Here is a 210,524-nt window from a genome sequence, read left to right on the forward strand (position 1 = left end):
ATTATATGTGCACTGGCCGGCAGAAATCTGATTAAAAACACACAACAGGCAGAAGATAAAAAAGGCGGTGAATGATGAATGAAGCATTTACACTGGCAACTTGTTTTGCCCTTGCCGGTGGCTTTCTTGGCTCGCTGGTAGTGTCTGATTACCGACGCTACGGGGTAATGCTTACTGTGACATTCATCATTATAGGGATGGTTTTTTCAGCCGCTATAACAGAGTATTTCTTCACGCAGAATCACCCGTGGCTGTTTGCCGGTGCCGGTGTGTTTGCCGGAATGGCCTCAAAATCTCTGTTAGACGCATTCAAAGCAACTGCGCCGAAGCTGGCTAAAAAACTGATTAATGCTGTGTGTAACAGAGCAGAAAAGATAATCGGTGATACAGATGATAAGCATAAATAGGGTGCCGGCTGCATGGCTTTTTAAGCTGTTTTTTCAAGCTAAATATTTGAATTATATAAATATTCAATGATGTCGGCTGGTAGCCTAACTTGATTCTGTTACGCAATCAATTGCTATAATGTATAGGTTTGGGTACCACCCTAAATTTATAATTATCAAATAGTTAGGTGTGAATATGAGTGATTTGGGTACCACCCTGTTTCAGTATCAAATGTTTATAGTGATTTGATTGTGTAACAGATTCAAGCCGGCTAAACACCGGCTTTTTTATGTCAAAAAATACCCTCACGACTGAGGGAAGTCTCTGAGGGTTAATCGTGGTAAGAAGTTTTAAAGCAATTCAATAATACAAGAATAAATTTAAATTATCTATACACAGCAGCCGTTATGGCTGCTTTTTTTATGCATGAAAGGTTTAGCAATGAATGAATTATCATGGATTAGTGAGGCACGCAGGCACATCGGTTTGCGTGAGATTAAAGGTGTTAAACATAATCCGACAATTATAAAATGGCTTGATGATATGGGGAAGTACAGCAAGGAAAGCACAGCATGGTGGCGTGATGATGAAACGCCATGGTGTGGCTTATTTGTCGGGCACTGTTTGGGTGAAACTGGGCGGTATGTGGTCAAAAACTGGTTCAGAGCCAGAGAATGGGATAATGCCCAATTAATGACTAAGATAGATAAGCCCGCATATGGCTGTATTGTTACCTTTACCCGGCAGGGTGGCGGTCATGTTGGTTTTGTTGTGGGAGTAGATGCAAAAAATAATCTGATGGTACTGGGCGGCAATCAGGGGGACGAGGTCAAGATTGCTGCTTTTTCACGCAGTAGGGTAACCGGTTATTACTGGCCTAGCATATGGTCAGGTAAAGCAGTTAAATCATCTCCTTTACCTGGTCGATATGCGCTCCCTGTTCTGACTTCTTCCGGAAAACTCAGTACTAATGAGGCGTAGTTATTAAAAAGTAAAGCCAGCTAGATGCTGGCTTCATTACACGGCTCAAATCTTTCAACCATTTTCATTACTTTTTGAACTTTGCGTGGATACTGAAAGGAATCGCAATCTTTTTCTTCATTTAAAGCCTTTTTCCAGTCTATTCTATAATATTCATTAGTAGCGATTTTTATAACAGAAGAAAATTCAATATGCCAATACGTCATCCACTTAAATTCTCTATAAACTTCTTCACAGCAATAAACCATGAACTTAATTTCTTTTTCTTCCAGTTTATCTTTATTTCTTAATTTATTTAAAATCTCTAATCTAATTTTATCAATAATTGTCATAATCAATATTTTCTTTCTATACATAAATTTGAAATAAAATTAATTGCTGTTATACGGCACAAATACTTCAAAAGTTTTCGTAGCTTTTTTAACTCTATAGGGCTGATTCTCATATCGACTATCAGTATATTCAAGGTTAGAAACCAAGTACTTCACTTTATAATATAAATCTTTGTCTAACTCTAAAACAGTAAAAACAAGATTATGATTGCAATGAGCTTGTTCAATTTCACTACAATGAACTTTTTTAAAAACATTAATCATGTATTCAATTTCAAACTCTGTTAAATGTTCATTATTAGCTAATTTATTTTTAATCGATTGCTTAGTTATTTCTGTTCCATCATCATAAATATTCATTACAAGTCCTTTTTATTGCGGGCTATAAAACTCAATTAAAAAGCCAGCTAATAGCTGGCTTTATTATGTTATTCAGAACGCTTATAAGTAATATTAAGATTTCCGTAAACCATACCACCATTGATACTTTTAATTTTAATTGTGTTAACATCTCCCCCAATCTCTCCCTCATTGATAATCTCATCAGCATCAACATTACCATTGATATAACCGTATTTGATATTTTGAATTTTGATAGTCTTAACGTTTCCTCGGATTATTCCATCATCGTTGATAATCTCATCAGCATCAACATTACCATTGATACAACCACTATCAAGATTAACAATTTTAGCTTTAGTATTTCCGCGAATCTCAACAGAATCACGCAAGCTTATGCTATTAGCTACAGTATCCCCGTTAATAACAGCATAATCACTCATGCTAATAGAATTAGCTTTAATATCTGAGTAAATTTGTGTATATCCACCAATATCAATCTCATCAGCATTTACACAGCCTTTATCCAAGCAGACAACCCCATATTTGCTGACTGTTAATTTCCCATCTATCTTAAGATTTCCTTTGATGCGAATAACCCCTTGTGTAGAAATATCCCCTTTAATATGTACATCATTAGGGTAGAAAAGATTACCTATTAAAGTATTAAGCTCTAAAGGTGGATAAATGGGAGGTAAGTGATCTACTAACCATCCTCCAAAATATCTATAATCTAACTCTTCGCATCGCTTCAATACCTCTAAAGCTTCTCCGCCATTAGGGAAATCCTTTTTAAAAGCTTGAAGCTCATCTTTACGAGCACCATTTTTTTCAAGCCATTTTTGAGTAACTATGAACTGTTTTTCTTTAGCTTCCATTTTTATTCTCCAATAAAAAAAGCCAGCGGTTAGCTGGCTTGGGTTAGTTAATCAGGTTTAGTTAATTAAATTGGCATTGTCTGCTTTAAGACTACATACATCATCAACCGTTGAGGAGATCTCAACAGTTGAGTTGGTTTCACTTAATATATATTTGTCCAAATTTAATAGGGGAAGTAACCACACTGTTAAATGATCTATCTAACATTTCATTGATTGTTTCCCCTGCAATAAATTTTGGTTTACTTAAAAATAGATTTCTAGATAGCTGTTTTAAAGCTGCGTAACTGGACACTTTAGATATCAAATTAATTAAAAAATTCACATTTTCTTTTGTAGCAGCTCCATAAAGTAATTCAAATAATTTTGTATCTGTTAGGAGTTTAGTGAATAACTTATTTTGATAAATTACTCCCGTACCAATAGTTATTATTTGCATCGAACCGAGATCAGGTTTAAAACCAATTTCAAACCATTTAGCATTAATTTTGGGTGTATTGGTTCTACTGGTTTTATCGGAAAGTTGAGTTAAAGTATCTAGAATTGTATTCATTGATATTACCTAAACTGTATTTAGTAAGTCTTTTTCAACTTCAACTGTAGTGAAGGTCACCACAGTTGAATCTTGGAATTGGTTAATCAGTTGTGGTGATCTCCACCACAACTGAATTTTGTGAATTTTTTAGCTTATCCGTCTAGCACTATCGATTCATGAGTGTATATACTATATATATAGTATATATATTAAGTGTCATTTAAATAGCTCTTATTGTGTGACAGTTTTGTGACACGAAATTAATTTAATATGTATTAATATGTTGTTTTATGTGTTTTCTGTAATTAATCGGAAAGCCAGTAAATACGGGGATTGTTGCGATATTTTGCGATATAATGCGCCTTGTGTAAAATAGCCGCGTTGCTCGTTGTCGGCACCATATGAAAAATTAACAATATGGCGGATCTATGCTATTAATAAATAGAAGCATAATGAAATTATATTGTTGATATTATTTGAATAATAGGGCAGCCTGTCTTGGCTGCCCTATTTATTTATATCTGTATCGTATCCGGCGCGTCTGGTTAGAAAAATGCTGTATAAGACATTGTTAAAGAAATGTATGTAACCGACTCAATAATGGATGATATCGAATATTGGAAATAATGAAAATGATGGATGCTGATCCTTTTGTGCATTTTGAAGATCTTGCCAGTGAACAGACTCAGACTTTTATTCAGCAGGCAGATGCTACTACTCAGGCTGAATTTGCTGCGGATGATGAATATACAGAAATGCATGATGATATTGTGAAATTGTTGCAGGATGAGCAGCAAATTCCTTTTTGTCAGGAACACCGTGCACGTATGTATCATTTTTATCAGTCAGCTGAATTTCCAAAGGGCGTGTACAGAGTGTGTTCTGCGGCCAGTTATCGTGCAGGCTTACCTGACTGGGAAATTTTGTTTTCAGTAGCTGATTTTGATTCTCTGCTGAATGATGATGTGTACCTGCAGGGCGTGGCTCATTATGTGCAGGCACCGGAGCATGTACTAATCAGTCTGAGTGCAGGCGGGTCTGATGCTGCTTATACAATTGAATTTAATCTGGCTGAGTGTAAAGTTGTCGAAGGCGGCTTTCATTTTCCGCTCAGTAAAAGCATTATTAGCTGGCGTGATACTGAAAGCGTATGGGTATGTCCGGCTTGGGATGAGCGGCAGTTGACGCAAGCAGGCTATCCGAGGCAGGTGTGGCTGATGCGCCGCGGACAATCTTTTGCAGAAGCACTGCCGATAATGGAAATGGCAGCAGAAGGCATGATGGTTAATGCCTGGCGTTATCTGGATAGCCAGGGTGCACCGATTGATTTGCTTGAAGCAGCAGAAGGGTTTTATCACAAACAGTATTATCAGGTACTGGCTGATTTTAGTGTTAAACCGCTGGGATTACCGGATGATTGTGAATTAATGGGTTATCTATACGGGCAATTGCTGGTGCAGTTACGCAGTGACTGGCAGCGGGCAAATAAATCCTATCCGGCAGGCAGTCTGGTGGCAGTGAAGTTGCATAAAGGTGAGCTTGGTGCGGCTGAGCTGATTTTTTTACCAACTGAAACTCAGGCTATTGAAAATATTGAAACGACACGACGGTTTGTGCTGATATCCATACTGGATAATGTGCATAGCCGTTTGCTGGCGTGGCATTTTGCAGATAGCCGCTGGCAGGAAGTTGCTTTGCCGAATTTGCCGGAGGGTGCACTGGAAATTACCGATCAGCCGTGGGGTGGTGATGTGGTATATCTGGCTATCAGCAGTTTTCTTGAGCCTCTGACTCTATATACGCTGGATATACATCTGAGTGAGTTGTGTGTTATGCGTCGCCAGCCACGGCAATTTAATCCGCAAGGAATGCAGGTGCAGCAGTTTAGTGCAGTTGCATCTGATGGTACATTTATTCCTTATTTTCATGTTGGCAGAAACATTAGTGAGGATACGCCAACGATTGTTTATGTATATGGTGGCTTTGCTATGCCGCAACTGCCGTATTATTTGGGCAGTATAGGGCGGTACTGGCTGGCCAGAGGCTATGCTTTCGTACTGGCAAATGTCCGTGGCGGAGGTGAATTCGGACCATTATGGCATCAGGCTGCCTGCGGAATTCACAAACATATCAGTGTTGATGATTTGCTGGCAGTGCTGCATGATTTATATACTCATCATCGTACCAGTGCTGCACATACGGCAATACAGGGCGGTAGTAATGGCGGGCTGATAGTGGCATCCGCTTTCTGCCGGCAGCCGCAGAGTATGGGGGCAATGGTGTGCGAAGTGCCGTTAACCGATATGTTGCGATATCCTTATCTTTCGGCTGGTTCTTCCTGGATTGATGAATATGGCAACCCAGATGATTCTGAGGAAAAACAGGCATTAGAGCTGCTTTCTCCTTATCATAATTTGGGTGATTTGCAACACTATCCGCCGGTATTGATTACCACTAACCGGCACGATGATCGTGTGCATCCGGCACATGCGCTGAAATTCTATGCGCGTCTGCGGCAGCTGAAACAGCAGGTATGGCTGGCAGCCCCCGATACTGGCGGGCATACCGGTGGCGGAACACAGGAAAATACCGCAGCAGAGCTGGCTCTGATTATGAATTTTTTATATAAAACTATTGTTAATAATGATTCAATATAAATCATATTGCTTGTCGCAAAAAATCAGGCTGTGCTAATATGGCTGCCGCTTGCTGTTAAATTTGCATTGGGTGATAAGTAAAAATGCAGTGAAAATCACTGAAAACCATGGAAAAGACGGCAAAAAACAATTTGAATGGAAAACTCTATTTTTATTAGGTACAATAATATCAACAACTAAAAAGTTGATTTATTCAATTAACCCTGTCCGCACTTACTGCCGGGCAAAGAAAAGAAAGATCAGTCAATGGATAACAATATCGAACAACGTGTGAAAAAGATTGTTGCAGAACAATTAGGCGTGAGTGAAGCTGAAGTAAAAAATGAATCTTCTTTCCAGGAAGATCTGGGTGCTGACTCACTGGACACCGTTGAATTGGTAATGGCCCTGGAAGAAGCTTTTGGTTGCGAAATTCCGGACGAAGAAGCTGAAAAAATTACTACCGTACAACAAGCTATCGACTTTGTTGGCGCTCACTTGAATTAATTCTGTGTAGTGTTGATTAAATTCAAATTCAAATTCCTCTGTCGAAATAGGGTGTATCCTTTCACCATATTCGGTAGAGGTTTTTTTCTTACGAGCAAAATATGAGTAAAAAAAGAGTAGTCATTACCGGCCTGGGTCAGGTATCTCCTGTGGGTAATGATGTAACCACAGCATGGCAAAATCTACTTGCAGGTAAAAGCGGCATTGGCACTATTACCCATTTTGATGCTTCGTCTTTAGTTTGCCAGATTGCCGGTGAAGTTAAGAATTTTGATGTGACTCAGTACATCAGTGCTAAAGAAGCGCGAAGAATGGATTCATTTATCCATTTTGGAGTAGCCGCAGCGATGCAGGCAATTGCAGATGCCGGACTGGATGATATAGCGGGGCTGGATAAAACCCGGGTAGGGGTAAATATAGGTGCCGGTATCGGAGGATTGCCATCGATTGAAGCAACAGCACAGACTGTAGCGGAACACGGGGCACGGAAAATTAATCCGTTTTTCATTCCCAGCTCCCTAATTAATCTGATTTCCGGTCATGTTACTATTCTTAAAGGCTATCAGGGACCGAGCTACGGCATGGTTTCAGCCTGTACTACCGGTGCACACAGTATTGGTGATTCTGCACGTCTGATTAAGTATGGTGATGCGGATATTATGATAGCCGGCGGTGCAGAAGCGGCTATTTGTGAGCTGGGTGTAGGTGGTTTTGCTGCAATGAAAGCATTATCAACCCGCAATGATGATCCGGCTACAGCATCCAGGCCATGGGACAAACAGCGTGACGGCTTCGTTATGGGTGAAGGTGCCGGGGTAATGGTGCTGGAGGAATATGAGCATGCACGTAAACGCGGCGCCAGAATCTATGCTGAACTGGTAGGTTTTGGTATGAGTTCGGATGCTTATCATATTACTGCCCCCAATACTGAAGGACCGGCACTGGGTGTGACACGTGCTTTGAAAGATGGCGGCTTAAACCCTGAAGATATTGATTATGTGAATGCACACGGTACGTCAACACCACTGGGTGATGTAAATGAAACCAATGCATTAAAACTGGCTTTGGGTGAACATGCTAAAAAATTAGTCGTGAACTCAACCAAATCCATGACCGGTCATCTGCTGGGTGGTGCTGGCGGTGTGGAAGCAGTGTATACGGTAATGGCTATCCATACTCAAAAATCTCCGCCTACAATCAATATTTTTGAACAGGATACTGAGGCAGGATGTGATTTGGATTATTGCGCTAATGAAGCACGTGATTTACCGATTCGTGCAGCTATTTCCAATTCGTTTGGCTTTGGTGGTACGAATGGTTCGCTGGCGTTTAAACGCTTTGAGGATTAATCATTTTTAAAATTATTCGAGTGAACACAGGTTGTCGGACAGCGGGCAGCCTGTGTTTTTTATGAGCCGGATATGCTGATAAGTTGAGCGTATTACTGCCGGAAATGCTCTTTTCAGGTAAGTATATTATGTAAACTGGTCATTTTTTGCTGGCTTAGTTCAATTCATTATGTATGCGGATACAGCTTGAATCTCAATTTTTGGATACAATTGTGCCATTAAAGCTGTTTTTATCTATATAGACTAATGATATATAAAGATGCTGTTATGTAAGTTGTCTAACTTCAGGCAGTAGTGAAAACAGGGCAGTTATCTGTCGAATGTTTGTTAAAGGGAATATCAGATATGAATATTGGTGTGCTGGGTGCCGGAGCATGGGGGACTGCTCTTGCTATTCATTTTTCCCTGCATGCACATAAGGTATGGTTATGGACGCATAATATACAGCATGTGCAGCAATTGCAGCAGGAACGGGTAAACAGGCGGTATTTGTCTGATTTTGTTCTGCCGGAAAACCTTTCTGCTGTTGATACATTGGCGCCGGCGGACTTAATTGTTATTGCTACACCGGTATCGGCTTTACGTGAAAGTGCTCAGAAGCTGGTTGCAGCCGGTATGGGTGAAATCCCTGTTATTGCTGCCTGTAAAGGATTTGAGCAGCAAACGGGTTTATTACCGCAGCAGGTACTGGCAGAAGTTATGCCAAAGAATAATTGTATCGGTGTGCTGTCCGGACCAAGTTTTGCACAGGAGCTGGCTCAGCAGTTACCTTGTGCAGTTACGCTGGCATCGGAAAATTTTGCCTGGATTCAGTCTCTGGCGACTACGCTGAATAATACTGTTCTGCGCTTATATGCAAATGCAGATGTGATCGGTGCGGCAGTAGGCGGGGCAGTCAAAAATGTCATGGCCATTGCTACAGGGATTGCTGATGGATTACATTACGGTATTAATGCCAGAGTGGCATTAATGACACGGGGTATGGCAGAAATTTCGCGTCTGAATCATGCTTTGGGTGGGCAGGCCGGAACGTTAATGGGTTTGTCCGGTATGGGTGATTTGATTCTCACTTGTACAGGATCTCTGTCGCGAAATCGAAGAGTAGGTTTATTGCTGGCAGAGGGAAAATCACTGCCTGATGCATTAACTGAACTTGGACATGTGGCTGAAGGTGTATATACTGTAGAAGAGGTTTGCAGGCAGGCAGATTCACTAGGAGTGGATATGCCGATTGCCAATATTCTGAGGCAGCTGTTTCACGGTCGCACGGAGGTACAGGCAATGGCAGAAATTTTGATGGAACGGGCACCCAAAGCAGAATAATAATTATTGGTATAACGAAAAACAAACGGATCAGCAGCGCTGGTAACTCAGACAATTATGCTGCATTAATTAAGGACGGAAGCGGGTAGGGAATGGAAAATCAATTAGAACAACTGGAAGATGGTGTTAAACGGCTGGTAATTCAATTTAATTCTCTTTTGGCAGAAAAACATCAGCTGACTCAGCAGCTGGCAACTGCAAAAGAAGAATTGCACAAACAAAGTGAAGATTTTCAAATAGAACGTGAACGGATACGTAGCCAGCATGAGCAGGAAAAATTTCATATACAGGAAAGCATGCAAACTACCATTGACGGGCTGATTGCTGAAAAAAACCGCTATATTTCGGTAGTGAAAGCATCCAGTGACGAATTGCGGCGGTTGCTGCAGCGGCTACCTGAATTGCAGGAGGATTTAAATGGATGAAATTCAACAGGTTCGTGTGGAAATTCTGGGGCGCCCGTTTAATATAGGTACGCCCAGAAGTGAACACGAAACGTTGATGCAGGCAGTAAAGATGCTGAATGAAAAAATTACTGCTATTCAGAGTTCCGGAAGAATTGTTGAAACAGATAAAATTGTAATTATGGCTGCGCTAAATCTGGCTCACGATCTGCTCAAACGGACCGTGCACGGAAATTTGGCAATTGGCGATTATGAGCGTAAAATGCAGGATATGATACAGTTGTGTGAAAGTACTCTCACACTTGTGGTAAAATAAAGTTTTCTTCCCCTGCGGTGTTCGTAAGGACATATATTCCTTTGAACCAATAATTCGCTTTTTTGGCGGTTGGGTAATGGTGGGCGTGAGCATTCCCTGTGAATGAACCCGAAGCCATTCGATACTGCCAACCTTGTCCTCAAGGTTCAAGCGGATGGCGTCCAAACCGGCACCTGCGGGGGAAACTTTCATAAACAGGCTGTCTGATGATTCAGGCAGCCTGTTTTCATTAGTCAAGTTGTCGGATGTATCGGTTAGCTGCGTAGCACTTGCTGAATTTCCAAGTTCCGGCGGCTCAGTTGAATGACAAAGGTTTTATGGGTAATTTGGTTGCCGGATATATTTCTTTCAACTGTAGAAGTATTAACGTTTTTGGGTCTGTATATTTATATTACTACCAACTTTACTACTGCTGAATAATCAACTATACAGTTTTTACCCCAGATTATTGCTGTTCACTTGAACAAATCAGGTAAAATTAACGCTGTAATAATGTGCTTGTGCACTGGCCGATCCACTGAATGCTGTTATTTTTAATTTTCAGTATATTGCTTAGAAAGCTGAAAGTTCAGCCGGCTGGTTTTCTCTCTTTTTATTTCGGATAAACCAGATAATAATTGTTCTGGTATGAAAAGTACTATGTCCAAAAATTTTTCCTATGTTCCATTGCGTCTGCATACTGAATTTTCTATTGAAGACGGTATTGTACGGATTAAAGAAGCAGTTAAAAGAGCCAGTGCTTTGGGAATACCTGCATTAGGTATCAGTGACCTGATGAATGTATTTGGCATGGTGAAATTTTACAAGGCATGCCGTAATGCCGGAATCAAGCCGATTATGGCAGTAGATGTGCGTCTGGAGAATCCGGAACAGCCGGACAAGCCTTTTCGCCTGATACTTGTGGTTAAAAATCATGCAGGTTATTTGCGTCTGAATGAGTTACTGACAAATGCTTATGTGGGTGAAGACCGCAATCCGCATCAGGCAATAGTACGTCAGCAGTGGCTGGCAGAAGGAGACAATACTGGCTTAATCTGTTTATCCGGAGCACAGTATGGTGAAATTGGTCAGGCTTTACTGTCACAGAAACCTGAGCAGGCTGCACAAGCTTTAACTAAATACCGGCAATGGTTTGGTAATGACTTTTATCTGGAACTTCAGCGTTTACCTGAGCGGCCGGAATGGGAAGCAGTGGTAGCCGGTAGTGTGGCATTGGCGGCTGAACATCAGATAGCCGTGGTGGCAACTCATCCGGTACAGTTTATGGATACTGATGATTTTCAGGCGCATGAAGCACGGGTTTGTATTGCCAGCGGATATGTACTGGCTGATAAACGTCGTCCGCATGATTTTGTGCCCAGTCAGTATTTTGTTACGCCTGAAGAGATGGCTGCACGTTTTGCCGATATACCTGAAGCTTTATCCAATACAGTGGCTATAGCTCAGCGCTGTAATCTGACGCTGACACTGGGGAAAAACTATTTGCCGCTTTTTCCGACACCGGAAGGGATGACGCTGGACGATCTGCTGGTTCAGCTGAGTAATGAAGGATTACGTGAGCGCATGGCATTTCTGTATCCGGATGAAGCTGAACGGGCACAGAAAATGCTGGAATATCAGCAGAGACTGGATTATGAGCTGGGAATTATTATTCAGATGCAGTTTCCCGGTTATTTTCTGATTGTACAGGACTTTATTAACTGGGCTAAGCAGAATGGCTGTCCGGTAGGTCCGGGACGTGGTTCCGGTGCCGGTTCGCTAGTGGCGTATTCATTGAAAATTACTGATTTGGATCCGTTGCGTTATAACCTGCTGTTCGAACGTTTTCTGAACCCGGAACGGGTATCAATGCCAGACTTCGATATCGATTTTTGTCAGGAAAACCGTGGTCGGGTTATCCAGTATGTACGCCATAAGTATGGTGTGCCTGCGGTCAGTCAGATTGTCACTTTCGGTACGATGTCGTCGAAATCTGTGGTACGCGATGTCGGGCGTGTGCTGGATTTACCGTTTGGTTTATGTGACCGTTTGTCCAAACTGATACCGGTTGAAGCAAATAAACCACTCAGCCTGACAAAAGCAATGGAAGCAGAACCGCAAATCCGGCAACTCTTGCAGGAAGAAGAAGCTGAAGAGCTAATGACGCTGGCACTGAAACTGGAAGATCTGACGCGCGGTCTGGGTATGCACGCAGGCGGGGTGCTGATGGCTCCGGGAAAAATTGCCGATTTTTGTCCGATTTATCAGGCAAGCGGTGATGATGCGTCTCCGGTTTCGATGTTTGATAAGGATGATGTTGAGCAGATTGGTTTGGTGAAATTCGACTTTCTCGGACTGCGCAACTTAACCATCATCGAAATGACGCAAAAATTTATTCTGGAAACCACTGGTCAGAAGGTTGATGTTAATCATATTCCGCTGGACGATGCAGAGACGTATGCCTGTATTTTTGCTAAAGGTAATACCACAGCAGTATTCCAGTTTGAGTCGGTGGGTATGAAGAAGATGCTGGTGACAGCACGTCCGACCAAATTTGAAGAAATTATTGCGTTTGTGGCTTTGTATCGTCCGGGGCCGATGGATCTGATTCCGGATTTTATCCGGCGTATGCATGGTGAGGAAAAAGTAGAGTATCTGCATCCCAACCTTGAACCGGTATTAAATTCTACTTACGGGGTAATGGTTTATCAGGAACAGGTAATGCAGGCAGCACAGGTTTGCGGCGGCTATACACTGGGTGGTGCCGATTTGCTGCGTCGTGCCATGGGTAAGAAAAAAGTTGAGGAAATGGTGAAGCATCGCGCCATTTTTGAGGCTGGTGCCGCTGAAAAAGGCATAGATAAGCAAACGGCCAATGAAATTTTCAATTATATGGAAAAGTTTGCCGGCTATGGTTTCAATAAATCGCATGCTGCGGCTTATGCTCTGGTGTCTTATCAGACTGCATGGCTCAAATGCCATTATCTGGCTGAGTATCTGGCCGGTACGATGTCCAGTGAATTGACTAACACGGATCAGCTGAAAATTTTTGTTGATGATGGTATTGAGAACGGGATTACTTTCCTGCCACCGAGTATTAATGAATCCTTTTACCGGTTTACCCCGAATAATAAAAAGCAGATTCGTTATGCACTTGGAGCGATTAAGGGAACCGGCGAAGGTGCTGTAGAGGCTATTGTACGTGCGCGCGAAACAGGTGGTGCATTTATAGACTTATTCGATTTTTGTCAGCGAGTAGATCGCCAGCATCTGAATCGTCGTACGATTGAGGCTTTGGTGCGTGCCGGTGCTTTTGATGAATTGAATCCGAATCGGGCTCAGTTGCTGGCCAATATCGGTCTGGCGATGGAGAATGCTGAGCAGGTGGCTGCCAATGCGAATCAGGGCGGGCTGTTCGATATGGTTGAAGATGCTATAGAGCCTTTACAAATGGAAAAGGTGGCACCATGGTCACTGGCGGTAAGGCTGGCCGAAGAGAAGCAGGCAATGGGTTTTTATTTTTCCGGCCATCCGTTTGAACCATATGCTGATAAAGTACGTGCACTGGTTAGCAGCAAACTGGCAACGCTGAAACCATCTAATAATAAGCAGAAAGTAGCCGGATTTGTTACCGGTGTCCGCTATATTATGGGAAAACGCGGCAAATTTGCTGTGGTGCAGCTTGAGGATGGTACCGCTAAACAGGAAGTTGTAGTAGCGGGGCAGGCACTGGAAGAATATGGAGCCAGCCTGAAAGCAGATCAGGTATTGATTATGGAATGTAAGGTTGCTGTTGATGAATACAATGGTGGTGACGGATTACGTATCACTGCTGATGATGCATTCACGCTGGCGCAAGCCAGCGCCCGCTATGCACGCAGTCTGCATTTACATATTACTGCGGATACTCCTGTCGGACAACTGGTCAGATTACTGGAGCCATATCGTGAACAGCAGGCCCATGTACCGCTGAAATTTTGCTGCCGGCATCAGCAGGCATATGGTGAATTGCGTGCAGATAAAAGCTGGCTCGTCAAACCTGAAGCAGCTCTATTCGATGATTTGTATACATTACTGGGTGATGAAGCGGTACAAGTGAGTTTTTGATTCTAATTTCATGCAGCAGTAAACACCTATCTATAAAGGTGTTTACTGCACTACACTAGTAATTGCCAGACAAATAAACTAATAATGATATTATTTCTGGGCAGAGTTATTTTTCATGGCATTATCCAGCTCCTGTTGCCGGGTTTTAACTGTGTCCTCCAGCCCTTTGATACGTTCCAGATAGCGGGCATAATTGCGCTCATTACCCATACGTACTTTTTTCCCGTCTTCCAGCGCTTTCTGAGCTTCGGCAAGATTCTGACGGGCAGTTGCAATAGCAGCCTGATTAGATTTGGTGTTGCTGGCAGCTGTGTCTGCTTTATTTGAAGCTGAATTAATGTTATCAGTTAAAGCAGGTTTATAAGAGGAGGAAGTAGAGAAGTTAACCCCAAGATTACTGGATGTACGGCAATTTTTACCATTGGGAACTTCACTATAGCTGTGATTACCACGGCTGTCGACACACTCATAAACCTTAGCCAGCGCAGAAGTGCTGATCAGTGTAATCAGTGCTGTAAACAGTAATGTTTTTTTCATGACTTATCCTTTATCCGGATTTACATACGACTAAGTTCCCTTTGTATAGCCTGAATGTTCTGCTGCCGGTCAAGTACCGCACTTTGCAGTTCTGTAATATTACCGCCTTTGCCGGTACGGCTGCGGTTCAGTGCCTGCTGTGCCTGTGCAAGAGCATTACGTTCATTGGTCAGCTCCTGCTGCAAAATGGCACGACGGGTATTGTCGCTGCCTTTAGGAATGATATTAACTGTAGGTTGCAGGCCGCTATAGGCTGTTGCTACCTTGGTTGGAGGCCGCGGGCGGCTGCGTATTGCGGCCGAAGCACTACTGTTTCGGTAGCTGGGGCGGCTGTCGCTGTAGCTACCGATAGCCGGTAAGTTGGCTACGGCACAATTTCCCTTTGGTTTTGAGGTATAGACAACTTCACCGTTTTCAAGACAGGTATACACTTTTGCAACGGCACTCTGTCCTATAAACAGGCCACTGGTAAATATTAGTATGGAAATAATTTTTTTGTATGTCATTATTGAGCCTTATACTGCAATAATTCAAGTAGTCTGGTTAATGTTTTCGACTTCTTGCTGCCATTCAAGCCATTTTTCTTCAGTCTGAGCTAATTTTACTTTGAGCTCGGCCAATTTGGTAAGGGTTTGTTGTAATTTTGTCTGATTTTCGTCAAGATATGCTTCTTCACTGGCAAGAAATGTTTCATGTTGTTTGCGTTGCTGTTGCCAGTTTCCCATATCCTGTTCAGCTTTTTCGATATTTTTCAATAACGGTTTAATTAGACGGGCACGCTGCTGACGTTGTTGTGCTTCAATGCGTTTCTGCTCTTTGCGATTGTGATTATCACGCGAATCCTGCGGCTGTTCACCGTTATGCTGATCCTGAGTTAAACGCCACTGGCGGTAATTGCTCAGGTCACCATCAAAGTGTTTCAGTTCGCCATCACTGAGATAAATTAAGGCATCAGTAGTGGATTCAAGCAGACTGCGGTCGTGAGAGACTACGATCAGTGCGCCTTTAAACGTCTGTAATGCTACAGTTAATGCATGGCGCATGTCCAGATCAAGATGGTTTGTCGGTTCATCCAGTAGCAGCAGGTTTGGTTTTTGCCAGACTATCATTGCCAGTGCCAGACGGGCTTTTTCACCGCCGGAAAAGGGGGCGATTGGTTGTAAAGCCATATCTCCGATGAAGGCAAAGCTACCGAGGAAGTTGCGGATTTCCTGTTCGCGTACGGCAGGTGATAACTGCTGGATATGCCAGACCGGACTTTGGTCTGCACGCAGTGTTTCGAGCTGATGCTGGGCGAAATAACCGATTTTGAGTTTTTCCGCACGGATAATCTGACCGCTTAGTGGTTTCAGGCTGCCGGAAATGGCTTTGATAAGAGTGGATTTACCGCTGCCGTTTACCCCGAGCAGACCGTAACGTGCTCCGGATTCAACTGAGAGGTCGATATCGTGCAGAACGGTTTTGTCACCATAGCCGAGGTTAATGTGTTCCAGTTTCAGCAACGGATTGGGCAGATGGTCAGGCTGCGCAAACTGAAACGAAAACTCACTGTCCAGATGTGCCGGGGCAATGCGTTCAAGCCGTGCCAATGCTTTGATTCGGCTTTGTGCCTGTACTGCTTTGGTGGCTTTGGCTTTAAAGCGGTCGATAAAGGATTGCAAGTGCTGAATATGAGCCTGCTGTTTAAGATAGGCAGCCTGCTGCTGAGTCAGCCGCTGTGCACGTTCCTGCTGATAAAAATCATAGTTGCCGCCGTAGAGGATAAGCTGCTGTTGTGTCAGTTCAACTGTCTGAGTGGTGGTGGCATTCAGAAAATCACGGTCATGCGAAATGATTATCTGGGTAGTATCCAGACCGGCTAGATGCTGTTCCAGCCACAATACTGTTTCCAGATCCAGATGGTTGGTAGGTTCATCCAGCAGGAGTAAATCCGTACGGCACATCAGTGCCTGAGCCAGATTCAGGCGCATACGCCAGCCTCCGCTGAATGATTTTACCGGTTGCTGTTGTTCTTGTTGTGAGAAACCAAGACCGTTGAGCAGTTTGGCTGCACGTGCCGGTGCACTGTACGCGCCGATTTCATCCAGTCTTGCATGATATTCTGCCTGTTTGAAGCCATCATCGTCATCTTCGGCCTGTTGCAGTAGCTGTTGCAGTTGCTGCAATTCGCTGTCGCCCTGCAAAACATAGTCCAGTGCGGGTATATCCAGTGCGGGTGTTTCCTGTTTGACAGTGGCCAGTTGCCAGTGTTTGGGTAAACGGATATCACCGCTGTCATGGCTGATTTTACCTTCAATCAGAGCGAACAGGCTGGATTTGCCGGTGCCGTTTTTACCAATCAGGCCGATACGCTGACCCGGATAAATGGTCAGGCTGGCATTATTTAAAAGTTGTTTATTACCACGTTGTAAACTAAGGTTTTTAATTTCAATCATATTAATCTGTGCGGTTAACTGTGCGAGGGTGCACGGTATTACTGAACAATCTGGCTGAGTGGCCAGCGCGGCTTTACATTAAAACTGGCAGCAGGCTGTGCGTTGCTCAGGTGCATGGCACCGGCAAAAGCAATCATGGCGCCATTATCTGTGCAGTAGGCCATTAGCGGAAAGAATGTTTGTATTCCCGGCAGGTTGCTGAGGCTCTGGCGTAACTGCCAGTTTGCGCCGACACCGCCGGCAACAACCAGCTGCTGATAACCGGTTTGTTTTAATGCCTGTCTGGCTTTGCTGGTGAGTACATCTACTACGGCGTTCTGAAATTCGCGGCAAATATCATTGCGAATTTGCTCAGGAAGCTGTTCTTTACAGCCTGTTTCTGTGCGGATTTTGTTTACTGCGGTCAATACTGCGGTTTTTAAACCGGAAAAACTCATGTTTAAGTCGTGTGAATGCAGCATGGGGCGGGGAAAATGCAGGCTGCCCGGTTGTCCCAGTCTGGCCAGTTCTGACAGTTTGGCACCGCCAGGATAAGGCAGGCCAAGCAGTTTGGCGGTTTTATCGAAAGCTTCTCCGGCAGCGTCATCGATGCTTTCACCCAGAAGGGTATAGTCGCCAATCCCTTTTACGGCCATAAACTGGGTATGGCCGCCGGAAACCAGTAAGGCGACGAAGGGAAAGTCAGGTTTGTCTTCGCTCAGTAATGGCGAGAGCATGTGTCCTTCAAGGTGATGTACCGGAATAACCGGTTTGTTCAGGGCAAATGCCAGAGCATTGGCAAAGCTTGCACCGGCCAAAAGTGCACCGCCTAGACCCGGTCCCTGAGTATAGGCAATAGCGTCGATATCACTGTATGTTTTATCTGCCTCTTGCAGACAGGCCTGAGTAAGCGGTGTCAGCCGGCGGATGTGATCGCGGCTGGCCAGTTCGGGTACAACACCGCCATATTCTGCATGCATGGCAATTTGTGTATGCAGTTGATGAGCCAGCAGACCGAGCGTGCTGTCGTACAGGGCGACGCCGGTTTCATCACAAGAAGATTCTATTCCCAGTACCAACATGTTTGTGTATTTGAAATATCAGCAATAAAGCTGGTTATTTTACCTGTTTTACACGCTTTCGTGACCAAACTGTCAGTATAAGAGGGCAAATGTTTTATAATTTGTAATAAATGACTGCGTGGTTCGCAAACCTCCCACGTCAGGCAGCCGGAAAGAGACCTTTCCGGCTGGTTCTGAAATCAAAACTAAGGAATCTGGATAATGAAACAATATTCTAAGGCTCTGGTAATTTTTTCCGGCGGTCAGGACTCAACTACCTGTCTGTTGCAGGCTATTGCTGCTTACGGGCGTGAGAATGTGCAGACGATTACGTTTCAGTATGGTCAGCGTCATGCGATTGAGCTGGAAAAAGCACGCTGGATTGCACAGGATCAGGGTGTGGCACAGACAGTGATGGATTTGTCGCTGTTGCAAAGCATTACCCATAATGCGCTGATGGATAAACAGCAGACGATTGAAGCACCGGCAGAAGGGTTGCCCAATACTTTTGTCGACGGACGGAATGCGCTGTTTTTGCTGTATGCGGCTATTTTCGCTAAGGGTCAGGGTATTCATGATGTTATTGCCGGTGTCTGTGAAACAGATTTTTCCGGCTATCCTGATTGCCGTAATGTATTTGTCCAGTCTATGAATGTAACGCTGAATCTGGCTATGGATTATGAATTCAGGCTGATAACGCCGCTGATGTATCTGGATAAGGCGCAAACATGGGCATTGGCGGATGAGCTGGGTTATCTGGACTATGTACGGAAATACACACATACCTGTTATGATGGTATAGAGGGCGGTTGTGGTAAATGCCCGAGCTGTGTATTGCGCGAACGGGGATTACAGGCCTATCTGGCACAAAAAACAGGTGTTTAGTCTGGCTGTATGGCTGTCCTTAGCTTTGGATTAAAAAATTTTACGTGAATAAGCCTGTTTTGCATTGGATTTACATGGTACAAACGTGAGCAGACAGGAAAGGTACAGAAATGAGTGATAATCTGAAAACCAGTATTATTGAATTTCCGCTGGATTTCCCGATTAAGGTAATGGGTGCACAGCATCCGGAATTTGAGGCTAAAGTGCTGGAGGTGGTGCGGCAGCATGCACCGGATACAGCAGCAGAAAATATTAATACCCGTCCGAGCAGTAAGGGTAATTATATTAGTGCAACGGTGGTGGTTCGTGCTGAAAATCAGGAACAGCTGGATAATATTTATCGTGCTTTAAGCAGCCATCCGATGGTGAAAGTTGTACTATGAAAGTGGTGCAGCTGGGTTTACGCTCCTATCAGCCGGTTTTTGCGGCTATGCAGGAATTTACTGCACTGCGTACGGCTGATACTGAAGATGAATTATGGGTAGTTGAACATCCGCCGGTGTTTACTCAAGGTATGGCTGGTAAGCCCGAACATATTCTGGTGCATGATGATATCGAGGTAGTGCAGATTGACCGGGGCGGACAGGTTACTTATCACGGTCCGGGGCAGCTGGTGGTATATACGCTGATTGATTTCAAGCGCCGGCATATTACTGTGCGCGAGCTGGTCAGCCGGCTGGAAAACAGTATTATTGCTACGCTGGCTGATTACGGAATCACAGCGGTGAATGATCCGAAACGTCCCGGTGTTTATGTGAACGGACAGAAAATTGCTTCGCTTGGTCTGCGTATTAAACAAGGCGCGGTGTATCACGGGCTGGCACTGAATGTGAATATGGATCTGACTCCGTTTACACATATTAATCCGTGCGGTTATGCCGGTTTGCATATGACCCAGATAGCGGATTTTGTTAAGCCCTGTCCTGAGCTGGCCGATGTGGCTGAGCGTTTGACCGGCTACCTGACTTTAGAATTGAATGCACCACCGCCTGAGCGGAAATCTACACAGAAAGTTGTACTATGAATCAAGATAACAGCCAAGGGGTAAAACATAAAGGTGCGGAAAAAACTGCGCGCATTCCGATTAAGGTTGTGCCGCTGGAAGAAAAACTGAAAAAGCCGGAATGGATACGGGCACGGCTGCCAAGCAGCCAGAAGTTTTTTGAAATTAAAAGCATTGTGCGTGAGCAGAAGCTGCATACTGTATGCGAAGAAGCCAGCTGTCCGAATATTGGTGAATGTTTCAGCAAAGGTACGGCAACATTTATGATTATGGGTGATATCTGCACCCGCCGCTGTCCGTTCTGTGATGTGGGGCATGGCCGTCCTAATCCGCTTGATCCGCAGGAACCAAAGCATCTGGCTGCTTCAGTGAAAGCAATGAATTTACGTTATGTGGTGATTACTTCGGTTGACCGTGATGACTTACGCGATGGCGGAGCACAGCATTTTGCCGACTGCATTACTGCCATCCGCGAGTCCAGCCCGCATACACAGATTGAGGTGCTGGTGCCCGATTTTCGCGGCCGTCTGGATACTGCGCTGGATATTCTGGCACAGACACCGCCGGATGTACTGAATCACAATCTGGAAACCGCACCGCGCCTGTATAAGCAGGCTCGCCCCGGAGCCGATTATCAGCATTCACTGAAACTGCTGAAACAGTACAAGGCATTAAGGCCGGAAGTGGCGACCAAATCCGGTCTGATGGTAGGGCTGGGAGAGAGTGATGAGGAAATTCTGGAAGTTATGCAGGATTTACGTGCTCATGATGTGGAAATGATTACCATCGGCCAGTATTTACAGCCAAGTAACAGCCATTTGCCGGTATTGCGTTATGTTACGCCGCAGCAGTTTAAGGAATTTGAAAAGCGTGCTTACGAGATGGGCTTTAAGCATGGTGCCATTGGTGCCATGGTACGCTCCAGTTATCATGCTGATGTTCAGGCTGAACATGCGGGTGTCGTTAATGAGTAATATTTATCAGGGAGATGCCGGCATCTCCCTTTTTTATTTATTACAGCGGAAAAGTATAAAAACAGGATGCGCCTGTTTTTTTATATTTAAAGCCGGAAATAATTAAATCAGATAATTTTATATTGTTGAATTAGAATAATAATTGATTATTATTCTCAATTAAAATAATTTGCCAATAGCATAATTTGTGCTTTTGGCAATTTTTTTAGCCTTTTAGACAGTTATTATTAATTATCTCTAAATTGGTGAAAAATAGCAGATATTGTACTCAATTCCATTTTTATACGCAGTAAAACGGATTATCGTAGTGATTTAATCTAAATTTAAATGAAATCACAGAGTTTTTTTTGCGGTGCCGGAGAAAAAAGGTTTTGACGCTTATAGGTAAATTTTTGTATGTTTGTTACCTTGTCTAATTAATTTGTGCTTTGCAGTTAGTGCAGCAAATGAGGTTTCCCGATGTCCAGCTTATATGACCACTCTCTGGTAAAAGAAAACTGCGGTTTTGGATTGATTGCCAATATTGAAGGCGAAGCCAGCCACAAGGTGGTGCGTACCGCAATTCTTGGGCTGTCACGCATGCAGCATCGCGGTGCGATTTTATCGGATGGCAAAACAGGTGATGGTTGTGGCCTGTTACTGCAAATGCCGAAAAAATTCTTTCAGGCTGTTGCCGAAGAAGAAGGAATTACGCTGGCCAAAAACTTTGCCGTAGGGATGATTTTCTTTCCCCGAGATGAGGCTTTGCTAGAAGAATATAAAGCAATAATTGAGGAAGAACTGACGCGTGAAACGCTGAATATTTCATTCTGGCGGCCTGTTCCCACCAATCCGAAAATGCTTGGTTCCATTGCTCTGGCGGATATGCCTTATATTCAGCAGGTGTTTGTTAATGCGCCTGCCGGCTGGCTGCCGCGTGATTTGGAACGGCGGCTGTTTATGACCCGCCGGCGTGTTGAAAAACGGATTAATCATCGTGATTTTTATATTTGCAGCTTATCCAATCAGACGATGATTTATAAAGGGCTGTGTATGCCCAAGGATTTGCCGCGGTTTTATCCTGATCTGGCTGATTTGCGCATGCAAAGTGCTATTTGTCTGTTTCACCAGCGCTTTTCAACCAATACATTGCCACGCTGGCAGCTGGCTCAGCCATTCCGTTATCTGGCACATAATGGTGAAATTAATACTATTTCAGGGAATCGTGCCTGGGCGCGCGCACGCTCGTATAAATACCATACACCGCTGATTCCCGATTTGCAGACTGCTGCGCCGTTTGTAAATGAAACCGGTTCGGATTCCAGCTCTCTGGACAATATGCTGGAGCTGTTTGTGAATGGCGGTATGGATTTGTTCCGGGCTATGCGTCTGCTGGTACCGCCGGCATGGCAGCACAATCCGGATATGGATGAGGATTTGCGTGCATTTTACGATTTTAATTCCATGCATATGGAACCATGGGACGGTCCGGCCGGTATTGTACTGAGTGACGGCCGCTATGCGGCCTGTACGCTGGACAGAAATGGTTTACGGCCGGCGCGCTATGTTATTACTCAGGATAAACTGATTACGATTGCTTCTGAAGTAGGTATCTGGGATTACGCACCGGATGAAGTACTGGAAAAAGGCCGTGTCGGACCGGGTGAGTTGCTGGTGATTGATACGCGTGAAGGCCGGCTGATGCATTCAGCGGATATCAATACTGAGCTGAAAACCCGGCATCCGTATAAAGAATGGCTGGATAAAAATGTATTATCGCTGATTCCGTTTGAAAAACTACCGGATGAAGAGGCCGGTACCTCCAGTTTGTCAGCAGACCAGTTGCTGGTTTACCAGAAACTGTTCGGTTATGACATGGAAGAGTTGGAAAATGTAGTGCGGATACTGGGAGAAAACGGACAGGAACCGGTAGGATCAATGGGTGACGATACGCCATTTGCGGTGTTGTCACAACGGCCGCGGGTACTGTACGACTATTTCCGTCAGTATTTTGCTCAGGTAACCAATCCGCCGATTGATCCTTTGCGCGAAAAACATGTGATGAGCCTGAATACTTGTATCGGGCGCGAAATGAGTGTGTTTTTTGAGGCTGAGGGAATGTCACACCGGGTGAATTTTAAATCGCCGGTATTGCTGTACTCTGATATGCAGCAGTTATTGCAGCTATCAGCTGAGCATTATCAGCATCATCATCTGGATGCTGTCTATAACCCGAACGAAACCAGTTTTCAGGAAGCGCTGGTACATTTATGCGATGAAGCTGTGGCTGCTGTCAGAAACGGTGCTGTTCTGCTGGTGATATCAGACCGCAATGTCAGCCGGAATGCTATTGCTATTCCTGCTGTTTTCAGTGTCGGTGCCATTCAGCAGCGTCTGGTTGAAACCAATTTGCGCTGTGATGCCAATATTATTGTTGAAACTGCCTCGGCACGTAATCCGCACCATTTTGCGGTACTGATTGGTCTGGGTGCCACGGCAGTGTATCCGTATCTGGCGTATGAAAGTCTGGCCAGGATGGTTAGCATTGGTGCAATTACCAAACCATTACGGCAGGTAATGCTGAATTTCCGCAATGGTATTAATAAGGGGCTGTACAAAATCATCTCTAAAATGGGTATTTCAACGATTTCTTCCTATCGTTGTGCCTGTTTGTTCGAAGCAGTGGGCTTTCATCACGAAGTGATGCAGTTATGCTTTAAGAATATGATTAATCGGATTGAAGGTGCAACATTTGCCCAGCTGGATGATGAGCTCAGATGGCTTCACAAGCGGGCATGGCAGAAAAGCCGCGGACTGGAAATCGGTGGTTATCTGAAATACAAGCCGCAGGGTGAGTATCATGCCTATAATCCTGAGGTGGTGAATACATTGCAGGCGGCCATAAATACCGGAGACTATAGCCGTTACCGTCGCTATGCAGATGCAGTTAACCACCGTCCGCCTGCTATGCTGCGAGATTTGCTGCGTCTGAAAACTGATAATGCAACGCCGGTTAAACTGGAACAGGTAGAAGCCGCAGAAAATCTGTATAAGCGCTTTGACAGTGCGGCAATGTCTATCGGCGCACTGAGTCCGGAAGCGCATGAAGCGCTGGCTACTGCGATGAACCGTCTGGGTGGTTTCTCCAATTCAGGAGAAGGGGGCGAAGATCCGAACCGTTATGGTACTGAACGGGTATCACGGATTAAACAGGTGGCTTCCGGCCGTTTTGGTGTAACACCGGCTTATCTGATGAGTGCAGATGTTATTCAGATTAAAGTGGCACAGGGTGCCAAGCCGGGTGAAGGTGGTCAGTTACCCGGGGATAAAGTGACTCCATACATTGCTCAGCTGCGCTTTGCCGTACCCGGGTCTACGCTGATTTCGCCGCCACCGCATCATGATATTTATTCAATTGAAGATTTGGCACAGCTGATTTTTGACTTGAAACAGATTAATCCGCGTGCGCTGATTTCAGTTAAGCTGGTGTCTTTACCGGGGGTGGGTACGATTGCTACCGGTGTGGCTAAGGCATATGCCGATCTGATTACTATTTCCGGCTATGACGGCGGTACCGGTGCCAGTCCGATAACCAGTGTGAAATACGCCGGCAGCCCGTGGGAGCTGGGTCTGGCTGAAACTCAGCAGGCTCTGGTAGAAAATAATCTGCGCCACAAAGTGCGCTTACAGGTCGACGGTGGTCTGAAAACCGGGCTGGATATTGTAAAGGCAGCTATTCTGGGGGCTGAAAGTTTTGGTTTTGGTACCGGACCGATGATTGCACTGGGCTGCCGCTATCTGCGCATTTGCCATCTGAATAACTGCGCTACCGGTGTAGCGACACAGGATGATACTCTGCGCCATGAACATTTCCACGGCCTGCCTGAGAAAGCAATGAATTATTTCAAATTCATCGCACAGGATGTACGCGAAATTATGGCGCAGCTCGGTGTAACTCAGTTAACTGATTTAATCGGCCGTACTGAGTTACTGGAAATTGTTTCCGGAATTACGCCTAAACAAGGTACGCTGGATTTGAGCAAGCTGCTGTATTCCCCGAAAGTACCGGATGGCAGCTCACGCTACTGTACTCAGACCAATCCTCCGTTTGATCCGGGACGCCTTAACCGTACCATCATGCAGGATATTGGTGATGCGATACAAAGCGGTGAGGATGTTGAATTAAATTATGATATTAATAATACCGACCGTTCAGTAGGTGCCTCATTGTCCGGCCGGATTGCAGAAACTTACGGTAATCGTGGTCACGTACCTCAGCGTTTTGATATCTATCTGACCGGAACAGCCGGACAAAGTTTTGGCGTATGGCTGGCCGGAACTGTAAATTTATATCTCACCGGGGATGCCAATGATTATGTGGGTAAAGGTATGGCCGGCGGCAAAATTGTGATTCATCCGCACGGCGGCACAGCTTTCCGTCCTGAAGACACGACAATTATCGGCAATACCTGTCTGTATGGTGCTACCGGTGGCAAGCTATTTGCTTCCGGTAAGGCCGGTGAACGTTTTGCCGTGCGCAATTCCGGCGCTACGGTGGTCGTAGAAGGCATTGGTGACAATGGCTGTGAATATATGACTGGTGGTGTGGTATGCGTACTCGGTAAAACCGGAATTAATTTTGGTGCCGGTATGACCGGTGGCTTTGCCTATGTACTGGATGTAGACGGCTGCTTTAAACAGCGGATTAATCCGGAGCTGGTGGAAGGACTGGATATCAGCGAATTAACTATGCATCAGGAAAATCTGCGCGGGTTAATTGCCGAGCATGTAGAGAATACCCACAGTCCGTTAGGGGAGCGCATTCTGGCAGAATGGGATAATTATGTCAGCCGTTTTGTGCTGGTTAAACCGAAAGCCAATGATGTTGATGCGTTACTGGGACATAAGCCGCGTACAGTTACAGAACTGCGTGCAGTGACCCAGTAAACCCGCCGGATAATGCAGAAATAATTAGAAATATTGCAAGGAACACCAGATGAGTCAACGCGAAAATGTTTATCAGTTTATTGATGTGCCGCGTGTGGATCCCCCGAAAGAACCGCTGACTGTACGTCGGCATGAGTTTGCGGAAATTTATCAGCCGTTTACTACTGCACAGGCTATTGCGCAGGCAGACCGCTGTCTGGCCTGTGGTAATCCGTACTGTCAGAATAAGTGTCCTTTACACAATAATATTCCCAACTGGCTGCGACTGGCCAATGAAGGAAGAATTATCGAAGCAGTTGAACTGGCACACTCTACCAACAGTCTGCCGGAAGTCTGCGGACGGGTTTGCCCGCAAGACCGCTTGTGTGAAGGTGATTGCACGCTGAATGCTGAATTCGGAGCGGTTACGATTGGAGCCATTGAAAAATACATTACTGAACAGGCTTTTGCACAGGGATGGCATCCTGATATCAGTAAGGTGGAAAAAGTAGGCAAAAAAGTGGCGGTAGTCGGTGCCGGTCCGGCCGGGCTGGGCTGTGCCGATGTACTGATTCGTAATGGTGTGGATGTTACAGTTTACGAACGGGCGACAGAAATCGGCGGTTTACTGACTTTCGGTATTCCGGCTTTTAAACTGGAAAAAGAAGTGATGATGCGCCGCCGTCATGTACTGACTGATATGGGTATTGAGTTCAGACTGGGGGTAACAGTAGGTGAAGATGTTACCTTGCAGGAACTGGAGCAGCAGTATGATGCGGTATTTCTGGGTGTAGGTACTTATCAGGGGCTGCGTGCAGGTATTGAAAATGAAGATGCCGCTGGTGTTTATCTGGCATTACCTTATTTAATCGGCAATACCGAACATTTGCTGAATATTCCCAGTAAAGATTATGTTTCTATGGCCGATAAACGCGTAGTGGTTCTTGGCGGTGGTGATACTGCCATGGATTGTGTGCGTACAGCTTTACGTCAGCAGGCAAAAGAGGTTATCTGTGCCTATCGCCGCGATGCGGCCAATATGCCCGGATCAAAAAAAGAATTCAATAATGCGCGTGAAGAAGGTGTTCAGTTCAAATTCAATGTGCAGCCACAGGCAGTAGTGACTGATGCTGATGGTACAGTAAGCGGTATTCAGGTAGTAAAAACCATAATGGGCGCGCCGGATGAACGCGGGCGCCGGCGTGCTGAAATTGTTGCCGGCAGTGAAGAAGTGATTGCCTGCGATGCGGTGATTGTGGCGTTTGGTTTTGCTCCGCACAGTATGCCTTGGTTAAACAGTGTTGGTGTTACTGTGGATGAACGCGGCCGGATTCAGACCTGTGGTGAATATAAACAGCAGACAGCCAACCCCAGAATTTTTGCCGGTGGTGATATTACCCGTGGTTCTGATCTGGTGGTTACTGCTATTGCCGAGGGTCGTGATGCGGCACAAAGTATTATGGATTATCTTGAAGTTTAGAAACTTTGTTATCTGAATCAAACAGCTTGCTGCCATATTTCTGGCAGCAGGCTGTTTGTTTGTTCTGATACCGCATATTAATGTTGTGCCAGTATCTGAACTGCCGCACGTTTACCCCAGTAGCAGGCTTCTTCAAAAATCGAATAACCGGATAAATCACTGTGTGCAAACTGTAAGCGACCGGTATAAGTACGCAGTGACTGTAAACCCTGATTGGACAGATAGCCCGGTTGCGGTACAGCCATGGCATGGCCACGTAAACTTAAACGCGCCTGCAACATACGCCGGCGTAGTTTAACTCCATAGATTTGCTCGAGTTCTGCGGCCGCACACTGATAAATTTCATCGGTTGATGCAGACAGCATCCAGCGGCGCACATTAGCAGGGGTATCATGATTCAGTGCAGTATAGGCGGTAAATGAGGTATAGGCTGGTGGCCCCTGCCGGATTTGCTGGTGGGTTGCCACCACATAACCCAGTCCTTTTCCCTGATAGAGGATATTATCCCAGGCGAGTTTGCTGCCCTTGCGTTCTGCCGGAAAACCACGCAGCAGAAAGTTCGCCACAATCCATGGTGCATATTGCGGCATATGGATATCCGGTTTGAATCCGTACTGCTGAATATCTTTAACCACATGGGCTGCAATATAAAGTGGCATGGCACATACAGCATGCTGTGCCTCAAGCCAATAATATTGTTGCTGCTCTGTACAGATAAGCAGGCGAACACCCTGATTATGCTCCTCAATTGAAACAACAAAGGCATTGATACTATATGGCTGAGTGCGTGACAAACTAATATTCGCCAGACTGGTTGCCGGATGCAGGCGGCAGAATGTGCGTATCCGTTGTGACAGTTCATTCAAACCATCAGGCCATGTCATTATTGTTCCATGCTCATTTTGCTGATTACCACGCGCGCAAAAATAGTGCAAACCTGCCCAGGTACTGATTTGTCTGATACCTTGTCCGTAATCATCACGGCAGCAATAGTCCAGATACCATAAAAGTGTCGGCGAATGATAGTTTTGCTGCTCAAGCCAGTCAGCAAATGTTATTTTTTCCAAACGGCGCCATTGGCTATCCATGCTGGCTAAATCAAGCGGAATAGTGAATAAACGCTTACCATCCGTACCACGTTGATTACTTACCCTATGTATAAACTGAAAAAAGCGTTTACTGTCGGCATCTGTGTGCGGCAGTAAATCGTTCTGCCATTGCTGCTGATAAAACAGACGCTCATTAGGTACTTGAAGCAAAGCCCGCTCATCATAGACACCATGCTGATAGAGCTGTAAATCACTAAGTAGTTCGCGAATATGTTCTGATTCTGGCGAAGGTAGGGGCAGATAATGGGCTCCGGTCGGATAGTTTACGCCAAACTGCTGTTCGCCGCGGTTATTGCCATTGCGTTCAGCCCCGTCAAGTAAAATATAATCCTGCATGCCTTGTCTGGATAATTGCCACGCCGCAGCCAGAGCTGCCGCCCCGCTGCCGACAATCACAGTATTCACGCTGAATCTGGGTATCTCTGCCGGGACATTTATACGAGCATCACGAATAGCATGGCCGGTTGCCTTACCGGGAAAATCTATACTGACTGGCGGTTGCCCGGGTCTGAAATAGCGCCATGCCTCATAGCCGGTTAAACCTACCATACTGGCACCGAGTACATGGTTGAGAAAACGGCGACGACTGATTTTCATTTCTGCTATTCCTTTAGCGCATGACAGCGCGCCAGTCAGCCTCAAAATACTCTACCAGCTTTTGTGTATTCAGATGATTGGGTTCAACAGAGCGGCGTTGCATATCTTTCGGAAAAATAAACATTTCTCTTGTACTATCGGCATCCAGATAGCGTGTTGGTACCTGATAATGATCAGGAATCAGAAATTCACCGCTCTGATTTGCCATTACATAACCCCATTCACCGAATGACGGAACATAAACATGGTAAGGCAGAGTCTTTAAGCCGGCCGTTTCCAGCGTGTTTACAATACACCAGAACGCATTCGGGGCAAAATAAGGTGAAGTGGACTGCACTACGATATTGCCCTGCGGATTTAAATGTTGTGCAACCATCCGGTACATCGGAACTGAATACAGCTTGCCCAGAGAAAAATTAGACGGGTCGGGAAAATCGATAATGATTGCATCAAATTTCTGTTGATTGTGTTCCAGCCACTGTGCCGCATCCGCATTGATAATATGCATTTTCGAATTATTCAGTGAGTTCTGGTTTAGCTGGCGCAAATGAGTAGAGTTACGGAATACTTTAGTCATGCTGGCATCCAGATCGACCAGAGTAACCTGCTTAACCTGAGAGTATTTCAATACTTCACGAGCAGCCAGTCCGTCACCGCCGCCCAGTATCAGAACACTGGCAGTCTGAGGATTCTGTTCCATTACCGGCAAGACCAGTGCTTCGTGATAACGGGCTTCATCTATTGAAGAAAATTGTAAATTGCCGTTGATAAATAAACGGGTATCATTATGCCATTTTGTAATGACCAGACGCTGATAAGGAGAGGCTGTGCTGTATACGACCGGATCGCCGAAATAATGCTGTTCTGCCTTATCGGTAATTTTATTGGCATAGCAGAAAAGAAGAATCAGAATAAGCAGAACCACATTACCGCGCAGATACAGGCTGCGGTAGCGGCGTAAGTTTTTTTTAAATAACCGTGCAGTTAATAATGCAACAACCGTATTCAGAATACCGAACAGCAGAGCGCTTCTGGCCATACCGAGTTTGGGTGCCAGAATCAAAGGAAAGAGCAGGGAAACAGCCAGTGCACCCAGATAATCAAAAGTCAGCACCCGGCTAACGACTTCTTTAAATTCAACTTCCCGTAAATTGAGTACCCGCATGACCAGCGGCAGTTCCATTCCGGTAACAATACCAATGGTCAGTACCATTCCGTACAGTATCGAACGAAAAGGTGTCTCAGAGAAGCCAAACAGAACAAACAGCAGCAGCGCAGAAATACCGCCAACGATACCCACCAGAATTTCGATATCAATAAAACGGCTTAATGCATCTTTGTCCTTAATATAGCGTGTCATATGTGCACCGATACCCATCGCAAACATGTACACGCCGATAATTGAAGAAAACTGAAGTATCGAATCACCAAGCAGATAACTGGCCAGAGCAGCAATAATCAGTTCATATGCCAGACCGCAGCTGGCTACCACAAATACCGATACAATTAAAGCAGGATTCACCGTTTATCCTTTTATTCATTTTGTCTGCTTCAGGCACAGGCAGCTGTGAGGCATCCTGTCTGACTAAACTGTATATACTGATAAGGCAATAATTATATTCATATGTTAAATTTTTGCATATTAAAGTAAATTCAATACTATACAAAATAATTATTATACGGTATGTTTAACATCAGAAATAATCGGGATAATAAATAATGACAATTCCTCTATTGCAATATCTCCAATATTTAAAATACTTTGCGGTGGCACTATCCATGCTAATCGCGTTTGTTTTATTATATATGCGTATTACTCCTGTAGCTGAGCTGAAATTAATTAAACAGGGGAATATCGCCTGTGCTGTTTCTCTGAGCGGTTCAATGATTGGTTTTTGCATCACTCTGACTTCCAGTATGCTGCAATCAGTTAATCTGGTTAGTTTTATTATCTGGGGCATAGCAGCTATGATTATTCAGATTCTGGTGTATTTGATTGCTACACTGCTGATACCTAAAGCTAATCAGGAATTGGAAAATAATAATATTGCAGTCGGAATTCTGCTTTTTGGTCTGTCTGTGGCTATCGGTATTCTCAATGCTGCAGCATTAAGTTAATTATTAACTTTATTTAAACTGGATACGAACAATGGTAATGAATTCAATTTTTGGCAGTAATGGTCTGGGTGGCTTCATTAAGAAACAATTTATTGACGTTATCCAGTGGGAAAATCCAGACCCCGAAGTGTTAATGTGGCGGTTTCCCTTACAGGATCAGGAAATTCAGAATGGTGCTGCTCTGGTAGTGCGTGAAGCACAGTCTGCTCTTTTTGTGGATGAAGGTCAGATTGCAGATCAGTTTGGTACAGGCACATTTACCCTTAATACCCAGAATCTGCCTTTACTCACCAGTCTGAAAAACTGGGGTAAATTATTTCAATCTCCATTTAAATCGGATGTGTATTTTTTCAATCTGCGTCAGCAATTATCCAGACGCTGGGGGACTGCACAGCCAGTTACCATTCGCGACAGTGATTTTGGAGCCATCGCTGTACGCTCGTTTGGCATGTACACTTTTCGCATTGCCCAGCCGGCAGTTTTCTTTCGTGAAGTAAGCGGTGTCTGTGAAGAATATCGAACTGAAACATTGGAAGAGCAGCTGCGTAATCTGGTCATTACTCAGATGGCCACTGCTTTTGGCAATTCTTCTATTCCTTTTCTGGATATGGCTGCTAACCAGCTAATGCTGTCACAGCAAATGATAACATTACTGAAACCGGCTTTTGCAGAGCTCGGACTGGAGCTGGAAAAGTTTACTGTGGAAAGCATTACTCTGCCGGAAAATCTGCAAAAGCGTCTGGATGAGCGTATCGGCATGGGTATTGTCGGTGATATAACACGTTATACCCAGTATCAGACTGCACAGGCCATTCCGCTGGCTGCGGAAAATGAAGGCGGTATTGCCGGAATTGGTGCCGGACTGGCTGCGGGTATGAATATAGCCACTGTGATGACTTCAGGTCTGACCGGAACGGTGGCTGCACAGACTGCACCGGCCGGTAGTACTGAAAACGGATCTTCAGATTTAACTGCGCGGCTTGCGCAACTGAAAACATTGCTGGAGCAAAATCTGATTAGTCAGAATGATTATGATACTGCCAAAGCTGAGATTATCAAAAAAATCACCGGTTAATTCGCAGTATGAATAGTTCGTCCTCTTATCTGCTGCACACAAGCTGTCCCAGCTGCGGGGCTGAAATCGGAATCCGTTCAGCGACCGCTGTCACTGCGGTTTGTGGCTATTGTCATTCTGTTTTATTAGTTAATCAGAATAAACTGCTTCAGTCAGGGCGCCATTCTGCAGTACTAAATGATTTATCTCCGCTGCAAATCGGTACTACCGGGGAGTGGCAGGGTAAGTCATTTATTCTGATCGGGCGTATACAAGTACATTATGAAGCAGGTTTATGGAATGAGTGGCATGCACTGTTAGCCGATGGCAGCAGTGCATGGCTGTCTGAAACTAATGACCGGTTTGCTTTTACCCGTTTGCAGCCGGCATCTGCCTGTCAGGAAAAATTACCCGAATTCAGTAGTCTGGAAATCGGCAAAACATTTTTTAAGTATCAGTCACGTCGGTATGCTGTAGCTGATATTCACAAAACCAGCCGCGGTCAGTATGTGGCTGAAGGTGAGTTACCTGTATCGCTGCCAAATTCTGAAACAGCACTGGTAGCTGATTGCCGTAATGGTTTGTCATTTATTACGCTGGATTACTCATCCGGTCAGCAACAGCCTGAAGTATTTGCAGGTCGGGGAGTGACCCTGAAATCACTGAAACTGCAAAACACTCGCAGAAAAGAGCAGATACGCAGCCAGGCCGGTTATGTAAAAGGCAGTACTAAAAGAGGTAAATGCCCGAGTTGCGGAGGTGAAATTCTCTGGGTAAGCGGGGTAACCGATTACGTACTATGCCAGTATTGCCGCAGTCAGATGGATATGAGTGAAGACGCGGCATTACAGAAAAACATCAGTGAAAATCGTGAATGGTATGAGCGTCAGTTAACCATTAAAATTGGCAGTAAAGCACGTATCAACAATGAAGACTGGTGGGTACTGGGTGCAATGATACTTGTGGAATTACCAGTACAGATAGCTTTTCCGGATGTACCTTTGTATGTGCAGGTTATGCGTGAAGAGACAGAGGAAGAAGACAGTCTTGGCTGGACTGAATATCTGCTTTACTCACCCCAAAAAGGCTTTTTATGGCTGCTGGAGCTGGAAAATAATCAATGGGCAATGGCTTCAACACTGGACGATTGGCCTATTTTAAACGGACCATTACAACCTGTTAATTTGAAAAGAAAAGATATTCCGTTTTTATATGATTATGCTGCCCATGTAATGTATGCTGCCGGTGCATTTTACTGGCAGGTTGCTCCAGGCGATAGAATGTACTATATCGATTATGGTTGCAAGGCGCATAAACTATCTACAACGCTCACAGACAACGAACAATCATGGTCTGTGGTCAGCACTATCCCTGCTTCTCTGGTGGCTACATGGTTTCAAAATGATAAAAATATCAGTATTAAAGCAAAACCCCTTGAGCGGGATAAAGCTGTTGAAATTGTGCGTGAACATCAAGGCATTAAAGCAAAAGATTTTAATGCCGACAATATCAGAAAATGGTCCCGGCAAACCTTTATAAATTCTCTGTTTGATATTTATAACCCTAATTTCTGGTTAGCTTTATTTGTTGTTTTAAATTTACCGGTAATTTTTATAATATTGATCGGCGGACCGGCTAATTATGACTATGGATTTGATGCACTAGGAATGTTTTTGTTAGCTTTTGGTTGTCTGATAAATTTGCCCAAACCAGAAAATCGTCAATTAAATAAAACCAAGAAATACAATATCTATTATGCTGCAATGATATTAATTGCACTCACATGGACAAATTATGGCATACATGAAACAGATACAAACTCTTCGGGCGGGCATTATTATAGTAGCAGCGGGCGATGGCACAAATAAAACAGCTTAATCGTAGCATAGGACAGCACTGCTTACTGGATGTTTATCAAACAAATGGTTACTGGTTGCAGGATGCTGTTGCCATCGAAGAATTATTGCGTCAGGCTGCGCAGGCAGCACAGGCACATATCCTTACCAGTCATTTTCATACTTTCGGCGGCAGCGGTGGTGTTACGGGTGTATTGTTATTGGCGGAATCACATATCAGTATACATACATGGCCTGAGCATCACTATGCTGCTATTGATATATTTATGTGCGGACAGTTACTGACAGAAGCGGCTGTGGCAAAATTACAAAAATCATTACCGGATGCACAGATGCAGATTCAATGGTTAGTACGCGAATATTTACCAAAAATATAAAAAATTTTTCTGATATGAAATCAGGATAACAATAATCAGAACATACTTTTCAATTTCAGAAACGATGCCTGCAGAAATTCCGAACATAAATTATTTAAAAGGAAAGCATGGAGAAATAGTTTATGCAGGTAGTCAATAAAGTAATATGAAAAATAAAATCGGTATAAATAATTCAGTAAAATCATCAAAATAAGTTTACAAAAATCCTTCAATAAATTGCTGACTCCTATTTTGAAAAATCGACATCAATTTTATCTGTTGCTTGTTGAATGAGTATTTGCTGTATGAAATGAATACAAATTACTTGATGTGTAAAGCACTGCATCATAGATAAAGATTTTATAAAACAGAATAATTATTAGTCTTAGTAATTTAGGATACAAGCATCAATAGCAGAACAATGAAGCCATTTTTTAATTTTCCTATTTTTTTCTGTTGTATATTCAATTTCATAAAAATCATTTTTATAATTTAATAATTCTACCTTATCCTCTCTAATTAAATATATTTTTGTTTTATTTTTTAAATTTGGAGAATCATATAGATAACTCTTATCCACTGTAAGCTTAAATCCATATTCTTCGGGCTGATATTGAGTTAAAAGGAAACGATTTATACAATCATTAATATCTGTTGAAGTATAAAATGTGTTGCAAAATTTTGAAGCATATTTCTCTGTTAATAGATTGAAATAAATATTATATTGTTTTTGCTCTGGAATTTTAGTGATGTATTTTTGTAATTTAATATTTACTGGTATCTTATTATGATATATCAATAAAATTAATTCATTAATAAAAGAATTTTGTTCTCTACGTAAACATAATGGATAACTAAATTTATCCTCCTGACCAAAGCGGTAAACATCAATATTATTACTTACCCACTCGCATTTTTTATTCACCTCACCTTCCCATTCCTTCTGAAAAATATCAATATTTTTTTTTAAAAGAATTTTAGATAATTTATCTATTATAGTTGAATTATGTTTTATAGTATTATCCATATCAATGAACATCCTCTCTATTGGACTAACATAACTAAAAACATTGTTACTCATAAAAATTAATATAAATAGTAAAATCTTCTTCATTATCATCATTCCCTTTGGAAGATTTAGCAGCATCATCTCTTCTTTTCAATCATTGATTTGAATTCTATCCATCTCTAATTATTCCGTAATTTTATTTGAATATCTTGCATTTTTTTCACTAATACCATTGCCTGCCACATAAACTTGATTATGAATTCCTTTTCGTTTCATTATTACTTTGATCTATATTCCTACCTTTTCCTTGCCTGCTGATTGAATTAAATCAGAAAGTTATCTGGTTTTTGACACATCTTACTAAAATAATTCTGCAAACCTGCTAAGCCCTCCCCAAACAGGCAACATATCTTGCTGCATTCATTTACATAAAAATAGGCAATAGACTATCATTAACAATAAAATAATTTTTAACTAATAAACAGCCATTACAACTCTTTTATCTCTTAGCAGGTCTAGTTAATTTCATGATATTTTCCAAACAAATTCATTGTATAAATATGAAAAAATCAGACCAATACAAAGAATTGGCCTGATTAAGAAGTGTAGCTTGTCTGAGACAGATTGTCATATTAATGTGGCGGTTATTTCCAGTAACGCCACCATGGAATGGCATTATGATCCTGCCATGGTTTTTGTAAATACGGGCTATTCGGAAAATTTTGCGCCAGTACACGTTTGGTATCGTCGCTAAGCTTCTGTTCTCCCAGATTGGTATATGCAGAAATCATTATTGCCAGAGCTTCTTCTACATTTGGCGTATTCTGGTATTGAGAAATTACAGTCTGTGCCCGTCCGGCAGCGGCAAGCCATGCACCGCGCTTCATATAGTAACGTGCAACCGCTAGTTCGTTCCCGCTCAGAGCATCCAGCAGTTTCTGCATTTTATCACGGGCGTCGGCAGCATATTTGCTCTGTGGAAAATATTGTACGAGCTGAGCAAAAGTGGCATAAGCTTCACGGTTCGCTTTAGGATCACGGTCAGACCAGTCCTGTTTTGCCAGTTTGCTGACAAAGGATTTATCTTCATTGAGCTGAATCAGTGCTTTTAAATATAGTGCATAATCCATATTGGGATGTTGCGGGTACAGACGCTGGAACTGCTCAATTGCAACCAGTGCTTTGTCGTTCTCATCATCCTTATAATAAGCATAAGCCGTATCCAGCTGTGCCTGTTCAGCATAAGAACCATATGGGAAACGCGCCTGCAGAATTTCGTATAATTTCTCTGCATGAGTATAATTACGGTGCATCAGCTCATCATGTGCTTCATTGTACAGACGCTGAACTGACCAGTCCTGGGTAATCTGGGAATCTTTATCTACAGTACTTTTGCTGGCACAGGCACTCAGTAACAGGCCTAAGCCCACCGCCAAAAACAAATTTTTCATGAAAGACACTTCTTTGTTAGAGAATGATGACGATTATAACGATGATTTGCCCTTTACGGCAGATGATAGTACACAAAGTTATAAAAATTGGACAGTACCTAATGAGCTGGCTGGCCTACGTCTGGATGCCGCACTGGCAAAACTGGCACCGGAATTTTCCCGCAGCCGGCTGACTGCGTGGATAAAAGACGGCCATGTCACAGTCAATGGCAGCGTAGTCCCGCCCAAGTATAAACTGATAGGCGGCGAAGCCATACAGGCAGCCATCCAGCAGGATGAAAGCCAGCTGGCTTTCATACCACAGGCTATGTCACTGGATATTATATATGAAGATGATAGTGTGCTGGTACTGAATAAACCGGCTGGACTGGTTGTACATCCGGCAGCAGGAAACTGGCAGGGCACATTACTCAATGGTTTGCTCGCGTATTGCCCGGCACTGACACAGGTACCACGAGCCGGTATCGTGCACCGTCTGGATAAAGATACCAGCGGATTAATGGTTGTCGCCAAAACCATAGTTGCACAAACTCATCTGGTTCGTCAGTTACAGGCACGGACAGTCAAACGTACTTATCGTGCAGTTGCTGACGGGGTAGTGCCGTTTGACGGTAAAATTGAAACACTGATCGGACGTGATCCGCATAATCGTACCCGTATGGCTGTTGTCCCTTTTGGCGGCAAAGAGGCCATTACGCATGTAAAAGTACTCGAACGTTATGCTGATTTCAGCTATATCGAATGTCAGCTGGAAACCGGACGTACTCATCAGATTCGCGTGCATATGAAAGCTGCCGGACATCCGCTTGCCGGAGATGCTGTTTATGGTAATCCGCGCCATCACGCCACAACAGAAGTCAGAGACGCTATTAAAATGCTGGCACGCCAGGCACTGCATGCCTATCGGCTGAGTTTTATTCATCCGCAAACTCAGGAGAATATGCAATTTGAAGCTCCGTTACTGGCTGATATTTATCATTTACTGTCTGTACTGCGTTTACAGGCAGGCAGGGACTCTTCCATTAAAACCGAAGACCAATGGCAGCAGCGACTGAGTGCGGAAGCAGCAGAAGATGATGACTGGGACGACGATGATTATGATGTGGATGTTATTTATGTACGCGAATAGGACAGAGGAATGAATCAATGGGACATGAATCAGGCACTCGGTCTGAATCAGAATAAAAATGTCTTTTTTAATGCACAATGGCCGGCACCAGCCAGTGTGCATACCCTGTTTACAACGCGTCAGGGCGGTGTGAGCCAGCCACCGTTCAATTCATTGAATGTCGGAGCACATGTCGGTGATAACGCAGATGCCGTGCAGCATAATCGTGCATTAGTACAACAACAGGTAGCAAAACCTCTGGCTTATCTGAATCAGGTGCACAGCGCAGATGTTATTAATGCTGTGTCTGCGTTAACTGCATTGCAGTCAGGTACACCGGCCAATGCTGATGCAAGCTTTTGTCACCGCGGTGAATCGGCAGCCTGTGCGATTATGACAGCCGATTGTTTGCCAGTATTATTGTGTGACCGTGCTGGAACTGTAGTTGCCGCTGCACATGCGGGCTGGCGCGGCCTGGCAAACGGAGTATTGCAGAATACGGTAGAGGCTATGCAGGTTAACCCTCTAGAAATATTAGCTTACCTTGGTCCTGCAATCGGGCCGGAGGCTTTTGAAGTCGGTGCTGAGGTATGGGAGGTGTTTTGTCTGAAACAGCCAAAGGCGCAGACTGCATTTACGGATATTGGTAATGAGCACTATCTGGCTGATATTTATGCTCTGGCACGGCTGGCTCTTGCAGATGCCGGTGTGCATCAGGTATATGGTGGAACGGAATGTACTGTATTGCAGCGGGAGCGTTATTTTTCTTATCGTCGTGACGGGAAAACCGGACGTATGCTCAGTGCAGTCTGGCTCGAATAAAACCAGCAATGGATTAAATTGTTTACAAATCAAATTCATTTTTCAGCCAGAGCATCAATGTTTTTAGGAAATAATCAATTTAAAAATTAAATCATTGATGCTTATGCTGAAATTTAATCTGATTTGCATACTGATAGAGTGGTAAGTACTTGAAGATAAATGATAAATAAATATAATAATATTGTGAATAAATATATGTTATATTTATTTAATTATATAAAATGGTTTAGAGATTAATAATTATTATGATCTAGTTCAATTATTTGTATTAATCAATATATTAAATAATTTTTTCTTAACCAGTGTTATAAACAGGGGATAGAACATGGGTAATTTCTTAAAAAAACTTTTTGGCGGAAAAGAAAAAAATACTGATCAGCATACAACAGAACTTTCCGAGCCAGAGCTTACCATTGCACGCGCAAATAACGAAATACAATTACGCACACAGATAGCGATAGATACTTGGGGTCTTGATACTGCTGAATGGAGTGCAGACCTTAATACCGGTACGATTACTTTTGTCAATGATGAAAAAAAACTGATGGTAACTGCCCCAGTACAAATAGTTGGTACATACAATACTGAAGACAATACCTGGTTATGGGGGTGGGATCACCCTTCAGTCAGTGAATCGCTCCGTGTAGCTGCACAAAAAGTACGAGATTTTGGTATAGAATATAATCTGGAAAAACTCACCACTCGCAAACTTGAGATTTCTATGGATGATGCCTGGGAATTTGCCGCACTTGCGTGTTATCTCAGCGACGGTGAAGGCTGTTATACCGGTTCGGCAGACTCAACGAAAATATTAATGGTATATGGTACAGTGACAGTAAGTAATAAAGATTAAGCCACTGTTTGGTAGTACTATAGAATATTAAGTATCCGCAGATTAAGAGATTTTAGTATTGTCATAAAAGCATATCTGGCAAATCATAATCATATCCGGTTACCAGATAACCGCCGTTTATCGAAAGATAAACCGGCGGTTTTTATCAAAAGTATAAGCTCAAAAATAATTATCTCTTTTTTGTCCAAAATGTCTAAATAAAATTATTCTATTAAGAAAAATATAAATTTAACTTGCTTTAATGTCTAATTTTACGTATATTAGTTTAATAGAATATATTGTAGCACAATAAAATGAGTAAATTGGACAAAAGGTCAGTTATGCAATTGAATATAGACCGCTTAATTGCCTATTTTGGTGGCGTCAATGCTTTAGCAGAGGCACTCAAACAACATTATCCGGATAATGCTGCTTCTACAGCTGCTATTTATAAATGGCGTAAGCGTGGTTCATTACCATTAAATCAGTTACAAAAAATTATTCTGATGGCTGAGAAACAAAATAAGCCGCTGGATATCAATGCATTTATGCAACACAATAACACTACCTTGGAGAGACCAAGAATGACCAGTACCAATAATCGAGTCATCATATTTGACACCACCCTGCGCGATGGAGAACAGTCGCCGGGTGCAGCCATGACCAAAGAAGAAAAAATCCGCATCGCACGCCAGTTGGAGAAATTAGGTGTAGATGTAATTGAGGCAGGATTTGCTGCTGCCAGCCCGGGTGATTTTGATGCTATTCACAGTATCGCCGAAATTATTCAGAATGCAACGGTATGTTCACTGTCACGGGCTAATGAACGAGATGTACGTAAGGCCGGAGAAGCCATTGCACCGGCAAAGCGCAAACGCATTCATACTTTTATAGCTACCAGCCCGTTGCATATGGAACATAAACTGCGCATGAAACCGCAACAGGTAAAAGAAACCGCCGTTAAAGCAGTAAAAATTGCACGCGAATATACTGATGATGTGGAATTTTCCTGCGAAGATGCATTGCGCAGTGATATCAATTTTCTTGCCGAGATTTGTCAGGCAGTTATTGAGGCAGGTGCTACTACCATCAATATTCCGGATACAGTCGGTTATGCCATTCCTTTTCAGACTGAAGCATTTTTCCGTGAATTGATTCAGAAAACACCAGGCAGTGATAAGGTTATCTGGTCGGCACACTGTCATAATGATCTCGGGCTGGCCGTAGGAAACTCACTGGCCGCCGTAAGTGGTGGAGCACGACAGGTGGAGTGTACTATTAATGGTCTAGGTGAACGGGCAGGTAATGCCAGTCTGGAAGAAGTAGTCATGGCACTGAAGACCCGTCACGACATTTTTGGTCTGGAAACCAATATTGATACCACACAAATTGTTTCTACCTCAAAAATGGTTTCTACAGTTACCGGTTATCCTGTCCAGCCAAATAAAGCCATTGTAGGCGCCAATGCTTTCTCCCATGAATCCGGTATCCACCAGGATGGGGTGCTGAAATGCCGCGAAACTTATGAAATCATGTCTGCTGAATCAGTTGGCTGGAGTACAAACCGGCTTACACTGGGTAAACTTTCCGGACGTAATGCTTTCCGGACTAAATTACAGGAGCTGGGTATCGAGCTGGATAGTGAAGAAGCACTGAATGCAGCCTTTGCCCGCTTTAAAGAGCTGGCAGATAAAAAACGTGAAATTTTCGATGAAGACCTGCATGCGTTGGTTTCAGATGAGCTGGTTAGCCGTGCACCGGATCGTTACAAATATGTATCTCTGAGTATTCACAGTGAAACCGGAGAAGAACCGGTAGCAGAAATTGTTTTTAATCTGGATGGAAACGAAAAACGGGCCAGCGGTCATGGTTCAGGACCGGTTGATGCGGTATTCAAAGCCATTGAATCTGAAGCGCACAGCACAGCCGATTTACAACTGTATTCCGTTAATGCCATTACTGCCGGTACCGAAAGTCAGGGTGAAGTTACCGTTCGTCTGTCGCGTGAAGGTAATCTGGTAAGCGGACAGGGTGCTGATACAGATATTATTGTTGCCAGTGCCAAAGCTTATCTGTCTGCTTTGAATAAGCTGGATAGTCAGCCGAGGATTAAAGCTCAGGGTGTGATTTAATCAGTGCAAAGCAAGTTTAAAGGCTTAAAAATTAAATAATTTAAAATGCCTGCTTCTGTTACGGTATAAGTAATCAGAGCAAGCATTTTTATATAAGGATTTTCGATTTAACTGTACAAACTGTTTTATTTAAGTTTATTATGTTTTTATAACATTTGTTTAATAAATTTGAGTTTAAATAAGGATTTTGAAAGCTAATTTTTTTTATTCAAATTTAATCCGATTATGAAATATATAAAACATTTTCTATGGTCGAGTGCCATATTTACTATTCCTGTAACAAATGCTTTTGCGAATGTGGATAAAAATAGTACCGCCTATAAAGCCGGGTTTATCTTAGGCAGAATATCTTTAATTATTTTTCTAAGCCTGATCATTTATAAAATTTATCAATATTACAAAGATAGATAAATCTATCTAAGATATATAATAAAGTCATATTAAAATTAATTCATCAATCCAATAATTTACAGAGAGAAACTATGCACTTAACCAGTCGTGAACAGGAAAAACTGATGCTGTTTCTGGCAGGAGAACTTGCGGCCAGACGCCGGGCGCGGGGAGTAAAACTGAACTATCCAGAAGCGATAGCTTATATCAGCAGCCAGCTGCAGGAAGCTGCGCGGGACGGTATGAGTGTGGCAGAACTCATGCAGTACGGAGCAACACTGCTCACCACTGCTGATGTTATGGAAGGTGTTGCTGATATGGTAGATGAAGTCCAGATTGAAGCTACTTTTCCGGACGGGACAAAGCTGGTTACCGTACATCAGCCTATCCGCTGAAATAAACGTCAGTTATTCTGAGATTAGCTGCAGGCGAATTATTATTAAACAGCAAATAATATCTGCTCAAAACAAATTCAGGAGAAACAGCATGATTCCGGGAGAATATATTCTGGCCGCAGATGACATCATGGCCAATCAGAACCGCCGTACAATGACCATTGTGGTCATCAATCGTGGTGACCGTCCGATACAAGTGGGTTCCCACTATCATTTTTATGAAACCAATCCGGCACTTGAGTTTGAGCGGGAACAGACACGCGGCATGCGTCTGAATGTTCCTTCCGGTAACGCAGTCCGGTTTGAACCCGGAGAATCGAAAACGGTAGAACTGACGGAGTTTGGCGGGCACAAAAAAATATTTGGTTTTCATAATGCCATAAATGGCAGCGTAAACAGTGAATAATTTATCCGTCTGAGCAATAACAGATTGATGTAAATATTCTGATTAATAGCAAAAATAACTTACCGAAAAATCGATACAAATTATTTAGACAGAGAAACCAGCTATGAGCCTGAAAATTTCCCGCCGGCAATATGTTGCTACTTACGGACCAACAGTAGGCGATAAAGTACGTTTGGGTGATACTGAATTATTTGCAGAAGTAGAGCGTGATTTGCTTACATATGGTGACGAAGGAAAATTCGGTGGTGGTAAATCCATCCGGGACGGAATGGCACAGTCTGCTACAGCAACGCGCAGTAATGAAAATGTGCTTGATATGGTTATCACTAATGTACTGATACTGGACTATTGGGGCATTGTAAAAGCTGATATTGGTATTCGTGACGGCAAAATTGTTGCTGTAGGTCAGTCGGGGAATCCGGATACAATGGACGGAGTGCACCCCAGAATGATTATTGGTGCTGCTACCGAAGTGCATAATGGTGCCAACCTGATTGCGACCGCAGGCGGGATTGATACCCATATTCACTTTATTTCTCCGCAACAGATTACTCATGCCATCGAATCGGGTATTACTACCATGATTGGCGGTGGTACTGGTCCGGCCGATGGTACCAATGCCACCACAGTCACACCGGGCGCATGGCATATTCAGAAAATGTTACAGGCTGCTGAACAAGCGCCGGTTAACCTTGGTTTTTTTGGTAAAGGTAACTGTGGCACTCCGGAGCCGCTGCGTGAACAGATAAATGCCGGAGCACTGGGGTTAAAAATCCATGAAGACTGGGGAGCTACAGCCGCTGTCATCGATGCATCATTACGGGTGGCCGATGAGATGGACGTGCAGGTGGCAATTCATACTGATACGCTGAATGAAGGCGGTTTTCTTGAAGATACCATGCGTGCAATTAATGGCCGTGTAATCCATACCTTTCATACTGAAGGTGCAGGTGGCGGGCATGCTCCGGATATTATTAAAGCTGCGATGTATCCGAATGTATTACCGGCTTCCACCAATCCTACCCGTCCGTTTACAGTTAATACCATAGACGAACATCTGGATATGCTGATGGTGTGCCATCATCTGGATAAAAGTGTAGCAGAAGATGTGGCGTTTGCTGATTCACGTATTCGTCCAGAAACCATAGCTGCCGAAGATATTTTGCATGATATGGGTGTTTTTTCGATTATGAGTTCAGATTCGCAGGCTATGGGCAGAGTGGCAGAAGTGATTCTGCGAACATGGCAAACTGCCGATAAAATGAAACAGCAGCGCGGACATCTGGCTGAAGAAACAGGTGCGAATGACAATTTCCGTATTAAGCGATATCTGGCGAAATACACCATTAATCCGGCTATTGCCCAAGGCATCAGTGATTATGTCGGCTCAATTGAAGCAGGTAAAATTGCCGATTTGGTTCTGTGGAAACCGGCATTTTTTGGGGTTAAGCCGGAAATTATTATCAAGGGCGGCAGCATCAGTTATGCACGTATGGGTGATCCGAATGCCTCCATTCCGACACCGCAGCCAGTTATTTACCGGCCGATGTTTGGTGCGCTGGGGCGTGCTGTTCAGGATACTGCTGTGTTATTTGTCTCTCAGGCAGGGGTGGATAATGATATTCGCAAAAAATACGGTTTATCTAAACAGACTCTGCCAGTGCATAATTGCCGTGCAATCGGTAAAAAAGACCTGATTCACAATAATGCTATGCCGGAAATCAGCGTAAATCCGGAAACTTATGAAGTGCAGGTGAATGGCGAACATATTACCTGTAAACCAGTAAATAAAGTGGCTTTGGCGCAGCGATATTTTCTGTTTTAATATGCAATAATATTTTTTATAAAACCACAAATGAATCTAATTATCCAAACCATTATCGGCAATCTGCAAACTCTTAAACAGGAAAAGCAGATTACTACTCAGATGCTGGATACTGTCTGCCTGCAATGGTTTGAAGCAGACCGGCGCATTATCCGTACTACAACTGCCGGCGGGCGCGAAATTGCTTTTCGCCTGCTGAAAGAGGGGCAGCGACTGCATCATGATGATGTGGTTTATCTGGATAAACAGCTGGTCATTGCAGTGCAAATCGAACCAAGTGAAGTCATGGTACTTGCTCCGCAAACTTTGCCGGAAATGGCACGTGCCTGCTATGAAATCGGTAATAAACACACACCATTGTTTCTGGATGGTAATGAATTGCTATTACCGTTTGATAAACCTTTATTTGAGTGGCTGCAGGCTGCCGGATTCGCACCGACACGTCAGCAACGAAGATTAAGTGAACAGTTGCGGGCTAATTCAGCGCCTGGTATCGGCGCAGGACACAGCCATAGCCATGATATAACCGGCCATCACCATCATTAATGAATTGCACTATATGTCCGGCTCAGACCGAAAAATTGATATAGAAACACTGACACGCGCAGGATTATTGCTGCAACTGGCCGACCCGACGCTACCAATCGGTGGTTTTAACCATTCCGGAGGGCTGGAGACTTTTGTTCAGCAGGGCATTATTTATGATGCTGTTACACTGAAAGCATTTGCTGAAACACAGCTAAAGCAAAACTGGTTACATAATGATGGTGCTTACATGTCTCTGGCTTATACTGCTGCTACTGAACATAATCTGAATGCTCTGATATCTTTGGACAGGCAGATAGGGGCGACAAAAATCGCACGTGAATTACGGGAAAGTAGTTATAAGCTCGGCATACGTCTGCTGAAAATTTTTGCACCACATACCAGCGCAGCAATAGTGGTTTCCTATCAGGCTGCGTTAACAGCACAGCAGGTACGCGGGTTTTACCCGCTGGTATTTGGATTACTTGCTGCATCCTTGCAACTGGATAAAGCGGCAGCATTGCAGGCATTTTATTACAATGCGGTAGTAGGTTTAGTTACCAACGGAGTTAAGCTGATACCGCTCAGCCAGATGGCCGGACAGGAAATGTTAATTGAATTGCATGCAGTAATAGCTCATATCGTTATTGCAAGTATGCAACCGCAACAACAGCAACTTGGCGCTACAACACTGGCAACGGACATTCGGGCAATGCAGCACGAGCGTTTGTATAGCCGTTTGTATATGAGTTAATGTCTCAACACTGGAGGAAAACATGAAAAAAATATTTGCTTTGTTATTATTAACCCCGGCATTTGCTTTTGCTCATCCCGGACACCTTACCGAAGGCTGGATGGCAGGTGTTCAGCATCCGCTCAGTGGTTGGGATCATCTGCTGGCTATGGTAGCAGTGGGTTTATGGGCGGCAACTTTTCAGGGTAAAGCACGCTGGCTGATTCCTGTTACTTTTGTCAGTGTGATGACTGCCGGATTTGTGATGGGAGCGCAGGATATCCGAATACCAATGCTGGAGCAGGGGATTGCCGCTTCCGTACTGGTATTGGGGCTGGCTGCGGCCTGGCTGAAAAAAGTACCGGCAGGTGCTGCTATGCTGGTGGTTGGTCTGTTTGCTTTGTTTCATGGTATCGCACATGGTGCCGAAATGGGCTCACACGGTGCATTCAGTTATGCCTGTGGCTTTATTATTGCAACGGCGGCTTTGCATGCCCTTGGATTTGCACTGGGTACAATAATGAGTAAACATCAGTGGGTGTTGCGGTTTACCGGCAGCGTGATTGGTTTGATTGGTTTCGGTATGCTGTTTGCAGGCTGATAACAATACCCGGATAAAATCAGTTCAGACAGAAGTGGCTTCTGAACTAATTGTTTAATAAACAAGCTGTTCTGTCTGAATAGAAGCAGCTGAGTTATTCGTGAAACACTGTATCAATCCGAATAAATGGAATCGATGCAGAAGGAGCACCATGCGTGAATACATTAAAATCGGCGTTGCCGGTCCGGTAGGTTCCGGTAAAACTGCACTGATTGAAAAACTTACCCGTCATATGGCTCAGGAATATAGTATTGCGGTGATTACCAATGATATCTATACGCAGGAAGATGCTGAATTTCTGACTAAAAACAGCCTGTTGCCACCAGAACGAATTATGGGCGTAGAAACCGGTGGCTGTCCGCATACTGCCATTCGTGAAGATGCCAGTATGAATTTGGAAGCAGTAGATGAAATGACAGCACGCTTTCCAGATATTCAGATCGTATTTATCGAAAGTGGTGGTGATAATCTTTCAGCTACTTTCAGCCCTGATCTGGCTGATGTTACGCTGTTTGTTATAGATGTGGCACAGGGAGAAAAAATTCCGCGCAAAGGCGGACCGGGTATTACCCGTTCTGATTTGCTGGTTATCAATAAAACTGATTTAGCGCCGTATGTGGGTGCCAGCCTTGAAGTGATGCAGCATGATGCGCAGCGTATGCGAAAAGGGCAGCCATTTGTATTTACCAATCTGATGGCAGAGGAAGGTATTAACACTGTAATCAAATGGATTAAAAAATACGCCTTACTTGAGAACACAGACGAACCAGCCGGTCTGATACGTTAATGCACAGCCGTTTACATCTAACTACTCAGCTAAACCGGCACGGACAGACTACCTTTGCCAGTTGCTTTTATACACCACCGCTGAAAATTCTACCTTTACCGCAAATGATATCACCGGTATGGTCGCAGGCTTTGCCGGCGATACAAATGAGTTCATCACCGGGATTACTGGCAGGGGATAGTATTGATATTGATATAGAGCTGGCGGAACAAACCCAATTGTATTTGTTTACCCAGGCATTTACCCGGGTGCAATCCATGCCGGCTGCTACGGAAGCACAGCAGCATACCCGTATCTACTTGCATGAACACAGCCGGCTATGCTATCTGCCTCATCCTTTGGTATTGCATCGTGATGCAGCTTTAACACAAACCATGCACATTACTCTGTCAGATAACTGTCAGCTCATTCTAGGTGAAATCATAGCCTGCGGTCGCGTGCTTAATCAGGAAAGCTGGGATTTTCGCTATCTGTCTTCACGCATTAACATTGATTACCGACAGCAGACATTGCTTAATGACAATATATACTGGCATCCGCACCAGCAGCCGTTAAATGTACTGGGACAGATGGAGCAATATACCCATCAGGCTTGTCTTTACTATGTCAATACCGCTGCCAGCAAAAACGAAATCCAGCAATTGGTTAACGAAATCTATTCTGCACTACAGCCAGACTGGCCGTTAGAAAATAATCAATATCTGTGGGGGATTACTCAGGCGGCCGATTGTGCTTTATGTATACGTGCATTAGGGTTGAGCGCAGAAACATTACAGCAGATATTAGAACAAACAGCATATTATTTAAGTTAATACACTCTTATACTGATCCGGAAAATGACTAGAATGAGTTGATATTATTGTTAGTTATTTAATATTTTTTGTGTCAATATCTTTTGTTTTTAGGTAATATTAATAATAAAATTTTATATAATATGCATAAATCTCAACTTCATTAATAACTTTAAAGTAATTGTTAGCACCAATTTTTTTAATTGCTATGGTAATTCCAGTAAGTGAGATATAAATAAAATAGTTATGATGTTTAAAATTGTAAAAGATATAACTTATGACTTACTACATAAATCTTTTTTCACCGGAAACCTATGAAGCTTTTACCCGTTCTGATAGAACTGTTAGTGGTTTTCGTATCAGGCATCAGAGTTTAGCAGCAAAGCTTAAAACCGGGGATATCCTAGTTTGTTATATTACTCGATTATCTCGCTGGTGTGGTTTGCTTGAAGTGATTGATAATTGTCCATTTCAAGATAATACTCCTATTTTTGTAGAAAATAATGATCCGTTTATCTTGCGTTTTCATGTGCGAACAAAAGTATGGTTATCTTTACCTGATTCAATCCCTATTCGTGACGATAAAATCTGGCAGCACCTTTCTTTTACTCAGTCATATCCTAAAAATAGTGGTATCTGGACCGGTATTCTGCGAAACAGTTTAAATAAACTTAATGATAAAGACGGAGAGTTATTGGCGAAGATGCTATCGATGCAGGCTAATAATCCTTTTCCATATCCTTTAGATGAAAAAGAGCTGAAAAACTTAAAAAAGCATACTGTAAATCGTGTTGAAAAAGTTATTGAAGTTTCTGTACCTGAAAGTGAAGAATTATTAGAAAATAATGAAATTTGCATAAATAATGATGTCCGTGAATCAATTAAAATGCAGGCATTACTGGCTCAGATAGGAGCTTGTATGGGACATCGAATTTGGTTACCTAAGGCAGATCGCAGCAGAGTCTTAAAAGAATGGAAAAAAGATACCGAAGCTTTATTGGACAGATTACCGCTTAATTATGATGAGACGACATTAAGTACGATTGAACAAATAGATGTTATTTGGTTAAAAGGGCGTTCAATTGTTCGGGCGTTCGAAGTGGAACACACAACTTCAGTTTATTCAGGTTTATTAAGAATGGCTGATTTGCTTGCATTGCAACCGAATATGAATATTAAATTACATATTGTTGCACCTGATAGTCGGCAGGAAAAAGTTTTTCAGGAAATACTCAGACCGGTGTTTTCTCTATTGGAAAAAGGTCCTTTATCTGAAAGTTGTAGCTATATTTCATATAGTAAACTGAAAGAGCTGAGTAAACAAAAACATTTAGACAGAATGAATGATGGGGTATTGGATGATTATGATGAGCAAGCAGAATTGTAATATTTTATTTTAAATTATCAATCCAAAAGAGTTTCATTTTAGAATTTTAGTACAATCGCAATATGCTTAGATTATTGAAGCATTATCACATATGTGATAAATTTTAATCTTTTTCCAGAAAGCGATCTATGGCCACATTCGGAGAACGTCTGGCTAAGCTTCGTGAAAGTAAAAATCTTTCACAAGCTAAATTAGCAAAAATGGCGGGCGTTCCACAAAGTACAATCGCTCAAATAGAAACAGGCAGAAATAAAAGCACAAAAAGGATAATAGAGCTTGCAGAAGCTCTTGATACTACACCAAATTATTTATTAAATGGTGTAAAAGATTTAAGTGTAGTTCCGGTGTCCTCTGAAATTGGTAGTTATTCTGACAAAAATATTAGTAACGATATAGGGGCGTATGTGAAAATTCCGTATTATGATATCAGTTTATCTGCAGGTATTGGTAACGCAACTTGGATAGTTCGTGATACTCCGGATAAATTACTCTTCAGAGAAAGTTGGCTACAGAGAAGAGGTCTTAATGAGTCATCTCTTAAAGCAATGTATGTTCGTGGTGAATCCATGGAGCCCTTACTCTATGACATGGACACGATTTTGCTAGACATAAATGATTTAGAGATTGTAGATGGCAGTGTATATGCAATAATATTTAAAAATAGGTTATATATTAAAGAATTACGTAATTCTGAAGATGGTATTGATATCATTAGCTATCACCGAGATTATGAAACTATGCATGTAACGCAAGAAACATATGACCAGTTTAAAGTACTAGGTAAAATGGTCTGGCGAGGAGGCTAAAACTTCTAACTTGATACCGCTAACAATTAGCGGTTTTTTTTACAACAAATAATCACAAAAGTAATAATTAATTCATTTTAATAATCAAAATATTATCGATTTTAAGTTTAAATAATCACAAAATTGATTGCATATATTTAATTACAATTGTAATATATACCCATCGAACAAGTTAAAGAAATAAATGACTTCGTTATGAAACAGTATCGGTGAAAAGAAACAAAAAGAATGATTGACCAGATTGCCAGGCTTCATAGGTTTAGGATAAGCAAATACTTGTTTATTATTCTTGAAATTGTTTATCGGTCTTTTTTAAAAATTGCAGCTATAAACGGAAATGAAATGAGTTTAAAAAACACAGTAGATTTATTAAAAATAAGTGTATTTAAGTTTTTAGAACTCGGCAACAGTGCAACTCTCACTATTTAATCACTTTTAAAAAGGAGCTAATTATGCTGGAAATTGTTAAACCCTCAAAAGAAAGAATTAACTATCCGGTTGCTCGCAGGGATCCGGAATACGGATTTATTGTTCTGTTTTTTTCTGAAAGCCATGGAGTTGTTATTTCTACAACTGATGAAGACGAGTATAACATCGGAGACACCTCACTTAGTTGGTTATCTTGTAAAAATAGTGAAGACTGGGAACCAATAGATATAACAATTTCAGGATAAGAATAACTGGCTTAATAACAGCAGGAGAATGTGATGAAAATCAGCTTAACCAAAATAAAGCGACCTGATCGCGGTTTTGACTGGATGCATAAAGAAAGTGGTTTTGTAATATCCAAATACGCTATTATTAATAACCAACCTATTTTTGCCGTTTATTATGAAGGTAAAGCAGCGTTCTTCTCTTCTTTTAAAACAGCCAGGTATTTTATCTACCAGTGTTTTAACTCTCCCCAAGGTAAAAAAATTTTTAAACAAAAGTTAGAATGTATGCATTAATTTATCTGTATAACATAATACACAATAACAGATATTTGCCATAACAAATACGCCGGTCTACAAAGGAGAAGAAATGTGCAAATTATCGACCACCATTTTGGTGGTCTTTTTTACAACTACTATATTTGATATTAAACCTTCTCGGCTTACAAAAATGCAATGTGAAGGACAATGTCTGATGCAGATAAAACAGGAAGAAGCTGATAAGGAAATCAATTACATGAGAAAAATAATGGACAGTAAAGAATATAATCCGGTAAATGCTATTGTATTGGAACCTTAGTTATGATTATAGGTAAATGGTTTAACGAGGAAGCTAAAAACTTATAATTTAATATGACCAAAAAATAGCAATTTTACTATAAGATCACAAAATTAATCATATATATTCAATTACAATTGTAATATATCCTCATCAAGTAAATTAATTAAATTTATGATAAAAGCATTAAAGAGAGTTGAGGAAAGAAAACAAAGAATGGCTGGTCAGTTTACCGAACTTCTTAAGTTCAGTAGCAGAAGATTGGATTGCTGTACTGCTTGGCTATTATCAGTTTAAGACTGAGGCGGGTAGAGTAGCTTTGCGCTATAAATTACCTGTCCAAATTGCGCTTATGAAACAGCAGATGAGATGTGACTATTTGAAGCACCAATACAGGTTATATTGGGTGCTTTTTTAGTTTAATTATAATTATTTTGTTTTTCTATTTTTTGGATATGATCGTCAAGACCATGCGGATCAGAAGCCAAAGCCTGCAATTTTTTATCAATAGAGTGCTTAAAATATTCACACATACGTACTTTTTTGCTTACTTCAATTTTTTGAGCCGAATTTAGCATAATGGCTCGATCATCTTTTTCATATTGCACATAGAAAGCGGGGATATTACTGTTAGATTCCAGCTTTACAATCAATTCATCCCACCGTTTAAATAAATCCTGGCAGCTTTGCGGTAGGTTACTGGTACTGATTCTTTTTCCGCAAGCTGTTAAAGCCAGACAGCAACACATAATAAAAAAAAATTGTTTCATATTAAAATATTCTTTTTTAATTTCATATACAAAAGCATACCATCAAAAGTAATTAACGCCAAATCCGCATTTATTACAGATTTTTATATACCGGAATCATCGTTGAGGTGTTTTTAATAAAAAGAAATGTAGAAATGATCTTCTTTAAAAGAATCTCGGTGTGGTTGTGCTTACTGACAATCCTGGCTTAGTCTATACACAGAGAAACTTTCAAAATGCCAAGCAGAATTCACTTTTGCGTCAATTAGACCAGATGCAAGGTGTACTAGCTCAAGCTGCCATCTAGCCGATTGATACACACTCGCGTAATTATTTTGATTATCATAAATTGAATGTTAATTGAATGTTAATCCTCAAAAAATGCGAACAAACATTGAACACTATCTTATCCCATCAAGAGTGCAGCCACACGGCATAACTAGACTTGTTGGTGACTACCAATAAGAAAATACATCAAACAAAGGTATACGATGATCGACTTATCGGCCAGCCGGGTAGGTAGCATATTTCAAAACCAACAGTGACTTCACAGTGGAACAATTAGATACTTTGATTTTGTACGTACTATTTGCTGTGCTTATTATGGGAAAGGTTGATTAAAACCGCTTATACTTCGGTTGAACACCAAGCGGCTAGTCTAGCAAAAAGATGGTAAGAAGTTTGTATATATGAATGCACGATTGCAATGACAGATTAGGTTCTTGAAACAGACCCGCAACAGAAAAAATCTCTCACAATCGTAAGAAAAAAGCAGCATGACCCATGCAAAGATTTTGTAAATACAAAAATAGACGCTGGCGGGCGTCTAATTATATTTACTAATCAATATGTTAACTGGTGGAGGTAAGCGGGATCGAACCGCTGACCTCTTGCATGCCATGCAAGCGCTCTACCAACTGAGCTATACCCCCCACTGTGTGCAGCGAATTACTGCTGAATAGGTTGCGCATTTTACCTGAACTACCGAATTTTGCAAGCACTGATTCAATCTTTGCTGAGAATGAGAGAAAATATGATTTTCAACCGGTATGATTTTTGAATATAACACCTATCCCATAATAAACATGGATTGATAAAGTAGTCGCATCTGATAATTAAATTTATACTTACATGCTAACCCAGATTTTTTGTTCTCAAACAGGAAAGCGTTTATGCAACGCAAAAAAAGACAGACTATACTTTTAATATTAATAGGCTTACTAGTATTTGCGCTGGTGTGGGCAACACTTTTATTCCTGCCTAAAAGCAATACAGGCTATCGGTTAAAAGTACCGGCTGGCTACGGCATCAGTGGAGTAAGTCGTAATTTATCTGCTAATGATGTGATTTACAGCCGCTGGGTTTTTGTCGGTACTGCTTATATGCTGGGTATGGGAGATAAAATCCATCGGGGTAATTATCGCATTCCCCGTTCAGTTTCCAGCTGGCAAATTTTACAAAGGTTGCGCAACGGTAAACCAGACAGCATTACGGTGCAGATTATTGAAGGCAGTACATTTGCGCAAATGCGCAGGTTAATTGATAACACACCGGATATTGAGCATATTACGAAAGACTGGCCGGACAGCAAATTGTTACAGCAGCTAAATGCTGAAAGTAATTACACTCAGGCGGAGGGGCTGTTTTTTCCGGCTACTTATGATATTAGTTCAGACAGTAGTGATTTATCTCTTTATCAGCAGGCATTTAATACGATGCAGCGACATTTACAGGCTGCATGGGAAGAGCGTCGCAGTGATTTACCTTATCAGTCTGCTTATGATTTACTAATTATGGCCAGCCTGATTGAAAAAGAAACCGGCCATGCTGAAGACAGAAACAATGTAGCAGCTGTATTTGTCAACCGGCTTAATCAGCATATGAGATTACAAACAGATCCTACTGTCATTTATGGTATGGGTTCCCGTTATAAAGGCAAGATTGGAAAAGCGGATTTACGCCGTGATACACCATACAATACTTATACTCGTTCCGGTCTGCCGCCTACTCCTATTGCTTTGCCGGGTAAAGCAGCGCTCGAAGCTGCGGCACATCCGGCCAGTAACAATTATCTTTACTTTGTAGCGCGAAATGATGGTACAGGACGCAGCCAGTTCAGCCACAATCTGAATGAACATAATGCTGCTGTGCGCCAATATATCTTGAAAAAGCATTAACCGGGTTTACTATTGATGAAAGCAAAATTTATTACTCTGGATGGAATTGACGGTGCCGGTAAATCAACCAACCTCAATACCATACGTAACTGGTTTGAAAAACACCAGCTGCCGGTACTCTTTACCCGGGAACCCGGCGGTACGCCCATTGGTGAGGCATTACGCGAATTATTATTAAACCCGGCTACTCATGCTAATGCCCGTACTGAAACTCTGATGATATTTGCTGCACGTCAGCAGCATCTGGATGAGGTCATTAAACCGGCACTGGAAAAAGGCATACATGTAGTCAGTGATCGTTTTACCGATGCTACATTTGCCTATCAGGGAGGTGGACGTGGTTTACCACTGACAGATATCACTATTCTGGAAAACTGGGTGCAGCAAAGTTTTCAGCCCGATTTAACTTTATTACTGGATGTACCTCTTACAGTTGCACAGCAACGTCTCAGCCAGAATAGTCATCCTGATCGCTTTGAACAACTGGATACTGCGTTTTTTGAGCATACTCGCGCTGTCTACCTGGAACGTGCTGCGGCCACCCCCCGTCGCTATTCTGTTATTGATAGCAGTTTGAATCTTCAGGATGTGGCACAGCAAATTAACCACGGGTTAGCACAGTTGTTTGGATTAGATTCATGATTTATCCATGGCTTGAACCAGTCTGGCAACAGATAGCCCGGCACTGGCAACAACAACCGCATGCATGGCTGCTTTATGGTCATCCGGGAGTTGGTAAACGGGAATTTGCTGAATATCTGGCACAAGCATTATTGTGCGAGTCTCCGGGTACTAATCATCAGCCGTGTGGTGAGTGTACATCCTGTCATTTATACAGTCAGCACAGCCATCCCGATTTTCTGCTGGTTACCCCCGAAGAAACAGATGGCGAAGGCGGAGAGCGTAAACAGCCACTGATTAAGGTAGAAACTATACGTAACGTTCTGGATTTTGCCCATCTGAGTGCTCATCGTGGCGGCAAGCGTGTAGCTCTGATTTATCCGGCAGAAAATATGAATCTGCAAGCAGCCAACGCACTGCTGAAAATTCTGGAAGAACCGCCGCAAGGTATGGTATTTATTCTGGTAAGCCATCAGAAAGACCGTCTGTTACCAACAATTAAAAGCCGCTGTCGGCAAGTAGTGTTAACCATACCTGCGCCTGCACAGGCACTGGCTTATGCACAGCAGCAACACGGAGATAATGCAGCTGAACTGCTAGCCTTTCACGGCGGAGCCCCTTTGTTTAATGAGAACGACAGCCATACCCGGCTGCGTAACGAATTAATTACCTTGCTGGTTAAGCCGCGTCTGATTGCTTTGCTGGATTATGCTGCTACTTTTGATAAACACAAACTGGCTCTAGCTACTTTTCTCGACTGGCTGGCTAAATGGTTACTTGATCTGTCACTGGCTCAGCAAAATATGCAACCTATGTATTATCCTGGATGGACTAAAACATTAAATGAGATTAGCCAGCAAGCAGATACATTAGCGTTGTTTGCCTTAATTGATAAAGTAAACAAGCTTGCCCCTTACGGTAAACATACACTCAATGTTAAAATGCAGCTGGAAGATTTATTAATTGAATATCTGAATATTTGGCAGCAAAAAAACACAAAATCATAAAGGAAATTTATGGCTGAAGCTCCTGCTAATCTGCCGGGCAAAATGCTCAATTTAACAATACCCGATAAACCGGAACTGTATCGCAGTTATATGTCATTTTTGCAGCATGGTGGTCTGTTCGCTCCCACAACTGATACTTTTGAAATGGGAGAAGAATTATTACTCATTGTTAACTTACCGGAATTCAACGAAGCCAAATATTTGCGTACCAAAGTAGTGTGGATAAATACCGCTACTACTTCAAACGGTCAGCCACAGGGAATTGGGCTGGCATTTGGTAAAGATGAAGACAGTATTGCAGTAAAACAGTCGATTGAAGATATTTTGCCCGGATTACTGCTAAGCGAACGGACTACTTATACTTTATAATCATGCTTATCGATTCACACTGCCATTTAAATATGCCTGATCTGGCAGTCAGATTACCGCAAATACTGGAAAATATGGCTCAGGCAGACATAGGTCAGGCTATTGCTATTAGCGTAGACCGTACCAGCGCTGCTGAGGTACTGGCGCTGGCCGAACAGCATACAAACCTGTTTGCCAGCGTAGGTGTTCATCCTGAATATCAGAATTCAGCAGAAATGAGCGTGGATGAACTGGTTGCAGCTGCCCGACATCCAAAAGTAGTGGGTATCGGAGAAACCGGGCTCGATTATCATTGGTGTAGCGGAGATCTGGCATGGCAGCATCAGCGCTTCAGTACGCATATTCAGGCATCCAATCAGACCGGATTGCCTCTGATTATCCATACTCGGGAAGCTGCCAGCGATACATTGCGCCTATTGCGTGAAAATCAAGCACAACAAGGTGTGATTCACTGTTTTACAGAAGATACTGCATTTGCCAAAGCTATACTGGATTTGGGTTTTTATATTTCCTTTTCCGGAATTGTAACTTTCAAAAATGCCAGACAGATACAGGAAGCCTGTCGCTATGTTCCGTTAGACCGGATACTGGTGGAAACTGATGCTCCCTATCTGGCACCTGTGCCTAAACGCGGTAAACAAAATGAACCGGCTTACGTACGCTATACTGCCGAATTTGTAGCACAGCTGCGCGGAGACAGCATCACCAGCATTGAAGAAGCTACAACGGCTAATACCTATCGGCTTTTTAATAAAATTCCGCCAGTCCACAATTAGCTATGACACAGATTACCGTTACTGTACTTGGCTGCGGCAGCTCATCCGGTACACCGGTTATCGGGTGTAACTGTTCTGCATGTATCAGCACAGATCCCAAAAACCGGCGTACCCGTTGCAGTGCTCATGTACAGATTGGTGAACAATACTGGCAAATTGATACTGGCACTGATTTTTATCATCAGGCCTTACAACATAAGCTGCAGCGTATCGATGGGGTGCTTTATACTCATCCGCATGCAGACCACCTTAACGGCATTGATGATTTGCGTGCATTTTGCTACAGACAACGTGCAGCTATTCCTGTTTACGGACACCATGACACCTTGTCCAATATTCAGAACCGTTTCGATTATGCCTTTCTGGAACAGAATAACCATTGGAACCGGCCGGTATTACGTGCATATGAACTGCCATTGAATCAAGGTAAGAATAGCGTTTTGACTATTGAAGGTGTACCTGTATGGCACTTCGGTGTACCGCATGGTAGTTGGACAACCAGTGCCTTTCGTATTGGCAACATCGCCTGGTTTACTGATCTTAACCATATAGATGAATCTATATTTCCGTACTTAAACGGACTGGATTATCTCTTTCTCGATTGCCTGATGGATACCCCATATCCAAGTCATCTGAGTACCGAACAAGCTTTTACTTATGCTAAGCGTATCAATGCCAGACAAACTTATTTCATTCATATGACTCATAATCAGGAATATTACGCACTTAAGCATCGCTGCCCCAAAAACTGCACACCGGCTTATGATGGTATGGTGGTAAGCAGTCATTATTAATTTTTTTATTAAGAATAGTCTAACTTTTACAAGTAGAAATTTTTTGATTGCAAATAAATTTTTATTATTTATCTTATCGCGGATTACTAATTTATTTGTTTTAACAGGCTCAGTATCAAAATATTTTCATTTATACAATTTTTATTGGATTTGTCTTGCAATTAATACTTTCTTTATCACTTGCTAAATACAGTTACCTGTATTCTTAGAAAATAAAATTGATACGGTATTGCTCTGATAAATAAACGGATTATGGTGTATTGTTCTAAGAGCTGAAAAACAGATTTAATACCTGAATAATCAAAACACAAATGTTAATGATTTATCTGAAAATACACTAAAATTATAAACGATAAATTGAACAAATTCGCTCAATATATCTCTGTGCGCTTGATATCAAATGATTGCTCTGTTACAGAATATAATCATTCTGATTAAAAGCTTTATGCATCGGATGTATCTTAAGACATTACCGTACTTTTTTAACAATCATGCTGATACTCATTTTATAGGCAATATCAGTGTCAGAGTAGAGGAGTTGGTGTGAGATATATATGATGTTTCTTCTGATAATAGACAAAACGCACTTTTTTACCGATATAAGTAATATAAAAGACACATTCACAGTGTAATTTGGTGAAGGTCTTTAATTTAACTTCTAAGGTATTAATACAGGATGTATTATCTGTCTAGAATTAATGAACAGGATTGATGGTATGGATTAACACTTGCAAAATATGTTAAAAACAGAGTATAGTAAGAAAAATATTTTAAAATTTAATCGTGTGATACAGATATTTATAAATACATTGTTTCTGAATAATGTGATTTTAGAAATTTACTTTTAAAGTTGTAAATGAATAAAAGAGAAATAACAAGGAAATGGAGTTTAATTTTAAATTATCGGTATAAAAGACTTAAATAAGTTCCGGATGAATTAATAATCATATTTAATATTTGAGTTATTGACACAAAATTATATTTTTATTGAAATCATTTAAATTATCTTGGTCAGATGAATAAATATCTGATTAAGTTTCAAATATTGCTGATATCACTGATTAAAGATAAAGTCAGTATTTAAAAAAGCTTTATATTTAAAGAAATAGATGTCTGTTTAATTTTAATGTATATTTAATATGAATATAGCATTTATTTATTGGTTATTTTAACTTTGAATTAAATAAATAGTATTAGCTTTTATGGTTTGCTGCAGGTATTAATATCATTGTTGAGTTTGAATTAAAAGTATTTGTATTATTATAATACTTGAAATAAATAATATTTTGCTCACATATATTATCTATTTTGCCTGTATTTACTTCATTAATCTGCATAATTTAAACAACTGACGCGCTTTTATTAAGCTTTGGTTGTTATATTTAAATTTTTTTCTGACAGGATGTAACACTGCTGTCAGCGTAGTTAGTTGTTGCTCTTAAATGACAAGTAATTAACTGAATTGCAATAATAGCATTATATAGCTAATGGAATCCGCTTATACTTTAGAATTTATTTGGAATAATTATTTATAAGCATTTATAAGTAATTATCTATCTGAAAATTACAATAAGCATAACTTACTTAAATAATAGAACATACGGATATAAAAATGGAGATTAAGAGAAATTTAAAGATAAATTAAATCTGAATTTAAATAATAGATTAAAGGGAGAGTAAACAGATAATTGGATGGATATATGAAATTATTGAATACAATATCTGTAAATTCAACAAGATAAATAATGATACGTGAAGGTTAAATAATGAAGGCTAACCTATTAAAATACTTTAAAGGGTTTTGCCATATACTGACTCTGCTGGCATTTTTTTTCTGCAGCATAATGCCCGCCAGACCAGTATTTGCGCAAGATGCAGAATGTGCAGAAGTTAAAATAGTAATTGAGCAAAAGTTATCTTTTGAGCGGCAGGCATTTGATGCACGAATGCTAATTAAAAATGGTTTGGATACCAGACTGAAAAATATACGAGTTGAGTTAGTTTTTACTGACAAAGATAATCAGCCGGTTGAGGTAACCCAAAAAACTGAGGATGATGAAGCTAAATTTTTCTATCGGATTAACTCCTTGTCAGGAATAGACAATATTAACGGAACAGGACAGGTAGCTGAAAAATCCAATGCGGATATTCACTGGCTGATTATACCGACCTACGGAGCAGCTAAAGATAAAGATACGCTTTACAACATTGGTGCTAAGCTGACTTATGAGCTTAATGGTCAGGAGACCACAGTAGATGTTGTTCCAGACTATGTGGTAGTGAAACCCCAGCCATTACTGTCACTGGATTACTTTTTACCTGGTGAAGTTTACGGAGATGATCCATTCACGCCAGAAGAAGAACCTCCGGTTCCGTTTGCTTTGGGTGTACGCATAAAAAATGAAGGTAAAGGTATTTCCTATAAAACCATGATTGATTCTGCTCAGCCCAAAATTGTGGAAAATAAAAAGAATCTGCTAGTAGATTTCAGTATTCTGGGCAGTTATATAGGAAATCAGCAGGCAGGTAAAAGTTTGTTACTAAATTTTGGTGATATAGAGGCGGGTGCTGTAGCTGTCGGTCGCTGGAATATGACAGCCAGTCTGTCAGGTACATTTACGGATTTCAAGGCCACATTTACTCATGCCGATACTTTAGGCGGAGCGGTTACCAGTCTGTTAAAAGCTACGAATACACATACACTGATCCATGATGTAAAAGTAGATTTGGCCAGCAGTGATAATATTACCGATTTTCTGGCACGTGATGGCGATGCCTTACGCCTGTATGAGTCTAATGGTGTGGACACTAATGTAACTGATCAGAGTAATAAGGCTGATTTAAAAGAAATCAGCAACAGTTACCAGCTAACTTTTCCTGCATCTAAAGGGTTTGTTTATGCAAAAGTACCCGATCCTTTTCATGGCAGCCGACAACTGAAAAATGTTGAGCGATCAGATGGTAAGCACTTATTAAATGATAATGTCTGGTTATCCAAATCCCGTAATGAAGATCTGTCATGGTCTTATTATGTGAATGTATTTGATCATGATTCAACTGGTAAATATAATTTGTTTATAAAAGGTAGCGTTCAGGATCAGGCAGTGATAACCGGTACAGTATATAATGATCTGGATGCAAACGGATTGTTGAATAATGATGAACCGGGATTGAATCATATCAAAGTTGTCCTGTCCGGACAGGATAATGCCGGTAAGCGCATTGATCGGGTTGCTTATACTAATGAGGCAGGTAAATTTATTTTCGAAAAATTACCTGCAGGTGACTATTCTGTCTGGGTTGTCGATGTAGAAGGAATGATTGATGGTCCTGCTGTTGCTGGTAGCGCCGGTGGTAATGCTGTTGCAGGCAAAATTGAACACATTGTGCTATCAGATGATATGCATGCAGACAATAATCTGTTTGCGAAGCAAAAAATTAGCCAGCCTCCTGCAACCGATAATGCCGACATTTCTATCAGTGCTCAAGCAGTCGAATGGAACAATTCATTACCTGACGATACTGCGCAAGTATTGATCACGATTAGTAATCACGGACCTGAAATTGCAAACAATATTTATATTCAGCATGATTTACCTGAGAATCTTGAAATTACTGATCAGAAAGTTGTGGCAGGAAACTATAATACTCAGGATAAACGTATTGATAAACTTGCTTCAGGTGAAAGTACCATACTATTATTGACAGTTAAGATAACTGGGGGTGATAAGGCAAGCCAGTTCACTACGCATATACTCAGTCAGACTAATGATCCTGATTTAAGTAATAATCAAATTAGTATTCCGGTTTTACCAGGAAAGGCAGATGTTGAGCTTGAAGTTGAAAAATTGGAACGCGTACCAACATTGCCTGCAGACAGCGTACAATTATTATTAACTATCAGTAATAATGGCCCGGCTGATGCTCGTAATGTTTATTTGCAAACTGATTTGAGTTCTGATATAGAAATAACCAGTCAGAAAGTTTTGATGGGAAATTATCATATTAAAGATAAGCGGATAGACAGGCTGGCAGTAAATGATGCAACTATATTGTTATTAACAGTAAAAGTAACTGGTTCCGATGGAAATGGGAATTTTGTTGCCCGGGTAATAAGTCAGCTTACCGATCCGGATAAAAATAATAATACAGTTACATTTCCTGTATCAGTAATAAATCAGGCAAAGCCTGTACATTAAATGATGTATTTTATATATGGTTTCTGATTAAAATAAAAAATCGTACTGTAAAGTACGATTTTTTTTATTTTCCAAATTTAAACAAAAAATATATACAATAAACCAATTATTTAAAATTTGTATTGAAAATTATTTGCCTGTAAAGAATAAGGTATGATAATATTAACCAACAATTTAAATTAATTCTTCTTTTTTAGAAAAGCAACACTGATACATTAATCTGATACTGAAAAGAATATTGAACGCAAAATTCAAAGTTCTGAAATATTCTTATATTTATTTGGCTATTTAGATTAATAATTACATTAGTTAGTAGATTGCTGATTTCTGGTAAATAAATCTACAATTATTCAAATATTTATTGTCGCATTATTTTGTCTGAAAAATAATGCAAAATGGATAATATATAAAATTATCTCCTATAGTATTTATCAGATAAGTAAATTAAACCTGTTAATGATTCCGAAAGCTTATGGAGTACTGAAAATTTTATTTTGAGTTCAGTAGAATTAATATGAACTGATATTGGATAATATTTAAAAAGCTGATAATTACTGTTTAATGTAATTTTGTACTGATATATAAATTAATACCATTAAACTTAATTTGGGTACGAATTTTTATTATATGAAATATGTCAGCAGAAATAAATATTATTGAAATGCTTACTAAAGTGAAACTGGATGATCTTTATTAAATAATTCATATGCAAAATCTTGGATGGAAATATCAGTATTTTGTATTTATAGCATTTTAAATACTGTTGAAAATATAGAGGTTTAGATTTTTAATTTATATTTCAATCTTTTGTCTACAAGAGTGGTAAGGAAAAATAATCGAATTGATGGCTGTATGCATTATGAGAAGAAAGCAATATAAGCTCAGAATCAGCTCATAGATTATTAAGACAACTTTTCAGACTAATAACCAGTTTATATCTATATATATATAAAATTTAAATATTTTATCCAGATAGTAATCGGTGATTAAATAATAAATAAAAAGAATTAGTTATGCTTAGATTTAGTAAATTTTTTATCCTTATGTGCTTATTAGTTATCTATAAAACACTAATATTCGCACAAGATATTTCAGCATGTCAGAGCAATATATCTGATCCCGTAATATCGCCTGAGGCTATCAAATGGCCAGATAACCGGAATAAACAGCAGCTGGATAAAAATTTCTGGCTGACAATGAATGAAATAAGCAAAAAGCAGCCGGATAATATTATTTGGGTGGATGTCAGGTCAGGAATAAAAGAACAAAATTCCGGATTAAATATGTTGACCATCCCACTTAACCAAATATCTGAAGCACGCTTTTTAATGGATAAAAACGTAATTCTGGTTGGCAGCGGCTTTGATCAGATTCCGATAAATCAGACTATTAATTATTTAAGAAAAAAAGGCTTTAAGCGTATTTTTGCTTTAACTGGCGGTATATATGCCTGGGATAACCAGCAAAAATCAGTGTCACTGCACCAGCAGGAAATTTCACCGGAAGATTTTTTATCCGGAGGAAAAACCATACACTGGCAAATCATTTCTATAGGTTTAAATACCGAACAATTGTCTGTACTACCAGAGCAGCCGGTTAAACAATTTGCACTTACCCAAAATACAATTTCAGAATTAAATCAGTTTATACAAAATAATTTTACCAACAAAAATGCTTTTATTCACTATGTATTAATTGGTACAGATGAACAGACTATTAAATCATTACAACAGCAAATTAAACTTAATAATTCAGCCAATATTGTATGGCTGAGAAGCGGAATAATTGCATATCAGCATTATGTACAACAACAAATAAATTTAATTAACCATACTGGAAAAAGTTTATCCAGACCTTGCCGATTAACCATATAGCTTACTTAAGGAGTTCTCTGAATAATGAGGGGTATAAGATGAATATTTATCAATACTGGAAAAACCGGTTTCCCGGTTTAAGCCGAACGGAAAGTTCAAAACTTAAAAACAAACAGAAAAATGCATTTGTAATGATTTTCTGTGCATTATGCACTATTGCATCTGCATCAGGCTATGCCGGAACAGATACCCATTTAAATGGTGATAATATGGTAAGTGGTGCATTGCCTATTGGTTTTGAGTTTAATTATTATGGCAAAAAATATAATAAATTTTATGTCACTACTAATGGCTTGCTGCAATTTGACAAACCTAAGAAAAATTATATCAATGCTTGTTTACCAAAAATTAATAATACGCTGTATGTATTCTGGGATGATTTAGTTACCAATGTTCCCGGTAAGCCTATGGGTAATATCAAATATGAAACTCAAGGGGTGGCTCCAAACAGGCAGCTGATAGTTCAATGGACGAATCAATATTTTAAAAATACGAAGAATCCTCAGCCTATGGGTACATTTCAGGCTATCCTTTATGAAGGTTCAAATCAGATTAAATACCAATATAAGTCTTTAACTGATGAGCGCAGCAGGGGTAACAGTGCAACTATAGGCATACAAGGTACTCGACCAAATACTGTCCAGATCGGTTGTAATAAGGCTGATACTATTCGATCAGAACAGGCAATCTTATTTACGCCCAATGGTAATTCAACAGCATACACTAAGAATGAAAATGCTGAATATGATTTCATTGATATTTCAGATTTAATCCCTCCGTCACCACAGCCTGTTGCCACTTATAGCAATCAGCCTCCGGCCTGGTCATGGAAAAATACTGATACATTTAATACATGGGAAATCGAGATTCAGGATACTGCCGGAAATTCTGTGCATAAAGAAGTGCTGAACCATGTGAATCGGTTTACTTTCGCTGATGGTTTACAGGATGGCAAGTCTTATCGTGCCCGTATAAGAGGGAGTATTAATAATGGCGCTAGCTGGGAAATGTGGTCTGCATTATCTGCTCCAACCACAATTGATACTGTCAACCCAGTTATTGAACTGAATAAATTCAACCGTATTAATAGCAATACTGTTCAAATTAGTTACAGCAGCAACGATAATTTAAGTGGGGTTGCTTCTGTACATTTGCAGATAGCAAATAATCCTGAATTTAATAATCCTTTGATTGATAAAGATATTAATGCTCAGGCTAATAGTGTGCAAATTGATAATGTGCCTTCTTCAGGTATTTTATATGCACGTCTGAATGCATTGGATAAGGCAGGTAACAGCTCTGGTTATACCAAAGCTACTGCTATTATGATTGCACCACCTGTACTTATTAATCCGGTTACTCAGGCAAAGATTAAAACCTCTTTATTAAAAGTTCAGGGTACGGCTGAAGCAGGTAGTAAAGTACAACTATATTTAAATAATCAATCGATTGGGAAGCCTGTAATAACGGATGAACAGGGTAATTTTAATCAGGATATCCGGTTATCTGAAGAAGGTAGCTATCGCTTGCATGCCATTGTGATAAATGGTTCTGCCAGCAGTGAACCTAGTGCTCCTGTAATATTTGATTTCGCTTTACCTGTACCTACAGGAGCAATCACAACACCCGGAGAAAATCAGACTCTTTCTGCCCCTATAGATATTCAGGTAGATGCAGCAGATGAACTGGGGATTGAAAAGGTAGAGCTGTTTATTGATAACAAACAATTTGCAGCCCTGACCGAGCGTCCTTATCAGGCACACTGGCCGCTTACTATGCAGGATAATGGCAGTCATGAATTATCAGCAAAGATAACCAATACCAGTGGCAAAACCATAACCAGTACACGTACTGTAAATGTTAAGATTGAACCGCCGGCACCTCCGCCTATACCTTACAGCGGTAAAATAACAGCAATTAGCCCTGCCATCAGTTATGGTCCTCAGCCTGTTACAATTTCCGGTCTGGCACTATATCGTGCTGATAATACTGCTGCAGCAAATGTACCATTGAAGCTGGTTTTAAATGTAAAAGGTTTTGAGCGAAAAATTGCTGTTGCCACAGATGAAAATGGTAATTTTTCCTATACTTTTACTCCGCAGGATTCTGATTCCGGTACTTATCAGATTGGTCTCATTCATCCTGATGAAAAAACAGTTATCAGTCAGGGTAGCTTTGCAATTAACCGGATTGCATTCAATATTCAGGGGTATCAGCTTAAGGCACCGCGTACCATTCCAACCCCGATAACCGTAAATGCTACGGCCAGTACCGGTGCTAAAAAATTACGCTGGGTACTTGCAGCTGAGAATCAGCCGGATGGCGTATTGCCGCAAGGTATTAATATCGAGTCTGAAGCAATTGATATTGCGCCCGGACAAACACGTTCTACAACAATTAAATTTACTGCCGATAATAATGCTGCAGAAAAGGGGAGCTTATATCTCGTTGCATTTGCTGAGGATTCAGGAGATTTAGTACGCGGAAAACTGCAGATTAATTATCAGCTTGGTCAGCCAATGCCTGATTTGTATGCTTCTCCGACCTATATCCAGACTGGTTTGAAGCAGAATACAACAACCACGGCTAATATTCATATCGGCAATAAAGGTTTAGCAAAAGCCGAAAATGTTCAGGTAGAGCTGGTAGATGAGCAGGGTAATCCAGCACCGGAATGGGTATTTATTGCCAGTGACAAAAATATTAATGCAATTGCGGTTGATGAAAAAGTACCCGTGCAAATCATGGCTCAACCGGACAACAGCATAGCTGATGGTATTTACAATTTTATTATCAGAGTTTCCACGGGTGGAAAACTGTCGGGCAAGATTCCGGTAAGCATTTCTGTTACCCAAAGCGGACAGGGTATTGCATATTTTGATGTGGCTGATATTTACACGGCTACACTGGATGCAGAAGGTCAGCCCATTAAGGGGGTTAAAGGTGCAACCATTAAATTACAGAATGATAATGTTCTAACCGAACAATATACACTCATTACTGATAAAGATGGTATTGCTTCATTAAGTGAATTGCCGGCAGGTATTTATCGCTACCGTGCCAGTGCACCTAACCATATGGATGCCAGTGGCCGGATTGTAATTAATCCTGATAGTACTACTAATCAGCATATTTTTCTTGAATATCAGTTAGTTAATGTAGAGTTTGGTGTAACTGAAACTTCGATTAAAGATGTCTATGACATTAATGTTAATGCCACCTTTAATACACAGGTACCGGCACCGGTAATTTTGCTGGAACCTCTGTCGATTAATCTGGGTGCTATGCAGATAGGTGAAGAAAAAACCGGAGAGATTACAGTAAGTAATTATGGATTAGTTCAGGCAGAAAATGTTGTTTTAAATTTGCCTAAAACCGACTCCAGATTCAAATATGAATTTTTCGGAGAAGTACCCAGCGTGCTGAAACCAAAAGAAAAAGTAGTTATTTCATATAAAGTTACTGCTCTTGATCCGAAGCAGCCGACACTGTTGCGATCCAGAAGTGCTACGTTGCCTGATTTATTGCGCTCAGCACCTGATAATAATGAAGGGGATTGTACGTTTTATGAAGTTAGCTATACAGAAATCCATCAGAGTGAATGTGCCAATGGGGATATCTCCAAATATATGAGTACTGGCCGATTTTTTCAGTATACCGGTAAAAAATGCTCTGCCAATGGTAATGGCGCGGGTTGGGGCAGTGGTGGTTCATCAGGTAGTAACAGCGGAGGATTTGTCAGCAGTGGCAATATTGGTTCACCGGCAGCCGTGCCCATGACGGGGGGGTGTGCACCTGATACTCCATGCAGTACAGGTGGTTCAAATAGCGGTTCCAGATAAATTTTAAAATGTTAATTAAAAATTTAAATACAAGGGTTATAATAGGATGGTAAAAAATATCATACAACTTAGTAATAGGTTAAAGAAATTCCAGTCCCGAGTTAGCAGCTGCATTTTTATGCTCATTATGGCATTACCACAAATGGTTTATGCCAGCATAAATAGTAGCAGTGACCAAAAAATATCAGGTATAAGCAATTCTAAAGTAAGATTACCGAATGCCGAGTATACGGAAAATGCTATTGATATGCGGGTTAAAGTATTAGGCGGCGAGGTTAAACTCAACCGTACATGGGAAAACGGACGCTGGTATCTAAATCCAGCATGGGCAGAATTGCGCTTTGTACTTGATCCTTTAGACAATAGTGTTAAAACTATTGATCGTGCCGGCACACTGTATCAGCGTAATGGTACAGCTGACCTGTACACGTTTAAAAAGGTGTCAATTCAAAAAGTCGATAGCGGCTGGCGCTGGAGTGATCAGCAAGGAAACTGGATTAATTATGACAGTAAAGGAAGACCACTGGCTTATGGTAATGCCAGTAACGTAAAGGTCAGCTTTGAACTGGATAAAGAAGGTCGGCGTACTGCTATCAAAGATAATAATAATGAACTGGTTTACAGTCTGGATTATGACAATCAGGATCATCTGATTAAAGCCACCGATCGCAGCGGGCGCAGTGTTAGTTACAGCTGGTCCGGGGATAAGTTGACTAAAGTTACCGATGTTATGGGTAATGTGTGGAAATATGGTTATGACCAAAATGGTCAGTTAAACAGCAGAACTGATCCTGATGGCGGAGTTACCAAAATTGATTACGTTCAGTCTGTAAAATCATTCAGAGTGGCTATGGGTAGTGGTATGAATGGTGGCGGCATATCGCAAAGTACTGTTGTCACCACCGGAGCAGCCGATCATGAAAACAAACTGGCCAGAGTAGGAAAAGTTACCACTAAAACTGGTGCAGTAACAATTTATAACACCGAATATAATCGCATTAATAAACAGTATACTATTACCGTAAGCGATCCTGCTGGTCAAAAAACTGTTACTGTGTTTGACAGCGATGGTCGTGTTTTATCAGAAAAAGTTGATGGTAATCTTACAGCCAGCTATCAGCGTGATACTGTTAATAATATTGTTAAATACACTGATGAACGCGGTCAGATAACAACGACACAATATAATCAAGCAGATTATCCGCTTAAAATTACTTATCCAAACGGAGCAACTGAGGAATATCAGTACAATCAGGTGAATAAACTTGTAAAATTTATCAATGCCAAAGGAGATAGTGTTAACTTTGAATATAATGCTGGTAATCAACCTACTAAAATTATTTACGCAGCAGGAAAACCAGAGCAACGAATAGTTAAATTTGATTACGATAATTTTGGCCAACAGACTAAAGCAGTCGTTATTGGTAGTGAAGGAAAATCTATCAGTCAACAGCAAAGTTTCGACCGGTACGGTAATGTATCCAGTTATACAGATGGGAAAGGTCAGCAGTATCAATATAGTTATAACATTCAGGGACAGCCTACGGAAATAAAAGATCCTTTACAGCAGAAGTGGGTACTGAATTATAATCATGCTGGTTACACTTCCAAAATAACCAATCCGCTTAACAATACTACTAGTATTAAAAATGATGCTTTTGGTCGTACAGTGCAAATAACGGATGCAAAGGGTAACAATACTAACTATAGTTATCAAGATACACCAAAAGGAAGAGAAGTTAAAGTTATCAATGCCCTCAATCAAGTCACTACCTTTCACTATGATCAATTTAGCCAATTGACCAAAATTGTCACTCCTTCTGGGCTGGTAAGTGAACTAAACTATGATAAAAAAGGCAGGCTAATTCAATATTCTGATTATAGTGGTAATCAATTTAAATACAAGTATGGTCTTCAAAATACGAGTGATTCTGGGTTATTGACTCAAATTATCTATCCTACGTATATTGAAAATTATAATTACGACATAATGGGTAATATCACTGGTGTAGGACAACAACTAGATAACAAAACTCAGTTAGATGCTCATAGAACTTATGATCAGTTGGGTCAGATTATTAGCCATACTGATGCGGCTGAACATACCAACTATAGCGAATACAATGCGTTAGGTCAAATAACAGCGGATATAAATGCACTATCCGATAAAACTCTGTATCAGTACGATCTGTTCAACAACATTACTAATTTTACTGATCCTAATGGTAACCAGTATCGCTTTACGTATGACCAAAATAATAATTTGATTAAAGGGACCAAAGCTCTTGGTAATGATGTTGAATACAGCTATAACAATGCCAATCAGCTGATAGAAGAGAAGCAGACAAATGGTAATCGTGTAAAGTACCAGTATGATGCAGTGGGTAATATTAGCCAGCAAAGCTTTATTGCTGCAAATGCCGATAATGCTGAACAGACAGTTAACTATCAGTATGATGCCAATAATCAATTAATAGATGCGCAGCAAAGCGGTATTACCAATAGTCATTTTACCTATCAGCGTGATGCATTAGGGCGGGTGGTGCAGGAAGATATCAGCTATGGTGACATCAAAAATACTTTGAAATATAGCTATGATGCAGATGGAAATCTGGCAAGTATTACTTATCCGGATAACAGTACAGTAAACTATGTCTACGCTAATAATCAGTTGCAAAAAGCTGTGCTACCTAACGGAGAAGAAATTAACTGGAGTAATTACCAATGGTACAAGCCAGGCAAAGTTACTTACCCGCATGCAGTACAAACAAATAGTTATGATGCTTTACAGCGGCCTGTACAGATTAAACTGGTTAGTAACGATAAAACCTTACTGGAACGTAACTACAGCTATGATAAAGTAAGTAACATAAGTCATATTCAGACAGAAAAGGGTAGCAGCAGTTATCAGTATGATCAGCTGGATCGTCTGACTCAGGTAAAACCGGAAAGTGAAACCACAGAGCAGCAAGCTGAATCGTATAGCTACGATGCAATCGGTAACCGTACCGGCAGTGCTCAGCAACCAGGAGAATGGCTGTATAACAACCAGAACCAATTGATTAAATGGGGAGAAGGAAAAGAGCAGACTAACCTGACTTATACCCCGAATGGACAGCTGTCTACAGAAGAGAATGCAAATAAAAAACTCAGTTATAGCTACAACGCAGCGGAACGTTTGAGTAAGGTCAGCAATGACAATGGTGAACTAGCTCGATATGAATATGATCCATTTGGGCGTCGTATCAGCAAAACAGTACATGGTGAAACTACATACTATATTTATAGTAATGAAGGGCTTATAGCTGAATTTGATCAAAATGGTAGAATGCAGGTAGCGTACGGATGGATGCCTGGTAGCGATTGGGGAACAAAACCATTATGGCAGTCTAATCTAAATGTTGGACAAACTCTGAGAAATGCTAATTATCACTATTTAGTTACGGATCATTTGGGTACACCGCAACTGGCGATAAATAGTAATGGTAATCAGAGCTGGAAAATTAATAATGATGCATTTGGAAATGGTAAACTAGATGTAAACAACCAAATTATTATGAATTTACGTTTTCCAGGACAGTATTTCGATGTAGAAACTGGATTGTCATATAATTATTTTCGAGATTATGATGTAAAAACTGGAAGATATATTCAAAGTGATCCGATAGGATTGGAAGGAGGAGTAAATACTTATGCATATGCTAATGCAAATCCAGTAGCTTTTTGGGACCCATTTGGACTAGAGGGGCAGGAAAAAGTGTTTGATGAAGAAGGCTGTAAAAAATTAAAGGAATTAATAGAATTTGATGATCAGTGTACAAGCCCTCTTTGTGTAGTATTTTCGTATAAATATCATGCGCTTAATTTTGTTTGGGGTGAGAATGATTCAGCTGGTTTAAATAAGCCATATCCAAGTATAGGAGGAGATGTTGATATTGATTGGATGCTGAGATCTTCTTTCTATGGTATGGGTAGATTTCCAGGAGTTGCCTTAGCTGCGCACACAGGAGGTAAAATAGTATGGAATATAGTAAATGGTTCAAGACCTACACAGAATATGGAAGCAGAAAGGCATAAAAACGCACCGGCTGCAGCTTATATGTGGCTAAAAGAGGGTTTAAGGCTACGTGAAATATTTGAGCCTTCAATTAAAAAATGTCATTGTGATTATAATATAAATATATAGTATATAATTAAGCTTAGATTTTTTAATCTAAGCTTAATTATAATAAAATTAATTTATTTTTTTTTATTAAAAAATTGAAATTTTCTTAATAATATTAAATTTAATATTGGATTATAATACTAAATAAGCAAATCAAGAAGTTATGCATAATAATTCACAAGTAATAATTTTTTCAATATTTTTATAAGAGCATTAAAAAAATATAAATATAAATCTTTTCTGCCTAAATTAAAAATCCTTGAAAAGATAATGATATATATCATTAAGTATAATATTATATCGGTAAAATCTGAATTAGGTACTATTTTTTTGTACTCATATGCTTTGATTAGTGAAAATAAAACTCATGAATATAAAGATTATAAAACAAAAATTATTGAGATAAATATAAAAAAACTTAATGAAAATTTATCTAATAAAACCCCAAATCAATGAGATAATATGAACATACAAAATAGTATTTATGAAAATTACAAAATAATGGGATAGTCAAATGAAAATTTAATTCGAATTTAAGGGATTTTTGTACGGAACTACATTAAAAAATCGAGCTACAGGAGGAGTTGATATTGCTAATCTTATATTAGCAGACATTAATGCTACTTTAAATTTATATGCATCTGCGAACGGCTCTCTTTATTTGGAACAATATAAGCAGAAAGGTATCGAACCTTATCAATTAACTCTTTACTCACAGAATCAGAAATATATGGTGATGTTTGCATATTCAATTGTAGGAGAAGATGATGAAATCAGAACTTTTGATGATTCGACTTGCCCCAATATCATGGTAGATATGCTTGGTGATGAATGGAGTAATGCAATGATAGTCGACGATTTTAGTCTGGTTAGAAGAGCTTTTACTGAATTTTATTTAACAGGTGATACTGATTGTGAAATAATTTCTTAATGATTAATAAACCGGTTGATCGAGTTTTTTAGTTGAAAAATTCACTAAAAAATTAATATTGAATATTAATAATATAATATCCTCAAATCTCCTAAAAATATATTCAGATACTCTCGTTATCAAGAGTCATTGGATTTTAAGGTAAATAAAACAGAGTTAATTAGAACCTAAATCTGAAATATAGCTATTATATTTAATAATCTATATGAAAATTTTTAGATAATTGACAATTTGAATATGTAAGTAACCAAAAAATTGAAATAAGTGATATGAACAGTCAGAATTAAAAACCGGATTATCTATTTTTTGTAAATTTATGGTGCAAAACCAATATCAAAGACATCAGTAAAGTAGGTAAAAATTGAAAAAAATTTGCCGGAAAATGATTTAAATAAAATACTAAAATTAAGTTAATTGAAATGGTAAAATAATAAATTAGTGATATTTAATAAACATTTTTTATAGAAAATACAGGGTTAAAAGATATGAAACAAATTGACGATTTTGGGTTGGGAACAATAGAGTTTGTAAACTATGGTTGTGATTTATTATTACAATTAACAAGTGTCTACCATGAAGGCGCAGAAATGGGAAAAGTTATATGTAAGGATGTTAAGTTTATTTCTTTTTCGAATTTTGATTTAGAAAAGGATGAGGGATTTGGGTGTCGTTATATTCCATCAATGTTTATTAAAAAATTAGACAATATTAGGTTAGAAGAGCCCTTTAAAACAGGACGTTCTGTAATTTATACTGATATTGCTGAAGAAAAAATAGCCGCTTATGAAATTAATTTGGAGACTGGGGATTTTGAAGGAAGAATTATTTGTTTAGAAATCATATTGGATATTAAAGATAAATATAAAAATATACTTATTGAAGTGTAAGGTTAAACTTTTATGGATTTAGAATTTTTTGGTTTGAAAATCATGACTTAATAGTTAATCTAAACATAATTACTCAATCAATAATATAAAATATTTTCCCACCGTGTAAAATGGTGGGAAAAATTTTTATATTAGGAAATAGTAATATACAACCTTTATAAACAAAATTTTCAATGAGGAAAGGAGAAATATAAATGTCTAATTTATTATACAAAAAACTCGTTTATCTAAAAATACCTTTTAAAACACCTTAGCTGTAGTTACAACATTAGTAATTATCTGAATAGGATTAGCAATGATTCTGTAATGAATAGGTATGCTCTATAAGCTATGTGATGAGTATAGACAGAATGATGTTATCAACAGCCGATAATCGAAATTTAAATGCTATATCATCAAAGCTAAACAGTAACAAAATATAAAGCTCGAAAATTATGAAACGTGTTGTATTTGAAAACGGTAAACTGAATGCCATTATCGAAATACCAGAAATCTGTAGTTTCAGAGACAATAAAATGATATAAACTTAATTATTGTAAATGACTGCTGAAATTAAAATGGACAAACAGAGCGATATGATCTAATTTGATTACCAAAGTATATAAATACCTAAGGCTAAGTGAGTGTGAATCTCTCAGGATAAGAAATCCAAATGCCAAAATGTTTAATATACAAGAGATTTTATAGCTATAAAATATATTCTGTTATAGGCAAAATACCAAAATTAATGAGATTGGGAAAAAATAGTATTACATTAATCAATGCAACCATAATGGTGTAAATATATGTGGAAAAATATAAGCAACAAAGAATGCTTTAAACAATATGATGTAGAAAAGGTAGTTGCAGAATTTATGATTTCAATGCCGATATTACCAAATGGAAAATTGAAAATTAGAATTATTGACTTTGCGGAACAGTTTGATAAATCATTAAAAAGATATTTGGGTAGTACTAATATACTGATTATAAAAAAATATGTTTCTAACGGGGAAATTCTGGATGGAGCGGCTTTAGGTCCAGTTGAAGACGGAGAAACTATTGAAGAAGCATTGGAAAATACTATTCGAGGTTTTTTCGAGAGAATGAAAGAGTGCAATCTGGAAAGCTTAACTGATGAAGATATAGAATATGATGACTACTGTATAAATATGTAATATTCAAATGAGATAAATTATTATATTATAAAGATAGGAGATATTCTATGTGGCGCCAAATAAATTTTAAAAATGTAAAAATAGAAAAACTGGTCGGCGAATTTGGTTTTTGGGTGGATATTAATTATCCCTTCAATAGGATGACGATTAGGATATATGAAAATGCAGAAGGTGAATTCAGGGGGTGCACAAGTCTGGCTTTTAAATTTACAGACACAGGTAAATTTGAAAACAATTTAGGTAACGGAACCAGCCTAGAGGAAACACTAAATAATGTAATAATGAAATTTGACTCGCTTGTAAAAGAAGTGGGTCATGACAATCTTGAATGTAAACCTGTAGATTGGCATATTTTTTAATGGGAATTAAGAAAAAAAATCTCTGTGAAAACGGAGATTTTTTTGCTGCTAATTTGCTGAAAAAATTTATACTAATCAGAGAGGAAATTAAATGGGATATTTACCATTGGCATTTTAGTGGTTTATTGATACATAAGTTTTATAAAAAAATGAAGAAAAGATTTAAAATAACTCGTTATATTTATATAACATTTATTAAACTGTCTTAGAACAAGTTTTTGATACCGAGATGGAAAAACCGATAAAAGACAATTTGATGGAGTTGTAAGGTGATCGAATTTCAGATTGGAAAATGTATCAGTAATGTTAATCAACCCAGGTATAATTATGAATTACCGGCTAAATTTTATGAAAAATACAGAAAATTAGAAATTTAAGAGTCTAAAAATAAAGATGAAAAAACAGGAGTAATGTAATGGTGATATCAGATCCTGAAATGAAAACAATAGCCAAAAAGAAACAAAATGCTGAGGCTATAAAAAGCAATAGAATATCGAAATATGATAAAAATCAAGAAGATTTTGAATTTCAGTATTGGGAGCAATGTCGTCATTTGTCTGAAAAAGAATTAGTTGCTTTACTTAGCCATGATAATTTCAGCTTAAGTTTAGAGGCTGCAAAAGCATTACTGTTAATAGGAGGAAGTAAAGTTATTAAACTTGCTCAAGCAGATAGTTATAATAATAGCTATAAACGCAGAGCCCTGGCTGCTTTTATTTTAGGACAAATCAGGCTAAACACTAAAGAAGAAAAAAATTCTTTGAAAATACTATATGATTTAGCTTTAAATGATCAGTCTGCTATCGTGCGTTCTTACGTGGTATTATCTTTTGGCCAACGATGTAAGGGTATTAAAAATAAAAACTTAGATTCTTTATTAGCCCTTGCTCAAAAGACCATTCTGGATAAATCTTTCAAGGTAAGAGCGAATACTGCCATTGCTTTATCCATGTTTGATTATGAAGTATCAATTCCATTACTGATTAAGCTTTTAAAAGATACTCACAGTGAGGTAAAAAACTGGGCGGCATTTGCAGTGAATGTAAATGGCTATGATACACCGGAAATCCGAAATTGTTTTGTCTTATTATTGAAAGAAAATAATTTTGATGTTCGATATGAGGCAATAACTGGTTTAGCAAAGAGGCTTAATAAAAGTGTTGCTCAGCTTATAATTCAAGAATTAAGTGAAGATAAGATAGATGATAGAATGATAGAACTAATAAGCTACTTAAGAGATGTTTCGTTATTACCTGTGCTTTATCAGATAAAAGATAAATTTGGCTCATCCAAAAAATTAAATATGTGTATAGAAAATTTAGAGAAATTAAAAGTCAAAACAAAATTTACCCAATAGAAGTTTTTTATGGCTTGAAGAGCAATAGCGGAGAGTAAATTCTCTGAAAAATGCAGGTAGTAGAAAATTGAGAACTGATAATGACATAAAAAAGTGGAGGTATGATGATGGTAAGATCAGCATATGATAAAAAAAAGGATGATATTCACTTTGAGTATTGGCAACGATGCAGGTATTTACCTGAAGATAAATTAATAGCTTTACTTGATCATGATAATTTTGAATTAAGCTTAGAAGCTGCAGCATCATTGCAGTTAAGGGGTGGAAGTAAAATTATCCGGCTTGCTCAAATGGATAGTTTTAGTAATCGTTATAAACGCAGAGCCCTGGCTGCTTTTATTTTAGGACAAATCAAGTTAAACACTAAAGAAGAAAAAATATCTTTGAAAATATTGTATGATTTAGCTTTGAATGATCAATCTGCTATCGTACGCTCTTATGCGGTATCATCTTTTGGTCATCGCTGCGAAAAAGCTAAAAAGAAATACGCAGACACTTTATTATCCCTTGCTCAAAGTACCGTACTGGATAAATCTGTCATGGTGAGAGTAAGTACAGCTTTTGCTTTATCCGTATTTAAAAATAGAGCATCAATACCATTACTGATTAAACTTTTAAAAGATACTCATAGTGAAGTAAAAAATTGGGCGGCATTCGCGGTGAATGTAAATAACTATGACACACCGGAGATTCGTAATTGCTTTGTATTATTATTAGATGAAAAAAACTTTGAAGCTCGATTTGAAGCAATAATTGGTTTAGCAAAGAGGCAAGATAAGCGTGTTACTCAGATACTAATTCATGAATTAAGTCAGGAAAGAATATATGATGAAATGGTTGAGGTTACAGCATATCTGGGAGATGTTTCTTTATTACCAACTCTTTATCAAGTAAAAGATAAATTTGGTACATTCAAAGAATTAAACACTTCAATTAAAGTGTTGGAACATTTATAGTCAAAACTATAGATTTTTGAAATTAGATAAGATAGGTTAATGCTCAATATAATAACAATAAATTAATAAAATATGTAATAAAAAAATAAGGTAAATCAATAGAAATGTATTTAGAAGTAGCGAACCGGAAGCAAATAGTTTGATCCTCTGGATACTGATTTTCCGGATATGTATTACTAATATGGTATCTGGCTCTATCAACTACTTTTAATTGTAACTATGCTTGATAAGCAAGGGGAATCAGATAAACTTAGTAGATAAACATAGGTAGTGAGGTCTGAATGAAAAAATATTAAGTAACTAATAATTGATATGTTTAGTAATTTGTAATTATAATAGCTGCAAATTAATCAGGTTAATGTTTATTTCAATAAATTTTAATATAATATGGTAATTTTTTTTATTATTCTCTTTATTTTTTCTATATTGGTTTCTATTTATATAGATAGAAGTCATAAAAAAAAATATTTAGAGAATTTAAAAAATACTAGAAAATATTTGGACGATGAAGAAATTTTGAATTTATATCATGACAGTGAATTCTCTGAAACCAGTATTTTGGAACTATGGCATGAAGTTGCCAATAATTTTGACGTTCCCTCAGGTTATTTGAGACCAGAAGATGAGCTGGCGGATATGGGTATAATAAATTTTACAGAAGATCACCCTAAGCTAGAAGATATAACAGATATTGCAATAGAAAGAATGAAAGCGTTGAATAAACCAATTAATTTACAGGATATTTCAACACTTGATGATTATATAAGAGCATTAGCTGTTAAAAAGTAGATAAATTATTCAATTTGAATATTAGGTAATCTTATTGTACTTCTAAATAGAAAATATCGGATAGAAATCAGCAGAAATTATTTTTTATAAGATTAATGAAATAATTTTGACTTATAATTTCAGGCATTATTAAATGCCAATTTATAAATTAAAAAAACATTGAAGATTCTAAAAAAAAATGATACTAATGTATGGGTAAATAAAATTACGCATTAATTTTACATTAGACTAATATGGAAAGCGGATTAAGAAAAGGTTATTTGGCAAGAAATGATTATTTCATTGTTACTCTTACAGGATTTATATACAGACTAGATACATGGGAATCATATACACATTGTACAGAAATTCTATTTGCAAATTTAGAGAAAAAAGATAACTCTGCTTTAGATATAAAGTTTAAACATTTTTCTGAACTAGCTAAAAAATTTATTTCCCGACTAGATCAACCTGAAGACTGGAAACGACCTTATCGTTATTGTGTGGCTCGATATGCCAGACAGATTTTAAAGGATGATATTTTTAGTGAAACTCTACATTATAACAAAGATATAAATGATAGATATATATATCGCTACACAATGATTTCACGTTTAAAGGAAACTGCATTAATCAAAAGATTAAACCTATTAACATATGAAGAAAAAAAACAGTTGTTTATACTAAAGGATTGGGAAAAAAAGCATATCGTTATGAGGACATATTTTATGGGGTCTCTTGTCGTTCATGTATCTATATGTTTTTAAATGATAAAGAATTATTTGAAAGAGATTATAAGCGTTATGAAGCAGAGTTCGAGAGATTTAGCAAAGAAATTGAATTGTTTAGATGAATATTATTTAAAATAAGCTGATATTTTATGAATAAAATAGAAAATAAATTTATAGGATTATGTCTGGCAAAAAATAATTATTTTGCAGCTACTATTTGCCGTTTGGAAGAAATAGAAGGTTATGCTAATGTATATGTAATGGTGAATAGAAAAGATACATGGGAATCTTATAAATCCTTTAGTATTCAAAGTATGTTCTCTGATTTAGAGGGGAAACAATGGTATGAAGCCGCAGAGAAATTTATTGCTCAGTTAGAAAAACCTGAAGACTGGAAAAAACCACATCGATTTTGTTTAGCCCGCTATGCCAGACAAATGATAGCTGATAATATTTTTCATAAAAATTTAGCTTATTTTAGAGAGGTAGATAATATAACCAGATATATATGGCATTATAATATGGACTCCCGTTCACAGGAAGTTATATTGATTAGAAATTTAAATTTATTATCAGCTGAAGAGACAAAGCAGTTATTTATACTTAAAGAGTGGGAGAAGCAGGCGTCTTCCTATCAGGATATACATAGTGCGCTTTATGGTCGAAAATATCTGTATAAACGCATATATAATAGAAATAAATTTAAAGACTACTATGAGAAATATAACAATGAATTAAAAAATTTTATCGCTGAAAACAAAGACAATATTATTGGAAAATCTTAAAATTCATTGTATTTAACATAGATGACAAGGTATTCGAAATGATTATCAGATATACCATTATTCTATAAAATATACTTAAAAAGATTATGGTGAAAATTTATAATAAAAATAGATAAGCTTGTCAAAGTCATATCCCGATGATGCTTTTGTAAGCTAAAAAGTAAAAGAAAGCGTGTAAAAATAAAAGCATTGAACAAAAATTTTTACTTACTAATTGAGATTAGTAATCCTCAGAATCCATATTGTGAAGATAAAAATAAATATAAACCTATTGTGAGGTAAGGATTAATGATAAATTATTACTTAGGACATAATTGATGATGTACTTAGTTGGCCTGGAAGAAAACTTCATCTGTATATGATGCACTTGAGCAGATTGTTTTGCGTATACTTTTGGATTATTATGATAAAAATTTTGTTCTTATAAAAGAAATAGAGGATGTCATAGTAAGCTTAGTCAATTAAAAAATCTTTTAGAGGGTGAAGGGTTAAACCCAAAAAGAAATAAACAGAAAGTAATTAAATTAAAAATTATAGATTGATGTTGATATATTTACTTATATTTTATATATTAGAAATATAAAAAAAGGATATAAAGATGCAGACTTTATTTTGTTTAGGTTATGTTACTTATTCATATCATGGAAACAAGAAAATTTCACAGGCGTCACCGAATTCTGACGATTTTGATGGTGAAGCAGAACAAATATTAGGTATTTATAGTACTTATGAGATAGCTTTAGAAAGAAAAAAAATTTTTTCAAAAATCTATTATGTAAGTAATTTGAAGAGATTAGATATTTATGAAATTTATTTAGATCAGGATGAATGGCGTGAAGGATTTGTCACTATATAAACAGGTACAAAAAAACTAAGCTGGGAGTTAATATGACGGAAACAAAAGTATATGTTTTGATTCATGCTAAGGAAACAAAGCAAAGTGGGATAAGTGAATTTGGAATTGGAACTTTTTCTTCTTTGGAAAGAGCAATTGAGGAAAAAAAGAAACGGGAGAATGTCTTAGGTTTTAAAGATTATCCTGAAGGATTCAGAGTAGAGGTGTTTGTAATTGATAAAGATATTTGTCAAGAAATCATATATCTGTAGGCAAAAATTTATCCTATAAAATGATGGTAATATGCAGCTTCAAAAAATCTTTTAACGTTAAGCAATAAAAAGATGATAATGAAGCTGCATTAGATTTAGCTAAACTATATAATAGGATAGTAGAAAAGAACATATGAAGAATGAAAATATTATTTAATTGAATTTTAAATAATATAATTGTCATTATATATTCTTTAAAACTAGCATTACTTTTTAAAAACTGATTTAAAAAGAAGATTGAAAAAATTAGTATAGCCTAGGAAAACCAGCAAAAGGTGATTCCATAAATTTTTAAAAACTGTTTCTTACAGAAATAAAATTTAATCTGGAAAATAAAGTACTATTTATAAGAGAGTAAAATGTTACAAACTGAAGTGACTATAGAATTTATCATATGTGGCCCCAACTTTAATCCAAGTAGTGTAACCAAATTACTAGGAATTTCGCCTACAAAATATACTATCAGGGGAAGTATGAAAAATTGCAAATACAGCCCGGCTATAGAAACCACCTGGTGTTTACAGCATTGTATAAATTCACTAAATGATCTGGATCATCAAGTACGTCAGATAATTGATAGGATTGAAAACAAACTAAATATATTATTAAAATTTAAAGAAGAGAATGATATAGATTTTGTATTCACAATTTATGGTCATGTATATAAGAATGAAAAGCGATCAGACATATATTTGAAAAAAAATACGTTAGATTTCATAGCTGATTTAGGTAGTAAATTAACGATAGATATCGAATTTTGGTAAATAGATATACCAATATATATAAATTATCTAATAAAGAGTTAACTCTATTGAAAAGACAGATTTTGTAAACTCTTTATTTTTAATTAAAGTATGTTTTTTGTATAATAAAGTATAATACAATGTTGATTACACAAAAAAGTAATTGTTAATTTATGAGGAGTAATAAAGAAATGAGTGCCTTTGATGAAGAGATTGAAATTGAAATTGATGAGATAACCAAAAAAAGTAATAATTTTGGATATGATTTAAAACATTATTTAGATAGTCTTCCAGAAAAACAACTAAGAAGAGCTATATATATTTTATCAAAATTTTATTATAAAGATGTTTCATCAGAAGAGATATTTAAATTTATAGTTTATATGTTTTCTGATGATAAAATTATATCCCAAGTTACTTTTGAAGATTTTATTTTTACTGTCATAGTAGAGCTAGACACAGAGAATTTTAATAGTGTTCAAAAATATAAATTGAAAAAAATAGTAATGGAGAAAATGGAGATTCTATGCAAAAATTCCGTTAACCCTTATAATATGAACACTTTATTAAATCATTTATTTAGTAAGCAAGATTTGATGGATTATATTGCAGATCTAATTGAAAAATTAAATAGAATTAATTCTGATTTTATTACATCATTTTTCTCTACCTTATTTTATAATGACTATAAAGAAGTTATTCAGTATATTTCGTCGATTATCAATAGTAATAAGTTAGTAAATAAACTATCTGATGAGGAGTTAACTCTATTGAAAAGACAAATTTTGTAAACTCTTCGTTTTTAATAAAATATTGTTTTTAAATATTTATAATTTATTTGCTCATTCATATGGTTGTAAATATTGTGTTGGTATGGTTTGAACCAGCCATACTCCGTTTTCCGCCAGATAGAATTGATATCCTGCCTGATACATTATTAAGGCGTGTATTTGCAGCACAATAGGGTTGCCATGACGTGTGCCGACTTTTATCGCAGTATTCACATCAGCTGACAGATGTACATAATGGCGGCTCCCTGCGATTAATCCTTGCTGTTTGATTGAATCCATAAATCTTGTGGCTGTACCATGATATAAAAACTCTGGCGGTTTTTGCGCATTATGACTGATATGGACCTGATCAGTTGAATGTCCTTGTGCTGCACGAATTTTTAAGCCATCTTCAGATATGGTAAATCGTTTTTTATCACTTGTTTTAACAACCACCTCGATAATATCTCTGGTGAGTTGTTCTCCATGCAGGTTTGCCTGTTTGATTAAGTATTCTATATTTACCCATCCCTGCTGATCTAAGGTGATATCTATTGTTTCCGGCTTATGTCTCAGAATATAGCTTAGGAATTTACTGGTTTTGATAATTTTCTCTGGCATTAATTTCGTATTCATATGTTCTATATTGTATTAATTTGAAACCATAGTTTATTAAGTTAAGTATTAGTTCATTGGTGTTGTGTTGGCTGATTTTAATATAGTGAATGTATATTAAAAACGAGAAATAGTATATGTTAAAAACATAAGATTGGTTGAAGAATAGTTGGTTATACCGAAAAATTTTTGAAAATTCAGAGGATTAATTTTTTACTAGAAGGATAACTTAAAGTATTAATGGAAGTGATGCGGTAAAAAATATATAAAGTCAGTAAAATTGTTAATGAGAATGGGTTATTGCGAAACAGATTTTCTTTTTAAGTTTGGTCTGCGTTGATACAACAGCCACCGGATGGTTTTTTTATTGATGATAGTAATTAATTGTTTATCCCTCAAGATAACGTGAATTTTATAGAATCAGGCTGTGGTTATACATATTGCTCAGCCTGATTCTATTAGGAAAGATTAAGGTATTAGTACTGCACGGCCATTAATCTCTCCTTTAATCAGTTTATCGTATACTTCCAGAGCCTGTGAAAGGGGGTAGGTGGTGTATTCGATATTTATAATACCTTTTCTTTTCATGTCCAGCACTTCCATCAGTTCAACCCGTGAACCCCAATAGGGTGTACAAAGCGATGCTCCCCATGGCTGATTCATGCAGTGCCAGTCAAGTTTGCCGCCACCCAGACCAACTACTGTCCAGTCGCCGTTTAATCCGACTGTTTGTGCGCCCAAAGTCAGAGTTGGCTTATTGCCAACAAAATCAAGTACGACGGCACATTTCTTCACACCGGTAATACGGGTAATTTCTTCGACAATGCTACCGATATCGCGGTCGGTACGTATTACATAATCCGCACCATATTTTTTGGCCAGTTCCAGTTTTTCATCATTGATATCACCGGCAATAATGGTGGCTGAATATAGCTGTTTCAGGATTTGTACAGCCATATGTCCTAAACCACCTATGCCGATTACGAGAACAAAAGCAGACGGTGTTATTTTGCTGGCAGAACGTTTAATTGCATGATAGGGGGTTAAGGCTGCATCGGAAAGAGGGGCTACTTCTTCCGGGTGCAGGTCATGCAAAGGTACGAGTAAACGGCTGGAAGGAACAATCATGTATTCAGCCATGCCGCCATTGGTACCCAGTCCACCGCCGAGGATCGGAGATTCCGACTGATGCTCACAGTAGTTTTCCATAGATTGCTGACAAGGCTGGCAATGTCCGCAACCCCATGGTCCGTATACCATGACTGCATCGCCTACTTTAAAATCGGTTACTCCTTCGCCCAGTTCTTCAACCCATCCGGCATTTTCATGTCCAAGGGTAAATGCAGGAGCACCTGCAGGGATACCACTTTCGATCAGGTGTATATCTGAGTGGCAAACGCCAGCAGCACCGATTTTAATCAGTATTTCACCGGCTTTGGGTTTTGGTTTTTCGATTTCATCTATGCGGATATCGTGTTGTGCATGTAATCTGACAGCTTTCATGTTTTTCTCTTTTTCTGTTGATAAGATAAATATATAAGTTAATAGTTAATCAATTTGTTTAATTTGTGTCAAGTTATTATTTTTCATTATAAATTTTGTTTGTTTTAATGGTTTTGTTTTTTTATGTTATTTTTAAATTAAATTTATATTTTTCTGCTGATTTATCTGATTTTTTTATTCCGGGTTTTGTTTAAATCTATAGTACAGATTTCTAAAATGTAAATAAAGCTGTATGAATTAGGATATTTTTGATATCTGTCTCTTGATTAGTTTCATATTAAAACTAATCGATAACTGACTGGTGTTATTTATGATGCTTAATATTTGATAGTAGGTTCAGAAAGATATTTTTCAGCATTGGCTTTGCAATTTTAAATAGCTGGTCTGCAATAATATTGATTGGGCCGGAAAACCATATGGTGATAAATGTAACTGATTTGACTCTGGTATCAGTAAGGCTATAAACCGGCTTGTACATTGGTGTTATGAGGTTGAATTTTGCTATTTTATAAAATGAAACAGGACGGCTGATTTTTAGCCGTCCTGTTCTCATGTTATTGATATTTGTCTAAACTCAGTGCTGATAACCTTTATTGTATTTTTTCTCCAGCCATGAGAAGAACCAGCTTAAGGCGATGGTCATTATTAGATAAATTATGGCAATCGTGTATAGCGGTGTCTCGTAATTGAGATAACGTCCGGCTGCGGCATGTGCGGCAAAAGCTAGTTCGACTACGGCGATGGAGGATAAAAGTGAGCTGTCTTTAAGTAGGGTAATAAATTCGTTACCAATCGGAGGCAGCATACGGCGGATAGCCTGTGGCAGAATGACATAGCGCATGGCCTGTGTGTAGCTCAGACCAAGAGAGCGGGAAGCTTCGAATTGCCCGCGGTCTATTGACTGAATGCCTGCACGGAAAATCTCGGTAATGTAAGCTCCTGAATTAACTGAAAGTGCGAGTACGCCGGCTATCAGTGCACCGTAGTTGCGGCGCAGTTCGACAGCCAGATCGCCACTGATAATCAGACCGTCAGCAGGGTTGATGAGTAGTGGAAACCAGACAAAATACCAGATGAAAATCTGTACAAACAGGGGTGTGCCGCGGAAAATGGTTACATAGAGCAGGGAAATCTGGCGCAATGACCATACGAAAGCACGCATGGGCAGCCCGCCTTTTTCAATGCGGATAATGCGTGCAAGGGCAAAAATCAGACCGAGAAGTGTGCCCATAAATGTGGAAATCAGGGTGACGCCGAGTGTTGTAAGCGCACCGTAATAAAACATTTCACGGTATTCGTAGATGATGTCAAAACGAAAGGCCATTGTGTTACCTAATAAATTTTCTGATGTGTTGCTGGCTATTGATAGCCTTAGCTTCAGGTTGGCGGCTATTTTAGCAAGAAATGGGGGGATAACTGTATTAAAATTTGTTTGTTCTTGAGAATAAAGTGGATTTGATGGTTGAAACGGCTGGAAAATCCTGAGCAATTGAGCTGGCTAAGGCTGGCTGAAATGTTTACAATGATACGTTTTATTATTTGATTTATTCAAGAATTGTATGCGAGTTTGGTTGGGGAGCGGGCAGCAGCCGGATTGGCCGGATGGTACTGCGGTGACTATCGGTAATTTTGACGGGGTTCATTGCGGGCACCGGCATATTTTGATGCGTTTGCGTCAGGAAGCCGGACAGCGCGGGCTTAGTTCGGTGGTGATGATGTTCGAGCCGCAACCACAGGAATTTTTTGCGCAGCAAGCAGGGAAAACTTTGCCGTTTCGTCTGACTCCGCTGCGCGATAAGCTGGATCTGCTTGCTGCAAGCGGCTGTGTTGATGCGGTTTATGTTGTGCGGTTTAATCAGCAGTTTGCAGCTATGCAACCGATGGATTTTATCAGTCAGATGCTGGTTAAGCATTTGCACACGCGCTATTTGCTGGTAGGTGATGATTTTCGCTTTGGTACACGGCGCAGCGGTGATTTTACTTTATTGCAGTCGCAGAATGAGTTTGTTACTGAGCACACGCCTTCAATTGTGGTTGAAGATGTGCGCGCATCCAGTACTGCGGTGCGGATGGCACTGGCTTCGGGTAATCTGGCTTATGCACAGTTGTTGCTGGGGCACGAGTATACGCTGAGTGGTCGTGTGAAGCATGGGGCCAAACTGGGGCGTGAACTGGGTTGTCCTACTGCTAATGTGCATTTACCGGCTTTGCACTATGCTCTGAACGGGGTATTTGTGGTCGATGTATCCGGAGCTTTCGGGCGTAAGCGCGGGGTAGCCAGTTTTGGTAAAAACCCGACTGTGTCTTCGGGCAGTTTACAAAAGCTTGAAGTGCATATTTTTGATTGTGAAGATGATTTATATGGGCAGCGTTTACAGGTGCATTTTTTGCATAAACTGCGCGATGAGCTGAAGTTTGAGTCTCTGGCTGTGTTACAGACGCAGATTTTTGCTGATATGGAAGCTGCCCGAATATGGCAGGCTGCCTGAATAGCAGGATTATGTTCGGGTGGCCGTAAAATTTATTGAACTGAATTTATTCTGAATATTAAAAGTTAAATATATTTTAAAGAGAAAGTCATGACTGACTATAGTAAAACAGTAAATTTATTGGATACGCCGTTTCCAATGCGCGGTAATCTGGCCAAGCGTGAAGGCGGCTGGCTGAAATCTTGGTATGAACAGAAGCGTTATCAGAAACTGCGTAAACTGGCAGCGGGAAGACCTAAGTTTATTCTGCATGATGGTCCTCCATATGCAAATGGTGATATTCATATCGGCCATGCTGTAAATAAGGTATTGAAGGATATTATTATCCGGAGTAAGACGCTGGCTGGTTTTGATGCACCATATGTTCCGGGCTGGGACTGTCACGGTTTGCCGATTGAGCTGATGGTGGAGAAAAAGCACGGCAAGAATATTCCGGCTGCAAAATTCCGCGAGTTATGCCGGGAATATGCACGGGAACAGATTGACCGGCAGAAAAAAGATTTTATGCGTCTGGGTGTACTGGGTGACTGGGAACATCCATATCTGACTATGGACTATCAAACCGAGGCAGATATTGTGCGTACGCTGGGACGAATTCAGCAGGGCGGGTATTTGTATCGTGGTGAGAAGCCGGTACAGTTCTGTCTGGATTGCGGCTCTTCGCTGGCAGAAGCAGAGGTAGAGTATAAGGATAAGGTTTCTTATGCGATTGATGTGGCTTATCAGTTTAAAGATAATGCTGCAGTGGCGAAAGCTTTCGGATTGAATGAGCTGCTGGGTGAGGTATATGGTGTTATCTGGACAACAACTCCGTGGACTTTGCCGGCCAGTCAGGCAATTTGTGTCGGGCCAGAAGTGGTTTATCAGTTGATTGATACGCCTAAAGGTAAGCTGGTGCTGGCTAAAGAGCTGGCTGAGGCGGCTTTAGCCCGGTTTGGTTTTGGTGCGGATGATACGGCGGTACTGGCTGAAACAGCTGGCCGGCAACTGGAAAATCTGCATTTAAATCATCCGTTTCTGGATAGAGATATTCTGGTATTACTGGGTGACCATGTTACTACCGAGGCTGGTACTGGTATGGTACATACTGCTCCGGCACATGGTCTGGATGATTATTTTGCCTGTCTGCGCTATGGAATTAAGTTGTATAACCCAGTAAATGGCGAAGGGCGCTATATCAGTGATGTGCCACGGTTAGCCGGTATGACAGTCTGGGAAGGTAACCCGGTGGTAATCGACTGGGTTGCGGAAGAAGGTAAGTTACTCTCTAATGGCAAAATTACCCATAGTTATGCACATTGCTGGCGCCATAAAACACCATTGATTTACCGGGCAACCGGTCAGTGGTTTATCGGTATGGATAAGGAAGGTACCGATGGTAAAACATTGCGCAATAAGGCTATGAATGCTGTTGATGTTACTGAATTTTTCCCTGCATGGGGACGTGCGCGTCTGGAGGCAATGATTGAAGGGCGTCCGGACTGGGTGGTTTCCCGCCAGCGTTACTGGGGTACTCCGATGGCGTTTTTTGCGCATAAGGAAACTGGTCAGTTGCATCCGCGTTCGGCTGAGTTACTGGAAGAGGTAGCTAAGCGGATTGAGCAGCACGGAATTGAAGCCTGGTTTGCATTGGATAAGCATGAGCTGTTAGGGGCTGATGCAGATGAATATGAAAAGCTGCCGGATACGCTGGATGTCTGGTTTGATTCGGGCAGTACGCATTATGCAGTATTGCGTCAGCGCCCTGAACTGGCATGGCCGGCTGATTTGTATCTGGAAGGTTCGGATCAGCATCGCGGCTGGTTTCAGTCTTCATTGCTGACAGCTTGTGCAACGGTTGGCAGTGCTCCTTATAAACAGTTGCTGACACATGGTTTTGTGGTGGACGGTAATGGACAGAAGATGTCCAAATCTGTTGGGAATGTGGTTGCACCACAAAAGGTCAATGACAGTCTGGGTGCTGATATTCTGCGCCTGTGGGTGGCTTCTACCGATTACTCCGGTGAACTAGCCATTTCTGATGAAATTCTGAAACGGGTTTCTGAAAGCTACCGTCGTTTGCGCAATACGCTGCGCTTTTTGCTGGCCAATCTGAGTGATTTTAATCCGGAAACGGATGCAGTAGCGATTTCAGATATGCTTGAGCTGGACCGCTATGCTCTGGTATTGGCTCAGCAGTTACAGGAGCGCGTAGCTAATGATCACTTTACCCGTTATGCATTCCATTTTGCGGTACAGGATATTGTGCATTTCTGTTCGGAGGATATGGGTGCTTTCTATCTGGATATTCTGAAAGACCGTCTGTATACAATGCAGGCAGGCAGCCATGGTCGTCGGAGTGCACAAACTGCGCTTTATCATATTACGCGTAATCTGGTATTGCTGCTGAGTCCGATTCTGTGCTTTACGGCTGAAGAAGCCTGGGCTGTTTTAACAGGTAATGATGAGGATAGTGTGCTGTATCATACTGTACATGTGTTCCCGTCTATGGCCGAGGCGGAGTTAGCCGGTCTGGCGCAGAAGTGGCAGGCAATCCGTGCTGTAAGAGATACAGTTAATGCGGCGATTGAGCCTTTGCGTGCTGATAAGAATGTTGGTTCGTCATTACAGGCCGATGTGGCTATTCGTGTGCCTGCAGAAATTCTGCCTTTTGTTACAGCAATTGGTGATGAGTTACGCTTCGTGCTGATGGTTGCCAAGGTTACTGTTGAGCAGGGTGATGAGCTATCGGCTACGGTCACTGTTGATCAGGGTACTAAGTGTGAACGTTGCTGGCATTATACAAATGATGTGGGTTCTGACCCGAAACACCCGACAATCTGCGGTCGTTGTGCACTTAATATCGATGGTGCCGGTGAACAGCGGTTATATGCTTGATGCGGGTTAATGATTTTAATATTGCCGGTTATTTTGGCATGATTTGAATGATTCAGGCGTAATTGGTTTGGCCGGTTACGCCTGTTTGGTTTTTAGGGAAGGTTATGCTGAGTAAAAAATTGTTTTTATATGGTGCAATTATTATTGCGGGGCTGATAGCTGATCAGTTAACGAAATATCTGGTTTTATGCCATATTCAATATCTAGAAAGAATTACGGTAATACCGGGTTTTTTTGATCTCACACTGACATATAACCCCGGCGCGGCGTTCAGTTTTCTTGCAGATGCCGGAGGCTGGCAAAAATTCTTTTTTATGGGACTGGCTCTGGTGATTTGTGTTTATCTGTTGCGTGCAATTATCCGTGATGAATTCGCAAAGCTGGGTAAAGTTGCTGCAGCCATGATTATAGGAGGGGCCGCAGGTAATGTAACAGACCGGCTGGTGCACGGGCATGTGGTTGATTTTCTATTGTTCTACTACCATAATTGGTTTTATCCGGCATTTAATGTTGCTGATAGCCTGATTTGTGTCGGTGCGGTGTTGCTGGTGCTGGAAAGTATTTTCCATCAGAAGAAAAAGGCGGTCTGATTGATTCGTCTGTGATGAATTCAGCCAGGTAACGGGATGTTTAATGAGTGACAAAAAGATTTTACTGGCCAATCCGCGTGGATTCTGTGCCGGTGTAGACCGTGCTATCAGTATTGTAGAGCGGGCACTGGAAGAGTATGGTGCTCCGATTTATGTACGGCATGAAGTAGTACACAATAAGTTTGTGGTTGATAATTTGCGCAATAAGGGTGCGGTATTTATTGAAAATCTGGATGATGTGCCTCCTGATGCGACGCTGATTTATTCTGCTCATGGTGTATCTCAGGCTGTACAGCAGGAAGCAGTTGCACGCGGCTTTCGTATTTTTGATGCTACGTGTCCTCTGGTAACTAAGGTTCACCGACAGGTATCACGGCTGGATGAACAGGGTTATCAGATTATTATGATTGGTCATAAAGGCCATCCTGAAGTTGAAGGAACGATGGGGCAATTGCCGCCGGGTGTGATGTTGCTGGTGGAAACAGTTGCTGATGTGGCAAGTTTACAGGTCCGCAATGAAGAAAAGCTGGCGCATGTGAGCCAGACAACGCTTTCGGTTGATGAAACCAGCGGTATTATTGCCGCTTTAAAACAGCGTTTTCCTCACATTAAAAGTCCGCATAAAGAGGATATTTGTTATGCAACCACCAATCGTCAGGATGCAGTGAAAAAACTGGCTGCTACCTGTGATGTGGTGATTGTGGTGGGATCTCCTAATAGTTCGAACAGTAATCGTTTGCGTGAAGTGGCAGCATTACTGGGTGTTGATGCCTATATGGTTGACAATGCCGGCTGTCTGCAAACACAGTGGTTTAGTGGTAAGCATCAGGTTGGTATTACAGCCGGTGCTTCAGCACCTGAGGTACTGGTGAATGATGTTGTACAAACTATTGTTTCCTGGGGATACCCGACAGTTACCGAAGGTGCTGGTGTGGAGGAAAATATTATGTTTGTTCTACCGAAAGAACTGCGTGGCTCATCATGAATACGCCGATTTTATCCGGTGAGGGTGTGTGTCAGCGTGCCCATGATGATGGCAGGATGTTATTACAGGATATCGATTTTCAGCTCTGGGCTGGAGCACGTGTGGCAATCAGCGGTGCATCCGGGGCAGGAAAATCGGTTTTTTTACGTACGATTTCTCTGCTGGATTTACCAGCTTCGGGCACGCTGTATTGTCATAATCAGCCGGTTCGTCTGAATGCACATTGTATTGCACAGCATCGCAGCCAGATCGCTTATGTACGGCAGCAGGCGGTGCTGATTCCGGGTACGGTGCGTGATAATCTGTTTTTACCTTTTACTTTGCATCATTATCAGCATAAAAAATTTCAGCCGGATAATGTACAGCGGGTGTTAGAGAGTCTGGGTAAAGATGGTAATTTTCTGGAACGGGATGCAACGGATTTATCCGGAGGAGAGGCACAGCTGGTGTGTCTGTTGCGTATATTGCAATTAAATCCGCCGGTTTTGCTGCTGGATGAGCCAACGGCTTCTCTGGATGAAGATTCGGCACAGGCCGTACAAAAGCTGGTCGGTCAATGGCAGGAAGATAATCCTCAGGCTGCCTATATTTGGATTTCACATAGTGAGCAGCAGATTAATCAGGTAGGTGATGAAATCTGGTATCTGGATGCCGGACGGATTACTCACACCAGAAAATCATCACGGGCGGGAGGCAATAATGCAGGGAACTAATTATATTAGTGTTGCAGAACTGGCTCTGGCTTCATTGCTGATTCTGGTGAGTGCCGGTGTTTCATTATGGCTGAAGCTTGGATTGACAAAACGTATTTTGATTTCAGCAGTTCGGGCTATTGTGCAGCTGTCCGTTGTGGGTTTGTTATTAAAATGGATATTTGCCTCTAATCAATGGTACTGGGTACTGTTGATAATTGTTGTTATGACTGTGATTGCCGGTTTTTCTGCGCGTTCACGGGGCAGTTATGTATATCGTGGTCTGACCCGTGATGCTTTATCATCTGTATGGCTGGCTTCGTGGTTAAGTGCTGCTGTGGGATTATATGCGGTACTGCATATCCGCCCATGGTATTCACCGCAGTATGTGATTCCCCTTCTGGGGATGGTATTGGGTAATTGTCTGACAGCTGTAGCATTGTGTCTGGACCGTTTAACACAGGATTTACGTCAGCAGCAGGCTCGTGTAGAAGTGATGCTGTCTATGGGCGCTACAGGCTGGGAGGCTTATCGGGATACTGCGCGTTCAGCGGTAGTAGCAGGGATGTTGCCAACAATTAATCAGTTGAGTGTAGTGGGGTTGGTAAGCTTGCCGGGTATGATTACCGGGCAGATTCTGGCCGGTGCCTCTCCTGATCAGGCAATCAGGTTTCAACTATTCACTATGTTTCTGATTTGTGCCGGTTCTGCCGGTGGTTGCTTATTATGTGCGGTTTTTGTTTACCGGCATGTATTTAATCGTTGCTGGCAATTTTGCAGCTGGCGCTTGCGACGCAGAAAAACTGATAAGATTTAGTGATTTAATTTATATATTAAACAAACCGGTTGCCTATAGAAGTTGGCAACCGGTTTGTTTCAGTTATATGTCGGACATCATCTGTAACATCATTATTTGTACGGATATTCTGATAAGTTTAGATGACTAAATTCAGGCAATTTCATCAATCCATGCCTGCTGAACAGCTTCGAGTATGCGCTCGCCGCAGTGCTCCGGATTGTCATCAAATTCTGGCAAAGCCAGTATCAGATCACGCAGTTGGGTAAAGCGGATACTGGCAGGGTTGATGTCTTCGTAGCGGTCGGCCAGCTCTTCGGCGATTCGGTGTATATCAGTCCATTTCATGGTTTAAGCCTGCACTTAATTAGATAATTAAAAAATATTATTAAATCAATCGGTTTAGAGAGTATTCTTATCAAGTAAGGTTAATGCTCTTCACGTGCATGATTGATGGTATATTTGGGAATTTCGATGGTAACGTCACTATCAGCCAGACGTGCCTGACAGCTCAGGCGTGAATCGGCTTCCAGACCCCATGCCTGATCAAGTAAATCTTCTTCCTGTTCAGTCGGTTCAGGCAGGCTATCATATCCTTTGCGGATAAGAACGTGACAGGTTGTGCAGGCGCAGGATTTTTCGCAGGCGTGTTCAATTTCAATATCATGCTCAAGTAATGCATCACAAATACTGGTTCCTGTAGGAATGTCACTTAAAACTTTACCTTCAGGACAGAGTTGAGGATGGGGCAGTACAGTAATTTTGGGCATGGTAATTCCGTGTTTCTAAATAAAGCAGGCGTGTCCGGTTTTAAAATAAAACCATTCACGCCGAAAATGTTATTAAATTATACCTTGTACTTTCAGTACGGTGGATACACCGGTATCAGCACTTACGCGCTGATAGAATTTACTCAGATTATGATATGCGCTCAGATCAATGTTACATCTTTTTGTCCAATGTGCTTCTATGAAAATGTAAACATCTGCAATAGTGATATTATCGCCAGTCAGGTAATTCTGCTGAGCAAGAATATTATCAACAAAGGAAAATAAATTTTTCAGAGCAGCGCTAGCATAGGCCTTCAGATTCTCCTGTGCTTTTTCATCATCTACCATGCGTGCTGCATAGAAATAAGGTTTAAAGCTCATGTGTAAATCAGAATTGGCAAAGGCCAGCCATTGGCGGGCAAGGGCGCGTGCTTTGGGATCATGTTGTGCTGTAACGCCATAGATACCTTTATCCGGTGCAAGATCATTGATGTAATCAATGATTGCCACATTCTGACGCAGTGCCCAGTTGCCGTCAGTCAGTAATGGTACTTGCCCCTGAGGGTTCAGTGCCAGATATTCCGGCGATTTGATTGTGTCGCGGCCTACCTCTTCAGCGGTATATTCAAGTCCGCTCCATTCTAGAGCCACATGCGGTACAAATGCACAGGTATTTGGTATGTAATATAGCTTTAACATGATGTTATCTCCATTGTATCGGCGGACAATTCAATTTGTCTGCATTTGAAATATCAGATTTCTTTGACGTTTTTACCTTGCAAAGCTCGTTGGATATTGCGGTTCATGCGTTTGGCAGCAAATTCATCAGTTGCGTGATTCAATGCATGAATAGCATCACGAATATCCTGAGCATCTCCTTGCTGGATTTGTTGTCGGGTGTGCTCCAGTGCAGTTTGAATAGCCTGTTGTTCATCATTGTTAAGTAAGTCAGCATCCATAGACAGTGCATTGGTGACCGCCGTAATGATGCTTTCTGCTTCTACTGTGGCTTCTGTACGGGCACGTTGTCTGGCATCGGTTTGTGCATGAGTAAAACTGTCTTTCAGCATTTGGGTAATAACGGTATCGTCAAGTCCGTACGAAGGTTTTACTTCAATATGAGCCTGTACTCCTGTAGTTTGTTCGCGGGCAGAAACAGAAAGCAGACCATCGGCATCAACCTGAAATGTTACCCGTATGCGTGCTGCTCCGGCGGCCATCGGCGGGATACCGCGGAGTGTGAATTGTGCCAGACTGCGGCAGTCTGCGACTAATTCACGCTCACCCTGTACAACATGAATCATCATGGCTGTTTGCCCGTCTTTAAAGGTTGTAAAATCCTGAGCGCGTGCTGTAGGTAGGGTACTGTTGCGCGGGATAACCTTTTCAACCAGTCCGCCATAAGTTTCCAGCCCGAGTGATAACGGAGTTACATCCAGTAACAGCCATTCATCATCATTTTTATTGCCTGCCAGTACATTGGCCTGCATCGCAGCTCCCAATGCTACAACCTCATCCGGATTAAGGTTATTCAGCGGAGTCTGACCAAAGAAAGTGGCTACAGCCTGCTGTACATGCAGCATGCGCGTAGCTCCGCCTACCATAATTACCCCTTTTACCTCACTTTTGCTGATGCCGGCATCGCGCATTGCCTGTTTAACCGGCTCCAGTGTTTTGGCTACCAGAGGCTGAGTTAGCTGATGAAAGGTGTCACGGCTGATATCAGTGAGGATTTTTTGTCCGTTAGAAAGAGTGGCGGCAATAGTGGTTGAAGTTTCACTTGTCAGAGCTTCTTTGGCTGCACGTGAAAGTGATTGTAATAATGCGCTATCCTGTGCATTTAACTGTGATAATTTATTCTGTTCCAGCAACCAGCAAAACAAACGCTGGTCGAAATCGTCACCACCCAGAGCGCTGTTACCGTTTGTTGCTTTTACTTCAAACAGACCGCGGCTTAAGGTTAGAACTGAAACATCAAATGTTCCACCGCCAAGATCATAAACGATAAATGTTCCTTCAGCGGCATTGTCCAGACCATAAGCAATTGCAGCCGCGGTGGGTTCATTCAGTAAGCGTAAAACATGCAGACCGGCCAGACGGGCAGCATCTTTAGTTGCCTGGCGCTGTGCATCGTCAAAATAGGCCGGTACAGTAATCACTGCGCCGGCAAGTTCACCACCGAGTGTGTTTTCTGCACGGGTTTTCAAAACACGGAGAATATCTGCAGAGACATCTATCGGGGTTTTATTTCCTGCACGAGTGTGAATGCTGATAATGCGTTCATCATTAGTAAAATGATAGGGCAGATAACGGGTTTCAGACTGATTTTTGATATCTTCAAGAGTACGGCCAATCAGACGTTTAGCTGAACTGATGGTGTTGGCCGGATCGATACGCTGTGCTTTTAATGCATCTGTGCCTACTTCCGGTAGACTATCCTGCTGGTAGCGGACAACAGAGGGCAGGGTAATCCTTCCCTGTTCGTCTGCAAGACATTCGGCATAACCACTGCGTACGGTTGCAACTAAGCTATTAGTTGTGCCTAAATCAATGCCTACAGCACGACGATGTTCATGCGGTACAGCGGAAAGGCCGGGTTCGGCAATTTGCAATAAAGCCATAATCTGAATTTAGTCCTGATTTCTTAAATATTACTTAATACTTCGATTTTTTTATCAAAGCATATCTCTGATACATTGATTCTGATGATGTCAGGGAAGTGCAGCTTGAATTTCACTTTGTAATCTGTGTAAAAAACGCCCCTGGCGTACCAGCTCTGCTGCTTTTTCCGGCTGATTCTGTATAAAGGCCGCATCCAGTTGCTGGTATAAGCCGGTTTGTTCGAGCTCAATAGTTGCTGCAAGTTCTTTAAGTGTTGTCCAATCAGCTTCTGCACGGGCGTCTTCGAGTGTTTCACGCCATTGCATCTGCTGCATTAAAAACTCAGCCGGAAAGTGCGTATGCTCTGGTGCATCCGCATCTATTCCCTGTTGTTTCAATAAATATGCAGCCCGGTCAAGCGGATTACTCAGAATACGATAAGCTTCGTTAACGGTAGCAGCCATCATCATGGCCTGCTTTTGTTCAAAAGCACTTCTGGCAGCAAATTTATCCGGATGGCACTGTGCTGCCAGCAGGCGATAATTCTGCTCCAGTTGCTTATCATCAATATTGAACTGTTCAGGTAATTGAAAAAGCGCAAAGTATTGGTTCATGTGGCTCACCTTTATGGTGAAAATTGGGTCAAAGCTAAAGATACCGGACATGAAAAACAGACTTTTCGCAAAATTTGGCTGTAATGCTGTATTTTGCTTATCAGCCAGCAGAATTGCGACATTCCGGCAATAGGGTTATTTATTTAAACATGAAAACTTTCACCACAACCGCATTCATCTTTGGCATTGGGGTTGGCAAATTTAAAACCTTCCTGTAATCCTTCTTTAACAAAATCCAGTTCAGTACCATCCAGATAAACATGGCTTTTAGGATCAACAAATATTTTGACACCATGTTGTTCAAACAATAGATCTTCCGGCTGGATGTTATCAACAAATTCAAGAGTATACGCCATACCCGAACAGCCACTGTTTTTAACTCCGAGACGAATGCCTTCGCCTTTACCACGTTTGTTCAGATAATTGCTAATATGCTTAGCGGCTTTTTCAGTCAGAGAAATCATATTCTCACCTGTTGGAAATTTGTCCTGAATTTACTATGCAGTACCTTCAGGGTTTTTACAATTATGATTAAAACGACGTTTGTAAGATGAAAGAAATGAGCGCTTAATGGCAATATTTTCTTCACAGTTAATACAAAAACGTGTACCAGGAAACTTAAGCTGATGTTCAGATGATATTGATTCACCGCATTCCAGACAAAATTGACTGGTACACATTCTGATATCGTTTAGGCGTACTGCATTAACCGATTGATTGTCATTATTTTCAGTAGTGGGTTCGTTGTTATTTGCGGTACTGCCAAAAATCATCATATTACTCGTTATGTTTTTTTCGATAATCAGCTACGGCAGCCTTAATAGCATCTTCTGCCAGAATAGAACAATGTATTTTTACTGGCGGTAATGCTAGTTCTTCAGCAATGGCACTGTTTTTAATAGCCAAAGCCTCATCCAGACTCTTACCTTTAACCCATTCTGTAATCAGACTTGAAGAAGCAATAGCAGAACCGCAGCCATAAGTTTTGAATTTGGCATCTTCAATAATACCGTTATCACTTACTTTGATTTGTAATTTCATTACATCGCCGCAGGCTGGTGCGCCTACCATACCGGTACCCACGCTCTGGTCACCCTTTTCAAAAGAGCCGACATTGCGCGGATTTTCATAATGATCAATGACTTTGTCACTGTAGGCCATAATAAGTTCCTTTTACAATTCTTCTAATGCCAGAATAACTACAATTGCTTTTATATTCGCAGCAAATAACCTGTTTTTGGTGTGCAGCCATGCGATATGGCAGGGCAGAATATATCGTTTCAGTCTGAGCTGATTAATGTGCTGCCCATTCGACACTACTCAAATCAATGCCTTCCTGATGCATTTCCCACAATGGAGACAATTCGCGTAATTTACCGATTTTGGATTTAATCAGTTCAGCAGCATAATCAATCTCGGCTTCGGTAGTAAAACGTCCGAATGTAATACGCAGAGAGCTGTGCGCCAGCTCATCATTGCGACCCAGTGCGCGCAGTACATAGCTTGGCTCCAGACTTGCGGAAGTACAGGCAGATCCGCTGGAAACAGCAATATCTTTAACAGCCATAATCAGACTCTCACCCTCAACAAAATTAAAGCTGATATTCAGATTCTGATATACGCGATGTTGTAAATCACCATTGATATATACTTCTTCAACACCTTTAATTGCATTTAGGAAACGGTCGCGCAGTGCTTTAGCATGAGCATTGTCTTTATCCATTTCCAGACGCGCCAGACGAAATGCCTCACCCATGCCGACAATCTGATGAGTAGCCAGTGTGCCGGAACGGAAACCGCGCTCATGCCCGCCGCCATGCATCTGTGCATTCAGGCGGACACGGGGTTTGCGGCGTACATACAAAGCACCAATTCCTTTAGGACCGTAGGTTTTGTGTGCAGACATACTCAGCAAACCAATCTGATTGGCTTTTACGTCAATATGAACTTTACCGGTAGCCTGAGCGGCATCGACGTGAAAAATAACTCCTTTTTCAGCACAAAGTGCGCCAATAGCTGCAATATCCTGAATTACACCGATTTCATTATTTACCCACATCACGCTGACTAAGGTTGTATCTGGACGGATAGCAGCTTCCAGCTCTGCCATATCAATTAAACCATTTTCCTGTACACCCAGATAGGTAACTTCGAAGCCTTCTCTTTCCAGCTCTCTCATGGTATCCAGAATAGCTTTATGTTCAGTTTTGACCGTAATCAGATGCTTACCTTTACTGGCATAAAACTGTGCCGCACCCTTCAATGCCAGATTGTCAGATTCAGTGGCTCCTGAAGTGAAGATAATTTCTTTAGAATCCGCACCAATCAAAGCAGCAATTTCATTGCGTGCATTTTCTACGGCTTCTTCTGCCTGCCAGCCAAAGCTATGGCTATTGGATGCCGGATTACCAAAAAATTCCGTCAGGTAAGGAATCATTTTTTCAGCCACACGCGGATCAACCGGTGTTGTAGCTGAATAATCAAGGTAGATAGGAAGTTTTACGGTCATTGTCGTGTTCTCTTTAAATATCTATGGCTGCGCCGGAGTATTAATGCAGATTAATTAAGGTAACTGGCTGCTCCGGGTTGCTTTTTTTTTCATTACTGTTGTTATGGTAAGTTCGCTGATTCAGAATGCATTGCAAAGTAATGCCGCGCAAATAGCTGTCTATGGTTTTATTCAGATTTGCCCATAAGTCATGAGTCAGACAGGGTGAACCGTCCTGACAATCAGCATGACCGCCGCAAACGGTAGCATCCAGAGTGTCTTCCGCTGCAGAGATAATATCTGCAATATTAATCTGAGCAGCATCATGACTCAGTACATAGCCGCCCCCCGGCCCGCGAATACTTTCTACCAGCCCGGCACGGCGTAATTTTCCGAACAGTTGCTCAAGATAAGACAGGGAAATGCGCTGGCGTTCACTTATTGCAGTCAGGTTTACTGCACCAGATTGCGCATGCATAGCTAAATCCAGCATGGCAATGACGGCAAAACGCCCTTTGGTGGTTAAACGCATGACAAAACCCGAAACAGATTGACAATGTATGAATTATCTAATACCCGACAATTTTAGTCAACTTTATTCATGGATAAATCAAGTAATTATGTCAGAATAAATTCCATCACAAATACATAAGATTCTAAAATTAATACTGGTTAAAACACTGGAAATACAGACTGTTTACAGCTGCCTGGCAGAAGAACCGAACGAATTGTTTTATTTTTTGCGGATGATATTTCCAGATTATTAATAACATTCATCAAATCAGAGCGTTTGTATCCCATAAGCACAGAATGATTAAGAAATTTGAAATTATTGGTTTTTCTGAGAACAGGCCGGAATCAAACTTACGGATAGTAAAGTGAAAAAAAGCAAGCCGTAAAAGTACTGAAGTTGTTAATAAAGCTGAGCTAATAGCTTAACTTAAAAGATATTGGTACTTTGTTTGAGAAGAAATTAAAATTCAAAATATTTATGCTGATTGAAAAATAATATTTCAGATAATAAAACAGGTCTGAATATATTCAGACCTGCAAGAAATGTCCGAAGTAAATGTTATAAACTGGCAAAAGCATCAGTGGCAGCCACCAGAGCAGCCTGATTTGCCGGTTCAAAGCCAGAGTGACCGGCTATAGTGACTACCAGTCTGGCATGCGGTAAAGCCTGCTGCAATTCCCATGCGCTTTCAATCGGTGTGCACATATCATAGCGCCCCTGAACAATTACAATCGGAATATCAGCCAGTATCTGAATATTTTCCAGTAAGGCAAATTCGCTTGCCAGCCAGCAGCGATGAACAAAATAATGATTTTCAATCCTTGCAATTGCCAAGGCACGCTGCGGATCATTATATTCGTCTATACCAGCCTGATTATGTTCTAAATGTACAATACTACTTTCCCATTGGGCCCATGCTTTAGCTGCATTGAGCTGAGTTGTTTCATCCGTATAAGGATGACATAACAACTCATGATAGGCATCTACTAAATTATGCCGTTTATCTTCAGCAATCGGTGCGAGATAATTCTCCCATGCTTCCGGAAAAATATGATTTGCGCCTTGCTGATAAATCCATGCAATTTCATGTGGTCGGCACAGGAAAATACCGCGCAGTATCAGCTCACTGACTCTTTGTGGATAAGTTTTAGCATAAGCAAGTGCCAGTGAGCTCCCCCATGAACCACCAAATACCTGCCAGCGTTCAATGTGCAGCATCCTGCGAACTTTTTCTAAATCTTCAACCAGATCCCATGTAGTATTGTCGTCAATACAAGCATAGGGCAGGGAACGACCGCATCCACGCTGGTCAATAATAATAATGCGATATTTTTCGGGATTGAAGAAACCGCGGCATGCAGGCGAGGCTCCGGCTCCTGGCCCGCCATGTAAAAAAATAACTGGTTTACCGGCCGGATTGCCGCTTTTTTCCCAGTAAATCTGATGAATTGCAGAAACCTGCAATAATCCGGACTGATATGGTTCAGTTATTGGATACATAAATGTGTTCCTGAAAGCATCTGCAAACTAACTAAATGATTATTATTAAATTATAATTCAATTTGTATCTGGTTTTATCACTGTTCTGCCGGTTGTCTGCGGTTATCAATCAGCAAAACCACTTACGCACGGCATCCAGACCGCCAAAGCGTACATTAATAGACGTTGCAGCCTGTGTTTTCGGTTTCGCGTGGTAGGCAACTCCAAAACCGGCTGCCTGTAGCATCGGAATATCATTAGCACCGTCACCCATTGCCAGTACCTGCATTGGGTTTAGTCCAAGTTTTTCTCTGAATTGAACCAGTAAATCAGCTTTAGCCTGAGCATCAATAATTCTGCCTGCCAGCTCTCCGTTCAGAACATTATCTTGTATCACCAGCTGATTAGCAAAAGTATAATCAAGTCCGTATTGTTGCTGCAGCCGTTGAGTAAAATAAGTAAATCCACCGGAAACCAGCATGAATTTAACTGCATGTTTCTGACACTGCTGCAACAACCATTCTGCACCCGGAGAAAGTTTCAGTACATGTTCATAAACCTGTTTTAATTCTTCAACCGGTAAACCCTTCAATAAAGCTACACGCGCCCGTAACGATTGCTCAAAATCAATCTCACCGCGCATTGAGCGTTCGGTGATGGCCGCAACCTGTGCCTGTAATCCCACTCCGGCAGCAATTTCATCCACACATTCAATGGTAATCAAAGTGGAATCCATATCACTAACAATTAATCCTAAGTCTGCAAAACTCTGATCAGGCAAAATAGCAAAATCAATTTTTTGCTCAATCAGCTGAGTCTGTGCTGATTCAGATAATTCAAAATCAACACTAACCGGCAGCCGCAGCACAGAATTATCAAATGTATATTCCGGATTTGACGGCATAATTGCGTTTAAATGGGATAAGTCGCACAGATGTAAATCCGTATGTTGTAAAACCAGAACAGGAAGCATAACAAATATACAGTCAGAAAAAAATTCAGTATAGACATCCATAATAGGCTTGACAACCAACAGTTAAAAAGAAAATTAGTGCTGAAATCAGAATCCGGAAATTGAGTAAAATTAATCTTATTTAAACTAAAAATAAAAATAAAAAACTTAATTTACATTAAATTCATTAAACATAAAAAAAAATTACAAATGAGTTTGTACAATGCAACTTTTTATCCAAAATTGCGGTCGTGAAAGGATAAATATCCAGAAAATTTAGTATTAATTACTATTATTCCGGACCGCATCTTTATGGAGTTATTACATGCAACACCCCTCAACCACCTCATCGGCGGTCGATCAGTATTGCGAACTTACTGTTCGCGGCATGATCTTAGGTGCTTTAATCACAGTAATATTTACTGCATCTAATGTATATCTGGGGCTGAAAGTTGGCCTGACATTCGCTTCATCCATACCTGCTGCCGTAATCTCTATGGCTGTACTCAAATGCTTTCATGGTTCAAATATTCTTGAAAACAATATGGTACAAACACAGGCATCGGCGGCCGGTACCTTGTCTTCAATTATCTTTGTTCTGCCCGGTTTATTAATGATTGGTTACTGGCAGGGTTTTCCATTCTGGCAGACAACCTTGATATGCGTTGCCGGCGGTATTCTTGGTGTTATTTTCACTATTCCTTTACGCCATGTACTGGTTGTTAATAGTGATTTACCTTATCCGGAAGGTTTAGCCGCTGCTGAAATACTCAAGGCTGGTGACCACAATCAACCACAGGAAAATGATGAAGATTCACCGCAAAGCGGAGTTAAACAGATTGTTACCGGTGGTATTTTATCCGGTATTTTCAGTTTTCTGGCTGGCGGCTTACGCGTAATCAGTGAAAGTGCCAGTTACTGGTTTAAAGTAGGCGGAGCCGTATTTCAGGTGCCCATGGGCTTTTCACTGGCTTTGTTAGGTGCCGGTTGGCTGGTAGGTATTACCGGTGGTATTGCTGTACTGCTAGGCATGTTTTTTTCATGGGGAATAGCCGTACCATATTTCACCAGCACCACTGCAATGCCTGAAAATGTTTCAATGATGGATTTTGCAATTAAACTTTGGGTAACCAAAGTCCGCTATATTGGCGCCGGAGCCATCGCTGTTGCTGCAATCTGGACATTAATTACCCTTTTCAAACCTATGCTTGAAGGCATGAAACTTTCTTTTCAGGCCTTTGGATCGGATTCACAAACCAGCAAGACACAGGAGCGGGTAAATCAGGATTTATCGCCTAAAACCATGATGCTGATTGTAGTGGCTACTCTGATCATTCTGGTTGCTACCTTTTACAGCTTTATTGCCACTGCGCCGATATCTTTCGGACTGGCCTGTGCTTTGGTTGCGTGTGCCACCATCATGGCCTTCATTATAGGTTTTCTTGTGGCTGCAGCTAGTGGCTATATGGCTGGTCTGATTGGTTCTTCTTCCAGCCCGATATCCAGTATCGGTATTGTTTCAATCATCATTATATCGCTGGTATTCATGGTGATTGGTCAGTCTAGCGGTATTTTCGCACAAGTTGGTGGTAATCAGTTTATGACAGCTTTAGCATTATTTACTGCTTCTGTGGTTATGGCTATTTCTACTATTTCTAATGATAATCTGCAGGATTTAAAAACCGGCCATCTGGTTCAGGCTACACCGTGGCGCCAGCAAGTAGCACTAATTATTGGCAGCATTGTTGGTGCGATAGTAATCTCACCAGTACTTGAACTGTTGTATAACGCTTATGGTTTTACCGGAGCCTTACCACGTGCCGGAATGGATGCTGCTCAGGCACTGTCAGCACCGCAGGCAACTCTGATGACCACTATTGCCAAAGGGATTTTTTCTCACAATCTGGAATGGGCATACATCAGAGCAGGCGTATTTTTGGGTGTATTCCTGATTGTGCTTGATGTGGTGGTTAAATATCTTCGTCCGGGTTGGAGTGTACCTCCGCTGGCAGTGGGTATGGGTATTTATCTGCCGGCTTCCGTCAATATGCCAATCTTTATCGGAACAGTATTATCCTATTTATGTTTGCGTTATATCAAAAAGCGCCATACTGATCCAGCTATTCAGGAGAAAGAGGTTAAAGCCACAGATCGTCGTGGTACATTACTGGCTGCTGGATTAATAGTCGGTGAAAGTATCGTAGGTGTAGTAATGGCTATGGTAATTGTTGGGTCTATAGCTCTGGGCGGCGGCGAATCCCCGCTGGCTTTGAATTTGCCTGATTATTGGAGTTTGAATAAAATTAATGAAATACTCGGATTATTTGTATTTATATTAGCAATAGTAATTATAATAAACCGAATTTTTAAAAAATAGTTAAATTACATAATTACCAAAAAACAGCACCAAATAAAAAACAGCACAATTAGTGCTGTTTTTTTTTGTATTTATTTTATTTTTTGTATATGATTTATCAGAATTAAATCTAAGTTATTGAAAAAAATGAAATATCAAGAATTGTTAATTACCGCTAAAAAGTATTATGAAAAACTTCAATTCAATGTTAATTATACATATATTGATAAATTATGTAATAAGGCAAAAAATTTTTCGATAGTTTCGTTCGATGTTTTCGATACTCTCTGGACTCGTTTATTTGAATGTCCGATTGATCTTTATGCTTTTATAGACAAAAGATTAGTTGAAGAAAATCAAAATTTAAATCAATTTGGAGTTAATCGGTATTGGGCCGAAACAAGAGCGAGGGAAATAGCTTGGTATCTCTATCAGCGAGAAGAAATAACATATGATGAAATTTATAATCAATTACATTTATTTTATCCTCACCAGCGTAAAGCTGTGGAAACTGCAAAAAAGCTGGAACTGGAAGCAGAATTTGAAAGTATTGTTGTAAATACAGAGCAAATATTCCTTATTGAAAAGCTTAAACAATTAGGAAAAAAAATTATTTTTGTCTCTGATACATATTTATCTAAAAGATTTATGGAGAAAATTTTATCAAATTTAAATCTTGATGTTTATGATAAATTATATGTTTCTTCAGATATTATGAAAGTTAAATATACAGGACATTTATGGAGTAAAGTAAAGAAAGATAATCCAGAAGAATCAATATTGCATATTGGCGACAATTTAAATGCTGATATTTATATGTCAAAAAAATATGGAATTTCTTCTTTTCATTATACTCGTTTATTAGGTCAAAGTCGGATTGGTGCTGAATTAAAACCTGATTTAGTTCCATTTTCATTAATGAATAAAATACAGCAGTTAGAAAATACCCAGTTAGCCCAAAAAGACCAGGAATCTAAATTTTGGTTTGAATTCGGAGAAATACTAGGCGGGATAACATTGCAAAGTTTTATTGACTGGTTAAAAAAAGAAGTTATTAAAGATAAAATTGAGCATATTTATTTTCTGGCACGTGATGCACAAATTATTTTCAGAGCGTGGAAATTACTTGATGGTGATTCAATTTGTGGAACAACTTCCAGTTACTTACACATTTCCCGAACAAGTATTCGTTTCCCATGTTGTCATATTGACATCGAAAATACAGGTGAATTATCAGAGGATTCATTGTATTCACTTGTTGAAGATACTGTTCTTCAGGGAGAAACATGGCAAGAATATTTTAACAGGCTAAATATTAGTGAAAACTTTATTCTGAAACATACTAACTTTATAGAAAAATTTGGTTCTTTAAAGAATAAATTTGATTATAAATATTCTAGTGATTTCAAGAAATTTATACAAGAAGAGTTAATTGCAATATTGGCTCCGATCTTTGCTAGAGAATATGAAGAAGCATATGGATATTTTCAACAGGAAGGTGTTTTTGATAATGAAAAAAGATTTGCTATTGCTGATATCGGGTGGGGAGGAACAAATCAGTTACTTTTAACAAAATTTCGTGAATTTCTTGGAATAAGAAAAAAGATCAAAGGGTATTATTATGGTTTATTAAATCAAAATGCCCCGGGACGGTTATATTATTCAGGTCCAATGAAGTCTGCTTTTTTCAATATGTTTTGGAAACCTTATGAACCGTCTTTGATGCAAAATTTTATGTATATACTCGAAAATCTGCATTCTGCAGATCATACGACAACCTCACATTATCATTATAATAAGCAAACAGATGAGTATGAACCAGTTTTTATAAAAGACAAATATAATCAATATATTAATCAATATAATCAGACTTATAAGTTATATCAGGAAGGCGCAATACAAACACTAGAAAAATGGAAAAATAATGAATTAGTATATGGTATTGATAAAAATGATATTAACACTGAAGTTGCGATATCTGCTCTCTATCAGATATGTATCTCACCTAATAATCGGGAAAGAAAATTTCTCGGTCAAATCGAACATGCGATTATTTATGATCATTCGATAAATTTACCTTTAATTCAGAAAAAATTACCGAACAATATAGAAGATATTGCTCCAATGCTTTACTTATGGCCTTGCGGAGTAATGTCGTATTGGCATGCTAAAAAAAACAAAATTGATCCGGAACTTTATAAAGCTGCAATAGCAAATTTTAATAAATTTCCTCCTGTAATTTTAAATTATCTGATTGGTTAAATAAATGGCTTTAGATGATAAATTATTTCCGATAAATGAAACTCAGACTAAAATTACTGATAATATTAAAAAAGATGGTTCTGTTGCAATTATAATGAGAACACAAAACAGACCGATATTATTAGTGAGAGCAATAGAAAGCGTTATACAGCAAACATATACTAACTGGCATTTATATATCATAAATGATGGTGGTATTGCCAAAGAAGTCAATGATCTGATTGAACTTTATAAAATTGACATTAATAATCGGCTAACACTGATTCATAATCCTCATTCTCTCGGTATGGAAGCCGCTTCAAACTGCGGATTTAGTCTGGCTACTGAAGAATTTATGGTTGTACATGATGATGATGATTCATGGGACCCTGGTTTTTTGCTAGAGACAGTGAAATTTTTGCAAGAAAACCCATCAGCTGTAGCAGTTATCACTAATTGTTTAGTTGTAAATGAGGAAATAAGAAAAAATACTGTTAAGCAAATAAGTGTGACTGATTGGTCTGAATGGAAAGATTTAATAGATATTACTAGCTTAATTTGTAATAACGTGGCTCCACCGATATGTATATTAATCAGAATGAATGTAGCTAAGCAAATAGGTAAATTTAATGAAGAATTACCTGTATTAGGAGACTGGGACTATCTTTTAAGACTTTTCCGAGCTGGTGAAATCAAAACTTTAAATAAAAAACTTGCTTATTATCACCATCGCCCTAATAAACAATCTAGTTATGGAAATTCAGTAATTTCTGGTTTGGATAATCACATAAAATATAGGTTAGAGTACAGAAATGCTTTAGCACGTAAAGCACTTCTTTCGGATCAAGGTAACTATGGAATATTGCATTTATTGCTTTCTGATAGTAATAGTAAAAATAAAGAACAAATTAATCTGATGACAGAACAAAATAAGTTATTAAATCTGCGAATTGATGTGCTCCAAAGTTATATTGTTTCAATGAATAATGTTATTTATGAAATACAAAATAATGTTACCTATTTGAAGAGAAAGGCATTTCCAATCAAAAGGTTTGTAGCAAGAATTAGAAATTTGATCCGCAAATTTAAGAATAAATAATCATCTTTGCTTTATTTAATTAGCTTATTAGTAGTTAAAGTAGGTAAGTATAATATGGAATAATAAAAATTTATCTAATTCTCAATTGTGGCACGCCTACAGGGATTCGAACCCCGGTTGCTACCGTGAAAGGGTAGTGTCCTCGGCCTCTAGACGATAGGCGCATTAGATGAGCATACTTAATATATATCAATTTATGTGATCAAATATATATTTACTGAAATGATCTCTTATTTGAAAGATAATTCTAACAGGTTTAATCAATATTATAAACAACTGGCTATTACATTCTAATGTTCCATTATTCTGGTTACATTTATTTTTATCCTATGATAGGATGGCTAAATGAACAGATAGAATTTAATAAATTTTATGTCAAAGAGATTGAAAATATGGGTTTGGCAACCATATTGATTAACGATTACTGGCTAATCAATAGTAGTATGATGATAAAATCTGATTGAGTAAAGAGGGAGCCATATATAAAATATGCGATTTTAGATAACTTGTCTGCTATTTGGAAATGTATGCAGGTCAAATTTTTGCTTTAAATGAGGAAGAAATAAAAATGAAAACTGGTTTAAATTTTATTGTATTAACAATGGTATTATCTTTTTCAGTTAGTAATGTATTTGCATATAAACCATCTCAGTTTGATAAATTGAGTCTGAAGCAGAATTGCCAAAGAGAGCTGGAGTCTCCGTTCAAAGATATGGCTGGTACTCCTAGTTGTGATAAGCTGAGAAAAATTGAAATTGATGAAAATCAGCCTACTCGACGAGTAATTCTTGAAAATGAATAATAATATTTAAAATTTTTATCACTAAAATTTTTAATGTTAATCTAGCAGAATTAAATCTGTTAAATTACTTAATTGACATAATATCTGCCTTAAAAGCTGCATCATAATGTTTATTATGATGCAGCTTAATTATTAACTATATAGTTCATTTAGTATATGATTATTTCTGTCAAAACTGTATTATCCCGCTGTGAGTAATGTTATGCTGTTAGTATTATATCTATAGTATTTATAATAATTATTATACTTACGATATTTAGACTAATGGTAAGTAAATTATGGTGTTTTTATAGTTTGATCAATTACAATTTTATTCATTTTCAGTGATAATTAGCTATATTCAATTGCTCAATTTATATTATTTCATTATATTATAAAGAATAAATATGCATAATTTAAAAATTAACTAATAAATAATAAGAAAATTTTATAATAATCTTAAATCTATTTAGTAAAACATAATTTAATATAAATAAGATAGTTTAATAAAAGAAGATAAATCCCTAATTTAGTTTCAATATAAATTAGCAATAAGCTGATTAGGTTGTGCTGTTTAGCAGATATTTAACAAATTAAGACAAGAAAATTGTCTCTTAGCAAGTGTATTAGCAGGATAGGCTAGGTTGGAAAACACAAAATTTAAAGAATTCACTCTAGATTTTTTTGATTGTCTACAAAAACATAATATATATTGTGATTTCATTCCATGGAGAAAGTAAATTAATTGCTTTTTTTCTAATTGATATTATTAGCCTTAATAGAACTGCTTTATATGAACAGCTATGTCTGACTGAACATACTTATTACATTTATTCGACAATACACATTGATATAAATTTGTGTATTTCAATTGGCAAAAGATAATAATATGACCTATAGTATTTAACTAAACATTTTTTCTTTCGATAGTTTGCTCACCCCAAAAGAGCTTATCAGCTTTTGTTTTAGCGAAGGCCTTTTTTAAAACTTCATCGCTTCCTTCTTCCCAAATCTGTTCGGCTAATTTTTCATCATTGTTTGCTAATTCAAAAATAGCCTCGGCAATCTCAATAGAAGTTTCACGAACATTTGCCCAAGACCGAATATTATATATTTCTTTTTGGTTAGTATTCATATTAATTTTCCTTAAAAAGTTTAATATGATTATAGAACAATATACTGATAATTTATTTTAAGTAATTGTACTATAATCATATTTTAATTTTACAATAATATATTGCAATCCATTACAGAAATAAATTTTTAAAAAATTTCACTGCAAGATTTATATATATATCATTAATTTATACTAGTAATATCGACGATTGGGTATCCATTTGCATCAGTTTTGTTAGAACATTCTACTTTATAAGTTTTGCCTGCTTTAAAATTACCTTTTAAAGAGAAATATAAATCTTGAGCCCGGCAAAACACAGTAATAGAATCTCTTGGACCAACCAATTCAGCTTTTGTTTTTAGCTTTCCATCCCAGTCAACTAAGCCTGTAATTTGTGTTCCTTGCCATATAAGCATAGTTTTAGGATTACGGCCATTTGTAATAAAGATAACTTTATTTGAATTATCCGGTTCTTTTTCCTTAAGATTATCCGCAATGTTTTTTTCAATAGAAACAACACGGAATGAACGGTTAGGTCCTTTTTCACAATATATGTAATAAGTATTTCCAGGTTTGAATTTAGTATTTTTTATATATCGACTACCTTCGAGCCTAGATCCGCTACCTATTAGCTCGTTACATGTAACGTATAATTCATCAGGAACAGGATATAAGTAGAGTTCTCTATAATAGCTATTATTGGTATTCAGATATGCTGACAGTTTATTTCCATATATATCTTTTTATAAACCTATTAAATGAACAGATCGCTCATTTTTCGGCATGTCTTTTTCAAATTTGCCGATAGGATGAAGCTGAGCTAATTCATAAGGAGCGCAGCCAGAAATGCTGAAGCCAATAAACATTAATGAAATATATTTTAAAAAATTATTCATGATTTTTCAATGTAAAAACAATTATTAAATAATATAGTTTATTTTATATTTTGTAAATATTAATATTTTTCAAATAGCTAATATACATTAGCTATTCATAATTAATTTGGTATATAAAAATAATTATTGTATAGATAGTATATATAGATATTGCATCAGATTTTCGATTATATAGATTTTTAATAATGACAATAAGAATTTATTATTTTAAATTAAATTAAGTCATTTAAGTAAGAATGCATTGTATTATGATGTTTTTCGTTGTAGTTTTACTTGGAAATTAATAGTTTTATTTTATACTTTCTAATCTTTACTATATTTTATTGCAGCCAGTGCAGCTGGGTAATCCCATCAACAATAGACAACCCCAAGCCACTGCTACTATTTTCTTGCCCTGTCGGCCGGAAAAAGCGTTCATACAGACGTTTAGTTTTTTGAGGCAATATTATTACAGGAATTAATAATACTGTATTCAGAACTATAGAGAATGGCATTATCAGGCAGATTACGGATAAGAATAGTCAGCAGGGTATAATCACGTAATACTGCCGCCGCATCAGTATTAAATTACTGCAAGATACGCTACTGGCGTTCATGTACTAGCAAGTTCACACTTAGAATTTACGAATAAAGCCCCACAAAAACGCTTTAAACGAGTGAAACCTGATTCATTAGCGGTTCCCAGAACATCTATGAATGTTGGTCAATGGATTTTATGCATGACCAGTTGACTGACTGACGGAGCTGCCGATTATTTAATGTGATTGATGATTTTAATCCAGAAGGCTTAACTATAGAAACGGACTTATCTTTGTCCGCAGTTCTGGTTATAAAGTCGTTAAATCAGATCATCCAATGGCAGGGGCAATCTGAATCGTTACGCTGTGATAATGAGTCCTAGTATATTAGTGAAAAACCCTCTGCATGGTTAAAAAATAAGGTTTATGTTGTGTTGTATTTAACCAGGCAATGTAATGTGAGTGAAGTCTCGCCATGAGAGACGATTTCTCATGGCTTTTTGGTAGTTTCCCGGTGTGATCCCGAAATTTCGTCGGAAAATAGAAATAAACCCGCTAATATTGTCATAACCTAAATATAAAGATATTTCTGTGACTGGTTTTTCAGCTGCAAGCAATTCTAACGCTTTTAACATGCGCAGTTTCTGACGCCATTCTGTGAAATTAAATCCGGTTTCATTTGTAAACCGACGTGTTAATGAGCGTCGGGAAATGCCAGCCCATATGCCCCAGTCGTTAAGTTTTCTATCATCACCAGGATTATCACACAAAGCTAAAGCGATTTTTAACAGACGCATATCTTTTGGCATTGGAAGTGCTAGCTCAACTTGAGGCATTGTTCTAATCTCGTCAAGGATTACGGCAATTAATCGCTTCTGTTCCGGTTCCAGTTCTGAATTATGCCATGACATGGTTCGTGTAATTGCTTCACGCAGTAAGTCAGATAATTCTAAAACGCATGGTTTGACAGGTAGTTTAGTACATGCGTTTTTTTGTATATAGATGCTCCATCCTTCGAATGGTCCATGTGATCCAAGAAGACTATGCTGTACATTTGGAGGTATCCAGACACCATGAGTTGCGGGCACTACCCATTGACAATTTTCTGCTTCAATTGAAATTAAACCCTGTAATGTGCCGAGTAATTGTCCTCTTGAATGACCATGACGTTGTGTCACTCTCTGGGAAGAGTGGCTTACTGTCGATATGATCATCGGTTCGCTATCAGAAGAAGCGATCTGTGGAGAAATGAGTGGAGTATTCATTGATATGGCCCCGATGGGATATTTTGTGGCTTAAATTGGTTAGTAAAACTCTATTCTACTGGCTATCCTGAAGTCCTAATAATTGTATTGAAGATAACAAGTTAGCAATAAATAGATAAGTTGTAGATGAGCAAAATAATAGTTTTTTATACAAATTTATTGGTTATTTTCAAATTTATTAATCATCTAGAGAGAGTTTGACATGGCACAATCAGTTGAGCTGACGGTCGCAGAAAGAAAGTTAGTGTTTGCTATGACGCTATCTAGTATATTGCCATTACTGGATAGCAGCATTGTTAATGTTATTTTATCCTCAATTTCGAATGACATTAATGCTTCTTATGCTTATATACAATGGGCTGTTACTGTATACATGCTGGCCTGCGCTGCGGGTATATTACTATCTCCTTATATACATGAAAATTTTGGACTCAAGAAAGCATGGATATCCTCAATTTTTGTTTTTCTTGTAGGTTCTATATTGGTTGGATTTTCATATAATCTGGTGTCTTTGATTCTGTTTAGATGTCTACAAGGTTTTGGTGCAGGAATATTAATTCCTATTACTCAATCCACGATAGCGACTTATTTTGGTAAGGAAAGACTAAAGCCGGTTATGGCATTGATTGCTATTCCGTCAGTCTTTGCACCTGCACTAGGACCAGTTTTTGGAGCAATCATATCAGAACAGTTAAATTGGAGAATAGCTTTTTTTATCAACATACCTTTAGTACTTGTGGCTTTTTTCTTTGGCAGGACGACAATACCTGAGAATAAAACGTCTAAATGCAATATGAATATTTATGTATTTTTGACATTTTTAATTTCTTTAATTCTATTTTTTATCTCTATTAAAAATATCGCATCTGGGCATTTTTTTGATATTTCTAATATTATTATGCTGGTTTTCGGTATTGGTTTGATGATGATTTCGCTTATTACTAATAACAGGTCAGACAGTAAACTGATTGATTTAAGTGCATTTAATAGTCCTCAATATTCAATGTCAATAATGATGGGGTTTCTGACATCGCTTATCTTTTTTGGTTTTATGATATTTTTTCCTTTAATACAAGCAATAAAGGATAATGTATCTATTACATATATTGGTATGCTGCTTGCCCTGCAGGGTGTAGGTGCCTGGTTGGCTAGAAAATTTATTTATAAATCTCTAAGTGAGATAAATTCATTTCTAATTATTGGTGTAGGATTACTAATATCAGCAATAAGTATATTAATTATTCAAGTTGGTGGGAACGCCTCTGAGATCATCGGTTTTACTGTCCGAGGTTCCGGATTAGGCGTCGCCACGATTGCTGTTCTCTCTTCTCCATTCGAGTTTTGTGATAAAAATCAAATTAAGGACACGAGTGCTGTCACGCGTGTTGTTCAGCAGATTGGCGGCGCATTTGGGGGAGTATTATCAGGAATACTTATTTACCTGACGCAATCTCAATTAATTTCAGTAAACAATGCTTACCATGTAATGTTTTTTGTATCTCTTGTATTTGGTGTTATTGCTGTTATTGCCTATATTTTCTTTGGTCGAGTGAATAAAATCGCCTAACATAAGATTTGGTTTGTTTATATAAATTTTGGGCGCCGATTAACAAGCCTGTTGCTGAGAGAATAGTGCAAACATTAGCTAAAAGTCTCACCACTTTACAAACAAATCCTCAGTTAATATTATTATTGTATTATGATGCTTTTTGTTGCAGTTTAACCTGGAAATTAATAGTTTCATTTTTATATTTTTTAATCTTTACTATATCTAATTCCATTTGCAGCCAGTGCAGCTGGGCAATACCATCAACAATAGACAGCCCCAAGCCACTGCCACTGCTTTCTTGCCCTGCCGGCCGGAAAAAGCGTTCACGCAGACGTTTCAGGTTTTCTGAGGCAATATCATTACAGGGATTAGTTATGCTGATAGAGTTTGTGTTTAGGGTTAAATTAATAATACTGTGTTCAGGACTATAGCGAATGGCATTATCAAGCAGATTACGGATAAGAATAGTCAGCAGGGTATGGTCACCGTAAATAGGTAATACTGCTGCCGCATCAGTATTAAATTGCCGCAGGATACGACACTGACGTTCACGTGCCAGCAAGCTTACACTCTCTATAGCGTCATTGGTAATATCTGTCCAGTTAACTGCTTCGGTATGGGGTAACTCGGTAAGTGGGTCAAGACGGGAAAGAGTAAGAAGCTGATCGACTAAGCGGGTAGTGCGTTCGATGCTGTGTTCAATGTTGCGTACACGCTGTTGCTGAGCATCGTTCAGACTGGTAAGTGCCAGTACTTCTGTTTGTACTTTAAGTGCGGCTAACGGGCTGCGCAGTTCATGTGCTGCATCTGCTGTGAAGCGCAGTTCACGTGCGCGAGATTGTTCTATACGCTGAAATAAATCATTCAATGCATTGATAATAGGCAGAATTTCGGTAGGCACAATATTGGAAAGAGGTGTAATACTGTGTGGTTCTCTATGGTACAGAGTTTGTGCCAGTGTCTGAAGTGGCTGTGTACCACGGCGTACGCTCCATGCAATCAGCCATAGTAAAAGCGGCAGAGCAAGTATAGATACTGCCAGTTGAGACCATACTGCACGCAATACAGTTTGCAAACGTTCGTGCATACTGAATGATACGGCTACTTTGAGTTGCTGCTGAGGATTGTTCAGATAAAAAATACGCCATGCATGGCTTTGCCACCAGTATCCCTGATTGATAAATCCCTGATAATCCGGTTGATAGGGAATAGACTGGCCTGTTTCATCGGCATTAATCAGTTTACCTTTATACCAGATGGCGTATCCGGATTCTTTGGCATCAATAAGCCCGCGCTGTGGTTTTGGAATAGATGGTAAAGCGGGATATTGGCTGGAATTGAGGTTGATCGGTGTATGTAATAATCGCTGTGCCAGCTGACTCATCTGGGTATCACCGGCTTCATTGATTTCATGCATTACCGCCACTGCGCTAATGATGGCTGTCAGAATCCACAGAAGTGGCAGGGTGATACCAAGATAGATAATTAAGCGCCGACTAATAGCGGTGGTTGGCTTCAAGGTGCCTCTCCGAGCTGATAGCCCAGTCCGCGCCGGGTACGAATAATGGTTGTGCTGATTTTTTTACGTAAATGATGCACGTGTACTTCTATAGCATTGCTCTCGACTTCCTGTTCCCAGCTATACAGTTTATCTTCGATTTGAGCACGGCTGAAAACATGTTGCGGATGAGTGACGAGTAGTTGTAATAACAGCCATTCACGCTGGGTAAGATTAAGTGGTTTGCCATACAGGCAGGCATGACAGGAGTTAAGTTTCAGACTCAGCTGCCCGAAGTTAATTTCGGTCTGACTGATGCCCTGACTGCGACGAATAAGCGCATGCAAACGTGCAATCACTTCATCAAGCGCAAAAGGTTTACATAAATAATCATCAGCACCGGCATTCAGACCGGCAAGTCTGTCGGGCAGGGCATCGCGGGCGGTAAGAATCAAAACCGGTGTGCTGAGATTCTTGCTGCGCCAATGGCTTAAAACGTCCATACCATCTCTTTCTGCCAGACTTAAATCAAGTATTACAGCATCGTATGGCGCTACACTTAATGCCTGTTCTCCAAGGCGGCCGGATGCAAAAATATCGCATGCCATACCTTGCTGGCTCAGACCGGCAGTGAGGCCGTCAGCAATGTCTCTGTCATCTTCAAGAATCAGTATACGCATATTTTTTCATATAGTGATACCAATAATCCGACCTATCATGCTGGTAAAGGCCAGTGCAAGTGCACCTAATATGACTATTCGGATTACAGCCGGACGTTTGGGAGCTCCGCCCAGATGTGCTGATATGCAGCCCAGAATACCAAGACCGGCTATGGTGGTAACCGACAGTATGCTCATCAGCCATACGGTAGAGCTTAACAGAGATAGTAATACTGGTAACAAGGCACCGCAAGCAAAAGACAGTGCGGAAGCCAAAGCTGCCTGAAGCGGATTGGCTTTACTGACTTCGGTGATACCGATTTCCTCACGGGCGTGGGCTTCAAGAGCATTATGTTTGGTTAGAGCTTCGGCAACCTGTTGTGCAAGTGTTTTGTTTAAACCACGCTGACGATAAATATTAGCCAGTTCTTCCAGTTCTATTTCCGGATATCGGATAAGTGAGTCCAGCTCTTTGCGTAAATCAGCTGCTTCTGTATCGCGCTGGCTGGAAACGGAAACATATTCTCCCGCAGCCATAGAGGCTGCACCTGAAACAAGCGCTGCAATACCGGATATAAGCAAGGTATGCTGATCCGGATCGGCTGCTGCCATCCCCATTAGCAGGCTGGCAGTGGAAATCAGTCCATCGTTAGCGCCAAGAACGCTTGCGCGTAACCAATTGTTACGATTAGAAAAATGTTGTTCATCATGCCATGACTGGCTCATTTCGGGCTCCTGATAAGTACAAATTAGTACTTTGCAGACATATTAATTACCGTACCACAATGACGCCTCTTATTGGCATGGTTTACCTTAAGCTTCACTTAAGGCTGTTTTTTTACACTTGCCGCTGTTTAGTTAACAGGGGCTGATGATGCAGTCGAAATGGGTATTAAGCAGCAATCGGGCCATATTATTGCTCAGTATTTATGTCTTATTGATATTTAATGTAGGTTTCTGGAGCTATCTGTTTCAGCATGTAACCCTGAAAAATAATGTTATTTTCTGGTTTACCGTGCCTGTTCTGATGCTGGCAGCAATGAATTTTTGTATGCAGTTGTTATTCTGGCCATATTTACATCGGTTGATGGTGCCATTGCTTCTGTTGCTGGGTTCAGCTGTAAGCTATGCAGTGATGATGCAGCATATTTATTTTGATGCCAATATGCTGCAAAACATTATGCAAACTAATATAGGTGAAGCCGGTGCCTGGCTGACGCCTCAATTCTGGATGTGGCTGGGCATTACCGGCTTATTGCCGGCGCAGTGGTATTGCTGGGGTGTTAATATTCACTATACAAAACCATGGTATCGTGAATTCGGCAAACGAATTGTTGTCATAATTGCTTCTTTGATTACGGTTTTTACAGTTATTCTGCTTGCGTATGGCAGTTATATTTCTTTTTTCCGAAATAATAAAACTGTGAATCATTTAATAGTGCCCACTAATTTTGTCGGAGCAGCAGTAAAAACAGCTTATAACACATATGATGCTCATCAGCCTTTGCAACGCATAGGAATGGATGCCAGTCATCAGCGTCATGGGAATAAACGGTTATTGATACTGGTGATAGGTGAAACCACGCGCGCTCAGAATTGGGGATTGAATGGTTATCAGCGTCAGACTACGCCAGAGCTTGCTGCTATGGGTAATCAGGTTGTCAATTTCCCTCAGGTTAGTTCGTGTGGTACAGCAACGGCTGTGTCTTTACCCTGCCTTTTCTCGAATATGCCACGCCAGCATTATCAGGCTAATCTGGCAAAACATCAGGAAGGGCTGCTGGATGTTTTGCAACGTTCAGGAGTTGCAGTAAGCTGGCGTGATAATGATGGCGGGTGTAAAGGTGTATGTGACCGTATCCGTCATCTGGATGTGCGGGACTGGGCTCCGAATTTGAAATGTAATAGTGATGGTTGTCTGGATGAAAGCCTGTTAATTAATTTACACGATATGATTACTAATATGCCTGATGATGCTGTACTGGTATTGCATACAATGGGTAGTCACGGTCCCGCTTATTATCAGCGTTATCCTGAGATATTCCGGCGCTTTACACCGACGTGTGATACGAATCAGATTCAGCAGTGTACAAGGGAGCAATTGCGTAATACATATGATAATACGGTGCTGTATACAGACCATATACTGGCAGAAATAATTAAGTTATTACAAAATGAATCCGGTCTGGCCAGTGCGATGTGGTATTTTTCTGATCATGGAGAATCTTTGGGTGAAAACGGTATATATCTGCATGCAACACCCTATGCCATTGCACCGGAAGAGCAAACCCGTGTACCTATGCTGTTCTGGGCAAACCATGATTTTTCCAGTATCAGTAATCTGGATATGGACTGCTTACGCCGGCATGCGCATCAGCAAGAATTTTCACATGATAATATTTTTCATTCAGTACTGGGACTAATGGATGTGAGAACCAGTGAATACCAAACTCAGCTGGATTTATTCGCATCTTGCCGGCATATATGAATGCTGATAATCAGCAGTGAATTTAAAAAATGTTCAGAATATGGTTATTATATGACGTAAATTCAGTCAGTATTGGAAAACACCTAAGATTATTTTCATTACTGATTCATATCTTTGATTATCTATGACAAAATAAATTTTTTGATTGAGATTTATATTAAATATTTATATTTATCAATATAAGTATTGCAGATAGGATTATTGATTATAAATCTGAATGAATAATTAAATAGAAAGCTGTTTAAAAGCCGGTTTATTGTTTTCCATATTGTGTGCCGGCTGCCGTATAATCACTCATTTCCTAGTTGGCTGTGAAAGAAATTACGCATGTGGTTTAAGCAATTAAGTATTTATCCGCTCAATAAAGACAATTTGCCGAATTTAGAAACTTTGGTTGATAAGCTGACCGAAGCTCAGTTTAAGCCGTGTATGGGATTGGATTGGGACAGTATTGGTTTTGCCAGTCCTGTATCGTTTAGCCCTGAGATGGTATTTCCGGCACAGAATACGTGGCGCATTGCGCTAAAAAAAGAAGAAAAAGTATTACCGGCAGCCGTGGTGCGCGATATTCTTGACGAAAAAATTAATGAAATACGAGAAGCTGAGGGGCGGAATGTCGGGCGTAAGGAGAAGATGGAACTGAAAGAAACCATCACCGATGATTTGTTACCGCGTGCTTTTACTAAAAGTGGTAAAACAGAAGCCATTATTGATACTCAGCGCGGCTTATTAATGATTAATCAGGCCAATGCCAATCGTGCTGAAATGCTGCTTACGAAATTACGTGAGGCACTGGGTGGGCTGGAAGCGAAGCTGCCACGCACTCAGCAGTCGCCAGGCAGTCTGATGACGGAATGGCTGTTAAGAGGAGATGCTGCCGGTCATTTTGAGCTGGACTGTGATTGTGAACTCAAAGGACTGGGTGATGCTGCACCAGTAGTTCGTATCAGCCATCAGGATTTAACCGCAGAGGAAGTGGTTAATCTGGTCAAAAATGGTAAGGTTGTTACTCAGTTGGGGTTATGCTGGCAGGACAGAGTACGTTTTGTGCTGACGCAGGATTTTACTCTTAAACGTATTCAGTTTCTGGATGTGATTCAGGAAGAAGCAGCGGGGCAGGGAGACGATATGCAAAGTATAACCTTTGCATCACAAATACTGATGGCAGAAGCCTTAGGCGATCTGCTTGCTGAGCTGGTGCATCATCTGGGCGGCTGGTTACCGGAATAATGGCTTAAAACGGCGTAAATAGTCGCAATTTGCCTGCAACAGTGGCATTGGCTTCGGTATAATGCGCTAAATTTATTAAGGATACTGTCATGAGTATTAAGTCAGACAAATGGATACGCCGTATGAGTGAAGAACACGGCATGATTGAACCGTTTGAACCTAATCAGATTAAACAGTTAAACGGTGAAAAAATCATTTCCTATGGTACTTCCAGCTATGGTTACGATATTCGCTGTGCACGCGAATTCAAGATTTTTACTAATATCAACAGTACTATTGTAGACCCGAAAAATTTTGATACGCGTAATTTTGTAACTGTTGAAGACGACTTTTGCATCATTCCGCCTAACTCGTTTGCTTTGGCACGTACTGTGGAATATTTCCGTATCCCGCGCAATGTTCTGACTGTTTGTCTGGGTAAATCCACTTATGCACGTTGCGGTATTATCGTTAATGTCACGCCATTTGAACCTGAATGGGAAGGCTATGTAACTCTGGAATTTTCCAATACCACACCATTACCGGCAAAGATTTATGCTAATGAAGGAGTGGCACAGGTATTGTTTTTTGAAAGTGATGAAGAGTGCGCTACTTCTTATAAGGATCGTGCCGGTAAATATATGGGGCAGACGGGCGTAACTCTACCTAAAGCTTGATATAAGTCTGTGTTTGAAAAAGGACGCGATTGCGTCCTTAAAAATTTGGATGTTCAGGCGGCGGTTTTACAGATTAGCGTTTAAAAGCAAAATACACTGCACCAAGAATAAAGCCGAAGCTGATTAAATAGTTAAGTCTGAATTCATCTTTTAAATAAAGAATCGCAAACAGGGTAAATACGACCAGTGTCACTACTTCCTGAATAATCTTCAGTTGAAATGGTTTTATCCCCCAATGTGCCCCCAGATGATTGGCCGGCACTGCAAGACAATATTCAAATAGAGCAATTCCCCAGCTAATCAAAATAATCTGCCAAAGCGGAAATTGGTAATTATTGGGTTTAATATGCCAGTACCATGCTGTAGTCATGACCAGATTGGATGCTGTGAGCAAACAAATAACAATTAAGTAATGCATAATGATGTGATGTATATAAATTGATGATCTCTTAATAAGATAAATCATACAATGAAGAAATGGTTTTGTTCATATACTCGGAATGAAAAATATATCTTACTGCAATCAATGTTTTATTCAAAGATAAATAGCAGGAAGTAATAGAAATGTAATAAGTAATTAATACAAAATTTCAGATGTTTTATTGATATATATTTCAGCTTTGAATTCAGTTGTATATTTACACTCAATATTAAGTATATCTGTAATTATCTGGAATTGTATTGAGATAGTTTAAGTAAAAGGTTTACTGTATCTGCGAGTAAAGAGTACAGATAGTGTTTTGAGTAATAAAAATGATGAAGCAGATATTGATTAAGGAAGAAGGTTTTTGCAATATGTGTCTGGATTAGTAATTAAAATATATGCTTTTCAACTGAATTTCTTACAAACTGAAATTAATTTCAATTTGGCGCCAGGCAATGGTGATATATCTGAAAAAAATATTTATAACTTGTAATTCTAAATAAATCAATAATTTTTATGTTAAGGGTGAGCTGGACGTTGAAAGTGGTTTCCGGTGCTATTAAGTTCACTAAATTATAGTTTATGTTTGTGAATAGATTTTTTGTCTGTATGTACTGATGAGGAATAAAACAGGTGTTTGCATTACTATGCAAACACCTGTTTTATTGAATGCCCAATTGCCACAAAGAAGTGATTTCACGATTACGGGCATAGGAAAGTGGATGATGTTGTTCCCGGGCTTTTTGATGTGTAGGTTGGGTATCGATTTTCTGAATAATTTTTAACCCTGCTGCTTCTATCCATTGATGTAAGGCTTCTGAGGGGCGTAAGCCCAGATGTTCAGCTATATCGGACATAATCAGCCATACCTGTCCGTTTGCTGAGAGGTGGTTTCTGACATTTTCCAGAAATGTTTTCAACATTTGATGGTTGGGGTCATAGAGTGCGGTTTCTATATCGCTGGTTGGCTTAGCGGGTAACCATGGAGGATTGCAGACAATAAGATCGGCCGTGCCCTCAGGAAACAGGCTGGTATGCTGAATATGAATTTGTTTATTTAAACCCAGACGCTCTATATTTGCTTGTGCGCATACAATGGCGCGCGGGTTATTATCTGTTGCAATGATTTCAGGTATTCCACGCTGTGCGAGTATAGCAGCCAGTACGCCACTGCCGGTTCCGATGTCCCATGCTGTCTGACAGGCAAAGGGAAGTGCTGCATGGGCAACCAGTTCAAGATATTCACCGCGTACGGGCGAAAATACACCGTAAGGAACATGGATTTTTTGTCCTTGCAATGCAGGAATGGAAACGCCGGTTTTATGCCACTCATAAGCGCCAATATAGCCTAATAACAGATGCAATGGCAGAAGTAGGGCGTTCTGATTGGGTTTGCCGAATACGTCGTTCAGAGCAGCTGCAATGTCTGGTGCGCGACTATTGTTAAGTAAGCCCTGAGGTTGAATCTCTACTAATAGAAGCTGGAACAGGCGGCTGTGCTGAGCCTGTTGCAAACGATGTTTATGAAAATCAGTATGAATACGGGCTTTACTGCGAACACGTTTTTTAATCGCAGCCAGTAGTTGTTTACCCTGATGATAATCACCGCGCCAGAGCAATGCAGTATGCTGACGCATGAGTTGAATCGCCTGTTCAGCGCTGATCTGAGTGATAGCCTGAATGTGTTCTGGAGCGGGATGGCGGTTGTCGCCTCCCCAGTCTGCCTGCATGTTTTGTGCGTTTTCTGTCCACTGGATGGTTTCGTTCATGTTTATTTATTATGTAAAAGATAATTATAAAAGAATAGGAAGTTAAATAGGGCGCAGATGAGCAAAGGATTATTTTCCTGTTATACACATAATTTTTGCAGAAATAAAAACTGCCTGAACTTATTTTGATGTTCAGGCAGTTGAGTTATTGAAATATAATTTTAACGGTCATCCATAATTGCCAACAGAATTTGTACCAGGCTGCTAAAAATATTGTACAGAGAGATAAATAAAGTAAGTGCTGCACTGGTTGCACTGTCTTCACCACCGGCAATAACAGTACGGATTTGCCACATGATCATCAGTGAACTGAAAATAACAAAACCAGCTGCGATAGTGAGTGACAAGGCTGGTAAATGCAAAAACATATTCAGAATCATACCGATAATTAAAACAACTGCACCAATGATCAGGAACTGACCAATACCTTTCATTTCAGATTTGGAACGATGAGCAATTGTTGCCATGGTAAAAAATACGGCTGCTGTCATTAATGCTGCCATACCTATGATTTTTGAGCCGACAGAAGAAGCCATAAGATATTGTAAAAGCGGTGAGATATAAAATCCGATACCGAAAGTAAAAACCATTAACAGGGCTATACCTAAATTGTTATAACGGTTTTTTTCAATTGCAAACATCAGTCCATAAGCGAAAATCAAAAACGCTACTACTGACAGCCAAAAATTACTAAACAGGGTAAAAAAGTTTACATAAGTACCTGCATAAGCACCTGCAGCGCAAGGGATGAATGAAAGCCCGAGCAAGGCATAGGCTTTACGTAAAACAACTGCCTGCTGGTTTTCGCCTGCCTGACCCAGCTGGGTGAAGTCGTAAGTGTTACGGGATTGCATAAATAAGATTCTCCGTGATTTTGTCAGTAAATAATTTCTCTGGTTAATTATATTGTAACAATTGTTGGCAGAATATGCACATTAATGATGAATTGTTACGCTAAAAATATTGATTTTAGTTTTTACATATACTTTTTATGATATTAGGCTGATTTGTATTTTTTCAAGGATTTTGAATCGGCCGCAGAATACATAGATGAGTAGAAATATTATTCTATATTGGCCAATTTGTGTGTCTGAATGCTTAGCAACCATTTATTATTATGGCGGTTTTGATTCAGTCTGCCGAGATATTGTAATGTAGTAAGCATATTGAATTGGTTGTTTTGTTCGCAGGGCGAAAGAAAATAGTGTCTGGCCTGAATATGTTGTTCTATGTTCTGGCAGAAGGTAAGAAAATCCGGATGGTTTTCAACTACAATGCGTACTTCGTCAGCCTGGCGCTGTAGTGGAAACGGATATTGGTGACGATAATAAAATTTCGGGCTCAGGGCTATATAGTCGATAAGCGGGTCTACTGTGCCCAAACCATTGCTTTCGATGGCAAGATAATAATTTTCCTGTTTAAGTGCGTGTAAAAGTAGGGGCAGTTTTTTGTTGATAGTAGGTTCGCCGCCGGTAATGATTATGTTTTTACTCTGAAACTGACTGACGGTATTGAGGATGTGCTCCAGGCCCATACTTTGGTAACTCATAAAGTCAGTATCGCACCATGGGCATTTGAGGTTACAGGCTGCCAGACGGATGAAAATAGCAGGCATACCGGTATTGTAGCCTTCGCCCTGTAGGGATTCGAAGATTTCGACAATATTAAACTGAATCATGAGCTGGTATTCTGATATTCGCAATAGGAAGTAGGGGTTTCCCATAGGGTAATTTTGGATACTGGCAGATGAGCTGTAAGCTTATTGAAGATAAACCGGCTCATGCTTTCAGCAGTAGTGCGACAGGGAAAGGCAAATACTTTTCGCTCCATTTGGCGAAGGAGGGCTGCGATTTTACATTCGTTGCTATTGGTTTCATCATACAGATAGGCATGATCCAGCTGGCTGATAATTTGCTGGTTAATGATATTTTTGATGTCGGAAAAATCCATAACCATTTCTTTGCTGGATCCTTGCAGATGTAGCTGGTCGCTTACTTCGACAATCAGGCGATAGGTGTGTCCGTGCAGGTTATGACATTTGCCCTTATGCCCGTCCAGCATATGGCAGGCATCAAACTGGAATTCTTTGGCGATTTTAAACATATTTTCTGTCTAAAAGCCAAACAAGAAAGATTTGTCATTAAGAGAAGATGATATTGCAGAATACAGTTGATACATGTGTAGCAAGGCTCCTAGTTTTTTTTCGTGGGATGGATTGCGAACCACGTGGTTATTCAGTTTTCAATAACACATTTGCTGTGTGAAGGAATTTCTATTACTTCAAGTATATATTTTAATGGTTTCAGCTGTTTTCTTACAAGGGTAACTGAGTAACTGCGGTGTTGATTCAGTGTCGTCCTGAGCGCCAGATTGACCAGATTACCCAGAGGCTGTTGCTGAATGCCAGTAAATAGCCAATCAGTCCGAAAAACGACAGACCGAAGATTTTCGGGCCGGAATTAATACTCATAACAATAGATGAGCCAATGATAAGTGCCGCTGTAACAATTCCCATTGTCAGGCGATTAACAACTTTATCCAGCTGGTTGTTAAATTTATCGATGTGCTGAATATTCAGGTTAACAGGGAGCTGTCCGTGCCGGATGCGTTTACTTAGACGTAATAGATTTTGGGGTAGTGTATCTATTACCTGAGCTAAAAGATGTAACTGTATTTTATTGTGGCGCCAGATTGACTGGATGTTAAAGCGATGGCGTAGTACGTTCCTGATGGTGTTTCGTGCATGATTTAACAGTTCAAAGTCGCCGTCTATTTTTTTTATAACGCCATCAAGGGTAATCAGGCATTTGAACAGGATAATCAGATCCGCAGGCAGTGTTAGACCATGTTCACGGATAATATGGGTAATATCGTTAATTATCTGACTAATACGCAGTTCTTTACTGTTGAGCTGCTCATAATTATTCAGCATTTCCAATACATCTGTTCCGAGCTGGTCTTCGTTTATGGTTTCTCCCTGCGCCCAGTTGGACAAAACATATTGCAGTGCAAACTGGTCGTGTTCCAGCAGTGCATGAATCAGAGTGATGATTTCCTGATGGCGCTGCTGGCTTAGCCGACCGACAAGACCGAAATCAATTAAGGTGATTCGTCCATCATTTCGTACTAAAATATTACCTGGATGCGGGTCTGCGTGAAATAAACCATGCTGTAATATCATATCAAGAATGGTATCGACCAGTGTGGCTGCAAGTTTTTTTCGCTGCTGCTTGTCCCAGCCGGTGAAATCAAGATTTTTAAGTAAAGTATCGTCAATATATTCTTGTACTAATATTTGCCGGTTAGAATATGCCGCATAAGTTTGTGGTATATGGATTTGCTGCTGATGGTTGTAAAGACGGGAAAAATGTTGCATATTGCGACGTTCGGCAGACAAATCTGTTTCTTTTTCGAGTGAACGGGCAAAATATTGCACCATTTGTACCGGATAATAACGTCTGGATTCGGGTATTTCCGATTCAAGCAGTTGTGCTATGTGGTTAAGAATACGCAGATCAGCTGCTACGGTTGACTCAATACCCGGGCGTTTAACTTTAATGGCGACCTGTTCTCCGCTGATAAGTGTCGCGCGGTGAACCTGTGCTATGGATGCGCTGCCGACAGGCTGAGCTTCTATATTACTGAAAATGCTTTCCAGTGGCTGGTTAAGCTGAGCCTGAATAATATTTCTGATGTTTGGAATCGGAAGAGGATGTGTGTTGTTTTGCAGATGGGCAAATTCCTCTGTCCATTCTTCTCCGAAGACATCGGTACGGGTAGCCAATATTTGTCCGAGTTTGATGAATGTTGGTCCGAGCTCTTCAAAGGCGAGCCGCACTCGTTTTGGTGTGCTCAGGTAGTGCTGGTGATTCTGACCTGATTGATCGGAATGTTTGTACCAGCGTCTTGGTAATTTGATACGAACAAGAAATTCACCCAGACCATGTCTGGCCATAATGGTGATAATTTCGCGCATACGCGCCCAATCACTGATGAGAGATGAGTTGGGTGAAAACATATAATGAAGTCCGAAACAATTGCTGTCTACAGGATAGCAGAATTGTTTAATGAACAGATGGAATAATGTTTCATGAAGTGGATAAAAAAATTAATGAACACGGCAGCAGTATGTTTGTGTGCCAATTTCATTTTGATTCCGCCGGTAATGGCGGCACCAAACGAAGGTTTGGATAATGCGGCACTGGAGCGTTTAATCCGCGAGCGCACTGCTACACCGGCAGTACGTACAGGTGATGATGCCGGTGATTTGATTATGAATGCAATGGGTTTACTTGGTGTAGCCTATCATTTTGGCGGCAACTCCCCTACAAGCGGACTGGATTGCAGTGGATTTATGCAATATATCTTTCGCCGTAGTATGGGTATTACTTTACCGCGCAGCTCACGTCAGATGGCGACGGTAGGAGAGGCTGTCAGCCGAACCAGTTTACAACCGGGAGATCTGGTATTTTTCAGCCCGGGTGGCGGCGGAATTTCGCATGTAGGTATGTATATTGGTAATGGGCGGATGATTCATGCGCCGCGTACAGGTAAAAATATTGAGATTACCAGCATTGAACAAGGCTACTGGTCTCGTGCTTTTGTGACTGCGCGCAGGGTGAAACACTGATGAAACCTTTACCACCGATGCCGAAGTGGGTAGATGATGCGGGCAATGTGGTCTCTTGCACTGAAAAAATTAAGGTGATGCAGCAAAATATGCAGGAGATCTATGAGCTGGCACAGGAAGCTTTTGAAGACGGACTACTGATGGGGTGTCAGGAAAAGCAGTTACGCGCTTATCTGAGCGAACTGATGAACGCAGTGGAGAACCCCTATCAATAATGTATTGATAGTGTGTACTGCTTAAGCACTCATCGAACTTCATCTATCAAAATTCTGAATATTTGGTTATGTATGCTAATTTGTTGCGTACATAGCAATGGTTTACTGCTGCCTTTAAAATGATTAAATACAACTATGAAATTTTATTAGGGTCGCCAGTTGGCCATAAATAACGCCCATCGCAGGATGGGCGTTATTGTTGCTGTAAATACCGGTTTAAAACAGATTATCCAGCGGTTTGCCGTTATTACTGTTAGCTGCCGGTTTTTGCTTAGCTACCGGAGCTGGTTTAGCTGGAGTTTCAGAATTACTTTCTCTGTTTGTGGCTGCCGGTACATTGATAGGTGTAAGAGGCTGAACTTCCTCTGGATTCTCAGGTGTTGTTCTTGGGCCGGTATTCGTTCTGCCGGTGGTGGTAGATGGCAGAGTTGGTTCCGATGCAATTTGAGTACTGTCTGAAGCGGCCGTTATAGCAGGATTGGGTGAAAATACAGGTGTCGGAACATTACTGCCTGTTCCCGGTGCACCAGTCGGAGTCAGTACTTCAAAACTTGCCTGTGAGGGCAATTCTGTGGTTTCGGAGGAAGAATTCAGAACCTGCCATGCGTGGAAAACAAACAAGAAAACAGAGATGGTTAGAATTAAAAAGAGGCTCAGCAGGATTTTGCTAAAGGTACTCAGCCCAGTTTTAACCGCGTTTTTTTTATTTTTTGTTTCGGGTTTGGTGGGTTTAGTGCTCATGTTAAGGTAATCCTTCAGAGATATCTTTGTGTATAATATAGTTATTATACGCAGATTTTTGTTTATGCTAATCAGGTATTAACAGCTGCTGATTTGGTAAATTTAATGTATTCGCAGCAGAATGGTGTTATCAGGGATTTACCTGAGTGCTTTTGGGCGTATTTTCAAAAGTTTGATACAACGTAATTACTTTTTGTACACCTGATGTTGTGCTGATGGCAGATGTAGCAGCCTGCTGCTCATCTGGTGTCAAAATACCCATTGCATAAGTTATACCATTATAAGTAACCACTCTGACGTTATTTACCGCTACGCCTTTGGTATTAAGCAGATTAGTGCGTACCTTTGATGTTATCCATGTATCATCTGTAACATCACTTAATTTTCGGTTTTGATTAACGACATCAATATAATTATACACTTTCTGTGCAGCCGGTTCAGCACGGGCAACGCGCTCTACCAGATTTTTATCATTTTCACTGGCTACTAAGCCAAGTAAAAGTATTTGCCGGTTGTAGCTGATAACAGACAGTGTGGGCTGGAATTTACTCTTCTGGGCCTGACTATTCAGATATGAAATGGCTCCGTCGTGAATCCGTATTTCCATTACTTTATCATCAGCCTGAGCCCCAGTCGTGCGCCGGTCGATAACTGCTAAAGTTCCGACAGTAGCTCCGCCAACAAGAACTGCCGGACAACCGGTCAGGGTAGTGGTCAGACAAAGTCCTAATGCCAGAGCAGAAAGATATTTTTTCATGAAATACACCTGTAAATTGGTTGTTGCAGGTTATATACCACCTAGCAATAATTGGTCAATCTGTGCACACAAGGCATGAATGGTTACCTGATGTGCCTCAAGTACACGCAAAGGATGGTCTCCGGGAACATTTAGCCAGAGATCATCATCGCGCAGTAATCCGGCAATCTCACCTCCGCTTCCGCCGGTAATCGCCAGTATACGCATATCACGTTCATGTGCAGTTTTAATCGCACTAATCAGATTGATATTCTGACCATCTGCCGATAGTACGCAGAGCATATCATGCTGCTTACCCAGTGCATGAATTTGTTTGGCAAACAGATCGTCGGGTTCACTGTCAGTTAATATACTCAGTACGGAGGGATTATTGCACAGAGATAATGCGGCAAGCGCCATTCGTTCCTGTTGTAATCGGGTCACCATATAGGCAGCCAGCGTATTAGCCAGTGAGGCATATGCCCCGTTACCGGCAATAAGCAGTTTGCCATCACTCATCAAAGCCATCAGGATTCCCTGAGCAACTTCGGCAATTGGTTCAGCCAGTAAATCTGCACACTCGTTCAGAAGTTGAGCGCTATCGGCAAAATGTTGATGGACGGAGATGGATTCTGTCATATAAATTAATTTGTTAATTAAGGCGAATGCAGATAATATGCTTATGCTCAGTATATATTATTTATACTGAGGTATATGCTGGTTTTCAGGCAAAATATGACTTTTGAAAGCAGCTGCATGCCGGTTATCTACCAGTACAATTACTAAGCGTAAACTCTGAAACACCGTAATGACGTGGTATAGTAATAGTTTCAGATTATAACGTTAAGCTTTCAGTTTAAAGCACTATACCTAAAGTTCAATCAGATTACGGATTTATAAATGCAAGCCCATTATCAGAAAGCTGTTGCCAGCATTGTACCGCAAACCCTTTATGTAGTGGCTACTCCGATAGGTAATCTGGCTGATCTGAGTTTTCATGCATTAGCTGTATTGTCCCGGGCAGATTTAATTTGTGCTGAAGATACACGAGTTACACAGCAATTGCTGCGTGCGTATGGTCTTTCTGCGCGATTAATCAGTGTGCGTGAACAGAACGAACAAAGTATGGCCGAGCGTGTTATCACTGCTCTGGCTGCAGAGCAAGTCGTGGCACAGGTTTCTGATGCCGGTACGCCGGCAGTGTGTGATCCCGGGGCACGGCTGGTAACGCGGGTTCGTGCGGCCGGTTATCAGGTAGTTCCGGTAGCCGGCCCGAGTGCGGTGATGACAGCTTTGAGTGTTGCAGGAGTAACCCAGTCAGATTTTTATTTTGCGGGATTTTTACCGGCAAAAAGTGGTGAACGTCATCAAAAGCTACAGTTATGGAAAGAAGTATCTTATCCGGTAGTTATGTTTGAAACCCCTCACAGAATTACAGATACGCTGGCACAAATGGTTTTACTTTATCCGCAACGCATTCTGATGCTGGCGCGAGAAATCAGTAAAACCCATGAAACCTATCTATGCGGCACAGTTTCTGAAATTCAGTCGATTGTGCAGGCAGATGCTAACCAGAAACGTGGCGAGATGGTACTGATACTTCATCCGGCACCAGAAGAAAAAAATACTGAGCTGACTGCCGAAGCTATTAATATTATGCAAATTTTAGTGCAGGAACTGCCGACCAAGCAGGCTGCCGTGCTGGCTGCACAGATTAGTGGTGAAAACCGAAAAGCTTTATATGATTGGGCGATTAATGCTAAAAAGTTATCAGAATAAACACAATCATTAGGACATGTTAAAATAATTTATGCCTGATGCTATTTTACACAATGCTGCTCATTGTTTATGATACTGTCTGAATTGGCTATTGCCGCCGCTGTTGCGCTGGCGCCCCCTGAATATTGCAATGATTTAAGGTAAACCGTTATGTTGAAAAAAAGTGTGAATCGTTCCGGCTGGTGCTTGCTGGTGCTGGCATTAAGTGCCTGTACTCTTTTCAAACAGCCGGCAGCGCCGACAGAAACGGGCAGCAGTGATGTCACTACAGGTACTGCTGCTACCACTGCCGACAATCCATATGGTGCTGCTCCTTATACGCCACCGGCAAATACAGCTCCGGCTTATATACCTGCTGCGGGCACTTCCACTGGTTATGTGGGTAATTACTCTCCGGTTGATATTAATGCAGCAACGCATACGGTACAGCGCGGAGATACGGTATATAACATTTCCAAACGTTATCAGATTACTCAGGATAATCTGCGTTCATGGAATAATATAATAGAGAATGAAATTAAGGTGGGGCAGGTTCTGCGCGTGAAGCCAGCCGGCTACGTGGCACCGGCAGGTAACACAACCACGACAACTACTGTGACTGCTCCTGTACAAACACCAAAAACCACCACAACTACCAGTACAACCACAACTGCAACAACTACATCAACCGGTAAAACAGGAAGTACCGGAGGTGTTCGCAGTGTGAGCGGGGTTGAGTGGCAGCGTCCGACCAGCGGTAATATTCTGCAGGGGTATGGCGGTAGCAGTAAAGGTATTGATTATGGCGGTAATGCCGGACAGCCTATTCTGGCTGCCGCTTCAGGTAAAGTAGTGTATGCCGGTAATGGTTTACGTGGCTATGGTAATTTGATTATCGTACAGCATAATCAGACATATCTGACTGCCTATGGTAACAACCAGAATATTCTGGTAAAAGAAGGTCAGCAAGTCAAACGCGGCCAGCAGATTGCCACTATGGGTAATACTGATGCTAAACGCACTCAGCTGCATTTTGAACTACGTGAAAATGGCCAGCCACAGGATCCCAACCGTTTCCTGCCAATGTGAGTATCAGAGTTAATTAATTCTGTTTACACATAAAATAGCACTTATTCACTGGATAAACAAATTCAGAAAGTAAGTGCTGTTTTTATGCATAAATAAATTAACTTATATATAGATAGAGACAGACTAAACCCGATTGAAAAAATTAATAATGATTGCAGGATAAAATCGTTAAATTTGACAATAAGTTAAATTCAGCATCAGAAATACGTCCCGTTATTCTGCAAGCGGATAAGGTTAACAGGCGTATTTCCTGAATTGTGATTCAAGTAAAATTGTATACTGTTAAAAGTATTAACTGAGGAACTGTTCAGCAGATTGTACAGTAGCAAGATAATTCAATGCGGCTAAAAAACTGTTTTGCACATTTGTTGCACTAATGATGTTGCTATTGAACTCCAGATTCATTGTTGCGCATGCATCTGCAATAACAATTGGCTGATAACCGAATTCAACTGCCTGGCGAGTGGTAGAGTCAACACACATGTGTGTCATCATGCCACAGATAACCAACTGCTCTATATTCTTTTGTTGAAGGTGTTCATGCAGGGTTGTTTGTAAGAAGCTATTGGGATAGCTTTTATGAATTATAAATTCATTCGTGTCTGCAATCGGCAGTAATTGATGATGTAATTCTACACCATGGCTGTCAGGCTGAAAAAAAGTAGCTCCCAGTTTATTATTAATATGCTGGATGTAATACACGGGCAGCTGCTGATTGCGGAAATACTCACGAACCTTCAATATTTTTTCCAGTGCCAGTTGTGGCTGGTACAGTTCCATTTTACCTGATGAAAAATAATCATTTTGTACATCAATTATAATGAGTGCTTGTTTCATTAGTTATATCCTGTTGGTTTTAATAATTTAATTATGCGCCTTATCTGTTTTCAACAGAATAGGCTGATGAAAAAGATATACACGATTTATTTTCAGGATGAAACTATGGATAAAAAAGACAGAGCAATTCTGGATTTATTAAAAAATAATAGTCGTTTGTCGTGGAAAGAGATTGGCGAGAAAGTATTTCTTAGCGGACAGGCAGTGGGGCTAAGGGTACAGAACCTGCTTGAGACCGGCGTGATAGAACGTTTTACACTGACTGAACACTTGATATCGGAACAATTTATTTTTATTTATATGAATAACAGTCGGTTTGCTGAATTGGAGCATTTGGTGAGTACCTTTGCTGAGGTACAGGCTCTGTATAAAATTACGGGTGATGGTTGCTATTATATTCATGCAAATTTTACTGCCGAGCAGCTGGAACCGTTTTTACAGCAGATAACAGTTTATGCACGTTATAAAGTAAGCCATAAATTACGCAGACTGATTTAATCTGATATCTGCGTAAACTTATTGAGTAAGACATGCGGCCATAATAGTATGTTCTTTCAGACATAGATTGTGAGCAAAATATAAACTATTTTCTACCAGCCCCAGATCTTCTTCGCACTGAGTTTCAGTTTCAATAATCAGCATTTGTTCCGGCCGTCCGGCATGCAGGCTCATGCGCATTTGTGCGGGAGTAAACGGCAGATTATGCTTTTGGGCGAAGTTGCGTGCACGGCTGTTTGCTGTTTTCAGCATGGGTATCAGGGTAATATCCAGATGAAAAATTCTTACACCCATTACCAGAATTCGTGCGGCAAACCAGTCTGCCTCATCACTGATAATATCAGGAGTAGGTTGTTCAAAGCCCAGACGCTGTGCAGCAATTAACATTGCTATCAGGCGCAGCTGAGGAATCAGAGCTTCACTAAGCATAAATGCAGTCTGGAATTGTGGCTGTAGCTGACATAGGTCAGAGCGGTGCTGATTGCCGTCAACAATCATGTACCAGCGTTGAAGCTGAGCCACAGGTGATTCTGATTGATGTAACTGATTTAGCGGTAATGCGGACATTTTATTCTCCAGTAGTTGTCGATTCATTTGTAATGCCTTTCTGTATGAGGCGTTTGTAGCAACAAAAAACCGCCTCGGTTTGGCCGGGCGGTTCACTTTTTTATTTTGCTTATTAGATATTATATAAACGCAAAAAAGCACCGCACCGAGGTGTGGTACCAATAATAAGCAAAAGAGAAAGTGGTTGCGTTTTTCATCATTTAACCTTAAACCTTATTGAAACATGTGTCAAGAATTATTTTCTTCACCCCAGCGTGTAATCAACTGATGAGGTATATGCAACTGGTCTAAAATACGTCCTACTATAAAATCCACCATATCCTGAATAGTTTGCGGGTGCTGATAAAAACCGGATACCGGGGGCAGAATGCATACACCCAAACGTGACAGTTTAAGCAGATTTTCCAAATGAATGGCTGATAAAGGCGTTTCCCGCGGTACGATGATCAGCGGACGATTTTCTTTAATCGATACATCAGCTGCCCGTTCAAGTAAATGGTCGGAAGTACCGGCTGCAATGGCGGCAACACAACCCATGCTGGCCGGACAGATAATCATTGCATCAGCAGGATTGGAACCGGAGGCCGGAGGTGCAAACCATTCATCGCGGCCAAATACAGTAAGCATGGATGAGTCTACGCCGTATTCTGCACACAATGCGGCATTACACTGTTTAGCATTTGCAGGTAAATGCCAGTTGATTTCCTGTTGTGCGACTATCTGGGCAGCCTGTGAATACAGTAACCAGACCCTTATATCAGCCTGTAACAGGCAGCCCAGCAGACGTTTGGCATAAGGCATACCTGATGCTCCGGTAAGAGCCAGTGTAACGGTTTTGACAGAATGAGCAGAGGGAAAAATCATAATAAAACTAGTGTATATTCAAATATGCCTGTTATTATAGCTATTTTGTTTTCAATATAACATTTGGCATATGACAGCTATATTCAGATGAAAACCATTATTAGCCAGTTGAAGTTTTATTTTCTGTAATTGTGATTAATTAATCAAGCTCCGCCGGTAATGGCAGGCTGGCAAAAAACTCAAAGTTTCTGAATAACTAAATACAAATATTAATACTGATCATGGAATGATAAGCATGTTGTGGAAAAAAATATTATGGTGGCCCTGTTTTTGTATCAGTATTCTGGCCGGCTGCGCTCAGGTTCCTCCTCCTGTTGCTGAAGAACGTGAATGTGATTCGAGAGCGATGGCAATGGCTTTATTGCAATCTAATCAGCCTTATGGTACCAATAATGTTCGATGTGCGGTAATGTCAAAAAACTTACCTGTAATGAAACCTGAACGTACCGCACCACCTGAAGTCAGCCTGCGTATTGAACGGCCGGTGACAGAAGTGAGTAAATGTCTGCATGAGAAATTTCAGTCACGGTTTAAACTGCCGCAGGAATTTTACAAAATCAGCTCCTATCCTAATGGCACTCAGACACTGGCACTGGTCAATCCTTTCACACAGACAGAAGGTTTACAGATAGATGTAGTTAAAGCAGGTATGTCGCAAAGTATAGTTAATTTATATTCTAATGGTATGACTTTGTCACAAGCGTGGAAAAAATTTCCTGAGCTGTGCCTTTAAATGGCATCAGTTTTTGATTTGCATAAAGTAAAATATATCAAGCCCCTCTCAAAGGAGGGGCTTTTGAAAATATGGGATTTAGTCGGAAATTTATTTTCCTGCTTTAAGATTTTGCCATAATCGCAATTCGTATTTTAGGGTATCCGATTTTGCCGGTAATACCAGATAACTGTTAGCCAGAATCTCATCTGACGGGAAAATACTGTTATCTTCGCGATATTCTTTTTTTATCAGTTCTTTTGCCGGCATGCTTGAAGGTGCGTAACTAACATAATTGGCGTTTCTGGCCGCTGTTTGCGGTTCCAGTATCCAGTTCAGGTAGCGATAGGCATTTTTTAGGTTGGCTGCATCTTTCGGGATGGTCAATGTGTCTATCCAGAGGGAAACTCCCTGAGTCGGAACCAGTACCAAGATATCTTTTTTACCGGTTGCTTCCAGCCGGCGTCGTTTAGCAATGTTTAAATCACCGCCAAAGCCGATAGCTACACAAATGTCGCCACGTGCCAGATCATCAATATAACCAGAAGACGAATAACGTTGTACATTGTTGCGATTCGCTTTGATAATATTAGCAGCGATATCAATATCATCTTTACTCTGGCTGTTCGGATCTTTGCCGGCATAATGTAACGCCAGCGGAATCATTTCTACCGGACTATCCATGTAACTGATGCCACAGTTTTTCAGTTTATCAGTATACTCAGGATTAAAAACCAAATCCCAGCTATTTTCCGGCATTGGTGTAGCACCGAGTGCTGCATTCACTTTTTCAATATTGATTGCAATGGTATTCATACCCCAGTAGTTTGGTACCGCATACTGATTATCCGGATCTACGTCTTTTAATAAATCCAGTAATTTCGGGTTAATGTATTTCCAGTTAGGCAACTGATTTTTGTCTAGTGGCTGGTATGCTCCGGCTTTAATCTGGCGTCCGACAAATGAGTTGGACGGCCCGACAATATCATAGCCGGACTGCCCGGTCAGAATTTTGCTTTCCAGTGTTTCGTCACTGTCATAAAAATTGTAAGTAACTTTAATGCCATATTTTTTTTCAAATTCACCAATAGTTTTCGGGTCAACATAGTCTGACCAGTTAAATATTTTAAGTGTCTTGGTGTCGCTTAAACTACCAGGTTTGCTGGCCGCTACAGCAGAAGCCGGTTGAGGACCGGCATTGTCGTGTGAACCGCTGCATGCAGTCAGAATACATAAAATCAAACCGGATAAACCCAGACAGGCTGTGTTTTTCATGTCCGTCCTTTTCAAAGATGTGCCAAGGCTGGCTGGCATGGTTATGTGTTATTACCACCTTTGTAACTTCAATCTGTTCGTATGGGGGTAACTATACCGCATAAGGCATTAGTGTTGTCGGAATTGTCATTTTGGCATGGATTTTCGTCTGTTCAGGTAGGCTTATGCGTAAAACTGCGGTAAGATAAGCGGATGATTTTAACAAGGGTGATGGTTGAGGTGGACTAACCAGTGTCCTGTTTTTATATCTATGTTCAGGCAGTCTGTGTTTTATACAGACTGCCTGAATACGATTAATCACCCGTCTTATTGAAACTACCATGAAAACAGCAGAATTACGTTCTAAATTTCTTCAATTTTTTGCAAGTAAGGGTCATCAGGTTGTACCTTCATCTTCACTTGTACCTCCGCAGGATGATAAAACCCTGTTGTTTACCAATGCGGGTATGAATCAGTTTAAAGATGTGTTTCTGGGTTTTGACAAGCGCCCGTACAGCCGTGCGACAACAGCACAAAAATGTGTGCGTGCCGGTGGTAAACACAATGATCTGGAAAACGTCGGTTATACCGCGCGCCATCATACATTTTTCGAAATGCTGGGCAATTTCAGCTTTGGCGATTATTTTAAACGTGATGCCCTGCATTTTGCCTGGGAATTTCTCACCAGTAAGGACTGGCTGAACTTGCCACCGGAAAAACTGCTGGCAACTGTATATGCAGATGATGATGAAGCTTATGATATCTGGTTAAATGAAATTGGTCTGCCACCGGAAAAAATTATCCGTATAGGTGACAATAAAGGCGCACGCTATGCTTCTGATAATTTCTGGCAAATGGGCGATACCGGTCCGTGCGGCCCTTGTTCGGAAATTTTTTATGATCATGGCGAACATATCTGGGGCGGGCCTCCGGGCAGTGCTGAAGAAGATGGTGACCGTTTTATAGAAATCTGGAACTGTGTATTCATGCAATATAACCGGGATGAAAACGGTAACATGAATCCGCTTCCTAAGCCGTCAGTTGATACAGGGATGGGACTGGAGAGGGTGTCGGCGGTATTGCAGCATGTACACAGTAATTATGAAATCGATCTGTTTGTCAATTTGCTGCATGCTGTAGCGCGTGTTGTAGGCATTCCGTATAGTCAGGATGTACCGAGTCTGAAAGTCATTGCCGACCATATCCGCTCTTGTGCGTTTTTAATTGCTGATGGTGTATTACCCAGCAATGAGGGGCGTGGCTATGTATTGCGGCGTATTATCCGACGGGCTGTACGCCATGGTTATAAACTGGGTTGTAAACAGGTATTTTTCCATTTGTTGGTAACGGATCTGGTGCAGGAAATGGGCTCTGCCTATCCTGAGCTGGTTGAAAAACAGGCACAAATCAGTGATGTACTGAAACAGGAAGAAAGTCGTTTTGCGCAAACACTGGAAACCGGAATGACTCTGCTGGAAAGTGTCTTGCAGGATGGCGGCCAGACACTGGCTGGTGAGGTAATTTTCAAACTATATGATACTTATGGCTTTCCATATGATTTAACCGCCGATATTGCGCGTGAGCGTAATATCAGTCTGGATGAAGAAGGGTTTGAGCGTGAAATGGCTGCTCAGCGTGCCCGTGCCCGTGCAGCGCAGAATTTTAAAGCCAATACTCAGCTTACCTATGAAGGTGCTGATACAGAGTTTACCGGCTATCAGCAACGCCAGAATGAAAGCAAAGTTCTGGCTTTGTATCAGGATGGTGAAGCTGTTGAGCAGTTAAATGCCGGTGAATCAGGTGTGATAGTGATTGACTTTACACCGTTTTATGCAGAGTCTGGTGGCCAGACTGGCGATACTGGCTATATTTTTGCCGGTGAAAACCGCTTTCAGGTTGAGGATACGCAAAAAATCAAAGCTAAAGTATTTGGTCAGTTTGGCGAAATGCTATCCGGCAGTCTGAAAGTGGGTGATGCTGTTACCGCTCAGGTAGACAGTGTACTGCGCGAAGCCAGTATGCGTAATCACAGTGCTACTCACCTGATGCATCGCGCCTTGCGTGAAGTATTGGGTACACACGTTGAGCAGAAAGGTTCTCTGGTTAATGCTGAGCGCACCCGCTTTGACTTTTCACATCCACAGCCGGTTACTGCAGCACAACTGGCCGAAGTTGAACGTCGGGTAAATCAGGCAATTGTGGCAAATGTTCCTGTATGTGCGCAGAATATGAGCTTTGATGAAGCCATTGCTGCCGGTGCGATGGCGCTGTTCGGGGAAAAATACGGTGACGAGGTACGTGTACTGAGCATGGGCAAATTTTCTACCGAATTATGCGGCGGTACCCATGTTGCACGGACTGGAGATATTGGTCTTTTCAAAATTATTTCTGAAAGTGGTATTGCTGCCGGAGTACGGCGTATTGAAGCTGTGACTGGATTGAATGCTTTACAGTTTGTTCAGCAGCAGGAAGAGTTGCTTAAGGCGGCGGTTGCCGAAGTGAAAGCACAGACTGCTGAAGATTTGCTGCCTAAACTTCAGGCAATACATACTCAAACCAAACAGTTGGAAAAGGCATTAACTGAAGCCAGAAGTGAACTGGCCAGACAGGCAGGTACCGCTTTGCTGGCTCAGGCCAGAACTATTGGTACAGCTCGTCTGGTGCTGGGACAAATTGAGGCAGAAAGCAGTGCTCTGAGAGATATTGCTGCTGATTTAATTGCACAGGGTGATAATATTATCGTTCTGCTGGCAGCAGTAAATGATGGTAAAATTGCCATCATAGCAGGAGTATCAAAAGCATTAACTAAAACAATCAAGGCTGGTGAGCTGGTTAATTATGTTGCCGGTCAGGTTGGTGGTAAGGGTGGCGGTCGTCCCGAACTGGCACAAGCCGGCGGGCAGGATATAGCTGCATTAGAACCGGCGCTCGCCAGTGTAACTGACTGGTTAGCTTCCAAATTAGGATAAGACTTTAGTAAATGAAAAACAGCAAGCGGTTTATGGATGATAAAAAAACATAAGCCGTTTTTTTTGCTTATTCACAGGAGAATACTATGCAGAGGTATGTAAAAGCTTGTTTGGCAGGCTGGATGCTCATGGTTGCAGTATGTTCGTTCGCTGCAACGCAGGAACAGTTGGCACAACAACAGTTACAGCAAAATGTGGATATGGTGTTATCAGTGGCTCGTGACAAAAGCCTGAATGAACAACAGCGTATTAGTCAGATAGAACGTTATGCAGATCAGTATCTGGATTATGAGCGTATTTCAGCTTTGGCTGTAGGTATGCAATGGCGGCAGTTTACTGCACAGCAAAGACAGGATTTCAGTGCGGCCTTTAAAAATATGATTGTGCGCATTTATGCACATTCAGCATTAATGGGTGCCAGTAATGCATCTGTGAAGGTTATACCTAAGGTAGTGAATCAGGGTAATAACCGGCTGGAAACATTTACCGAAATTGTTAGTGCCGGTAATAAGCACTACACCGTGGGTTATCAGATGTATTATGCTAATGGTGTCTTTAAAATTTATAATTTCCGGGTTAACGGTACCAGTCTGGTAACGGTATACCGCAGTCAGTTTGATCAATTGATTCAGAAACAGGGTATTGATGCAACTATTGCTCAGTTACGTGATAAAGGTTTGGGTAAAGTGCAGATCAATAAATAATACATTTATTTGAGCAAAAAAACGGTGATGGATTGAATATCCATCACCGTTTCGTTATATCTGTCTGTTTTTAATTTTGCCGTAAATAAACAGAATAATGCAGGCAAAAATAATCGAAGCTATTAAACCGGCTTTTTCACCCGCATGGTACCAGCCAAATGCCTGACCAACATATCCGGCCAGTAATGAGCCGCCGATACCAAGTAAAGTGGTGACCACTAACCCAAGTTGCTGTTTGCCCGGATAGATTAGTTTGGCAATTAAACCAATGATAAAGCCAACTATAATTGTCCAGAGTAACCCCATGATGTTGTACTCCTGAGAATAAGGAAGCTTTATCTTAATCCTGTGGCTATAATAAAAGTTGAGTTATTAAGTAAAATCAATATTAATTATGATTTTTTAAATAAATATATGTAATCAATATGTTATATTTATTCTATGTCAGAGATGGATAATTAAAACAGCAAACCATTATTGTTCAAATCAATTATTAATTTTACATAACATAATATTTATCGAAGCAGATAATTCACACTGTTATACAGCCCATAATAAAAGATAATAAATTACCGTTATACATATAAATGATTGAATAAAATAAATTATCACTTTTTCCAGAATTGAAACCATTTTCTAATTTTATAATTTTCTGCATCAATGTTGAGGATGGTTTCATTTGTTAAGTTGAAATCAGTCAGGCAATCATTTAATCGGTATGTCAAACTTTGATATTCCTCTTTTTCAGATATTTTCCTGGCGATCTCCTGATAATATTTGAGCAGTCTGTTGTCAACGATACCTTTCAGTGCCGATAATACGTGGTAAATTACATCAACATTTGAATCAGTAAGTCCAGCAATGAAATAATTGATTAGTGTTTGTTTAGTTTTATTGTCCAGAGAAGTTAAAGCAGAAAAAGCGATTAAACGCATACTATTATCTTCATATGTGGTAAACGGTAGAATTATCTGGTAATTATTAATTTTATTATTTTTTAAAATATTAACAAAATATCCAAAAATAGAACTGTCTTTAATAGATGGGACAAAAGCATATAATATTTCTATCCACTCTTCTATTTTTCCTTTACCATATAAGTACAAAAGTTCAATTACAAATTCTGGCTCAATATCAAAATATTCATGTAAATATGTTTTGGTTTGCAAATAGTTAAATTTAACCATAATTTCTAAACAAATTCGTTTCAAATCACCCTCATTCAGATGATACTGATTTTCCAATATGTGGAATGTTTCTGTAGAAATGGTGCGGGATTTCATTAATAACGATTCCAAACATCTACACTTGTATCCTTCACATTCAGACATGAAATATTTTTCAAGTAATTGTTTTTCAGAACCCGATACAGTATAACCAAACCAACCGTTTTCCCATTCTAATAAGTCGCCTGAAATTACTTCGTCCAGCCAACGTTCGTACCAATCAAGAAAGTTATCTTCAAACGTGAATTTAGGAAGTGCACGATCAAATGAAAGATTAACAATTTTACCTTTATGTTCTCCATTCAATACCAGACCAGTTACAAAGGCGCATCCCTGACTTCCGATCAGTAATATTCCTCCATATAAACGGGCTAATTCATTATCATATTCTTCATCATTTAAATCATTATTTTCAATTGTATATGTTTGTTTCTGCCAATCATCTTCCGATATGTACGGATATATAATACAAGCTCTTTGAGGCCCATCAGGACCATTGAAACCATCCACTTCATTAATACTTTTTTGTAACGAATAAATACCATGAAAGGGACCTGGCGCATGCCCGTTAGCTTTTCCACCATTACCTATTTGGGTAATAAAAGTTTTATAACACGCAGGTAATTGAAAGCCATATTTTCGTTCGACAGCAGCAACCAGATCAGTACTGATAGGTTTACTAATTTTGTATTTATGGCCGTTTGCACCAAAAATTTTAAATTTCTTGTCTGCTTTTCTTGCCAAAATCAGTTTTGACTTAATCCGTTTTACTTGTAATTCTAATTCAGATTTAATTGCTTCCATTGAACTAATGGCCTGAGTGATTTAAATATTTATAAAGAGGATATAATAAAGTAATATTGCTCAGTTCGGTGGCTATTTATTCATTTTGGTAAAATCTGAAAAGTCTTATTACTGACCGGATTTTTATATAACTTTTATCTGATAAAGTTTATAAATTTAATTTAAATATCAATATAATGAGTGTTTTTCAGAGTTTTTGAAAGAAAAGTAATAAATAAACAATTTAATAATTATTCTGTTGCATAAATTTTTCTAATTATGGCAGATAGAATATAAAGATAGTAGGTAGTAATTTATTAGTTGAAAACTATAAAATAGATAGAAATCATAATTCAAGCTAGAATAAAAATTAAAAAAAAGCATAACATGAAGTTATGCTTTTTTCGATTCAACTGTCTGATTGTTAGTGATTACCAGCATAGGTATTAATAGTACGGAAAGGAGTGTTTTCTGGTGTTGAGTCAGAAACATGGCTGTTCTGACCATTTTGAGCAGTTGATTCGGTAAAATTCTGAATATCAGTATCATCATGACTGCTGTTAGCCATAGCGAAACCTGCAGTCATAGCTAAAGAAGCAGCCAGTAAAGCGGAAGAAATTAATTTTTTCATTTTTGTTTCCTTTCAAAATGAATTATCAAAATATTTTAAATTTAAACACCAAATTGTTATTTTTGCTTTTGCAATGCGGTTATATTAATACTTTATTAGTATTTTGATAATACCTGATTAGTTAAAGATGAATTTCTTATTGAGAAACTCAATCGCGATGTTTAATGTCAATAAAAAGCAGACTAAAACGTCATTGATTCAATGATGCTAAAGTCTGCTTTGAGTATAAGTACTATTTTAATGTCAATCAATAGAAATGATTGAGAAATATATTAATACTATAATATTGTGGTTTATTTTCCATATACTGGTAAACGATTGCAAATTTTCTGTATTTTTTCTGAGACTTCTGAAATAACTTTTTCATTGTCTGCATTATCCAGTACATCTGCAATCAGATGACCAAGTTCACGCGTATCTGTTTCAGTAAAGCCGCGAGTAGTAATCGCTGCCGTGCCTAAACGGATACCGGAAGTGACAAATGGTTTTTCCGGATCATTAGGGATGGCATTTTTATTAACGGTAATATGTGCTTTGCCCAGCACCGCTTCTGCCGTTTTACCGGTAAGTTTTTTTGGTTGCAGGTCTACCAGAAATACATGGCTTTCAGTACGACCTGAAACAATACGCAAGCCACGTTCAATCAAGGTTTCTGCCAGTACTTTGGCATTGGCTTTAATCTGACGGGCATATTGTTTGAATTCCGGCTGTAAGGCTTCTTTGAAGGCTACTGCTTTGGCTGCAATCACATGCATTAACGGACCACCTTGCAGGCACGGGAAAATAGCTGAATTCAGTGCTTTTGCGTGTTCATCGCTGCGGCACATAATCACACCGCCGCGCGGTCCGCGCAGAGTTTTATGGGTAGTAGTGGTCACAAAATCAGCAAAAGGTACCGGATTCGGATACTCTCCGCCAGCGACCAGACCGGCGTAATGCGCCATGTCTACAAACAGATAAGCACCTACTTTATCTGCAATCTCACGGAAACGTGCCCAGTCTATTTCCAGTGCATAAGCTGAAGCACCAGCCACAATCATTTTCGGCTTATGCTCCAGTGCCAGCTGTTCCACCTGTTTGTAGTCGAGGATTTCATTTTCATCCAGACCATAGGTAATGGCGTTATACAGGCGACCAGAAATATTGACACTGGCTCCGTGAGTCAGATGCCCCCCATGCGCCAGAGACATACCCAGAATAGTGTCGCCCGGTTGTAATACGCTGGCGTAAACAGCCTGATTGGCCTGAGAGCCGGAATGAGGCTGTACATTGACATAACTGGCGCCAAATAATTCTTTCAGGCGGTCGATAGCCAGCTGTTCTACTTCATCGACATATTCGCAGCCACCATAATAACGTTTACCCGGATAGCCTTCGGCATATTTATTGGTTAACTGGCTGCCCTGAGCCTCCATTACGGCGCAGCTTACGTAGTTTTCTGATGCAATTAGTTCTACGTGATCTTGCTGGCGCTGATCTTCACGGGCAATGGCACCGGCCAGTTCCGGATCAAATTTTTCGATGGTTAACGCTTTGGAAAACATGGTGGTTGTTCCTTTTGAGGATGAAGAAATAAAGAATTTGCTGAATGCAGCAGAGAATGAGTGGTGGTTATTTTAACTGATAGTAATGTGTATGTGGCTGAATTTGATAATGAGTGATGATGAAGTATATTCATAAATACACATTCAGACGATGTAGCACTAGATTTCAGTCTGGTAAGGGTAATAACCTGTTTATAGGATTCAGTAAATCAATTGCGGATGCTGAACCGAAAATAAATTATCTGGTCGAGAAGTGATGCAGTCTGATAAAAAACAGCCCTGTTGAAAACAGGGCTGTTTGACATTATCCGGAATCAATTACATTTTCATAGAACCGGTTTTCAGGAATTGTTCATGCCAGCTTAAAGCTTCAGTGAGAATATGAGGTGTATGAATACCTTTTGCCGTTTGCAAAGCACGGTCGTAGTAATCCTGCAACTGATCGCGATAATCCGGATGAGCACATTTTTCAATCATCACTTTTGCTCTCTGCCGCGGAGCCAGACCGCGCAAATCAGCCAGACCCTGCTCAGTAACAATAATCTGTGTATCGTGTTCGGTATGGTCAACATGTGAAACCATCGGCACGATGCAGGAAATCTTGTCATCTTTAGCAGTAGACGGGGTAACAAAGAAATTCAGGAAACTGTTGCGTGCAAAGTCACCTGAACCGCCGATACCATTCATCATACTGGTACCCATTACATGGGTAGAATTGATGTTGCCGTAAATATCGGCTTCAATCATTGAATTCATTCCAATGATACCCAGACGGCGCACCAGTTCCGGGTGATTGGAGATTTCCTGCGGGCGCAGAATAATGCGTTCACGGTAAAAATCAATATTGTCTGCAAAATCCTGGAATGCCTTAGCAGACAGGGAAATAGCGGTAGCAGATGCAGTAGCCATTTTACCGGCACGTATCAGATCCAGCATACCGTCCTGCAATACTTCGGTATATCCATACAGATTTTCAAACGGACCGGTTAACAGACCTGCCAGTACGGCATTTGCCACGTTACCAACGCCAGACTGAATTGGCAGCATTTCTTTAGGCAGACGCCCCATTTTGATTTCGTGAGACAGGAAATCAACAATATAAGCGGCAATCTGTTTGGATTTGTCATCAGGTTCGCTGAAAACATTGTCGCGATCCGGAGCATTGGATTCAACAATAGCGACTATTTTGTTTAAATCAACTTTCAGGTATTTTTCACCGATGCGATCATCGGCGCGAGTCATGTTAATTGGTTTGCGGTGGGGCGGAATAGCATTATCCATAGGAATATCATGCATGCCTTCCATTTGTATCGGCAAACCGGTATTGATTTCCAGAATAACCTTGTCCGCCATATCCAGCCATGTCTGATTATTACCGATTGCGGTAGACGGAATCAGATGTCCGTCTTCAGTAATGCCCAGTACTTCGATAATGGCTACATGCATGTGACCCAGAAAACCAAACCATGCCTGCTGGGCAACATGCGATAAATGCATGTCAATAAAATTGACATCGCCATTGTTGATTTCCTGACGCATATGGCGATCAGTATTAAATGGTAAACGCTGATTTATTGCATGTGCCTCAGCTAGTGCGCCATCACATTCCGGCGCAGTGGAAGCACCAGTCCATACATTAATTTTATATGGCCGACCGGCAGCATGTTCAGCACGGGCAAAGTCAGCAATAGCTTTCGGCAAAACTTTAGGATAGCTGGCGCCGGTAAATCCGCTCATGCCGACATTGGCATTATTATCTATCAGGGTAGCAGCTTGCTCAGCAGACATAAGGCGGGAATGAAGTGAGGTATAACGAATGCGATCCTGTACGGACATCGTGTTTTCTCCTTATTAAATCAAAAATGCCTGACCCTTGCCTGGTCAGAGTGAGGCGTAGAAGATAAGTGTTTGTCTTTGCCGTATATTCAATTCAGTACGAATGCTATGACATAATGACTCTAACAACGGACTGCATTTTACTGTAAATAATTTTGTTTTGCTGTTCTGTCTTTGTATTGAAAAAGTGCAGAACAGTAGATACAGATAAATAATTACAAATTAATAATTAAGAATTTGAATTAATACATTAAGTTGCAAAATAAACAGACTATCAGATTAGACAATGTTTACACAATATTTTAATAGTATTGCCTAAGGTTTCGTTGCCGGAGAATTTTCTAAATTAAATCAGTTTAAGCAAAAAACTGCTGTATTAATTGCTGCGCATGTTCTTGCAGCCCTGCAGGATTAAACGGATCGCATACATGTTCGGGATTCAGTTTACGCAACCATGTAAGCTGACGTTTTGCCAGTTGCCGGGTGGCAGTAATCCCGCGTTCAACAAATGTACTGTAGTTAGTTGTGCCATTAAGATAATCAAAAGCCTGCCGATAGCCTACACAGCGAATTGAAGGCAAATCAGGATGCAATTCCGGGTATTGCAGCCGAAGTGCTTCCACTTCTTCCACAAAACCCTGTGCCAGCATCGAATGAAAGCGGGTGGCAATCTGTGTATGCAGACGGGCACGGTCGGCTGGTAAAAGTGCCAGTGTACATACATTTAAAGGGCTCTGCCGGTTTTCCTGTTTAGCCAGATGGCTGCTCATGGGAACACCAGTGATGTGATAGATTTCCAGTGCCCGTTCAATACGCTGGCTATCACCGGCAGGCAAGCGGGCAGCAGTAATGGGATCCACCCGCTGTAATTGTGCATACAGAAAGTCTGTACCGTGCTGTTGTTTAAGTTTATCCAGTTCGGCACGGATTTGCGGATTGGCCTCCGGCAGGCTGTTCAGTCCTTGTGTCAGGGCATGGTAATACATCATGGTACCGCCCACGAGCAAAGGCAGGTGACCGCGTCTATGAATTTCCTCGACTAAATCCACACAATCACTGACAAACTGGGCAGCACTGTAGCTTTCAAGCGGTGAAATAATATCAATCAGATGATGGGGCACTGCTTCTAACTCTTCTGCACTGGGTTTAGCCGTACCGATATTCATATCACGATAAATCAGGGCGGAATCCAGACTGATAATTTCAATCGGAAACTGCTCAGCCAGACTCAGAGCCAGACTGGTCTTGCCTGACGCTGTAGGACCAAGTAGAGCAAAAACTTTTGGCAGAGATGCAGACATAGTGGCTACCGTAGTTTAAACAGTTATTGTAGCGATTTACGCTCAATTGAGCGATAGATAGTTAGATAAGAGTATAAATCGGGATAAGCAGCATAATGTTATGTAATCTGTTAAAGCAGTTAAAGAAAATCAAAGCATAAATATGAAGATTATTTTTTGAACATTAGATATTTTAAAAATTTCTTTTTTGCAGAGATATTTGAAGCAATAAAGTAACAAAAAAATTAGCGAGTAATTTCAATTGCTGATTAGCTGAATTGAGTAGGAAACAGCTATTGTGCGTAAGCAATGATAATTTACTTGCATAATACGGGTGTATTTCTAATCATATGTCAGCTAAACGACTTTAAAATTGATCTGTGCCGGCAAATTATGTGCAAGACGTATTCTGCTAGTAATTAATATTTTGTTTTAAGTTTAGATTAAATTTTATGATTCGGAATAATCAGATACCTCAGTAGCAGACATTTCAGCCAGCTAAAAGAATAAGTGCTGCGGATATCTGCAACTATGAAAGTAATATCTTATATCTATACCTTTTCAAATTCACTATCAGTTCATTTGCATAATATTTGCATTCGGCATGAAAATGCACATAATATAAGTTTATTGTTACACTAACCTTTATAATAGCCAAATAAAGTTATGGTAGTTATTTAGAGAGAGTAACTTAGTCAGGAATAAATGTTTACATGAATAGCCAGTTTAACCATATCGGAATTGTGACACGGCCGCAAACACCAATGATGAGTGAAGTACTGGACGAACTCATTACTTTTTTATGTGAAGAAGAAATTTCGGTGTATCTGGATAGTGAAGCGCAAGCGGATAACCAGATTAATCCGATATTGCTGCAACGCTGTAATATTATTAATAAATGTGAAATGGGGCGGCGCTGTGATCTCGTTATGGTACTGGGTGGTGACGGTACTTTATTGTCTGTTGCCCGTAAACTGGCACCTTACCGGGTACCATTGATTGGTATTCATCAGGGACATCTTGGTTTTCTGACACAAGTACCGCGTGCTCAGATGGTAACTGAATTAACCGGCATGCTGACTGGCAAATATCTGCCCGAAGAACGTATTTTGCTGGAAGCGACAGTAGTACGTGCAGGCGAAGAAGTTTATCATTCACTGGCACTAAACGACGTTGTACTCAGCCGTGGTGCACTGGGGCAGATGATTGAATTTGAGGTATTCATCAATAAAGAGTTTGTTTATACCCAGCGTTCAGACGGTTTGATTGTGTCTACACCTACTGGTTCGACGGCATATGCTTTGGCTGCCGGTGGTCCTATTTTACAGCCAACTCTGCGTGCATTCAGTTTGGTGCCTATATGCCCGCAATCCATGTCCAACCGGCCGATTGCTGTCAGTGATACCAGTGAAATAGAAGTGCTGATTACCAAAGGCAGCGATGCCCGGGCTCATTTTGACGGACAGGCGTTTTTTGATTTACATACTATGGATAAAATCCGTATTTGCCGCTATCGCAATTCTCTGAGGATTTTACATCCGGTTAATTATCAATATTACAAAACTCTGCGTCAGAAACTGCATTGGGGTGACCAGCTGGTATAGCTATGTGCTGTAAAACAAACTTAATCCGTTAATCAGATTTTAAATAATTTTTGTAGCCTGACATAATCTCTGAAAAAATAATGTTTATGTTGCTATTGGTGGAAAAAACACAATAAAAATTAATAAAACCGAAATTTATTATCAATTATTTTAGATTTTTCTAAAAAATGGTTTCTTATTTTCCTAAAAAATACTAAAATCCGGCATAAATCATTAATACTTTCTCTAAGAAAGGTTGTTTATGCTTCTGGCGCTGTCTTTGCGTGACTTTGTCATTGTTGATGAGCTGAATCTGAGTTTTCAAAGCGGCTTTACCGTTCTGACAGGTGAAACCGGGGCGGGTAAATCAATCACGCTAGATGCATTAGGTCTGTTGTTAGGTGATAAAGCTGATTATGGTCAGATAAGACATGGTGCCAAAGAAGCCCAGTTATCAGCACTGTTTGATGTCAGTGATGTAACACATGCCCGTACCTTACTACAGGAACAGGGATTACTGGATGAAAACGAAACGCAATTAAGTATCCGACGTATAATTGATGTAAAGGGAAAAAGTCGTAGTTTCATTAATAATCAGGCGGTTACTTTGAGTCAGTTGCGGCAGATAGGTGAATTATTAATTGATATACATGGTCAGAATGCTCACCACTCTTTAAACAGTGAATCCGCGCAACGTATATTACTGGATGCATTTGCGGGTGCTGATAGAGAAGTTGCTCAAGTACGTGAAGCCTATCAGCGTTGGCATGAAGCCAAAAAAGAGCTGGAAAAAGCGCAAACACAGGCTGATAGTCTGAATATTGAGCGTGAGCGCTTGCAATGGCGCTTTGATGAGCTAAATGCCCTGAATCTTCAAGAGCATGAGTGGGAAAATCTCAGTCAGAGTCATGATTCATTAGTACATGCGGCGGAAATACTGCAAACAGCGGAAAATGTAGAAGAAGTTCTCAATGGTGATGAGGGTTTACAAAGCCGTTTGTATCACTGCCGGCAACAACTGGCTGCACTGATTAAAGCAGCTCCTGCTTTTGCAGACAGTGTGGCATTACTGGAATCAGTAGAAGCAGAATTGAGTGAAGTCAGTGCGTATTTGCGTGAAGCTACTGCCAGTGTAGAGACTGATGAAAATTTATTAGCACAGCAGGGACAGCGCATGCAGGAGTTAATGAGTGTTGCGCGTAAATACCGGATCGAGCCACCACAATTGCCTGAAGAGCTTGCAAAAGTTGAATCAGCTCTTAATGAACTGGAGGCGGCTGCGGATATTGAAGCGTTACAGGCGCGGGTAGCAGAACGCGAAAATGAATATATGCATGCAGCACAGCAATTATCAGTGAAACGCCATCAGGCAGCGAAAAAGCTGGCGAAACAAACCACAGCTCACATGCAAAATTTATCAATGCAAGGTGCACGTTTTCATATTGAATTGTTAAGTGCCTCACCATCTGTGCATGGTCTGGAGCAGGTACAGTATCAGGTAGCTGCCAATCAGGGCACGCCTTTAAGAGCAATGAGCAAAGTCGCCTCCGGTGGTGAGTTGGCACGTATCAGTCTGGCTCTGCAAATGGTTACCAGTCAGTATAATGCGGTACCTACATTGATTTTCGATGAGGTGGATACCGGTATTGGCGGGGCTGTAGCTGATGTTGTTGGTCACGCACTGCGTAGTCTGGGGCAGAATCGTCAGGTGCTTGCTGTTACTCATCTGCCGCAGGTCGCAGCTTGTGGTCAGCAGCACTGGCAGGTGCGAAAGCATAACAGCAAAGGGCAGACTGTAAGTGAAATAAACGTACTGAATGCGACAGATCGGGTGAATGAGATTGCACGAATGCTCGGCGGCGAAACCATTACCGATACCACACGTAGTCATGCCAGGGAAATGCTGGAGCTGGCGCAAAGTTAATTCTGCTATTATGAATTTATCTGCAAGCTCTCTGATTTTTCAATGTATATATGTCTTTACTGCAAAAGCCGGAAATGATATTTATTTAAGTAAATAATTATAAAATAACGTTTATCTACTTATGTTTTATGCATGCTGTTCTTGATTACAACGGTTTTAATAACAAAACATATTCTGATAATTTTCCTGTCAGCGTGCATTTTTTAATACATGACTGATATAGATTGGAACGGGCTGCTTTAGCCTGAGCAAGGCGTATAGATTCAGTCTGTTTCATGCGCGATGTATAATGATAACTTTCAATATTCTATGATGAGTTGCTGATGAGTGAACCACACAGTGATAGAACACTAGATGTTATCGATTTAAATTGCCCGATGCCGATTTTACGTGCAAAAAAAGCGCTGGCAGCAATGGATAGCGGAGAAGTATTGCTAGTACTGGCAACAGATAAAACTGCTCCTGATGATTTTGCAGCTTTCTGCCGGCAGACAGGTCATGAATTATTGCATCAGCAAATCAGAAATGATGATGTAATAATGATGTGGGTAAAACACCGCTAAGTTTTTCAGACAGTAATTTATTACAATTAATTACAATATTTTGTTAACTTTATTCAGGTTCAGGTTGTAGAAGCTGCGACAGAATAGTACATTAACCTATTATTTTTTAGCTGTGTAACACACGCTGATAGAACGGATACAGATGCAGACTCTCACTATAACCCGTCCGGATGACTGGCATCTTCATGTGCGTGATGGTGCAGCATTAAAAGCAGTAGTACCTTTCAGTGCACGGCAGATGGGGCGAGCCCTGATTATGCCAAACCTGAAACCACCGGTAACCTCAGTTGCAGCAGCACTGGCTTATCGTGAACGTATACTTGCTGCAGTACCTGCGGGCAGTCATTTTCAGCCATTGATGACTTTATATCTGACTGACCAGACTACACCGGCACTGATACGCGAGGCCAAAGAGGCAGGTATTATTGCGTGTAAGCTTTATCCTGCCGGTGCCACAACTAACTCTGCGGCTGGTGTCAGTGATTTGTGGGCTTTATTGCCGGTATTGGAAACTATGGCTGAAACAGGCATGCCATTACTGGTGCATGGTGAAGTAACCAAAAGTGAAATTGATATTTTTGACCGTGAGGCAGTATTTATTGATGAACTTTTACAGCCGCTATTACAACGTCTGCCTGAACTGAAATTAGTATTTGAGCATATTACCACTGCACAAGCTGCTCAGCTGGTGATCCAGGCTGGTGAAAATGTGGCTGCTACGGTAACACCCCAGCACTTGCTCTACAATCGCAATGCTTTACTGGTTGGGGGAATCCAGCCTCATCACTACTGTTTGCCGGTACTAAAGCGCGAAACCCATCGTCAGGCACTGTTACAGGCTGTAAGCGGTACACAGTCACATAAATTTTTTCTCGGTACCGATAGTGCGCCGCATGCTCAGCACAGTAAAGAATGTGCTTGCGGATGTGCGGGTATATTCAGTGCCTTTGCTGCTATTGAGTTGTATACAGAAGCTTTTGAGCATGCGGGAGCACTGGATAAATTACAGGCTTTTGCAGCAGAAAACGGTCCGCGGTTTTATGGTCTGGAAATCAATAAGGAAACCATTACACTGGAAAAAATAAATCGCACAGTGCCACCATACTATCCGTATGGTAATCATGAACGACTGATTCCGTTGCGTGCTAATCAGACCATTAGCTGGAGTGTGGTAAATAACTAAATATGCAAGATTCAACTCAAATTACAGACCGGCTATCAGTACAAACACATCAAACTGAAATTCGTGTGCGCGGCTTTCACATAGATGTGTACCGCCATGTTAATAATGCACGCTATCTGGAATTTCTGGAAGAGGCACGCTGGCATTATTTTGACGAAGCCGGCTTAACGCCTATGTTTACCGAAGCCGGTTGTGGAATGGCTGTGATAAATATCAATATCAGTTACCGGCGAAGTGCCGGTTTCGGGGATGATTTGCTGATATCTACTGCTTTGAGCAAAATACAACCGCGCAAAGTAGAAGTTAATCAAACGATTACTCTTAAAAATACAGGACAGACAGTTGTGCAGGCTGTGGTGACATTTATGGCTTTTGATCAGCAAAGCAATAAAGCGATTTCTTTTCCTGTTGCGATACAAGAACGCTTTAATGCTATCAGGTAACAATATAAGTTAAGTCAGTAAAAAACCCTGCACTTGGCAGGGTTTTTTACTGACTTAACTCAACCACTATCAGGCTTTACCGTCAGCTTCCCGCAGCATGGCGTAAATTTCATCTTTCAGACGCAATTTTTCCCGTTTCAGTTCGTCCAGATTATCCAGACCACTGGTTACCGGGTTATTAGTTAGACCGGTAATTTTATCGTCCAGTCGGTTGTGTTCTTCGAATATATTGGCAAAATGAGTATTTTCCGCCTTTAATTTGGTAATCAGGTCGCGATATTCAGGAAACATATAATATCCTTTACAGTTGGTTAAAATGATTTTTATTATTTTGCATTAATTATAGCTTAAGGTATATAAGATTGCGCTAGTTATGACGTAAAAAGTAACTAGAGCATGCTAAACTGGCACAATAATACATATGGGAGTTTATAATGTATAAACGGTTAATGGGTTGGATAGGCGCATTTATTCTGGCTTTAAGCCTTAGCGGGTGTGGCTATAATACAATGCAGTCACAGGATGAGGCTGCAAATGCTGCCTGGTCGGAAGTGCTGAATCAGTATCAGCGTCGTGCTGATCTGGTACCCAATCTTGTAAATACAGTTAAAGGCTATGCCAAACATGAACAACAAGTTTTAACCGACGTTACTAATGCCCGTTCACGTGTAGGCAGTCTGAATATGACCAGCAGTGATGCTGATAATCCGGCAAAAATGGAACAGTTTTCACAGGCACAGGGAAATCTGAGTAGTGCTCTGAGCCGTTTGCTGGTAGTAACAGAAAATTATCCCGATCTGAAAGCCGATCAGAGTTTCCGAGATTTACAAGCGCAGCTTGAAGGCACAGAAAATCGTATTGCTCTGGCACGCAACCGCTATATTCAGACAGTACAGGTTTACAATACTACTTTGCGTTCTTTCCCGAACAATATCACAGCCAAAATTTTCGGCATGCATGTTCGCCCGAATTTTGTACCGGAAAATGAAGCAGCGGTAAAACAGGCGCCGCAGGTAGAATTTTAATTCGTTTTCTGTTGTTATTTTATGTGATTAATTAAACAGCCAGTTTGTCAGAACTGGCTGTTTGCATATCAGTGTAGTAAGCAGCTGCTACTATTGTGCAAATTGTTTGTTTGCAGAATATGACAAGATGGAAAATAAAAGTTTATATGGTTGCGACTATTTTCCGAACAGACAGGGTTAACTGTTAAACATAACAGCAGTCCGATAAAAACTTGCAATGATAACTGTGGAAATTTCCTTATCGGACTGAATACTTGTATTCTGTCGTAATAGCAGAATCTGTTTGTCTGAAAGTATGGAGTCAGATAATAGTGGTCTTTTATCCTGACAAACAAAAGGTTAGTATGAACTAAAATACAGGCAAATTTGCTTTTATGGCACTAAGGTTGCAAAGATGAACACAATACGCTTATCTGTCCACAGGCTACTCGGTCTTTTTCTGAGCTGTTTTTTTGCAATGCATTTGCTCGCTGTCGATGGTTTGGTTCCTGTACCAGCGCTGACTGATCCGGTAATGGATACAGCTAATATGTTACAGCCGGCTACCCGTGCAGAATTAAACCAGCAGTTACTGGAATTCAGCCGGCAGCATGGCAGCCAGATTATAGTATTGACAGTTCCGGCTATCGCACCGGAAACACCTTTTGACTATGCTACACGTGTTATGGATAGCTGGAAACCAGGGCGTAAAGGAATTGATGATGGTGTACTGTTGTTGCTGGTGCGTGATGAACATAAAACATTTCTGGCACCCGGTCGCGGACTGGAAGGGGCTATTCCTGATGTTTATGCTAAAAGAATTCTGGATGATGTGCTTCGTCCGCAGTTACAGGCAAATAATGCAGACGGCGGTGTACGTGAGGCTGTAAATCAGCTGGAGAAGCTGATTAACGGTGAAAAATTACCGGCACAGCAATCTGCACATCAGGAATCTGATGATTCAGGCTCAACAATTTTTGGAATTCTGTTACTGATATTTATAGCCGGTTCATTTTTGAAAAATATATTTGGTAATACGCTGGGCAGTGCAATTGTCGGATTTCTGGTATTAAGTTTTGGCTGGTATTCGGGCTGGAGCCTGTTTGCAGCGATTATTGGTGCAATTCTGGCATTCGTAATAGCGCTCATTTTTGCCGGTAATATATTTATTGGCGGCTCTGGCGCTGGTAGGGGCGGTTTTGGCGGAGGTTCAGGAGGCGGAGGGTTTAGCGGAGGAGGTGGTGGCTATGGAGGCGGCGGGGCTTCCGGAAGCTGGTAATACTGGCAGTCATAATTAAATTTCATGTTAAATAATGATAATTTATTAATTTTTTCGTAAAATAATGTATAGTTATCTGTTTTTATGATATTTGGTATTTTGTTTCTGGTGGGCATACATGTCTAAAGTCGGCTATGGTATCTGTTTTCTGCTGTTGTATTTTTTACTCATGCATTATGGTCTGTTTGTTGGGGTATTGCTTGATAGTGTACTAATCATACTTATTCTGTTTTATCTTCGGGCTGTGCAGATTGTAGATGACGGTACCGAAGCATCTATCGCTGCCGACAATAGTCTTTATATAGCCGTTATGTTTGAAGTGGCCGGTCAGGTATGTGCAGCCAAAGGCCATGTTTCTGATGAAGACCGGTCGCGTGTCTATGACATGATTAAAAAAATGCAGCTGGATGCAGAAACTGAAGTTTTGTCGCGTTATGCTTTTAATATGGGGCAAACAAAAAATTATCCGCTCAGAACCAGACTTAAACAACTATACCGGGCTTATAGTGATGACAAGCGCGGTTTAATGCTGTTTTGTAAAAATATGCTTGAATTAGCGCTGATTGACGGACGGCTGCATAATAATGAACGGCGCATTCTGAATATCATAGCGGACGAATTCCGTATTCCTTATGCACAAATGCTTATTTTTGCCAGTCAGACTATTCATAAGGAAAACGAATATCGGCATTACTGGCAGACCAATGAGCAATGGAAACAGCAGCGTCAGCATGCGCGTTCAGACCAACGCCGGCAACAATATCAGCAACAACAGAAGCAGTATCAGCAACAACAACGCCATAATCAGCAACAGCAGCCTGAAGAACCGTTTGGTACTGATCCTTATCTGGTACTGGGTATCTCAGCAAAATCGAACCCGCAGGAAATTAAACAGGCATATCGTCGACTGATGAATAAATACCATCCGGATAAACTCATTAAGCAGAATCTGTCGGAAACTGAGATGCAGCGGGCAACTGAGCATGCTCAGCGTATACAGGCAGCTTATGCTTATGTGAAACAGTTACGCAGATTTGTTTAATATAGATAAGGGCTTACAGAATCTGTATTTATTTCAAAATATATAACCCGTAGAATTTTGTGATTTTCCAATCAGAGAATTTGTCAGAGCCGGCTCTGATAATAGGTTGGTTTTTATGTTAGAAATCATTTTTGCTCTCTGGCAATATCTGGATTTTTACTTTAAAGGCTAATTTTCCTGATAAATTGATTAGTATCGTTATTATCAAAATATATGCTAACTAGCGTCACCAGCAATAATATCCGTTACATCTGACTTTCCGATTTTCTGTCTTTATATGATATATATTGTTTTTGTTATCAGCCAGGTAACAGCAACGTTTTCTAATTAAGAAAATTTATGGTAGTGTAAGTAGAATGTTGATTATTATGAGATTAATTAAGTAACTCAATATATACTTTTTAATAAATCTGTGGTGCTAACTATGAAATCAGATATACAGGAAAAAGCAGAATGTACGAGCTTAAATAAACTCAATATGCAATTATTACCACGTATCTGGCGCCACTGGATAAATCCGCGCCAACGGGTAAGTAAATATTTTCCTGCTCTTGCATTGCAACAGCTAACTGAACAAATTACATTATCCGAGCAACGTCATACCGGACAGCTACGGTTTGTGATTGAATCCAGCCTTGATACAGCGAATTTGTGTCATCAAACTACGGCACGCCAGCGTGCACAGTATTGGTTCGGAAATCTGGGTATATGGGATACTGCTGAGAAAAGTGGTATTTTGGTTTATGTACTTTTTGCAGATCGCGCAGTAGAAATTATTGCAGACCGGGGTATTAATACCTGTGTGAGTATGCTGCATTGGCAGCAGATATGTAATCGCATTACTCAGGCATTTCAGCATCAACGATATATGGATGGTTTAACTGCCGGACTGGATGAGCTGACGGAATTACTTGTACAGTATTTTCCGCGTACGCATGCCGGTACTAATGAACTGGCCGATGAAGTTATTCTGCACTAGTTTTGAAAAGCTAAGTATTTATATGGGTTAATTTTCAAAGTACTGTAACGGCTTAATATTCAATTAAGTTATCAGTGTGCAGCATTTTCAGTAAATTAGCCCATAATTACAAAAGATGTGGAATTAATTATTAATATTTCGGGATAAAACGCCATAAATAGTTTTTTTTGAATTAAATTTATTTAATAATATTAAAATACAAATATATAAGGTCTATAATATATCTGCGGCTTAAAAGGACAGATTGACAAAGAGGGAATGTGCATGGCCGCAGGTAGTTTGACTATCGCACGTAAGCATAAGCCGGAATAATCTAATATTGCATGACAGGGTTATTCTGGCTTCAGTTTGTCTGATGAGTGCACGTTCAGCGCAAACGTCCGATAATAATGTTTGGCGCCTTGATTAACAGCATGATTTTATCTTCATTTTTCAATTGCATAGTTTGTGCACTATGGCAGGTAATACTAGCGGTCAGGCTGACAGCTGCGCCTAAATCCACAGTAATCACACTGTTTACAGCACCAGTATCTATGTGGCGTATTTGACCAGTTAGCTGGTTACGAGCGGATATTTGTAAATTCGGATCGGGACGCGCAAGCATAATGGCTGATGCCTGAATGAGAGCCAGTGCATCAACGCCGACAGCCAGTTCCATCTGTTCACAACTGTGTCTGGTAAGAATGGCTACCAGTTCCTGTCCGTTGCTCAGTTGCAGATGAACCTCATTATTTACAGCTCCTTCAATGATTTGGCTGATTCTTCCAGCGAGTTGGTTATCAGCACTTAAATCCAGATTCATTTTTTGCCATAAACCATGATGACTATTGTCAGCGTTAGCTTCCAGTTGCCGGATGAGTTGCTGATGACGTTGCTGCATAGTGTGATAATAATTTAAAAAAGCTTCACCAAAAGCTGTTAATACGCTGTTTCCGCCCCCCTGGCCACCGGTTTGCCGTAAGACTAAAGGTTCAGGCGCCAGATTATTCATTGCATCTATGGCATCCCATGCTGCTTTATAACTCATAGGTACCGCTTTAGCCGCCTGAGTAATTGAGCCGAAACGTCGGATATTTTCCAGTAATGTAATCCGTTTGCTGTTGCCAATTCGCTGGCCGTTAATAGTGGGAATCAGTTCACTGTTAAGATTAAATTCATTCATTGCGATTGTTACGGGAAGCTGAGTACAGACATCCATTATCCATATGCCAGATTTGAGCGTCAAAAGCAGCTGCATCTTCCGGATCGTGAGTTATCAGTAGCATGGGTAAGTTTAATTTCTGCTGCCAGGCAGATAACTCAGAACGCATTTGAGCCCGTAGCTGAGTATCCAGTGCAGAAAATGGTTCATCCAGCAGAATAGCCCGCGGCTGAGCAATCAATGCGCGAGCCAGAGCCACACGCTGGCGCTGCCCGCCGGACAGATGAGCCGGATATTGTTCAGCTACCGAATTGAGCTGCATAGCAGTCAGCCAGTGTTCCACTTCTGTATACCGGCTGCGTTTTTTTGGATTGAATAAGCCATGACAAATACCGCAGGCAATATTCTGCCGGACATTTAAATGGGGAAAGAGAGCATAATCCTGAAATACAAAGGCCAGTTTACGTTGTTGCGGGCTAAGATTAATATGCTGCTGTGCCTGAAACAGAGTAACACCATTCACATTAATATGACCCTGTTCAGGAGTCAGCAGACCGGCAACAGCCTTTAGCATCAGACTTTTACCGCTGCCAGAGGCTCCCATAATAACTGTACGCTGTGACTGACAGCACAGGCGGATATCCAGAGTAAAATGACTTCCGTCATTACGTTGAAGGGTTTTTTGAAAATTAAAATCTAACATAAAAACCATTGGCCGGATTAAAAACAGGCAAAGCAATATCGGAAAACCATATTGTTTGATTCAGGTATCGGATTATTTAAGATTGGTCATAGGTACTTTGCCGGATAAAAGTTTGCCGGTAAGCAGTAATATCAGAATACAGACCACAGATATAATCAAGACCAGAGTATTGGCCAGATAGTCGTCTCCGGCCTGTACTGCTTCATATACGGCAATCGACAGAGTTTGTGTCTGCCCCGGAATGCTGCCTGCTACCATCAGCGTAGCACCGAATTCACCCATACTGCGTGCAAATGCCAGTAATACGCCGGCCAGAATACCTCTCCAGGCAAGAGGCAGAGTGATGCGCAGAAATACTCCGGCATTACTGATACCCAGAACACGCGCTGCTTGCTCCAGCTGGGAATCCAGACTTTCAAATGCAGCACGTGCCGGTTTAAATACCAGGGGAAACGATACGATTGTTGCCGCTACAACAGCGCCCTGCCAGGTGAAAATCAGATTAATACCCAGATAACGTTCCAGCCACTGACCAATAAAGCCATTTTTTCCAATTAGAACCAGTAAGTAGTATCCCAGTACCGTTGGCGGCATTACCATTGGCAAAGTGAGAATGGTATCAATTAGCTCCTTGCCCCAGACAGTTTTACGGGCAAGTATATAACCTATACCGACCCCCAGAACCAGATTGATAGCAGTTGCCCACAGGGCGATTTTAAGTGACAGGGCAAGAGCAATCCAGGCCGCAGCCATTATCTACTCCTTGAAATAAAAATTCAGACAGATTCGCGGGAGGATAACTGCCGGTGGAAACATACTCAGCGTGCGCTTTGAAAACCGTAACGCTTAAGAATCTTCTGACCTTTTGGCGACTGGATAAAATTAATAAAGCGGCTGGCAGCCACTGGTTCTTTACTGGCTACTGTCTTAGCAATCGGATAGCTGATTGGCTTACTGGTCGGGATGGTTGCAGCTACACTAACTTTATCCGGCATAATGGCCGCATCTGTGCCAAATACGAAACCGGCTTCTGCTGACTGATTAGCTACGTAATCCAGAGCCTGACGGACATTATTCACATTCACAATTTTAGGCTTTACCGTACTCCATACTTTTGCCTGCTCCATTGCTGCCTGAGCATAACGTCCGGCCGGTGTAAAAGCAGGGTTGCCCAGTGCAATATGTTTAATACCTGGTTGCTGCAAATCTTTCAGTCCGCGTACATTCAGATTGCTTTTTTTCGGAGTAATCAGTACCAGACTGTTATTTACAAAATTAATTCTGTCCTGTGCTCGTACAAGATTCTTGGTCTGAGCCTGATCCATAGTTTGTTGATCAGCAGAAGCAAATACATCTACAGGTGCACCGTTTTGCATCTGCTGAAGCAGCGAGCCTGAAGCTCCGAAATTAAGCAGTACTTTATCCTGAGGATATTGCTGCTGATATGCTTTGGCAATGTCATTAAATGCATTGGTCAGACTGGCAGCTGCTGAAACTGTGATATTGGCGGCAAGTGAAGTAGTGCTCATTACACTCAGGCTGATTGCAGTAACGATAGTAGTCAGACAAATGTGGTTAAAGCGCATATTTTTATCCTTATTTGAAATAAATTATTATCCGGCGCCGTCTCAGGCAATGCCGATTATAAAGGAAAATTATTGCGAAATATACATGGGTATATAGCGATAGACAGTCATAGAGATATGCAATACAACTTATATTTCATACCAAATAAATAATTTATAAATAAATCTGTATGCAAAATATTAATGACTAATAGAAATAATTTATTGGATAAATTATTTCTATTTATTGCCAATGTAATAAATTGTATTTTAATCTATATACTAGGTAAATCCAGCATTTGAATGAAAATCGTAATTATTTATTTACAGTAAAGAATACTGATAAAATTATATAATAATTTAAATAAAGTATTATAATAGGGTCAAATGTTAGTATTAATAAATTTTCTAGCATAATTAGTAAGCAGTGCAGGAGTTGCTTTTCTGCAAATAAATAAAAAAAATTTTATTAGGAACATACACACATGAACCTGACTCGACGCCAGTTTTTTAAGGTTACCGCAGCGGGTGCCGGCGCAACAGGATTAGCAGTCATGGGCATGGCTCCTGCCACAGCCTTTGCTGAAGTCCGCCAGTACAAACTGTTGAGGGCAACAGAAACACGCAATAACTGCACATATTGCTCAGTGGGTTGTGGTACGTTGTTATATAGTCTGGGTGACGGTGCTAAAAACGCCAAAAAGAAAATTTTTCACATAGAAGGTGATGCAGATCATCCGGTCAGTCGCGGCAGCTTATGTCCCAAAGGCGCTTCACTGATTGACTTCGTAAATAGTCCGAACCGTGTATTGCATCCGCAGATTCGCGAGGCTGGCAGCAGCGAATGGAAAGACATCAGCTGGGATGAGGCACTGGATCGTATTGCCCGCCTGATTAAAGATGAACGCGATGCCAATATTATTGAAAAAAATGCTGATGGTGTTACGGTTAACCGGTTGGAAAGTGTGGGTATGCTGTGTGCTTCTGCAAGCTCCAATGAAACCGGTATCCTGACCCAGAAATTCATGCGTTCGCTCGGATTGGTCGGGACAGATTCACAGGCCAGGGTTTGTCATGGTCCGACGGTATCTGCACTGGCTGCTACGTTTGGTCGTGGAGCCATGACCAATACCTGGACCGATATTCAGAACGCCGATTTCATTCTGGTTATGGGTGGTAATGCCGCTGAAGCACATCCGGTAGGGTTTAAATGGGTTATCGAAGCCAAAAAGCAAAAAGGCACCAAACTAATTGTTTGTGACCCGCGTTTTAACCGTACTGCCTCTGTAGCCGATCATTACCTGCCAATTCGTTCCGGTACCGACATAGCTTTTCTCGGGGCAGTGATCAACTGGCTGATTAAAAATGATAAAGTACAATGGGATTATGTTAAAAACTATACCAATGCTGCTTTTATCGTAGCTGATGGTTATGGTTTTCATGAAGGTCTGTTTTCCGGACATGCCGATTACACGACTGAAGACGGCAGCGCGGCACCGGAAGCGGCTCCGAAAGGAGCCAAAGGCGGAGCTGTCTATAATAATGCCAGCTGGACATACGAGCTGGATGAAAACGGTTATGCTAAAGCAGATCCGACTCTGGAAAATCCGCGTTGCGTCTGGCAGATAATGAAAAAACATTATGCCCAGTACACACCGGAAATGATGCACAAAATTACCGGTACCCCGATTAAAGATTTTCTGCTAGTGTGTGAAGCTCTGGGGGTAACCTCGGCAAAAAACAAAGCCGGAACAATTCTGTATGCACTGGGCTGGACTCAGCATACTTATGGTTCGCAGAATATCCGTACCATGGCTATGATTCAGCTGATTCTGGGCAATATCGGTATGCCTGGTGGGGGTGTGAATGCTTTACGCGGCCATTCCAATATTCAGGGTTTGTCTGATCTTGGTTTGCTGTCTACCAGTCTTCCTGGCTATCTGAGCCTGCCTAACGAAAAGAAAAATCCGACTTTTGCTGATTATCTGAAAGTTCAGACACCTGCAGCCATGCGTCCGGGACAGCTTAATTACTGGAGCAATACGCCCAAATTTATGGTAAGCCTGCTCAAATGGTTCTTTGGTGATAAGGCTACCAAAGAAAATGACTGGGGCTATGACTGGCTGCCGAAGTGGGACAAAATGTATGATGTGCTGCAAATGACCGAAATGATGTATCAGGGTCAGATGCACGGATTACTGGTACAAGGTTTCAATGCCATGGGTTCCTTTCCGGATTCCAACCGTATCATCGAAGCATTTTCCCGCCTCAAGTGGATGGTAGTAATGGATCCGCTTAATACCGAAACGGCTACCTTCTGGGAAAATCATGGTGATGCGCATGACGTAGATTCCCGCTCTATCATGACGACAGTGTTCCGTCTGCCTGTCCCTTGTTTTGCAGAAGAAAATGGTTCGATTGTCAATTCTTCACGCTGGCTGCAATGGCATTATGCCGGAGCCGAAGCTCCGGAAGAAGCCAGAGCCGATCTTGAGATTCTGGCTGATTTGCATTTACGTATTAAAGCTCTGTATGAAAAAGAGGGCGGTAAAGTACCTGAGCCGATTTTGAATCTGAGCTGGCCGTATAAAGTGCCGCATTCACCGACGCCGGAAGAAATGGCACAGGAATCCAACGGCTGGGCACTGACGGATATTAAAGACGAGAAGGGTAATATTATCGTGCCTAAAGGCGGGCAGCTGGATAGCTTTGCTCAGTTACGCGATGACGGAACAACAGCCTGTGCCTGCTGGATTTTTGCCGGTTCCTGGACTAAAAACGGCAACCAGATGGCACGGCGTGATAACAGCAATACCGGACTGGGTAATACCCCGGGCTGGGCGTGGGCGTGGCCGGCAAACCGCCGTATTCTGTATAACCGTGCTTCCTGCGATCCGTCCGGCAAAGCCTGGGATCCTGACAGAATATTAATTCACTGGGACGGCAGCAAATGGATTGGTGCGGATGTGGCTGACTACAAGGCAGATCAGGCACCTGACACCAATATGAATCCGTTTATTATGAATGAAGAGGGTGTTGGTCGTCTGTTCTGTACCAAAAAACTGGTAGATGGTCCGTTTCCGACATTCTATGAGCCTACTGAATCACCGGTTGGCAAAAACCTGCTTTATCCTAAAGTGCTGAATACACCCGCAATGCGTTTGTTTGACAGCGTTAAAGGTCGTATCGGTAATAAAGATGAGTTTCCTTGTGTCGGCACTACATATCGTCTGACAGAGCATTTTCAGTTCTGGACGAAATCCGTGAAATTGCTGATGATTGCTCAGCCCGAACAGTTTGTTGAAATCAGCGAAGAGCTGGCAGCACAAAAAAATATTGCTAAAGGCGATACGGTTAAAATCAGTACTAAGCGCGGCTGGGTAGAGGCTAAAGCCGTGGTAACCAAACGCCTGCGTCCGTTGGAAATTAACGGGCAGACCGTCCATCAGATAGGTATTCCCCTGCATGGTGGCTGGGTGAATGTTGGTGAGAAAAAACAGTTTCTCATTAACACACTCACACCATTTGTTGGTGACTGCAATACACAGACACCAGAATACAAAACCTTTTTATGCAATATCGAAAAAGCGTGAGGGGAATAAGTCATGGCTTTACAATCTTTGGATATAAAACGTCGTTCGGCTACTAATCAGCTCACGCCGCTACCACAGGCAAGAAAACCAATTGAAATTGCCAAACTGATTGATGTTTCTACCTGTATAGGCTGCAAAGCCTGTCAGGCTGCGTGTTCGGAATGGAATGACATTCGTGATGAAGTTGGTACCAATCATGGTGTATACGATAACCCAATTGACCTGAGTGCGGATAGCTGGACAGTAATGCGGTTTTCTGAAACCGAGCAGTACGGCAAGCTGGAGTGGCTGATTCGTAAGGACGGCTGTATGCACTGTTCTGACCCGGGCTGTCTGAAAGCCTGCCCGTCACCGGGTGCAATCATTCAGTATGAAAATGGTATCGTCGATTTCCATCAGGAAAACTGTATTGGTTGCGGTTACTGTATTTCCGGCTGCCCGTTTAATATTCCGCGTATTTCGAAAAAAGATAACCGCGCTTACAAATGTACCCTGTGTTCCGACCGTGTGGCCGTCGGGCAGGAACCGGCCTGTGTGAAAACTTGTCCTACCGGTGCTATTCATTTCGGCAGCAAAGAAGACATGAAGTCTTTGGCCGGGGAGCGTATAAAAGACTTAAAACAGCGCGGTTTTGAGCAGGCAGGACTCTACGACCCGCAGGGTGTGGGCGGTACCCATGTTATGTATGTACTGCATCATGCGGATAAACCCAGCTTGTACCATGGTCTGCCGGACAATCCGCGTATCAGTACCACCGTTAAATTATGGAAGAGTATGCTCAAACCGATAGCAGCATTCGGTATTGCTACCGCTGCTTTTGCTGGCTGGCTGCACTACATTACCATTGGTCCGAATCGCCCTGACGATGATGAAGAACAGGTTCTGAATCGCGAAGGCGAAATCCTCAAAGATAAAGGGGACGCATAATGAAAAGATTATTAATTCAGCGATATAAAAAATCCGAACGGTTTAATCATTGGGTAGTAGCCGGCTGCTTTGTGCTGCTAGCTGTTTCCGGTCTGGGTTTTTTCTATCCGTCTTTTTTCTGGCTCACTGAAGTTTTCGGTTCTCCGCAATTGGCACGCATCCTGCATCCGTTCATCGGAGTGGTGATGTTTCTGGGCTTTTTTATCCAGTTTTTCCGCTATGTAAAATATAATTTTTTTGAGCGGGATGATATTAAATGGTTACTGGGAATTAAGCATATTCTGCTGGGAAGAGAAATTGGTGATACTGGCAAATATAATGCCGGACAAAAATGTATGTTTTGGCTGATGTCCATCAGTATGGCACTGCTGCTTATCAGCGGGCTGATTGCCTGGAGGCAGTTTTTTTCCGGATATTTTCCAATTTGGGTGGTGCGCATTGCTTTGCTGGTGCATTCTGCCTCTGCTATCCTGCTGATTGTCGGTATTATTATTCATGTATATGCCGCATTGTGGATTAAAGGCACAATTCCGGCAATGGTGGAAGGGGTGGTTAGTCAGGAATGGGCGAAAAAGCACCATCCGCGCTGGTACCGCGAAATGATGGCAAAAAAAGAAGCCAAAGCGCAGCAAAATTCCACTTCACAGACAACTGAATAATTTAGATAATCATCAGTAGTACTGTCTGTATGGCGTATTGTCATACAGACAGTAATATTTTATCTTCTTGCATGACCCAGTTAATATGTCGGTACAAATTTTTTCCGGCTGTTGCTAGCTCATAAATACAGAAACCTCATGAATTATACCCCCGCCCAAAATCGCACTGTCTGGGTGGCACAGGCTGGAGAATGCAGTAGTACCAGTGACAATATCAGTGCCGAAATCCCGGTATCACTTGTTTATAACGGTATCTCCCATGTCGTATTAATGGCTACGCCCGCTAATATTGCCGAACTGGCACTGGGTTTTAGCCTGAGTGAAGGCATCATTGAAAATGCAGAACAAATTTATGCGATTGAAGTTACTGAACATCTGCATGGAATTGTGGCTGAAATTGAGCTGGCCAGCGCAGCCTTTGCACGTTTGAAAAGTCGCCGTCGCCAGATAAGCGGACGCACCGGTTGCGGACTGTGCGGTATTGACAGTCTGGCTGCTGTTCAGCCAGAATTAGAACCGGTTTTACGCGATTGGCATGTAGAATTTAGCATAATCGGGCGTGCTTTGACCGATTTTAACCATCATCAGCAGCTGCGGGCGCAAACTGGTTCAGTTCACGGCGTGGCGTGGGCTGACAAGGCAGGTAAGATTGTAACCGTCCGTGAAGATATCGGCCGGCACAATGCTTTAGACAAGCTTATTGGCTGGGGATTGCATGCAAAAGTGGATTGGAAGCATGGTTTTGTGGTATTGTCCAGTCGCGCTAGTTTTGAAATGGTAATGAAATCAGCAATAACCGGTATCGGGTGTATCGTGGCCGTATCTGCGCCCACCACCTATGCCATTGATTTGGCTCACAAGGCCAATATCACGCTGGTGGGTTTTGCGCGTCATAATCGCCAAGTAATTTATACCCATCCTCAATTTTTTCATCCTTAACGCATGTTTAAACAAAAAATAATAGAATATACTCTATTGTTTTTGTTTCGCTTTTTAGATTGAATAAGAACTATATTACCACTTACAGTAAGGACGACTATGTTATCGATTATCAAACGATATAGCCGTAATTTGGCCTGGCAAATTTTAATCGCTCTGATTATGGGGGTAGCACTGGGATTATATCTGCATACTTTTTCAGATCCTTCTCATCCCTACTACAAAACCTATCAGTCGTGGGTAATCAATGTATTACAACCGATGGGGGATATTTTTATCCGCCTGATTAAAATGATTGTGCTGCCCATCATTCTCAGTACGCTGACATTGGGTATTGCCGGACTGGGTAACTCCAAAAGTCTGGGTCGACTGGGCGGTAAAACCATTCTGTATTTTGAAATTATTACTACTATCGCCATTGGTGTGGGTTTACTTTTCGGTAATCTGTTTCACCCGGGTAGCGGCATTGATATTTCCAATTTGCAACACAGCAATGTCAGTCAGTACGTACAAAAAAGTGAAGCACTGGCCGAGAAGCCTCATGGTCTGGTTGTAATGATTCTGGACATGATTCCGCATAATATATTTGATTCGCTTAGCAGCGGTGAAATTCTGCCGGTAATCTTTTTCTGTGTGTTTTTTGGTCTGGGCTTAACTAAGCTGCCTGATAATCAGCGCCTGTTCTTTTCAGATTTTCTGAAAGTGATTTCAGACGTAATGTTCAAAATCACCAATATGATTATGCGTTACGCACCTATCGGGGTATTTGGTCTGATGACTGTTACCATCAGTAAATTCGGTTTCGGTTCACTGATTCCGCTGATGAAACTGATTTTAATAGTTTATCTGGCGATGATAGTATTTACTCTGGTGATTCTGGGTGGGGTGGCCTATTTTTGCCGCTTTAACATTTTCACCATTATCAAAATCCTGAAAGACGAGCTGATTGTGGCTTTCTCAACCTCCAGCTCAGAAACTGCGCTGCCAAAAATGATTGAGAAAATGGAAGCATACGGTGCGCCGAAATCTATTACCAGTTTTGTGATTCCTACCGGATATTCATTTAATCTGGATGGTTCTACGCTGTATCAGAGTATTGCAGTTATCTTTCTGGCACAGTTATACGGTATTTCTCTGTCGGTTAGTGATCAGGTAATGATTGTGATTACGCTGATGGTGGCTTCTAAAGGTATTGCCGGTGTACCGGGTGTATCGTTTCTGGTACTGTCTGCCACGCTGGCTACAACATCCATACCGTTAGAAGGTTTGGGCTTTATTCTGGGTATCGACCGTATTCTGGATATGGGACGTACAGTAGTTAATGTAATCGGTAATGCTCTGGCTTCACTGGTTATTTCGCGCTGGGAACATGATTTTGATGATGAAAAAGCGCGGGAATATGAGAAATCACTTGGTATTAAATAATTAGTTTTTAGTAATAAAAAAGGTTCAGAAATTTCTGAACCTTTTTTATTATCCGATTCATCACATTTTGAAAAACAAATTGATAAGAGACATTATCTTTCTCTATCGATGAAATATAGAAAATCGTAGACAGTAAATCCAGACAGAATACCTATTTTTGGTTAAACTTGGTTATTTAATTTGTTGATAATGATAACGGTACTATTACCTGAACAAGTAATATCGTTATATAACCGCGTTGATACATGAAAACACAAGCAACACCAGAAACCATACAAGCACAAGAATTTTTTCACATCCCGTTCTGGCAGCCTCCTCCTGTTGATATTTTCAGCCGGCGCGCATTGCGGCTGAATGAATTGGCTGTAGAAGACAATAGTGACTGGCAACCATACTTACAGCTACTGGCTGTTATCAATAATGCTCAGCAAAATTTACTTGAGCAATATGCACAGGAAGCCTGGGTAATTCCTGATACTGATAAAGATGAAGTTCCGCTTACTCTGGCATTACTGAGTGCCAATAGAGGCCTGATAGAGCGTCTGTTTACCGATTTACATGCTTTACTGCAAGCAGATTTGTCACCCACTGCTCAGCAGGTATGGAAAGAGTTATTGCAGCTCGACTGTGAAAGCCGCAACCAGTTATGCCAGCATGCTTTTAATCAGCAGCTCGGAATAGCTCAGCAGGATTATCAGGTCTGGGTAAATGCAGTGGTGCAGATTGTTTATACTCATGCAGCGTTAAATCTGGCTGCTATAACGGTAAAACCTCTGTCTGAACCGGGTTTTTGCCCTTGCTGTGGTACTGATGCTGTGGGTTCAGTAATAGTCGGACAAGGTGAGCTTGAAGGGTTGCGCTATTTGTGTTGTGGTGTATGCAATAGTCGATGGCACAGTGTACGGGCACGCTGTAGTTTTTGTGATAATAGCCGTGATCTTGGTGTACACCTGATTGAACAGGTGAAAGAAGGGGTATTGTCCGGTGCAGAGGCGGAATGCTGTCCCAGCTGCCATGCTTACCGTAAACGTTATCGCCTGGCCAAACAACAATATGCTGATCCGATTGCTGATGATTTGGCCTCTTTAGCTCTGGATATACTGTTGAATGAAGAGGGGTGGCAGCGTGGCGGAGCCAATCCGTTTTTACTAATGGGAAAAATACCCAGACATTAAATTAGGCTAAAGCTGTTTGGCTTGAATAAATCATAGGGAGTCAAACAGCTTAAATAAGAAAATCTGATCAAACAGATGGATAATAAAGATGAAGAAAACGGAGAAATTTTTTTCCAGAGTAATTGGTCCTTTAATTATCGTATTGGGGATAATCTGTTTAGCTGAAAGTAAAAGCAATCACCAGCACTATTATCTTCCTTTGCAAAATAAAGCCAAATATCTTTTATCATTAAATTGTGCACCAAATCAATGTACTACGCATGGAAGAATGATATATAACCATTCGGAAAATATATCCGCTAAATCCATCAGTACACCAATTTATCATTTTCGCTATTATTTCCGGATAGCAGATAAAACCTATATTAATGATGATTTGCGTGTTTTTAGTGAAGGTTTTGGTTTTACCAAAACCGGACTGCGCTATTTTCCTGCAGGAGGCCTGAACTCAGCTGAATTTTTTTCAGAAGAAATCATTTTTGACCCGGATAATCCAAATATAAATTTACCCGTGACCTATGCAAAAGTTCTTCATGAGATTCCCAGCCCTTATGGCTTTTTTGAAGGATTTTTTATTATTATTGGAGGAATTATTCTTACTCTAATCAGCTATTGGAATAAAATTTTTTTAAAAAGCAGGCTTGATAAATAATTAAAGAAGTATTTCTGATACCCAATTAAAACTATTTTTTATTATTTCATCGTAAAGTAATCTATTATCTTTATAAATAAGACTGATATTACTGAGACCTTCTAATATCACCATTAATTGATTGGTTATTGTCTCATTTTGTGGGTGTTGCCGGAGTTTATCGCGGATTAGATTTCGAATAAATTCTTTATGCTCCATAACCAGCTCTTTTATTGCATTGTCGTTATGGATTTCTTCTCTTGCTCTGACAAATAAGCAGCCATTAAAATCGTCTTGATTATACCAGTCTAAATGCCATTTAAGTATCTGAATAATGGACTGTTGCTGGTCAAGATCAGCTATTGCTTCGGTAAGTTCTTGTTTAAATCGCAAGTCTCTTAGTTTTAAAACTTCAAAGATTAAATTGTCTTTGTTACCAAAATGTTTATATAGCGTTGTTTTAGAGCAACCTGACTGGTCTCTTATTTCATCAACTCCTACGTTGCCAAAACCTTTTTGATAAAAGAGTTGTTCTGCTGTATCAGCAATTAATCTGTATGTTTTTTTCATTTATTATCCAAAGTGTTTGATAAGTGGACAGATCTGTACTATTATAAAAGTGAACAGATTTGTTCACTTTTGTGCTGGCACTAATTGCTAACACTCAAGCTAATCTTATAGGATATAAAGAATAATGAAACCATTTTTTTTCGGCAAGGAGAAACTGCCACCAAAGCCCACAAATATTGAATTATTGCAAAGTCTGACCGGTGGTTTCGTAGCTATATTTTTTCTGATTTGGTTTAGTCGGGTAACCGGCTATACTTTAATAATGGCACCATTTGGAGCAAGTTGTGTACTCTTGTTTGCTGTATCTCAGTCACCACTTGCGCAGCCAAGAAATGTTATTCTGGGACATTTAATTTCAGCTTTTTGCGGGTTACTGTTTTTAAAACTATTCGGTCATGATGTTATTATTATTGCCTTGGCTGTAGGCATAGCAATTATCGCTATGCAATATTTTCGGGCAGTGCATCCACCAGCCGGTGCTAATCCATTAGTCATTTTATTAACAGCAGATAAAATAGATTATGATTTTACTTTTTTGTTGTTTCCAGTGCTATCCGGGTCAGTAATATTGGTAGCAATTGCTTATTTAGTTAATAATTTTTTTAATCAAACGCATTGGCCAGTCTATTGGCTGGCACTCTTTAAAGAAAAGGAAAAATAATAATAAACCTATCATGTTGTTATCAGTAAATTGAAAAACTGTGTGATACTTTTTTGGCGCAGAAAATTGGTCAGAAGGGTAGGTAATCCAGTGTATATCAGCTTATGATAAGCTCGTACTATCTGTTGAATCAGTTGTTAAAAAAATCTTAGTTGAAATGATTTATTAATCATTTTATGTACTGATTAATAAATCATAATCTTTTGTTTAATTAAAATATTTCAGAATTTATTGTCTGAAGACTTTGATAAACTTCAGAGAAATATTAGTCGAAATCAATTTTTACGCCTTCTTTTTTAAGTATATTAGTTGCAATATTCATATCCGGTAGTGTTTCGCCGAAGTAAACCTGATTAGATAATTGCTGAGTGAATATCGAATGTATCTGGTTAAATGCACCAATAGCGGTGAGATGGGACTGACCTTTAGGATCTGTAATGGATAAGACGGATTGAGCTGGCTGGTTGGCCGAATCTGTGCCTGTGAAATTGATTAAAATGCGGTGCTCATCACCTTTACCTGGATTGTATAGCAATTTCTGACGAAATGATTTAAAACGTTGCGTTGAGATTAAACGCCAGAAGCCACTATGAATTAATACATAGAAAAGACGGTTGGTTATATTGCTGTTAAAACCAATTCGTGTGGATACTGATCTGGCTTGGGTCAACATTGGCAAGGTTAACTGATCAGGTGTATCGAAGCGATAAACCCGAAAACGTTTTTTATCTGTAAAGCTGACCAGCCTGCCATCTGAAAATGGCATACAGCTTTGAGTGTGTCCCTCGGCGATGACTTCAAAAGGAATCAGCATTCTGTCCATATAATCTACAGAATTGATTCCTGAGTTATCTTGCATAGAATAGAGAATATTAATATCTATGCTGTTTATCTGCTTGAATTTAAGTGCGTGTCGGAGTATCAGGCTGGCAGCTACACCAGCCATCCATGTGGAAGAAAATACTATGGGAGCATGCAACTGGTCGAATGTATGGGTATAGGTAATCGCTGTTTTTAATTTATCCGTCCAGCGAGTAATATCAAGATAGGCAATCTGATTTTTGATGGCAAAATGCAGTACGCGGTTATCGGGATCATTGGCCAGGGTTACGATTAATTGGGGCCGGATATTGACAGGAAGCAGTGGTGCATTAATATCGAATTGTATTGCAGATGCTTTGGATAAGGTACTGGCAAATGCAGTTGCAGTATGTATATTGCGCCCGCCAATAATAATATGTACATCCGGATAATATTGATTTAACAGTGCCGCTACTTGTTTGCCTACTACACCATAGCCACCGATTAATAATACTGACAGCTGATTGTTCATGCAGACTTTCTATTTTAGGTTGATTGACCTAAAATAATATACTAAATAATTTATTTTTGGTCAATTGACCTATTTATAAAAATCATGATGGCTAAATTATCTCCAAAAAAACAACAAATACTGACTACTGCCGCGCGGTTGCTGGCGACACGGGGCGGGGTGAATTTCAGTATGCGGATAGTGGCAGATGAAATGGGAATACGGTTAAGTAATCTGCAATATTATTTCCCTACGCTGGAAAATCTCTTTAGCGCGCTGGTTGAAAATATGCTGCAACTGGTTGAGCGGAAAATAAATCTTGCGCTAAAAAGTGATGCTGAAACGATGAGTGTACTGATAGATATCATTTGCTCAGAACTTGATGATGTTTACAATTGTCAGTTAATGTGGGAAATCTGGGCACTGTCTGAACGAACAATAGAAGCTTATCATGCTATTGATTTGTTTTATCAGGAATATTTAAAAAAAATAGCTTGTTTCGTCCAATCACAGAATACTTTACTCAATAATGATGAAATACAGCGGCGTGCATTAATCATTGTTAGCTTGCTCGAAGGTATATGGGTGGTTGCGGGGAAAAAACGCTCAGGCATTGAGTTGGATAAAATTAAGGCAGATTTACTGCATACGATTAATCTGATTATCAGCAGCACCTGATCACGATGCGCAATATATTTATAAAAACAAATTGAGCAGTAATTTAAACCAAATATAGTCGGCCATTAGCAAATTGAAATTCTGCTCAGGTTATCAGATTATTTGGCTAATCAGATAATAAAATCAGAAAAATCCTGATTATATGAAAGCCGGAAAAAGCTTTCTTGCTTTTTCCGGCCTTATTTTTGCTGAATAATTTATTTTTTATATCGGATAAACTGTCAGCCACTGTCCCTGCTGAATATCAGTTTGTGCGGGAATATCGATTAATACCTGTGCATTCACGCAACCGGAAAGCATATGTGAACCCTGTTTATTTAATGGAATAACCTCCGGACCATTATTGGTAAAGTGCAAGGTTCCGCGCAGGAATTCGCGTCGTTTTTGCCGGTTCGGGGTTATGCTGAAAGCAGCTTTGGCCTGATAGCATTCGGGTAGTGCTTGCAGAATATGGCGCCCGGCGGCTGTTTGTAGTGCCGGTAGTCCAAGCAGTTTGAAGGTAACAAAGCTGGCTACCGGATTGCCAGGCAGAAGCATAACGCGACATTCACCGATACAGCCCCAGCCAAAGGGTTTACCCGGTTTTATCGCCAGTTTCCAGTGTTCTATACTGCCTAATTGTTGCAGTGCCGGTTTAACCAGATCACGATCACCTACAGAAGCACCACCGGAAATAATAATGCTTTGGCTGCTGGTGGCGGCTTTGGAAAGGGTTTCGGTGATGATATCGAGATTATCCGGCAGAATACCGCCGTCAATGATTTCAATAAATGTGTAAGTTTGAAGACAGGCCAGCAACATGGGGCGGTTACTATCATATATCTGATGCTGCTGTAACTGGTTATTGCCACTTACCAGTTCATCACCGGTGGTAAATACGCTTACACGCAGTTTTTGGTAAACCTGTAGTTCACTGAATCCCTGTGAGGCGGCCAGTCCGATTGCCTGAGCATTAAGTAATGCACCTTTTTCCAGTAAAGTTGCCCCTTGTTTTAGCTCTTCGCCCTGATGGCGAATATTTTCATTAGCAACGGGTGTGCTGGTGCAGCTGAGGGTGAGTCCTTCAACGCAGGTGTTCTCCTGCATAATTACTGCATCAGTATTTACCGGAATTCCGGCACCAGTGTAGATACGCATAGCCTGACCGTGTTGCAGGGTTAGCTGTCGTGTATCTCCTGCTGCGGCTGTATCGGTTAGTTGCCATTCAGAGCAATCGAGTCCGCATATCGCATAGCCGTCCATAGCGCTGTTGTCGAATGCGGGAGAGTCTGTAGTAGCTATAATGCTTTGGGCGAGAATACGCCCGGCAGCCTGATTAAGCGGTACGGTTTCAGTATCGACTATGCGGCTTGCCTGTTGCAACAGAGCTTCCTGCCCTTGGTAAAAATCCATCATAAGGTTGTTTCTCCGCTGCGCATGCTGGTAAACATTGCGCTGCTGTTATAGTTGGTAAACTGAATATTGTCGGCAAAGGTAACGATAGCATGCCGGTATGGCAGAATGACGGAGCGGACACTGTGTTTGCCAGTGCTGTTAAGCTGTTGCCGGATATGCTGTAAGTGGCGCCGCCGCATCTGACAAACGATAGGGTGCAGAGTGAAAGAATCTGCGGCGCAAACAATATCAAGTTCAGGTCGGCTGGATAGTTTCTGATACAAACCGGCAATGATATCGGTGTTGAGTAATGGCAGGTCACACGGTACTATTTGCAAATATTCAATATCTTCCGGTAAATGTTGTGCAGCACTGATGATACCGGCAAGTGGTCCCATCCCGCTATAGGTCGGCAGATCAGAATATACGGGATAGCCGTATTTTTCTATTCGGGCAATATCCCGGTTGGCACTGATAATAATGTGCTCGCTGCAGTGACCAAGCTGATGCAGAATATGTTCCAGCAATGGCTGACCATTTAGTGTCAGCAGGGCTTTATTGGCACCACCTACACGGGTACCGAGTCCGCCGGCCAGAATAATCAGCCCGAGATTTGCATTTATTCCCATGACTGTGTGCGCAGCCGGTCTGTATGTTTCATTTCTACCCAGTGCTGCTGACCATTGGCAAAACATTCTTTTTTCCAGAATGGTGCTTCGGTTTTGAGGTAGTCCATAATAAAATGATTGGCCTGATAAGCATGTTCGCGATGGCCGCTGGCAGTAAGTACCAGTACTATTTGTGCGCCTACTGGTAATTCACCCACACGATGAATGACGCAGGCGTAGGGTAAAGACCAGCGTTCGCTGGCACGGGTGATTATTTTGCTGATTTCATGCTCGGTTACTTCCGGCATATGAGTGAGATACAGATGACTCAGTGGTTGCTGCGGGTTATCGTTGCCACGCACTTTACCAATAAAACTGACAACAGCTCCGCAATCCGGCGCAATTTTTTCAGCCAGTGCCAGTTCCTGACTGAGGTTGAAGTCTTCTGTCTGTATTTGTATGCGTGTCTGCATTTTAACCTCCGGTTACTGGTGGTAGCAGTGCGATGCTGTCTCCGTCTTTAATGGCTGTGTTGCTATGCTGAATAATATTATTTACAGCAATTTTATATACTTTTCCCTCGGCCAGTACCTCGGAGAACGGTATTCCGCGCTGCCGCAGATAGGCGAGCAGGGTATTGCTGTCATCAAAACTGCATGCAAGCTCTTCCTGTGCCATGCCCAGTTCTTCGGCAAAGCGTGCCAGATAAATAACCGTAATCATGATAAAGACATAGTTAAACCAATAATCGTTTATTATGCCGTGTTTTTTCTTTTTATGGCAGATAGCTGCTGCCAATGCTATTGGATTTAAGTAATAATTTAGGATAAAATGCCGTTCTTTTCTTAATTATTCCAATCATTTGCCTTATTCTGAAATTTTTTTCTGATAACAGGCTTTTACCTATCTCATGCTGATTGACCGCTTCAACAGACGTATTGATTATTTACGAATTTCGGTAACGGATAAATGTGATTTGCGCTGTACTTATTGTATTCCGCAGGGATTCACAGAGTTTGAAAAACCGGTCAACTGGCTGTCGTTTGCTGAGATTGAGCGTGTTGCCGGCGCATTTGCCCGTATGGGCGTGTCACGTTTCCGTTTAACCGGCGGCGAACCGCTATTACGCAAAAATCTGCCCGATCTGGTCGCACGGCTGGCGGCATTGCCCGGGGTTTCAGATTTGTCGTTAACCACCAATGGCACGCAACTGGACAGGTTTGCCTATGATTTACGCAAAGCTGGACTAAACCGGCTGAATGTGAGTCTGGATTCACTGCGGCGTGAATGTGTACAGGAGATTTCCGGTAAGGATAGCTTTGATAAGGTAATAAATAGTCTTCAGACGGCACGCGATGCAGGCTTTGAGCAGATTAAAATTAATATGGTACCGCTGCCGGGGGTTAATACCGGTGATATAGAGGATATGGTGGCGTTCTGTATTGTCAATGGCTTTATTCTGCGCCTGATTGAAGTAATGCCGATGGGGGTAAGCGCCCGCGGACTGGATTATTTTAATTTACTGGAACTGATTGAAAATCTGCGCCCGAAATATCAGTTACGTGAAAGTAAACGTGTCTATGGCGGCGGGCCGGCTAAATACTGGGAAAGTGCGGATGGCCGATTTACTTTAGGACTGATTACGCCACGTTCCCAGCATTTCTGTGCCACCTGTAACCGGGTACGTATGTCTGTTGATGGGACATTGTATTTGTGTCTGGGGCAGGAACAGAGTATGGCATTAAAACCTTTATTAATGGCAAATTGTTCTGATGCTCTGCTGGAGCAGGCAATTCAGCAGGCAGTGGATTTAAAACCGGAAAAACATGAATTCAATGAAAAACCGGATAAAATTGTGCGCATTATGGCCAAAACCGGTGGTTAGTATCTTGGTTATTGTTGTTACCGGATAACAAAAGCCCGCTCAGGAGAGCGGGCTTTTGTCTTAGAAATAAATCAGAACAGGATGAGTGTCCACGGTAACAGATAAGTTTGTACGACGGTAAATAAGCCGGCGATTACACAGAAAAGCAGACTATGACGTACGGTAAAGCGGAACAAATCTGATTCTTTACCGGCCAGACCTACAGCAGCGCAGGCAATGGCAATAGACTGCGGTGAAATCATTTTACCGGTTACACCACCAACTGAGTTAACTGCTACAGCCAGTACCGGATCCATACCTACCTGCATAGCAGTATTAGCCTGCAGGGCGCCAAACAGAGCATTGGCAGATGTGTCTGAACCGGTGAGGAAAACGCCTACCCAGCCAAGGAATGGTGAGAAAAACGGAAATGCTTTGCCGGTATCAGCCAAAGCCAGAGCCAGTGTGGAGGAAAGACCGGAATAATTAACCACGTATGCAAAAGCCAGTACTAATCCGATAGACAGTACCGGATAGCGTAAGTCGTACAGAGTATGTTTGAATGTGTCGACAGCCAGACGTGGTTTTATTTTTAATAGCAATATGGAAATAATGGCAGCCAGCAGTATGGATGTGCCCACTGCTCCTAACAGATTAAGTTTAAATTCGGCTGCGATAGGGGTGTTTTCCGTTACGATAGGTGCGGTTTTAATCACCAGATTATCAAGCCACGGCCATTGAATTTTAATCAGGCTGAATGAGTTAAACCATTCTTGCAGTGGTTTGATTGTCCAGACTGCAACGCAAACAGTCAGAATAATGAAAGGTGACCAGGCCAGGGCAATTTGTTTGGCGCAGTATTCTGAAGTACCGCGTTGTTTTTCAGGCTGCTGCATGCCGCTGAACGTAAATATCTGTTTCGGCTGCCAGACCCGAAGAAAAAGTGCCAGACACACCATACTAACCAAGGCAGATGTAACATCCGGCAATTCAGGTCCGACAAAATTGGCTGTGATGAACTGGGTAGCGGCAAAAGAAACACCGGAAACCAGCAGAGCAGGCCATGTCTGACGAATACCGCGCATCCCGTCCATGATGAATATCAGATAAAACGGAATAACGACAGACATCATAGGTAACTGCCGGCCGGCAAGCTGGCCGATATGAAATGGGTCAATACCTGATACTTGTCCGCCAACCAGAATCGGAATGCCCAGTGCGCCGAATGCTACTGGTGCAGTATCGGCAATCAGACACAGTCCGGCTGCATATAATGGTTTAAAACCAAGACCTACGAGTAGTGCTGCACTGATGGCAACAGGTGCACCAAATCCGGCTGCACCTTCCAGAAAAGAACCAAAGCAAAAACCAATCAGCAGCAATTGCAAACGCTGATCTTTAGTAATGGACAGAATAGATGAGCGAATGATGTCAAACTGCCCGCTTTTAACCGTAAGATTATAGAGAAAAACTGCGGTAATAATAATCCAGGCAATTGGCCACAAACCATAAAAGAAACCATACAAGGCTGAGGAAAGGGCGAGAGCAACCGGCATTTTATATGCGGCAACGGCCACGATAATTGACAGAATCAGCGTAATGGCTCCGGCAACGTGGCCTTTCATGCGCAAAACGGTGAGTGCTGCAAAAAAAAATATGATAGGTAAAAGGGCTGCCAGCAATGTGAGATAAATGCTGTTGCCTAATGCCGAGTAACTTTGTACCCATTGGTGCATATATTTCTCCTCAATGTATGAGTCTGTGTGTGATAAATTGATTGGTATGTGCGTTTTTGAAAATGCTGAGTACTATTAATTTTTTAATGCTAACTAACACATGATGCATTGCAGGCTGTTACTTTAAAAAATAAAAATGTTAACGTCAATGTTTGTATATTATATTTTAATCTTTGTAATTAAGGCCGATGCGGCTGAATAATTCTTTTTTCTGCTCAATCAGAAGATAAATTTAGGATGATAATATATTAATTGTTTACTTTGTCTGATTTTAGTGTATGAGAAAACAGATTATTTTTAATTATTGCCTTGTTTGGTCGGGTGATTTATAACTATATTGTTAATTTTATGTATGCTAGTGATAGCAGAGTTTAATTACTGTCTGTATACTGATACAGCAGAATAATAGATGTACAGTAATTGATTACTGTACGGCAAGAATAATATGAATGTTGTGCTGGCGCAGAAATGCAGCTGTTTGTATACCGATTGTCTTTTATCAGCCAAATTTGGGTCATAAGGAGAATTCCGGCATTGGCAATAAAATTGTGTTTGTCACAAAGTTGTCATGTTGGTCTTTTACAATAAGTCAGGGTAATTCCTAACATTAGGGAGAAAGCTGTGTCTGCTTCGTCTGCGGCTTCGTCGTCAGGGGCAATTATGTCTGCATCTAGTAAAACTAGTAAAGTAAGTAAAATTTTATTCCTGCTGATACTAATGGGTGGTCTGGCCTATGCCGGCGTTTGTATTTATCATGATTTGCAGGGAATTCCCACTTCTTCATTGTTGGTATATGCCTTATTAACAGTAGCACTTCTGATTGCGCTGGCGTTTGAGTTTGTGAATGGTTTTCATGACACCGCTAATGCAGTGGCCAGTGTTATTTATACACGTTCGCTTAAACCCAATACTGCGGTAATCTGGTCTGGAACGTTCAATTTTCTCGGGGTGATGCTGTCTACCGGTGCCGTGGCTTATGGTGTGATTTCTTTACTGCCGGTGGAGCTGATTCTGCATATGGGCAGTGATGTTGGCTACGCGATGATTTTTGCTTTGCTCTCAGCAGCCATTATCTGGAATCTGAGCACATGGTGGCTTGGCTTACCGGCTTCCAGCTCGCATACCCTGATTGGTTCAATCATCGGTGTAGGGGTGGCTAATCAACTGATGTCGGCACATCAGGGAACCAGCGGTGTAAGCTGGAATCAGGTAATTAATGTTGGTGAATCGTTATTATTTTCGCCGTTACTTGGTTTTATTCTGGCTGCTTTGCTGTTAATTCTGTCTAAAAAATTATTGCGTATCCCTGCTTTATATAAAGCACCGGAAAATGATATGCCACCACCATGGCCGATTCGTCTGCTGCTGATTTTTACCTGTACTACAGTAAGTTTTGCCCATGGCTCAAATGACGGACAAAAGGGTATGGGTCTGATTATGCTGATTCTGATTGGTACCGTGCCCATGGCGTATGCTCTTAACCATACTGTACCCAAGGAAGAATGGGCAAAATTTTCAGCTCATTCAGTGGCTGCACAGAAAACCATCCATGATTTGCTGCCAGCGGGCTTTGTGTTGCAACAAGGTACAGATGTGCGGGCACAGGTCACAGCTTTAGTGGAGAATAAACAGGGTACGCCGCAACAACTGGGCGCACTGGCTCAGTTGGTAGAAATTGTGGCGCATGATGTGAGTAAAAGCGACAGTCTGCGTAATTTACCGCCTGAACAGGTAGGTAATATCCGCAACGATATGTATCTGGTGTCTGAATCAATGACCTTGTTGCAAAAAAATGCCCTGGTTCATCAATACAGTCTTAATCCGATACAGATGGACAGTTTAAAGACATATCACACGTCAATTGATCATGCCACTAAGTATATTCCGGTTTGGGTAAAGGTACTGGTTGCACTGGCACTCGGACTGGGTACACTGGTTGGTTGGAAACGGATTGTGGTAACAGTGGGTGAAAAAATCGGCAAAACCCATTTGTCTTATGCACAGGGTGCTTCTGCCGAACTAGTAACGGCCGCGCTGATTTTTGCTGCCGATCGCTTTGGTTTGCCAGTAAGCACAACACATGTACTGACTTCCGGTATAGCCGGTACGATGGCTGCCAATAAAAGTGGCCTGCAAAAATCCACAATTCGTAATCTAGTGATGGCATGGGTGCTTACTCTGCCGGTTTCCATTCTGCTGGCCGGAGGCTTATTCTGGTTTTTTCGGATGATTTTCTGAGTATGTATTACTATTTGTGTTCTGAGTGGTTATAAACTCTGTAATAATTTGCCAAATGCTCTTGCATGGTACGGTATTTCACAGTTTAATGTCGGTTTAGTGGTGGCTGTGCTGGTGCACGTCATAGATACTTGCTTCCTCCCGTTATTACGGGGCATACAAATTGGAAATCGTGTATGAAAAAATTACTGGTATTGTCAGCTATCGTAAGCTTGCTGATAGTTGCCTGCTCGGATGCCGGTACAGCAAATAAAGATGCTGCTTCCAATAACGGAGTCATGAATCCAACTGATCAGCTTAATATCTATAACTGGTCTGACTATGTTGATCCCGATACAGTAAAAAATTTTGAAAAAGAAAATAATATTAAGGTTCGTTACGATTATTATGATAGTAACGAAACATTGGAGGCCAAAATTCTGATTGGTCGTTCCGGCTATGATCTGGTTGTACCATCCATTGCCAATGTCGGCCGGGAAATTAAAGCCGGTGCTTACCGGCCGGTAGATAAAAGCCAGCTGTCCTATTACAATAATATCGACCCGAATCTGTTGAAAATGATGGATAAGGTAGATCCGGGTAATAAATATGCAGTGCCTTATTTCTGGGGTATTAATACTATCGGTATCAATACTGCTATGGTAGAGAAAGCACTTGATGGCAAATTACCGGATAATCTCTGGGATCTGGTATTTAATCCGGAATATACGCATAAACTGAAAAATTGCGGTATTTCTCTGTTTGACAGCCCTACAGAGCTGTATCCGCTGGCTTTGCATTATTTAGGTAAAGACCCGAATAGCAGTGAACCGGATGATATCCGTGCTGCAACCAATCTGATTAAATCCGTACGTAATGATGTAAAACGTTTTAGCTCATCAGGCTATATTGATGATATGGCTCGCGGTGATCTGTGTGTGGCTACCGGTTACGGTGGTGATTTAAACATCGCTAAAAAACGTGCTGAGGATGCCAAAAGTGGCGTGCATTTACAGGTGCTGGCACCGAAAGAAGGGGTTGGAATCTGGGTTGATTCGTTTATGATTCCTAAAGATGCCCAGAATGTAGCCAATGCTCTGAAATACATCAATTACACACTCGAACCTAAAGTTGCAGCGAAAAACGGTAATTATGTGACTTTTGCACCAGCCAGCAAACCGGCACGGGCACTGATGAGAAGTGAAATTGCTAGCGACCCCAGCATATTTCCCACTCAGGAAGTACTGGATAAGAGTTTTATCGTATCACCGAAATCACAGGATGCTGTGCGTCTGGCTGTGCGCTTGTTCCAGCAGGTAAAAGCAGGGCAGTAGCTGTTTGATATACGCGCATGCAGGTTTCAATAAAAAACGAATCGTTCCGGTTCGTTTTTTATTTAGGATGATTAGCTTATCTTGGAGAATCATCGGAACATAACACTCTTTGTAAGGGTGTAGTATGCTGATAATGGCAGAATCGTTATAGATATTAGCTGTCAGAATATGGGTAAACACTTATAATCAGAGGCTACAGCACCAGCTCTGATTGTTGAAGGTCAGACAAAATTTGAGAGTGAATATCAGCATATTTTCATATAGCAGATAGTAAATCAATGAAATTATCAGTCATTATCGGAAGTAATGGTTTTTTATTCATTTAAAATAAAAGTTTGTTCTGAAATTTTTACGTTTAATCTTTAATCTGACTGGCTGCTCATGGCCGGATAAAAAGTGTAAAGGGCAGCAGCGTTAGCAGGGTAAAGGTTTTAAAGTTTTAAATTGGATGGTTATGAAAATTTTAATTTGTAATGATGACGGTTATTTATCAGATGGGATCGCTTTACTGGCACAGGTAGCAGCTAAATTTGCTGAAATAAGAGTTGTTGCTCCGGAAAGTGATCAGAGCGGCGTAAGCAATTCATTTACTCTGAACCGGCCTCTGTCGATTAAAAAAGCTGCAAACGGATTTTATTATGTTAATGGCACACCAACCGACTGTATCCATGTAGCTATGCATACCATGACTGACTTTAAACCTGATTTGGTTTTGTCCGGTATTAATCATGGTGCCAATATGGGTGATGATGTGCTGTATTCCGGTACAGTGGCTGCGGCTACTGAAGCTTTTCTGATGGGTATACCCGCACTGGCATTTTCAATTAATGATCGCAGCGGTGAGTATTGGGCAACGGCTGAAAAAGCCGTCATGACTATTCTAGAAAAAGTATGTGTACAGCCGCCGGCTGAACCGGTTTTATGGAATGTTAATATTCCGGCCATAAAAGCAGAATCAGTGCAGGGCTATCGTGTGGCTAAACTGGGGCGCCGACACCATGACCAGTGTATTGTGCCGTATAGCAGTCCTCGCGGCGAAACCCTGTATTGGATTGGTGGCGTAGGTGCCGCTGATACTCGCTGGCAGGAAACCGATTTTAGTGATAACGAAGCAGGTTTTATTACCATTACGCCATTATCGCTGGACTTAACTAATTATCAGCAAATGGGTGCAGTCAGTACATTTTTACACGACATACAATGGTGACAGAAGTGGGACAGGGCGTAAGCTGGACCGGATATGAATTCCGGCGTGCACGAATGGTAGAGCGGCTGAAACAGATGGGTATTACCCGTGCTGAAGTATTGGCTGCTATGTCTGCTGTGCCCCGGCATGTATTCGTTGAAGAGGCTTTGCGCTCTCATGCTTATGATGATATGTCTCTGCCGCTGGGTTTAGGGCAAACTATTTCCCAGCCATATACGGTCGCAGTCATGACGCAGTTATTGTTTGCCAGACGGCCAATACAAAATAATCTGCGGATACTGGAAATCGGTACCGGTTGCGGTTATCAGACAGCTATTTTACAGGCACTGGGTTTACGTGAAATTTACTCAATAGAGCGTTTGCGTCCGTTGCATGAGCGTGCTAAACAGAATTTACGTGCAGTACGTTTACTGGCTCATGCACGGCTGGTCTGTGGAGATGGTTATCTGGGTTTGCCGCAGGAAGCACCTTTTGATGGCATTATACTGACAGCTGCGCCGAAAGAGGTACCTTTGCCTTTATTACAGCAACTTTCAATTGGCGGACGTATGGTTTTACCTTTGGATGAAGGCGGGGTGCAGTTTTTATGGGTAATCGACAAAACTGCTGAAGGTTTTCAGGAAACCTGTGTGCAACAGACTTTATTTGTACCATTGGTAAATGATAATTAAACCAAAAGCATTCTGTCATTTTATTTTGCCGGTTTACATAACCACTTGAATCCAGGCATAGATACAATGCCTGTCAAACTGACTGATCCCCTTTACTGTCAGAAGAGTCTGAAAGAGTAAACGGGATCACAGTATCAAATAACTGAACACCATTAAATGTATAAAAATAGTTATCGTTATGAAATAACGAATAAATAATATGGGTTATGACCAAACCGGCTGCTACTGTGCATTGCCTGATGAAAAACTCAGTAAATAGCGTAAAATAATCTTGTCTTAATATTTTTTAATGAAAAAAATAATGATAGCAAAGAGTTATTGCTAAACAATACAGAAAAAGCCGGAAAAATTCTTTGGTTCCTTCCGGCTTAATCTGCATAGTACTGATTCACTATGTTATATAAAGTGATTTGGCTGTCAGAAACAGGTAAATCACAGTAATCTGGGAAAATAACTATGAAAGTAGCAGTATTCGTTGAACCCGGAAAAGTAGCTATACGGGAAATGGAAAAGCCGGTTATTCAGAAACCTACTGATGCCATTATCCGCATTGTTCGTGCCTGTGTTTGCGGTTCTGATTTATGGTGGTATCGCGGAATCAGTACCTGTGAGCCGGAACGAATTGTCGGCCATGAAGCTATTGGTGTTGTTGAAGCTACCGGCAGCGCAGTAACTCATGTCCGTAATGGTGATTTTGTTATTGTACCGTTTACACATGGTTGTGGTCATTGTGCAGCCTGTAAAGCAGGTTTTGATGGTAATTGTCAGAATAAAGAAGATGAGCGCAACGGCGGGTATCAGGGGGAATATCTGCGCTTTACTAATGCAGACTGGGCTTTGGTGAAAATTCCCGGTCAGCCGCAGGATTATTCAGATGCTGTTTTGAATTCGTTACTTACCTTGGCCGATGTTATGGCTACCGGTTATCATGCTGCTGCCAGTGCTGAAGTAAAGCCGGGAGATACGGTAGTGGTGATGGGCGATGGAGCGGTTGGGTTGTGTGGAGTCATCGCGGCGAAACTGCGCGGCGCTGAACGAATTATTGCGATGAGCCGTCATCCTGACCGGGCAAAACTGGCAAAGGAGTTCGGAGCAACTGATATTGTGCCTGAGCGTGGCGATGAAGCGACAAAAAAAGTGTTGTCGCTTACCCGGCAGGCTGGTGCTGATGCAGTATTGGAGTGTGTGGGAACTCAGCAATCACTGCAAACAGCAGTTGCTGTAGCCCGCCCCGGAGCAATTGTTGGTTGTGTTGGTATACAGCATGACACAGAAATCAAAACCAGCGATGTTTTCTGGCGAAATATCGGATTACGCGGCGGTATTGCCAGTGTCACCACTTATGATAAAAATTTATTACTGCAAGCTGTATTAAATGAAGAAATTCAGCCGGGGAAAGTATTTACCCATCGGTTTGATTTAACCGATATTCAGGCTGCCTATCAGGCTATGGATCAGCGTCAGGCAATTAAATCATTAGTTATTGTCAGCCATGAATAATAGATAACTCCCGCAGCTTAACAAGCTGCGGGAGTTATCTGTATGAACAGCAACGCTTATTCTATCGGTCTGATCAGAAAATGCCTTTCATACCTTCCGGTGTATAGCGTTCTCCCTGAATATTGATATGATTTTTCAGCTCATTCAATGTCTGAATATCTGCTGTATCCAGTTTTAACTGGCAAGCCTGATTATTTTCATTCAGGTATTTTTCACTTTTGGTTCCCGGTATCGGTACAATATGTTCCCATTGAGCGAGCAGCCAGGCCAGTGCGATTTGACCCATTGTGCAATTATATTTAACAGTCATGGGTTCTAATGCCTGAAGCAAACGTTTGTTATGTTCCAGATTATCATCCTGAAAACGCGGGTTGGTACGGCGGAAATCATTTTCAGCCAATTCGTTTTTATTCTGAATTTTACCGGTCAGAAAACCACGCCCGAGAGGTGAGTAGGGTACAAGACCGATATTCAATTCTTTTAGTAATGGCAGCACTGAATCATCTTCTATATGACGTGTCCACAGCGAATATTCTGTTTGCACCACATCAACCGGATGAACTGCATGGGCACGCTGCAAAACAGGGGCAGAAACTTCACATAAACCGACATGGGCTATTTTCCCTGCCTGTACCAGTTCTGCCAGAGTCTGCATCGTATCTTCAATTGCAGCATTAGGATCTAAACGATGAATATAAAATAAATCGATCTGTTCAATGCCGAGTCTGGCCAGAGAGTCATCGCAGCATTGTTTAATATATTCAGGGTGGTTATTAATGCTGCGGTTATAGCCGGAAGTATTGTTTCTATCAATACCGCATTTGGTTGCGATAGTAAGTTGTGCCCGTACTGAAGCAGGCAGAGTTTTCAATACTGCACCGATCAGTTTTTCGTTTTCACCCCGACCATACATATCTGCTGTGTCAATCAGCGTAACACCGCTATCAATAACTTTGTGCATCATTGTGCGGGCATGTGCTGTATCCATATCACCATAAAATTCGCTCAGACCCATTGCTCCATAGCCCATTGCAGATACGGTAATGTTTTGTCCAAGTTTTCGTTGTGGTAAAGAATGGCTCATTATTTTCTATCCTCAGATTAGTTATATCTGAAACGCTTAATCAAATAATGCTTTTATTCGACTGCGGTCAGATAATTGTTAATTACTGATAGTGATAGTAAATAATTAACCTTGCTAAGAGAAATATAAAATCATTGATATAAAAAATATATCAATGATTTGAATTTCACAACCTTCCGGAAATATACATGTCACAATTGGGTATCAACTGTATTATGGTGCTTAAAATACTCAATAATAGTTTGTATCACAGTATTTTCAGCCTGCTGATGCCAGAGCAGATGTATATCGATTGATAGTTGCTGTTCATATTCAGTAGTTAATTTTTTATATACCACTCCCGGGATATGTGCCTGTGCCATAGAAGCCGGAAGTAATAACATGCCTCTGCCCATGGCAATTTCCATCAGCATGGTTAAAAAATTAGGTAATTTCGGTTGTAAAACCAGAGAAGCGGTTAAGTTGCTGATGACTTTTTGCAGTTGATCATACAATCCCGGATTTTGGTAACGTTTACACCAGTACAGAGGTAAGTCTGTTACCGTATTTAAATTTATTTCTTCCTGTGAACAGGCAGGGTGGTTTTCAGGTAAGGCCAGTACCAGTTTTTCCTGATAGACTAATAAACTATTTGCCTGATCATTATTTTTTTTATAATCTGAAATAATAATCAGATCAATATTGCTTTTATTAAATTCAGCCAATAGCTCTTTTGAAGAATAGTCCTGCTGCAAAAGATCGATGTTTGGCTGGAATTTACTAATAAATTCGCTGAATAGCGGAATAAAATTAAAACCCAGAATTTTAGTTATACCGACAGTTATTCTGTCTGTTGAATAATTATTAACATTGGTTATGGCCAGAGATAAACCTTCCAGCCAGTTTCTGGCTTTGTCTCTGAATTGTCTTCCCTGTTCAGTAAGCATTACATAACGGGTATTACGTACCAATAAAGTAGTTTGCAGCTTTTCTTCCAGCTCTTTGATTTGCATCGATAACGGGGGCTGACTAATACCCAGTCTGCTGGCAGCCTTGCGAAAATTACCTTCTTCACATACTGCCAGAAAATATTGCAATTGTCGGACTGTTGGCAGATGCCGGCTGTAAATGGCCGAGTTATCAAGTTTATGTTCTGTTTGAGCGGATAATTGATTATACATATTTGCCCTGATTCATTGTTGTGCATCCGTTCGTAATGACTCAGTATAAGCAACAATATTTTTATCACTTAGATTGGAAAAGCACGTCATGCAAATGTTTAATGAAAATGATCTAAAAATGAAACTGAATCTAAAATTAAATTATCTGCAGGTAATTATTGATATCGCCGAGAATCATAACAGAAAAGATATAGTTAATGTTAGTATGGAATTAACCAGAAAATATTAATAAATCCATTGTAGCTAATAATGAGAGAAATAATAACAAATATCTGATTCAGCAATTGTATGGAAAACTAATTATATGGTTTACAGATATCGGCTAAGCCGATTATTAATTATGTATCGGCTGGATCTGCAGAAAACGAATATTGTTGAGAATAAGTTGAGTCAGTTTCGCTTATGAGTTTGTTTAGCTATTTGATTCTGTTACAGAGTCTCAAATATTGTCTGCATATATGTATTAGGTATTTATGTGTAATGTTAAAAAACTTTGTTTCACCGTTGGCGTTTACTTTAATTATTGAATTATTTGACTAATCTGTTATATACATAAGCTCTGCGCTATCAAAGGCAATATGCTATCGGAGCATTGAGCTTGTAGGTGATCATCTTAAATTTGTCATACTTAATCATCAAAAAATCTGCAAAATATAAATATCGAGGATGGTAATAATCTTTTTTTATAACAAGTTTTCTTATTAATAAATTCCTGTATTTTTATTATTTATGATTATTTTTAATAAGTTGAATACCAACTAACGCTAAGATCAGATTTAACGTTGATAACAGAACACAAATGGCAATTACTCCATTCCAGGTCATGTTTTGATAAACTATACCTAATAGATAGGTGCCAATACTGCCTCCTGCCAAACACGAGAGTAAATATAATGACGAAATCGCACCGCGCGAATTAATTGGCACAATTTTATTAAGCATGGCTATAACTAATGGCTGAATGCCAAATACAAATAAAAACAAAGCAAAAATCCCGAATCCGATAACATATATTGCTGAGCTATAACCAATAGTCACAACCGATATACATACTGCTAGCAAACAGATGATTAAGAGAGACCGTTCTTTGATAATCTGTGATAATTTACCAGTAATTATGGTGCCAATAACCGCACTCAGACCGGCAAAATTAAGCCAGCCTAAAGTTGTTGCAGACAAATAAAAAGGTGAACTTTTCAAATAAAAAGTAAGTAATGAAGATAATCCTAAATAAACAAAAAATAGTAAAAAGCCGACTAATAAAAAAATAACTACCGTTTTATCAAGTAATAATTTAATTGCCGCTAGATAAGTACCCCGTACACTATTAGTTGAAGGTTGGATTATTGAGCGTTTTATACCGTAAGGGACAAAAAGACATACTGCAGTTATCAAACCTGCATAAATAATAAATGCAACTTGCCAAGACCGAAGATCGGTCAGCATTGCGACTATACTTCGACTAAAAATCATGCCCACAATAGACGCTGAAATCATCATTCCCATTGCTTGTGGTAACTTATGGTTAGGCGTGTTTTTGGCTGTATAAGCGAATAATGCCGCAGGAACAGCAGCGGCAAAAAAACCGATTAATGACATGGTGACCAAATACAACGTAAAAGAATCAACAATCACCGATAAAAATAAACAACAAACAGTTCCAATACTACCGACTAAAACTAACAACTTTGTCGAAACTTTGTCCGAAAGCGGGCCATAAATAAAAAAAGAAATGGCATAAAAAAAGCAAGATAAGCTGAATACATTTCTTGCTGTTAAAATATCAATATGATAGCTTTGAGAGATCTCTTGAAAAATAAGTTGGCTGATATAAACCGACCCGACTAACAGTATGATTAATAATGCAGATAACATTAAATTTGGTTTGGTCTGTATAAGATTTTCTTTAGACTTTGCTTCCATGAACAAAATTTTGATTAGCGAGTGATTGAATTCAAGACAGGTTAACTAACAAAATAAGAATTGAGAAATATATAATTTGTTATACGAAATTCGTATTGTAAAAAACATGATAAACCAATGCAAAAAGCAAAGACCCCAATCATACTAATCTGATTGAGGTAGATAAATTGCAAAATAGCATAAAGGTCAGACTGAAAATATCAGTTAAATTGCTGTATTATTAAATGATATTTTGAAGCCTGGCCTTTAAATTTTTAGTATTGATTATTAGCTGGCTAATGAAATATCCCGCCGTCTGAATATCAAAATCGCTATTAGGAAAAAAATCAAGACATAAGCAATATTGGCTGCCAAGGTAATAAAAAATTCACTCTGTACGGGCTGGTCAAATGTATTATTAACTGTATTAGAAATTAACTTAATCAGATAGCTGTTTACATATAATGGATTTAATTTGTATATCCATTCGTCACCAGGTACATGAATATTATAATAATTGATCATTTCCCACAGACGGTCAGCAAAGAAACCATATACTATACAGAAACCGGTAACGAGCGGACTGCTGTTAAACATAGAAGAAAGCATCAGAGCAAAAGCAGTAAAAAAAATTATTGTAGCTAATATGCATAAGCTGTATATTCCAATATACTTTATTATGATGCTAAATTCCGGTATATGTTGAGTTGTCAGTATTTGTAATAATAAACAAGTAATTACGGATATAATCAGAAAAACAGGCATTAATAAAGTAATCGCCGCGATTTTAGCCAGTAATATTTTGTAACGCTGATAAGGACGGGTCAGAATAAATTTAATTGTTCCTTTGGATATTTCAGAGCTTAAAATATTAGATGCATAAATAATAGAGATAAATTTAATAAATATGTAACAAATAATAATACTAAATGAAAATACTTCGTTACTGTCTTCTGAATCTAGAGAACTAAAATGAAATATTAGTACCAATAAAAATATTGTTGTTATGATACTGACACTTCGGGTATTTTTAATGTATTTACGCCATTCATTAATTAGTAATTTCATTTATTGCCCTTTTTTTGATTATCGTTTTTTATGGTTTGCAGAAAAGAATCTTCCAGAGAGTAATGAGTCAGCTTCAAACCGATTAAGGGAATATCATGTTGAACAAGAAGTCTGGCAATTTCTGCACGCGGATCGTGGTCAGTCGAATTAGTTGCAATTTCAAGATTATTGAGCTGACGGTTAACCTGATATCTGTTGTTCAGCAGAATTTCTTCTGCCGCTGCTAAATCTCCGTCTACTTCGATATGAATAATGTTATTGGATTTACCCAGAAAATCACTCATTGTTCCGGCATAGACCTGTCTGCCTTTATTAATGATGAAAATATCATTCACAATTTCCTGAAGCTCGGAAAGCAGGTGGCTGGAAATAATAATGCTGTTTCCATGCTGGACAAAATTTTTCATCAATGTACGAAAATCTTTCATTCCTTCCGGATCAAGACCATTCATGGGTTCATCCAGAATTAATACTTTAGGCTGATGAATAGTTGCGTTTGCGACGCCTAATCTTTGGCGCATACCCAGAGAATAGCCTTTGACTTTTTGGTGTTCTGCACCTTTAAGCCCGGTTCTGGTTAATGTTTGCATTAAATCATCTTTGCTGATTGACTGACGGCTCATATCAGCAAAGATTTGCAGATTATTAAAACCGGACATGTAATTATAGAATTCCGGATTTTCAATGATGGTACCAAGATTAAAAGCTGCTTTTTCAAAGTCTTTTTGTATATTGTGCCCACAGATTTTAATGTCTCCGGAAGTGGGAAACATCAGACCTGTGAGTATTTTCAGCATAGTGGTTTTGCCGGCACCATTGGGGCCTAAAAAGCCCATAATCCGTCCGGGTGCAATGTTGAAAGAAATGTTATCCAGAATCTTCCTGTTTTTAATTTTTTTGCTAACATTTTTAACTTCAATGAGATAATTGATCTTTCCCACTCTAAACCTTTCTTGTTCAGGGAGTTAAATTTATTGACTTTGTTGATGCTATGCGAGTAAAGTGATTCCCGTCTTTATCATATACGGAATTTTTTATTTTCCTTATTTATAATAATGTATTATACATAATTTAACAATATAAAAATGTCTGGATTATTGGTGGTTTATTCAGTCCGGACATGCTGAATATAAATTGAGTGTTGTTTTTGAATTTTTTTATGTAATGAATCAGATAAATAGCTGAGCAGAAAAAATCTGACCGAAATAACTTATGCTGTAACCAGAATTGTTTAACAGAAAAAAATTCTGGTAATGATGATACATAAATGGTCTGATTAAAGGATATCTATTCTATAAAGATTATGTATTTGAATATTCAGGTTTGCCGTAATAGGTCGTTTGAAAAATGTTTGTATATAATGAATAATAAAAAAAGCACAGCTTATGCTGTGCTTTTTTTATTTTATTTGGCGCGGCGGACGGGGCTCGAACCCGCGACCCCCGGCGTGACAGGCCGGTACTCTAACCAACTGAGCTACCACCGCGCAAGTTTTACGCAATGCATAAAACAGAAAACTGGTGGGTGATGACGGAGTCGAACCGCCGACATTCTGCTTGTAAGGCAGACGCTCTACCAACTGAGCTAATCACCCCTGCTTGGGAAAGACGCTATTAAACCAGATATGCCGTTCGCTGGCAAGTACTAGTTATGAAAAAATTAGTTCGTTCCCTGTAGTGACCAGTTTTCAAAGAGAATTACTTTGTCTCTAGGACCGAGCACAACGAGCGTATCTTCTTTTTTGAAACGGAATTCAGAGTTGAATTCACGTAACTGATGGGTATTACGGCGTACGGAAAGCAATTTGACCTTCAGTTTATCCAGTGGAAGATCATCCATGCTTTTTCCCACCAGAAAAGCGTCAGGAGGCAGAGTGAAAGCCTGACGGAAAAAATGGATATTTTCATCTGAGACAGTGTCGTCACTGCCGGCAAATAAGCCTTCTAATGCCTGGTAGCGGTTTTGGCGAATACGCTGCATGATTTGATAGACTTCATCAAACGGCTTGCCTGAGCTTAATAATGCCTGACTGGCGAGCGTAAGGCTGGATTCTTTCTCATCAGAAACGATATCGTCAGCCCCCATATTGGTCAGTACAGAAATATTGTCGTCGTTGGTAACGCGTACGATTACCGGCATGGTAGGAGCAATCAGCATAATATTATTGAGAATATGCTTGGTCTCTGTCATATTGTTGATGGTAATCAGCACGGTATTGGCACGTTTTAACCCGGCAGCCTGTAATACTTCCTGCCGTTTGGCATCGCCGAAGGTTACCGGCTCTCCGGCAGCTTTGGCTGTGGCAACCCGTTCAGCATCCAGATCAATGGCATAGTAGGGTGTCTCCTCCTGTTGCAGGATACGGGCAATGCTCTGACCACAGCGGCCGAAGCCGATAATGAGGATATGGTCAGATTTGCTCATGGTATCTACCAGTATGCTCTGTAAATCAACTGCCTGTTCGTCCCAGCTGCGTTTAACCAGCAGTTTGTTGATTTTATCTGCACTTCGCATAATAAAGGGTGCCAGTATCATGGAAAGCAAGATAGCGGCAATGGCTGCCTGTTGCAGCTCAAGAGAAATGAGTTTTAATGCGCCGCTAATGGCCAGCATAACAAAGCCGAATTCGCCGCCCTGTGCGAGATACAAAGCTGTTTTAATACTGTCGCCGGTATTTTCTTTCATGTAGCGGCTAATGCCAAATAGTACCGCTGCTTTAAGAATAATCAGCAATGCTCCCAGTATCAGTATCATTAACCAGCTTGATTGTAAAACTTGTATATTCAGTTTCATGCCGATGGTAATGAAGAAGAAGCCGAGCAGAATGTCCCGGAAAGGGCGAATGTCATCTTCCACCTGATAGCGGTATTCGGTTTCAGATATCAGCATGCCGGCAACAAATGCACCCAGGGCCAGTGACAGACCGGCCAGCTGTGTAAGATAAGCAACGCCAAGAGTGACCAGCAAAACGTTAATCATGAAGAGTTCACTGGATTTAGTGCGGGCAATCAGACGGAACCACGTTGGCATGATTTTGCTGCCGACTACCAGTAGCAGACCTAAGGCGAGTGCCATGGTAAGCAGGGCTTTGCCCATTTGCAGGACCAGACCGTCACTGCTGTGAGCCAGAGCAGGTAATAAAATCATCAAGGGAACCACGGCAATATCCTGCATTAGCAGTACGCCCATAATCATGTGGCCGTAATGCTGCCCCAGTTCATTTTTCTCTACCATGATACGGCTGACAATAGCTGTCGAAGACATAGTCATGGCTGCAGCAAGGGTAAACGCCCATGTCAGCTGAATGCGCATGGCCGCAAATATAATAAAAAGGATAAACAGAGTGAGTGCAACCTGTAAGCCGCCTAAGCCCAATACCAGTTTGCGCATGGCTTTAAGTTTGCCGATGGAAAACTCAAGCCCGATGCTGAACATAAGAAAAGTAATGCCGATTTCTCCGATAAATTCAGTAGCATGACTCTGATTAATTAAATGCAGCCAGCCGGGGCCGGCGATAAAGCCAACCACCAGGTAGCCCAGCATGGCGGGAATTTGCAAACGTCGGCAGATGATGGAGGCCAATACGGCTACCAATAGAATCATCACGACAGGGCCAAGAGAAATATGCATAATATATTGATTTTATTTAATTAAAATTTAATTATCATATTTTAACACAGATGTTTTGGCTTGTGCGGACTTGTATCTTATAAAGATGCATTTTTTTGACAGATTATTGTAAATAATTGCGCAATTGTTTAAGTGCAGTCCATGCAGTGGCTTTTAAATGGCTTTGGCGCAATAATCGTGCGGGATGAGGTGATATTACGTAAGGAATATTGTGCAGATTCTGTGCCAGTATTGTCTGGTCAAGCTGGCTGAATATCTGCCCGAGCAGCAGAATAGCCTGAGGCCGGATATGTTCGATCTGAGTACTCAGATAAGGCAAACAGGCCTGCAGATGCTCATCAGTAATACGCAGGCTGACATTAGGCGCACACTTTACCTGACTGGTAAAAAAAACTTCTTCAACAGTAATATTGATGGCTGCCAGCATATTGCTAAGCAATTTGCCAACTTCTCCGCTGAAAAGCTGTCTGCTGCTGTCGTCCGGCGGTGCAGGATTAGAGCTGATAACCAGAAGCCGCGCATTGCTTGCACCATATCCCGGTAGCGGGGTGCAGCGCTCCTGATGTAAATTACAGCGGGTGCATGCGGCCAGTGTTGCCGGAATGGATTCGAAGCTGATATTTAATTTATCATTTGTGGTAATGGGGCTGATTTTGCTAGTGTTATCTTCTTTAGCAGTCTGTTTTACAGGTTTAGTTGGCGGCTGATTAATAATTTGCCGGAGTGCGTCACGATGCCGGCTGGCTGGCTGAATTGCAGAAATATCAACCGGTGGACTCGAGTAAGAAGTTCTCACTGGTTGTGGACGGACAGAGCTGTCCGAAGCAGAACGCGCAACAGGCCGAGTATTGTTTTTTACTGGCGTATTTGTTTCCGAAACCTGGGAAGGTATCAGATAAGCAGTTTGTGATAACCACATGGGGCCGAGACCCAATGCTTCGTGCAGATAAAGATAGCGGCTGTCTAGCATGGTTTTTCCATTAATACAGCATCATCACCATTCTGGTAATAATTTTTACGTATGCCACAGGATACGAAACCATTGTTCGTATACAGTTGTAGTGCACCGGAATTGCCGGCACGCACTTCAAGCAATATCCGGCGCAGATGCTGTTGCTTTGCATGCTGGAATAAATGTTCCAGTAATTGTTGTGCATAACCCTGCCGTCTGAAATCAGGATGGGTCTCAAGCAAATGAATTTCGGCTTCCTCTGGCAGTTTTTGCCAGACCAGCATACTGACAATTCCATGCACAGGCAAATCGATTACCCATACCGGCTGTGGTGCATAAACGGTATTGGCCAGTTGTGTTGCAGACCATGGTGCCGGATTACACTGTTGTTCAAGCTCGTGCAAAGCGGCGACATCGGCGAGAGTGGCGGCACGGATATTCATGCTATCTGACTCGCAGTTCGTCTGGCAGCCTGTTCGGCAGCTGTCAAGGCAATTTTATTACGTACATAATGCAGGCTGGCATGAGCAGCATCAGTTGCTTTGTAACGACCGGATAAGGCCAGTTGCACATACTCCTGAGCTCCGGGCATAAGATTCTGTCCTGATACAGGTAAAGTGATATTCAGCCCGTAAGCGTTACCGATACCTGTAGCCTGATGCTGACTGGCCGGCAGACGGATGCTTTCGGCAGTACCCACCAGATAATCACTCAGACGTTTATGATTATAGGTGTCATACCAGGCATAGAATAGTTCGTTCATACGTGCATCTGTTGCTGCCAGTACACAAGGCTGATCCGGTGCGAGAGCAGCTACAGCATCCAGACAGGGAATGCCAATCAGTGGCAGGCTGAATGGCAATGCCAGACCAGTGGCTACACCCAGACCGATGCGTAATCCGGTAAAAGCACCGGGACCCTGTGCGTATATGATGGCATCCAGCTGAGACAGTATCAGTCCGGACTCTGCCAGTAGCTGCTGTATACGCGGTAATATGAGTTCAGATTGTTTTGCACCTGCTGCTTCGCAGATGCTGTCAGTATGTCCGTTGTGATGCAGTCCCAGCGACAGATAACTGGTGCTGGTATCGATAACAAGCAGACGGGAATTGTTACTAATCATAATATGTTAATGTGTTCGGATAAATCGGATTATACCTTTTTATGCCTTTATTTTTTAGGATTAAGTATTGTGCCAGAGTAATGTCATAGTTAATGGCAATAAATACTGCTTTTGGGTAATTTTTTGCTAAATAACTGTTTATATTATCAATATGATTATTAAATATGGTGGTTGGTTTGTACTTTTTCAGGGGTGATGTTAAGTTATTTGCTGTACTGGCTAAAATTGATTTAAGAATGGGTATCATTTGTGAATGAGTTGTACGTGGGCCGCTTTGCTCCCAGTCCTACGGGTTTGCTGCATATAGGTTCACTGCTGACTGCAGTAGCTTCTTATCTGGATGCACGCAGCCATAATGGGCAATGGCTGGTTCGAATGGAAGATCTGGATCCGCCCAGGGAAATGCCCGGTGCGGCAGCAGCTATTCTGTCCGCACTGGAAGCATTTGAACTGCACTGGGATGGTGAAGTAGTGTATCAAAGCCGGCGCCATCACCTTTATGCTGCAGCTCTGGCGCGATTGAAAGCTCAAGAACTGGTGTATCCGTGCTTTTGCAGCCGTAAAATGGTACAAGCTGAAACACAGGGAATAGGGGTGGATGGTATAATTTATGGCGGGCGCTGTGCATTTTTAAGCGCAAATATGCATTTGTGCACAGAGAAAACACCAGCCTGGCGTTTGCGTACCAGTACAGATATAACTGGTTTTGTAGATGAAATACAAGGCAGTGAACAGCAGTGCCTGAGCAAAGATGTAGGTGATTTTATTCTGTTAAGAGCGGATGGTTTCTGGGCTTATCAGCTGGCGGTCGTAGTGGATGATGCAGAACAGGGAATCAATCATGTAGTACGCGGTCAGGATTTGTTATTATCTACCCCTCGTCAAATTTATTTACAGCAGTTACTGGGTTTTTCACAGCCGGCTTATGCTCATTTGCCGCTGCTGACTAATACACTGGGACAAAAATGGTCAAAACAGACGCAGGCTCCGTCATTGGATTTGCGCCAGCGTGAAGTTTTGCTACGACAGGTTCTTACTTATCTCGGGCAGCCGCCTGCTCCGGAAGTAGACAGCCTGTCTGATTTGCTGAGCTGGGCAGTGCGGCATTGGCAGTTGTCGCTTGTATCACCACAAGCGATTGCAACAACTTAATGCTGTTAAAGCCTTTTAGACAACAAGGGAGAACAAGATTGGCCATTAGAAATTTACATGCATCTGCTCCGCGATTTTATCTGCGTTTATGGCAAAAACAGCAACACCGTTCCTACCGTCTGGCTTGGGTGCTGATGATCACCGCAGCAGTACTGATTATTCTACAGAGCGCATTATTGGCTAATTTGTTTGCTCTTTGGCTTAACGGGGAAAATATAACTGCGACCTTATTCCAGTTTTTACCTTATCTGTTTATTTGTTGGTTATTACGGCCACTGCTGAATTATTTTAAAGAGCGTTTGCTGTTGCGGGCGAGTGTGTCAATCAGGCTGCAATTGCGCAGCCAGTTAATGAAAGCACTGGCTTTACTGGGACCTGAGCGCAGCCAGTATGGTAGTGATGGTGCACTGTCTGCAATTTTACTGGAGCAGGTGGATGCTCTGGATGGTTATTTCAGCCGTTATGTTCTGCAACAGCAGCTTGCAGCGCTGATGCCGGTACTGATTGCCGCGGCTACCTGTTTTTATAGCCCTTTTGCTGCTGCGCTCTTATTGCTGACTGCGCCACTGGTTCCGATTTTTATGATTTTGCTCGGACAGGCGGCAGCACGTAAAAATCGTGCGCAGTTTTCAGCACTGGCGGCTTTAAGCGGACGTTTTCTGGATTTGTTGCGGGGTCTGCCCACGTTACGTCGTTTAGGTGCTCAGTTGCAGGCACAGAAAACTATTGATGCCGCTGCTGAATCTTATCGGGTGCGAACAATGGCGGTATTACGGCTGGCATTTCTGTCTACAGCCGTTCTGGAACTGTTTGCTTCACTGGCAATCGCACTGGTGGCTGTTTATCTGGGTCTTGGATTGCTGGGCGTATTGCCCTGGGCAAACGGACAAATACCGGTACCTTATCAGGGTGCCTTATTTATTTTATTGCTGGCACCGGAATTTTATGCACCACTGCGTCAACTGGGTGCTGATTATCATGATAAAGCTAAGGCTGAAGCAGCAGTAGAAGCATTAATACCACTATATAAAGTGGTTGAAGATATATCGGCTGCTCCTGAGGAAGTTGATTTTGTATTACAAACCCCGCCATATCTGCGTGCAGAGTATCTGGTGGTATACGGACGTGATGAACGTATCCGTTTGCCACAGTTCAGTTTTTGTGTAGAAGCTGGCGAACGTGTTCTGCTCAGAGGAGCAAGTGGCAGTGGTAAGTCCAGTCTGCTGCAGGCATTACTGGGATTTGCTCCTTACTCAGGTTCTTTATGGATAAATCAGCATAATTATGCTGATTTGAATCTGCCACTGTTGCGGCAGTCAATAGCTTATCTGGCACAGACACCCCCGATATTGCCACTATCAATTGCAGAAAATTTGAGGCTGGCTAGTCCCGATGCTACAGATGAAGAATTGCAGCAGGTGTTGCAACAGGTCGGGCTGTGGGCATTAATACAACGTTTACCCGGTCAAATGGATACGCAATTGGGCGAGCGTGGGCGTGGAATGTCCGGCGGACAGTTGCAAAGACTGGCGCTGGCACAAATGCTATTGCGCAAGGCACCGTTATGGCTGCTGGATGAACCAACTGCTCATCTGGATGCACAGACAGCATCGGAAATTATGCAGTTACTGGCCATGCTGAGTATGGGTAAAACAGTGTTACTGGTTAGTCATGATATCAGTTTTGCAGGATGGGTAGACCGGGAAATTATGCTGACTGACCGGCAGGAGCAATTACGATGAAACGTTATCATTTGTTATGGTCACAACAGCAGTTGAAATTGTCCAATTTATTGCTCAGCCGCAAGAGTGCCTGGTTACTGGCGTGGCTTCTGGGCCAAGTAACGGCTATAGCCAGTATTGCTTTGCTGGCCCTGTCCGGCTGGTTTATTACTGCTGCCGGGCTGGCCGGAATAATAAGTCTGGCAACAGCTTATACCTTTAATTATTTTACACCGGCAGGGGTGATTCGTTTACTGGCGATTGTGCGTACCGCCGGGCGCTATGGTGAGCGTCTCGGATCACATGATGCAGTGCTGGGACTTCTGGCAGATTTACGCAGCGGGCTGTTTTCCCGACTGGCTGCAGGTAAGCAACAGCAACAAAATTCTATGCGGCAGATGCATTCTTTACTGAGTGATATTGAACTGTTAAATAACTGGCCGCTTAATGTTGTGTTGCCATGGTTATGGGCTTTAATCATGCTGCTATGTATTTTGTGCCTGGCCATAATAGTGGCTGACAGCAAACTGGCGCTATATCTGTCTATTCCTTTGTTACTGGCAACTGTCGTGATTCCCGCTGCGGCTGCTCTGTACGGACAAAGCTGGGGTAAACAGCAAACCGGACTTGCTGAAAAGCGGCGTACGGCCTTACTGCAACCGCTTGAAGCAATAACAGCTTTGCTGCAGTGGCAGCAATGGTCGCGTTTTGCAACGATTTTTCATGCCGAAGATGAATATTATGTCACTGGTCAGCTGCATCAGCAGCAACTGGCAGGAAGAGTAGTATTGTTGCAGCAGCTACTGCTGGCTGTAGCTGTAGCTGTTTTGTTGTGGCAGGGAAGTGAGCTTCTAGTGATTCAGAAGCTTTCGGCGGCCATGTTGCTGGCACTGGTTTTGGCAATATTCGGGTTTGCAGAACTGGTACTGGTACTGGGTATAAATATGATGACTTATGGTCTGTGTCAGGCTGCATGCGTCCGCCTTAATACAATTGTGCCGGAGCAGACGGTTGAAGTAACGGAAAAACAGACTTTACCTGCAAAACTGCATTTGCAGGCAGATGCTTTACAGGCACGCTGGCCGGATGCACTTAACGGAGCCGAAAATATCAGTTTTAATCTGGTGAATGGTGATATTCTACTGCTGCAAGGGGTTTCAGGGGTTGGAAAATCAACTCTGCTGGCAGTTTTAGCGGGAGAGCTGGAGCCGTCCGGCGGGCAGTTATATTGTAATCAGCAGCCTTTTTCAGTATGGCAGTGGCAGGGTGAAGTAGGTTATCTGGCTCAGCAGCTGGACATATTTGATTTAACTCTGGCTGAAAATTTGCGTTTGGGGAAAGCTGAAGCTAAGGAAGATGAGCTTTGGTCAGTACTTTCCAGCGTCGGACTGACTGTGTGGGCTGAAAATCAGCCTCAGCTTCTGGATACACCTCTGGGTGAGTATGGAGCCGCTGTGTCTGGCGGACAGGCACGGCGTATTGCTCTGGCGCGTTTACTGCTGCGTCCTTATAAAATATTGATTCTGGATGAGCCTTTTGCCGGTATTGATGAGCAGACCCAAACAGAGCTGGCTTTCATGTTGCAGCAACACCAGCAGCATGGCATTCTGATTGTAGCCAGCCATCAGGCTAATCCCTGGCCTGATGCGCAGATTTTGTCAATAAATTGAAATAATTCTGCATATAATTTGTAATTAAATTACTTTTCGAGCAGCCTTATCCGGCTGCTTTTTATTTGATTTAAATCAAATTAATTACTTAATAACAGATTCTAACAAAATACATTGAATTATAATTTTTTATTATATATTTTTATCATTTATAATGAGAAACTGAAATATATAATTATTTTTGATATTAGAAGTTTTGTTTATTTTGATATTTATATATTTGATGTAAATTTAAAGAACTATATTTATGTGTTAAATCTGCGTGTCAATTCATATTTACAATTTTTATAGAATATTTTATTCTATTTAATTGAAGTATTTATCAATGCCGGTTTGATGATGAATGTAATTTTATTAATATAAATAATGGGAACAAAGCCATGGATTTAGTGGAACTGTCAAGGCTGCAGTTTGCTCTGGTCGCGCTTTATCATTTTTTGTTTGTGCCGCTGACACTGGGGATAGTGTGGATTCTGGTAATAATGGAATCCACTTATGTGTTAACCGGTAAACAAGTATATAAAGATATGACGCGGTTCTGGGGTAAATTGTTCGGCATTAATTTTGCTCTGGGTGTGACTACCGGTATAACAATGGAATTCCAGTTTGGCACTAACTGGTCATATTATTCGCATTATGTGGGTGACATTTTTGGTGCGCCATTGGCTATTGAAGCGCTGATGGCTTTCTTTCTGGAGTCCACTTTTGTAGGCTTGTTCTTTTTCGGCTGGGATAGGCTGAGCCGGCAGGGCCATCTGTTTGTTACCGTGCTTATGGCACTAGGTTCCAATCTGTCTGCATTGTGGATTCTGGTGGCCAATGGCTGGATGCAGGATCCGGTAGGGGCGCATTTCAACTTTGAGTCAATGCGTATGGAAATGACCAGTTTTACTGACATTTTCCTGAACGAAGTAGCGCAGAATAAATTTGTACATACCGTCTCTGCCGGTTATGTAACTGCAGCGGTTTTCGTGATGTCTATTTCTGCGTGGTATATGCTGAAACGTCAGGATGTCGAATTTGCCAAGAAAAGCTTTCGTATTGCCGTAGCTTTTGGTGTGGCTTCAATTCTGTCAGTTATTATCCTAGGTGATGAATCCGGTTATACCGTAGGAAAATCACAGCAAACCAAAATGGCGACACTGGAAGCTATGTGGGAAACAGAACCGGCTCCGGCTTCGTTTAATCTGATTGCCCTGCCAAATGAGGAGACAATGGAAAATGATTTCGCTGTCAAAATTCCATGGGTAATGGGTTTAATCGGTACCCGGTCACTGGATAAACAGATTCCGGGAATTAAGGAAATCATTGCTGAAAATATTGGACGTATTCGCAATGGCCGAGAAGCAGTGATTGCGCTGGAAACATTGCGTCAGGATCGTACAGATGCACAAGCACAGGCTGCCATGAAAAAATATGGTGATGATCTGGGCTTTGGTTTACTGCTTAAATCTTATGTGCCGGATGTGCGTAAAGCAACTGAAGAAGATATCGCGCATGCCGCGCGGGAAACTATTCCGCGTGTAACTCCGATGTTCTGGAGTTTCCGCATTATGGTATTCTGCGGTTGTATGCTGCTGTTACTGCTTGTTGTAGCATTTTATGCTTCGGTTAAAAATAATTTTGCAGAAAAACGCTGGCTGCTTAAATGGGTGTTCTGGAGTTTGCCATTGCCCTGGCTGGCCTGTGAGGCGGGGTGGTTTGTTGCAGAATACGGACGCCAGCCATGGACAGTATATGGTGTGCTACCGACTAATCTTTCTGCCTCTTCGCTGACCGCTGCTAGTCTCTGGGGATCAATTTTCGGTTTTGTAACCCTGTATTCAATATTACTGACTATAGAAGTGTATCTGATGGTACGGTTTTCCCGTCAGGGCCCGGGTTCACTGGGTACAGGACGTTATGCTAATGAAGCAGAACATTAGGAGTAGACCATGGAATTCTTGGATTATTCGGTATTAAAATTCATTTGGTGGTTGTTGCTGGGTGTTCTGCTGATTGGCTTTGCCATTATGGACGGACAGGATATGGGGGCAGGGTGTCTGCTTCCGTTTGTCGGCAGAAACGATAACGAACGCCGTGTAGTCATTAATTCAATAGCTCCGCACTGGGATGGTAATCAGGTGTGGTTTCTTACAGGTGGCGGTGCTATTTTTGCGGCATGGCCGTATGCTTATGCAACAGCATTTTCCGGCTTTTACTGGGCAATGATGGCTGTGCTGTGGGCAATGTTTTTCCGTCCGGTAGGATTTGACTATCGCAGTAAAATCAATAATGCCCGCTGGCGCACAACTTGGGACTGGTTATTGTTTGTCGGCAGTTTTGTTCCGCCACTGATTTTCGGTGTGGCTTTCGGGAATCTGCTGCTGGGTGTGCCATTTCATTTTGATAATGATTTGCGTTCTTTCTACACAGGCTCATTCTGGGCTTTGCTCAATCCTTTCAGTTTGTTGTGTGGTGTGGTATCAGCTGCAATGATTACCTTTCATGGTGGGATTTATCTGGCTTTACGCACTGATGATCAGGTGAGAAAACGCGCACTGCGTGCCAGCACAATAGCTCTGATTGTTGTTGTAATCACATTCTCACTGGCCGGTATCTGGGTCAATATGGGGATTAATGGTTACAGCATGGTTGAGGGAAGTTATTTGCCGGGAGCTTCACCTGATCCGCTGAATAAACAGGTGGTCAGTGCTACTGGTGCATGGATGAATAACTACCAGAAATATCCGCTGCTGCTAGTGATACCGGTGCTGGCTTATGTTGGCTTTATAGTTGCATGGCTGCTGGCAAAGAGCGGTAAGAATTTTGTAGCATTCTGGTTTTCAGCATTGGGTCTTGGCGGCGTAATCAGTACAGCCGGTGTATCCATGTTCCCTTTTATTATGCCTTCAAACACTGATTTACGCTCCAGCCTGACGGTATGGGATGCCAGTTCGAGCGAATTTACTCTTAAAGTTATGCTGGTGGTAGCATTAATTTTCGTGCCGCTGATGTTGTTTTATACCAGCTGGTGTTATCGGGTGATGCGCGGTAAGGTAACTACCGACATGATTCGCAAGAACGATCATAGCCTGTATTAAATTTAGCTTTGTCTGCCGTGGTGTTTATCCGGCAGACAGACTCGTAAAACAAGGAGTATTTTATGTGGTATTTTGCCTGGTGTTTAGGTATTGGTTTTGCCATATTACTAGGAGTAGTAAATGCATTATGGGGTGAGTATCAGCAAGACAGAGATACGCTGGATCAGCAGTCACAACAATGAAATAATTGCATATCAGTCTGATACACTCTGTGTCTGCAACAAAATTAATTAAATTAAAAAAGTTCCTTTGGTTTGCTGTATACCGGTTTACGGGTATACAGCTTTTTCTTTTTATGAACAGTGCTACTAAAATTAAAGCATAATCTGCTGACTATGCTTTATCAGATGGTTATCAGTCCAGCCGTGATCTGAGTGGCCGCCTAGGTGAGGGTAAATCTAGTTTTGATAAATGGACATGGCCACTGGTACCAAGTAAAACGAGCCGTCGAGATTAGCAATTAAATACCGCCATACGTTAGTTTTTTCCAAAAATATTTAAATATTTTATAATGAAGAAATTAAGAAGCTTACATAATGAAAAAAATAATTTTTTTATCGCTCATTCCACTATTCCTAGTTAATAATGTTTTTGCCAATAATCAAAAGGAACACATTGATATTACTGGAATATCGTCAGCTACTTTTAATAGTTCTTTTTGTTACTCTTTACGCATTGAATATTATCCAAATGGTCAAATTAAAGAACAAGGTTGCCAAGGGCATTATAATGCGGCAGGTATTTTTATAGGTAACTGGTATGAATATGATTTATCAGGTATGACTGTTCGCATGAATTATTATCATCCTGATGAGTTTGGCAAAGATTATAAGATCATTACAATCTACGATAAGCATGGTAAGGTTTTAACTAAGAAAATATATAATTATGATAATTTATATGAAACTGAGGAAGAAGAACTTAATGAAATACCTCAATAAAAAACTTATCAACGCAGTTTTATTTACTTGCATTTTCTGGGCAATATCTTTTGCAAAGGCTGCTAGCAGTAACGAAAATAATTTAATCATTAAAGCAGCAAATGGAGATAAAATTGCTCAGTATCATTTAGCAAATTTGTTGTTATCGAAAAACGTTGATGAAAAATATAATGATAAAATTTTTTATTGGTATCAGCAATCAGCAGAACAAGGATATGCAGAAGCTGAATTTGCTTTATCTGTTATTTATTCAGAGCGAGGTGACTCTCAACAATCGCTTATTTGGTTAGAAAAAGCCGCAAAACAAAATCATACAAAATCTCAATATAAATTAGGCATAGATTATCTATTTGGATTTGGTGTTGAAGTAGACAATTCAAAAGCATTATATTTTTTAGAAAAATCGGCTGAACAAGATTATATACCCGCCCAAGTTGAATTAGGTAATTTATATTTAACAACTAGTGGATTGGGTTCAGATTTAGATAACTACAAAAAAGGGCTTTATTGGTATAAAAAAGCAGCAGAAAAGAATAATGCATTTGCTCAACTTAACTTAGGTATTATTGAAATGGCCCAATCAAATTACCAGCAAGCATTATTGTGGCTTAATCAGGCTTGCAAAAATGATTTAACTGATGCTTGTCGACTTGCCTCTGAGATTATGACAAAAATAGCCTCTAAAAAATAAATAATTACCTATTAGATTTTTAGATAAGGTGAATATTTCTAGAAATTAATCTAACTTGCGAAAATAAAAAGTGCTTATAAATAAGTATTCACAATTTAATTATGAATGTTGTTGGTGACAGGGCTAAATCTAACATATTCTATGCAAGGATAAATAACCATATTCCTCTATTTTAGAAAGGAATTCTCATAAAAAAATAAGGTAACTCTATGAAATTTTTAATTTTACTCTTATTGATTTTCCCTAAATTAATATTAGCTCAAGAGGTATTTATTGATTCTTCGAATAAAGAATATTTATATTTAGGAAGTACACAAAATAATAAACAGAGTTTTATGGATTTAAACATAGGAACGATAGATTGGATAAATAAAGCCAAAGTAGAACGAATGCAACAGATAGGTATGCTATCACCAGCACAATTTTGGAATAAAGTTACCAATAATTCAATCGGGTTTTATGCAAGTGGCTATGAACCATTTTGGAAAGCAAAAATAACTAAAAATAGATTACAGTTTTTTCATTTGAAAGAAGACAACATAGCAATAAAAATCGATATAAAAAACTCTAATTTAACATATGATTTTGTTGCTTTTTTTTACTCACAAAATGGTGTGATTGGATTAATCCGAAATCTTGATAAAAGATCTAAATGTGCTCTCAATATTGATGAACCTGATTCAATTTATGAAATTTTTATTAATTATAAAGGTGAAATTTTTGAAGGTTGTGCTTATTTAGATAAATTATAAAGAATATTTTAGATATTATCCTAACATTAATGGATAAAAATTTGAAATGAAAACAATTTTTTGTAATAGCGACATATAATTAATGTTTTAGAAAATAAATCTTCATACAAAGACAAATCAATATATGTCCGGCATGAATTTATTAGGAAAGAATATGTTTCGTTATTTTTATTTATTAATTTTTCTATTTTTATCATTTATCTCGTTTTTAACAAAAGCTGATCCTACTAAAACCTGGATTGTATCGAAGGTATACATTAGCGATACAATTCATACAAAAAAAGTAACTACAGATGATCCATTGTATCTTAATAGAATATTTGAATTAGATGATAATAGTATAAAAACTAATGTTTTTTCAGACAGTAATATTGAAAATTGCTTAAATTACAAGATTAATAAATTTAAGATTAATTTTGATGAATTACTTAATAATAATATGGCAAGAAATAAAGATGAAACTCTGACAGCAAAATCTTTTGATATTGAAATAGAGCAACCAATAAACCAAATAGATATTTTTTGTCCCAATATCAATGAAACCTGGACACTTTTTGAGAAAAAAAAGAATGAATATTTAATAATAAATACTTATGATTCAATCTTAGAGTTAAAAAGCATAGAAAAAAAGAATGTTAAACCTGGTTTTTCTTGTCATGATGCCAAAAAATTATCCGAAAAACTAATTTGTCAAAATATGTATCTTTCCGGATTAGATAAAAGTATTCATGATATCCTTTTGAATATAAGAAAGGATTATGTCTATAATGATGCTGTGGAATTGTTTGGTGAAATTTACAACAGACAGAAAGAATTTATCAAAAAAAGAGATTTATGTACTGACGAAAAATGTTTAATGGATATTATGTCTGAATACACTATTGAGTTACATAATGATATGCCTTTAATCACCCCTTATTAATAAACCCTGCTGGATGAGTTGTAGCATGGAGAGGCCATCATATTATCAGGGAGATAGGATGAATTCAGATCATGATTCTGGCGATAGTATTCATTTAAGTGATCTGCGCATTATGGTTTGGCACACAGTAAACTTACAGAAATGTGCTGGAAAATCTTAATCTTTTGTATTAATATAAATATCTGAGGTAATCTTCGGAAAGGAATCCGATGAATAAATATATACGTAATAGCCTGATTTTTTCAATTGGCTTAGCTGTCGCAGCAAGTGTTAGTGCTAAGGAAATTAAAGTGGCTAGTAACAACACTGCATATACACCGGAAGATGTACAGAAACTGGCCAGTACTGCAGTAAAAATGGGGGTAAAAGAACCTCTGAATATGAATGTTGCTTCCGGTAATCTCATTGTTACCGGCAGTAGTGACACTAAATGTATTTTTAGAGTAGGTACAGCGAAATCGCCACAAATTAGTGGTATCAGCTGTAAATAATTAGAAAACAGCTATTACAATTAAAAGATGAAAAACTGACCTGTTTATAGTAACTGGTCAGTTTTTTATTTGTAATAGCATTATGCAAATTAGAAGAAAAAAGTGAAAAAATTAATGTATCTTGGAAAAATTTTACTCATTCATTTTTTTTATAAATTTATTTTCAGCAATAAAATTTTTTCTTTAGTTTTTATTTTGGTTTTTACTTGCATGAAGGACAGAAAACGGGACTTTGCCATGATTGTATTAGTGTAAGTAATTTGAGATTCAGTAAACCGACCTTTATACTGCGATTATCTGAGTAGCCTGTCTGTAATCAGGCAGGCACATTTACGGTTTAATTGAATAATGGGGAATTGATATGTGGTTAGGTATTGCAGCGGTTAATCTGGCTTTAGCAGTAATGCTGGGTGCATTTGGTGCACACGGATTAAAACATATGGCCAGTGTGCAGCAACTGGAGTGGTGGCATACAGCAACTCAGTATTTTTTCTGGCATGCATTGGGATTACTGGTATTAGGCGTACTGGCAAAAGCAGTACCGGCATTTATGGTAAAAATACCGTTTTCTTTACTACAGCTGGGATTGATTATTTTTTGTGGTTCACTGTATCTGATGGCTTTGGGTTTGCCACGCTGGCTCGGTGCAATTACACCAGTTGGCGGTGTTTTAATGATTGCCGGCTGGCTGACTCTGGCATGGTTGGCTTTTAAGCAGCAGTAAAATTTACGAAACCTGACAGGAGGTAGCTATGCGCGGTAATGTTTATTCAATGATAATGAGTTTCTTACTGGCAGGCAGTCTGTGTGCTTGTAGCCATTCAGCAGCTGTCACAGCTAATAGCTCTGCTCAGGTTTTTAACCAATCAGCGACGCCAGTTGCTTATCAGCTGGCCGATAATTACATCATTAAAAATACTGTAACCGGATTAGTCCCGAGACACATTAGTTCATCTGTTGAATTTGCCCGTTATTTCGGTATGGCTGCAACTATGGGGAAAAATGGAAAACCAACTCCTATTGATTTTTCGGCTCAGGATGTAATTGTATATGATGCCGGAATCGTGCAAAAGCAACTGGAAATTACACCTTTAACATTAAATCATGCTCAGAATAAGCTGATATTAGATGTAAACATCCGTTCTGGAGCAAGACAGAGTTATCAGATGCATCCGTTTATACTATTGATTGTGCCTAAAAACTTACCTGATAAAGTGGAATTCAAATTAAAGCAACCATAAGCAGAAAAGATATGGATGGTGTTTTGTGGCCAGTAACTGGTTATTATCTAAAAAAGCAGTCTGTATAAACAGACTGCTTTTTGCATAAATAGGAGGATTAGTCCTGTGCTAGTACCACAAGTTTGTGATTAACAAATTCTTTAATACCTAGATCACTAAGCTCGCGCCCATAGCCCGAATATTTAACTCCGCCAAATGGCAGTTCAGCTACGGAATCACCGAAACGGTTAATAAATACCATACCGGTTTCAATTCGCGAGGCCAGATTTTTGGCGCGTTCAATATCTTTACAGAAAACGGTTCCGCCC

Annotated in this window: 196 protein-coding genes, 4 tRNA genes, 1 other RNA gene, 1 pseudogene and 1 riboswitch; of the genes and pseudogenes, 121 read left to right on the forward strand and 81 right to left on the reverse strand. The window is 40.5% G+C overall.

From position 1 onward, the window contains the following. Positions 1 to 74: 74 nt before the first annotated feature. Complete coding sequence (locus GY065_RS02145) at positions 75 to 407, forward strand: hypothetical protein (protein WP_174832920.1); 333 nt, start codon at positions 75 to 77, stop codon at positions 405 to 407. A gap of 421 nt (positions 408 to 828) precedes the next feature. Then, complete coding sequence (locus GY065_RS02150) at positions 829 to 1,368, forward strand: TIGR02594 family protein (RefSeq protein WP_174832921.1); 540 nt, start codon at positions 829 to 831, stop codon at positions 1,366 to 1,368. A gap of 20 nt (positions 1,369 to 1,388) precedes the next feature. On the opposite strand, the gene GY065_RS02155 is transcribed toward GY065_RS02150, so the two are convergent. The 4 genes from GY065_RS02155 to GY065_RS02170 all read right to left on the reverse strand — a co-directional run bounded on the left by GY065_RS02155 (position 1,389) and on the right by GY065_RS02170 (position 3,470). Then, positions 1,389 to 1,700: a hypothetical protein gene (locus GY065_RS02155; protein WP_174832922.1), complete on the reverse strand. Its 312-nt coding sequence runs from the start codon at positions 1,698 to 1,700 to the stop codon at positions 1,389 to 1,391. A gap of 39 nt (positions 1,701 to 1,739) precedes the next feature. Beyond that, positions 1,740 to 2,060 (reverse strand): hypothetical protein, encoded by a 321-nt coding sequence (locus GY065_RS02160; protein WP_174832923.1) that lies wholly within the window; start codon positions 2,058 to 2,060, stop codon positions 1,740 to 1,742. Positions 2,061 to 2,128: 68 nt separating this feature from the next. Further along, positions 2,129 to 2,917 (reverse strand): polymer-forming cytoskeletal protein, encoded by a 789-nt coding sequence (locus GY065_RS02165; protein WP_174832924.1) that lies wholly within the window; start codon positions 2,915 to 2,917, stop codon positions 2,129 to 2,131. Between the two features lie 139 nt (positions 2,918 to 3,056). Beyond that, positions 3,057 to 3,470, reverse strand: a complete 414-nt coding sequence (locus GY065_RS02170; protein WP_174832925.1) for a hypothetical protein — start codon at positions 3,468 to 3,470, stop codon at positions 3,057 to 3,059. A gap of 617 nt (positions 3,471 to 4,087) precedes the next feature. Here GY065_RS02170 and GY065_RS02175 point away from each other — a divergent pair. From GY065_RS02175 to dnaE, 8 genes are all read left to right on the forward strand, one after another. After that, complete coding sequence (locus GY065_RS02175; protein WP_371731929.1) at positions 4,088 to 6,109, forward strand: prolyl oligopeptidase family serine peptidase; 2,022 nt, start codon at positions 4,088 to 4,090, stop codon at positions 6,107 to 6,109. A gap of 246 nt (positions 6,110 to 6,355) precedes the next feature. After that, complete coding sequence (acpP, locus tag GY065_RS02180; protein WP_025331393.1) at positions 6,356 to 6,595, forward strand: acyl carrier protein; 240 nt, start codon at positions 6,356 to 6,358, stop codon at positions 6,593 to 6,595. 101 nt (positions 6,596 to 6,696) lie between these two features. Then, positions 6,697 to 7,944, forward strand: a complete 1,248-nt coding sequence (gene fabF, locus GY065_RS02185; protein ID WP_037475361.1) for a beta-ketoacyl-ACP synthase II — start codon at positions 6,697 to 6,699, stop codon at positions 7,942 to 7,944. Positions 7,945 to 8,289: 345 nt separating this feature from the next. After that, entirely contained in the window at positions 8,290 to 9,267 is a 978-nt protein-coding gene (locus GY065_RS02190; protein ID WP_037475358.1) for an NAD(P)H-dependent glycerol-3-phosphate dehydrogenase, read from the forward strand. Between the two features lie 92 nt (positions 9,268 to 9,359). Then, on the forward strand, positions 9,360 to 9,692 hold the full coding sequence (locus GY065_RS02195) for a hypothetical protein (RefSeq protein WP_037475356.1): 333 nt from the start codon (positions 9,360 to 9,362) through the stop codon (positions 9,690 to 9,692). Beyond that, complete coding sequence (locus tag GY065_RS02200; protein WP_100117099.1) at positions 9,685 to 9,987, forward strand: cell division protein ZapA; 303 nt, start codon at positions 9,685 to 9,687, stop codon at positions 9,985 to 9,987. Before GY065_RS02195 ends, GY065_RS02200 begins: the two co-directional genes overlap by 8 nt. Before the next feature lie 6 nt (positions 9,988 to 9,993). After that, positions 9,994 to 10,173: non-coding RNA, 6S RNA (gene ssrS, locus GY065_RS02205), on the forward strand. Between the two features lie 453 nt (positions 10,174 to 10,626). Further along, on the forward strand, positions 10,627 to 14,073 hold the full coding sequence (gene dnaE, locus GY065_RS02210) for a DNA polymerase III subunit alpha (RefSeq protein ID WP_174832927.1): 3,447 nt from the start codon (positions 10,627 to 10,629) through the stop codon (positions 14,071 to 14,073). Positions 14,074 to 14,163: 90 nt separating this feature from the next. Here dnaE and GY065_RS02215 read toward each other — a convergent pair whose 3' ends face one another. From GY065_RS02215 to tsaD, 4 genes are read right to left on the reverse strand one after another with little or no spacing between them, the layout of a single operon-like run. Further along, entirely contained in the window at positions 14,164 to 14,610 is a 447-nt protein-coding gene (locus tag GY065_RS02215; protein ID WP_174832928.1) for a DUF4124 domain-containing protein, read from the reverse strand. Between the two features lie 20 nt (positions 14,611 to 14,630). Beyond that, entirely contained in the window at positions 14,631 to 15,116 is a 486-nt protein-coding gene (locus tag GY065_RS02220) for a hypothetical protein (protein WP_037475346.1), read from the reverse strand. A 24-nt stretch (positions 15,117 to 15,140) separates the two neighbouring features. Then, positions 15,141 to 17,045: an ABC-F family ATP-binding cassette domain-containing protein gene (locus tag GY065_RS02225; protein WP_174832929.1), complete on the reverse strand. Its 1,905-nt coding sequence runs from the start codon at positions 17,043 to 17,045 to the stop codon at positions 15,141 to 15,143. Between the two features lie 38 nt (positions 17,046 to 17,083). After that, a complete protein-coding gene (tsaD, locus tag GY065_RS02230) occupies positions 17,084 to 18,106 on the reverse strand; it encodes a tRNA (adenosine(37)-N6)-threonylcarbamoyltransferase complex transferase subunit TsaD (RefSeq protein ID WP_174832930.1) in 1,023 nt (340 codons plus the stop codon). Between the two features lie 201 nt (positions 18,107 to 18,307). Here tsaD and queC point away from each other — a divergent pair, with 201 nt between their 5' ends. The 6 genes from queC (at position 18,308) to GY065_RS02260 (ending at position 27,332) form a co-directional block, all read left to right on the forward strand. Further along, a complete protein-coding gene (queC, locus tag GY065_RS02235; RefSeq protein WP_174832931.1) occupies positions 18,308 to 18,970 on the forward strand; it encodes a 7-cyano-7-deazaguanine synthase QueC in 663 nt (220 codons plus the stop codon). A 110-nt stretch (positions 18,971 to 19,080) separates the two neighbouring features. Further along, complete coding sequence (locus GY065_RS02240; protein WP_174832932.1) at positions 19,081 to 19,353, forward strand: YbeD family protein; 273 nt, start codon at positions 19,081 to 19,083, stop codon at positions 19,351 to 19,353. Next, positions 19,350 to 19,994 (forward strand): lipoyl(octanoyl) transferase LipB, encoded by a 645-nt coding sequence (lipB, locus tag GY065_RS02245; RefSeq protein WP_174832933.1) that lies wholly within the window; start codon positions 19,350 to 19,352, stop codon positions 19,992 to 19,994. Before GY065_RS02240 ends, lipB begins: the two co-directional genes overlap by 4 nt. Continuing rightward, a complete protein-coding gene (lipA, locus tag GY065_RS02250) occupies positions 19,991 to 20,947 on the forward strand; it encodes a lipoyl synthase (protein ID WP_025330040.1) in 957 nt (318 codons plus the stop codon). The genes lipB and lipA overlap by 4 nt, the downstream gene beginning before the upstream one ends. A 459-nt stretch (positions 20,948 to 21,406) precedes the next feature. Continuing rightward, positions 21,407 to 25,873: a glutamate synthase large subunit gene (gltB, locus tag GY065_RS02255; RefSeq protein WP_174832934.1), complete on the forward strand. Its 4,467-nt coding sequence runs from the start codon at positions 21,407 to 21,409 to the stop codon at positions 25,871 to 25,873. A 49-nt stretch (positions 25,874 to 25,922) separates the two neighbouring features. After that, positions 25,923 to 27,332, forward strand: coding sequence for an FAD-dependent oxidoreductase (locus GY065_RS02260; RefSeq protein WP_025330042.1), 1,410 nt, complete (start codon positions 25,923 to 25,925; stop codon positions 27,330 to 27,332). A 77-nt stretch (positions 27,333 to 27,409) separates the two neighbouring features. Here GY065_RS02260 and GY065_RS02265 read toward each other — a convergent pair whose 3' ends face one another. Together GY065_RS02265 and GY065_RS02270 are read right to left on the reverse strand one after the other, a co-directional pair. After that, positions 27,410 to 29,038: an FAD-dependent oxidoreductase gene (locus tag GY065_RS02265; protein ID WP_174832935.1), complete on the reverse strand. Its 1,629-nt coding sequence runs from the start codon at positions 29,036 to 29,038 to the stop codon at positions 27,410 to 27,412. Between the two features lie 13 nt (positions 29,039 to 29,051). Then, entirely contained in the window at positions 29,052 to 30,560 is a 1,509-nt protein-coding gene (locus tag GY065_RS02270; RefSeq protein ID WP_174832936.1) for a polyamine aminopropyltransferase, read from the reverse strand. A 197-nt stretch (positions 30,561 to 30,757) separates the two neighbouring features. Here GY065_RS02270 and GY065_RS02275 point away from each other — a divergent pair, with 197 nt between their 5' ends. From GY065_RS02275 to speD, 4 genes are read left to right on the forward strand one after another with little or no spacing between them, the layout of a single operon-like run. Beyond that, a complete protein-coding gene (locus GY065_RS02275; RefSeq protein WP_037473157.1) occupies positions 30,758 to 31,156 on the forward strand; it encodes a DUF350 domain-containing protein in 399 nt (132 codons plus the stop codon). 31 nt (positions 31,157 to 31,187) lie between these two features. Next, the gene (locus GY065_RS02280) at positions 31,188 to 32,231 is read left to right on the forward strand and encodes an SPFH domain-containing protein (protein ID WP_371731928.1); all 1,044 of its coding nucleotides are present in this window, start codon (positions 31,188 to 31,190) and stop codon (positions 32,229 to 32,231) included. 8 nt (positions 32,232 to 32,239) lie between these two features. Then, positions 32,240 to 34,078, forward strand: coding sequence for a DUF4178 domain-containing protein (locus tag GY065_RS02285; protein WP_174832937.1), 1,839 nt, complete (start codon positions 32,240 to 32,242; stop codon positions 34,076 to 34,078). After that, complete coding sequence (gene speD, locus GY065_RS02290) at positions 34,066 to 34,443, forward strand: adenosylmethionine decarboxylase (protein ID WP_174832938.1); 378 nt, start codon at positions 34,066 to 34,068, stop codon at positions 34,441 to 34,443. The genes GY065_RS02285 and speD overlap by 13 nt, the downstream gene beginning before the upstream one ends. A 364-nt stretch (positions 34,444 to 34,807) precedes the next feature. Here speD and GY065_RS02295 read toward each other — a convergent pair whose 3' ends face one another. Continuing rightward, complete coding sequence (locus tag GY065_RS02295; RefSeq protein WP_174832939.1) at positions 34,808 to 35,449, reverse strand: hypothetical protein; 642 nt, start codon at positions 35,447 to 35,449, stop codon at positions 34,808 to 34,810. 626 nt (positions 35,450 to 36,075) lie between these two features. Further along, positions 36,076 to 36,882, reverse strand: coding sequence for an outer membrane protein assembly factor BamD (locus GY065_RS02300; protein ID WP_174832940.1), 807 nt, complete (start codon positions 36,880 to 36,882; stop codon positions 36,076 to 36,078). On the opposite strand from GY065_RS02300, the gene rluD reads away from it, so the two are divergent. The 17 genes from rluD to GY065_RS02385 all read left to right on the forward strand — a co-directional run bounded on the left by rluD (position 36,881) and on the right by GY065_RS02385 (position 51,655). Then, positions 36,881 to 38,011, forward strand: a complete 1,131-nt coding sequence (rluD, locus tag GY065_RS02305; protein WP_174832941.1) for a 23S rRNA pseudouridine(1911/1915/1917) synthase RluD — start codon at positions 36,881 to 36,883, stop codon at positions 38,009 to 38,011. The two genes, GY065_RS02300 and rluD, sit on opposite strands and share 2 nt — an antisense overlap. 9 nt (positions 38,012 to 38,020) lie before the next feature. Next, positions 38,021 to 38,812 (forward strand): peptidoglycan editing factor PgeF, encoded by a 792-nt coding sequence (pgeF, locus tag GY065_RS02310; protein WP_174832942.1) that lies wholly within the window; start codon positions 38,021 to 38,023, stop codon positions 38,810 to 38,812. A 325-nt stretch (positions 38,813 to 39,137) separates the two neighbouring features. Beyond that, the gene (locus GY065_RS02315; protein ID WP_174832943.1) at positions 39,138 to 39,665 is read left to right on the forward strand and encodes a DUF6882 domain-containing protein; all 528 of its coding nucleotides are present in this window, start codon (positions 39,138 to 39,140) and stop codon (positions 39,663 to 39,665) included. Between the two features lie 320 nt (positions 39,666 to 39,985). After that, entirely contained in the window at positions 39,986 to 41,776 is a 1,791-nt protein-coding gene (locus GY065_RS02320) for a 2-isopropylmalate synthase (RefSeq protein ID WP_174832944.1), read from the forward strand. A 482-nt stretch (positions 41,777 to 42,258) separates the two neighbouring features. After that, complete coding sequence (gene ureA, locus GY065_RS02325) at positions 42,259 to 42,561, forward strand: urease subunit gamma (protein WP_037392615.1); 303 nt, start codon at positions 42,259 to 42,261, stop codon at positions 42,559 to 42,561. Positions 42,562 to 42,652: 91 nt separating this feature from the next. Then, on the forward strand, positions 42,653 to 42,967 hold the full coding sequence (locus GY065_RS02330) for an urease subunit beta (protein WP_025330074.1): 315 nt from the start codon (positions 42,653 to 42,655) through the stop codon (positions 42,965 to 42,967). A gap of 103 nt (positions 42,968 to 43,070) precedes the next feature. After that, positions 43,071 to 44,792, forward strand: a complete 1,722-nt coding sequence (gene ureC / locus GY065_RS02335) for an urease subunit alpha (RefSeq protein WP_174832945.1) — start codon at positions 43,071 to 43,073, stop codon at positions 44,790 to 44,792. 30 nt (positions 44,793 to 44,822) lie between these two features. Further along, on the forward strand, positions 44,823 to 45,338 hold the full coding sequence (gene ureE, locus GY065_RS02340; RefSeq protein ID WP_084551345.1) for an urease accessory protein UreE: 516 nt from the start codon (positions 44,823 to 44,825) through the stop codon (positions 45,336 to 45,338). Positions 45,339 to 45,351: 13 nt separating this feature from the next. Then, complete coding sequence (locus GY065_RS02345) at positions 45,352 to 46,071, forward strand: urease accessory protein UreF (RefSeq protein WP_174832946.1); 720 nt, start codon at positions 45,352 to 45,354, stop codon at positions 46,069 to 46,071. A gap of 22 nt (positions 46,072 to 46,093) precedes the next feature. Then, positions 46,094 to 46,651, forward strand: coding sequence for a HupE/UreJ family protein (locus tag GY065_RS02350; protein WP_174832947.1), 558 nt, complete (start codon positions 46,094 to 46,096; stop codon positions 46,649 to 46,651). A gap of 151 nt (positions 46,652 to 46,802) precedes the next feature. Then, positions 46,803 to 47,438: an urease accessory protein UreG gene (ureG, locus tag GY065_RS02355; protein ID WP_041879290.1), complete on the forward strand. Its 636-nt coding sequence runs from the start codon at positions 46,803 to 46,805 to the stop codon at positions 47,436 to 47,438. Continuing rightward, the gene (locus tag GY065_RS02360; RefSeq protein ID WP_174832948.1) at positions 47,438 to 48,250 is read left to right on the forward strand and encodes an urease accessory protein UreD; all 813 of its coding nucleotides are present in this window, start codon (positions 47,438 to 47,440) and stop codon (positions 48,248 to 48,250) included. The genes ureG and GY065_RS02360 overlap by 1 nt, the downstream gene beginning before the upstream one ends. A gap of 256 nt (positions 48,251 to 48,506) precedes the next feature. Continuing rightward, positions 48,507 to 49,616 (forward strand): hypothetical protein, encoded by a 1,110-nt coding sequence (locus GY065_RS02365; RefSeq protein ID WP_174832949.1) that lies wholly within the window; start codon positions 48,507 to 48,509, stop codon positions 49,614 to 49,616. Between the two features lie 128 nt (positions 49,617 to 49,744). Continuing rightward, complete coding sequence (locus tag GY065_RS02370; protein WP_174832950.1) at positions 49,745 to 50,422, forward strand: XRE family transcriptional regulator; 678 nt, start codon at positions 49,745 to 49,747, stop codon at positions 50,420 to 50,422. Positions 50,423 to 50,874: 452 nt separating this feature from the next. Next, on the forward strand, positions 50,875 to 51,096 hold the full coding sequence (locus GY065_RS02375) for a hypothetical protein (protein ID WP_037475708.1): 222 nt from the start codon (positions 50,875 to 50,877) through the stop codon (positions 51,094 to 51,096). A gap of 33 nt (positions 51,097 to 51,129) precedes the next feature. Beyond that, positions 51,130 to 51,372 carry a hypothetical protein gene (locus GY065_RS02380; protein WP_174832951.1) on the forward strand — a complete coding sequence of 81 codons (243 nt, stop codon included), beginning with the start codon at positions 51,130 to 51,132 and terminating at the stop codon, positions 51,370 to 51,372. Between the two features lie 73 nt (positions 51,373 to 51,445). Next, a complete protein-coding gene (locus GY065_RS02385; RefSeq protein ID WP_174832952.1) occupies positions 51,446 to 51,655 on the forward strand; it encodes a hypothetical protein in 210 nt (69 codons plus the stop codon). A gap of 398 nt (positions 51,656 to 52,053) precedes the next feature. Here the strand turns inward: GY065_RS02385 and GY065_RS02390 are convergent, their stop codons facing one another. Further along, positions 52,054 to 52,404 carry a hypothetical protein gene (locus GY065_RS02390; RefSeq protein WP_037475699.1) on the reverse strand — a complete coding sequence of 117 codons (351 nt, stop codon included), beginning with the start codon at positions 52,402 to 52,404 and terminating at the stop codon, positions 52,054 to 52,056. Between the two features lie 360 nt (positions 52,405 to 52,764). Here GY065_RS02390 and GY065_RS13530 point away from each other — a divergent pair, with 360 nt between their 5' ends. Then, complete coding sequence (locus GY065_RS13530) at positions 52,765 to 52,848, forward strand: hypothetical protein (protein WP_371731930.1); 84 nt, start codon at positions 52,765 to 52,767, stop codon at positions 52,846 to 52,848. 391 nt (positions 52,849 to 53,239) lie between these two features. On the opposite strand, the gene GY065_RS02400 is transcribed toward GY065_RS13530, so the two are convergent. Beyond that, positions 53,240 to 53,315, reverse strand: a tRNA-Ala gene (locus tag GY065_RS02400). 240 nt (positions 53,316 to 53,555) lie between these two features. Between GY065_RS02400 and mltG the strand changes: the two genes are divergently transcribed. The 23 genes from mltG (at position 53,556) to GY065_RS02515 (ending at position 82,779) form a co-directional block, all read left to right on the forward strand. Beyond that, the gene (mltG, locus tag GY065_RS02405) at positions 53,556 to 54,560 is read left to right on the forward strand and encodes an endolytic transglycosylase MltG (protein WP_174832954.1); all 1,005 of its coding nucleotides are present in this window, start codon (positions 53,556 to 53,558) and stop codon (positions 54,558 to 54,560) included. Positions 54,561 to 54,575: 15 nt separating this feature from the next. Further along, complete coding sequence (gene tmk / locus GY065_RS02410; protein ID WP_174832955.1) at positions 54,576 to 55,202, forward strand: dTMP kinase; 627 nt, start codon at positions 54,576 to 54,578, stop codon at positions 55,200 to 55,202. Then, positions 55,199 to 56,188, forward strand: coding sequence for a DNA polymerase III subunit delta' (gene holB / locus GY065_RS02415; RefSeq protein ID WP_174832956.1), 990 nt, complete (start codon positions 55,199 to 55,201; stop codon positions 56,186 to 56,188). The genes tmk and holB overlap by 4 nt, the downstream gene beginning before the upstream one ends. A gap of 9 nt (positions 56,189 to 56,197) precedes the next feature. Then, positions 56,198 to 56,557 carry a PilZ domain-containing protein gene (locus GY065_RS02420; protein WP_037475690.1) on the forward strand — a complete coding sequence of 120 codons (360 nt, stop codon included), beginning with the start codon at positions 56,198 to 56,200 and terminating at the stop codon, positions 56,555 to 56,557. Further along, the gene (locus GY065_RS02425; RefSeq protein ID WP_174833041.1) at positions 56,557 to 57,333 is read left to right on the forward strand and encodes a YchF/TatD family DNA exonuclease; all 777 of its coding nucleotides are present in this window, start codon (positions 56,557 to 56,559) and stop codon (positions 57,331 to 57,333) included. Before GY065_RS02420 ends, GY065_RS02425 begins: the two co-directional genes overlap by 1 nt. A gap of 2 nt (positions 57,334 to 57,335) precedes the next feature. Further along, entirely contained in the window at positions 57,336 to 58,127 is a 792-nt protein-coding gene (locus tag GY065_RS02430) for an MBL fold metallo-hydrolase (RefSeq protein ID WP_174832957.1), read from the forward strand. A gap of 1,844 nt (positions 58,128 to 59,971) precedes the next feature. Continuing rightward, positions 59,972 to 62,326: an SdrD B-like domain-containing protein gene (locus GY065_RS02435; RefSeq protein WP_174832958.1), complete on the forward strand. Its 2,355-nt coding sequence runs from the start codon at positions 59,972 to 59,974 to the stop codon at positions 62,324 to 62,326. Between the two features lie 1,283 nt (positions 62,327 to 63,609). Further along, positions 63,610 to 64,200 carry a rhodanese-like domain-containing protein gene (locus tag GY065_RS02440; RefSeq protein WP_174832959.1) on the forward strand — a complete coding sequence of 197 codons (591 nt, stop codon included), beginning with the start codon at positions 63,610 to 63,612 and terminating at the stop codon, positions 64,198 to 64,200. Between the two features lie 38 nt (positions 64,201 to 64,238). Next, positions 64,239 to 68,042, forward strand: coding sequence for an Ig-like domain-containing protein (locus GY065_RS02445; RefSeq protein WP_174832960.1), 3,804 nt, complete (start codon positions 64,239 to 64,241; stop codon positions 68,040 to 68,042). A gap of 118 nt (positions 68,043 to 68,160) precedes the next feature. Next, entirely contained in the window at positions 68,161 to 72,228 is a 4,068-nt protein-coding gene (locus tag GY065_RS02450; RefSeq protein ID WP_174832961.1) for an RHS repeat protein, read from the forward strand. A 523-nt stretch (positions 72,229 to 72,751) separates the two neighbouring features. After that, entirely contained in the window at positions 72,752 to 73,138 is a 387-nt protein-coding gene (locus tag GY065_RS02455; RefSeq protein ID WP_174832962.1) for a hypothetical protein, read from the forward strand. Positions 73,139 to 73,623: 485 nt separating this feature from the next. Continuing rightward, positions 73,624 to 74,025 (forward strand): hypothetical protein, encoded by a 402-nt coding sequence (locus GY065_RS02460; protein WP_100116810.1) that lies wholly within the window; start codon positions 73,624 to 73,626, stop codon positions 74,023 to 74,025. Positions 74,026 to 74,810: 785 nt separating this feature from the next. Beyond that, positions 74,811 to 75,182 (forward strand): hypothetical protein, encoded by a 372-nt coding sequence (locus GY065_RS02465; protein ID WP_174832963.1) that lies wholly within the window; start codon positions 74,811 to 74,813, stop codon positions 75,180 to 75,182. A 47-nt stretch (positions 75,183 to 75,229) separates the two neighbouring features. Continuing rightward, positions 75,230 to 75,541, forward strand: a complete 312-nt coding sequence (locus GY065_RS02470) for a hypothetical protein (RefSeq protein ID WP_025330097.1) — start codon at positions 75,230 to 75,232, stop codon at positions 75,539 to 75,541. A gap of 415 nt (positions 75,542 to 75,956) precedes the next feature. Then, entirely contained in the window at positions 75,957 to 76,898 is a 942-nt protein-coding gene (locus tag GY065_RS02475) for a HEAT repeat domain-containing protein (protein WP_174832964.1), read from the forward strand. A 101-nt stretch (positions 76,899 to 76,999) separates the two neighbouring features. Further along, a complete protein-coding gene (locus tag GY065_RS02480; protein WP_174832965.1) occupies positions 77,000 to 77,854 on the forward strand; it encodes a HEAT repeat domain-containing protein in 855 nt (284 codons plus the stop codon). A 387-nt stretch (positions 77,855 to 78,241) separates the two neighbouring features. Continuing rightward, positions 78,242 to 78,643, forward strand: a complete 402-nt coding sequence (locus tag GY065_RS02485) for a hypothetical protein (RefSeq protein ID WP_084584857.1) — start codon at positions 78,242 to 78,244, stop codon at positions 78,641 to 78,643. 233 nt (positions 78,644 to 78,876) lie between these two features. Beyond that, positions 78,877 to 79,389: a hypothetical protein gene (locus tag GY065_RS02490; RefSeq protein ID WP_174832966.1), complete on the forward strand. Its 513-nt coding sequence runs from the start codon at positions 78,877 to 78,879 to the stop codon at positions 79,387 to 79,389. Between the two features lie 113 nt (positions 79,390 to 79,502). Then, on the forward strand, positions 79,503 to 80,138 hold the full coding sequence (locus GY065_RS02495) for a hypothetical protein (RefSeq protein ID WP_174832967.1): 636 nt from the start codon (positions 79,503 to 79,505) through the stop codon (positions 80,136 to 80,138). A 598-nt stretch (positions 80,139 to 80,736) separates the two neighbouring features. After that, positions 80,737 to 80,994, forward strand: coding sequence for a hypothetical protein (locus GY065_RS02500; protein ID WP_174832968.1), 258 nt, complete (start codon positions 80,737 to 80,739; stop codon positions 80,992 to 80,994). A 32-nt stretch (positions 80,995 to 81,026) separates the two neighbouring features. Further along, a complete protein-coding gene (locus GY065_RS02505) occupies positions 81,027 to 81,245 on the forward strand; it encodes a hypothetical protein (RefSeq protein ID WP_078474196.1) in 219 nt (72 codons plus the stop codon). Between the two features lie 359 nt (positions 81,246 to 81,604). After that, on the forward strand, positions 81,605 to 82,009 hold the full coding sequence (locus GY065_RS02510; RefSeq protein WP_174832969.1) for a DUF4279 domain-containing protein: 405 nt from the start codon (positions 81,605 to 81,607) through the stop codon (positions 82,007 to 82,009). 170 nt (positions 82,010 to 82,179) lie between these two features. After that, entirely contained in the window at positions 82,180 to 82,779 is a 600-nt protein-coding gene (locus GY065_RS02515; protein WP_174832970.1) for a hypothetical protein, read from the forward strand. Between the two features lie 51 nt (positions 82,780 to 82,830). Here GY065_RS02515 and GY065_RS02520 read toward each other — a convergent pair whose 3' ends face one another. The 3 genes from GY065_RS02520 to GY065_RS02530 form a co-directional block, all read right to left on the reverse strand. Beyond that, positions 82,831 to 83,394, reverse strand: a complete 564-nt coding sequence (locus tag GY065_RS02520) for an RNA 2'-phosphotransferase (protein WP_174832971.1) — start codon at positions 83,392 to 83,394, stop codon at positions 82,831 to 82,833. Positions 83,395 to 83,841: 447 nt separating this feature from the next. Beyond that, positions 83,842 to 84,876: an NAD(P)-dependent alcohol dehydrogenase gene (locus tag GY065_RS02525; protein WP_174832972.1), complete on the reverse strand. Its 1,035-nt coding sequence runs from the start codon at positions 84,874 to 84,876 to the stop codon at positions 83,842 to 83,844. 574 nt (positions 84,877 to 85,450) lie between these two features. Beyond that, entirely contained in the window at positions 85,451 to 86,200 is a 750-nt protein-coding gene (locus tag GY065_RS02530; protein WP_037475657.1) for an amino acid ABC transporter permease, read from the reverse strand. Between the two features lie 235 nt (positions 86,201 to 86,435). On the opposite strand from GY065_RS02530, the gene ribF reads away from it, so the two are divergent. From ribF to fetB, 6 genes are all read left to right on the forward strand, one after another. Further along, entirely contained in the window at positions 86,436 to 87,365 is a 930-nt protein-coding gene (gene ribF / locus GY065_RS02535; RefSeq protein ID WP_174832973.1) for a bifunctional riboflavin kinase/FAD synthetase, read from the forward strand. 90 nt (positions 87,366 to 87,455) lie between these two features. After that, positions 87,456 to 90,242 (forward strand): isoleucine--tRNA ligase, encoded by a 2,787-nt coding sequence (gene ileS, locus GY065_RS02540; protein ID WP_174832974.1) that lies wholly within the window; start codon positions 87,456 to 87,458, stop codon positions 90,240 to 90,242. Between the two features lie 104 nt (positions 90,243 to 90,346). Further along, on the forward strand, positions 90,347 to 90,832 hold the full coding sequence (gene lspA, locus GY065_RS02545; RefSeq protein ID WP_037475735.1) for a signal peptidase II: 486 nt from the start codon (positions 90,347 to 90,349) through the stop codon (positions 90,830 to 90,832). Between the two features lie 43 nt (positions 90,833 to 90,875). Further along, on the forward strand, positions 90,876 to 91,817 hold the full coding sequence (ispH, locus tag GY065_RS02550) for a 4-hydroxy-3-methylbut-2-enyl diphosphate reductase (RefSeq protein WP_037475651.1): 942 nt from the start codon (positions 90,876 to 90,878) through the stop codon (positions 91,815 to 91,817). Then, positions 91,814 to 92,530 carry an ATP-binding cassette domain-containing protein gene (locus tag GY065_RS02555; RefSeq protein WP_084584973.1) on the forward strand — a complete coding sequence of 239 codons (717 nt, stop codon included), beginning with the start codon at positions 91,814 to 91,816 and terminating at the stop codon, positions 92,528 to 92,530. Before ispH ends, GY065_RS02555 begins: the two co-directional genes overlap by 4 nt. Next, complete coding sequence (fetB, locus tag GY065_RS02560) at positions 92,448 to 93,326, forward strand: iron export ABC transporter permease subunit FetB (protein WP_198185686.1); 879 nt, start codon at positions 92,448 to 92,450, stop codon at positions 93,324 to 93,326. The genes GY065_RS02555 and fetB overlap by 83 nt, the downstream gene beginning before the upstream one ends. A 132-nt stretch (positions 93,327 to 93,458) precedes the next feature. Here the strand turns inward: fetB and iscX are convergent, their stop codons facing one another. From iscX to serB, 12 genes are all read right to left on the reverse strand, one after another. Beyond that, entirely contained in the window at positions 93,459 to 93,653 is a 195-nt protein-coding gene (iscX, locus tag GY065_RS02565; protein ID WP_084547429.1) for a Fe-S cluster assembly protein IscX, read from the reverse strand. Positions 93,654 to 93,733: 80 nt separating this feature from the next. Then, positions 93,734 to 94,075, reverse strand: coding sequence for an ISC system 2Fe-2S type ferredoxin (gene fdx / locus GY065_RS02570; RefSeq protein WP_025330169.1), 342 nt, complete (start codon positions 94,073 to 94,075; stop codon positions 93,734 to 93,736). A gap of 72 nt (positions 94,076 to 94,147) precedes the next feature. Then, positions 94,148 to 94,774, reverse strand: a complete 627-nt coding sequence (locus tag GY065_RS02575) for a glutathione S-transferase family protein (RefSeq protein ID WP_174832975.1) — start codon at positions 94,772 to 94,774, stop codon at positions 94,148 to 94,150. Positions 94,775 to 94,827: 53 nt separating this feature from the next. After that, positions 94,828 to 96,696, reverse strand: coding sequence for a Fe-S protein assembly chaperone HscA (hscA, locus tag GY065_RS02580; protein ID WP_174832976.1), 1,869 nt, complete (start codon positions 96,694 to 96,696; stop codon positions 94,828 to 94,830). A 90-nt stretch (positions 96,697 to 96,786) separates the two neighbouring features. After that, positions 96,787 to 97,290 (reverse strand): Fe-S protein assembly co-chaperone HscB, encoded by a 504-nt coding sequence (gene hscB / locus GY065_RS02585; RefSeq protein ID WP_084547432.1) that lies wholly within the window; start codon positions 97,288 to 97,290, stop codon positions 96,787 to 96,789. A gap of 143 nt (positions 97,291 to 97,433) precedes the next feature. Further along, on the reverse strand, positions 97,434 to 97,754 hold the full coding sequence (gene iscA / locus GY065_RS02590; protein ID WP_174832977.1) for an iron-sulfur cluster assembly protein IscA: 321 nt from the start codon (positions 97,752 to 97,754) through the stop codon (positions 97,434 to 97,436). 33 nt (positions 97,755 to 97,787) lie between these two features. Then, complete coding sequence (locus GY065_RS02595) at positions 97,788 to 98,066, reverse strand: hypothetical protein (RefSeq protein WP_174832978.1); 279 nt, start codon at positions 98,064 to 98,066, stop codon at positions 97,788 to 97,790. A gap of 1 nt (position 98,067) precedes the next feature. Continuing rightward, entirely contained in the window at positions 98,068 to 98,451 is a 384-nt protein-coding gene (iscU, locus tag GY065_RS02600) for a Fe-S cluster assembly scaffold IscU (RefSeq protein ID WP_025330175.1), read from the reverse strand. Positions 98,452 to 98,584: 133 nt separating this feature from the next. After that, positions 98,585 to 99,799, reverse strand: a complete 1,215-nt coding sequence (locus tag GY065_RS02605) for an IscS subfamily cysteine desulfurase (RefSeq protein WP_025330176.1) — start codon at positions 99,797 to 99,799, stop codon at positions 98,585 to 98,587. A 40-nt stretch (positions 99,800 to 99,839) separates the two neighbouring features. Continuing rightward, positions 99,840 to 100,310 (reverse strand): Fe-S cluster assembly transcription factor, encoded by a 471-nt coding sequence (locus GY065_RS02610; protein WP_025330177.1) that lies wholly within the window; start codon positions 100,308 to 100,310, stop codon positions 99,840 to 99,842. 540 nt (positions 100,311 to 100,850) lie between these two features. Next, positions 100,851 to 101,792, reverse strand: a complete 942-nt coding sequence (pip, locus tag GY065_RS02615; protein WP_174832979.1) for a prolyl aminopeptidase — start codon at positions 101,790 to 101,792, stop codon at positions 100,851 to 100,853. Between the two features lie 109 nt (positions 101,793 to 101,901). Further along, positions 101,902 to 102,744: a phosphoserine phosphatase SerB gene (serB, locus tag GY065_RS02620; protein ID WP_174832980.1), complete on the reverse strand. Its 843-nt coding sequence runs from the start codon at positions 102,742 to 102,744 to the stop codon at positions 101,902 to 101,904. A gap of 304 nt (positions 102,745 to 103,048) precedes the next feature. On the opposite strand from serB, the gene GY065_RS02625 reads away from it, so the two are divergent. From GY065_RS02625 to GY065_RS02635, 3 genes are all read left to right on the forward strand, one after another. Continuing rightward, the gene (locus GY065_RS02625) at positions 103,049 to 105,100 is read left to right on the forward strand and encodes an OPT family oligopeptide transporter (RefSeq protein ID WP_174832981.1); all 2,052 of its coding nucleotides are present in this window, start codon (positions 103,049 to 103,051) and stop codon (positions 105,098 to 105,100) included. Positions 105,101 to 105,226: 126 nt separating this feature from the next. After that, positions 105,227 to 107,341, forward strand: a complete 2,115-nt coding sequence (locus GY065_RS02630; protein WP_174832982.1) for a hypothetical protein — start codon at positions 105,227 to 105,229, stop codon at positions 107,339 to 107,341. Positions 107,342 to 107,345: 4 nt separating this feature from the next. Continuing rightward, on the forward strand, positions 107,346 to 108,419 hold the full coding sequence (locus tag GY065_RS02635) for a glycosyltransferase (protein WP_174832983.1): 1,074 nt from the start codon (positions 107,346 to 107,348) through the stop codon (positions 108,417 to 108,419). An 88-nt stretch (positions 108,420 to 108,507) separates the two neighbouring features. Here GY065_RS02635 and GY065_RS02640 read toward each other — a convergent pair. After that, positions 108,508 to 108,583: transfer RNA gene (locus GY065_RS02640), tRNA-Glu, on the reverse strand. A gap of 359 nt (positions 108,584 to 108,942) precedes the next feature. On the opposite strand from GY065_RS02640, the gene GY065_RS02645 reads away from it, so the two are divergent. Beyond that, entirely contained in the window at positions 108,943 to 109,221 is a 279-nt protein-coding gene (locus GY065_RS02645) for a hypothetical protein (RefSeq protein WP_037475634.1), read from the forward strand. 886 nt (positions 109,222 to 110,107) lie between these two features. Here the strand turns inward: GY065_RS02645 and GY065_RS02650 are convergent. The 4 genes from GY065_RS02650 to GY065_RS13350 form a co-directional block, all read right to left on the reverse strand. Next, positions 110,108 to 110,335, reverse strand: a complete 228-nt coding sequence (locus tag GY065_RS02650) for a YccJ family protein (protein ID WP_174832984.1) — start codon at positions 110,333 to 110,335, stop codon at positions 110,108 to 110,110. Positions 110,336 to 110,499: 164 nt separating this feature from the next. After that, positions 110,500 to 110,733 carry a hypothetical protein gene (locus tag GY065_RS02655; protein ID WP_174832985.1) on the reverse strand — a complete coding sequence of 78 codons (234 nt, stop codon included), beginning with the start codon at positions 110,731 to 110,733 and terminating at the stop codon, positions 110,500 to 110,502. A gap of 327 nt (positions 110,734 to 111,060) precedes the next feature. After that, a complete protein-coding gene (locus GY065_RS02660; RefSeq protein ID WP_174832986.1) occupies positions 111,061 to 111,213 on the reverse strand; it encodes a hypothetical protein in 153 nt (50 codons plus the stop codon). Positions 111,214 to 111,533: 320 nt separating this feature from the next. Next, positions 111,534 to 111,656, reverse strand: a complete 123-nt coding sequence (locus tag GY065_RS13350) for a hypothetical protein (protein WP_256433016.1) — start codon at positions 111,654 to 111,656, stop codon at positions 111,534 to 111,536. A 175-nt stretch (positions 111,657 to 111,831) separates the two neighbouring features. Here GY065_RS13350 and GY065_RS13190 point away from each other — a divergent pair. Then, a pseudogene (locus GY065_RS13190) lies at positions 111,832 to 112,105 on the forward strand (IS3 family transposase); the annotation flags it as partial. A 66-nt stretch (positions 112,106 to 112,171) separates the two neighbouring features. On the opposite strand, the gene GY065_RS02665 reads toward GY065_RS13190, so the two are convergent. Further along, the gene (locus GY065_RS02665; protein WP_174832987.1) at positions 112,172 to 112,996 is read right to left on the reverse strand and encodes a helix-turn-helix domain-containing protein; all 825 of its coding nucleotides are present in this window, start codon (positions 112,994 to 112,996) and stop codon (positions 112,172 to 112,174) included. Positions 112,997 to 113,198: 202 nt separating this feature from the next. Between GY065_RS02665 and GY065_RS02670 the strand changes: the two genes are divergently transcribed. After that, complete coding sequence (locus GY065_RS02670) at positions 113,199 to 114,563, forward strand: MFS transporter (protein ID WP_174832988.1); 1,365 nt, start codon at positions 113,199 to 113,201, stop codon at positions 114,561 to 114,563. Positions 114,564 to 114,693: 130 nt separating this feature from the next. On the opposite strand, the gene GY065_RS02675 is transcribed toward GY065_RS02670, so the two are convergent. Genes GY065_RS02675 through GY065_RS02685 form a run of 3 tightly spaced genes read right to left on the reverse strand, consistent with a single transcriptional unit; the run spans position 114,694 to position 117,428 of the window. Further along, positions 114,694 to 116,064, reverse strand: a complete 1,371-nt coding sequence (locus tag GY065_RS02675) for a histidine kinase dimerization/phospho-acceptor domain-containing protein (protein ID WP_174832989.1) — start codon at positions 116,062 to 116,064, stop codon at positions 114,694 to 114,696. After that, complete coding sequence (locus GY065_RS02680) at positions 116,061 to 116,723, reverse strand: response regulator (RefSeq protein WP_037475621.1); 663 nt, start codon at positions 116,721 to 116,723, stop codon at positions 116,061 to 116,063. The genes GY065_RS02675 and GY065_RS02680 overlap by 4 nt, the downstream gene beginning before the upstream one ends. A gap of 6 nt (positions 116,724 to 116,729) precedes the next feature. Further along, positions 116,730 to 117,428, reverse strand: a complete 699-nt coding sequence (locus tag GY065_RS02685) for a VIT family protein (RefSeq protein WP_084548249.1) — start codon at positions 117,426 to 117,428, stop codon at positions 116,730 to 116,732. 145 nt (positions 117,429 to 117,573) lie between these two features. Between GY065_RS02685 and GY065_RS02690 the strand changes: the two genes are divergently transcribed. The 3 genes from GY065_RS02690 to dcd all read left to right on the forward strand — a co-directional run bounded on the left by GY065_RS02690 (position 117,574) and on the right by dcd (position 121,076). Beyond that, positions 117,574 to 119,190, forward strand: coding sequence for a phosphoethanolamine transferase (locus tag GY065_RS02690; RefSeq protein ID WP_174832990.1), 1,617 nt, complete (start codon positions 117,574 to 117,576; stop codon positions 119,188 to 119,190). A 327-nt stretch (positions 119,191 to 119,517) separates the two neighbouring features. Continuing rightward, the gene (locus GY065_RS02695; protein WP_025330195.1) at positions 119,518 to 120,420 is read left to right on the forward strand and encodes a recombination-associated protein RdgC; all 903 of its coding nucleotides are present in this window, start codon (positions 119,518 to 119,520) and stop codon (positions 120,418 to 120,420) included. An 89-nt stretch (positions 120,421 to 120,509) separates the two neighbouring features. Next, the gene (dcd, locus tag GY065_RS02700) at positions 120,510 to 121,076 is read left to right on the forward strand and encodes a dCTP deaminase (RefSeq protein ID WP_025330196.1); all 567 of its coding nucleotides are present in this window, start codon (positions 120,510 to 120,512) and stop codon (positions 121,074 to 121,076) included. Positions 121,077 to 121,149: 73 nt separating this feature from the next. On the opposite strand, the gene GY065_RS02705 is transcribed toward dcd, so the two are convergent. The 6 genes from GY065_RS02705 to GY065_RS02730 all read right to left on the reverse strand — a co-directional run bounded on the left by GY065_RS02705 (position 121,150) and on the right by GY065_RS02730 (position 127,287). Beyond that, entirely contained in the window at positions 121,150 to 121,494 is a 345-nt protein-coding gene (locus GY065_RS02705) for a DMT family protein (RefSeq protein WP_084548254.1), read from the reverse strand. A 668-nt stretch (positions 121,495 to 122,162) separates the two neighbouring features. After that, positions 122,163 to 123,269 carry a class I SAM-dependent methyltransferase gene (locus tag GY065_RS02710; RefSeq protein WP_244621470.1) on the reverse strand — a complete coding sequence of 369 codons (1,107 nt, stop codon included), beginning with the start codon at positions 123,267 to 123,269 and terminating at the stop codon, positions 122,163 to 122,165. A 161-nt stretch (positions 123,270 to 123,430) separates the two neighbouring features. Beyond that, positions 123,431 to 124,123, reverse strand: a complete 693-nt coding sequence (locus tag GY065_RS02715; RefSeq protein WP_174832991.1) for a Bax inhibitor-1 family protein — start codon at positions 124,121 to 124,123, stop codon at positions 123,431 to 123,433. Between the two features lie 209 nt (positions 124,124 to 124,332). Further along, complete coding sequence (locus tag GY065_RS02720; RefSeq protein WP_174832992.1) at positions 124,333 to 124,947, reverse strand: 7-carboxy-7-deazaguanine synthase QueE; 615 nt, start codon at positions 124,945 to 124,947, stop codon at positions 124,333 to 124,335. Beyond that, positions 124,944 to 125,372 carry a 6-carboxytetrahydropterin synthase QueD gene (gene queD, locus GY065_RS02725; RefSeq protein ID WP_174832993.1) on the reverse strand — a complete coding sequence of 143 codons (429 nt, stop codon included), beginning with the start codon at positions 125,370 to 125,372 and terminating at the stop codon, positions 124,944 to 124,946. Before queD ends, GY065_RS02720 begins: the two co-directional genes overlap by 4 nt. A gap of 83 nt (positions 125,373 to 125,455) precedes the next feature. Next, positions 125,456 to 125,501, reverse strand: a riboswitch (PreQ1 riboswitch). A gap of 115 nt (positions 125,502 to 125,616) precedes the next feature. After that, entirely contained in the window at positions 125,617 to 127,287 is a 1,671-nt protein-coding gene (locus GY065_RS02730; protein WP_174832994.1) for an AarF/ABC1/UbiB kinase family protein, read from the reverse strand. Positions 127,288 to 127,359: 72 nt separating this feature from the next. Here GY065_RS02730 and GY065_RS02735 point away from each other — a divergent pair, with 72 nt between their 5' ends. Next, entirely contained in the window at positions 127,360 to 127,899 is a 540-nt protein-coding gene (locus GY065_RS02735; protein WP_037475942.1) for a C40 family peptidase, read from the forward strand. Positions 127,900 to 127,916: 17 nt separating this feature from the next. After that, positions 127,917 to 128,114, forward strand: coding sequence for a hypothetical protein (locus GY065_RS02740; RefSeq protein ID WP_232617000.1), 198 nt, complete (start codon positions 127,917 to 127,919; stop codon positions 128,112 to 128,114). Positions 128,115 to 128,330: 216 nt separating this feature from the next. On the opposite strand, the gene GY065_RS02745 is transcribed toward GY065_RS02740, so the two are convergent. The 3 genes from GY065_RS02745 to GY065_RS02755 form a co-directional block, all read right to left on the reverse strand. Next, positions 128,331 to 128,855, reverse strand: a complete 525-nt coding sequence (locus GY065_RS02745) for a hypothetical protein (RefSeq protein WP_037475947.1) — start codon at positions 128,853 to 128,855, stop codon at positions 128,331 to 128,333. A gap of 130 nt (positions 128,856 to 128,985) precedes the next feature. Then, positions 128,986 to 129,612 (reverse strand): BON domain-containing protein, encoded by a 627-nt coding sequence (locus GY065_RS02750; protein WP_037475949.1) that lies wholly within the window; start codon positions 129,610 to 129,612, stop codon positions 128,986 to 128,988. A gap of 30 nt (positions 129,613 to 129,642) precedes the next feature. Further along, positions 129,643 to 130,230, reverse strand: coding sequence for an SIS domain-containing protein (locus GY065_RS02755; protein ID WP_037475951.1), 588 nt, complete (start codon positions 130,228 to 130,230; stop codon positions 129,643 to 129,645). A gap of 261 nt (positions 130,231 to 130,491) precedes the next feature. On the opposite strand from GY065_RS02755, the gene rsmI reads away from it, so the two are divergent. Together rsmI and GY065_RS02765 are read left to right on the forward strand one after the other, a co-directional pair. After that, on the forward strand, positions 130,492 to 131,370 hold the full coding sequence (gene rsmI / locus GY065_RS02760; RefSeq protein WP_174832995.1) for a 16S rRNA (cytidine(1402)-2'-O)-methyltransferase: 879 nt from the start codon (positions 130,492 to 130,494) through the stop codon (positions 131,368 to 131,370). 150 nt (positions 131,371 to 131,520) lie between these two features. Further along, complete coding sequence (locus tag GY065_RS02765) at positions 131,521 to 132,438, forward strand: peptidoglycan DD-metalloendopeptidase family protein (protein ID WP_174832996.1); 918 nt, start codon at positions 131,521 to 131,523, stop codon at positions 132,436 to 132,438. A 291-nt stretch (positions 132,439 to 132,729) separates the two neighbouring features. Here the strand turns inward: GY065_RS02765 and GY065_RS02770 are convergent, their stop codons facing one another. After that, complete coding sequence (locus tag GY065_RS02770; RefSeq protein ID WP_174832997.1) at positions 132,730 to 133,275, reverse strand: cysteine hydrolase family protein; 546 nt, start codon at positions 133,273 to 133,275, stop codon at positions 132,730 to 132,732. A gap of 66 nt (positions 133,276 to 133,341) precedes the next feature. Here GY065_RS02770 and GY065_RS02775 point away from each other — a divergent pair, with 66 nt between their 5' ends. Beyond that, positions 133,342 to 133,773, forward strand: a complete 432-nt coding sequence (locus GY065_RS02775; protein ID WP_174832998.1) for an Lrp/AsnC family transcriptional regulator — start codon at positions 133,342 to 133,344, stop codon at positions 133,771 to 133,773. 18 nt (positions 133,774 to 133,791) lie between these two features. Here the strand turns inward: GY065_RS02775 and GY065_RS02780 are convergent, their stop codons facing one another. Together GY065_RS02780 and GY065_RS02785 are read right to left on the reverse strand one after the other, a co-directional pair. Next, entirely contained in the window at positions 133,792 to 134,367 is a 576-nt protein-coding gene (locus tag GY065_RS02780) for a hypothetical protein (RefSeq protein WP_244621471.1), read from the reverse strand. A 201-nt stretch (positions 134,368 to 134,568) separates the two neighbouring features. Then, a complete protein-coding gene (locus tag GY065_RS02785; RefSeq protein ID WP_174832999.1) occupies positions 134,569 to 135,204 on the reverse strand; it encodes a flavin prenyltransferase UbiX in 636 nt (211 codons plus the stop codon). Between the two features lie 235 nt (positions 135,205 to 135,439). On the opposite strand from GY065_RS02785, the gene GY065_RS02790 reads away from it, so the two are divergent. Next, entirely contained in the window at positions 135,440 to 135,937 is a 498-nt protein-coding gene (locus tag GY065_RS02790) for a hypothetical protein (protein WP_174833000.1), read from the forward strand. 90 nt (positions 135,938 to 136,027) lie between these two features. On the opposite strand, the gene GY065_RS02795 is transcribed toward GY065_RS02790, so the two are convergent. Next, positions 136,028 to 137,191 (reverse strand): extracellular solute-binding protein, encoded by a 1,164-nt coding sequence (locus GY065_RS02795; protein WP_174833001.1) that lies wholly within the window; start codon positions 137,189 to 137,191, stop codon positions 136,028 to 136,030. Positions 137,192 to 137,511: 320 nt separating this feature from the next. Here GY065_RS02795 and alaS point away from each other — a divergent pair, with 320 nt between their 5' ends. Both alaS and GY065_RS02805 read left to right on the forward strand, forming a co-directional pair. After that, positions 137,512 to 140,139 carry an alanine--tRNA ligase gene (alaS, locus tag GY065_RS02800; protein ID WP_174833002.1) on the forward strand — a complete coding sequence of 876 codons (2,628 nt, stop codon included), beginning with the start codon at positions 137,512 to 137,514 and terminating at the stop codon, positions 140,137 to 140,139. 86 nt (positions 140,140 to 140,225) lie between these two features. Beyond that, positions 140,226 to 140,843 carry a phospholipid-binding protein MlaC gene (locus GY065_RS02805; RefSeq protein ID WP_025330218.1) on the forward strand — a complete coding sequence of 206 codons (618 nt, stop codon included), beginning with the start codon at positions 140,226 to 140,228 and terminating at the stop codon, positions 140,841 to 140,843. A 54-nt stretch (positions 140,844 to 140,897) separates the two neighbouring features. Here GY065_RS02805 and GY065_RS02810 read toward each other — a convergent pair whose 3' ends face one another. The 6 genes from GY065_RS02810 to miaA form a co-directional block, all read right to left on the reverse strand. Continuing rightward, positions 140,898 to 141,149 carry a GlsB/YeaQ/YmgE family stress response membrane protein gene (locus GY065_RS02810; protein WP_084551839.1) on the reverse strand — a complete coding sequence of 84 codons (252 nt, stop codon included), beginning with the start codon at positions 141,147 to 141,149 and terminating at the stop codon, positions 140,898 to 140,900. A gap of 302 nt (positions 141,150 to 141,451) precedes the next feature. Continuing rightward, positions 141,452 to 142,873 (reverse strand): SMI1/KNR4 family protein, encoded by a 1,422-nt coding sequence (locus tag GY065_RS02815; protein WP_174833003.1) that lies wholly within the window; start codon positions 142,871 to 142,873, stop codon positions 141,452 to 141,454. Positions 142,874 to 143,276: 403 nt separating this feature from the next. Continuing rightward, positions 143,277 to 143,483 (reverse strand): hypothetical protein, encoded by a 207-nt coding sequence (locus GY065_RS02820; RefSeq protein ID WP_037475976.1) that lies wholly within the window; start codon positions 143,481 to 143,483, stop codon positions 143,277 to 143,279. 293 nt (positions 143,484 to 143,776) lie between these two features. After that, complete coding sequence (glyA, locus tag GY065_RS02825) at positions 143,777 to 145,027, reverse strand: serine hydroxymethyltransferase (RefSeq protein ID WP_025330221.1); 1,251 nt, start codon at positions 145,025 to 145,027, stop codon at positions 143,777 to 143,779. A gap of 318 nt (positions 145,028 to 145,345) precedes the next feature. Then, positions 145,346 to 146,863: an acetyl-CoA hydrolase/transferase family protein gene (locus tag GY065_RS02830; RefSeq protein WP_037475978.1), complete on the reverse strand. Its 1,518-nt coding sequence runs from the start codon at positions 146,861 to 146,863 to the stop codon at positions 145,346 to 145,348. A 356-nt stretch (positions 146,864 to 147,219) separates the two neighbouring features. Beyond that, positions 147,220 to 148,164, reverse strand: coding sequence for a tRNA (adenosine(37)-N6)-dimethylallyltransferase MiaA (gene miaA / locus GY065_RS02835; protein WP_174833004.1), 945 nt, complete (start codon positions 148,162 to 148,164; stop codon positions 147,220 to 147,222). A 692-nt stretch (positions 148,165 to 148,856) separates the two neighbouring features. Between miaA and GY065_RS02840 the strand changes: the two genes are divergently transcribed. From GY065_RS02840 to GY065_RS02860, 5 genes are all read left to right on the forward strand, one after another. Next, on the forward strand, positions 148,857 to 149,747 hold the full coding sequence (locus tag GY065_RS02840) for an NAD(+) kinase (protein ID WP_084548265.1): 891 nt from the start codon (positions 148,857 to 148,859) through the stop codon (positions 149,745 to 149,747). Positions 149,748 to 149,988: 241 nt separating this feature from the next. Further along, on the forward strand, positions 149,989 to 151,650 hold the full coding sequence (gene recN, locus GY065_RS02845) for a DNA repair protein RecN (RefSeq protein ID WP_174833005.1): 1,662 nt from the start codon (positions 149,989 to 149,991) through the stop codon (positions 151,648 to 151,650). A 323-nt stretch (positions 151,651 to 151,973) separates the two neighbouring features. After that, entirely contained in the window at positions 151,974 to 152,213 is a 240-nt protein-coding gene (locus GY065_RS02850; protein WP_037475987.1) for a sulfurtransferase TusA family protein, read from the forward strand. 142 nt (positions 152,214 to 152,355) lie between these two features. Continuing rightward, positions 152,356 to 153,396 (forward strand): dihydroorotase, encoded by a 1,041-nt coding sequence (gene pyrC, locus GY065_RS02855; protein WP_174833006.1) that lies wholly within the window; start codon positions 152,356 to 152,358, stop codon positions 153,394 to 153,396. 2 nt (positions 153,397 to 153,398) lie between these two features. Continuing rightward, entirely contained in the window at positions 153,399 to 153,839 is a 441-nt protein-coding gene (locus GY065_RS02860; RefSeq protein ID WP_084586267.1) for a thioesterase family protein, read from the forward strand. Positions 153,840 to 153,908: 69 nt separating this feature from the next. On the opposite strand, the gene GY065_RS02865 is transcribed toward GY065_RS02860, so the two are convergent. Then, positions 153,909 to 154,130, reverse strand: a complete 222-nt coding sequence (locus GY065_RS02865) for a YdcH family protein (protein WP_025330229.1) — start codon at positions 154,128 to 154,130, stop codon at positions 153,909 to 153,911. 143 nt (positions 154,131 to 154,273) lie between these two features. On the opposite strand from GY065_RS02865, the gene GY065_RS02870 reads away from it, so the two are divergent. The 4 genes from GY065_RS02870 to GY065_RS02885 all read left to right on the forward strand — a co-directional run bounded on the left by GY065_RS02870 (position 154,274) and on the right by GY065_RS02885 (position 158,143). Further along, a complete protein-coding gene (locus GY065_RS02870) occupies positions 154,274 to 154,864 on the forward strand; it encodes a LemA family protein (protein ID WP_025330230.1) in 591 nt (196 codons plus the stop codon). 394 nt (positions 154,865 to 155,258) lie between these two features. Beyond that, positions 155,259 to 156,122 carry a YgcG family protein gene (locus tag GY065_RS02875; protein WP_244621472.1) on the forward strand — a complete coding sequence of 288 codons (864 nt, stop codon included), beginning with the start codon at positions 155,259 to 155,261 and terminating at the stop codon, positions 156,120 to 156,122. 118 nt (positions 156,123 to 156,240) lie between these two features. Continuing rightward, positions 156,241 to 157,164, forward strand: a complete 924-nt coding sequence (locus tag GY065_RS02880; RefSeq protein ID WP_174833007.1) for a DnaJ domain-containing protein — start codon at positions 156,241 to 156,243, stop codon at positions 157,162 to 157,164. Positions 157,165 to 157,588: 424 nt separating this feature from the next. After that, positions 157,589 to 158,143, forward strand: coding sequence for a TPM domain-containing protein (locus GY065_RS02885; protein WP_244621473.1), 555 nt, complete (start codon positions 157,589 to 157,591; stop codon positions 158,141 to 158,143). Positions 158,144 to 158,510: 367 nt separating this feature from the next. Here the strand turns inward: GY065_RS02885 and GY065_RS02890 are convergent, their stop codons facing one another. The 4 genes from GY065_RS02890 to modA form a co-directional block, all read right to left on the reverse strand. Next, positions 158,511 to 159,305 (reverse strand): TOBE domain-containing protein, encoded by a 795-nt coding sequence (locus GY065_RS02890; protein WP_174833008.1) that lies wholly within the window; start codon positions 159,303 to 159,305, stop codon positions 158,511 to 158,513. Further along, positions 159,298 to 159,987 (reverse strand): ATP-binding cassette domain-containing protein, encoded by a 690-nt coding sequence (locus GY065_RS02895; protein WP_202984028.1) that lies wholly within the window; start codon positions 159,985 to 159,987, stop codon positions 159,298 to 159,300. Before GY065_RS02895 ends, GY065_RS02890 begins: the two co-directional genes overlap by 8 nt. A 72-nt stretch (positions 159,988 to 160,059) precedes the next feature. Further along, positions 160,060 to 160,740: a molybdate ABC transporter permease subunit gene (modB, locus tag GY065_RS02900; RefSeq protein ID WP_037475997.1), complete on the reverse strand. Its 681-nt coding sequence runs from the start codon at positions 160,738 to 160,740 to the stop codon at positions 160,060 to 160,062. 65 nt (positions 160,741 to 160,805) lie between these two features. Then, a complete protein-coding gene (gene modA, locus GY065_RS02905) occupies positions 160,806 to 161,573 on the reverse strand; it encodes a molybdate ABC transporter substrate-binding protein (RefSeq protein WP_174833010.1) in 768 nt (255 codons plus the stop codon). Between the two features lie 464 nt (positions 161,574 to 162,037). On the opposite strand from modA, the gene fdnG reads away from it, so the two are divergent. From fdnG to GY065_RS02940, 7 genes are all read left to right on the forward strand, one after another. After that, positions 162,038 to 165,145: a formate dehydrogenase-N subunit alpha gene (gene fdnG, locus GY065_RS02910; protein WP_174833011.1), complete on the forward strand. Its 3,108-nt coding sequence runs from the start codon at positions 162,038 to 162,040 to the stop codon at positions 165,143 to 165,145. Positions 165,146 to 165,157: 12 nt separating this feature from the next. Continuing rightward, on the forward strand, positions 165,158 to 166,072 hold the full coding sequence (fdxH, locus tag GY065_RS02915; RefSeq protein ID WP_037476001.1) for a formate dehydrogenase subunit beta: 915 nt from the start codon (positions 165,158 to 165,160) through the stop codon (positions 166,070 to 166,072). Further along, on the forward strand, positions 166,072 to 166,731 hold the full coding sequence (locus GY065_RS02920; protein ID WP_025330240.1) for a formate dehydrogenase subunit gamma: 660 nt from the start codon (positions 166,072 to 166,074) through the stop codon (positions 166,729 to 166,731). The genes fdxH and GY065_RS02920 overlap by 1 nt, the downstream gene beginning before the upstream one ends. A 138-nt stretch (positions 166,732 to 166,869) precedes the next feature. Then, positions 166,870 to 167,670, forward strand: coding sequence for a formate dehydrogenase accessory sulfurtransferase FdhD (gene fdhD, locus GY065_RS02925; RefSeq protein ID WP_174833012.1), 801 nt, complete (start codon positions 166,870 to 166,872; stop codon positions 167,668 to 167,670). Between the two features lie 99 nt (positions 167,671 to 167,769). Then, positions 167,770 to 169,095, forward strand: coding sequence for a cation:dicarboxylate symporter family transporter (locus GY065_RS02930; protein ID WP_037476005.1), 1,326 nt, complete (start codon positions 167,770 to 167,772; stop codon positions 169,093 to 169,095). Between the two features lie 245 nt (positions 169,096 to 169,340). After that, positions 169,341 to 170,270, forward strand: coding sequence for a formate dehydrogenase accessory protein FdhE (locus GY065_RS02935; protein ID WP_174833013.1), 930 nt, complete (start codon positions 169,341 to 169,343; stop codon positions 170,268 to 170,270). Between the two features lie 88 nt (positions 170,271 to 170,358). Then, positions 170,359 to 170,922, forward strand: coding sequence for a hypothetical protein (locus tag GY065_RS02940; RefSeq protein ID WP_174833014.1), 564 nt, complete (start codon positions 170,359 to 170,361; stop codon positions 170,920 to 170,922). Here GY065_RS02940 and GY065_RS02945 read toward each other — a convergent pair whose 3' ends face one another. Continuing rightward, positions 170,923 to 171,471 carry a TetR/AcrR family transcriptional regulator gene (locus tag GY065_RS02945; protein ID WP_174833015.1) on the reverse strand — a complete coding sequence of 183 codons (549 nt, stop codon included), beginning with the start codon at positions 171,469 to 171,471 and terminating at the stop codon, positions 170,923 to 170,925. 262 nt (positions 171,472 to 171,733) lie between these two features. Here GY065_RS02945 and GY065_RS02950 point away from each other — a divergent pair, with 262 nt between their 5' ends. Further along, on the forward strand, positions 171,734 to 172,132 hold the full coding sequence (locus tag GY065_RS02950) for an HPP family protein (RefSeq protein ID WP_198209655.1): 399 nt from the start codon (positions 171,734 to 171,736) through the stop codon (positions 172,130 to 172,132). Between the two features lie 265 nt (positions 172,133 to 172,397). On the opposite strand, the gene GY065_RS02955 is transcribed toward GY065_RS02950, so the two are convergent. Next, positions 172,398 to 173,465 carry a saccharopine dehydrogenase gene (locus GY065_RS02955; RefSeq protein WP_174833017.1) on the reverse strand — a complete coding sequence of 356 codons (1,068 nt, stop codon included), beginning with the start codon at positions 173,463 to 173,465 and terminating at the stop codon, positions 172,398 to 172,400. A gap of 84 nt (positions 173,466 to 173,549) precedes the next feature. On the opposite strand from GY065_RS02955, the gene GY065_RS02960 reads away from it, so the two are divergent. Next, positions 173,550 to 174,122 carry a TetR/AcrR family transcriptional regulator gene (locus tag GY065_RS02960; protein WP_174833018.1) on the forward strand — a complete coding sequence of 191 codons (573 nt, stop codon included), beginning with the start codon at positions 173,550 to 173,552 and terminating at the stop codon, positions 174,120 to 174,122. 204 nt (positions 174,123 to 174,326) lie between these two features. On the opposite strand, the gene glp is transcribed toward GY065_RS02960, so the two are convergent. The 4 genes from glp to GY065_RS02980 are packed head-to-tail and all read right to left on the reverse strand — an operon-like array spanning position 174,327 to position 176,827. Then, a complete protein-coding gene (glp, locus tag GY065_RS02965; RefSeq protein WP_174833019.1) occupies positions 174,327 to 175,517 on the reverse strand; it encodes a gephyrin-like molybdotransferase Glp in 1,191 nt (396 codons plus the stop codon). After that, complete coding sequence (locus tag GY065_RS02970) at positions 175,514 to 176,125, reverse strand: molybdenum cofactor guanylyltransferase (protein ID WP_174833020.1); 612 nt, start codon at positions 176,123 to 176,125, stop codon at positions 175,514 to 175,516. Before GY065_RS02970 ends, glp begins: the two co-directional genes overlap by 4 nt. Then, positions 176,116 to 176,577 carry a molybdenum cofactor biosynthesis protein MoaE gene (locus GY065_RS02975; protein ID WP_037393546.1) on the reverse strand — a complete coding sequence of 154 codons (462 nt, stop codon included), beginning with the start codon at positions 176,575 to 176,577 and terminating at the stop codon, positions 176,116 to 176,118. Before GY065_RS02975 ends, GY065_RS02970 begins: the two co-directional genes overlap by 10 nt. Position 176,578: 1 nt before the next feature. Further along, on the reverse strand, positions 176,579 to 176,827 hold the full coding sequence (locus GY065_RS02980; RefSeq protein ID WP_174833021.1) for a MoaD/ThiS family protein: 249 nt from the start codon (positions 176,825 to 176,827) through the stop codon (positions 176,579 to 176,581). Positions 176,828 to 177,014: 187 nt separating this feature from the next. On the opposite strand from GY065_RS02980, the gene moaA reads away from it, so the two are divergent. Further along, complete coding sequence (gene moaA / locus GY065_RS02985; RefSeq protein WP_174833022.1) at positions 177,015 to 177,989, forward strand: GTP 3',8-cyclase MoaA; 975 nt, start codon at positions 177,015 to 177,017, stop codon at positions 177,987 to 177,989. A 71-nt stretch (positions 177,990 to 178,060) separates the two neighbouring features. Here the strand turns inward: moaA and GY065_RS02990 are convergent, their stop codons facing one another. Then, positions 178,061 to 179,704 (reverse strand): lactate permease LctP family transporter, encoded by a 1,644-nt coding sequence (locus GY065_RS02990; RefSeq protein WP_025330253.1) that lies wholly within the window; start codon positions 179,702 to 179,704, stop codon positions 178,061 to 178,063. A 621-nt stretch (positions 179,705 to 180,325) separates the two neighbouring features. Between GY065_RS02990 and GY065_RS02995 the strand changes: the two genes are divergently transcribed. The 5 genes from GY065_RS02995 (at position 180,326) to GY065_RS03015 (ending at position 186,633) form a co-directional block, all read left to right on the forward strand. Further along, a complete protein-coding gene (locus GY065_RS02995; protein WP_202984029.1) occupies positions 180,326 to 181,942 on the forward strand; it encodes an inorganic phosphate transporter in 1,617 nt (538 codons plus the stop codon). A 176-nt stretch (positions 181,943 to 182,118) separates the two neighbouring features. Continuing rightward, positions 182,119 to 183,255: a polyamine ABC transporter substrate-binding protein gene (locus GY065_RS03000; protein ID WP_037393536.1), complete on the forward strand. Its 1,137-nt coding sequence runs from the start codon at positions 182,119 to 182,121 to the stop codon at positions 183,253 to 183,255. Positions 183,256 to 183,709: 454 nt separating this feature from the next. Next, positions 183,710 to 184,462, forward strand: coding sequence for a 5'/3'-nucleotidase SurE (surE, locus tag GY065_RS03005; protein WP_174833023.1), 753 nt, complete (start codon positions 183,710 to 183,712; stop codon positions 184,460 to 184,462). Further along, the gene (locus tag GY065_RS03010) at positions 184,456 to 185,133 is read left to right on the forward strand and encodes a protein-L-isoaspartate(D-aspartate) O-methyltransferase (RefSeq protein ID WP_025330257.1); all 678 of its coding nucleotides are present in this window, start codon (positions 184,456 to 184,458) and stop codon (positions 185,131 to 185,133) included. Before surE ends, GY065_RS03010 begins: the two co-directional genes overlap by 7 nt. A 456-nt stretch (positions 185,134 to 185,589) precedes the next feature. Beyond that, entirely contained in the window at positions 185,590 to 186,633 is a 1,044-nt protein-coding gene (locus GY065_RS03015) for a zinc-dependent alcohol dehydrogenase family protein (RefSeq protein WP_174833024.1), read from the forward strand. A 73-nt stretch (positions 186,634 to 186,706) separates the two neighbouring features. Here the strand turns inward: GY065_RS03015 and GY065_RS03020 are convergent, their stop codons facing one another. The 11 genes from GY065_RS03020 to tsaB all read right to left on the reverse strand — a co-directional run bounded on the left by GY065_RS03020 (position 186,707) and on the right by tsaB (position 197,552). Then, complete coding sequence (locus GY065_RS03020) at positions 186,707 to 187,717, reverse strand: aldo/keto reductase (RefSeq protein WP_078475075.1); 1,011 nt, start codon at positions 187,715 to 187,717, stop codon at positions 186,707 to 186,709. 191 nt (positions 187,718 to 187,908) lie between these two features. Then, positions 187,909 to 188,877 (reverse strand): LysR family transcriptional regulator, encoded by a 969-nt coding sequence (locus GY065_RS03025; protein ID WP_174833025.1) that lies wholly within the window; start codon positions 188,875 to 188,877, stop codon positions 187,909 to 187,911. A 723-nt stretch (positions 188,878 to 189,600) separates the two neighbouring features. Next, positions 189,601 to 190,800, reverse strand: coding sequence for an MFS transporter (locus tag GY065_RS03030; RefSeq protein WP_037476030.1), 1,200 nt, complete (start codon positions 190,798 to 190,800; stop codon positions 189,601 to 189,603). A 267-nt stretch (positions 190,801 to 191,067) separates the two neighbouring features. Then, positions 191,068 to 191,847: an ABC transporter permease gene (locus GY065_RS03035; RefSeq protein ID WP_174833026.1), complete on the reverse strand. Its 780-nt coding sequence runs from the start codon at positions 191,845 to 191,847 to the stop codon at positions 191,068 to 191,070. Next, positions 191,844 to 192,788 (reverse strand): ABC transporter ATP-binding protein, encoded by a 945-nt coding sequence (locus tag GY065_RS03040; RefSeq protein ID WP_174833027.1) that lies wholly within the window; start codon positions 192,786 to 192,788, stop codon positions 191,844 to 191,846. The genes GY065_RS03035 and GY065_RS03040 overlap by 4 nt, the downstream gene beginning before the upstream one ends. A 468-nt stretch (positions 192,789 to 193,256) precedes the next feature. Then, positions 193,257 to 193,333, reverse strand: a tRNA-Asp gene (locus tag GY065_RS03045). A 32-nt stretch (positions 193,334 to 193,365) separates the two neighbouring features. Continuing rightward, a tRNA-Val gene (locus GY065_RS03050) sits at positions 193,366 to 193,441 on the reverse strand. A 65-nt stretch (positions 193,442 to 193,506) separates the two neighbouring features. Continuing rightward, on the reverse strand, positions 193,507 to 195,480 hold the full coding sequence (locus GY065_RS03055) for a monovalent cation:proton antiporter family protein (protein ID WP_174833047.1): 1,974 nt from the start codon (positions 195,478 to 195,480) through the stop codon (positions 193,507 to 193,509). A gap of 100 nt (positions 195,481 to 195,580) precedes the next feature. Next, positions 195,581 to 196,447 carry a uracil-DNA glycosylase family protein gene (locus GY065_RS13195; protein WP_037474313.1) on the reverse strand — a complete coding sequence of 289 codons (867 nt, stop codon included), beginning with the start codon at positions 196,445 to 196,447 and terminating at the stop codon, positions 195,581 to 195,583. Then, positions 196,441 to 196,872, reverse strand: a complete 432-nt coding sequence (gene rimI, locus GY065_RS03065; protein WP_037474321.1) for a ribosomal protein S18-alanine N-acetyltransferase — start codon at positions 196,870 to 196,872, stop codon at positions 196,441 to 196,443. The genes GY065_RS13195 and rimI overlap by 7 nt, the downstream gene beginning before the upstream one ends. Further along, on the reverse strand, positions 196,869 to 197,552 hold the full coding sequence (gene tsaB / locus GY065_RS03070; protein ID WP_037474324.1) for a tRNA (adenosine(37)-N6)-threonylcarbamoyltransferase complex dimerization subunit type 1 TsaB: 684 nt from the start codon (positions 197,550 to 197,552) through the stop codon (positions 196,869 to 196,871). The genes rimI and tsaB overlap by 4 nt, the downstream gene beginning before the upstream one ends. Before the next feature lie 258 nt (positions 197,553 to 197,810). Here tsaB and gluQRS point away from each other — a divergent pair, with 258 nt between their 5' ends. The 13 genes from gluQRS to GY065_RS03135 all read left to right on the forward strand — a co-directional run bounded on the left by gluQRS (position 197,811) and on the right by GY065_RS03135 (position 210,216). Then, positions 197,811 to 198,704, forward strand: coding sequence for a tRNA glutamyl-Q(34) synthetase GluQRS (gene gluQRS, locus GY065_RS03075; protein WP_174833048.1), 894 nt, complete (start codon positions 197,811 to 197,813; stop codon positions 198,702 to 198,704). Positions 198,705 to 198,742: 38 nt separating this feature from the next. After that, the gene (cydD, locus tag GY065_RS03080) at positions 198,743 to 200,446 is read left to right on the forward strand and encodes a thiol reductant ABC exporter subunit CydD (protein ID WP_174833028.1); all 1,704 of its coding nucleotides are present in this window, start codon (positions 198,743 to 198,745) and stop codon (positions 200,444 to 200,446) included. After that, positions 200,443 to 202,095, forward strand: coding sequence for an amino acid ABC transporter ATP-binding/permease protein (locus tag GY065_RS03085; protein ID WP_174833029.1), 1,653 nt, complete (start codon positions 200,443 to 200,445; stop codon positions 202,093 to 202,095). The genes cydD and GY065_RS03085 overlap by 4 nt, the downstream gene beginning before the upstream one ends. A 380-nt stretch (positions 202,096 to 202,475) precedes the next feature. After that, positions 202,476 to 204,020, forward strand: coding sequence for a cytochrome ubiquinol oxidase subunit I (locus tag GY065_RS03090; protein ID WP_174833030.1), 1,545 nt, complete (start codon positions 202,476 to 202,478; stop codon positions 204,018 to 204,020). A gap of 9 nt (positions 204,021 to 204,029) precedes the next feature. Continuing rightward, complete coding sequence (gene cydB, locus GY065_RS03095) at positions 204,030 to 205,178, forward strand: cytochrome d ubiquinol oxidase subunit II (protein ID WP_174833031.1); 1,149 nt, start codon at positions 204,030 to 204,032, stop codon at positions 205,176 to 205,178. Between the two features lie 62 nt (positions 205,179 to 205,240). Continuing rightward, positions 205,241 to 205,360 (forward strand): cytochrome bd-I oxidase subunit CydX, encoded by a 120-nt coding sequence (gene cydX, locus GY065_RS03100; protein ID WP_174833032.1) that lies wholly within the window; start codon positions 205,241 to 205,243, stop codon positions 205,358 to 205,360. A gap of 354 nt (positions 205,361 to 205,714) precedes the next feature. Further along, on the forward strand, positions 205,715 to 206,119 hold the full coding sequence (locus GY065_RS03105) for a hypothetical protein (protein ID WP_174833033.1): 405 nt from the start codon (positions 205,715 to 205,717) through the stop codon (positions 206,117 to 206,119). After that, a complete protein-coding gene (locus tag GY065_RS03110; RefSeq protein WP_174833034.1) occupies positions 206,103 to 206,810 on the forward strand; it encodes a tetratricopeptide repeat protein in 708 nt (235 codons plus the stop codon). Before GY065_RS03105 ends, GY065_RS03110 begins: the two co-directional genes overlap by 17 nt. A gap of 209 nt (positions 206,811 to 207,019) precedes the next feature. After that, positions 207,020 to 207,562, forward strand: a complete 543-nt coding sequence (locus GY065_RS03115; RefSeq protein ID WP_174833035.1) for a hypothetical protein — start codon at positions 207,020 to 207,022, stop codon at positions 207,560 to 207,562. Between the two features lie 154 nt (positions 207,563 to 207,716). Next, complete coding sequence (locus GY065_RS03120; RefSeq protein ID WP_174833036.1) at positions 207,717 to 208,484, forward strand: hypothetical protein; 768 nt, start codon at positions 207,717 to 207,719, stop codon at positions 208,482 to 208,484. A gap of 209 nt (positions 208,485 to 208,693) precedes the next feature. Next, positions 208,694 to 208,975 carry a hypothetical protein gene (locus GY065_RS03125; RefSeq protein ID WP_174833037.1) on the forward strand — a complete coding sequence of 94 codons (282 nt, stop codon included), beginning with the start codon at positions 208,694 to 208,696 and terminating at the stop codon, positions 208,973 to 208,975. 361 nt (positions 208,976 to 209,336) lie between these two features. Further along, on the forward strand, positions 209,337 to 209,699 hold the full coding sequence (locus GY065_RS03130; RefSeq protein WP_084565425.1) for a DUF423 domain-containing protein: 363 nt from the start codon (positions 209,337 to 209,339) through the stop codon (positions 209,697 to 209,699). A gap of 28 nt (positions 209,700 to 209,727) precedes the next feature. Further along, positions 209,728 to 210,216, forward strand: a complete 489-nt coding sequence (locus GY065_RS03135; protein WP_174833038.1) for a hypothetical protein — start codon at positions 209,728 to 209,730, stop codon at positions 210,214 to 210,216. A 97-nt stretch (positions 210,217 to 210,313) separates the two neighbouring features. Here the strand turns inward: GY065_RS03135 and GY065_RS03140 are convergent. Further along, on the reverse strand, positions 210,314 to 210,524 hold a 211-nt coding region (locus tag GY065_RS03140), incomplete at its 5' end, for an aldehyde dehydrogenase family protein (protein ID WP_174833039.1).

Source organism: Snodgrassella sp. ESL0323, assembly GCF_013346865.1.
Classification (GTDB): domain Bacteria; phylum Pseudomonadota; class Gammaproteobacteria; order Burkholderiales; family Neisseriaceae; genus Snodgrassella; species Snodgrassella alvi.

Coding starts and splice junctions, on each gene's coding strand:
- GY065_RS03030 (WP_037476030.1), bottom strand. CDS start 190,800: ATGGAAGCAAAGTCTAAAGAAAATCTTATACAGACCAAACCAAATTTA.
- GY065_RS02860 (WP_084586267.1), top strand. CDS start 153,399: ATGCAAGATTCAACTCAAATTACAGACCGGCTATCAGTACAAACACAT.
- hscB (WP_084547432.1), bottom strand. CDS start 97,290: ATGAACCAATACTTTGCGCTTTTTCAATTACCTGAACAGTTCAATATT.
- GY065_RS02990 (WP_025330253.1), bottom strand. CDS start 179,704: ATGCACCAATGGGTACAAAGTTACTCGGCATTAGGCAACAGCATTTAT.
- pip (WP_174832979.1), bottom strand. CDS start 101,792: ATGTATCCAATAACTGAACCATATCAGTCCGGATTATTGCAGGTTTCT.
- ureC (WP_174832945.1), top strand. CDS start 43,071: ATGAGCCTGAAAATTTCCCGCCGGCAATATGTTGCTACTTACGGACCA.
- GY065_RS02750 (WP_037475949.1), bottom strand. CDS start 129,612: ATGAAAAAATATCTTTCTGCTCTGGCATTAGGACTTTGTCTGACCACT.
- GY065_RS02950 (WP_198209655.1), top strand. CDS start 171,734: ATGGCACCATTTGGAGCAAGTTGTGTACTCTTGTTTGCTGTATCTCAG.
- GY065_RS02555 (WP_084584973.1), top strand. CDS start 91,814: ATGAATACGCCGATTTTATCCGGTGAGGGTGTGTGTCAGCGTGCCCAT.
- GY065_RS02660 (WP_174832986.1), bottom strand. CDS start 111,213: ATGAATAATTTTTTAAAATATATTTCATTAATGTTTATTGGCTTCAGC.
- GY065_RS02475 (WP_174832964.1), top strand. CDS start 75,957: ATGGTGATATCAGATCCTGAAATGAAAACAATAGCCAAAAAGAAACAA.
- GY065_RS02490 (WP_174832966.1), top strand. CDS start 78,877: ATGGAAAGCGGATTAAGAAAAGGTTATTTGGCAAGAAATGATTATTTC.
- GY065_RS02720 (WP_174832992.1), bottom strand. CDS start 124,947: ATGATTCAGTTTAATATTGTCGAAATCTTCGAATCCCTACAGGGCGAA.
- ureE (WP_084551345.1), top strand. CDS start 44,823: ATGAATCTAATTATCCAAACCATTATCGGCAATCTGCAAACTCTTAAA.
- GY065_RS02195 (WP_037475356.1), top strand. CDS start 9,360: ATGGAAAATCAATTAGAACAACTGGAAGATGGTGTTAAACGGCTGGTA.
- GY065_RS03125 (WP_174833037.1), top strand. CDS start 208,694: ATGAATAAATATATACGTAATAGCCTGATTTTTTCAATTGGCTTAGCT.
- fdhD (WP_174833012.1), top strand. CDS start 166,870: ATGAATTATACCCCCGCCCAAAATCGCACTGTCTGGGTGGCACAGGCT.
- GY065_RS02350 (WP_174832947.1), top strand. CDS start 46,094: ATGAAAAAAATATTTGCTTTGTTATTATTAACCCCGGCATTTGCTTTT.
- GY065_RS02430 (WP_174832957.1), top strand. CDS start 57,336: ATGACACAGATTACCGTTACTGTACTTGGCTGCGGCAGCTCATCCGGT.
- GY065_RS02420 (WP_037475690.1), top strand. CDS start 56,198: ATGGCTGAAGCTCCTGCTAATCTGCCGGGCAAAATGCTCAATTTAACA.
- GY065_RS03085 (WP_174833029.1), top strand. CDS start 200,443: ATGAAACGTTATCATTTGTTATGGTCACAACAGCAGTTGAAATTGTCC.
- GY065_RS02875 (WP_244621472.1), top strand. CDS start 155,259: ATGAACACAATACGCTTATCTGTCCACAGGCTACTCGGTCTTTTTCTG.
- GY065_RS02695 (WP_025330195.1), top strand. CDS start 119,518: ATGTGGTTTAAGCAATTAAGTATTTATCCGCTCAATAAAGACAATTTG.
- GY065_RS02795 (WP_174833001.1), bottom strand. CDS start 137,191: ATGAAAAACACAGCCTGTCTGGGTTTATCCGGTTTGATTTTATGTATT.
- iscX (WP_084547429.1), bottom strand. CDS start 93,653: ATGAAATGGACTGATATACACCGAATCGCCGAAGAGCTGGCCGACCGC.
- GY065_RS02200 (WP_100117099.1), top strand. CDS start 9,685: ATGGATGAAATTCAACAGGTTCGTGTGGAAATTCTGGGGCGCCCGTTT.
- GY065_RS03000 (WP_037393536.1), top strand. CDS start 182,119: ATGAAAAAATTACTGGTATTGTCAGCTATCGTAAGCTTGCTGATAGTT.
- iscU (WP_025330175.1), bottom strand. CDS start 98,451: ATGGCCTACAGTGACAAAGTCATTGATCATTATGAAAATCCGCGCAAT.
- GY065_RS02890 (WP_174833008.1), bottom strand. CDS start 159,305: ATGAATGAATTTAATCTTAACAGTGAACTGATTCCCACTATTAACGGC.
- GY065_RS02715 (WP_174832991.1), bottom strand. CDS start 124,123: ATGCAATCCCGTAACACTTACGACTTCACCCAGCTGGGTCAGGCAGGC.
- GY065_RS02320 (WP_174832944.1), top strand. CDS start 39,986: ATGCAATTGAATATAGACCGCTTAATTGCCTATTTTGGTGGCGTCAAT.
- GY065_RS02840 (WP_084548265.1), top strand. CDS start 148,857: ATGAATAGCCAGTTTAACCATATCGGAATTGTGACACGGCCGCAAACA.
- GY065_RS03035 (WP_174833026.1), bottom strand. CDS start 191,847: ATGAAATTACTAATTAATGAATGGCGTAAATACATTAAAAATACCCGA.
- GY065_RS02500 (WP_174832968.1), top strand. CDS start 80,737: ATGCAGACTTTATTTTGTTTAGGTTATGTTACTTATTCATATCATGGA.
- GY065_RS02755 (WP_037475951.1), bottom strand. CDS start 130,230: ATGACAGAATCCATCTCCGTCCATCAACATTTTGCCGATAGCGCTCAA.
- GY065_RS02770 (WP_174832997.1), bottom strand. CDS start 133,275: ATGAAACAAGCACTCATTATAATTGATGTACAAAATGATTATTTTTCA.
- hscA (WP_174832976.1), bottom strand. CDS start 96,696: ATGGCTTTATTGCAAATTGCCGAACCCGGCCTTTCCGCTGTACCGCAT.
- GY065_RS02625 (WP_174832981.1), top strand. CDS start 103,049: ATGCAACACCCCTCAACCACCTCATCGGCGGTCGATCAGTATTGCGAA.
- tsaB (WP_037474324.1), bottom strand. CDS start 197,552: ATGATTAGTAACAATTCCCGTCTGCTTGTTATCGATACCAGCACCAGT.
- mltG (WP_174832954.1), top strand. CDS start 53,556: ATGCAACGCAAAAAAAGACAGACTATACTTTTAATATTAATAGGCTTA.
- GY065_RS02510 (WP_174832969.1), top strand. CDS start 81,605: ATGTTACAAACTGAAGTGACTATAGAATTTATCATATGTGGCCCCAAC.
- GY065_RS02945 (WP_174833015.1), bottom strand. CDS start 171,471: ATGAAAAAAACATACAGATTAATTGCTGATACAGCAGAACAACTCTTT.
- GY065_RS02215 (WP_174832928.1), bottom strand. CDS start 14,610: ATGAAAAAAACATTACTGTTTACAGCACTGATTACACTGATCAGCACT.
- GY065_RS02295 (WP_174832939.1), bottom strand. CDS start 35,449: ATGGATAATACTATAAAACATAATTCAACTATAATAGATAAATTATCT.
- GY065_RS03090 (WP_174833030.1), top strand. CDS start 202,476: ATGGATTTAGTGGAACTGTCAAGGCTGCAGTTTGCTCTGGTCGCGCTT.
- GY065_RS02785 (WP_174832999.1), bottom strand. CDS start 135,204: ATGATTTTTCCCTCTGCTCATTCTGTCAAAACCGTTACACTGGCTCTT.
- GY065_RS02830 (WP_037475978.1), bottom strand. CDS start 146,863: ATGTCCGTACAGGATCGCATTCGTTATACCTCACTTCATTCCCGCCTT.
- GY065_RS02870 (WP_025330230.1), top strand. CDS start 154,274: ATGTATAAACGGTTAATGGGTTGGATAGGCGCATTTATTCTGGCTTTA.
- GY065_RS02635 (WP_174832983.1), top strand. CDS start 107,346: ATGGCTTTAGATGATAAATTATTTCCGATAAATGAAACTCAGACTAAA.
- GY065_RS02815 (WP_174833003.1), bottom strand. CDS start 142,873: ATGGAAGCAATTAAATCTGAATTAGAATTACAAGTAAAACGGATTAAG.
- acpP (WP_025331393.1), top strand. CDS start 6,356: ATGGATAACAATATCGAACAACGTGTGAAAAAGATTGTTGCAGAACAA.
- GY065_RS02285 (WP_174832937.1), top strand. CDS start 32,240: ATGAATAGTTCGTCCTCTTATCTGCTGCACACAAGCTGTCCCAGCTGC.
- serB (WP_174832980.1), bottom strand. CDS start 102,744: ATGCTTCCTGTTCTGGTTTTACAACATACGGATTTACATCTGTGCGAC.
- ribF (WP_174832973.1), top strand. CDS start 86,436: ATGCGAGTTTGGTTGGGGAGCGGGCAGCAGCCGGATTGGCCGGATGGT.
- queC (WP_174832931.1), top strand. CDS start 18,308: ATGAAACAATATTCTAAGGCTCTGGTAATTTTTTCCGGCGGTCAGGAC.
- GY065_RS02505 (WP_078474196.1), top strand. CDS start 81,027: ATGACGGAAACAAAAGTATATGTTTTGATTCATGCTAAGGAAACAAAG.
- alaS (WP_174833002.1), top strand. CDS start 137,512: ATGAAAACAGCAGAATTACGTTCTAAATTTCTTCAATTTTTTGCAAGT.
- GY065_RS02220 (WP_037475346.1), bottom strand. CDS start 15,116: ATGACATACAAAAAAATTATTTCCATACTAATATTTACCAGTGGCCTG.
- GY065_RS02735 (WP_037475942.1), top strand. CDS start 127,360: ATGAAGTGGATAAAAAAATTAATGAACACGGCAGCAGTATGTTTGTGT.
- GY065_RS03115 (WP_174833035.1), top strand. CDS start 207,020: ATGAAATTTTTAATTTTACTCTTATTGATTTTCCCTAAATTAATATTA.
- tmk (WP_174832955.1), top strand. CDS start 54,576: ATGAAAGCAAAATTTATTACTCTGGATGGAATTGACGGTGCCGGTAAA.
- lipB (WP_174832933.1), top strand. CDS start 19,350: ATGAAAGTGGTGCAGCTGGGTTTACGCTCCTATCAGCCGGTTTTTGCG.
- GY065_RS02480 (WP_174832965.1), top strand. CDS start 77,000: ATGATGATGGTAAGATCAGCATATGATAAAAAAAAGGATGATATTCAC.
- GY065_RS02970 (WP_174833020.1), bottom strand. CDS start 176,125: ATGGGAATAAATGCAAATCTCGGGCTGATTATTCTGGCCGGCGGACTC.
- rsmI (WP_174832995.1), top strand. CDS start 130,492: ATGCAAGCCCATTATCAGAAAGCTGTTGCCAGCATTGTACCGCAAACC.
- recN (WP_174833005.1), top strand. CDS start 149,989: ATGCTTCTGGCGCTGTCTTTGCGTGACTTTGTCATTGTTGATGAGCTG.
- rimI (WP_037474321.1), bottom strand. CDS start 196,872: ATGAATATCCGTGCCGCCACTCTCGCCGATGTCGCCGCTTTGCACGAG.
- GY065_RS02450 (WP_174832961.1), top strand. CDS start 68,161: ATGCTCATTATGGCATTACCACAAATGGTTTATGCCAGCATAAATAGT.
- GY065_RS02705 (WP_084548254.1), bottom strand. CDS start 121,494: ATGCATTACTTAATTGTTATTTGTTTGCTCACAGCATCCAATCTGGTC.
- ureA (WP_037392615.1), top strand. CDS start 42,259: ATGCACTTAACCAGTCGTGAACAGGAAAAACTGATGCTGTTTCTGGCA.
- GY065_RS02345 (WP_174832946.1), top strand. CDS start 45,352: ATGTCCGGCTCAGACCGAAAAATTGATATAGAAACACTGACACGCGCA.
- cydX (WP_174833032.1), top strand. CDS start 205,241: ATGTGGTATTTTGCCTGGTGTTTAGGTATTGGTTTTGCCATATTACTA.
- GY065_RS02240 (WP_174832932.1), top strand. CDS start 19,081: ATGAGTGATAATCTGAAAACCAGTATTATTGAATTTCCGCTGGATTTC.
- iscA (WP_174832977.1), bottom strand. CDS start 97,754: ATGATTTCTCTGACTGAAAAAGCCGCTAAGCATATTAGCAATTATCTG.
- GY065_RS02145 (WP_174832920.1), top strand. CDS start 75: ATGAATGAAGCATTTACACTGGCAACTTGTTTTGCCCTTGCCGGTGGC.
- GY065_RS02975 (WP_037393546.1), bottom strand. CDS start 176,577: ATGCAGACACGCATACAAATACAGACAGAAGACTTCAACCTCAGTCAG.
- lspA (WP_037475735.1), top strand. CDS start 90,347: ATGCTGAGTAAAAAATTGTTTTTATATGGTGCAATTATTATTGCGGGG.
- ureG (WP_041879290.1), top strand. CDS start 46,803: ATGCGTGAATACATTAAAATCGGCGTTGCCGGTCCGGTAGGTTCCGGT.
- GY065_RS02670 (WP_174832988.1), top strand. CDS start 113,199: ATGGCACAATCAGTTGAGCTGACGGTCGCAGAAAGAAAGTTAGTGTTT.
- GY065_RS02820 (WP_037475976.1), bottom strand. CDS start 143,483: ATGAAAAAATTAATTTCTTCCGCTTTACTGGCTGCTTCTTTAGCTATG.
- GY065_RS13530 (WP_371731930.1), top strand. CDS start 52,765: ATGCGAACAAACATTGAACACTATCTTATCCCATCAAGAGTGCAGCCA.
- GY065_RS02630 (WP_174832982.1), top strand. CDS start 105,227: ATGAAATATCAAGAATTGTTAATTACCGCTAAAAAGTATTATGAAAAA.
- ileS (WP_174832974.1), top strand. CDS start 87,456: ATGACTGACTATAGTAAAACAGTAAATTTATTGGATACGCCGTTTCCA.
- GY065_RS02440 (WP_174832959.1), top strand. CDS start 63,610: ATGTTGACCATCCCACTTAACCAAATATCTGAAGCACGCTTTTTAATG.
- GY065_RS02810 (WP_084551839.1), bottom strand. CDS start 141,149: ATGGGGTTACTCTGGACAATTATAGTTGGCTTTATCATTGGTTTAATT.
- GY065_RS02380 (WP_174832951.1), top strand. CDS start 51,130: ATGAAAATCAGCTTAACCAAAATAAAGCGACCTGATCGCGGTTTTGAC.
- GY065_RS02360 (WP_174832948.1), top strand. CDS start 47,438: ATGCACAGCCGTTTACATCTAACTACTCAGCTAAACCGGCACGGACAG.
- GY065_RS02485 (WP_084584857.1), top strand. CDS start 78,242: ATGGTAATTTTTTTTATTATTCTCTTTATTTTTTCTATATTGGTTTCT.
- GY065_RS02520 (WP_174832971.1), bottom strand. CDS start 83,394: ATGAATACGAAATTAATGCCAGAGAAAATTATCAAAACCAGTAAATTC.
- GY065_RS02885 (WP_244621473.1), top strand. CDS start 157,589: ATGAAATCAGATATACAGGAAAAAGCAGAATGTACGAGCTTAAATAAA.
- GY065_RS03130 (WP_084565425.1), top strand. CDS start 209,337: ATGTGGTTAGGTATTGCAGCGGTTAATCTGGCTTTAGCAGTAATGCTG.
- GY065_RS03020 (WP_078475075.1), bottom strand. CDS start 187,717: ATGAGCCATTCTTTACCACAACGAAAACTTGGACAAAACATTACCGTA.
- GY065_RS02170 (WP_174832925.1), bottom strand. CDS start 3,470: ATGAATACAATTCTAGATACTTTAACTCAACTTTCCGATAAAACCAGT.
- queD (WP_174832993.1), bottom strand. CDS start 125,372: ATGTTTAAAATCGCCAAAGAATTCCAGTTTGATGCCTGCCATATGCTG.
- GY065_RS02605 (WP_025330176.1), bottom strand. CDS start 99,799: ATGACCGTAAAACTTCCTATCTACCTTGATTATTCAGCTACAACACCG.
- moaA (WP_174833022.1), top strand. CDS start 177,015: ATGCTGATTGACCGCTTCAACAGACGTATTGATTATTTACGAATTTCG.
- GY065_RS02745 (WP_037475947.1), bottom strand. CDS start 128,855: ATGAGCACTAAACCCACCAAACCCGAAACAAAAAATAAAAAAAACGCG.
- dcd (WP_025330196.1), top strand. CDS start 120,510: ATGAGTATTAAGTCAGACAAATGGATACGCCGTATGAGTGAAGAACAC.
- GY065_RS02665 (WP_174832987.1), bottom strand. CDS start 112,996: ATGAATACTCCACTCATTTCTCCACAGATCGCTTCTTCTGATAGCGAA.
- GY065_RS02960 (WP_174833018.1), top strand. CDS start 173,550: ATGATGGCTAAATTATCTCCAAAAAAACAACAAATACTGACTACTGCC.
- cydB (WP_174833031.1), top strand. CDS start 204,030: ATGGAATTCTTGGATTATTCGGTATTAAAATTCATTTGGTGGTTGTTG.
- GY065_RS02445 (WP_174832960.1), top strand. CDS start 64,239: ATGAATATTTATCAATACTGGAAAAACCGGTTTCCCGGTTTAAGCCGA.
- GY065_RS02385 (WP_174832952.1), top strand. CDS start 51,446: ATGTGCAAATTATCGACCACCATTTTGGTGGTCTTTTTTACAACTACT.
- GY065_RS02880 (WP_174833007.1), top strand. CDS start 156,241: ATGTCTAAAGTCGGCTATGGTATCTGTTTTCTGCTGTTGTATTTTTTA.
- GY065_RS02275 (WP_037473157.1), top strand. CDS start 30,758: ATGACAATTCCTCTATTGCAATATCTCCAATATTTAAAATACTTTGCG.
- fdnG (WP_174833011.1), top strand. CDS start 162,038: ATGAACCTGACTCGACGCCAGTTTTTTAAGGTTACCGCAGCGGGTGCC.
- GY065_RS02525 (WP_174832972.1), bottom strand. CDS start 84,876: ATGAAAGCTGTCAGATTACATGCACAACACGATATCCGCATAGATGAA.
- glyA (WP_025330221.1), bottom strand. CDS start 145,027: ATGTTTTCCAAAGCGTTAACCATCGAAAAATTTGATCCGGAACTGGCC.
- speD (WP_174832938.1), top strand. CDS start 34,066: ATGGCACAAATAAAACAGCTTAATCGTAGCATAGGACAGCACTGCTTA.
- pyrC (WP_174833006.1), top strand. CDS start 152,356: ATGCAGACTCTCACTATAACCCGTCCGGATGACTGGCATCTTCATGTG.
- GY065_RS02370 (WP_174832950.1), top strand. CDS start 49,745: ATGGCCACATTCGGAGAACGTCTGGCTAAGCTTCGTGAAAGTAAAAAT.
- GY065_RS02460 (WP_100116810.1), top strand. CDS start 73,624: ATGAAACAAATTGACGATTTTGGGTTGGGAACAATAGAGTTTGTAAAC.
- GY065_RS03015 (WP_174833024.1), top strand. CDS start 185,590: ATGAAAGTAGCAGTATTCGTTGAACCCGGAAAAGTAGCTATACGGGAA.
- GY065_RS02850 (WP_037475987.1), top strand. CDS start 151,974: ATGAGTGAACCACACAGTGATAGAACACTAGATGTTATCGATTTAAAT.
- GY065_RS02160 (WP_174832923.1), bottom strand. CDS start 2,060: ATGAATATTTATGATGATGGAACAGAAATAACTAAGCAATCGATTAAA.
- GY065_RS02465 (WP_174832963.1), top strand. CDS start 74,811: ATGTGGAAAAATATAAGCAACAAAGAATGCTTTAAACAATATGATGTA.
- GY065_RS13195 (WP_037474313.1), bottom strand. CDS start 196,447: ATGCTAGACAGCCGCTATCTTTATCTGCACGAAGCATTGGGTCTCGGC.
- GY065_RS03120 (WP_174833036.1), top strand. CDS start 207,717: ATGTTTCGTTATTTTTATTTATTAATTTTTCTATTTTTATCATTTATC.
- GY065_RS02390 (WP_037475699.1), bottom strand. CDS start 52,404: ATGAAACAATTTTTTTTTATTATGTGTTGCTGTCTGGCTTTAACAGCT.
- GY065_RS03105 (WP_174833033.1), top strand. CDS start 205,715: ATGAAAAAAATAATTTTTTTATCGCTCATTCCACTATTCCTAGTTAAT.
- GY065_RS02595 (WP_174832978.1), bottom strand. CDS start 98,066: ATGATGATTTTTGGCAGTACCGCAAATAACAACGAACCCACTACTGAA.
- GY065_RS02495 (WP_174832967.1), top strand. CDS start 79,503: ATGAATAAAATAGAAAATAAATTTATAGGATTATGTCTGGCAAAAAAT.
- GY065_RS02150 (WP_174832921.1), top strand. CDS start 829: ATGAATGAATTATCATGGATTAGTGAGGCACGCAGGCACATCGGTTTG.
- GY065_RS02935 (WP_174833013.1), top strand. CDS start 169,341: ATGAAAACACAAGCAACACCAGAAACCATACAAGCACAAGAATTTTTT.
- GY065_RS02805 (WP_025330218.1), top strand. CDS start 140,226: ATGCAGAGGTATGTAAAAGCTTGTTTGGCAGGCTGGATGCTCATGGTT.
- GY065_RS02330 (WP_025330074.1), top strand. CDS start 42,653: ATGATTCCGGGAGAATATATTCTGGCCGCAGATGACATCATGGCCAAT.
- GY065_RS02765 (WP_174832996.1), top strand. CDS start 131,521: ATGTTGAAAAAAAGTGTGAATCGTTCCGGCTGGTGCTTGCTGGTGCTG.
- GY065_RS02955 (WP_174833017.1), bottom strand. CDS start 173,465: ATGAACAATCAGCTGTCAGTATTATTAATCGGTGGCTATGGTGTAGTA.
- GY065_RS02650 (WP_174832984.1), bottom strand. CDS start 110,335: ATGAATACTAACCAAAAAGAAATATATAATATTCGGTCTTGGGCAAAT.
- GY065_RS02435 (WP_174832958.1), top strand. CDS start 59,972: ATGCCCGCCAGACCAGTATTTGCGCAAGATGCAGAATGTGCAGAAGTT.
- GY065_RS02365 (WP_174832949.1), top strand. CDS start 48,507: ATGACTTACTACATAAATCTTTTTTCACCGGAAACCTATGAAGCTTTT.
- GY065_RS02265 (WP_174832935.1), bottom strand. CDS start 29,038: ATGAAAATCAGTCGTCGCCGTTTTCTCAACCATGTACTCGGTGCCAGT.
- GY065_RS02920 (WP_025330240.1), top strand. CDS start 166,072: ATGAAAAGATTATTAATTCAGCGATATAAAAAATCCGAACGGTTTAAT.
- GY065_RS02515 (WP_174832970.1), top strand. CDS start 82,180: ATGAGTGCCTTTGATGAAGAGATTGAAATTGAAATTGATGAGATAACC.
- GY065_RS02260 (WP_025330042.1), top strand. CDS start 25,923: ATGAGTCAACGCGAAAATGTTTATCAGTTTATTGATGTGCCGCGTGTG.
- gltB (WP_174832934.1), top strand. CDS start 21,407: ATGTCCAGCTTATATGACCACTCTCTGGTAAAAGAAAACTGCGGTTTT.
- GY065_RS03135 (WP_174833038.1), top strand. CDS start 209,728: ATGCGCGGTAATGTTTATTCAATGATAATGAGTTTCTTACTGGCAGGC.
- GY065_RS02930 (WP_037476005.1), top strand. CDS start 167,770: ATGTTATCGATTATCAAACGATATAGCCGTAATTTGGCCTGGCAAATT.
- GY065_RS02655 (WP_174832985.1), bottom strand. CDS start 110,733: ATGCTTATATGGCAAGGAACACAAATTACAGGCTTAGTTGACTGGGAT.
- GY065_RS02865 (WP_025330229.1), bottom strand. CDS start 154,130: ATGTTTCCTGAATATCGCGACCTGATTACCAAATTAAAGGCGGAAAAT.
- ispH (WP_037475651.1), top strand. CDS start 90,876: ATGAGTGACAAAAAGATTTTACTGGCCAATCCGCGTGGATTCTGTGCC.
- GY065_RS02780 (WP_244621471.1), bottom strand. CDS start 134,367: ATGAATCGACAACTACTGGAGAATAAAATGTCCGCATTACCGCTAAAT.
- holB (WP_174832956.1), top strand. CDS start 55,199: ATGATTTATCCATGGCTTGAACCAGTCTGGCAACAGATAGCCCGGCAC.
- GY065_RS02740 (WP_232617000.1), top strand. CDS start 127,917: ATGCCGAAGTGGGTAGATGATGCGGGCAATGTGGTCTCTTGCACTGAA.
- fdxH (WP_037476001.1), top strand. CDS start 165,158: ATGGCTTTACAATCTTTGGATATAAAACGTCGTTCGGCTACTAATCAG.
- tsaD (WP_174832930.1), bottom strand. CDS start 18,106: ATGTTGGTACTGGGAATAGAATCTTCTTGTGATGAAACCGGCGTCGCC.
- GY065_RS02690 (WP_174832990.1), top strand. CDS start 117,574: ATGATGCAGTCGAAATGGGTATTAAGCAGCAATCGGGCCATATTATTG.
- GY065_RS02775 (WP_174832998.1), top strand. CDS start 133,342: ATGAAAAAGATATACACGATTTATTTTCAGGATGAAACTATGGATAAA.
- GY065_RS02530 (WP_037475657.1), bottom strand. CDS start 86,200: ATGGCCTTTCGTTTTGACATCATCTACGAATACCGTGAAATGTTTTAT.
- GY065_RS02710 (WP_244621470.1), bottom strand. CDS start 123,269: ATGAACGAAACCATCCAGTGGACAGAAAACGCACAAAACATGCAGGCA.
- GY065_RS02300 (WP_174832940.1), bottom strand. CDS start 36,882: ATGAAAAATTTGTTTTTGGCGGTGGGCTTAGGCCTGTTACTGAGTGCC.
- GY065_RS03025 (WP_174833025.1), bottom strand. CDS start 188,877: ATGTATAATCAATTATCCGCTCAAACAGAACATAAACTTGATAACTCG.
- pgeF (WP_174832942.1), top strand. CDS start 38,021: ATGAATCAATGGGACATGAATCAGGCACTCGGTCTGAATCAGAATAAA.
- GY065_RS02645 (WP_037475634.1), top strand. CDS start 108,943: ATGTATGCAGGTCAAATTTTTGCTTTAAATGAGGAAGAAATAAAAATG.
- GY065_RS02680 (WP_037475621.1), bottom strand. CDS start 116,723: ATGCGTATACTGATTCTTGAAGATGACAGAGACATTGCTGACGGCCTC.
- fabF (WP_037475361.1), top strand. CDS start 6,697: ATGAGTAAAAAAAGAGTAGTCATTACCGGCCTGGGTCAGGTATCTCCT.
- miaA (WP_174833004.1), bottom strand. CDS start 148,164: ATGTCTGCATCTCTGCCAAAAGTTTTTGCTCTACTTGGTCCTACAGCG.
- GY065_RS02175 (WP_371731929.1), top strand. CDS start 4,088: ATGGATGCTGATCCTTTTGTGCATTTTGAAGATCTTGCCAGTGAACAG.
- GY065_RS02790 (WP_174833000.1), top strand. CDS start 135,440: ATGTTGTGGAAAAAAATATTATGGTGGCCCTGTTTTTGTATCAGTATT.
- lipA (WP_025330040.1), top strand. CDS start 19,991: ATGAATCAAGATAACAGCCAAGGGGTAAAACATAAAGGTGCGGAAAAA.
- GY065_RS02375 (WP_037475708.1), top strand. CDS start 50,875: ATGCTGGAAATTGTTAAACCCTCAAAAGAAAGAATTAACTATCCGGTT.
- fetB (WP_198185686.1), top strand. CDS start 92,448: ATGAAATCTGGTATCTGGATGCCGGACGGATTACTCACACCAGAAAAT.
- GY065_RS02730 (WP_174832994.1), bottom strand. CDS start 127,287: ATGTTTTCACCCAACTCATCTCTCATCAGTGATTGGGCGCGTATGCGC.
- GY065_RS02280 (WP_371731928.1), top strand. CDS start 31,188: ATGGTAATGAATTCAATTTTTGGCAGTAATGGTCTGGGTGGCTTCATT.
- GY065_RS02895 (WP_202984028.1), bottom strand. CDS start 159,987: ATGTTAGATTTTAATTTTCAAAAAACCCTTCAACGTAATGACGGAAGT.
- GY065_RS03110 (WP_174833034.1), top strand. CDS start 206,103: ATGAAATACCTCAATAAAAAACTTATCAACGCAGTTTTATTTACTTGC.
- GY065_RS02980 (WP_174833021.1), bottom strand. CDS start 176,827: ATGATTACGGTTATTTATCTGGCACGCTTTGCCGAAGAACTGGGCATG.
- GY065_RS02190 (WP_037475358.1), top strand. CDS start 8,290: ATGAATATTGGTGTGCTGGGTGCCGGAGCATGGGGGACTGCTCTTGCT.
- rluD (WP_174832941.1), top strand. CDS start 36,881: ATGAAAGACACTTCTTTGTTAGAGAATGATGACGATTATAACGATGAT.
- GY065_RS02685 (WP_084548249.1), bottom strand. CDS start 117,428: ATGAGCCAGTCATGGCATGATGAACAACATTTTTCTAATCGTAACAAT.
- surE (WP_174833023.1), top strand. CDS start 183,710: ATGAAAATTTTAATTTGTAATGATGACGGTTATTTATCAGATGGGATC.
- GY065_RS02315 (WP_174832943.1), top strand. CDS start 39,138: ATGGGTAATTTCTTAAAAAAACTTTTTGGCGGAAAAGAAAAAAATACT.
- GY065_RS02575 (WP_174832975.1), bottom strand. CDS start 94,774: ATGTTAAAGCTATATTACATACCAAATACCTGTGCATTTGTACCGCAT.
- GY065_RS02610 (WP_025330177.1), bottom strand. CDS start 100,310: ATGCGTTTAACCACCAAAGGGCGTTTTGCCGTCATTGCCATGCTGGAT.
- modA (WP_174833010.1), bottom strand. CDS start 161,573: ATGCGCTTTAACCACATTTGTCTGACTACTATCGTTACTGCAATCAGC.
- dnaE (WP_174832927.1), top strand. CDS start 10,627: ATGTCCAAAAATTTTTCCTATGTTCCATTGCGTCTGCATACTGAATTT.
- GY065_RS02940 (WP_174833014.1), top strand. CDS start 170,359: ATGAAGAAAACGGAGAAATTTTTTTCCAGAGTAATTGGTCCTTTAATT.
- GY065_RS02165 (WP_174832924.1), bottom strand. CDS start 2,917: ATGGAAGCTAAAGAAAAACAGTTCATAGTTACTCAAAAATGGCTTGAA.
- GY065_RS02470 (WP_025330097.1), top strand. CDS start 75,230: ATGTGGCGCCAAATAAATTTTAAAAATGTAAAAATAGAAAAACTGGTC.
- fdx (WP_025330169.1), bottom strand. CDS start 94,075: ATGCCCAAAATTACTGTACTGCCCCATCCTCAACTCTGTCCTGAAGGT.
- modB (WP_037475997.1), bottom strand. CDS start 160,740: ATGGCTGCGGCCTGGATTGCTCTTGCCCTGTCACTTAAAATCGCCCTG.
- glp (WP_174833019.1), bottom strand. CDS start 175,517: ATGATGGATTTTTACCAAGGGCAGGAAGCTCTGTTGCAACAGGCAAGC.
- GY065_RS02225 (WP_174832929.1), bottom strand. CDS start 17,045: ATGATTGAAATTAAAAACCTTAGTTTACAACGTGGTAATAAACAACTT.
- GY065_RS02155 (WP_174832922.1), bottom strand. CDS start 1,700: ATGACAATTATTGATAAAATTAGATTAGAGATTTTAAATAAATTAAGA.
- GY065_RS03010 (WP_025330257.1), top strand. CDS start 184,456: ATGGTGACAGAAGTGGGACAGGGCGTAAGCTGGACCGGATATGAATTC.